General features: G+C 62.4%; 199 protein-coding genes, 2 tRNA genes and 20 pseudogenes (1 of these 221 cut by a window edge). 116 read left to right on the top strand and 105 right to left on the bottom strand.

Going from position 1 to position 230,686, the window contains the following annotated elements:
- The 3 genes in view from G5S42_RS32315 to G5S42_RS32305 are tightly spaced (at most 32 nt apart) and all read left to right on the top strand, a layout consistent with a single transcriptional unit that may run on beyond the window.
- Positions 1-1,640, top strand: partial view of a TRAP transporter large permease gene (locus G5S42_RS32315; RefSeq protein WP_176111933.1) — the 3' portion only. Its footprint begins 232 nt before the window's first position; the window shows 1,640 of its 1,872 coding nt (coding positions 233-1,872); the start codon falls outside the window, past its left edge; it ends in the stop codon at positions 1,638-1,640.
- A 32-nt stretch (positions 1,641-1,672) separates the two neighbouring features.
- Positions 1,673-2,383: a GntR family transcriptional regulator gene (locus G5S42_RS32310; RefSeq protein WP_246392229.1), complete on the top strand. Its 711-nt coding sequence runs from the start codon at positions 1,673-1,675 to the stop codon at positions 2,381-2,383.
- Between the two features lie 18 nt (positions 2,384-2,401).
- The gene (locus tag G5S42_RS32305) at positions 2,402-3,331 is read left to right on the top strand and encodes a D-2-hydroxyacid dehydrogenase (RefSeq protein ID WP_176110868.1); all 930 of its coding nucleotides are present in this window, start codon (positions 2,402-2,404) and stop codon (positions 3,329-3,331) included.
- Between the two features lie 1,054 nt (positions 3,332-4,385).
- On the opposite strand, the gene G5S42_RS32300 is transcribed toward G5S42_RS32305, so the two are convergent.
- A complete protein-coding gene (locus G5S42_RS32300) occupies positions 4,386-4,784 on the bottom strand; it encodes a nuclear transport factor 2 family protein (RefSeq protein WP_176110867.1) in 399 nt (132 codons plus the stop codon).
- Positions 4,785-4,865: 81 nt separating this feature from the next.
- Here G5S42_RS32300 and G5S42_RS32295 point away from each other — a divergent pair, with 81 nt between their 5' ends.
- The 3 genes from G5S42_RS32295 to G5S42_RS32285 all read left to right on the top strand — a co-directional run bounded on the left by G5S42_RS32295 (position 4,866) and on the right by G5S42_RS32285 (position 8,879).
- Positions 4,866-5,825 (top strand): LysR substrate-binding domain-containing protein, encoded by a 960-nt coding sequence (locus G5S42_RS32295; RefSeq protein ID WP_176110866.1) that lies wholly within the window; start codon positions 4,866-4,868, stop codon positions 5,823-5,825.
- Positions 5,826-5,996: 171 nt separating this feature from the next.
- Positions 5,997-6,365: a hypothetical protein gene (locus G5S42_RS32290; protein WP_176110865.1), complete on the top strand. Its 369-nt coding sequence runs from the start codon at positions 5,997-5,999 to the stop codon at positions 6,363-6,365.
- Positions 6,366-6,563: 198 nt separating this feature from the next.
- On the top strand, positions 6,564-8,879 hold the full coding sequence (locus G5S42_RS32285; RefSeq protein WP_176110864.1) for a WD40/YVTN/BNR-like repeat-containing protein: 2,316 nt from the start codon (positions 6,564-6,566) through the stop codon (positions 8,877-8,879).
- 986 nt (positions 8,880-9,865) lie between these two features.
- Here G5S42_RS32285 and G5S42_RS32280 read toward each other — a convergent pair.
- The gene (locus G5S42_RS32280; RefSeq protein WP_176110863.1) at positions 9,866-10,498 is read right to left on the bottom strand and encodes a CGNR zinc finger domain-containing protein; all 633 of its coding nucleotides are present in this window, start codon (positions 10,496-10,498) and stop codon (positions 9,866-9,868) included.
- 70 nt (positions 10,499-10,568) lie between these two features.
- On the opposite strand from G5S42_RS32280, the gene G5S42_RS32275 reads away from it, so the two are divergent.
- The 9 genes and pseudogenes from G5S42_RS32275 to G5S42_RS32240 all read left to right on the top strand — a co-directional run bounded on the left by G5S42_RS32275 (position 10,569) and on the right by G5S42_RS32240 (position 19,017).
- Positions 10,569-11,525 carry an EamA family transporter gene (locus G5S42_RS32275; RefSeq protein WP_176110862.1) on the top strand — a complete coding sequence of 319 codons (957 nt, stop codon included), beginning with the start codon at positions 10,569-10,571 and terminating at the stop codon, positions 11,523-11,525.
- A 510-nt stretch (positions 11,526-12,035) separates the two neighbouring features.
- Positions 12,036-12,315: pseudogene (locus G5S42_RS45850) on the top strand (MurR/RpiR family transcriptional regulator); the annotation flags it as partial.
- 83 nt (positions 12,316-12,398) lie between these two features.
- A pseudogene (locus G5S42_RS45845) lies at positions 12,399-12,924 on the top strand (MurR/RpiR family transcriptional regulator); the annotation flags it as partial.
- Between the two features lie 33 nt (positions 12,925-12,957).
- Positions 12,958-13,521, top strand: a complete 564-nt coding sequence (gene ddpX / locus G5S42_RS32265; protein ID WP_176110861.1) for a D-alanyl-D-alanine dipeptidase — start codon at positions 12,958-12,960, stop codon at positions 13,519-13,521.
- Between the two features lie 64 nt (positions 13,522-13,585).
- Positions 13,586-15,193, top strand: a complete 1,608-nt coding sequence (locus tag G5S42_RS32260; protein ID WP_176110860.1) for an ABC transporter substrate-binding protein — start codon at positions 13,586-13,588, stop codon at positions 15,191-15,193.
- A gap of 55 nt (positions 15,194-15,248) precedes the next feature.
- On the top strand, positions 15,249-16,319 hold the full coding sequence (locus tag G5S42_RS32255; protein ID WP_176110859.1) for an ABC transporter permease: 1,071 nt from the start codon (positions 15,249-15,251) through the stop codon (positions 16,317-16,319).
- Positions 16,320-16,383: 64 nt separating this feature from the next.
- Complete coding sequence (nikC, locus tag G5S42_RS32250) at positions 16,384-17,298, top strand: nickel transporter permease (RefSeq protein WP_176111932.1); 915 nt, start codon at positions 16,384-16,386, stop codon at positions 17,296-17,298.
- 1 nt (position 17,299) lies between these two features.
- Positions 17,300-18,178 (top strand): ABC transporter ATP-binding protein, encoded by an 879-nt coding sequence (locus tag G5S42_RS32245; RefSeq protein ID WP_176110858.1) that lies wholly within the window; start codon positions 17,300-17,302, stop codon positions 18,176-18,178.
- On the top strand, positions 18,175-19,017 hold the full coding sequence (locus G5S42_RS32240; RefSeq protein ID WP_246392228.1) for an ABC transporter ATP-binding protein: 843 nt from the start codon (positions 18,175-18,177) through the stop codon (positions 19,015-19,017). The genes G5S42_RS32245 and G5S42_RS32240 overlap by 4 nt, the downstream gene beginning before the upstream one ends.
- 597 nt (positions 19,018-19,614) lie before the next feature.
- On the opposite strand, the gene G5S42_RS32235 is transcribed toward G5S42_RS32240, so the two are convergent.
- Both G5S42_RS32235 and G5S42_RS32230 read right to left on the bottom strand, forming a co-directional pair.
- Positions 19,615-19,848 carry a hypothetical protein gene (locus tag G5S42_RS32235; RefSeq protein WP_312883659.1) on the bottom strand — a complete coding sequence of 78 codons (234 nt, stop codon included), beginning with the start codon at positions 19,846-19,848 and terminating at the stop codon, positions 19,615-19,617.
- Positions 19,849-20,524: 676 nt separating this feature from the next.
- Complete coding sequence (locus G5S42_RS32230) at positions 20,525-20,908, bottom strand: hypothetical protein (protein ID WP_013093386.1); 384 nt, start codon at positions 20,906-20,908, stop codon at positions 20,525-20,527.
- Between the two features lie 247 nt (positions 20,909-21,155).
- Between G5S42_RS32230 and G5S42_RS32225 the strand changes: the two genes are divergently transcribed.
- The 4 genes from G5S42_RS32225 (at position 21,156) to G5S42_RS32210 (ending at position 22,846) form a co-directional block, all read left to right on the top strand.
- The gene (locus G5S42_RS32225) at positions 21,156-21,596 is read left to right on the top strand and encodes an Hsp20/alpha crystallin family protein (protein ID WP_176110856.1); all 441 of its coding nucleotides are present in this window, start codon (positions 21,156-21,158) and stop codon (positions 21,594-21,596) included.
- Positions 21,597-21,611: 15 nt separating this feature from the next.
- Positions 21,612-22,019 carry an Hsp20/alpha crystallin family protein gene (locus G5S42_RS32220; RefSeq protein ID WP_176110855.1) on the top strand — a complete coding sequence of 136 codons (408 nt, stop codon included), beginning with the start codon at positions 21,612-21,614 and terminating at the stop codon, positions 22,017-22,019.
- A gap of 148 nt (positions 22,020-22,167) precedes the next feature.
- Complete coding sequence (locus tag G5S42_RS32215; RefSeq protein WP_176110854.1) at positions 22,168-22,731, top strand: Hsp20/alpha crystallin family protein; 564 nt, start codon at positions 22,168-22,170, stop codon at positions 22,729-22,731.
- 42 nt (positions 22,732-22,773) lie between these two features.
- Positions 22,774-22,846, top strand: a tRNA-Lys gene (locus G5S42_RS32210).
- Positions 22,847-22,914: 68 nt separating this feature from the next.
- Here the strand turns inward: G5S42_RS32210 and G5S42_RS32205 are convergent.
- The 18 genes and pseudogenes from G5S42_RS32205 to relB all read right to left on the bottom strand — a co-directional run.
- Positions 22,915-23,421, bottom strand: a pseudogene (locus G5S42_RS32205) (TCP-1/cpn60 chaperonin family protein); the annotation flags it as partial.
- 94 nt (positions 23,422-23,515) lie between these two features.
- Positions 23,516-23,620: pseudogene (locus G5S42_RS44550) on the bottom strand (PDDEXK nuclease domain-containing protein); the annotation flags it as partial.
- A gap of 126 nt (positions 23,621-23,746) precedes the next feature.
- Positions 23,747-26,932 carry a multidrug efflux RND transporter permease subunit gene (locus tag G5S42_RS32195; protein ID WP_176110853.1) on the bottom strand — a complete coding sequence of 1,062 codons (3,186 nt, stop codon included), beginning with the start codon at positions 26,930-26,932 and terminating at the stop codon, positions 23,747-23,749.
- 15 nt (positions 26,933-26,947) lie between these two features.
- Entirely contained in the window at positions 26,948-27,532 is a 585-nt protein-coding gene (locus tag G5S42_RS32190; protein ID WP_176110852.1) for a GNAT family N-acetyltransferase, read from the bottom strand.
- A gap of 6 nt (positions 27,533-27,538) precedes the next feature.
- Positions 27,539-28,078 (bottom strand): GNAT family N-acetyltransferase, encoded by a 540-nt coding sequence (locus G5S42_RS32185; RefSeq protein ID WP_176110851.1) that lies wholly within the window; start codon positions 28,076-28,078, stop codon positions 27,539-27,541.
- A 70-nt stretch (positions 28,079-28,148) separates the two neighbouring features.
- Positions 28,149-29,510: a TldD/PmbA family protein gene (locus G5S42_RS32180; RefSeq protein WP_176110850.1), complete on the bottom strand. Its 1,362-nt coding sequence runs from the start codon at positions 29,508-29,510 to the stop codon at positions 28,149-28,151.
- The gene (locus G5S42_RS32175; RefSeq protein WP_176110849.1) at positions 29,510-30,946 is read right to left on the bottom strand and encodes a TldD/PmbA family protein; all 1,437 of its coding nucleotides are present in this window, start codon (positions 30,944-30,946) and stop codon (positions 29,510-29,512) included. Before G5S42_RS32175 ends, G5S42_RS32180 begins: the two co-directional genes overlap by 1 nt.
- Positions 30,943-32,586 carry an ABC transporter ATP-binding protein gene (locus G5S42_RS32170; protein ID WP_176110848.1) on the bottom strand — a complete coding sequence of 548 codons (1,644 nt, stop codon included), beginning with the start codon at positions 32,584-32,586 and terminating at the stop codon, positions 30,943-30,945. The genes G5S42_RS32175 and G5S42_RS32170 overlap by 4 nt, the downstream gene beginning before the upstream one ends.
- Positions 32,583-33,692, bottom strand: coding sequence for an ABC transporter permease (locus tag G5S42_RS32165; RefSeq protein WP_176110847.1), 1,110 nt, complete (start codon positions 33,690-33,692; stop codon positions 32,583-32,585). Before G5S42_RS32165 ends, G5S42_RS32170 begins: the two co-directional genes overlap by 4 nt.
- Positions 33,646-34,701 (bottom strand): microcin C ABC transporter permease YejB, encoded by a 1,056-nt coding sequence (locus tag G5S42_RS32160; RefSeq protein ID WP_176110846.1) that lies wholly within the window; start codon positions 34,699-34,701, stop codon positions 33,646-33,648. Before G5S42_RS32160 ends, G5S42_RS32165 begins: the two co-directional genes overlap by 47 nt.
- Positions 34,702-34,709: 8 nt before the next feature.
- The gene (locus G5S42_RS32155; RefSeq protein WP_246392377.1) at positions 34,710-36,524 is read right to left on the bottom strand and encodes an extracellular solute-binding protein; all 1,815 of its coding nucleotides are present in this window, start codon (positions 36,522-36,524) and stop codon (positions 34,710-34,712) included.
- A 166-nt stretch (positions 36,525-36,690) separates the two neighbouring features.
- Positions 36,691-37,887, bottom strand: coding sequence for a tetratricopeptide repeat protein (locus G5S42_RS32150; RefSeq protein ID WP_176110844.1), 1,197 nt, complete (start codon positions 37,885-37,887; stop codon positions 36,691-36,693).
- Positions 37,888-37,897: 10 nt separating this feature from the next.
- The gene (locus G5S42_RS32145; RefSeq protein ID WP_176110843.1) at positions 37,898-38,329 is read right to left on the bottom strand and encodes an ExbD/TolR family protein; all 432 of its coding nucleotides are present in this window, start codon (positions 38,327-38,329) and stop codon (positions 37,898-37,900) included.
- A 9-nt stretch (positions 38,330-38,338) separates the two neighbouring features.
- Positions 38,339-38,764 (bottom strand): ExbD/TolR family protein, encoded by a 426-nt coding sequence (locus tag G5S42_RS32140; protein WP_176110842.1) that lies wholly within the window; start codon positions 38,762-38,764, stop codon positions 38,339-38,341.
- 31 nt (positions 38,765-38,795) lie between these two features.
- The gene (locus G5S42_RS32135) at positions 38,796-39,704 is read right to left on the bottom strand and encodes a MotA/TolQ/ExbB proton channel family protein (RefSeq protein WP_176110841.1); all 909 of its coding nucleotides are present in this window, start codon (positions 39,702-39,704) and stop codon (positions 38,796-38,798) included.
- 108 nt (positions 39,705-39,812) lie between these two features.
- Positions 39,813-40,532 (bottom strand): energy transducer TonB, encoded by a 720-nt coding sequence (locus G5S42_RS32130; RefSeq protein ID WP_176110840.1) that lies wholly within the window; start codon positions 40,530-40,532, stop codon positions 39,813-39,815.
- A 161-nt stretch (positions 40,533-40,693) separates the two neighbouring features.
- A complete protein-coding gene (locus G5S42_RS32125) occupies positions 40,694-43,450 on the bottom strand; it encodes a TonB-dependent receptor (RefSeq protein ID WP_176110839.1) in 2,757 nt (918 codons plus the stop codon).
- A 343-nt stretch (positions 43,451-43,793) separates the two neighbouring features.
- On the bottom strand, positions 43,794-44,366 hold the full coding sequence (gene relB, locus G5S42_RS32120) for a type II toxin-antitoxin system RelB family anti-toxin (RefSeq protein WP_176110838.1): 573 nt from the start codon (positions 44,364-44,366) through the stop codon (positions 43,794-43,796).
- Between the two features lie 630 nt (positions 44,367-44,996).
- Here relB and G5S42_RS32115 point away from each other — a divergent pair.
- The 5 genes from G5S42_RS32115 to G5S42_RS32095 all read left to right on the top strand — a co-directional run bounded on the left by G5S42_RS32115 (position 44,997) and on the right by G5S42_RS32095 (position 47,703).
- A complete protein-coding gene (locus G5S42_RS32115; protein ID WP_176110837.1) occupies positions 44,997-45,137 on the top strand; it encodes a hypothetical protein in 141 nt (46 codons plus the stop codon).
- A gap of 384 nt (positions 45,138-45,521) precedes the next feature.
- Positions 45,522-45,947 carry a GNAT family N-acetyltransferase gene (locus G5S42_RS32110; RefSeq protein ID WP_312883704.1) on the top strand — a complete coding sequence of 142 codons (426 nt, stop codon included), beginning with the start codon at positions 45,522-45,524 and terminating at the stop codon, positions 45,945-45,947.
- Positions 45,948-46,066: 119 nt separating this feature from the next.
- Positions 46,067-46,600 (top strand): GNAT family N-acetyltransferase, encoded by a 534-nt coding sequence (locus G5S42_RS32105; protein WP_176110836.1) that lies wholly within the window; start codon positions 46,067-46,069, stop codon positions 46,598-46,600.
- 104 nt (positions 46,601-46,704) lie between these two features.
- Positions 46,705-47,094 carry a VOC family protein gene (locus tag G5S42_RS32100; RefSeq protein ID WP_176110835.1) on the top strand — a complete coding sequence of 130 codons (390 nt, stop codon included), beginning with the start codon at positions 46,705-46,707 and terminating at the stop codon, positions 47,092-47,094.
- Positions 47,095-47,193: 99 nt separating this feature from the next.
- Positions 47,194-47,703: a GNAT family N-acetyltransferase gene (locus G5S42_RS32095; protein WP_176110834.1), complete on the top strand. Its 510-nt coding sequence runs from the start codon at positions 47,194-47,196 to the stop codon at positions 47,701-47,703.
- 167 nt (positions 47,704-47,870) lie between these two features.
- On the opposite strand, the gene G5S42_RS32090 is transcribed toward G5S42_RS32095, so the two are convergent.
- Positions 47,871-48,461: a GNAT family N-acetyltransferase gene (locus tag G5S42_RS32090; protein WP_176110833.1), complete on the bottom strand. Its 591-nt coding sequence runs from the start codon at positions 48,459-48,461 to the stop codon at positions 47,871-47,873.
- Between the two features lie 610 nt (positions 48,462-49,071).
- On the opposite strand from G5S42_RS32090, the gene G5S42_RS32085 reads away from it, so the two are divergent.
- From G5S42_RS32085 to G5S42_RS44545, 5 genes and pseudogenes are all read left to right on the top strand, one after another.
- Entirely contained in the window at positions 49,072-49,809 is a 738-nt protein-coding gene (locus G5S42_RS32085; protein WP_176110832.1) for an IS6 family transposase, read from the top strand.
- Positions 49,810-49,871: 62 nt separating this feature from the next.
- Positions 49,872-50,368, top strand: a pseudogene (locus G5S42_RS32080) (tyrosine-type recombinase/integrase); the annotation flags it as partial.
- A gap of 131 nt (positions 50,369-50,499) precedes the next feature.
- Entirely contained in the window at positions 50,500-50,769 is a 270-nt protein-coding gene (locus tag G5S42_RS32075) for a DUF1488 family protein (protein WP_176110831.1), read from the top strand.
- Positions 50,770-51,386: 617 nt separating this feature from the next.
- The gene (locus tag G5S42_RS32070) at positions 51,387-52,523 is read left to right on the top strand and encodes a diguanylate cyclase domain-containing protein (protein ID WP_312883658.1); all 1,137 of its coding nucleotides are present in this window, start codon (positions 51,387-51,389) and stop codon (positions 52,521-52,523) included.
- A gap of 191 nt (positions 52,524-52,714) precedes the next feature.
- Positions 52,715-52,954: pseudogene (locus tag G5S42_RS44545) on the top strand (sodium:calcium antiporter); the annotation flags it as partial.
- Here the strand turns inward: G5S42_RS44545 and G5S42_RS32065 are convergent.
- Both G5S42_RS32065 and phaP read right to left on the bottom strand, forming a co-directional pair.
- Positions 52,847-53,149, bottom strand: a complete 303-nt coding sequence (locus G5S42_RS32065) for a hypothetical protein (protein ID WP_217710227.1) — start codon at positions 53,147-53,149, stop codon at positions 52,847-52,849. The pseudogene G5S42_RS44545 and the gene G5S42_RS32065 overlap by 108 nt on opposite strands.
- Before the next feature lie 40 nt (positions 53,150-53,189).
- A complete protein-coding gene (gene phaP / locus G5S42_RS32060; protein ID WP_176110829.1) occupies positions 53,190-53,717 on the bottom strand; it encodes a TIGR01841 family phasin in 528 nt (175 codons plus the stop codon).
- 474 nt (positions 53,718-54,191) lie between these two features.
- Here phaP and G5S42_RS32055 point away from each other — a divergent pair, with 474 nt between their 5' ends.
- Complete coding sequence (locus tag G5S42_RS32055) at positions 54,192-55,778, top strand: gamma-glutamyltransferase family protein (protein WP_176110828.1); 1,587 nt, start codon at positions 54,192-54,194, stop codon at positions 55,776-55,778.
- 181 nt (positions 55,779-55,959) lie between these two features.
- Here the strand turns inward: G5S42_RS32055 and G5S42_RS32050 are convergent, their stop codons facing one another.
- The 3 genes from G5S42_RS32050 to G5S42_RS32040 are packed head-to-tail and all read right to left on the bottom strand — an operon-like array spanning position 55,960 to position 58,257.
- Positions 55,960-56,550, bottom strand: a complete 591-nt coding sequence (locus G5S42_RS32050; RefSeq protein WP_176110827.1) for a flavin reductase family protein — start codon at positions 56,548-56,550, stop codon at positions 55,960-55,962.
- The gene (locus tag G5S42_RS32045) at positions 56,540-57,295 is read right to left on the bottom strand and encodes a GntR family transcriptional regulator (RefSeq protein ID WP_176110826.1); all 756 of its coding nucleotides are present in this window, start codon (positions 57,293-57,295) and stop codon (positions 56,540-56,542) included. Before G5S42_RS32045 ends, G5S42_RS32050 begins: the two co-directional genes overlap by 11 nt.
- Positions 57,292-58,257, bottom strand: coding sequence for a polysaccharide deacetylase family protein (locus tag G5S42_RS32040; RefSeq protein ID WP_176110825.1), 966 nt, complete (start codon positions 58,255-58,257; stop codon positions 57,292-57,294). The genes G5S42_RS32045 and G5S42_RS32040 overlap by 4 nt, the downstream gene beginning before the upstream one ends.
- 317 nt (positions 58,258-58,574) lie before the next feature.
- On the opposite strand from G5S42_RS32040, the gene G5S42_RS32035 reads away from it, so the two are divergent.
- The 5 genes from G5S42_RS32035 to G5S42_RS32015 all read left to right on the top strand — a co-directional run bounded on the left by G5S42_RS32035 (position 58,575) and on the right by G5S42_RS32015 (position 63,342).
- On the top strand, positions 58,575-59,633 hold the full coding sequence (locus tag G5S42_RS32035; RefSeq protein WP_176110824.1) for an ABC transporter ATP-binding protein: 1,059 nt from the start codon (positions 58,575-58,577) through the stop codon (positions 59,631-59,633).
- An 81-nt stretch (positions 59,634-59,714) separates the two neighbouring features.
- Positions 59,715-61,010: an ABC transporter substrate-binding protein gene (locus G5S42_RS32030; protein ID WP_176110823.1), complete on the top strand. Its 1,296-nt coding sequence runs from the start codon at positions 59,715-59,717 to the stop codon at positions 61,008-61,010.
- A 127-nt stretch (positions 61,011-61,137) separates the two neighbouring features.
- Entirely contained in the window at positions 61,138-62,052 is a 915-nt protein-coding gene (locus tag G5S42_RS32025; RefSeq protein WP_176110822.1) for an ABC transporter permease, read from the top strand.
- Between the two features lie 2 nt (positions 62,053-62,054).
- Positions 62,055-62,957: an ABC transporter permease gene (locus tag G5S42_RS32020; protein ID WP_176110821.1), complete on the top strand. Its 903-nt coding sequence runs from the start codon at positions 62,055-62,057 to the stop codon at positions 62,955-62,957.
- A 148-nt stretch (positions 62,958-63,105) separates the two neighbouring features.
- Positions 63,106-63,342, top strand: a complete 237-nt coding sequence (locus tag G5S42_RS32015) for a substrate-binding domain-containing protein (RefSeq protein ID WP_376777016.1) — start codon at positions 63,106-63,108, stop codon at positions 63,340-63,342.
- On the opposite strand, the gene G5S42_RS32010 is transcribed toward G5S42_RS32015, so the two are convergent.
- Complete coding sequence (locus tag G5S42_RS32010) at positions 63,322-65,157, bottom strand: thiamine pyrophosphate-binding protein (protein ID WP_176110820.1); 1,836 nt, start codon at positions 65,155-65,157, stop codon at positions 63,322-63,324. The genes G5S42_RS32015 and G5S42_RS32010 overlap by 21 nt on opposite strands.
- 391 nt (positions 65,158-65,548) lie before the next feature.
- The gene (locus tag G5S42_RS32005) at positions 65,549-67,207 is read right to left on the bottom strand and encodes a methyl-accepting chemotaxis protein (protein ID WP_176110819.1); all 1,659 of its coding nucleotides are present in this window, start codon (positions 67,205-67,207) and stop codon (positions 65,549-65,551) included.
- A 669-nt stretch (positions 67,208-67,876) separates the two neighbouring features.
- Between G5S42_RS32005 and hflK (G5S42_RS32000) the strand changes: the two genes are divergently transcribed.
- The 4 genes from hflK (G5S42_RS32000) (at position 67,877) to G5S42_RS31985 (ending at position 73,895) form a co-directional block, all read left to right on the top strand.
- Positions 67,877-69,772 carry a protease modulator HflK gene (gene hflK, locus G5S42_RS32000; protein WP_176110818.1) on the top strand — a complete coding sequence of 632 codons (1,896 nt, stop codon included), beginning with the start codon at positions 67,877-67,879 and terminating at the stop codon, positions 69,770-69,772.
- 93 nt (positions 69,773-69,865) lie between these two features.
- On the top strand, positions 69,866-70,906 hold the full coding sequence (hflC, locus tag G5S42_RS31995) for a protease modulator HflC (RefSeq protein WP_176110817.1): 1,041 nt from the start codon (positions 69,866-69,868) through the stop codon (positions 70,904-70,906).
- Complete coding sequence (gene hflK, locus G5S42_RS31990; protein WP_176110816.1) at positions 70,903-71,946, top strand: protease modulator HflK; 1,044 nt, start codon at positions 70,903-70,905, stop codon at positions 71,944-71,946. The genes hflC and hflK (G5S42_RS31990) overlap by 4 nt, the downstream gene beginning before the upstream one ends.
- On the top strand, positions 71,943-73,895 hold the full coding sequence (locus G5S42_RS31985; protein ID WP_176110815.1) for a heavy metal translocating P-type ATPase: 1,953 nt from the start codon (positions 71,943-71,945) through the stop codon (positions 73,893-73,895). Before hflK (G5S42_RS31990) ends, G5S42_RS31985 begins: the two co-directional genes overlap by 4 nt.
- A 493-nt stretch (positions 73,896-74,388) precedes the next feature.
- Here the strand turns inward: G5S42_RS31985 and G5S42_RS31980 are convergent, their stop codons facing one another.
- The 3 genes from G5S42_RS31980 to G5S42_RS31970 form a co-directional block, all read right to left on the bottom strand.
- Positions 74,389-75,255 (bottom strand): amidohydrolase family protein, encoded by an 867-nt coding sequence (locus G5S42_RS31980; protein ID WP_176110814.1) that lies wholly within the window; start codon positions 75,253-75,255, stop codon positions 74,389-74,391.
- A 132-nt stretch (positions 75,256-75,387) separates the two neighbouring features.
- Positions 75,388-76,569 carry a LacI family DNA-binding transcriptional regulator gene (locus G5S42_RS31975; RefSeq protein WP_176110813.1) on the bottom strand — a complete coding sequence of 394 codons (1,182 nt, stop codon included), beginning with the start codon at positions 76,567-76,569 and terminating at the stop codon, positions 75,388-75,390.
- 6 nt (positions 76,570-76,575) lie between these two features.
- Positions 76,576-77,448, bottom strand: coding sequence for a phytanoyl-CoA dioxygenase family protein (locus G5S42_RS31970; RefSeq protein ID WP_176110812.1), 873 nt, complete (start codon positions 77,446-77,448; stop codon positions 76,576-76,578).
- A gap of 287 nt (positions 77,449-77,735) precedes the next feature.
- Between G5S42_RS31970 and G5S42_RS31965 the strand changes: the two genes are divergently transcribed.
- The 5 genes and pseudogenes from G5S42_RS31965 to G5S42_RS31945 all read left to right on the top strand — a co-directional run.
- Complete coding sequence (locus tag G5S42_RS31965) at positions 77,736-78,758, top strand: ABC transporter substrate-binding protein (protein ID WP_176110811.1); 1,023 nt, start codon at positions 77,736-77,738, stop codon at positions 78,756-78,758.
- A gap of 64 nt (positions 78,759-78,822) precedes the next feature.
- Positions 78,823-79,842 (top strand): ABC transporter permease subunit, encoded by a 1,020-nt coding sequence (locus tag G5S42_RS31960; protein WP_176110810.1) that lies wholly within the window; start codon positions 78,823-78,825, stop codon positions 79,840-79,842.
- Between the two features lie 4 nt (positions 79,843-79,846).
- Positions 79,847-80,617, top strand: coding sequence for an ATP-binding cassette domain-containing protein (locus tag G5S42_RS31955; protein WP_176110809.1), 771 nt, complete (start codon positions 79,847-79,849; stop codon positions 80,615-80,617).
- Positions 80,618-80,683: 66 nt separating this feature from the next.
- Positions 80,684-81,013, top strand: coding sequence for an L-rhamnose mutarotase (locus G5S42_RS31950; RefSeq protein WP_176110808.1), 330 nt, complete (start codon positions 80,684-80,686; stop codon positions 81,011-81,013).
- A pseudogene (locus G5S42_RS31945) lies at positions 81,006-81,310 on the top strand (DDE-type integrase/transposase/recombinase); the annotation flags it as partial. The gene G5S42_RS31950 and the pseudogene G5S42_RS31945, both read left to right, overlap by 8 nt.
- Here the strand turns inward: G5S42_RS31945 and G5S42_RS31940 are convergent.
- The 8 genes from G5S42_RS31940 to G5S42_RS31905 all read right to left on the bottom strand — a co-directional run bounded on the left by G5S42_RS31940 (position 81,270) and on the right by G5S42_RS31905 (position 89,940).
- The gene (locus tag G5S42_RS31940; RefSeq protein ID WP_376777206.1) at positions 81,270-81,803 is read right to left on the bottom strand and encodes an amidohydrolase family protein; all 534 of its coding nucleotides are present in this window, start codon (positions 81,801-81,803) and stop codon (positions 81,270-81,272) included. The pseudogene G5S42_RS31945 and the gene G5S42_RS31940 sit on opposite strands and share 41 nt — an antisense overlap.
- A gap of 128 nt (positions 81,804-81,931) precedes the next feature.
- Positions 81,932-83,500 carry a D-arabinonate dehydratase gene (locus G5S42_RS31935; protein ID WP_176110806.1) on the bottom strand — a complete coding sequence of 523 codons (1,569 nt, stop codon included), beginning with the start codon at positions 83,498-83,500 and terminating at the stop codon, positions 81,932-81,934.
- A gap of 1 nt (position 83,501) precedes the next feature.
- Entirely contained in the window at positions 83,502-84,704 is a 1,203-nt protein-coding gene (locus tag G5S42_RS31930) for a sugar ABC transporter permease (RefSeq protein WP_176110805.1), read from the bottom strand.
- Positions 84,705-86,213 (bottom strand): sugar ABC transporter ATP-binding protein, encoded by a 1,509-nt coding sequence (locus G5S42_RS31925; RefSeq protein WP_176110804.1) that lies wholly within the window; start codon positions 86,211-86,213, stop codon positions 84,705-84,707.
- Between the two features lie 92 nt (positions 86,214-86,305).
- Positions 86,306-87,349: a sugar ABC transporter substrate-binding protein gene (locus G5S42_RS31920; RefSeq protein ID WP_176110803.1), complete on the bottom strand. Its 1,044-nt coding sequence runs from the start codon at positions 87,347-87,349 to the stop codon at positions 86,306-86,308.
- Positions 87,350-87,507: 158 nt separating this feature from the next.
- Positions 87,508-87,837 carry an L-rhamnose mutarotase gene (locus tag G5S42_RS31915; RefSeq protein ID WP_176110802.1) on the bottom strand — a complete coding sequence of 110 codons (330 nt, stop codon included), beginning with the start codon at positions 87,835-87,837 and terminating at the stop codon, positions 87,508-87,510.
- 40 nt (positions 87,838-87,877) lie between these two features.
- Complete coding sequence (locus G5S42_RS31910) at positions 87,878-88,780, bottom strand: phytanoyl-CoA dioxygenase family protein (RefSeq protein WP_176110801.1); 903 nt, start codon at positions 88,778-88,780, stop codon at positions 87,878-87,880.
- A gap of 110 nt (positions 88,781-88,890) precedes the next feature.
- Positions 88,891-89,940: an aldo/keto reductase gene (locus G5S42_RS31905; protein WP_176111930.1), complete on the bottom strand. Its 1,050-nt coding sequence runs from the start codon at positions 89,938-89,940 to the stop codon at positions 88,891-88,893.
- A 281-nt stretch (positions 89,941-90,221) separates the two neighbouring features.
- On the opposite strand from G5S42_RS31905, the gene G5S42_RS31900 reads away from it, so the two are divergent.
- Positions 90,222-91,229: a GntR family transcriptional regulator gene (locus G5S42_RS31900; protein WP_176110800.1), complete on the top strand. Its 1,008-nt coding sequence runs from the start codon at positions 90,222-90,224 to the stop codon at positions 91,227-91,229.
- A 680-nt stretch (positions 91,230-91,909) separates the two neighbouring features.
- Positions 91,910-92,926 (top strand): Gfo/Idh/MocA family protein, encoded by a 1,017-nt coding sequence (locus tag G5S42_RS31895; RefSeq protein ID WP_176110799.1) that lies wholly within the window; start codon positions 91,910-91,912, stop codon positions 92,924-92,926.
- A gap of 24 nt (positions 92,927-92,950) precedes the next feature.
- Here G5S42_RS31895 and G5S42_RS31890 read toward each other — a convergent pair.
- The 6 genes and pseudogenes from G5S42_RS31890 to G5S42_RS31865 all read right to left on the bottom strand — a co-directional run.
- A pseudogene (locus tag G5S42_RS31890) lies at positions 92,951-93,131 on the bottom strand (ISKra4-like element ISBte2 family transposase); the annotation flags it as partial.
- Between the two features lie 63 nt (positions 93,132-93,194).
- Positions 93,195-93,308: pseudogene (locus G5S42_RS31885) on the bottom strand (IS6 family transposase); the annotation flags it as partial.
- 165 nt (positions 93,309-93,473) lie between these two features.
- On the bottom strand, positions 93,474-99,812 hold the full coding sequence (locus G5S42_RS31880; protein ID WP_217710226.1) for an autotransporter outer membrane beta-barrel domain-containing protein: 6,339 nt from the start codon (positions 99,810-99,812) through the stop codon (positions 93,474-93,476).
- A 986-nt stretch (positions 99,813-100,798) separates the two neighbouring features.
- Positions 100,799-101,473: a response regulator gene (locus G5S42_RS31875; RefSeq protein WP_176111929.1), complete on the bottom strand. Its 675-nt coding sequence runs from the start codon at positions 101,471-101,473 to the stop codon at positions 100,799-100,801.
- 930 nt (positions 101,474-102,403) lie between these two features.
- Positions 102,404-103,729, bottom strand: a complete 1,326-nt coding sequence (locus G5S42_RS31870; protein WP_176110797.1) for an ATP-binding protein — start codon at positions 103,727-103,729, stop codon at positions 102,404-102,406.
- A gap of 27 nt (positions 103,730-103,756) precedes the next feature.
- Complete coding sequence (locus tag G5S42_RS31865) at positions 103,757-104,545, bottom strand: BMP family ABC transporter substrate-binding protein (RefSeq protein ID WP_312883657.1); 789 nt, start codon at positions 104,543-104,545, stop codon at positions 103,757-103,759.
- 603 nt (positions 104,546-105,148) lie between these two features.
- On the opposite strand from G5S42_RS31865, the gene G5S42_RS31860 reads away from it, so the two are divergent.
- The gene (locus G5S42_RS31860) at positions 105,149-107,119 is read left to right on the top strand and encodes a lytic transglycosylase domain-containing protein (protein WP_176110795.1); all 1,971 of its coding nucleotides are present in this window, start codon (positions 105,149-105,151) and stop codon (positions 107,117-107,119) included.
- A gap of 107 nt (positions 107,120-107,226) precedes the next feature.
- Here the strand turns inward: G5S42_RS31860 and G5S42_RS46055 are convergent.
- From G5S42_RS46055 to G5S42_RS31850, 3 genes and pseudogenes are all read right to left on the bottom strand, one after another.
- Positions 107,227-107,319 (bottom strand): annotated as a pseudogene (locus tag G5S42_RS46055) (IS6 family transposase); the annotation flags it as partial.
- A 4-nt stretch (positions 107,320-107,323) separates the two neighbouring features.
- Positions 107,324-107,413, bottom strand: a pseudogene (locus tag G5S42_RS31855) (IS6 family transposase); the annotation flags it as partial.
- 48 nt (positions 107,414-107,461) lie between these two features.
- Positions 107,462-108,241, bottom strand: coding sequence for an SDR family NAD(P)-dependent oxidoreductase (locus tag G5S42_RS31850; RefSeq protein WP_176110794.1), 780 nt, complete (start codon positions 108,239-108,241; stop codon positions 107,462-107,464).
- A 141-nt stretch (positions 108,242-108,382) separates the two neighbouring features.
- Between G5S42_RS31850 and G5S42_RS31845 the strand changes: the two genes are divergently transcribed.
- Both G5S42_RS31845 and G5S42_RS31840 read left to right on the top strand, forming a co-directional pair.
- Positions 108,383-109,288: an AraC family transcriptional regulator gene (locus G5S42_RS31845; protein WP_176110793.1), complete on the top strand. Its 906-nt coding sequence runs from the start codon at positions 108,383-108,385 to the stop codon at positions 109,286-109,288.
- A gap of 291 nt (positions 109,289-109,579) precedes the next feature.
- Positions 109,580-110,377, top strand: a pseudogene (locus tag G5S42_RS31840) (TRAP transporter substrate-binding protein); the annotation flags it as partial.
- A 304-nt stretch (positions 110,378-110,681) separates the two neighbouring features.
- Here G5S42_RS31840 and G5S42_RS31835 read toward each other — a convergent pair.
- Positions 110,682-110,954 (bottom strand): hypothetical protein, encoded by a 273-nt coding sequence (locus tag G5S42_RS31835; RefSeq protein ID WP_176110792.1) that lies wholly within the window; start codon positions 110,952-110,954, stop codon positions 110,682-110,684.
- Between the two features lie 278 nt (positions 110,955-111,232).
- Here G5S42_RS31835 and G5S42_RS31830 point away from each other — a divergent pair, with 278 nt between their 5' ends.
- The 3 genes from G5S42_RS31830 (at position 111,233) to G5S42_RS31820 (ending at position 113,439) form a co-directional block, all read left to right on the top strand.
- Positions 111,233-111,574 (top strand): DUF4148 domain-containing protein, encoded by a 342-nt coding sequence (locus tag G5S42_RS31830; RefSeq protein WP_176110791.1) that lies wholly within the window; start codon positions 111,233-111,235, stop codon positions 111,572-111,574.
- Between the two features lie 155 nt (positions 111,575-111,729).
- Complete coding sequence (locus G5S42_RS31825) at positions 111,730-112,128, top strand: RcnB family protein (protein WP_176110790.1); 399 nt, start codon at positions 111,730-111,732, stop codon at positions 112,126-112,128.
- Positions 112,129-112,191: 63 nt separating this feature from the next.
- The gene (locus tag G5S42_RS31820) at positions 112,192-113,439 is read left to right on the top strand and encodes a GNAT family N-acetyltransferase (RefSeq protein WP_246392226.1); all 1,248 of its coding nucleotides are present in this window, start codon (positions 112,192-112,194) and stop codon (positions 113,437-113,439) included.
- 68 nt (positions 113,440-113,507) lie between these two features.
- Here G5S42_RS31820 and G5S42_RS31815 read toward each other — a convergent pair whose 3' ends face one another.
- The 5 genes and pseudogenes from G5S42_RS31815 to G5S42_RS44540 form a co-directional block, all read right to left on the bottom strand.
- Entirely contained in the window at positions 113,508-114,662 is a 1,155-nt protein-coding gene (locus G5S42_RS31815) for a porin (RefSeq protein WP_176110789.1), read from the bottom strand.
- A gap of 208 nt (positions 114,663-114,870) precedes the next feature.
- Positions 114,871-115,038, bottom strand: coding sequence for a hypothetical protein (locus tag G5S42_RS31810; RefSeq protein WP_176110788.1), 168 nt, complete (start codon positions 115,036-115,038; stop codon positions 114,871-114,873).
- Entirely contained in the window at positions 115,035-115,778 is a 744-nt protein-coding gene (locus tag G5S42_RS31805; protein ID WP_176110787.1) for a DUF4198 domain-containing protein, read from the bottom strand. Before G5S42_RS31805 ends, G5S42_RS31810 begins: the two co-directional genes overlap by 4 nt.
- Positions 115,779-115,821: 43 nt before the next feature.
- Positions 115,822-116,514, bottom strand: coding sequence for a PDR/VanB family oxidoreductase (locus tag G5S42_RS45840; RefSeq protein WP_376777204.1), 693 nt, complete (start codon positions 116,512-116,514; stop codon positions 115,822-115,824).
- A gap of 324 nt (positions 116,515-116,838) precedes the next feature.
- Positions 116,839-117,876: pseudogene (locus tag G5S42_RS44540) on the bottom strand (PepSY-associated TM helix domain-containing protein); the annotation flags it as partial.
- A 103-nt stretch (positions 117,877-117,979) separates the two neighbouring features.
- Here G5S42_RS44540 and pdxR point away from each other — a divergent pair.
- Complete coding sequence (gene pdxR, locus G5S42_RS31785; protein ID WP_176110785.1) at positions 117,980-119,449, top strand: MocR-like pyridoxine biosynthesis transcription factor PdxR; 1,470 nt, start codon at positions 117,980-117,982, stop codon at positions 119,447-119,449.
- Between the two features lie 165 nt (positions 119,450-119,614).
- On the opposite strand, the gene G5S42_RS31780 is transcribed toward pdxR, so the two are convergent.
- Positions 119,615-119,812, bottom strand: coding sequence for a hypothetical protein (locus G5S42_RS31780; RefSeq protein WP_176110784.1), 198 nt, complete (start codon positions 119,810-119,812; stop codon positions 119,615-119,617).
- A 32-nt stretch (positions 119,813-119,844) separates the two neighbouring features.
- Positions 119,845-120,039: pseudogene (locus G5S42_RS31775) on the bottom strand (2Fe-2S iron-sulfur cluster-binding protein); the annotation flags it as partial.
- Between the two features lie 294 nt (positions 120,040-120,333).
- Here G5S42_RS31775 and G5S42_RS31770 point away from each other — a divergent pair.
- Together G5S42_RS31770 and G5S42_RS31765 are read left to right on the top strand one after the other, a co-directional pair.
- Positions 120,334-121,080, top strand: a complete 747-nt coding sequence (locus tag G5S42_RS31770; RefSeq protein ID WP_176110783.1) for an SDR family NAD(P)-dependent oxidoreductase — start codon at positions 120,334-120,336, stop codon at positions 121,078-121,080.
- A gap of 76 nt (positions 121,081-121,156) precedes the next feature.
- Positions 121,157-121,804, top strand: coding sequence for a glutathione S-transferase family protein (locus tag G5S42_RS31765; RefSeq protein WP_176110782.1), 648 nt, complete (start codon positions 121,157-121,159; stop codon positions 121,802-121,804).
- Positions 121,805-122,074: 270 nt separating this feature from the next.
- Here the strand turns inward: G5S42_RS31765 and G5S42_RS31760 are convergent, their stop codons facing one another.
- Positions 122,075-122,956, bottom strand: coding sequence for a LysR family transcriptional regulator (locus tag G5S42_RS31760; protein WP_176110781.1), 882 nt, complete (start codon positions 122,954-122,956; stop codon positions 122,075-122,077).
- Positions 122,957-123,106: 150 nt separating this feature from the next.
- Here G5S42_RS31760 and G5S42_RS31755 point away from each other — a divergent pair, with 150 nt between their 5' ends.
- From G5S42_RS31755 to G5S42_RS31710, 10 genes and pseudogenes are all read left to right on the top strand, one after another.
- Complete coding sequence (locus G5S42_RS31755) at positions 123,107-123,853, top strand: SDR family NAD(P)-dependent oxidoreductase (RefSeq protein WP_176110780.1); 747 nt, start codon at positions 123,107-123,109, stop codon at positions 123,851-123,853.
- A 63-nt stretch (positions 123,854-123,916) separates the two neighbouring features.
- Positions 123,917-125,122, top strand: coding sequence for an MFS transporter (locus G5S42_RS31750; protein ID WP_176110779.1), 1,206 nt, complete (start codon positions 123,917-123,919; stop codon positions 125,120-125,122).
- Between the two features lie 57 nt (positions 125,123-125,179).
- Positions 125,180-125,926, top strand: coding sequence for an SDR family NAD(P)-dependent oxidoreductase (locus G5S42_RS31745; RefSeq protein ID WP_176110778.1), 747 nt, complete (start codon positions 125,180-125,182; stop codon positions 125,924-125,926).
- A gap of 25 nt (positions 125,927-125,951) precedes the next feature.
- Positions 125,952-126,455, top strand: a complete 504-nt coding sequence (locus G5S42_RS31740; RefSeq protein ID WP_176110777.1) for a DUF3237 domain-containing protein — start codon at positions 125,952-125,954, stop codon at positions 126,453-126,455.
- An 18-nt stretch (positions 126,456-126,473) separates the two neighbouring features.
- Entirely contained in the window at positions 126,474-126,875 is a 402-nt protein-coding gene (locus G5S42_RS31735; RefSeq protein ID WP_176110776.1) for a nuclear transport factor 2 family protein, read from the top strand.
- A gap of 227 nt (positions 126,876-127,102) precedes the next feature.
- Complete coding sequence (locus G5S42_RS31730) at positions 127,103-127,948, top strand: alpha/beta fold hydrolase (RefSeq protein WP_176111924.1); 846 nt, start codon at positions 127,103-127,105, stop codon at positions 127,946-127,948.
- 53 nt (positions 127,949-128,001) lie between these two features.
- On the top strand, positions 128,002-128,751 hold the full coding sequence (locus tag G5S42_RS31725; RefSeq protein ID WP_176110775.1) for an SDR family NAD(P)-dependent oxidoreductase: 750 nt from the start codon (positions 128,002-128,004) through the stop codon (positions 128,749-128,751).
- 180 nt (positions 128,752-128,931) lie between these two features.
- Entirely contained in the window at positions 128,932-129,135 is a 204-nt protein-coding gene (locus G5S42_RS31720; RefSeq protein WP_176110774.1) for an SUMF1/EgtB/PvdO family nonheme iron enzyme, read from the top strand.
- Between the two features lie 147 nt (positions 129,136-129,282).
- Positions 129,283-129,975 (top strand): Crp/Fnr family transcriptional regulator, encoded by a 693-nt coding sequence (locus tag G5S42_RS31715; protein WP_176110773.1) that lies wholly within the window; start codon positions 129,283-129,285, stop codon positions 129,973-129,975.
- Positions 129,976-130,119: 144 nt separating this feature from the next.
- Positions 130,120-130,284: pseudogene (locus tag G5S42_RS31710) on the top strand (OsmC family protein); the annotation flags it as partial.
- A 148-nt stretch (positions 130,285-130,432) separates the two neighbouring features.
- On the opposite strand, the gene G5S42_RS31705 reads toward G5S42_RS31710, so the two are convergent.
- The 7 genes from G5S42_RS31705 to hcaE form a co-directional block, all read right to left on the bottom strand.
- Positions 130,433-131,500 carry a purine-nucleoside phosphorylase gene (locus G5S42_RS31705; protein ID WP_176110771.1) on the bottom strand — a complete coding sequence of 356 codons (1,068 nt, stop codon included), beginning with the start codon at positions 131,498-131,500 and terminating at the stop codon, positions 130,433-130,435.
- Positions 131,501-131,665: 165 nt separating this feature from the next.
- Positions 131,666-131,941 (bottom strand): transposase, encoded by a 276-nt coding sequence (locus G5S42_RS45835; protein WP_176110770.1) that lies wholly within the window; start codon positions 131,939-131,941, stop codon positions 131,666-131,668.
- 436 nt (positions 131,942-132,377) lie between these two features.
- On the bottom strand, positions 132,378-133,604 hold the full coding sequence (hcaD, locus tag G5S42_RS31695; RefSeq protein WP_176110769.1) for a 3-phenylpropionate/cinnamic acid dioxygenase ferredoxin--NAD(+) reductase subunit: 1,227 nt from the start codon (positions 133,602-133,604) through the stop codon (positions 132,378-132,380).
- 17 nt (positions 133,605-133,621) lie between these two features.
- A complete protein-coding gene (gene hcaB / locus G5S42_RS31690) occupies positions 133,622-134,458 on the bottom strand; it encodes a 3-phenylpropionate-dihydrodiol/cinnamic acid-dihydrodiol dehydrogenase (RefSeq protein WP_176110768.1) in 837 nt (278 codons plus the stop codon).
- Complete coding sequence (gene hcaC, locus G5S42_RS31685) at positions 134,455-134,775, bottom strand: 3-phenylpropionate/cinnamic acid dioxygenase ferredoxin subunit (protein ID WP_176110767.1); 321 nt, start codon at positions 134,773-134,775, stop codon at positions 134,455-134,457. The genes hcaB and hcaC overlap by 4 nt, the downstream gene beginning before the upstream one ends.
- Before the next feature lie 10 nt (positions 134,776-134,785).
- Positions 134,786-135,328, bottom strand: coding sequence for a 3-phenylpropionate/cinnamic acid dioxygenase subunit beta (hcaF, locus tag G5S42_RS31680; protein ID WP_176110766.1), 543 nt, complete (start codon positions 135,326-135,328; stop codon positions 134,786-134,788).
- Positions 135,321-136,685, bottom strand: a complete 1,365-nt coding sequence (gene hcaE / locus G5S42_RS31675; protein ID WP_176110765.1) for a 3-phenylpropionate/cinnamic acid dioxygenase subunit alpha — start codon at positions 136,683-136,685, stop codon at positions 135,321-135,323. The genes hcaF and hcaE overlap by 8 nt, the downstream gene beginning before the upstream one ends.
- Before the next feature lie 124 nt (positions 136,686-136,809).
- Here hcaE and hcaR point away from each other — a divergent pair, with 124 nt between their 5' ends.
- The gene (hcaR, locus tag G5S42_RS31670) at positions 136,810-137,721 is read left to right on the top strand and encodes a DNA-binding transcriptional regulator HcaR (protein ID WP_176110764.1); all 912 of its coding nucleotides are present in this window, start codon (positions 136,810-136,812) and stop codon (positions 137,719-137,721) included.
- Positions 137,722-137,848: 127 nt separating this feature from the next.
- Here hcaR and G5S42_RS31665 read toward each other — a convergent pair whose 3' ends face one another.
- From G5S42_RS31665 to G5S42_RS31640, 6 genes are all read right to left on the bottom strand, one after another.
- Positions 137,849-138,469 carry an outer membrane lipoprotein gene (locus tag G5S42_RS31665; protein ID WP_176110763.1) on the bottom strand — a complete coding sequence of 207 codons (621 nt, stop codon included), beginning with the start codon at positions 138,467-138,469 and terminating at the stop codon, positions 137,849-137,851.
- A 442-nt stretch (positions 138,470-138,911) separates the two neighbouring features.
- Positions 138,912-139,292, bottom strand: a complete 381-nt coding sequence (locus tag G5S42_RS31660) for a helix-turn-helix transcriptional regulator (protein ID WP_018435697.1) — start codon at positions 139,290-139,292, stop codon at positions 138,912-138,914.
- A 94-nt stretch (positions 139,293-139,386) separates the two neighbouring features.
- Positions 139,387-141,297, bottom strand: a complete 1,911-nt coding sequence (locus G5S42_RS31655) for an ABC transporter ATP-binding protein (RefSeq protein WP_176111923.1) — start codon at positions 141,295-141,297, stop codon at positions 139,387-139,389.
- Positions 141,298-141,335: 38 nt separating this feature from the next.
- Entirely contained in the window at positions 141,336-142,328 is a 993-nt protein-coding gene (locus G5S42_RS31650; protein ID WP_018435695.1) for an ABC transporter permease, read from the bottom strand.
- Complete coding sequence (locus G5S42_RS31645; RefSeq protein ID WP_176110762.1) at positions 142,325-143,278, bottom strand: ABC transporter permease; 954 nt, start codon at positions 143,276-143,278, stop codon at positions 142,325-142,327. Before G5S42_RS31645 ends, G5S42_RS31650 begins: the two co-directional genes overlap by 4 nt.
- 73 nt (positions 143,279-143,351) lie before the next feature.
- The gene (locus G5S42_RS31640) at positions 143,352-144,932 is read right to left on the bottom strand and encodes an ABC transporter substrate-binding protein (RefSeq protein ID WP_176110761.1); all 1,581 of its coding nucleotides are present in this window, start codon (positions 144,930-144,932) and stop codon (positions 143,352-143,354) included.
- Between the two features lie 495 nt (positions 144,933-145,427).
- On the opposite strand from G5S42_RS31640, the gene G5S42_RS31635 reads away from it, so the two are divergent.
- From G5S42_RS31635 to G5S42_RS31625, 3 genes are all read left to right on the top strand, one after another.
- Complete coding sequence (locus tag G5S42_RS31635; RefSeq protein WP_176110760.1) at positions 145,428-146,318, top strand: GNAT family N-acetyltransferase; 891 nt, start codon at positions 145,428-145,430, stop codon at positions 146,316-146,318.
- A gap of 196 nt (positions 146,319-146,514) precedes the next feature.
- The gene (locus G5S42_RS31630; RefSeq protein ID WP_176110759.1) at positions 146,515-147,915 is read left to right on the top strand and encodes an aspartate aminotransferase family protein; all 1,401 of its coding nucleotides are present in this window, start codon (positions 146,515-146,517) and stop codon (positions 147,913-147,915) included.
- Between the two features lie 88 nt (positions 147,916-148,003).
- Positions 148,004-148,507, top strand: coding sequence for an Lrp/AsnC family transcriptional regulator (locus tag G5S42_RS31625; RefSeq protein ID WP_176110758.1), 504 nt, complete (start codon positions 148,004-148,006; stop codon positions 148,505-148,507).
- A 35-nt stretch (positions 148,508-148,542) separates the two neighbouring features.
- Here the strand turns inward: G5S42_RS31625 and G5S42_RS31620 are convergent, their stop codons facing one another.
- The 11 genes from G5S42_RS31620 to G5S42_RS31570 form a co-directional block, all read right to left on the bottom strand.
- Positions 148,543-148,947 (bottom strand): helix-turn-helix domain-containing protein, encoded by a 405-nt coding sequence (locus G5S42_RS31620; RefSeq protein WP_176110757.1) that lies wholly within the window; start codon positions 148,945-148,947, stop codon positions 148,543-148,545.
- A gap of 11 nt (positions 148,948-148,958) precedes the next feature.
- Positions 148,959-150,131: an NAD(P)/FAD-dependent oxidoreductase gene (locus G5S42_RS31615; RefSeq protein ID WP_176110756.1), complete on the bottom strand. Its 1,173-nt coding sequence runs from the start codon at positions 150,129-150,131 to the stop codon at positions 148,959-148,961.
- Positions 150,128-151,504 carry an FAD/NAD(P)-dependent oxidoreductase gene (locus G5S42_RS31610; protein WP_176110755.1) on the bottom strand — a complete coding sequence of 459 codons (1,377 nt, stop codon included), beginning with the start codon at positions 151,502-151,504 and terminating at the stop codon, positions 150,128-150,130. The genes G5S42_RS31615 and G5S42_RS31610 overlap by 4 nt, the downstream gene beginning before the upstream one ends.
- Positions 151,483-151,794, bottom strand: a complete 312-nt coding sequence (locus tag G5S42_RS31605) for a (2Fe-2S)-binding protein (RefSeq protein ID WP_176110754.1) — start codon at positions 151,792-151,794, stop codon at positions 151,483-151,485. Before G5S42_RS31605 ends, G5S42_RS31610 begins: the two co-directional genes overlap by 22 nt.
- Complete coding sequence (locus tag G5S42_RS31600) at positions 151,791-152,567, bottom strand: amino acid ABC transporter ATP-binding protein (RefSeq protein WP_018435684.1); 777 nt, start codon at positions 152,565-152,567, stop codon at positions 151,791-151,793. The genes G5S42_RS31605 and G5S42_RS31600 overlap by 4 nt, the downstream gene beginning before the upstream one ends.
- Positions 152,568-152,585: 18 nt before the next feature.
- On the bottom strand, positions 152,586-153,242 hold the full coding sequence (locus G5S42_RS31595; RefSeq protein WP_129958560.1) for an amino acid ABC transporter permease: 657 nt from the start codon (positions 153,240-153,242) through the stop codon (positions 152,586-152,588).
- Positions 153,243-153,356: 114 nt separating this feature from the next.
- Positions 153,357-154,160, bottom strand: a complete 804-nt coding sequence (locus G5S42_RS31590) for an ABC transporter substrate-binding protein (protein WP_176110753.1) — start codon at positions 154,158-154,160, stop codon at positions 153,357-153,359.
- 77 nt (positions 154,161-154,237) lie between these two features.
- Complete coding sequence (locus tag G5S42_RS31585) at positions 154,238-155,515, bottom strand: NAD(P)/FAD-dependent oxidoreductase (protein WP_176110752.1); 1,278 nt, start codon at positions 155,513-155,515, stop codon at positions 154,238-154,240.
- Positions 155,516-155,594: 79 nt separating this feature from the next.
- The gene (locus tag G5S42_RS31580; protein WP_026228738.1) at positions 155,595-156,263 is read right to left on the bottom strand and encodes a haloacid dehalogenase type II; all 669 of its coding nucleotides are present in this window, start codon (positions 156,261-156,263) and stop codon (positions 155,595-155,597) included.
- A gap of 106 nt (positions 156,264-156,369) precedes the next feature.
- Positions 156,370-157,863: an aldehyde dehydrogenase family protein gene (locus G5S42_RS31575; RefSeq protein WP_176110751.1), complete on the bottom strand. Its 1,494-nt coding sequence runs from the start codon at positions 157,861-157,863 to the stop codon at positions 156,370-156,372.
- A 461-nt stretch (positions 157,864-158,324) separates the two neighbouring features.
- Positions 158,325-158,939 carry a cupin domain-containing protein gene (locus tag G5S42_RS31570; RefSeq protein ID WP_176110750.1) on the bottom strand — a complete coding sequence of 205 codons (615 nt, stop codon included), beginning with the start codon at positions 158,937-158,939 and terminating at the stop codon, positions 158,325-158,327.
- A gap of 290 nt (positions 158,940-159,229) precedes the next feature.
- On the opposite strand from G5S42_RS31570, the gene G5S42_RS31565 reads away from it, so the two are divergent.
- The 9 genes from G5S42_RS31565 to G5S42_RS31525 all read left to right on the top strand — a co-directional run bounded on the left by G5S42_RS31565 (position 159,230) and on the right by G5S42_RS31525 (position 170,713).
- On the top strand, positions 159,230-160,111 hold the full coding sequence (locus G5S42_RS31565; protein WP_312883654.1) for a GNAT family N-acetyltransferase: 882 nt from the start codon (positions 159,230-159,232) through the stop codon (positions 160,109-160,111).
- Positions 160,112-160,117: 6 nt separating this feature from the next.
- The gene (locus tag G5S42_RS31560) at positions 160,118-161,041 is read left to right on the top strand and encodes a 2-hydroxyacid dehydrogenase (protein ID WP_176110749.1); all 924 of its coding nucleotides are present in this window, start codon (positions 160,118-160,120) and stop codon (positions 161,039-161,041) included.
- Positions 161,042-161,135: 94 nt separating this feature from the next.
- Positions 161,136-162,230, top strand: coding sequence for a tartrate dehydrogenase (locus G5S42_RS31555; RefSeq protein WP_176110748.1), 1,095 nt, complete (start codon positions 161,136-161,138; stop codon positions 162,228-162,230).
- An 89-nt stretch (positions 162,231-162,319) separates the two neighbouring features.
- Positions 162,320-163,798: an NAD-dependent succinate-semialdehyde dehydrogenase gene (locus tag G5S42_RS31550; protein ID WP_176110747.1), complete on the top strand. Its 1,479-nt coding sequence runs from the start codon at positions 162,320-162,322 to the stop codon at positions 163,796-163,798.
- 2 nt (positions 163,799-163,800) lie between these two features.
- A complete protein-coding gene (locus tag G5S42_RS31545; RefSeq protein WP_176110746.1) occupies positions 163,801-164,793 on the top strand; it encodes a M14 family metallopeptidase in 993 nt (330 codons plus the stop codon).
- Positions 164,790-165,134, top strand: a complete 345-nt coding sequence (locus G5S42_RS31540; protein ID WP_018435672.1) for a cupin domain-containing protein — start codon at positions 164,790-164,792, stop codon at positions 165,132-165,134. Before G5S42_RS31545 ends, G5S42_RS31540 begins: the two co-directional genes overlap by 4 nt.
- Before the next feature lie 55 nt (positions 165,135-165,189).
- Positions 165,190-166,518, top strand: a complete 1,329-nt coding sequence (locus tag G5S42_RS31535) for an NAD(P)/FAD-dependent oxidoreductase (protein ID WP_176110745.1) — start codon at positions 165,190-165,192, stop codon at positions 166,516-166,518.
- 116 nt (positions 166,519-166,634) lie between these two features.
- Positions 166,635-168,674: a hydantoinase/oxoprolinase family protein gene (locus G5S42_RS31530; protein ID WP_176110744.1), complete on the top strand. Its 2,040-nt coding sequence runs from the start codon at positions 166,635-166,637 to the stop codon at positions 168,672-168,674.
- A 29-nt stretch (positions 168,675-168,703) separates the two neighbouring features.
- Positions 168,704-170,713 carry a hydantoinase B/oxoprolinase family protein gene (locus G5S42_RS31525; RefSeq protein WP_176110743.1) on the top strand — a complete coding sequence of 670 codons (2,010 nt, stop codon included), beginning with the start codon at positions 168,704-168,706 and terminating at the stop codon, positions 170,711-170,713.
- Between the two features lie 58 nt (positions 170,714-170,771).
- Here the strand turns inward: G5S42_RS31525 and G5S42_RS31520 are convergent, their stop codons facing one another.
- The 3 genes from G5S42_RS31520 to G5S42_RS31510 form a co-directional block, all read right to left on the bottom strand.
- Entirely contained in the window at positions 170,772-171,389 is a 618-nt protein-coding gene (locus G5S42_RS31520; RefSeq protein WP_176111921.1) for a LysE family translocator, read from the bottom strand.
- Between the two features lie 442 nt (positions 171,390-171,831).
- The gene (locus tag G5S42_RS31515) at positions 171,832-173,457 is read right to left on the bottom strand and encodes a methyl-accepting chemotaxis protein (protein WP_176110742.1); all 1,626 of its coding nucleotides are present in this window, start codon (positions 173,455-173,457) and stop codon (positions 171,832-171,834) included.
- 107 nt (positions 173,458-173,564) lie between these two features.
- Positions 173,565-174,692 (bottom strand): porin, encoded by a 1,128-nt coding sequence (locus tag G5S42_RS31510; protein ID WP_176110741.1) that lies wholly within the window; start codon positions 174,690-174,692, stop codon positions 173,565-173,567.
- Positions 174,693-175,389: 697 nt separating this feature from the next.
- Here G5S42_RS31510 and G5S42_RS31505 point away from each other — a divergent pair.
- Together G5S42_RS31505 and G5S42_RS31500 are read left to right on the top strand one after the other, a co-directional pair.
- A pseudogene (locus G5S42_RS31505) lies at positions 175,390-175,671 on the top strand (DUF3579 domain-containing protein); the annotation flags it as partial.
- A gap of 583 nt (positions 175,672-176,254) precedes the next feature.
- Complete coding sequence (locus G5S42_RS31500) at positions 176,255-177,613, top strand: 2-hydroxycarboxylate transporter family protein (RefSeq protein WP_312883702.1); 1,359 nt, start codon at positions 176,255-176,257, stop codon at positions 177,611-177,613.
- An 88-nt stretch (positions 177,614-177,701) separates the two neighbouring features.
- On the opposite strand, the gene G5S42_RS31495 is transcribed toward G5S42_RS31500, so the two are convergent.
- Positions 177,702-178,190 (bottom strand): NUDIX domain-containing protein, encoded by a 489-nt coding sequence (locus G5S42_RS31495; protein ID WP_176110738.1) that lies wholly within the window; start codon positions 178,188-178,190, stop codon positions 177,702-177,704.
- 245 nt (positions 178,191-178,435) lie between these two features.
- Here G5S42_RS31495 and G5S42_RS31490 point away from each other — a divergent pair, with 245 nt between their 5' ends.
- The 4 genes from G5S42_RS31490 to G5S42_RS31470 all read left to right on the top strand — a co-directional run bounded on the left by G5S42_RS31490 (position 178,436) and on the right by G5S42_RS31470 (position 183,876).
- Entirely contained in the window at positions 178,436-179,239 is an 804-nt protein-coding gene (locus tag G5S42_RS31490) for a gamma-glutamylcyclotransferase family protein (protein ID WP_176110737.1), read from the top strand.
- Positions 179,240-179,443: 204 nt separating this feature from the next.
- Entirely contained in the window at positions 179,444-180,772 is a 1,329-nt protein-coding gene (locus G5S42_RS31485) for an LLM class flavin-dependent oxidoreductase (RefSeq protein WP_176110736.1), read from the top strand.
- Positions 180,773-180,776: 4 nt separating this feature from the next.
- A complete protein-coding gene (locus G5S42_RS31480) occupies positions 180,777-181,742 on the top strand; it encodes an aliphatic sulfonate ABC transporter substrate-binding protein (protein WP_176110735.1) in 966 nt (321 codons plus the stop codon).
- Positions 181,743-182,124: 382 nt separating this feature from the next.
- A complete protein-coding gene (locus G5S42_RS31470) occupies positions 182,125-183,876 on the top strand; it encodes a RecQ family ATP-dependent DNA helicase (RefSeq protein ID WP_176110733.1) in 1,752 nt (583 codons plus the stop codon).
- A gap of 50 nt (positions 183,877-183,926) precedes the next feature.
- Here the strand turns inward: G5S42_RS31470 and G5S42_RS31465 are convergent, their stop codons facing one another.
- The 4 genes from G5S42_RS31465 to G5S42_RS31450 all read right to left on the bottom strand — a co-directional run bounded on the left by G5S42_RS31465 (position 183,927) and on the right by G5S42_RS31450 (position 185,289).
- Positions 183,927-184,109 (bottom strand): hypothetical protein, encoded by a 183-nt coding sequence (locus G5S42_RS31465; RefSeq protein WP_176110732.1) that lies wholly within the window; start codon positions 184,107-184,109, stop codon positions 183,927-183,929.
- A gap of 160 nt (positions 184,110-184,269) precedes the next feature.
- A tRNA-Lys gene (locus G5S42_RS31460) sits at positions 184,270-184,342 on the bottom strand.
- Between the two features lie 68 nt (positions 184,343-184,410).
- Positions 184,411-184,818: an Hsp20/alpha crystallin family protein gene (locus G5S42_RS31455; RefSeq protein ID WP_176110731.1), complete on the bottom strand. Its 408-nt coding sequence runs from the start codon at positions 184,816-184,818 to the stop codon at positions 184,411-184,413.
- Between the two features lie 27 nt (positions 184,819-184,845).
- Complete coding sequence (locus G5S42_RS31450) at positions 184,846-185,289, bottom strand: Hsp20/alpha crystallin family protein (RefSeq protein WP_176110730.1); 444 nt, start codon at positions 185,287-185,289, stop codon at positions 184,846-184,848.
- A 243-nt stretch (positions 185,290-185,532) separates the two neighbouring features.
- Here G5S42_RS31450 and G5S42_RS31445 point away from each other — a divergent pair, with 243 nt between their 5' ends.
- The 3 genes from G5S42_RS31445 to G5S42_RS31435 all read left to right on the top strand — a co-directional run bounded on the left by G5S42_RS31445 (position 185,533) and on the right by G5S42_RS31435 (position 186,799).
- Entirely contained in the window at positions 185,533-185,916 is a 384-nt protein-coding gene (locus tag G5S42_RS31445; protein WP_176110729.1) for a hypothetical protein, read from the top strand.
- 10 nt (positions 185,917-185,926) lie between these two features.
- A complete protein-coding gene (locus tag G5S42_RS31440) occupies positions 185,927-186,268 on the top strand; it encodes a cupin domain-containing protein (RefSeq protein ID WP_176110728.1) in 342 nt (113 codons plus the stop codon).
- Positions 186,269-186,331: 63 nt separating this feature from the next.
- Entirely contained in the window at positions 186,332-186,799 is a 468-nt protein-coding gene (locus G5S42_RS31435) for a PRC-barrel domain-containing protein (RefSeq protein ID WP_176110727.1), read from the top strand.
- Between the two features lie 63 nt (positions 186,800-186,862).
- On the opposite strand, the gene G5S42_RS31430 is transcribed toward G5S42_RS31435, so the two are convergent.
- A complete protein-coding gene (locus G5S42_RS31430; RefSeq protein ID WP_176110726.1) occupies positions 186,863-188,173 on the bottom strand; it encodes an NAD(P)/FAD-dependent oxidoreductase in 1,311 nt (436 codons plus the stop codon).
- A gap of 25 nt (positions 188,174-188,198) precedes the next feature.
- Entirely contained in the window at positions 188,199-189,623 is a 1,425-nt protein-coding gene (locus tag G5S42_RS31425; RefSeq protein ID WP_176110725.1) for a homospermidine synthase, read from the bottom strand.
- A gap of 309 nt (positions 189,624-189,932) precedes the next feature.
- Between G5S42_RS31425 and G5S42_RS31420 the strand changes: the two genes are divergently transcribed.
- The 3 genes from G5S42_RS31420 to G5S42_RS31410 all read left to right on the top strand — a co-directional run bounded on the left by G5S42_RS31420 (position 189,933) and on the right by G5S42_RS31410 (position 194,459).
- Positions 189,933-190,241, top strand: a complete 309-nt coding sequence (locus tag G5S42_RS31420) for a hypothetical protein (protein WP_176110724.1) — start codon at positions 189,933-189,935, stop codon at positions 190,239-190,241.
- A 259-nt stretch (positions 190,242-190,500) separates the two neighbouring features.
- Positions 190,501-191,640, top strand: coding sequence for a substrate-binding domain-containing protein (locus G5S42_RS31415; RefSeq protein ID WP_176110723.1), 1,140 nt, complete (start codon positions 190,501-190,503; stop codon positions 191,638-191,640).
- On the top strand, positions 191,637-194,459 hold the full coding sequence (locus G5S42_RS31410) for an ATP-binding protein (protein WP_176110722.1): 2,823 nt from the start codon (positions 191,637-191,639) through the stop codon (positions 194,457-194,459). The genes G5S42_RS31415 and G5S42_RS31410 overlap by 4 nt, the downstream gene beginning before the upstream one ends.
- A 39-nt stretch (positions 194,460-194,498) precedes the next feature.
- Here G5S42_RS31410 and G5S42_RS31405 read toward each other — a convergent pair whose 3' ends face one another.
- Both G5S42_RS31405 and G5S42_RS31400 read right to left on the bottom strand, forming a co-directional pair.
- Complete coding sequence (locus tag G5S42_RS31405; RefSeq protein WP_176110721.1) at positions 194,499-196,079, bottom strand: response regulator; 1,581 nt, start codon at positions 196,077-196,079, stop codon at positions 194,499-194,501.
- Positions 196,080-196,292: 213 nt separating this feature from the next.
- Entirely contained in the window at positions 196,293-196,610 is a 318-nt protein-coding gene (locus tag G5S42_RS31400) for a hypothetical protein (RefSeq protein WP_176110720.1), read from the bottom strand.
- A 257-nt stretch (positions 196,611-196,867) separates the two neighbouring features.
- Between G5S42_RS31400 and G5S42_RS31395 the strand changes: the two genes are divergently transcribed.
- Positions 196,868-197,098 carry a hypothetical protein gene (locus G5S42_RS31395; protein ID WP_176110719.1) on the top strand — a complete coding sequence of 77 codons (231 nt, stop codon included), beginning with the start codon at positions 196,868-196,870 and terminating at the stop codon, positions 197,096-197,098.
- Positions 197,099-197,206: 108 nt separating this feature from the next.
- Here G5S42_RS31395 and G5S42_RS31390 read toward each other — a convergent pair whose 3' ends face one another.
- Positions 197,207-197,803, bottom strand: a complete 597-nt coding sequence (locus G5S42_RS31390) for a TetR/AcrR family transcriptional regulator (protein WP_176110718.1) — start codon at positions 197,801-197,803, stop codon at positions 197,207-197,209.
- A gap of 294 nt (positions 197,804-198,097) precedes the next feature.
- Between G5S42_RS31390 and G5S42_RS31385 the strand changes: the two genes are divergently transcribed.
- From G5S42_RS31385 to G5S42_RS31360, 6 genes are all read left to right on the top strand, one after another.
- Entirely contained in the window at positions 198,098-198,760 is a 663-nt protein-coding gene (locus G5S42_RS31385; RefSeq protein ID WP_176110717.1) for a DUF3313 domain-containing protein, read from the top strand.
- Positions 198,761-198,782: 22 nt separating this feature from the next.
- Positions 198,783-199,004 (top strand): hypothetical protein, encoded by a 222-nt coding sequence (locus tag G5S42_RS31380; RefSeq protein WP_176110716.1) that lies wholly within the window; start codon positions 198,783-198,785, stop codon positions 199,002-199,004.
- A 146-nt stretch (positions 199,005-199,150) separates the two neighbouring features.
- The gene (locus G5S42_RS31375) at positions 199,151-200,407 is read left to right on the top strand and encodes a paraquat-inducible protein A (RefSeq protein WP_176110715.1); all 1,257 of its coding nucleotides are present in this window, start codon (positions 199,151-199,153) and stop codon (positions 200,405-200,407) included.
- 94 nt (positions 200,408-200,501) lie between these two features.
- Positions 200,502-202,028 carry a PqiB family protein gene (locus G5S42_RS31370; RefSeq protein WP_312883653.1) on the top strand — a complete coding sequence of 509 codons (1,527 nt, stop codon included), beginning with the start codon at positions 200,502-200,504 and terminating at the stop codon, positions 202,026-202,028.
- 20 nt (positions 202,029-202,048) lie between these two features.
- The gene (locus G5S42_RS31365; RefSeq protein ID WP_176110714.1) at positions 202,049-202,612 is read left to right on the top strand and encodes a PqiC family protein; all 564 of its coding nucleotides are present in this window, start codon (positions 202,049-202,051) and stop codon (positions 202,610-202,612) included.
- Between the two features lie 338 nt (positions 202,613-202,950).
- Positions 202,951-203,493, top strand: a complete 543-nt coding sequence (locus G5S42_RS31360; protein WP_176110713.1) for a plasmid fertility inhibition factor family protein — start codon at positions 202,951-202,953, stop codon at positions 203,491-203,493.
- Between the two features lie 86 nt (positions 203,494-203,579).
- Here G5S42_RS31360 and G5S42_RS31355 read toward each other — a convergent pair.
- A pseudogene (locus G5S42_RS31355) lies at positions 203,580-204,601 on the bottom strand (sigma 54-interacting transcriptional regulator).
- Between the two features lie 94 nt (positions 204,602-204,695).
- Here G5S42_RS31355 and G5S42_RS31350 point away from each other — a divergent pair.
- The 7 genes and pseudogenes from G5S42_RS31350 to G5S42_RS31320 form a co-directional block, all read left to right on the top strand.
- Positions 204,696-205,661: pseudogene (locus G5S42_RS31350) on the top strand (NAD(P)/FAD-dependent oxidoreductase); the annotation flags it as partial.
- Positions 205,661-206,059, top strand: a pseudogene (locus tag G5S42_RS31345) (sulfite exporter TauE/SafE family protein); the annotation flags it as partial. The pseudogenes G5S42_RS31350 and G5S42_RS31345, both read left to right, overlap by 1 nt.
- 40 nt (positions 206,060-206,099) lie before the next feature.
- Positions 206,100-206,531, top strand: coding sequence for a YeeE/YedE family protein (locus G5S42_RS31340; protein WP_176110712.1), 432 nt, complete (start codon positions 206,100-206,102; stop codon positions 206,529-206,531).
- 1 nt (position 206,532) lies between these two features.
- Positions 206,533-206,970, top strand: coding sequence for a DUF6691 family protein (locus G5S42_RS31335; protein ID WP_176110711.1), 438 nt, complete (start codon positions 206,533-206,535; stop codon positions 206,968-206,970).
- Between the two features lie 63 nt (positions 206,971-207,033).
- Positions 207,034-207,564, top strand: a complete 531-nt coding sequence (locus G5S42_RS31330; RefSeq protein WP_176110710.1) for a cytochrome b — start codon at positions 207,034-207,036, stop codon at positions 207,562-207,564.
- A gap of 307 nt (positions 207,565-207,871) precedes the next feature.
- Complete coding sequence (locus G5S42_RS31325; RefSeq protein WP_176110709.1) at positions 207,872-209,257, top strand: cytochrome C; 1,386 nt, start codon at positions 207,872-207,874, stop codon at positions 209,255-209,257.
- A gap of 91 nt (positions 209,258-209,348) precedes the next feature.
- Positions 209,349-210,005 (top strand): c-type cytochrome, encoded by a 657-nt coding sequence (locus tag G5S42_RS31320; protein ID WP_246392225.1) that lies wholly within the window; start codon positions 209,349-209,351, stop codon positions 210,003-210,005.
- 23 nt (positions 210,006-210,028) lie between these two features.
- On the opposite strand, the gene G5S42_RS31315 is transcribed toward G5S42_RS31320, so the two are convergent.
- Positions 210,029-210,598, bottom strand: coding sequence for a cytochrome b (locus tag G5S42_RS31315; protein ID WP_176110707.1), 570 nt, complete (start codon positions 210,596-210,598; stop codon positions 210,029-210,031).
- 338 nt (positions 210,599-210,936) lie between these two features.
- Here G5S42_RS31315 and G5S42_RS45265 point away from each other — a divergent pair, with 338 nt between their 5' ends.
- Positions 210,937-213,690 carry a putative bifunctional diguanylate cyclase/phosphodiesterase gene (locus tag G5S42_RS45265; RefSeq protein ID WP_176110706.1) on the top strand — a complete coding sequence of 918 codons (2,754 nt, stop codon included), beginning with the start codon at positions 210,937-210,939 and terminating at the stop codon, positions 213,688-213,690.
- A 78-nt stretch (positions 213,691-213,768) separates the two neighbouring features.
- Here G5S42_RS45265 and G5S42_RS31305 read toward each other — a convergent pair whose 3' ends face one another.
- Positions 213,769-215,799, bottom strand: coding sequence for a glycoside hydrolase family 28 protein (locus G5S42_RS31305; RefSeq protein ID WP_176110705.1), 2,031 nt, complete (start codon positions 215,797-215,799; stop codon positions 213,769-213,771).
- A 403-nt stretch (positions 215,800-216,202) separates the two neighbouring features.
- Between G5S42_RS31305 and G5S42_RS31300 the strand changes: the two genes are divergently transcribed.
- Entirely contained in the window at positions 216,203-217,924 is a 1,722-nt protein-coding gene (locus tag G5S42_RS31300; RefSeq protein ID WP_176111919.1) for a ShlB/FhaC/HecB family hemolysin secretion/activation protein, read from the top strand.
- Between the two features lie 49 nt (positions 217,925-217,973).
- On the opposite strand, the gene G5S42_RS31295 is transcribed toward G5S42_RS31300, so the two are convergent.
- The 3 genes from G5S42_RS31295 to G5S42_RS31285 all read right to left on the bottom strand — a co-directional run bounded on the left by G5S42_RS31295 (position 217,974) and on the right by G5S42_RS31285 (position 219,877).
- Positions 217,974-218,543 carry a hypothetical protein gene (locus G5S42_RS31295; RefSeq protein ID WP_176110704.1) on the bottom strand — a complete coding sequence of 190 codons (570 nt, stop codon included), beginning with the start codon at positions 218,541-218,543 and terminating at the stop codon, positions 217,974-217,976.
- A gap of 151 nt (positions 218,544-218,694) precedes the next feature.
- Positions 218,695-219,144: a CBS domain-containing protein gene (locus tag G5S42_RS31290; RefSeq protein WP_176110703.1), complete on the bottom strand. Its 450-nt coding sequence runs from the start codon at positions 219,142-219,144 to the stop codon at positions 218,695-218,697.
- A 55-nt stretch (positions 219,145-219,199) separates the two neighbouring features.
- On the bottom strand, positions 219,200-219,877 hold the full coding sequence (locus G5S42_RS31285; protein ID WP_176110702.1) for a phosphoribosyltransferase: 678 nt from the start codon (positions 219,875-219,877) through the stop codon (positions 219,200-219,202).
- A 161-nt stretch (positions 219,878-220,038) separates the two neighbouring features.
- On the opposite strand from G5S42_RS31285, the gene G5S42_RS31280 reads away from it, so the two are divergent.
- The gene (locus G5S42_RS31280; protein ID WP_176110701.1) at positions 220,039-220,368 is read left to right on the top strand and encodes a hypothetical protein; all 330 of its coding nucleotides are present in this window, start codon (positions 220,039-220,041) and stop codon (positions 220,366-220,368) included.
- A 20-nt stretch (positions 220,369-220,388) separates the two neighbouring features.
- Here the strand turns inward: G5S42_RS31280 and G5S42_RS31275 are convergent, their stop codons facing one another.
- Both G5S42_RS31275 and G5S42_RS31270 read right to left on the bottom strand, forming a co-directional pair.
- A complete protein-coding gene (locus G5S42_RS31275) occupies positions 220,389-221,078 on the bottom strand; it encodes a CBS domain-containing protein (RefSeq protein ID WP_176110700.1) in 690 nt (229 codons plus the stop codon).
- A 312-nt stretch (positions 221,079-221,390) separates the two neighbouring features.
- A complete protein-coding gene (locus G5S42_RS31270) occupies positions 221,391-222,371 on the bottom strand; it encodes an acetyltransferase (protein ID WP_176110699.1) in 981 nt (326 codons plus the stop codon).
- 159 nt (positions 222,372-222,530) lie between these two features.
- Between G5S42_RS31270 and G5S42_RS31265 the strand changes: the two genes are divergently transcribed.
- From G5S42_RS31265 to G5S42_RS31250, 4 genes are all read left to right on the top strand, one after another.
- Positions 222,531-222,674, top strand: coding sequence for a hypothetical protein (locus tag G5S42_RS31265; protein ID WP_176110698.1), 144 nt, complete (start codon positions 222,531-222,533; stop codon positions 222,672-222,674).
- A complete protein-coding gene (locus G5S42_RS31260) occupies positions 222,671-224,362 on the top strand; it encodes a bifunctional aminoglycoside phosphotransferase/ATP-binding protein (RefSeq protein ID WP_176110697.1) in 1,692 nt (563 codons plus the stop codon). Before G5S42_RS31265 ends, G5S42_RS31260 begins: the two co-directional genes overlap by 4 nt.
- A 211-nt stretch (positions 224,363-224,573) precedes the next feature.
- Positions 224,574-225,221, top strand: coding sequence for a response regulator (locus G5S42_RS31255; protein WP_176111918.1), 648 nt, complete (start codon positions 224,574-224,576; stop codon positions 225,219-225,221).
- 82 nt (positions 225,222-225,303) lie between these two features.
- Entirely contained in the window at positions 225,304-226,335 is a 1,032-nt protein-coding gene (locus tag G5S42_RS31250) for an Acg family FMN-binding oxidoreductase (protein WP_176110696.1), read from the top strand.
- A gap of 41 nt (positions 226,336-226,376) precedes the next feature.
- Here the strand turns inward: G5S42_RS31250 and G5S42_RS31245 are convergent, their stop codons facing one another.
- Positions 226,377-227,366 carry a zinc-dependent alcohol dehydrogenase family protein gene (locus G5S42_RS31245; RefSeq protein ID WP_176110695.1) on the bottom strand — a complete coding sequence of 330 codons (990 nt, stop codon included), beginning with the start codon at positions 227,364-227,366 and terminating at the stop codon, positions 226,377-226,379.
- A 170-nt stretch (positions 227,367-227,536) separates the two neighbouring features.
- Here G5S42_RS31245 and paaA point away from each other — a divergent pair, with 170 nt between their 5' ends.
- From paaA to G5S42_RS31220, 5 genes and pseudogenes are all read left to right on the top strand, one after another.
- Positions 227,537-228,535 (top strand): 1,2-phenylacetyl-CoA epoxidase subunit PaaA, encoded by a 999-nt coding sequence (gene paaA / locus G5S42_RS31240; RefSeq protein WP_176110694.1) that lies wholly within the window; start codon positions 227,537-227,539, stop codon positions 228,533-228,535.
- A gap of 47 nt (positions 228,536-228,582) precedes the next feature.
- Positions 228,583-228,867, top strand: coding sequence for a 1,2-phenylacetyl-CoA epoxidase subunit PaaB (gene paaB, locus G5S42_RS31235; RefSeq protein ID WP_008924350.1), 285 nt, complete (start codon positions 228,583-228,585; stop codon positions 228,865-228,867).
- 16 nt (positions 228,868-228,883) lie between these two features.
- On the top strand, positions 228,884-229,687 hold the full coding sequence (gene paaC, locus G5S42_RS31230) for a 1,2-phenylacetyl-CoA epoxidase subunit PaaC (protein ID WP_176111917.1): 804 nt from the start codon (positions 228,884-228,886) through the stop codon (positions 229,685-229,687).
- Between the two features lie 7 nt (positions 229,688-229,694).
- Entirely contained in the window at positions 229,695-230,252 is a 558-nt protein-coding gene (gene paaD, locus G5S42_RS31225; protein WP_176110693.1) for a 1,2-phenylacetyl-CoA epoxidase subunit PaaD, read from the top strand.
- A gap of 1 nt (position 230,253) precedes the next feature.
- Positions 230,254-230,686, top strand: a pseudogene (locus G5S42_RS31220) (FAD-binding oxidoreductase); the annotation flags it as partial.

Here is a 230,686-nt window from a genome sequence, read left to right as displayed (position 1 = left end):
TGGCGTTGCGGCGCGGCGAACATCTGCGGCTGACGATGTTCGTCGCCAGAATGTCCCCGCAAAACCGCGCGTTCGCGGAAACGCTTGGAAACTTCATCGTGATGACTTTCGTGCTGCTGCTGGTACGGCCGGCAACCGACTGGGCGATGAACGAATGGATCATCAGCACGCCGGCGCTCGATCTGCCGAATGCCATCCCCGCGGCCGCGATTCCCATGGCGGCCGTGCTGATGCTCGTGCTCGCCGTTACGCGGTTGCTCGAGCGCTCGTCACTGCGCGATTGCGTGAAGGCGTTCGCGCTGGTGGCCGGGGTCGCAATTGCGCTCTATTTCGCACGGCAAGCGCTCGCGCCACTAACCGCAGTCAGCCTGGTCCTTTTTTTCGCCGTCGGCGTAGTCACGATCATTTGTCTCGGTGTGCCGATCATGGTCGCCTTCGGGGTGTGCACGTTTGCTTATCTCGCAACCGTCACCGGCGCACCGTTGACGATTGTCGTGAGTACCATGAATCAGGGGATGTCCAGCCTGATCCTGCTCGCCGTCCCGCTGTTCATCCTGCTCGGCGCGCTCATGGAAGCGATGGGGCTTGCCGAAGCGATGATCCGTTTCCTCGCTTCGCTGATCGGGCACAAGCGTGGCGGCCTCGCCTACGTGCTGATCGGCGCCATGTACCTCGTCTCCGGCATCTCCGGCTCGAAGGTGGCCGATATGGCTGCGCTCGCGCCGGGCCTGTTCCCGGAAATGAAAAAGCGCGGTGCGAATGAAGGCGACCTCGTCGCAATGCTCAGTTCGGCGGCGGCCATGTCGGAAACCATTCCGCCCAGCCTCGTGCTGATCACGATTGGATCGGTAACCGGCGTTTCGATTGCCGCGCTGTTCACGGGCGGCTTCATGCCGGCCGTGGTCGGCGCGGTAGCACTCGCGGCAGTCGTCTGGTTCAGAAGCCGCGGGGAAATCCTGCAAGGCGTGCAACGGGCCTCGCGGGCCCAGGTCGGCCGCGCATTCCTGATCTCGCTGCCTGCGCTCGCGCTGCCCTTCGTGATCCGCGCGGCCGTGGTGGAAGGCATTGCGACGGCGACGGAAGTGGCGACAATCGGCGTGGCTTACACCTGTGCGGTAGGTTTGCTACTGTATCGCCGCTTCGACTGGAGCCGGCTCTATCCTATTCTGGTGGAAACGGCGTCGCTGTCTGGCGCGATACTGATCATCATCGGGTGTGCCACGGCGATGGGATGGGCGCTCACGCAGTCAGGCTTCTCCGCGCAACTCGCCACCTTGATGATGGCTGCGCCCGGGGGCAAACTGGGCTTCCTGGCGATCTCCGCGATTACGTTCGTGATGCTCGGCAGCTTTCTGGAAGGAATTCCGGCAATCGTACTGTTCGGGCCGCTCCTGTTCCCGATTGCGCGTGCGATGGGCATCTCCGACGTGCACTATGCAATGGTCGTGGTATTCGCGATGGGACTGGGCCTGTTCGCGCCGCCGCTTGGCCTCGGCTTTTACGCGGCATGCGCGGTCAGCAAGGTCGATCCGTCAATCGCAATGCGCCGCGTTTGGCCCTATCTGGGGGCTTTGGCGGTGGCCCTCATCGTTATAGTGCTGGTTCCGTGGGTATCGACGGGTTTTCTGCAGGCAAAATAAATGTATCGAATGGCACAGAAAGGGCAATGGACATGAAAAACGCGTTTGACAGTGAACTGAACGGCAAGGCGAACGCGCGCGCGCCCGAGGTAATTGCGTCGAAGCTCGAAGACATTCGCGAACAGGTGCGCGCCATGATTCAGCGGGGGGACTTGCGCCCCGGTGAACGCGTGAATGAGCAGGCGCTCGCAAACCAGATCGGCGTCGGCCGCAATTCAGCGCGAGAGGCCCTGCGCTCGCTCGAGCAGGCGGGGCTCGTGCGAATCGTCCCGAACCGTGGCGCCGAAGTACGGCGGCTGTCGCTCGAAGAGGCGATGGATCTCTACGAGATTCGAGCAGGGCTCGCACGCACCGCGGGACGTCTCGCCGCGCTGCGTCTCACCACCGACGAGGAGCAGTCGCTGAGCCTTCTCGTTGACAAGATGGACTCCGCCGTGGCCGAGCGCAACACGCCTCTGTATCAGAGTCTGAATACCGAGTTCCACCGTCAACTAATGGCAGCGACCAAGAATCCGCGGCTGATCACGATCAACCAGGCTGTCGCAGATGAACTGACGCTTTACATTCACAAAGGCGTGTATTCGTTCGCGCAGATGCAGCGTTCCGCGAAAGAACACCGCGAGCTTTTCGAGGCGCTGCGTGCGGGTCAGGCCGACGCCGCTGCACAGGCTTTCGAGAATCACGTGCAGACGGGCAAGAAGCGCATGCTCGACACCGTGTCCACGAGCGCGTCCGAACGTTAATGAGCCTGGAGTAGCTTGTTGAAAACCATAGTCTTTCTGGACCGCGCGACGCTGTCGGCCGATCTACCCGAGTTTCCGTTCCCACATCGCTGGGTCGAATATTCGTCCACTACGCAAGAACAGGTGGTACAGCGCTGCCGTGACGCGCAGATCGTCGTGACCAACAAGGTTCCGCTGACGGGGGAGATGCTCGCGCAGTTGCCGCAACTGGAAGTGATCGGCGTGCCGGCCGCAGGCGTCAATCATCTGGATATGAAAACATGCCGCCAACGGAGCATCGAAGTAGTCGCATGTCCGGGCTATTCGACGATCTCCGTGCCAGAACACGCGTTCGCATTGATGCTCGCGCTGCGCCGCAACCTGGTTCCTTACTGGAACGACGTTTATGCTGGAGGCTGGAGCGGGTCACCCACTTTTTATGCTGAATTGCATCCGATCGAGGATCTGCACGGTTCGACGCTCGGCATCGTCGGTGCCGGTCACGGTGGAAAGCGACTCGCCGAACTGGCCGGCGCGTTCGGCATGCGTGTGCTCTTCGCCGAGCGCAGGCACGCCAGGGCGGTGCGCGAAGGCTACACTGCATTCGGCGAGGTGCTGCGTGAGGCGGATGTGATCAGCCTGCACTGCCCGCTTACCGACGAAACGCGGCATCTGTTCGGTCTCGCCGAATTCGAGCGAATGAAGCGCAGCGCGTCGCTCGTGAATGCCGCGCGCGGCGGCATTGTCGACGAGAGGGCGCTGATCGAGGCGCTCGACCGCAAGCTGATCGCGAATGCCGCGCTCGACGTCCTCGAGCAGGAGCCGCCAGCGATCGATCATCCGCTGTTGACCAGCGCGCGCACGGATCTGATCGTGACTCCACATGTCGCATGGCGGACTCAGGTGGCGATGCAGCGGCTCGTCACACAGCTCGCGCAAGGCATCGAACAGCATTACGCGCGGCGCTGAGAGCGAAATTCGACGAGGTAGTGTTGCGCCTCTTCAAGCTGCTCCGCACCGTCGCGGCTGAAAGGCTGAGAGCATCATTGCAATAAGCAGCTGTGGCAGAGGCCGGCGATGCGCCTCTATGGATTTGAGCTTTGCGATTCATCGGGAACCGGTCGAGGGCTGCGAAGCGGTTGCGCGTTAGCCGCAGGGTAAGTTCGGAGCTGGAGCCGCTAGCCTCCGCCACCGCATTCGTCGCCTTTGGCGTGCAAACCATGCTCTCTTGCAGGATCGTCACCTTTACTGTGTCAATCCGTGGCGCTTCTTCTTGGGAGTCGGTGCCGGTGCCATCGCCTGCCGGTCACTCGGATCTGCTCCTGGTCCGAGTCGACCATTACTTTCCGCCTGCCGCCAGAGGCCTTCCACCACTGGGGGATCGAGGTGGGTGGCTGCCAGGAGTTCGATTGCGATCGGGACGGGACCGCTCATCCAGATGCGCGTAGCGCAGTCGCCCGTATTCGAACGGATCAAAGCGACGTGGCAGGTCGTCAAGGCGGCGGTTATTGAATTGCTCAGGGCCGTCGAAAGTTTGCGAGCCGACCGCGCGGGACGCGTTTCCTCGCCGTACCACGTTGAACATTATCAATGCCCTTGTGCTGGAGTCCGGGACGACGCGCCTCGGGCTCTCGCGCAGCCTACTGTCGAACGCGATTGTTCCAGCCTGCGCATCCCCCTCCCGCTATTGGGCAAGCAAAGCCCGGGATTGACGTGCTGACAGCTGGGCGATGCTGACTGCACGCCATACGGCAAGTACGACATGCGGAGCAGACGTTCGCAGGGCTGTGCGAGCGCCGAGCCGAATGGCCGCTGATGGGCCGATCCCCGCCTTACCTCTCCGAATGGTTCGGCCACCCCATTTCTCGTGCGGCATCGCGTTTGCTAATGGCCGTCACCTTATGACACACGCACCGTCATGGACGCATCCCGTCGGCTCCGGCGACGACGCTGGCTTTGCTAGCGAAGGTGACGACGGGCGCGTCATTCAATGACTCCATGCGCGGCAAAGGTCCCGCCGCCGCTACGCGTATTTGTCGCCTACTGTGTTGCGAACAGGATGCGTGTCGTAAACGATGATCATCTGCTTGATGCGGCCGCTTTCGTCGAACTCGAATACGTCAACACACTCAAATTTCACCGCAGAGCCGTCTTTCAGCCCCCAGTCGTAGGCGAAATAACCGGTCGCGCGTCGGGCACCCGTCGTGCTGACGCAGATATCGATGAGTGTGATCCGGCTGTCTCCCGATGCTGCATCAACCTTTGCAAAGAAGGGCGCGGGGTGCATCCAGCCGAGAAAAGGCGAGAATATCTGTGCGTCCGCTGCGAACAAGGCGCAGATTGCGGCGACATCGCCGCGCTCCAGTTCGCTCAGGTAGGTGCGAATCTGCCGCGTGTATAGTGCTCCCGATGATGAATCCACAATCATTCTCCGAAGGTTTGTTGACAGGTCTGCTCGCACGAAGGACAGCGGATCTGACGCAGCCACGATAGCGACGCAGCGATGACCGAACAATCGAAAAATTCGCAACCCCGGTATGCGAATCGTGCATATCCTCTGGCAGACCTCACGCGTGCTTTGCCTCCACTGTCTGCGTACCAAGCGTTCGTCGCTGCGGCAGAACTTGGCAGTATCAGCAAGGCCGCTAACCATCTGTGTCGAACGCAGGGTGCGGTGAGCCGCCAGGTCCAGCAACTGGAAGCCCACTATCGATGTGCGCTGTTCGTGCGCCACGTGTCAGGGCTGACGCTGACAGCAGAAGGAAATGCTCTGTTGACGGTGGCCGTGAACCTGCTCACACAACTGGTTCGACACGCAGACTTTCTCACACAGTCCGCGTCTGTTCTCACCCTGCGGCTACCGTCCACATTTGCGATTCGCTGGTTGCTACCGCGGGTGTCAGTGATCAATCTCGCGCTGCCAGGGACAGAATTGCGCATCTATACATCGGCAGACGATGCGCCCAATTTCACTGCGCCCGATGTCGACGCCATCGTTGTGCGCGGAGCCGGACATTGGACGGGTATGAACGCGATACCGTTATTTCAAGAGCACCTGACGCCGATGTGTACGAGCGAACTGGCCGCGACGCTGAAATCCGTAGCTGACCTTGTTCGCATCAAATTGCTGCATCCGGGACAGGACCGCGGCGAGTGGCGATGCTGGCTCGATCGTGTCGGTGCGACCCACTTCGACACCGAAGGCGGGCTCGTCTTTGATACCCTCGAATTAGCACTTACCGCCGCCGCACAGGGACATGGCGTTGCTATTGGCGACCCTCGGATGGCGAAGGAACGCCTCGAGGCGGGGGCACTCGTCATGCCGTTCAGTGAGGTTGCGCAGAACGGTCTGGGCTACTTCCTCGTCTTTCCCTCGCAACGAGCCGGACAAATCAAGATTCGCACACTCGCTGACGTCTTGACTCAGCTCGCGCAAGAGGATCCGTCGATACCGGCCCGATAAGCGCCCGCCAAGTCGCTCAACTCCACCGGCGCCAACAGAGCGAAGAAATCCAGCAGTAAAAAGGGCTTCAACGAATGCCCGTTTGTCGATGCCTAGCGGCCGTTTGACTGTCCGAGCGAACCGCCGGCCAAACGTCAGTTCATGGCCGTGTAAGGTCTCAATTCCCGACCCATGTCTTCCTATTACACCCTGCATATTCCGGTGTTCGATGAGCGATTCCGGTCGGTAACGGATCGCAGGACCGGCCTGGTTTCCCTTGCGAAAGCATGGCGGCTTTCTCAGCCGGAACGGCCCAAGCTCGGTAGTACTTCCATTTGGCTCGGCAATGAGTTCCCTTTGTACGAGGTCGTCATGGACGACGCAGTGTATCGGCTGTTATTGCGGGAGACGTGGCCGGGCAGCGGAAAATTCGAAGCGATATGTGTAGCTGCAGCCGGTTATTCAACCGATGGGGCCCTCCTCGCACCGGGACTCGACGCGATTCCGAATATGCCAATGGCCTTGGTGCTAGAAATCGCCTATGTGACCGGCAAACCGTAAGCGTGGAGTGATGGTTGCTTACCCGCTTACGAAGAAAACAGGAAATAGCCAACAAAAAACAAGGATTTCCTTACGCTTTTTCCACGCCGCGCTCGGTGTTTTTTGGCGATACGGCAATTAAGATCGCTATCGACGCAAGAAGGGATGCATTGCGTCGAAAGAGGCTGCCGAAGGCATCATGACCGAACGGAAAACAAAATGAAGATGAAAGGAAGAATTCACCGAGTGTTTTGGGCCACCGTTGCGGTGTTGCCCCTGGTTTCGTGCAGCGGCGGAGGATCGTCCGGCACGGCTGGCAGCGCGCCGCATGCGTCCGCGCAGACCGTTGCTGCCGCGGCGGTTCCGGCCACGAGCTGGACCAGCGTCAAGTGGGGTGGCGGCGGCTATGTCACCGGCCTGATCTACCATCCGACCAACGCAAGCCTGCTATACGCACGCACCGACGTCGGCGGCGCCTACCGCTGGGACACGACGACCTCGTCGTGGATCCCGCTCACCGACGGCCTGGGTTTCGGCGCCGACGAAGGCCGGTACCACGGCGTGGAGAGCATCGCCCTCGACCCGAACAACGACCAACTGGTCTACATGATGACCGGCGATACCGTGGGTCAGGATGCCCACGGCCGCATTTACATTTCCAGCGACCGCGGCAACACCTGGACGCACTACGAGCTGCCGTTCGCGGTGGGTGGCAACGATAACGCCCGGGGCTACGGCGAACGTCTGGCGGTCGACCCACAGAATCCGTCGACGTTGATGTTCGGCTCGCGCAAGGCCGGTATCTGGAAGAGCACGGACTCGGGCCAAACGTGGAGCCAGGTTACGGGCTTCTCGAGCACCACGGTGACCGGCGGGGGGACCCCGATCGGCGTCGAACAAATCATCTTCGATACCCCATTCAAGGGGACGGGGCAGCCGACGTGGATCATCTGGGCCACCGTCGCCTCCGACTATGCCCAGGCGGCAGGCTTGACGTCGACGCTGTACCGGTCCACCAATGGCGGCGCCACGTGGTCGCCGGTCGCGGTCCCGTCCAACGTGACCAATTACGACATCCCGCACGTCGTGAAGACGTCTGACGGCACCTTCTACATGACGTTCCGCCCGACAGCTCCTCAGGTTCAGGGCGGCAGTGGCCCCAGTTATCTCTACAAGTTCGGCGCCAGCAACAACAGCACCTGGACCCAGCTCTTGAGCTCCACCAGCATGGGGATGGCCGGCCTGTCCGTCTACGGCGCCGGCTCGATCGCCCGCATTGCGGTGGGCATGACAGGCTGGAGCGACACCAGCATGCAAATTCAAATGTCCGATGATGGCGGCACCAGCTGGCGCGAAGTCGAGGCCAACATGCCGCATACGTCCGACACCTGCCGCGGCTGGATCGAGAACGTCACGATCGACCCGGCCAACCGCGACCACATCATGCACGTCCACGGCGGCGGCATCTGCGAAACCACGAACGCCTCCTCGACCACGCCGGGCTGGAGCCCCAAGGTCAACAACCTGGAAGAGACCGCCACGCTGTTCGCCGTCGCGCCTCCGGCCGGCGCGCAATACAAGCTAATTAACGCCGCGGGCGACATCGGCGCGTGGGTGATCACGGACCTTGCGACGCGGCCGACGCGGACTCCGATGCCCGGATGGAGCAGCGGCAATGCGGCCGACATGGCGTGGGCCGATCCGTCCTACATTGCCGTCACCGGCGTCGACAATGCCAACGGTTCCGCCGTCAAGGGCTTCTGGTCCGGCGACTCCGGCAATAGCTGGTCGCAGTTCCCGTCGATGCCTACCGGCGGCTCGGCCAGCTCAAGCCAGGTGCAAAGCCTGGCAGTCACGTCCCGCAACAACCTGGTCTGGGCGCCGCAAGACTCGGTGCCGTCGTACACCACGAACAATGGCGCGAGCTGGACGCAAACCAACCTGCCGGCGTTTACCGCCACCTGGAATGGCTTCTTCCGCGCTTATCGCCTGGCCGTGGACCGCAACAACCCGAACAAGGTCTATGCCTTCGATTCGGGCGGCGCAAACTGGAGCTGGCAGCCTGGCAAGGTCTACGTCTCGACCGACGCCGGCCACACGTTCACGCTGAGCCAGGGCTCGGTGAACGCGAACATGGCCTGGAATGCCTGGGGCGATACGTCGATGGCGGTGAACCCGAACGCCGAGGGCGACATCTGGGTGGCCGACGGCAATGCCGTGTACCACTCGCTGGACTCAGGCGCGACCTGGACCAAGCTCACCGCCTTTGCAACCGCCAACGGCACGCTCGGGGCCACCAATATCACGCTGGGCAAGGCGCAAACCGGCTCGCCATACTCGGCCGCGGTCTATGTGGAAGGCACGATCAACGGCCAGTGGGGCATCTTCCGCTCCGACGATGGCGGCGCAACGTGGTCGCGCTTCAACGACGACGCGCACCAGTTCGGCGGCAACGCTGTGGTGGTGGGCGACTGGAACACTTATGGCCGCATTTACGTCAATGGTGTCGCTCGCGGTCTAATCTTCAGCAACTGAGGTTGATCGACCTATCTCCGTCCGGTTGCGGCTTGCAATCGCGAGGGGGAGAGCATAGGCGATCTGGTTGCTGCCGTAACCCGAAAGTTGGTCGTCAACTTTCGGGTTTTTTCATCCGTGAGTCTGACCTTCCTGTCGAGATTCCCTCAATTACTCGGTAGGCGCCCGAGCAGCACCGTAGCCGTCATTCTGCCCCTGGATTGATGCCGGAAGTCTGGCAACCAGGAGTATTGTGCGAACCCAATGGACGCGTCGCGGCACCAAGGTTCTTCTGGAGTGGCGGAGCCACCAGGGCGACAGGCAGCCGATGAGCGCCGATCGCTTGATCCTGATGGGTGTCTGGCGCGATCCGTCGCAGCCATGAATCGAAGAAACGGGTGCGCTCGGCTACTGCATTCGGTCAGTGCAATCGAAATCGTCTGCTCGGGCAGTCGAAGATATTGTTTGCTCACTTGACACCGGGCCCGCTAATGGGTGTCAGCGATCTTCAACCGGATGTCGAACGACTGTTTGTGGGGCGGCAGCACGCATTCATCCCCGTCGCCGGAAAGCAACCATTGAAAACTCCATAGTCAGCTCTGGAAACAAGTTGGCAGAACTGGCGCTCGCGTTGCTTTGGAAAGTCTCCGGTGACGACGCCTACGCCGACAAGGTTATCTGGTCACGAATACCGTTCCAGACCATGAAGTCGAACTGATTCATCACCTTGTCGAACTTGATGATCGCCGACACGACACGCATGGAAAACGTGTATAGACTTCGACGTTGATATCCAGCGCCGGCAACAGGATCGAAGGCGGAATTCGAACTCGCCGGCCTCGCGAAGCTCAGCCTCCTTCTTCTCGCGGAAGCCAACGGCCACTCTGCTTTTCGAAGAAGCTGTTCACCGCGTTCTTGTCACCTTCGCCAAGCCGCCTTCAACGGACTCTGCTTCTGCATGCTCAGCGACGGCCGCTTCCTGCGACGCATGCCATCGTTTTATACGCTCAGGAGGATTCACGCCCCCGCGCGTAGTTACGCCTTGCTTTCGCGCAATTGCCGCAATCCCCCATCGAACACCAGCGCCTGTTTTGCGCACGGCTCTCATCGACGAAAAGCCATCCGCAGCCGCGCGCGTCTTCGCACTGCTTGATCCGTTTCGCGCGTGGCCCCGTCAGGAGCCCCAACGCCGAGACGACGAATGGCCTTATCAACGCCGCGGCGCGCAACGCGTTCGCGTCCCATGACCAGACGTACCTACCGTTTTTGCGCAGCAGCGTTGCGCCCGGCGTGTCGACGCTGAGCAATCGAAACAGCAACGACAGGTCCGCCGGCGTCTTCTTTTCCCTCGCGGCTCCGCAGAGGGCGGCATAGATCGCCTCGCGCGCTTCGATCGCAAGCCGGTATGCGTTGTCAGCCGCCCTGGGATCGCTCTTCCATTGGGCGCCGTACGCACGTAGCAGGCCATCGTCGACCAGCCGCTGCTCCCTCAGCACAACCAGCAATGAGCGGGCGGACTCGAGCCGCTCCTGAGGCTCCCCGGTTAGTCTCCATGCGACCGTATTCACGAACGGTATGCAAGGGTCCTCGGTGACGACGAATGCGCTGCTCGCCTGTGACGCGGTGTTGACCATGCTCATAGCCGACTCCTTGCAAAATACCGATCGTAGTCTAACCTGTTAACCGGTTATGTATTAGTGGAATGCGCCAATGCGTGTACGCTTGCTCATCGCGTTTTCAATCATCTACGTCGTCTGGGGGTCGACTTATCTTTGCGTCGCCATCGCGTTGCGCTCGTTCCCGCCACTGATGCTGATGTGCATCCGCTGTCTGGCCGGCGGGACCATACTGCTCCTTTGGGGTGCCTTGCGCGAACGCGACCCACTGACGCCGCGAACGCTGCTGCTGGCAATTGTTTGCGGACTCCTGTTTTTCGTAGGTTGCCATGGGGTATTGGCGCTCGCGCAGCGGCATGTGCCGTCCGGACTTGCCGCGGTCATGCTCGCCACGATCCCGTTCTGGATCGCCCTGCTGCGCTTCCCGCTACCGGGTCAACGCGCGCCTTCGCGGTCCGTATGGCTCGCGCTCGGCGCGGGCTTTGCCGGGGTAGGCGTCATTGCCTGGGCTCCCTCTTCGTCGGGGGCTATCGACGCGTTTTGGCTCGCCGCGCTGTTAGGCTCGAGTTTTTCGTGGGCGCTCGCAACCGTCGCCGTGCAAAACTTCGGCGGCACGAAACAAGGCCTGAGACTTTCGGGGATTGAACTTCTCTCAGGCGGCATCGTGCTTGCAGCGCTGAGCGCAGGAGCCGGCGAAGCGCAGCTTTTCCGACCGGATCGAATCTCAGGATCCTCGCTCGTCGCGTTGGCTTACCTGACGATAGCGGGTACTGTCGTTGCATTTTCGGTGTACGTGTGGCTGCTCGACCGTGTTCAACCGACGTTGGTCGCAACGTACACGTTTGTCAATCCTGTGGTGGCGGTCGTGCTAGGGTGGCTTTTTCTTGACGAGCAGCCGAGCATGGGGATGCTCATTGGCGCACCGTTGACGATCGGCGCGGTATGTGTCGCATGGCGGCTGGAACGAAGAAACTCCACCCGGCGGACGCAGACGCGCCACGATCTTGTCGCATCGTCACTTTCGCGGGGCGGGCAGGACTGCGATCGCTAATCGTCGCGACCGCCGAGCAGATGGGCATTTCCACCTTCAGGCAGCTCGCGCCGGCTGCTCGACCTGTGCCTCAGCTACGAATCGGGCTGCTGCCAGCTTTAGTCGCGAGGCGAATTCCACCGCCGCGGGCTTGAGGCGATTGCCTCTGCGCGAGAGAAGATAAAGGTCCACGTGCACAACCGGATTTGCTCGGCGCCCTTCCCGCGCTACTTGCGGCCTGCGCGTCGATGGTTATCCATGTCCGGAGTAGGATGGCTTCGCTGATCGACATCCAAACCCCGCCAGGTCATCATGAGGGGACAAAACTTTGGAGCCACAGAATGAGGGCATCGAAGAGCGGCATCCACCCAGGCACGCGGAGGAACCGGGAGCGGAAGTCTCGGCCGGAAGCTATTGAACAGCGCATCCAATTGATTTTTTAAGCTGGCGCTGACTTTATTGGCTTTGTTAGATGTATGTCATTGACGAAATATATGACAGGCAATTAACCATCAATCCCTCCGCGCTGACATGCCGACCGCTTTCGCACAGACCGTCGAGGCCCACTTTGCCGAACTCACTCCAACGCCCCAGCGCATTGCCAGTTATATGCTGGCGCATCTCGAGCGACTAGGCCTGGCAACGGCTGATCAGATCGCGCAGCAAACGGCCACCAGCGGAATCTCCGTGGGGTGTTTCCTGCGCAGCGTCGGCTATCGCAACCTCGACGACCTCAAGCGCGAACTGCGCGGCGCGCAGGGGCGCCCGTGGATGATTACCGACCGGCTCGACGAATACCGGTGTATGCGCGAACAGTTGGCCAACGCCCCGCGCCACGGCAAAAACGGGGAAAACCTCCAAACTCGCGCCCTGACCCACTCGCTGCAACTCGTCGACACGATCCAGCATGTGTACCAGTTGGCGCAATCGCCCATGTTCGCCCGCATCGCGGAGCGCATCTCCCAAGCGGACGCCGTATATATCCTCGGCATCCAGTCGACCCGCGGCACCGGCAACGCGTTCTACGGCTACCTCGAATACATCCGTCCGCGCGTCTTGTACTCCGACGGCATGTCCGGCTCATGCGTCGATTCGCTGAACTCGGAATTCGCCGCACCGTCCCTCGTCATTACCGACACGCGCGCCTACCCGGTGATCGCGCGCCGCTACTGTGAAGCCGCGGCGCATCGTGGCGGGCAATTTCACTGGCCACCGACATCTATTGCCCGTGGGCTCGTGAATTCGACTGCGATTTGTTGCAGATCAAAACCGATGTCGGCCAGTTCTGTGACTCGCTGGCGCCGCTCAGCTGTCTGTTCAACCTGCTGATGATTACCGCGATCGTTGCTCAACTGGGGGCCGCGATCGACGAACGCGTCGCAGCGAGCTGCAAGGCGAATTCAACCAGTTCGATCTCTAAACCTGTCACATCCGGAATCTGAACGCGCCCGCCATGACACAACCGCGACTCATCGAAATCACCGCCGCCACGCATGGCGTGGACATCGACCTCGTCTATGCCACCGAGCGCAATTTGACAGGCAAGCCCATCTACAAGGAAGCTCACTGCCTGCTGCTCGAACCCGCAGAAGCCGCTTTGCGCGAAGCAGTGGAGATTGCCCGCAACGCCGGCCTGACCCTGAGGATTTTCGATGCGTACCGTCCGCCCCAGGCGCAACAGGTGCTGTGGGATTTTCTGCCCGACCCGACCTACATCGCTGAGCTTGGCCGCGGTTCGAACCATAGCCGCGGCACGGCGATCGATCTGACGCTGCTCGACGCCGACGGCAACGAACTCGACATGGGCACGGGCTTCGACGCCATGACGATCGAGTCCGAACACTTCCATACTGGCCTGCCCGCGCATGTGCAGCGTAACCGCCTGTTACTGCTCGGCATCATGCACGCCGCCGGCTTCACCCACATCAAGAGCGAATGGTGGCACTACGAGTTGCCTGGCTCCCGCGCGCTGCCGTTGATCGATAACAGCGAAAGCGGTCCGTTGCGTCTTATGTAATGGCGTTCGATTTCTCCATCCGTTGTTCCCCTGACAGGCTCTACCCATTCCTTATGGAGCGGCAATGAAACTGGTATTGCGCAATGCACTGACGGCGGCGGTGATCTCCTCCGCCATGACCTTGTCGTTCACAGCCGCCGTCCCCGCTGCGGCGGCGACGCCGAAAGACATGTTCGTCATGGCCACGCTCCTCGACGAATTCACCACGCTCGATCCGGGCGAAATCTACGAACTGGTGCCGGAAGAATATGTAGCGAATACGTATGACCGGCTGGTGAGGGTCGATCTGAAAGACCCGTCGAAATTCAACGGCGATGTCGCACAATCATGGACCGTGAGCCCCGACGGCCTGACCTTCACGTTCAAGATCCGTCCAGGTCTCAAGTTCCACTCGGGCAACGCGTTGAGCGCCGACGACGTCGCGTGGTCGATCCAGCGCACCGTCCTCCTCGATAAAGGCGCGGCGGCAGTGCTGCAAGGCATCGGTTTGACCAAAGACAACGTGCTGGCCAACGTGAAGAAGGTCGACGACACAACCGTCAGTGTGACGACCGACCAGAAATACGCGCCGACGTTTGTGCTGAACGTACTCGGTTCGTGGCCTGCCTCGGTGGTAGACAAGCAGTTGCTGCTCACGCACCAGAAAGGCACTGACTTCGGCAACGAATGGCTGCGCACGAACGAGGCCGGCTCCGGCGCCTACAAGCTCGTCAAATGGTCTGCCAACGACAGCATCGTCTTGCAGCGCTTCGACGGTTATCGCGTACCGCTCGCGATGAAGCGGATCGTGTTGCGTCACGTGCCGGAAGCATCGAGCCAGCGCCTGCTGCTCGAGAACGGTGACGTCGATGTGGCGCGCAACCTGAGTCCTGATGATCTCGTCGCGCTCACGAAGTCCGGCAAGGCGCATGTGAGCGCGGTGCCGCAAGCGACGCTTCTATACCTCGGCCTGAACGTCAAGAATCCGAATCTGGTCAAACCGGAAGTCCAGCAAGCGATGAAGTGGCTGATCGACTACAACGGGATTCAGAGCAACGTCGCCAAAACCACCTACAAGGTGCACGAAACCTTCCTCCCCGAAGGTTTCCTCGGCGCGCTGAATACCGACCCCTACCAGCAGAACGTCGCCAAGGCCAAGGAACTGCTGGCAAAGGCCGGGCTTCCGAACGGCTTTTCCGTGACGATGGATGTGCGTAACGGCTACCCGTACAGCGAAATCGCCGAGGCAGTGCAGGCCAACCTTGCCCAAGGCGGCATCAAGGTACAGATCATCCCCGGCGACAACAAGCAGACGCTCGCCAAGTACCGCTCGCGCTCGCATGACATTTATATCGGCGAATGGTCCGCCGATTACATCGACCCGCACAGCAACGCCCAGGGATTCACCTGGAATCCCGACAATTCCGACAAGTCGACCTATAAGATGCTCGCGTGGCGCAATTCGTGGGACATCCCCGGCCTGACGAAGGAAACCAACGCGGCGCTCGCCGAATCGTCGACGGCGAAGCGCGCCGAGCTGTACCAGACCATGCAGAAGCAGGTGCTCGCGAGTTCCCCCTTCGTGATCATGTTCCAGCAGGTCTCGCAGGTGGCCGCGCGACCGGGCGTAACGGGTCTCGAGGTGGGTCCGATCAACGACCTCGTGTCGTATCGTGATCTGAAGAAGCAGTAACGTTTGCGGTGGAGGCGAGACTGTCCGGGCTTCGCCTTCGACCGAGGAACTTGCCATGTCCACTCGCCTCACGACTTTCGAGCGCATGCGCGCGCTTTCGGTTGAAAGCGCCAGCGTGCGCTGGACCTTGCGCCTCGTGCGCTGGATCGTCACGCTCGTGATCACCTTCGCCGGGTTGCTGGCGGTCACGTTCGTGATCGGCCGCAAAATACCGATCGATCCGGTGCTGGCGATTCTCGGCGATCGCGCGTCAGCCGCAGCCTACGCGGCGGCGCGTCTTCAACTCGGGCTCGACGCGCCGCTCGCAGTGCAGTTCCTGATCTACGTGCGCGATGTGCTGCATGGCAATTTCGGTATGTCGCTGCTGACCGCGCATCCCGTGATCGAGGACATCCAGCGGGTGTTTCCCGCAACGCTCGAACTCGCGACCCTGTCGACCATCATCGGCGTGCTGATCGGCGTGCCGCTGGGCGTGATCGCCGCCGTGCGCCACAACCGCTGGATCGATCACGTCGCGCGCTTCGTCGGCCTCGTCGGCAGTTCGGTCCCGGTGTTCTGGCTCGGGCTGATGGGCTTGCTGCTGTTCTACGCGAAGCTGCATTGGGTGGCGGGGCCGGGACGCGTCGATCCGGTATTCGACGGCATGGTCGATACGCGCACAGGCAGCCTGCTGATCGACTCGCTCATCGCCGGCGAATGGGATGTGTTCTTCAATGCGTTCTCGCATATCGCGCTGCCCGCGGCCATTCTCGGCTACTACTCGGTCGCCTATCTGAGCCGCATGACGCGTTCGTTCATGCTCGATCAACTCAACCAGGAGTACATCACCACGGCGCGCGCGAAAGGCTTGCCCGAGCGCCTGGTGATCTGGCGCCACGCGTTCGGCAATATCGCCGTGCCGCTTCTGACCGTAATCGCACTCACGTACAGCTATCTGCTCGAAGGCTCGGTGCTGACCGAAATCGTCTTCGCGTGGCCCGGTATCGGTTCGTATCTGACGGGCGCCCTCCTGAACGCCGATATGAACGCCGTGCTCGGCAGCACGCTCGTGATCGGCGTCACGTTTATCGCGCTCAACCTGTTGACCGACGCGCTCTATCGCGTGTTCGATCCACGCGCCCGCTGACATTGCGGAGGTCTCTTTCGTGCTTCCCCCTACCGATGAATCCATGCAAACGCAGGACTGGCCGATGAATGCCGCGCCCCGACGATGGAAAGACTGGCTGCTGAGCGAGACGCCCGCGTCACGCAAGCAGGCCGCGCTTGGCCTCGCTTACCGGCGCTGGCGACGCTTCGCGGGCAATCCGCTGTCAGTCTTCGGCCTCTTGATTCTGGCCTTGCTGATCATCATCGCGGCGATTGGGCCGCTGATCGCACCGCACGATCCGTTGCAGCAAGTCCTCTCCGACCGCCTGCTGCCGCCGGGTTCGCCATCGCACTGGTTCGGCACCGACCAGCTTGGCCGGGATATCCTCTCGCGTCTGATCTACGGTTCACGCCTTACGCTCTCGATTGCGATCCTCGTCGTGGTGATCGTGGTTCCCGTGGGGCTTTTGATCGGCACCACTGCTGGCTTCTTCGGCGGCTGGGTGGACAACGTGCTGATGCGGATCACCGACGTAGCGCTCGCCTTTCCGAAGATCGTGCTCGCGCTCGCTTTCGCGGCCGCACTGGGGCCCGGTGTGATCAACGCGGTGATCGCCATTTCGATTACCGCGTGGCCGGCCTATGCCCGCCTCGCGCGGGCGGAAACGCTGCGGCTCGTGCAAGCCGATTTCATTCACGTCGCGCGCTTGCAGGGCGCCTCGCGCAAGCGCATTCTCCTGCTCTACATCATGCCGCTGTGCTCGTCGTCGGTGATCGTGCGCGCGACCCTCGATATGGCCGGCATCATTCTCACTGTCGCGGGCCTCGGATTCCTTGGCCTCGGCGCACAACCGCCCAGCCCCGAGTGGGGTTTCATGGTCGCGTCAGGCCGCAACGTGCTGCTCGATTCGTGGTGGGTGGCCACTATTCCCGGCTTCGCCATTCTGCTGGTGAGTCTCGCCTTCAACCTGCTCGGCGACGGTCTGCGGGACGTCTTCGATCCACGCCAGGGAGGCTGACATGCCAGTCGATATGACCCATCCTTTGTGTGAAATCGACGACCTGCAAATCGGCTTTCGCGGTCATGGCGGCGAATTGACTGAAGCGGTGCGTGGCCTTTCGCTGACGCTGCGGCGCGGCGAGCGGCTTGGCATCGTCGGCGAATCCGGTTCCGGCAAGTCGCTGACCGGGCGTGCGCTGCTCGGCCTGCTGCCGCCTGAGGCGCAATGTCGTGCGAAGGCGATGAAGTTCGACGGTCAGGATCTGCTTGCCATGCCGGTGCGCAAGCGCCGGCAACTGTGCGGCCAGCAGATGGGCATGATCCTGCAAGATCCGAAATACTCACTGAACCCGGTGATGACCGTCGCGCAGCAAATGCGCGAAGCGTTCGAACTGCACGGACCGAAGTTCGGCCGCCGCGAGATACGCGAGAAAATCATCGAGGCGCTGGCAGCGGTGCATATCCGCAATCCGGAGCGTGTCGCCGACTCCTACCCGCACGAGTTGTCGGGTGGCATGGGGCAGCGCGTGATGATCGCCATGATGGTGTCGTCCGGGCCGCGTCTGCTGATCGCCGATGAACCCACCAGCGCACTCGACGTGCTCGTCTCGATGCAGGTGCTCGGGATTCTTGACGAGATGATCGCAAAGCATGACACCGGCCTCATTTTTATCAGCCACGACCTGCCCCTCGTCATGTCGTTCTGTGACCGCGTCGTCGTGATGTTCGCGGGACGCGTCGTGGAAACGTGCGCGGCACGCGATCTCGTCCACGCCGAGCATCCCTATACGCGCGCCCTGCTCGCGGCGAATCCACCGCTTATCGATCCGCCCGAGCAACTGCCCGTGCTGAAGCGGGACGCGGCATGGCTTACGCAACCGGCCGGAGAATCAGCATGATCGATGTCGACGCTTTGACGGTGCGCTTCAAAACCAGGACCGGTCACTTCGACGCGGTGCGCGCGGCGAGCTTTCATGTCGGAGAAGGTGAGGTGTTCGGACTGGTCGGCGAATCGGGTTCCGGCAAGTCGACGATCCTGCGCGCGTTGACCGGTCTCGCGCCCGTTGCCGGCGGCCGTATGAAAATCGGTTCGCACGTGCTCGGAGAAAAACTAGACCGCTCCTTCCGACGCGACGTGCAGATGGTGTTTCAGGACCCGTACGGCTCGCTGCATCCGCGCTTCACAATCGATCAGAGCTTGCGCGAGCCGCTGACCATCAACGGCATCGGCGGGCAGGAAGAACGCATTGTCGATGCGCTGCGCGAAGTCGGCTTGGGTCCGTCTTATCGTTTCCGCTATCCGCATCAGCGGTCCGGAGGGCAGCGGCAGCGCGTCGCAATTGCTCGGGCGCTGATCGTCGAACCGCGCGTGCTGCTGCTCGATGAGCCGACGTCCGCACTCGATGTATCCGTGCAGGCCGAAATCCTCAACCTGCTGAGACGGCTTCATCGCGAACGGAATCTGACAATGATGCTGGTGAGCCACAATCTGGCGGTGGTGGGCTTTCTCTGCTCGCGCGTAGCGATCATGCGCCATGGTGAGATTGTCGAGCAACGCGATATCGCATCCATTCGCGCGCAGCAGGTCGAGCACGAATACACGCGCAGCCTGTTGCTCGCGACCACAGGCTACCGGCGCCGCAAGTCGATCGCGGTAGACAAGGAAGCGGCTGATTGCCCGCCCTCTGTGCGCCTCCCGAAACCGGTGCTGAGAACAAAGAAAAGTAGGAATTGGTGAGAGCAGAAGAGTTTTCACGCCGCCCAGCAGATACGGCCAGGCCTTAAGCAGCGATGTGCCAGCCCGCAATACCCTTCTGACGCACGTACCCACACGGCACGACGAAGGTGCAGCTATTCCATTCGCCTCGGCCAGTTCCAGAGCGCTGCCCTGTTCCTCCGACCAGTCGATCATGCGGGCCGACCGGCGGAACGTCACCGTGGCGCCCCCGGCCACCGCTGGTGAGCTAAGGGGCGCGCGACGCCATTGATGCGTGTTCGAGTGACGGTTGCGATCCGAATGCTTCGAAGCGGATACGCTCATCGGCGACGTTCAGTGCGCGCAGCCCCTTGTAGAAATCACGCATGAACGAGATGCCACGCCGTGCCGCTTCACGCTGATACGGTAGCGGCGGCGGTCGGCGTGCCCCGACAATGTGCAACTCCACACCAGCGGCGCGGCGTGGCCCGGCACGGCAACCCATTAGCGCTGGTCGATGCACTGCGGCAGCGCGCGTAGCGTGGCAACGGCAGCCGCACGGCCGGCTTGCCTGCCCTCGCGCGCGATGGTCGGGACGCCGATCACGGATCGTCCCTGTGCTCACGTTTTACGCCGCCATCAGGCGGCCTGCGGGAAATCCGGAGGCGGTCCGTCGAATGGGCGCCGCTCGACCAGGTGGACTGCGTAGTCCATCGCCTGCGCTTCGGCATCCTCACGCGCGGCCCAGCGCCTTAGACGCTGCGGCATGTGCCAGTCAACGCAGACCTCGCCTTCACACGCGATCTGCACGAACGCAGCATAGCCGCCCGCCGAAGTTGCGTCCGCCTCTGGCCAGCCGTGGCCGTCATGCACAAGGACCGTTCTGATACCAATTTCGGCGGCGCCAACGGCTAAGCGAGCGTGGCGCCCCTGTCCCATTCGCCGCTGTGGTGAAAGGCATCGGTGCCGCATGCTTTGTCAATCACTTTGCGCTAGCGCCTGCGTATGTGCGAGATCCACCGTCGGATCGTGGTTCGCATCGCGGTGACCTGTGCATCGAGCAAGCGACCAGCGCGTTCCCGAAGCGATCGTAGAACGTCGAGAACGGAGGCAGTCGTGCGGTTCAGATGCTCGAACAGATTGGAGTACGGGCGTGGGTGAAGGTCGCTCATTGTCTTCTCCTTATAGGCAGCAAGGAAGAGAACGGGCTTGCGCGCTCCAGTTCGCCTGCCATGCTGCGGGGCAAACAAATCGAAACACGCAGTGTGCAATTAGTGGATGATTCAGCACACTGCCTGAGCTGGATATAAATTAGTTTAACTCACTAAAAAATTCAAGTTCTTCAATGCTGCCGATGCCTTGGTACTGCCGAGGTAAGGCGTCAGCCGCACCGCCGCGTAAAGACAGATCGCAACGCGCGCCACACGGGAAATCGTCAGACTTTTAGGCGTCTGAATCCGCGTGACCAGACACTGGCACACCCCGTAGTTAGGGGTAGCCTATCGGGGCTGTGCCAGCAGACCGTTGTTCCGCTTGCGAGCCTGCCGTGTCACTGGATTGGCGGCGCCGTACCGAGCTTTTCGGCGAGCATCCTCTCATACACGCCAAAGTGCAAATCCACTTCGGACTGTTCCACCGTCGTGACGATCAGGTTGATGTGGTCCGATGGGAGCCCAAGCACGCCAGCGATAAAAGTTTCGAGTTGTGGCGCACATGCCTTGTCCTTTGCCACTGTTGTGCCAATCGTGACTTCGTAAATCTTCTCCTGGCGGCAGACAACTTCTACGAGGCGCGCGCGGGCGCTCATGTTGCTGTCGACCGCAATGCGTACGACCTCCACCGCCTTGCGCATGGCTTCCGTCGGGAAGCCCTTCGTCGAGCGCAGCCGCACGCGGTGCGGGCCCAGCGTCAACCAATCTGTATCGAATTCCATGACCTCCTCCTGTGGTCAAACGGCCTCGTTCGCGATAATAGGACCGGCCTCAAAAATTTCAAGCGTGCCCCTGCACTCTTCCCTTGAAAAATCTGCCGCAGAGCCTATCTTAGGTTTCGCTCAGGCAGACGTGCGGTGCTCACAGGATCGTACGCTGCGTGTTTCGATTTATTTGCCAGACGCTGGCAGGCGAACCGGAGCGCGTAGGCTGGTTCACCTCCATGCGTCACTTGAGGAGAACTACATCATGAGCGATCTTTACTCTGGCACTGACCTCTTCAGCGAGTTCGACCGGCTGCAGCGGCAGATGGCAAACTTCTTCGGTACTTTCCCCTCCAGTCTTCGGGCAAGCCGCCTCGGCTCGCTCCCGCCTGTAAACATTGGCGCCACCGACGACTCGATTCACATCGTCGCGTTTGCACCCGGCGTCAATGCGGCCGAACTCGACATATCGATCGATAAAGGGCTGCTGACCATCAGCGGTGAGCGCAAGCCAGCGCGACCGGATACCGGCGAGGATGGCCGGGTCTATGCGCAGGAGCGCTTCACTGGCCCGTTCCGGCGGGTCATCGAGCTGCCGGAGAACGCAGACCCCGACAAGGTTGAGGCGCGCTACGAGAATGGCTGCCTGTCGATCGCTATCGGCAAGCGCGAATCGTCGAAGCCTCGCGCGATCACCGTCCAGTAATTCCAGGAGGCGAAAATGAGCGATACCACTGAACTGAGCAAGCGCGAACCGTCCGCGGTGACGCGCAGCGAAAGCGGGTCGTCCGCGCGGCGGATGACGATCACTCCCGCTGTCGATATCTACGAGGACACCCAGGGCGTCACGTTGTGGGCGGACCTGCCGGGAGTCACCAAAGAGAAGCTCGATGTGCGGGTTCATGACGGCAATCTCGCCATCGAGGCAGAGGCGGTCGTGCCGACACCGGCAAATCTGCGGCTGCAGCATGCCGAGATCCGTGAGCCACGCTTTGCGCGAACCTTCACGCTCTCCCCGGACTTCGATACGTCCAAGATCGAGGCGAGCCTGAAGGACGGCGTACTGAAGCTCACGATCCCGCGCCGCGACGAAGCGCGTCCGCGGCGGATCGAAGTGCGTACGGGCTGAAGCCAGCGCGTCGGCGGCAACGCCAGGCAGCACGCGAGGTGGCGGCGGCCTGGCTGCCACCCTCCGACAGCGCAGGCCCGGGTCCTGATCGCGCCGTGACGCAGGAACGCAATCCTGTTCGCTCTGACAGATCACAGAGGAGGAAACGATGAACAGCGATCCGAAGAAGTGGAACCCCTTCAAGTTCCTTCGCGGGACTCTGCGAAAAACCGATGCGGACAACCCGGAGAGCACGCCCGCCGGCGAACAGTGGCGCAGCGCATGGCCCGACATTCCGCGACTGTTCTCCCGCGAGCCGTGGCGCGCAGTGGAAGAGTTCTTTCACGACCCGTTTGCTGGCCGCGGCGCGCTCGAACGATGGTTCGGCGACTTCAGTTCATCGCGCTTCCAGCCGCGCATCGACGTTGTCGACGAGGGACCGGTGCTGCGCGTCACCGCAGAACTGCCCGGGATGGAGCGCGAAGACGTGAGGGCAAGCGTCGAGGACGGCGCGATCGTGCTGCGCGGTGAGAAAAAGCAGGACGTGCACAGTGAGGAAAACGGCTGCTATCGGCTGGAGCGTGCTCATGGACGCTTCGTACGCACGATCCCGATGCCGGAATACGCCGATCCCGGTCGCGCGCTTGCGAAATTCGACAACGGCGTGCTCACGTTGACCGTGCCGAAAACGGAGCCGGCACCGTCCACGAGTCGCACGATCGATATCAGTTAGGGCGAGCGTCCAAAGCGCTATAACGGCGAAAAGGAGAGGATTGGGTCGTTAGCTCAGCTGGTAGAGCAGCGGACTTTTAATCCGTTGGTCACTGGTTCGAATCCAGTACGACCCACATGCCATGAAGCAAATGCACCGGGCAGCCTCGCTGACCGGTGCGGAGCGGAGCGGAGCCGAAGGAGGTTAATACTCCAGTTCCGGCGCGCTAGCCTGCGCCGGCTTTTCGTCCTTCGGCGCTTCAGCCACCGTTGCATCCGTCGTCAGGATCAGTCCGGCAATCGACGCGGCGTTCTGCTCCACTGCCGCGCGGGTCGCGTGCAGCGCGTCATCGACGCCGTCTTTCTTTTCCTTCATCTCGACCTCGGTCGCCGCCCCGACCTTGATCACGGCCACGCCGCCTGCGAGCTTTGCAACGCGCTCCTGCAGTTTCTCCCGATCGTGGTCACTAGTCGCTTCCTCGATCTGCGCACGTATCGACTTCACGCGTGCCTCGATGCGCTTTTCGTCGCCTGCGCCGTCGATGATGATCGTGTCGCCCTTGCGAACTTCCACGCGCTTGGCGCGCCCCAAGTCCTCGAGTGTTGCGTTCTGAAGTTGCTTGCCCATTTCTTCCGAGATCACAGTCGCGCCGGTGAGCACGGCGATGTCCTCGAGCATGGCCTTGCGGCGATCGCCGAAGCCGGGGGCCTTGCCGGTCGGCGAAATTCGTGACGGCGCTGCCAGCACGCGCATGTGCCACCGTCTCGATCTGCATCATCAGCACGCTGCGCGACCAGCCGTGCTCGAGCGATTTTTCTGCGTACCAGAGCCGCTGGGCGCCGTCGTCGAGCTTGTCGAGCAGCGTGACGACGTGCGACCACGGAATTTTGCGTAACGGGCTTTTGCACAAGTTCCGGCTGCGGAAAAGCTTGCGCCAGCGCGCGCATGTATTTCAGGTTGCGCGAGGAGAATCCGCGCATGTCGGGAAAGGCACAAGGGTCTGGTCGCCCACTGCACTCGATTTCGCATAACTGCCCTAATCGCCCTGCTTCACCTCCGCCGTGACGGCGCGATCGAGCGCGGCCTCCAGCGTGCGCCGTTTCCACGCCGACGTGCCCTCTGCACGACGCCGCCTGCGCATGCCCCGCGTGCAGACATAGAACGAGACCGGCGTAAACATCAACCCAAGTATTGTTGCGACGATCATGCCACCGAACACACCCGTGCCAATCGAGTGGCGGCTTTCAGCGCCACCGCCCGTCGAGAACACAAGCGGCACGACACCGACTAGAAATGCCGCCGATGTCATGACGATCGGTCGAAAGCGCATCGTGCACGCCTCGACGATCGCATCGGCGAGACCCTCTCCGCGCGCATGCAGATCGCGCGCGAACTGCACGATCAGAATCGCATTCTTGCCCGCGAGGCCGATGACCGTCACCACGCCGATCTTGAAGTAGATATCGTTCGGCAAGCCGCGCAAGAACATCGCTGCAACCGCGCCGATGATGCCGAGCGGCACGACAACCAGCACCGACAACGGAATCGTCCAGCTTTCGTAAAGCGCCGCGAGCGCCATGAACACGGCGAGAAGCGACAACGCCAGCAACTGCGGCGTTTGTTGCGCCGCCTGCGTCTCGGCGAGTGACACGTCGGCCCACTCGAACCCGATACCTTCGGGCAACTGGGCCGCGAGCCGCTCCATTTCGGCCATCGCGGCACCGGAGCTGTAACCGTTCGCGGCGCGGCCCGTCACGTCGAGCGCCGGGTAGCCGTTATAACGCGTCAGGACGCTCGGCCCGCGCGCCCAGCGCAGCGACGCGAAAGCCGAGAACGGCACCATCTTGCCCGCCTGGTTGCGCACCGTGAGCGCGAGCAGATCGGTGTCCGTCATCCGGGTCGCAGCATCGCCGCCGACGAGCACGCGCAGCATGCGTCCCCCCGCTGGGTAATCGGCGATGTACGACGTGCCAAACGTCGCGCCGAGTACGTTGGCGATGGCATCGAACGACACGTCCATCGCATAGGCCTTCATGCGGTCGACCTCGACGGTTACGCGCGGCGCGTCAGGCAGCGTCTCCGAGTGCACGTCGGCCAGCATGCGGCTTTGCTTCGCGAGTTCGATCAGGCGCTCGCGCGCCGCGTCCAGCACCTCCTTGCCCACGCCGCCGCGATCTTCGAGATGGAACGTAAAACCGTCGGCGTGGCCGAGCCCGGGCACCGATGGCGGCAACTGCGCGAACACTTCGCCGTCGAGGATCCTGGCGAATTCGCGGTTCAGTCTTTCGCGCAATGTCACTGCATTGACATTGCGTCGTTCCCAGTCTTTCAGCGACACGAAGGCCATGCCGACGTTCTGCCCGCTGCCCGCGAAACTCCAGCCGATCACCGAGGTCACGTTTTCGACGGCGGGCTCCTTGTGCAGGATCGATTCAACCTGGCGCAGCACCGCGAAGGTCCGCTCCTGCGAAGCACCGGACGGCAGCTGCACCATCACCTGAAGCTGCCCCTGGTCTTCCGTCGGCAAGAAGCCCCCGGGCATCGCCGCGTAGAGCAGCGCCGCCGCACTGATCAGCGCGAGATGCACGGCGAAGGCCAGCTTCGAGCGCCCGAGCAATCGCGCCACCCAGACGCCGTAACGACGCGTCGCCCCATCGAAGCCCGAGGAGAACTTCGCAAGCCAGCGCGCGGCGACACCGCCGCGCAAAGCGTTATGGTCCCGCGGCGGCTCGAGGAGATTCGCGCAGAGTGCAGGTGCGAGCGAAAGCGCCATGAACGCCGAGACCAGAATCGCCGAGATCATCGCGATCGAGAACTGCCGGTAGATTCCGCCCACGCCGCCGCTGAAAAACGCCATCGGCAGGAAGACGGCAATGAGCACGGCCGTCACGCCGCCGATTGCGCCGCCGATCTGCCGCATCGCCTTGCGCGTCGCTTCGCGCGGCGCCAGTCCCTCCTCGTGCATGATCCGTTCGACGTTTTCCACGACGACGATCGCGTCATCGACGAGAATGCCGATCGCAAGCACGAGCCCGAATAACGTGAAGACGTTGATCGAGAGGCCGAACGCGTGCATGGCGAGGAACGAGCCCAGCAGCGTGACGGGAATCACGACGGTCGGCACGAGCGCGTAGCGCAGTTCGCGCAGGAACAGCCACATCACGCAGAAGACGAGGACGATCGCCTCGCAGAGCGTCAGGACGACCTCCTTGATGGCAATCTTGACGAAGTGCGCGCCGTCGTAGGGAATCCGCACGTCGATGCCCGCTGGCAAGGTCTTCGACAATGCGTCGATGCGCGCGCGGATCGCGTTGGATGTGGCGAGCGCGTTGCCGAGCGGCCCGAGCTGGATGCCGACGGTCGCGGCCGAATGGCCGTTCAGGCGTGACCAGAAGGTATAGCTGTCGCGCCCAACCTCGACGCGGGCCACGTCGCCAAGCCGCACCACGCCCCCGCCCGGCTGCGCCTTCAGCACGACCGCGGCAAACTCGGCCGGTGTGCGCAACTGCCCATGCACGTTGACGGACGCGGTCAGCGCCTGCCCGGCCGTGGCTGGCGCATCGCCGATCGCGCCCGCCGTGACGCTCGAACTCTGCGCACGGACCGCGGCGCTGACGTCGGCGGGCGACAGGCTGTATTCGCGCAGCTTCACCGGATCGAGCCAGATACGCATCGCTTCGTCAGCGTCCCACAGTTCAGCCGAGCCGACGCCTGGCGTGCGTTTCAGTTCGCGCAGCAGATAACGGTTCAGATAGTCGCTCAATGTCGTGGAATCGCGTGTGCCGTCGGTCGACACCAGCGTGACGAGCATGAGGAACGTGTTCGCCGCGTTGAAGACACTGATGCCCTGCTGCACGACCTGCTGCGGCAAACGCGGTTCGACTTGCTTCAGGCGGTTCTGCACGTCGACCATGGCCAGGTCGGGATTCGTGCCGGGCGTGAACATGACATCGATCTCGAGCTCGCCGAGCGCGTCGCTCGTCGTCTCGTAGTGCGAAAGCCCGTCTGCGCCGTCGAGGCTCTGCTCGATCAGGCTCGCGACGTCGCTGTCGATCTGCTCGGCTGTCGCGCCGGGGTAAGTCGCGGAGATGACGACGCGCGGCGGCGCAAGGCGCGGATACTGCGAGACTGGCAACTGCGTGATGGCAAGCGCACCGGCCACCATCACGGCGAACGCGATCACCCACGCGAAAACCGGTCTGTCGATGAAGAAGAAGGGCACCTGTGGGGTCCTGGGTCAGAGGGCTGCCGTGGAATCCGTGGGCACTTGCGCCGGACCGAATTCGGGCGCGCTGGCGATGCGCGCCATATGGAAGACGTCGTGCAGCGCACCGTCGCGTACAGCGTCGGCCCGGGCGCGCGCTTCCATCACGAAGCCGAACTTCTGGTACAGCGCGATCGCCGGGGCATTGTCCGCGAATACGCTGAGCTCGATGCGGCGCAGGCCGAGCGCATTGTCGGCGGCTTCGAGTAGCGCACCGAGTAGCAGCGAGCCCACGCCGCAGCCGTGATACGCGTCGTGCACCGCGATGCCAAGCGAAGCGCTGTGCGCGCGCCGCCCCGTGTGCACCATGAGTCCAGCCTGTCCGATCAAACGCCCTTCACATTCGGCGAGGACTATCATCGAATTCGCTGCGAGATTCTCGAGCCAGTCGCGCAGCGATGCGGCGGTGCGATAACCGGGCGAAAGAATGCCGGGCCGCACACGAGGCAGGTTCATGAGCGCGGCGATCGCCTCGCAATCATCGAGTTCGGCAGGGCGTAGACGCACCGTCTTCGCGAACGCGACGTGGGCCGCCACGGCTTCACCATGGTGATTCATCGAGCGTCACTCCGTAATGTGAGGCAGTGGCGCGCTCAGGCGCCCCATCAGATACGCATCGACAAGGACGCCCTGGCGCAGCATATAGCCACGCAGCCGCCCTTCGATCTCGAAGCCGGACTTGCGATACAGCGCGATGGCGGCATCGTTGTCGACGAACACCTTGAGTTCGAGCCGACGTAGGCCGAGCCAGTTGTCGGCCAGATCGATCACTTCGCCCACGAGGCGTGTGGCCACGCCGCGACGCCGCCGGTCGCCGTGTACGCCGACGCCGATCGCGCCGACGTGAGCCCGACGAGTCCTGCCGACCTCGATCTGGGCGTGGCCGATCAACTGCTCGCCCACCCAGGCGCCGATTTCGATGTGCTGCGGCGGACGCTTCTCGATCCACTCGCGCGTGGATTCCACCGAGCGAAAGGGTGTTTGTGGATCGCCGTGCGACATCGACGGCGCGTAGATCAACGCGTGCAACTGTTTGGCGTCGCGCACGCCAATCGCGCGCAGCGTGAGCGGCTCGCCCTGGTCCGAAGTTGGGTCGGTCGACATCTGTGCCTCCTTGTTGTTTTACGTCGTGCTGCACTTGCGTAATGCGTGACCACCTGGCCTGCGCGCCGCGCTACAACACAAGCTCGAACGACTTCACCAGCGCGCCTGGCAGTTGCATGCCGCCGGCCGCCCGTTGTCCCCACGTAGAGTCCGAGAGCAGCAGTTCCGTACGTGCGCCCAGCGCTTCGAGACGTTCGCCAAAGAGGCCATAGAGGCTGTCGTCGAAGCGCATCGCGTCGACGGGCGCAACGATCTCGCCGTCCTCCACCCAGAAGGTCGCGAAGCGCGTCATGCCGGTCAGTCGACAATTCATGCGGTCCGAGAAGTTCACGTACCACAGGTTGCCGACATAAAGTCCGGTACCGAGGCGTGCGAGCACGTCGTCCTCGACGAGGTCGCCGCCGACCATCGCAAGCGAGGTGGGCAGTTCCTCCGGCAGTGCGCCGTTCGGTTCGAGCCCGCACTCGCGCGCAGAACGCGCGCTCGTTAGCTGGCCAACGCTGCGACCCGCGTCTATCAGTGGCACGCTCTCGCGTAGATAGCCGTCGTCGTTGAAACCGGGTGCGATGCCAAGTTCAAGCGATTCCGCAAACGCCACGCGCGTGTCGAACGCGGACGCGCCGGTGTGGAGCTTGTAGAGTGGACTCATCGAGTTCGCCTGGGCACGCGCCGAAAAGCCATTCGAGGCCATCGATTCGACCAGCTCCGAAAGCGCCGCCGGTGCGAGCCAGGCGCGATAGCCGCCCGGCGTGAGCACGCGCGGCGTACGCAGCAACACGGGCAAGCGCGCCGCCGCCTCGCTCACCTTGCCGGCGAACACGACGTCGTCCCACGCGTCGCCCGCGTAGGTCGTCTTGATCGCGCGCCCGTTGGGCTGATAGAGGGACCAGCTGAAATTGAAATTCTCCACTTCGTACCAGCCGCGGCTACCCGAGGTCGAGGCGAAGCCGCGCAAGACCGTGCCGCCCGCGTAGAAGCCCACGAAATCGAGACCCTGCGCACACTGCGCGACGAGTTCGACGAGCGATTGCGGCTGCGGGAGCCTGCCGCTGCGGTGCGTGCTGCGCGACCACGCCGTGCTATCGAACAGCACATGGGGATCGTCGGGTGCGTCCAGCAGGCTTTCGCGCAGCGCCGCGAGCGCTTTGTCCACGTCACGCACGTCGGTGTGGGTGTCGCCGCTCAGGTCGAGCGTGAAATACGCCTGACGCGCGCCGTTCACGAGCCGCAGTGTCAAGCGCCCCTGCTCCACCTGACCGCTTTGCCGCACCTTGCCCGCGTTGAAGCGGATGAAATCCGACCGCTCGCCCGCAAACGAACTAAGCACGGTCTCGCCGGGTCGGCGCAGGCGCTCAATCGCGCCGGCGAGCATCATGAAGCGCGCGTGCCAGTCGATCGCCTCGACGCCGCGCGGGAAAAGCATCTCGATCATCACGCGCCTCCGAATACTTCGACGTTCGAAAACACGCAAGCGGGCGACGCATGACCCACACGGATCACCTGCGCGGGTTCACCCTTGCCGCACATTGGTGTGCCGTAGATTTCGCGCGTGGATGCATTGCCAACCGCGGCGAGGCTGCGCCAGAAGCTCGCGGAAACGCCACGATAGTTCGGACGCTTGACGACCTGCGTGAGGTTTCCGTTCTCGATCAGCTGGCCGAATTCGCAGCCGAACTGGAACTTGTTGCGATGATCGTCGATGGACCAGGACGTGTTGGTTTTCATAAGGATGCCATGCTCGATGCCCGCGATCAGCACGTCGAGCGACGATTCACCGGGTTCAATGTTGAGGTTCGCCATGCGGTCGATGGGCGGCCGGTTCCAGTTGGATGCGCGCGAGTTCGCCACGCCAGGCAGTCCCGCCCGCTGCTGTGACAGCGCGCCGCCGAGCGGCCGTTCCAGCACGCCGGCACGAATCAGATATTGGCGGCTGGCTGCGCTGCCGTCGTCGTCGAACGCATAGGCGGCAGCCTCTTCGCGCACATCCGGATCGAAGGTCACGTTCAGCAATTCCGAGCCGTACTGGTAGTGACCGAACATCTCCGGCTTCACGAAGCTCCAGCCCGCGAAATTGCGCTCGTCGCCGAGAATGCGGTCGAGTTCGAGTGGGTGGCCAATCGATTCGTGAATTTGCAGCATCATCTGGTCGGGCATCAGCAGCAGGTCGCGGCGGCCGCTGGGACAGTTCGGCGCGGCCAGCAGTTGCAGCGCCTCGTCGGCCACGCGCGCACCCGCGCCGTCAAAGCCGTAGCGCGCGAGGATTTCCATGCCGCCCTGCGCGAGCGTCCCATAGTGGCCCGCGAGCGTTCGCTCCTGGGTGTCGCCATCGCCGTGCGCGACTGCCGAAAGGCTCGGCATGAGAAAGCGCAACTGTTGATCGATGCGCACGCCATCGCTCGTCACGTAAAGCTGATCGCAGTGCGTCACTTGCATGCCGGCCACGCGCTCGACGATGCGCTCGCCCAGGTTTGCAGCCGCGCATTCGTGCGCGAGCCGTTCAAGCCATTCGCGCCGCGACGGCAGAGCGCCCTGTGCATTCGGTGACACATAGCTGCCGCTTTGCGTCGGCCGCGCAATCTCGCGATGGTCGATGAGCGTGTGTGCCGCGCTCGCCTGCGCACGTGCGGTGGCGATGTCGAGCGCGCGTTGCAGGCCGCTTGCCGAAAGATCCGCGGTCGCCGCATAGCCCGCGCCCGCACCGGCCCACGCCGTCACCATCGCGCCGCGCTCGCGTGCGGTGGAAAGCGGCAAGGCCACGTCGTTGCGCACGACGTGCTCGTCCTTGCGTTCGTCCACGAAACGCACCGACCAGAAATCGGCATCGCTGCGCAATGCGCGCGCGGCCGATGTCCAGAGTTCTTCGATCATGCAATGTTCTCCTTGAGCGCTGCGGCGTTCTGCAGAATCGACGCCGCGAGCAACGACTGGGTATAGGGATGCGAAGGTGCGTCGAACACGTCGAGCGCGTCGCCGGCCTCCACGATCCGGCCAGCTTTCATGACGACCACGCGATGCGCCATCGCGCGGATCACGGCGAGATCATGCGTGATGAAAAGGTAGCTGAGCCCATACCTTTTCTGCAAACGCGTCAACAGGCCGAGCACTTGCTGCTGCACCGATACGTCGAGCGCACTCGTCGGCTCGTCGAGCACGATCAGTTCGGGCTCTACGGCAAGCGCGCGGGCAATCGCGATCCGTTGTCTCTGACCGCCCGAGAATTCGTGCGGATAACGCGGCAGCACGTCGGCGGGCAAACCGACCTCCTGGAGCAGCTCGACGATACGCGCCCGGCGTTCCGCCGCATCGAGCCGCGGACGATGAACCCGCAATCCCTCGCCGACGATCTGCTCGATCGTCATGCGCGGCGAAAGCGAGCCAAACGGATCCTGGAACACCACCTGCATGCGCGCGCACAGTGCACGCCAGGCCTTGCTCGACGAGCGGTATTCGCGCAGCGACTTGCCGGCCACCTTGACGTCGCCAGTTGCTGGCCGTTGCAAGCCGAGCACGGTCGATGCGAGCGTCGACTTGCCGGAGCCAGATTCCCCCACGATGCCGAGCGTCTCGCCGCGGCGCAGCGTGAGGTCGACTTCGTGCAGCGCGCGGAACGCCGTCCTGCCGAGCAACGACCGCCAGCCTTTCGCGTTCGTTCGATAGTCGACCGCGAGCCCCTCGATCGACAGCACGTTCTGCGCATCGTCAGGCACGCTCTCGATTGCGCGACGCGGCTCACTGTCGAGCAATCGCTTCGTATAGGGATGCTGCGGATTCGCGAACAGCGCCTCCGTCGTATTCGTTTCGACGAGCACGCCCTTCTCCATGACGGCGACGCGCTGCGCGAACCGCCGCACCAGGTTCAGGTCATGCGTGATCAACAGCACGGCCATGCCGCGCTCTTGCGCCTCCTGCTCCTGCAAGCCGATCAGCAGGTCGACGATTTGTTGGCGCACTGTCACGTCGAGCGCCGTGGTCGGCTCGTCGGCCAGCAGCAGGCGCGGACGGCACGCGAGCGCCATCGCGATCATCGCGCGCTGGCGCTGGCCCCCCGAGAGCTGGTGCGGGTAGCTGTCGATGCGGCGTTCGGGCTCGGGAATGCCCGTACGGCGCAGCAACTCGATGCCGCGCTCGCGCGCCGCGTTCGGGCGCAGCCCCTCGTGCAGCCGCAGGCTCTCCGCGATCTGCTGGCCCACCGTATAGAGCGGATTGAGCGCCGTCATCGGCTCCTGAAACACCATCGCGATATCGGCGCCGCGTACACCGCGCATCTGCTGTTCGCTCTTCGTCAGCAGGTCCTCTCCATTGAAGACGATGCGGCCCGTGTGCGTCGCATCGCGCACGAGGCGCAGGACCGACAGCGCCGTCACGCTCTTGCCCGAGCCCGATTCGCCGACGAGCGCGACACGCTCGCCACGGCCGATCGCAAGGTTGACGTCGAACACGCATTGCCTGTCGCCGAACGAGACGCAGAAATCTTCGATGCTGAGCAGAGGTTTGCAGTTTTCGCTCATTTCCCACCTCCGAACGCCGAGCCGCGGTTGCGGGTATCGAGCGCGTTGCGCAGTGCGTCGCCCATGAACGTCAGGAGCAGCAGCGTGGCGACGAGCGCAGAGAACACCGATACCGAGATCCACCAGGCGTCGAGATTGTTCTTGCCCTCCTGCAACAGTTCGCCGAGGCTCGGGGTAGGCGGCGGAACGCCGAGGCCGAGAAAGTCGAGGCTCGTCAGGGAAAGGATCGCCGCGCTCATGCGAAACGGCAGGAACGTGATGACCGGTGTCAGGCTGTTCGGCAATATGTGACGCCAGATGATCTGCCAGTTCGAGAGTCCCATCGTGCGCGCGGCCTTCACATAATCGAGCGCGCGGTTGCGCAGGAATTCGGCGCGCACGTAGTCGGACAACAGCAGCCAGCCGAACATCGACAGCAGGATGAACAGCAGCCAAAGCGTCGGCTCGAAGATCGACGCGAAGATGATGAGCAGATAGAGGTCCGGCATCGACGACCAGATCTCGATCAGACGCTGCCCGATGAGGTCGGTTCGTCCACCGTAGAAGCCCTGCAGCGCACCCGTCAACACGCCAAAGAACACGCCTGACAAGGTCAGCGCGATCGCCATCAGCACCGACACCCGAAATCCATAGAGCAGCCGCGCGAGCACGTCACGCCCGAACTGATCGGTACCGAGCCAGTTCGCGGCGCTCGGCGGCGCCGGAAACGGCCGCTCGGCGAAATAGTCGATCGTGTCGTAATAGTTGTGGTTCGGCGCGTAGACCGCGAAATTCCCGTTTGCCTCCAGGCGGGAGCGGATATACGGATCGAGATAGTTCGTCTTCGCGGGGAAGTCGCCCCCGAACTGCGTCTCCGGATACTCCTTCAGGATCGGGAAGTAGTAGTGTCCGTCGTAGCGCACGATGAGCGGCTTGTCGTTGGCGATCAGTTCGCCGGCCAGGCTGACGACGAACAGCGCGACGAACACGATCAGGCTCCAGTAGCCGAGCTTCTGGCTTTTGAAGCGCAGCCACGTGCGTCGCCACGGCGAGACTGGCGCGGCCGGCGCCGCGGGCGGCTCAGCGGTCCACGCTGTCGAATTGGATGCGGGGGTCGACGATGACATAGCAGACATCAGCAATGAGTTTGGTTAAAAGGCCGATCAGGGTGAAAAGAAACAGCGAGCCGAGCACCACGGGGTAGTCACGGCGAATCACCGAGTCGTAAGACAGCTGGCCCATGCCGTCGAGCGAGAACAGCGTCTCGATCAGCAGGTTGCCGTTCAGGAACGCGCCGACGAACGCAGCGGGCAGGCCCGTCAACAGCGGAATGGCGGCGTTGCGCAGCACGTGCTTCCACAACACGTCGCGCTCGGGCGCGCCTTTGGCGCGCGCCGTCAGTACATATTGCCGGCCGATCTCTTCGAGAAACGTGTTCTTCGTCAGTATCGTTACGATCGCGAAGTTGCCGACCACGGACGCCGTCACGGGCAGCACCATGTGCCAGACGTAATCGAGCACCTTGCCCACGGCGGACAGATCGGAGAAGTCGTCGGACGTGAGTCCGCGCATCGGAAAAAGCTGCCAGAACGAGCCGCCGCCGAACAGCATCAGCAACAGCACACCGAGCACGAATCCCGGAATCGCGTAACCGACGAGGACGAGTACGCTCGTCACCGCATCGAAGCGCGAGCCGTTGCGCACGGCTTTGGCGATGCCGAGCGGCACTGACACGGCGTATGTCAGCATCACGGTCCAGAGCCCGAGCGAAATGGAGACTGGCAACTTGCTGCGGATGACCTCCCACACGCTCTTGTGCTGGAAGTACGACTGGCCGAGATCGAACGTCGCGTAACTCTTCAAGATCAGCAGGTAACGCGTGTGCGCCGGCTTGTCGAAACCGAATTGCTTCTTGATCTGCTCGATCTGCTGCGGGTCGAGGCCCTGGTTGCCGTGATAGCCGCTGCCGCCGCCACCGCCGTCCGCACCCTGGCGCGACTGGCCGTGACGAAGCTGGGTCACCATCTGCTCCACCGGCCCGCCCGGCACGAACTGGGTCACGACGAAAGTCAGCGTGACGACACCGATGATCGTCGGCACCATCAACAGCAGACGTTTGAGAATGTAGGCGAACATGACGCTCCTCAATGCACTGCGGCGGTTGTCTGCGCCAGCGGTTTGCGATACCAGTAGTTAATGATCCAGTCCTCGTACTGATAGGTGATCGGTGTCACCTTCGGGAACCCGATGGTCGACTTGTAGCCGATCCGCGCGTTCGGCGGGTAGTAGTGCGGCACGAGGTAGTACTCGTTGATCAGTATGCGATCGAGCGCGCGCGTCGCCGTCTCGAGGTCATCGAGCGTGTCGGCAGAGATGGCTGCGTGCACGAGCGTATCCACGGCCTTCGAGCGAATGCCCATGTAGTTTTCCGAACCGACCTCTGATGCAGCAGGGCTCGTGAAACGGCGTATCAGCTCCGGCCCCGGGATCGTGACGGGCGGATAGATGTACGTCGTCATGTCGTAGTCGAAGTTGTCGAGTCGCTTCTGATAAAGCGCACTGTCGAGTTCGCGGAAGTAAGCGTGGATGCCCAGCGTCTGCAGCGCCTGCGTATAGGGGATGATGAGGCGGTCCATGCCCGGCTGGTTATCGATGATCTCGATCGTCATCGGCTTGCCGCTCGGATCGCGCAATGCGCCGTCGCGGTAGTGCCAGCCCGCCTCGGCGAGCAGATCGCGCGCCTGCCGCAGGTTCTGCCGTAGCGAGCCGGGCGGCAGCGTGTTCGGCAGCTTGACCATCGGACCGAACACCTCAGCAGGCAACGATGCGCGGAACGGCTCGAGCAGCTTAGCCTCCTTCTCGCTGGGCATGCCGGTCGCACCGAACGGGCTGTCCTCCCAGAAGCTGTTCAGCCGGCGATACTGCCCGTAGAACATCATCCGGTTCATCCACTCGTAGTCGAATGCGAGCGCGAGCGCATGTCGAACGCGCCGGTCCTGGAATTGAGGCTTGCGCGTGTTGATGATGAAGCCCTGCATTTGCGCGGGGCCCTCTTCGAATTCGCCCTTGTGCAGGAACCCCGACTTGAAGTTCTTGCCGACATATTTGCGCGCCCACTGAGTCGCACTGTATTCGACGCGCACATCCTCGTTGCCGGCCTTGAACGATTCGAGCATCGTGTACTGGTCCACATAGAGCTTGAACGTCACGCGCTCGAAGCGGAACATCCCACGCCGCGCGGGCAGGTTCGCGGCCCAATAGTTCGGGTTGCGGCGATAGGTGATCTGCTTGTCGTTCTTGCGTGACTCGATCAGATAGGCGCCGCTCGCTATCGGCGGATCGACGGAAAGTTGGTCGAACGGCAGGCGCTTGCCATCCTGTTGCATGCCCCACTTCGGCGAAAACACCGGCAGATCACCGGCGATCAACGGATTGGCTCTCGAGTCGTCGACGAAGTCGAAGCGTACCGTCAGACGGTCGATCACCGTCGCGCGCTTGATCTGCACGAACTGCGACGAAATCAACGGGGACGCCTGCGCGCTTTTCAGCGTGTCGAACGAGTACTTGAGGTCCTGTGCAGTGATCGGATCGCCGTTCGAGAAACGCGCCGCCGGATTGATGTGGAACGTCGCCGCGCGTCGGTCGGGCGCGATCAGTACATCGTCCGCGATCAGCGGATATTCGGAAGCCGGTTCGTCCCAGCTGCGTTGCATCAGCGTATCGAACATCAGGTTACGGATATCCGGCGCGGGCATTCCTCGAACGATGAACGGATTCGTCGAATCGTAGCTCTGGTTGTCGTTGTAGTTCTGAAAAGTCAATTCGCCGGTCGTCGGCGCATCGGGATTCGCGTAATCGAAATGCGTGAAATCCGTTGGGTATTTTGGTTCGCCGAATTGCGCAATCGCCGGTTTGGCGTCGGCCGGCGCCGCGATGGTCGCGCCGGTCGTCGCGACCATCGCGGCGATCAGGGGCGTGACTATCGGCGCAAGCGGCGCAAGCCGGCCCAACGAGCGGAACGTCAGAAGTTTCATTGTCACTGTGCGTGTGCGCACGCCGGACGGAAGCCGGCGTGCCATTGATCGGATCGGAGCGCAAGGCCGGGCGCGAGCGCGGCCGCGTGGCCTACTTCGACGCCGTGAGCATCCACAGGCGGCTGAGATCGGCGGAGCCATCGGTGCCCTTGACCGCCCGGAACGCCTGAATCGCACGCGGCTTCTGTCCTGCCACGTAGTAGGCGATGCCCAGATGCAGTTGCGCCTGATCGGGATGGTCGAGGCCGCGCTTCGCGATCGCCGACTCCATCATCGCGAGCCCGTCCTTCGCGTGACCAGCAAACACGAGGTTGAACCCCTGGTCGACCGGCGCGACGGGATTCTCCGCATCGCTGCCCGCCTGCGCGCGCTTCGCCGCGAGCGCCTGCAGGCGCTTTTCACGCTCGGCCTGTGCACCCTTGCCGAGCACGCCCGAGGCGAAACCCTGATCGATGATCTGTTTCGCTTCGGCCGGCGTACCCGCGACGAGCGAAAGCTGCGTCATCTCCATGTAGTCGTCCACCGAGCCGAACGCGCCGTTGGCGCGGCCCAACCGGTACACGTCCACGTCAAGCTTTGACGAGTAGCCCGGCTTTGCACGAATCGCCGAGAACAGGTTGTCCCAGTACGCCTGCTTCGGGTGGTAAGCGACGAGATCCTCGAGTGCGGCGCGGTAGGTCGCCTCGTCCTTGCTGCGCTGCGCACAGGTACTCAATAGCTGCAATTGCGACTCGTCAGGCGCGCGGTTGGCGCGCACTTGCGCGTCGATCGTCGGCTTCAGCGCACCGACCACGCTCGAGCAATCGTTTGACAGGTAGTACGACTGTACGAGCAGCTCCGTCATCTGCGGATCGCTGCCTCCCGCCTTCTGGTAACGCCGTGCCGTTACAATCGCGCGCGCATAGTCGTGCTGCTGGAAGTAAATGCCAGCCAGCGTCGCGCTCACGCGTTGTTCGTCGTCGCCCTTCAGTTGCCCGGTGCCGAGCAGCGTCTGATAGGCCTGGGCGGCCGCACCCGCCTCGCCGTCCGCCATCAACGTCGCGCCGCGCATTTCCTCGACCATGTAGATCTCGTACGGCGTCTTGTTCGGCACCGCCGCGGCTTGCGCGATCCTGGCAAGCGCGTCCTTGTACTTATGCGCCCGATAGAGATCCTGGGCCGCGCTGAGCGGCTTGCCGACGTCGGGACGCAGCGTGTCGGCCACGGCTGGCAGTGCTGCCGCGGCAAAGACCACGCCGACGACGGCCGACGACAACGCTAGCTTGACCCGTCGATTGACTATTCTCATCACACCGTCCTTATTGCATGTACTGCTCGTTACCGATGAGCCCAATCTTTGTGGCGCCAACCCGCTGCGCCGACGCCATGACGGCCGCCACATCTTTATAAGGCGCGAGCCTGTTCGGACGCAGATGAATCTCGGCCTGCACGGGCTCGGCCGCGACATGCGCAAGCTTTGCCTCGAGGGCGGCGCGGTCCGGCACCGGCGTGCCGTTCCAGGTCGTCGTGCCGTCGAAATCGATGTCGATCTGCACGATTTCGGGCTGCGTGAGCGGCGGCGGCGGATTGCCCACCGGCAGATTCATCTTCACCGCATGCATCTGGATCGGGATCGTGATGATCAGCATGATCAACAACACCAGCATCACGTCGATGAGCGGCGTGGTGTTGATGTCCACCATCACTTCCGGGTCACCGCCACCGCCGCCCGAAGGAACGTTCATTCCCATCTTCGCCTCCTAGCCGCCGCGCGCAGGCGGCTCCGTGATAAATGACACCTTCGCGATGCCGGCGCGTTCACAGGTCGTGATCACGCGGCCGATGAACTCGTAACGCGTGTTCTGGTCACCGCGTACGTGCACCTCGGGCTGCGGCTGCATCACCGAAACGTCCTTCAGCCGCGACAGCAGCGTCGCACTATCCACGTGCTTCTCGTTCCAGAAGAAGTCGCCGTCGCGATTGACCGCGATCTCGATGCTCGCTGGTGTCGTCTGCAGCGGCTGGATCGTTTCCTTCGGCAACTGCACCGGCACCGTATGCGTGACGACCGGGATCGTGATCAGGAAGATGATCAGCAACACCAGCATCACGTCGACGAGCGGCGTCGTATTGATAGCGGCAATAACGTCGTCGCTATCTTCGTTTTGCCCCACGCTCATGGCCATGGTGGACCTCGTTCAGGCTTCAGACTGCCGGTTACGGGGCGGTCGCGGCGGAACGCACCGCGACAGGACGGGCGGGACGCTTGCTGCCGGCGAGCAGCACGGCATGGAGTTGAGCGCCGAAGGCACGGACGCGCTCCATCACCGACTTGTTGCGGCGAACGAGGAAGTTGTAGCCGAGCACGGCCGGCACGGCGACGCCAAGACCGATGGCCGTCATGATCAGCGCTTCACCGACGGGGCCCGCCACCTTGTCGATCGAGGCCTGGCCCGCGATGCCGATCGCGGTCAGCGCGTGATAGATACCCCAGACGGTGCCGAACAGACCGATGAAAGGGGCCGTCGAGCCGACTGTCGCGAGGAACGCGAGACCGTCCTGCATACGGTTCGACACGTTCGTGATCGCACGCTCCACCGAGACATCGATCCATGTGTTGCGGTCGACGGCTTCGAGCAGTGCCTCATCGTGATGCTGGCCTGCCTCGATCGCCGTCTCTGCGATGAAGCGGAACGGCGATGACTCATCGAGCTGCTGGGCGCCTTCGGTGAGCGACGGCGCGCTCCACAATTGCTCGTCGGCATGCTTCGCGCGGCGATTGGTGCGGAACTGCTCGAAGAACTTCGTGACCATGATGTACCAGCTGCCCATCGACATGATGACGAGCAGAAGCAGCACGAAGCGCGCGACGAAGTCGCCGTTCTTCCACAGCGCGCCGAGACCGTAGGGGTTCTCGACGGATTGCGTCGCTGCCGGTGCGGGCGGCGGTGCCGGCTCGTCGGCTGCGGTGGCGGACGCGTTCATCTGCGGCGCCGCTACGGCGGGCGCGGCGGAGGCGGCTACGCTTGCCTGAGCATGCGCGAGTTGCGGTGCCACGAGGGTATTCACCGCGGCGGCAGCGATCAGGAGACTGGTTGCCAGGTTGGCGACGGAACGCTTATTCATGTTGAGCTCCAGTTCAAACGTTGAACTTAAGAAATCGGGTTAAACCGTCGGTGCAGGCTTTCGTGCCTGCACCGCGGGCGCAGCGTGCGCGGTTTGTTATCTGTCGAGTCAATTGAGGTTGAACGAGAAAGGCACCTGCACGCGCACGGCCTGGCCCTGCGCGATGCAGTTGAACCGCTTGACGGCCTTGTATGCCGCTTCGTCCAGACTGTCGTGATCCGACGACTTGGCCACACGAACGTTGCCGAGATGTCCTTCCGGATCGACGGTAAATTCGATCAACACTTCGCCGGTATCGCCGTTCTCCTGCGCTTCCTTCGGATAGGCGATCGAGCTGCGGATCTGATCGGAATTCGGGCAGACGACACCGACTTCCGTGCGCACGGGCGCGGCAGCCTTGACGGGCGGCGCAGGCGGTGCGGGTGGTGCCGTCACGGGCGCGGACTGCACCGGCGTGGCCGTGTGCGCGATGGTCGGCTGCGGCGGCGCCTGGACCGGCACTTCGGGCGGCGGCACAAAGGGGGGCGGTGGCGGCGCAAACTTGGGCGGCGGCAGCTTCACCTCTGGCAGGGGCGGCGGAGGCGGCGGCTTGACCGGCTCGATGATCTTCGTTTCGATCGGATGCTGAATGACCTGCACGACCTTCGTCGCGAGGCCGTTGAGCAGCGCATAGACCAACACGATGTGGAGGACGATGACGACTGCAATGCCGCCGAAGCGGCGAACCGGATTTTGCTGCTTGCGCCCGAACTCGCGCTGGCGGCCGGGTCTGGCGACCCCGCTCGTGTCCACGGCTGATGTCGCAGTCATGCTTGCTTCTACTTTCATACCTTCGATCCTCGCAGCGTGATTCGCCTGTTCCATGTTCGAGGCGCTGTCGCGACTCGAACCGCGGATGAGGCTGTTCACAAGGGATTTCTTGCCACTGCCATTACACGCGGGCCGGCGCATGACTGTGTCTCGCACGGTCGGGCGCCGGCCTGTCGCGATCAGAAACGATAAGTCGCACCCACCTGGAAGAAGCGGCCCAGGTCCGTGTACAGCGATTGGTCGTAACCCGTGATGTCAGGAGTCGACTGCCACTCGACGTCGAACGGCGGCTTCCTGTCGAACAGGTTCTGGATACCGCCATAAATGGTCCAGTGCTTGAAGCCGCGATAGGTGGCCACCAGGTTGAACTGGCTGTACGAGGCAACCGACAGCGTGCCGCCATCGCCGAACTCGGCCGCAACCGCGTTCGTGTAGGGGCCCGTGTACTGCCAGGTGAGCGTGGTGGTCAGTTGGCGGTAATCCCAGCTCAGGCTCGTATTGCCCTTCCAGCGCGGGTTGCTCGCGCCGAACGGCTGCAGCAGCGCCAGGTTGTTGCCCGCGAAGTCCTGAGTCTCGCCACCGCTCTTCAGCTTGAAGTGCCAGACGTAGGTCCAGTCTCCCGCGAGCGTGAACGTGCCGTACTTCGTGCCCACGCTCTTGCGGAAATCGAGGTCGAAGCCGTCCGTATCGAGCGAGCCCAAGTTCACGAACGGCATCTTGATGTAGCGAATGGTGCCGTCCGGGTTACGCACGACCAAATTCGGATCGTTCGCCTGCAAGATCGCGTTCGGATCGGGCGTGCCGATGACGCTGTCGATGTGCACCTTGTAGAAGGCCGCACCGAAGTCCGTCGTCGCGTCCGGCGACAGCGTAAAGCCGATGTTGTAGTTCTTGGTGTGTTCAGGCTGCAGGTTCGGGTTGCCGGTCGTCTGCTCCGTCGTGAAGTGTTTGGTGGGCACGCCGCTCGGATCGTTCGGGTCCACCAGGTTCTGGTGGGCCAGATAGACCGATTGCGAGTTCTCGACCGGCGTCGGTGCGCGGAACCCGCGGCTGTACGATGCGTACGCCGTCAGCATGCGAACCGGCTGAAAGCGCAGCGCGAAGCTCGGCGAGAAGGCACCGCCGAAATCGCTGTAGTGGTCGTAACGGCCCGACTGCGTGAACGTCAGGTTGCGGATGATGGGAATGTCGACCTGATAGAAGGCGGCCGCTACGTTACGCTCGCCGTCCACGGACTGCACGTTCGCAGGCGCCGTGATGCCTTGCGTCGCATAGGTCTGCGAGTTGATGACCGTCGACTCGTGACGGAACTCAGTGCCGACACCGAGCCCCACGCCGCCGGCCGGCAGCGTGAACAGGCTGGTCGTCGAGGCCTTCGCGAGCACCTGGTCAAGCTTCGTGATCGACAGCTGGTTGTCATCCTGGAACACACCGTTCAGACCGTTCGGCGTGGAACTCGGGTTCGAGAAGTTGTAGGTGCCGTTCGCGAGCATGTTCTCGAGGCCAGCCACATTGAGCCGGTTCGAGTAGGTGCTTGCGACGGTACTTTGCGAATGCGCGTACTCTGCCGACCAATCCCAGGCGCCAAACTTCTGCGTGTCGAACGAACCCTTGACGCCCGTGTTCGCCATCAGGAACGTCGAGGTCGTATCCCAGACAGATACGTTGTTCGGGAACGTCAGGTTGATCAGCGTAGGAACGCCGAAGGGGTTGAACGGGTTCGAAGCCGAGACGGTGCGCCCGACCGGCGAGACCGTGCCCGTCGACGGGTCGAACACGTTGGTCTGGCTGCTGAGCGACGCCGGACCGTTCAACTGCACGGTTTCATTGCGGCTCGCCCAGAAGCCCGCATAGGCCTCGGTGGTGTCGTCAATCTTGAACGTGCCACGCACCTTTGCGCTCAGGCGTGTCGTTGACGGGATCAGCGACGTGCTGTTCGCCACGTTGTACGTACACGACTGGCCGCCCGTCGCCGTCGCGTTGCTGCCCGGCGGACACGGATTGAGCGCCTGATGGGTGCCGTCCGCGAGCTGCCAGTACGACTGCTGGTTCGGGCCTAGCGGCGCCGCGTTACCGCCCGGGAACTGCGTGAAGTCCTGGTTTTTGGTCATGTCGCGGTCGGCGAGCGTCGAGCCGCTGTCGCGGTAGTAGCTCGCGGCCGCCGTGATGTTCCAGCGGTCGGAAGTCAGGTTGCCGAGACCGCCCAGGACGCTGAAGGTGCCCTGAGCGTTACCGGGATGCTGGGCCTTGCCAAGCTGACCGTCGATCTGCAATCCCTCGAAGTTCTTCTTCGTGATGATGTTCACGACCCCCGCGATCGCGTCCGAACCGTACACGGACACTGCGCCCGTCTTCACGATTTCGATGCGCTCCACGATGTTCATCGGGATCGTGTTGATGTCGAAGAACGTGTCGGTGAAGTTGACGGGCTGTGCGTAGTTGGCCACGCGCTGCCCGTCGATGAGCACGAGCGTGTACTTTTCGCTGAGGCCGCGCAGCGCAAGGCCCGCGCCACCGGGGGCCGAGCTCTGAGCCGTCGATTGGGACCAACTGCTTGCGGAGTTGACGGCTGTGCCGCGCAGGAAGTCGGCCACGGTCGTGTAGCCGCTTTGCTGAATTTCCTTCGCGGTGATGACTTGAACTTCAGTGCGGCCTTGTTTGTCTGCGCTGCGGATCAGCGAACCCGTCACCTCGAACTTCTGCAGCTGCTTCACCGAGCTCGTGCCCGCCGAAGCGCCCGATGCCGCGCTCGGTGCGGCGGCCGTCGCATTCGCGTCTTGCCCATCCTTCTGAGCGGAGACCGTGTCAGTTTTCGTCGCCGCCGCGGTTGCTGCCGGCTGAACCTGTGCAAACGCCGTGGTCCCAAGCGCAGCTGTCAGCGCAATCTCTGCCCACACTATTTTCCGTATGGCAGATCCCAAAACCGTGAGTTTCATTTTTTCCTTCCTGTCATTGACCCAAGTCGACATGCCAGAGAACACCTTTGGCACTTTCCCCCGTGCGGCACCCGTCCGAGACCGCCCCGTTACTTCATGACCCCCGCATACCACCGACTATGCGCACAACCCTAGTCACCCATCTCGTCCACTTCGGTGAATATCAAACAGGAGACGAAAATGTACTTAGTGCGGTTATTAGAAATTTCAGGCAAAACCAATCCCTATCCATCGTTCGCAAGGAATCGATGGATCACTCTGCATTCGACATGGATTCATACATTTAGGACTATAAAATGTATGAAACGGAGATTCGCCGCGAACGCAGCGAAGCTACCAATGCTTAAAACAGTCTCGGCGAACCTACCCAGACAATCACGGTTTCTTCGTTAGCCGCATTGGCCCACCCGTGGGGGACCGTCGACTCGAAGTGTGCGCTGTCACCTGGATCGAGCACAAACGTACAGCCCTCCAGGCTCAGCGATATCTGACCGCTGAGCACATAGAGAAACTCCTCTCCAGCATGTGTCGTCACTTCCGACGGCGGCTGACCTGCAGGCATTCGAACGAGAATCGCGTCGAGCTGCCTGCCGACCGCTGCGTTGGTGAGGCGAGCAAACTGATTCGCCGAGTCGGCAAAGCTGAAGTACTGCCTTTCGTCTGCACGCCGCACGGATTTCGCTTCGGTTGGTGTTTCGACGAAGTACTGCATGGTTACTCCAAGCGCTTGCGCAATGCCGGCCAATGACGAAATGGACGGCGTCGCGTGCCCTCGCTCGACCTGAGAAAGGAACGGCTTCGATATTCCCGCCGCCGTTGCAGTTTCGTCCAAGGTACGCTGGAGTCGCTTGCGCAACGCTCTAATCTTGCTGCCCAGCATAAGAGGGGCAGTGCTTGCTCGTTCATCACGTTTCATATTTGTAACTAAAGATATCAGTAAAAAAATCCGCGTCAAAATTTGTTTGACGAGAGCAAACTATTTTTTCTTTTAGGCCACGCTACGCCAATGCGCCGTATTGGTGCTTGCACTCATTCCACTTCAGCGCGTTGCTCGAGCTTTGAAGGTAAAAGCGGCATTGCGCCCCCGGCTGATCAAGATTGCTTTGTTTATCAAATGATTAGCGACGCTGGGCGGCAGCCGAAATAAAAACGTTGGTTGAGAAAACCTGAAGTCCCAGCTTTCGGAAATTCGCCGCCTTGGCGCAACGACCTTAGACACAATTCCCCTAAATGCATCGCATTGGGGATTTCGCACCAAAAATGTCATGGCGTTCTCTATGCACAGAACGTCGCTTTAGATTACTTCCTCTAGTCAACCCTTCTTGCTGGTTTTGGTAATTAGATAGCTAGCACCCCCCGGTTCGAGCCGAACGGAGGCGTAGAGTCATGGTGCGAACACCGCCGGCATGGGCAAGTTTAGTGGAATCGAGCCTCACCCAAAAAAATAGGGAGCGGAATCGTGCATGGCTTGTCGTTGAGGAACTGAAGTGGCCAGCGTAAAAGCCCCTAACAAGATGAACGAACGAGCTATGCAACGGCATCGCTCATGATCACCCCAGTCGTCGTTGACCGGAAGTCATGGCTGTTCGCCGACACCGTTGCCGGGGCGCAAGCCAGTGCTGAGGTGCGCTACCTCGGCATCGAGGCAGACGACGCACCTGAAATGGCAGAACAGACTGAGCAGTAGGATGATGGCCCGTCAGCGAGGGGACGCTGACCGGTTACTTTCAGGGATTCACGACGCCCCGCGGATTGATGATCCGCAAATCGACATTGACGGCATTTTCTTCGAAAGGCAACATGCTTCAATGAACTCCGACGCGCTCAATGTCATCACGTGCACCGTTGTACACAGCCTTTTCCAACGGCCCCGCGAATCATGACGGGGCCGCGTCTTTTACGCCGCTCCGAATTGCGTTGGCACAAATAGGAATGATTGCATGCATGACAGAGTACGTGCTTCCGTTCTTGATGAGGTTGCCGACGTGCCGTTTTGGCCGCTCGAATCAAGGAGCGTTGCGTGCTGACGATACGAAAGGCGAATCGCGATGACGCATTCGACGCGTAGGATATCCGTAAAACGTCGGTGCATGCTGCCTGCGCTGAGCACTATCCCAGAGCGGCCCTGTCGGCGTGGGTCGATGGCTCGCCAGGCGACAAATGGGTTAGCGTTGTCGAACGTGACTTCCATGTCGCCGTCGATCGGGGATCGGTTGTCGGAACAGGGATGCTTACGCTCGCAAGCGGGCGAGTCGACGCGATCTTCGTCCGGCCGTCTCATATGGGTCGCGGCATTGGACGCAAGATGCTGGATTTTCTTCAGGCGTTGGCCGCCGGGCACGGCCTTGACGCAATGCGGCTCGATGCGACGCTGAACGCGGTACCGTTCTATCGTAATTGTGGCTGGTCGGGCGATTCGATTTCAACGTACCGTACCGCGCGCGGACTGGAATTGGCTTGCGTGCCAATGACGAAGCTTGTCATCGTGGGTGGCTAAGGTGCCGCTCTTGGCCGACGACTGTTGCCCGCATGGGGCAATAGTCGGCGGTGGATTCAACCGGTCGATGCATGTTTCTAATTCGTCGACATATGAACAAACCTCGACGGAAACGTGAGATGCTGCAGCGGCCGACAGAAATCCAGATTGAATCAACCCGGCTCCTGATTAAACCGTTCACGGCCAGCGACGCCGATGCCACGTTCGCATGCATCACCCCTTCGCTCACCCGTCACATGGCCTGGGACACGCCGGCATCCCGGCAAGACTTCGACGAGGTCTGGCAGTCGTGGATACCGTCGATAGACGACGGGTCAGACTATGTATTCGCGATACGGCACCGCGCAGACGGGAGTTTTCTTGGGTTGGCCGGACTCCACCGCGTACGCATGGAGAGCCCGGAACTCGGCATATGGATTCGTGAAGATCGTCATCGAAATGGCTTCGGCCGCGAGGCCGTAACTGCTGTTGCGCAATGGGCAACGCGAACCATTGGCTGTGCAAGTTTCACCTATCCGGTCGCAGAACAGAACCGCTCGAGCCGGCACATTGCCGAATCGTTAGGCGGCGTCATTGTGGAAAGCCGCGTGACGCCAAAGTACACATCCTGCGTTTACCGAATTCCACGCCGGCCAGTCACAAACCAGGTGTAAGCGGTTCGGCCTGCAGATCGACATCCTTCGGCACAGATGTCGCTCGGCTTTGTGTTGCAAGCCGATGTTTGATACGTTTTCAACAATCTCCACGATTCCATTCGATGACGATGCATCTCAGAGTCGCACGGCCCGTTTCCGATCTTGCCCGTAGTGAACGCATGTATTGCTCAGCGCTTGATCTGGCCGTGCTCGCCAGATTTCAGGATCATCAGGAATTCGACGGGGTGATGCTTGGAAGTCCCGGCATGGACTATCATTTTGAGCTTACCCATTGCAGCGAACATCCCGTGATGCCTCGCCCAACGAGTGAGGACTTGCTGGTGTTTTACATACCGGATCGACAAGTGTGGAGGGCGATGTGTGATCGCCTTGTCGAAAATGGATTTGTTTGCGTAAAGTCGTTCAATCCTTACTGGGACGTGTCGGGTCGAACATTCGAGGATCCTGACGGCTATCGGCTCGTCTTGCAAAATGCAGCGTGGAGCGCCTGACCCTATCGCGTATCGGTCTTCCTACCGGCGGTCCGCACGTCGCTTGTGGGGTCGCACTGAGGCGACCGCCCCCGAAAATTTCCCTCACCATGGCTGACGATGACCTATCCGATAAGCTATCGACGCGCGACAATCGAAGACGTTCTGACAATCTGCGAATTGGGTCAAATTTTGAATGCGAGCCACCACTTGGCACGCCCCGACATCTACGCAGATGCCACCACAGAATTCGGCCGCGACGAGCAGCACTGGCTCGCCAGCCTCCAAGGAGAAGATCGAGCGACGTTTCTTGCCGAGTTTGGCAGCAACGCCGTCGGTTTCATTACGATTCAGGTGGTGAAGCCGATAAGCCCGCTTTTGCAACCGATGGTCGTCGGTCGCATCGGTTCCGTCGCGGTTTTAGAACAAATCAGAGGACGCGGGGTCGGCAGCTCTCTTATTAAACTCGCAGAAGAGTGGGCGCGGAAGCAGGGTGCCACCGATATCAGACTAGCCGTTTGGGAGTTTAACGAACAGGCGGTCAATCTGTACCGAGAATTGGGCTACGAGATTCGCGCGTTCGAGATGGGAAAACGGATTCGGACCTTGTTGGATATTCCGTGCGCCTGAGCCGGCGACCGGCGACTGCGGCCCGGAAGTGACGAAATTGATCGCTGACGATGAAGATCCGTTGGGCCCTTTTCCGCTAGGCTCAACTTATTTCCGCCCTTCCGACGGCGCCGCCAGCTTTGCGTCCGTGAAGATAGAAAGGTAGGAGCGAAAGCTGCCAGACTGGTTCAACGTTCTCGAATGTGGTTGATTAGCGATGTGAGAACGTGGTCGACCCATACCCCATTGATCCTCAGATAGGAACGAGCCAAGCCTTCACGCTCAAACCCTAGCCGCTTCAATAGTTCTTCGCTACGAACATTTTCAGGTCTAAAATTCGCCATTATTCTGTGCAAGCCGATTTCGTCAAAGATATAGGTGATCGCAGAGGTCAATGCTTCGCGCATCAAACCTTGTCCCTCAAACCGTTTGGCAAGCGAAAACCCAAGATGACATGCCTGAAACGGGCCACGCACGATGTTGGTGAAGTTGCATTCACCGACCATTTCGCCGGTTCCAGGCGAAAATAGGAGTAGATGCACTGCGACTCCTGAGTTGTTGTTGTGCGCCATCATGGACAGCCGTCGGCGAACTGATTTTTTTTCGAAGAAGCTTTCGGCTCTAAGCGGCTCCCAAGGCTGCAGGTGAGCGTGATTTTCAATGGAGTATTCGTGCAACTCATGCGCGAATTGCTCACATGCCGGTACAAGTTTCAGGCGTGCCGTTAAAATCTCACGCGGTAGTACATCGATGTGAACCCTCGTCACGTCGTCCTCCATTGAAAGCACGGTGAAGTAGTGTAATCAGAAATTATTCGTCAACAATTCGGCCGGCGACATATGATTCAATGTCCGCGGTGGAAAAGCCACGCGACGGCCTCCGGTCGTGTCTTACCGTTTGCATGGACTGCGGACCCGATGTGATCGCCGCACTCGGCCGTCGGGCGCTAGTCGGCCACGGTCCGTCGTCCGCACCGCTGCCAAAATCCGCGACCATCGTGACATCACCAACATGTGCCGGTAGAAAATGACTAACGACGAGTTGATCGAATCTCTAGCCGCCGACCTGCGTCTGACATACGGGTGCCACACAGCGATTCCCTATGGTTCCCGTGCACGTGACGATTGGGAGGCTACGAGCGATATTGACGTAATTGCCTTTCGGAACACCGGTAACCACCAGCGCGTCGCGTCGCGATGGAATGGTCTGTTTCTCGATCTATTCGTACACACATCGAATGATGTAGCCGATGCCAGTTGGATCCGGATCAACGGCGGCGAGTACTTTTTCCGCAGAATGGGTTTGGCGACAAGGTTCTTGATGGTGTGAAGGCGCTCTTTGACGCAGGGGCGCTGTCACGTTGGCGGGGTGTTCGCGTAACATGATGCGATGACGACGAAAACGAAATCGCTTTATCGCGGCCACCGGTTCCCGGCGACGGTCATCAGCCACGCGGTGCGCTGGTACTTCCGGTTCCAGCTCAGCCTGCGCGATATCGAAGAGTTGCTGTTCGAGCGCGGAGTGACGGTCAGCTACGAGACGATTCGCCGCTGGTGCGAGAAGTTCGGTGCGGCCTTTGCCCATCGGATGAAAGCGGCGCGCCGCAAGCCGGGTAGCACGTGGCACCTCGATGAAATGTTCGTCACACTGCGTGGCCAACCGTATCTGCTGTGGCGAGCAGTCGACGAGCACGGCGCCGAACTCGACATCTTGCTGCAAAAGCGGCGCGACAAAACTGCAGCCAAACGTTTCTTCGAGCGTGTGCTGCGTTCGAACCCGGTGCCACGCAAGATCGTCACCGATCAGTTGCGCAGCTATCCCGCGGCGAAAGCCGACATCCCGGAGTTGGTCAACCTGAAGCATGTGTTCTTCAGGGCTGCGGCCCGTGTCAACAACCGGGCAGAGAACAGCCATCAACCCACGCGGGAGCGCGAGCGGCGCACGCGAGGCTTTCGCGACCCGAAGCGTACGCAGGCCTTCCTGTCGAGCTTTGGTCCGATCCGGCAGCACTTCGCACTGAAACGACATGTGCGGCGCGCTTCTCTCTATCGTAAACACCTCGCGGCCCGGTTCGTCGCGTGGCGCGAATTTACCAATGTCACCCAAACTCCGTCGAATGTCTTCTGAGCCGCAGTGCGTTATGGATCATCATCGACGAAGTCGCCCAAGTTGACAGTGCCGTCGAGACCGATGCGCGCGGGGATCACTGGCTGCGCGTGACGGGCAAGGGAAAGAAGCTGGCGCGCGTCGCGCTGCCGCCGCTCGCGTGGGACGCGCTCACACAGTATCTCGCCGGACGCGAGTTGCCGATCGCGCCGGTGCGCTGGCGGCCGGAAACACCGGTCATCGGCAGCCTCGAGACAGACAGTGAGGCAGCGATCAGCAGCGGGCGGCTCTGGGTGTGCTCTGGCGCTTCTTCCCGCTCGCCGCGCAGGCCATCCAGGCGGATCATCCGCCACTGGCAGAGAAGCTGCGTCGCGCGAGTCCGCACTGGATGCGCCACACCCATGCGACCCATGCACTGGGGCGCGGCGCGGAACTGACCACCGTGCGGGACAATCTGCGGCACGCGTCTGTATCAACGACGTCGATCTACCTGCACAGTGATGAGCAGAAGCGGGCCAGGCAGATCGGGGATGCTTTTGGTACAGACATACGCCGCCAGTCAGGGCACAACCGGCATTGAGAACCACTGGCTTCCACGCAGTCCGAAGCTGCGCGTCAGGACCTGCAACCCGCCCACTGTGCCCGCATCCGAAATGCATAACCTGTGCAAAAATCATCGTGACCTGATCCGAAGCGCCCTCCTTGCCGTCTATGGAAACCGTCGAACTTGAACCGCAGGTGCTCGTCAATCGTCTCGGCGTGGCATTTTCTCTGGTCTTCCAGAACCGCCCGGTCGAATGCATGATCACGATCACGGCGCTGGAAGCGTATTTCTGGCTCGAGCCACGCGCAGGCGACGAGCGCATCCTCAAAACATTTCGCGATGGCTACGGCCGCATCCGGGCGATAGCCGAACGGAAACTGCTCGCCCATCCCGTTGCACGACTTGAATTGACACTGGCAGATTTCTCGCGCCGCTGAGACACCGGTTTTTTCGCCGGTGACGCATCCTTCAACCCGCATTCCAGAATCGAGTCCGACAGTGCGTGGAATTCGTCTGCAGTTAGCCGAACGACCTGTTCGCGACTCGCAAGTGCAGACGCCTTGATGGAGCTTCCTAGCGGGTGGTAATCAAGTGCATCCTGGCGCGACGACAGTCCGGATTGACCACCTTTTGGCAGCTGGCTTTTGGGCGAAGCCTCGGCATTGTGATGGATGACTTTGACCGTTAGTTGCACTTAATCGGGGGACATTCAGGGACTGCGACTGCGGCGAGATGCTCGCAACACCCCAACACTTCGCACGCAGTTGTGCATTGCCGTGTGACAGGCGGCCTCTCCTTCCCGTCAGTCTTACGGTGAGCTTCCACGCACCTTGTCGCGCATTCACCTCTCGAAGGTGGCGGCATCACCTTCTTCCGCAAACGATTAAGGTGAGCTGGAAAGGTCCAATTCAATGACAAGCAAACGTTTGGTGGATCTTTTCTTGTCAGCACACTCCTGCAGCCACAAATATTTCGTAGGTAGAACATTCACGGCGATTGCATAAATTATCTTAAGATGGATTCCAACGGCGGGTCTCAGTCGTGGAGACCCCAAGTGAACAAATACGAAGTTTTGCCGAGACGGCAGTTATTGGACTCTAGCGGGGTGGTTGGGATGGCCGAGGCGGATCTTCATTCTTGGCGCGAGCAAGCAATGTTGCGTGTGTTTCCGAAGAACCCCGAGAAGGAACAAGCGATACTGCGCATGGTTTTTGGAACTGTGGTTCTGCTCGCGTACCTGGCTTTTACCTTGATTTGTCATTCCACAGTCGCCTACTCAACGATGGTGACGGTCGCGATTTACGTGGTGTTCGGTATCGTGACGTACGTCGCCACGAAGGTCGGACCAGCGCGCTCACACCTCAGGCTAACTCTCACCACGGTTGTCGACCAGGCAACGGTGACGACAGTTCTGGCAATTGGCGGCAGGGCCGCGCTTCCGCTGCTCTGGGTGGTTTTTTGGTTACTGGTGGGTGCCGGCTGCCGTTACGGCCGACGAATGCTGGCGCTGTCATGTGCGGTGGCGCTCGCTGGATTCGTAAGCCTGATGTATTGGCAACCGTGGTGGCGGACAAACATCGAGGCCGGACTGGGTTTGACGTTTAGCGTTGCAGCAATATCCCTCTACCTGGCGGTGCTGGTGTATCGACTCGAAAAGCGGGCTGCGACTGACCCGCTGACGGGGCTAAGCAATCGCCTCCGGCTTGAGCAGGTGATTGGGCGAACGCTGACCGGTCGAGGTACCGAAGTCGGTCAGACTGCCTTGTTCCTGATAGACCTGGACGGTTTCAAAGAAGTGAACGACGCACACGGACATGCGGTAGGTGACGAATTGCTGCGGAATTTTGCCATGGCCCTGGTAAGCCGGATGCGCCGCGGTGACACGCTCGCACGATTGGGCGGAGATGAATTCGTAGTCCTTGCACACCACGTATGCGGCCAGGAAGGCGCGCTCAGAATTGCCGATAGTATTCACGTCATCCTGAGCAACGTGCGAACCGCTGGCGGACATCCGACTGCCGTTTCGGCCAGCATTGGAGTGTGCATGCTGCTGATGGAAGGCACCGGAGGCAGCTCTCTCGACGCCCAAACATTGATGCGTGCCGCGGATAGCGCAATGTACCGGGCGAAAACGCGGGGTAAGGGGCAGACAGAGTTTGCCGACGCAACCGACATGCAGCCGCTATGCTGAACGACCGCTTCGGGCAATTCCCAAGGGCCGATGACGGTCCGAAAATATGAGTTCGGTGAAGCTAACGGGGGTCTCCGTCAACCTGAATCCCACTGGAAAGTGTATCTGCCGGTGATGGAGCTGTCGTTCGTGATGATGGTGTCCGCCATCATCACGGCCGAGAAGCGCCGCCATGTTGTGCAACACCAATTTGGTACGTCCGGGCGTTGTTTAGCCTCGCACTGGTTGGCGTCTACGTCATCTATATGGTGGTGACTTTTCGCGCATCGGAACAACCGCTCCAGGGAGGGCATGGAACGGAGGCGCTGGTTGCCATGTTCCTTTCATGAACGGGCCTGCCAACCAATCTTGCGACCATTACCCTCCAACTGGCGATTGGTCTGGCGCTTCTTGTCGGCGGGGCTAAAGGACTTATTCGCGGTGTTGAAGGCAGTCGCACCGCTGATCACGATGGTTTCTGCTCGACAGGTTTCAGGTTCATCGTCCAGGTTTCCGTTAGAGCGGCCGATGCGTTCGGCTCTCGACGCGACGTACCGATGCACACGTAAAGGCACAAATGATTCGCGCACGCCGGCCGCGGCGTGCGCCCGCGCCGATCTTTCGTCTGATCCGACTTCCCCGGCCAAGCGAGGGTGGCCGCGCGTACTGCTCCGCGTCGGACCCGCACTACTTTGACGCGCCCTCTCCATCTGCCCTACCGCGCCGCCGCGCAGGAGTTTCGTCCTCGGGTTGCGAGATAATCTGCGCCGTTTCCTGCATGCTGTATGTCGCGGGCCCCTGGTCTCCCATGAGAATCGAGGACCCGAACCCAACGGTCGCATCTTCGAGCATACCTGTCATCACGAGGAAGCCCCGGTTCACGCGTTGCTCGGCGTCATTCACGACATCCGCAAACGAGTCCAGCAGGATTTCGTTCGCATGGCGCCAGTAGGCAGCCGCTTTCGCCGACCCGGCAAGGACATAGCTCGCCTGCAGCCGCCACGCGCCCAGCGGCGACCTTTCTTCAAGCGCCTTCGATGCGACCGCAAATTGTTCGTCAATTGAAGTCTTTACTGCCGTGCGGTTCAGTTCGAACAACCTTTCCGCCACATCGACAAAAAAATTAACTGCCGCGCCACCCTCGGCACTGCCCACCGCAGCCCGTTCGGTCTCGCCTCCATTACCCGGAAGTACCAGAAGCGTTTCGCTCGCCATAACTGTCTCCTCGATTGGGACGATCTGCAGGTACCGGTCGCAAAGGACCGGCGCGAAAATGATGCAGCCTAGCCCGCCGCAAAGACCATTCCCGCCGACCGGTGCTCGAACTGTTTCGCACGAAAATATGCTGGCGTGCGTCGAGCAGAAACGGAGGGGTAGCTGAATTGCTTCCAGCCGCTGCAATCCCGCAGCAAAACCCCGTGTCGCTCCCCGCTTCCGTCGCCAGCCTGGACAACCTTGTCGGTATCGCGCCAATCGCGGAAGCGTTGATCAAGACGCTGGCAGGTAAGGCACGCACGGGCCGATTGGACGAATTGAAGTGCCGACCTTGCCCTCAGTGCCCTTGGCCGGATCCGAGTCGAAAGAGCGTTGCAGATCGGCATCGATTTTTTTCGATGCGCTGCGTGAACATATAATCCGTACTCCGACGAGCTCACGCGCGGCTCGTCTCCTGTAACGGAGTAGCAATCGATGCGCGACACGCGACTCGCCGGCCCGACCGGCGGCATGGTCACCAGCCCCCACGCGTTGGCGAGCGAGGCCGGCCGCGACGTGTTGCGCGCCGGCGGCAATGCGATCGAAGCGGCTATCGCGATCGGTGCCGCGCTGTGCGTGACGTATCCGCATTTCACAGGACTCGGCGGCGACGCGTTCTGGGTAATCGGCGACCGCGAGGGAACCTTGCGCACGCTGTCGGGCATCGGCCAGGCCCCGGCGCAACTGCCCGCGTTCGACGGCGCGATCCCGTTGCGCGGCGCGGCATCCGCGCTCACCACCGCAGCGACCGTCGATGCTTGGCAGCACGCATACGAGGTCAGCAAAGGCGCATGGGGCGGCACACAGTCGTGGTCGTCGCTGTTCGACCGCGCGCTCAACTATGCCGGCGACGGCTTTCCCGTCACGCCGTCGCAGCATTTCTGGCAAAGCCTGCGTGCCGGCGAGCTGAATACGTTGCCGGGCTTTGCGGCAACCTTCGCTCCGCACGGCAGGATTCCCGCTGTCGACGAGCGTTTCACACAACCGGCGTTGGCAAAGAGCATCGAGCGGATTGCCCGTTTCGGCGCACGCGAGTTTTATGAAGGCGAACTGGCGGAGCGCATCGCGCGCGGTTTGCAGCAGGCCGGCTCGCCGCTCACTTCGAGCGATCTCGCTAGAACGCGCGCGCGCGACGAAGCACCGCTGCGGGTCGCGTATCGCGGCGGCGAACTGGTGAGCCTGCGTCCGCCTACGCAAGGCGTGACGACGCTGCAAATCATGGGCACGCTGGATCGCTTCGACATCGGCGCGATTCGCGAAGGGAGTGCCGATTACTATCACCTGCTGGTGGAAGCGGTGAAGTGCGCGTTCGTCGACCGTGACCGCTTTGTATCGGATCCCGAGTTCAACACCGTGCCCGTCGAGCAGATGCTGTCGCCCGCGACGCTCGACGCCCATGCTCGTTCGATCGACCCACATCGAGCGCGCGAGTGGCCACACGTGTTCCATCCGGGCGACACGGTGTTCATCGGCGCGACGGATAGTCAGGGCCGCAGCGTCAGCGTGCTGCAAACGGTCTACTTCGACTGGGGCAGCGGCGTAGTCGCGGGCGATACCGGCATTCTGTGGCACAACCGCGGCGCGTCGTTCAGCACGCACCCCGCGCATCACAACGCGGTGCAGCCGGGCAAGCGCCCTTTTCATACGCTCAACCCCGGCATGTACCTGAAAGACGGCCGCCCGTACCTGCTGTTCGGCACACAAGGCGCCGACGGTCAGCCGCAAACGCTCGCCGCCATTCTCACGCGGCTGATCGACTACGGGATGGACCCGCTCACCGCACTCGCCCGTCCGCGTTTTCTGCTCGGCAAGACGTTCTCCGACACGCGCGATGCGTTGAAGCTCGAAGAAGACGCAGGCGCCGACGTGTTCGCGGCGCTCGCCGCGCGCGGCCACGAGGTGAGCGCGATCCCGACGCAGAGTCCGCTGGCGGGTCACCCTGGTGTGATACGCATCGATGCGGACGGCGCGGTGTCAGGCGCGCACGATCCGCGCAGCGATGGCTGCGCGCTCACCGTGTGATGGATCGGCGCGTGGGTTCTTTCCCGCGTGCTGGTTCACGCGGGCCGTTCAGGTTCGCCTACGTCGCGGCCTATGCAGACGGTCCAGACGCGGTGATTCACCAGCTAACGCAAGCGCGTCTATACGCGCGTTGATCGCTGAACGGGCTAACGCTTGTGCTCCATACGCGTCAACGTCAACGTCAACCCAACGTAAAGCGGTCACGCGTCGTCACATAGTCACTCGCGCCGAAACGGCCCACCGGAAAGTAGTGCTGCAAACGCACGCGCCACGTTTCGGTGTCGATCAATTCGTCGCGCGCATGCAGCCGATGTACGCGGCCAATAAAGATCTGCCGGGTGGTGGTCTCCAGCGTCTCCCATATCGTGCACTCGAAAGCAACCGGCGCTTCGGCAATGCGCGGCGGCGCAACGCACGAGCTCGGCACCGGCGTCAAGCCGACCTCGACAAGTTCGCTAACGCTGGGCGGCAGCCTTTCCCCGCAGCGATGCATTTCTTCGGCGATCGTCTCGTCGGCGAGATGCACGACGAACTCGCCGGTCCGCAAGATGTTGACCGCCGTGTCCTTCAGCGTGCCGTCCGCCACGCGGTTAATGCTGATCATCACGATCGGCGGTTCTTCGCCGAGCATATTGAACATCGAAAACGGCGCGGCGTTGATCGTACCGTCGGCGCCGAGCGTGGTGACGAGCGCGATCGGACGCGGCACGATCAGGCTCGCCATCAGCTTGTAGCGCTGGTATTCGGTGATCGCTTCGAAATCAATTTCCATGTCGGGCCGCCTGGTTCGTAGTCGTGTGTTCAATGATGCCGAGCAATTGGCCGAGGCTTTTTTCGCCGCGCATTCGCGAGGTTTCAATGCGTTCTTCGAGATCGCGCAGATGCGCTTCCATATGCCCCATTGCGCCCGCCGAGTCGCGCGCCTCGATGCAGTCGACGATCGCAGCATGCTCGGCGTGCTCGCACGGCGCATGCCCCGGCGGCTCATACACCCCGACGATCAGCGAACAGCGCGATACCAGTTCCTTCAGATAATTGTGCAGGATCGAATTGCCGGCCAGCGCGGCGATGCGCATATGAAAGCCGCTGGCGAGCGTCGCCCACGAAGGCTGGTCGTAGCGGTGCATGGCGTCATGCTCGCTCGCGAGTTGTTGCCGCAGCGCCTTGATGTCCGTCGCACTCGCGCGCCGCACGGCAAGCTCGACCAGCATCCGTTCGACTGAGCGCCGCGCCTCGAATATCTCGCGCGTTTCCTCGGGCGAGGGCTCGGCGATCACCGCGCCCTTGTTCGGCCGCAATACGACGATGCCGTCATAGGCGAGCTTTTCCAGCACACGACGTACGACCGCGCGGCCCACGCCGAACAGTTGGCACAGTTCAGGCTCCGGTAACTTCGTGCCGGGAATCAAACGATGATTCATCACGCCGTCGAAGATCGACTGATAGATGCGTGCATTGATATCCGTGTCGTCACCGGTGTTTTTCTTCGCGGTGGCCGCGCCGGCTTTCGCGCTCATGCGACGGCCGGGCGCACGATGCCGGCCCGCTCCAGATCGTCCATATGACTCGCGATCTCGCCCGGAGTGGTGATCCACACATCGCCTCGTGCGCGCGCCGTGGCGATATGTTCGAGCGCGCGGCGCAGATGCCGCAACCGGTACGGCTGTCCGACCAGATACGGATGCAGCGCGATGCCCATCACCAGCGCCTGCGCTTGCGCGCCGCGATTGGCCTGTTCGAGCATCTCGTCGAACTGATCGACGATCATGTCGGCGAACGCGCGGCCGTCCATGTGACGGCCCACCATCATCGGCAGATCGTTGAGTTCCTGCGGATACGGGATCGACCACAGCGGCGCGCCACGCGTGGCCATTCGTACGGGGCGGTCGTCGTGACACCAGTTCAACGTGTAGCGATAGCCGGTCTCGGCCAGCAGATCGGGCGTCAGATGCGACTCCGAAATCCACGGCGACAGCCAGCCGTGCGGCGGCGTACCGGATTCTTCCGCGATCCGTTCGCAGCAATGCAAAAGGAGCTCGCGTTCACCGCTTTCGTCGAGGTCGCTCTGCCGGTGCGCGTTCGTGTGGCCGTGGCCGATCAGTTCATCGCCACGCGCGACGCAAGCCTCGATCAGCTCAGGACAGTGATCGTAGAGCGCGGTATTGATCAGCGTGCCCGCGGGCAGCGCGAGCTGATCGAACAGTTCAATGCAGCGCCACGCGCCGACGCGATTGCCGTACTCGCGCCAGCTATGGTTCAGCACATCCGGTTGCGGCGAGAGCGGACCGAGTGCCGCACCGAGGCCTTCGCCGAACGCAAAGTGCTCGATGTTAAAGCCAAGATAGACCGCGAGTCCGGTGTCGCCAGGCCAGCGGAACGCGTCACTATCGGTGATCGGGCGGTAGGCAAAGCGGCCATGCGTGGCAAGCGATTGACGCGCGCGGTTCACTGCTACGGGCATGTTCCGTGTGTCGTTCATGAGCAGGAAATCGTGGATGTCGAAAAGCGCCACGACACGTAATGGATGAACCGGATTGGTCGGTTCATGCCCCGAGACGGATCGAAGACGCACCGTGATCGCGCAATCCCATCCTTCTGATCGCGAACGATCGACGCTGCGGATCGTTTGCAATATGTGAGCCAACTCGTAGACGTTAAGCACAACGGTACGTCGGCAATCGCGAGCGTCACAATTCGATGGATGGCACACGTCTTGCGTTTGCATGGCTTCGCATGGGCGGCGCATTGGTTTTGACGCGTGCCCCACTGTTCGCCGTTCACGAGGACACATCCTTCATGATTCAGCCTGCTTCAACGGTGCTCGAAACCAAAGCCGCCGATATCGAACTGGTCCACGTGTCAAAGCAATATGGCGATTCGCTAGCCGTCGACGCGATCGACCTGCGCATCGCCGGCGGCCAGTACTGTTGCCTGCTCGGCCCATCCGGGTGCGGCAAGACCTCGACCTTGCGCATGATCGCCGGGCATGAATCCGTCACTGAAGGTGACATTCTGATCGCGGGCCGCAACGTCACGCGCGCCGAACCCGCCGCGCGCGGCACCGCAATGGTGTTTCAGAACTACGCGCTGTTCCCGCATCTGAGCGCGCTCGACAACGTCGCGTTCAGCCTGAAGGTGCGCGGCGTCGCGAAGGACGTGCGGCGCAAGCGCGCCGCCGAACTGCTCGAACTGGTCGCGATGTCCGCGTATGCCGATCGCAAACCAGCCCAGTTATCCGGCGGCCAGCAGCAACGCGTGGCACTCGCGCGCGCGTTACTGAATCAACCGGGCTGCCTGCTACTCGACGAACCGCTCTCCGCGCTCGACCCGTTTCTGCGTGTGCAGATGCGCGCCGAACTCAAGCGTTGGCAGAAGGATCTCGACATTACCTTCGTGCATGTCACGCACTCGCAGGAAGAAGCGATGGCGCTGGCCGATCTCGTCGTGGTGATGAGCCATGGCCGTATCGAGCAGAGCGGCACACCGCACGAAGTATTCAACCGTCCGCGTACCGAATTCGTGGCCCGCTTCCTCGGCGGCCATAACGTCTTCAATACGAATGGCCACCTGTTTACCGTGCGCGCCGACCATCTGCGCGTGGTGCCGCACGGCGTCACGCCGGTGCAGAACGCCGGCGGCGAGAGCGGCCTGACACGCATTGGCGGCGTGCCCTGCAGGGTCCGTGAAGCCGAATACCAGGGCACGCATCTGCGCATGACGCTCGACCCGCTCGACGGCTCGCCCGAATTGATCTCGCTCGTGAGCGACGGCGACTACGACGCGACACGGCTCGGTCCCGACGCGCGCGTGGTGATCTGGTGGAACGAGCGGGACGCGCATCCGCTGGCAGCCTGAGTGCTTGCATCGCAGCGGATCGCATTGCAGTGAACCGAACGCCGAATAAGCGCGAATTGAACGTCAACTGAGGAGAAAGCAATGAGTGAAACGAACGAGAGCCCGGCAGTGGCCGCAACCGATGTGAAGGAAAAAGGGCTGTCGCGCCGCACGTTCATCAAGGGCGCGGTGGCGGCGGCCGGCATTGCCGGCTTTCCGTACGTGCATGCGCAGGAAAAGATCACGTTGCGCTACCTCGGCACCGCGGTCAATCAGAGTGCCGACATCGCGAAGAAATTCAAGGAAGACACCGGCATCGAGATTCAATACGTGCCAGTGACCACCGACGACGTCGCCAAGCGCATCATCACGCAACCCAACTCGTTCGATATTGTCGACACCGAGTACTTCGCGCTCAAGAAGCTGATTCCGGCCGGCACGCTCGCGGGCATGGACGCCAAACGCATCAAGCTCGCCGACAAGATCACGCCGGTGTTGACGCGCGGTGAAGTCAACGGCAAGACGATCGGCGACCAGGGCACCGCGCCAAAGAAGGTGATGTTCCTGACCGGCCCGCGCTCGACCGAGTTCTCAGCGAAGCCGACCGAATGGATGACGCTGATCCCCACCACCTATAACGCGGACACGCTCGGCATTCGTCCCGACCTGATCAAGCGTCCGATCGACAGTTGGGCAGAACTGCTCAACCCGCAGTTCAAAGGCAAGGCGGCGCTGCTGAACATTCCCGCGATCGGCATCATGGATTCGGCGATGGCGATCGAGGCGATGGGTCACATGAAATACGGCGACAAAGGCAATATGACCAGGGCCGAGATCGACCAGACCATCAAGATCCTGATCGACGCCAAGCATGCTGGCCAATTTCGCGCGTTCTGGAAGGACTTCAACGAAAGCGTGAACCTGATGGCCTCGGGCGAAGTGGTGATCCAGTCGATGTGGTCGCCGGCGGTGACGAAGGTGCGCACGATGGGCATCGCGTGCAAATTTCAGCCGCTCAAGGAAGGCTATCGCTCGTGGGCCTCGGGCTTCGGCTTTCCGCGCTCGCTGCAAGGCAAGAAGCTCGACGCCGCGTACGAATTCGTCAACTGGTTCCAGGACGGCTGGGCCGGCGCCTACCTGATGCGCCAGGGCTACTACCCCGGCGTGATCGAGACCGCGAAGACGCACATGCAGCCGTACGAATGGGACTACTGGATCGAAGGCAAAGCGGCCGCGCAGGACATCAAGGCGCCGGACGGCCAACTGCTCGAAAAGGCCGGCGCCGTGCGGGACGGCGGTTCATACACCCAGCGCATGAGTGCGATTGCGTGCTGGAACGCGGTGATGGACGAGAACATCTACATGGTTCAGAAGTGGAACGAGTTCATCGCGGCCTGATCGACGCCGCGGTTCGATGTGCTTGCCGAGGTGTGACGCGCCGGCAAGCACGGCTCCTTGAGGAGCGTAGTCATTTCTCGTTCTCGCGCAGCGATGCGCCGCGCAGTCATTCGATACACACCCGCCCATGGCAACCATCGACCTTCCCTCGCACGCGCAGGACACGACCGTCAAACATCGCCGCGCACCGGCATGGTTGCAGGCGACGCCGCTGTCGCTGACCTTCCTGCTGTTTTTCATCGTGCCGCTGGTCATCACGCTGATCGTCAGTTTCTGGGACTTCAACGAATACCAGATCATTCCCGCGTTCACGCTGAAGAACTACGCGGCGATCTTCAACGGCTGTTCGTCGATGACGGACGTTTGCGTGACCTTCAAGACGTACTGGTCGACGCTCAAGTTCTGCGCGATCGTGTGGGCAATGACCTTGCTGCTGGGCTTTTCGATCGCCTACTTCCTCGCGTTTCACGTGCGCACGACGAGCATGCAGACGGTGCTGTTCCTCGTCTGCACGATTCCGTTCTGGACCTCCAACGTGATCCGGATGATTTCGTGGATGCCGCTGCTCGGCCGCAATGGCCTCGTCAATCAGGTGCTACTCGGCGCACATCTGATCGACCAGCCGCTCGAATGGCTGCTGTACTCTAACTTCTCGGTGGTGCTCGCGTTCGTCCATCTCTACACGTTCTTCATGATCGTGCCGATCTTCAACGCGATGATGCGCATCGAGCGGTCGCTGCTCGAAGCCGCGCGCGATGCCGGTGCGAGCGGCTGGCAGGTGGTACGCGACGTGGTCCTGCCGTTGTCGAAGACGGGCATCGTAATCGGCTCGATCTTCGTGATCACGATCGTCATGGGCGATTTTCTGACCGTCGGCGTGATGGGCGGGCAACAGATTGCATCGGTGGGCAAGGTCATTCAGGTGCAGACCGGCTACCTGCAATTTCCCGCCGCGGCAGCCAATGCGATCATTCTGCTCGCCGTCGTTCTGATGATCGTGTGGGGTTTGACGCGGGTCGTCGATATCCGCAAGGAGCTGTGAAAATGCAGGCCATTCGCGGCAAACATCGGGAACGCCGTCCAGCCAGTTTCTACTGGCTTGCGCTGCTGTTCGGCCTGTTCGTGCTGTTCTTGTATGGGCCGGTGATTACGATATTCATTCTGTCCTTTCAGGGCCCCGAGGGCGGCCTGACGTTTCCGATGCGCGGTGTCTCGCTGCATTGGTTCGCCGCGTTGCGCGACGGCGTCGGCGATGTTGATATTTGGAGCGCGTTCGGACGATCCGTGCGGCTCGCGCTGGCGGTCACGGTGCTGACGGTGTTGTTTTCAGTGGCGGCGGGCCTCGCCTTTCGTCGAAAGTTTCGCGGCGACACGGCGGTGTTCTACGTGTCGGTCGCGAGTCTGATCATGCCGTCCATCATTGTTTCGCTTGGGATCGGTTTGACGTTCCGGCTGCTCGATAATGGGGTGAAGTACCTCGCGTCGACATGGGGGTATCAATCGTTTTCCGATAGCTATACGACGTCGATGGGACTGTTCACCTCCGCGCTCGGAGCGCATTTGACGTGGACGCTGCCGTTCGGTTTGTTGGTGATGTTCGCGGTGTTCAACCGCTTCAATCCGGCCTATGAAGAGGCGTCGCGCGATCTGGGCGCGACGCCGTGGCAGAGTTTCCTGCATGTCGTGCTGCCGATCATCGGACCGTCGGTGGTCGGCGTCGCGATGTTCGGCTTCACGCTGTCATGGGACGAGATCGCTCGCACCTCGCAGGCGATCGGCGATCAGAACACGCTGCCGCTCGAGCTTCAGGGGCTCACCACGTCGGTGACGACACCGGTCATATATGCGCTCGGCACGATGACGACGGTGTTGTCGTTGACCGTCATGGGCGGGTGTCTGCTTGCGGTGAGGTTGTTGGCGCGTCGGCGCGCAGTGGCAGGGTTGTAATAACTCGTGGCGTGGCCGCGTGGCGAGGGCCAAGCCGTTCTCCGATGGGTCAAACAACACTCGATTTCTGCCGGCGGGCCTTGCATGCGCTCTGGCAGGAGCCGGGCCGCGCGCTGCGGCGGCGATCTGCGGCAACGATCACATTGCGATGGGCGTTTTGCGGGAGGCAGAAGAACTTGGTATCGCGATTCCTGAGCAGCTTCCGGACACCGGCTTCGACGGTCTCGCGATCGCGCGCGAAGCGCGGCCGCCCCTGACGACGGTGCACGTGGACACGCGCGAGATCGGCACGCTCGCCCGAAGCATCTGCTCGATGCGCTGGATGGGCGAGCGACGCAACATGCGCTCTTCGAAGGAACTCAATTCAAACGATGATCTCGCATGACTCGTCGTCGCCAACGTCGGCACGATCGCCGGTGAGCCGCCTCACATCGAACTCGAGCTCGACGGCCTCACCGTGAGTGGTGGCTTGCGCATAGTACCGGTTCGGTGCGGGAAAGACGCCCGTCTTCACTTCTATCAGGAATGGCCCCTCGTGTTGCATCGCTTCGCTGAGGGCTGCTTCCAGCTCGTCAAGGTGCTCGACATTGCGCGCCGCTACACCGAGCGAAGACGCAAAAGCCGTCCAGTTATGGCCGGGCAGCCGGGTGAACTGTTCTGAAATCGAACCATTGCCGACCGCGTCGATATGGATTGCGCCATGTGCGGCGTTATTCAAAACGACATAAATCACCTTGACGCGATATCGGGCTGCGGTCTGAATTTCTATTCCATGCATCATCATGCAACCGTCACCGGTCACGACAACGCACGGCCGTTCTGGTGCAGCAAGCTTGACGCCGATTCCAGCGGCAATAGCCCACCCCATCGGCGCGAGAGAACTCGACGAAAAATAGTTGCCCATTCCCGACGAAAGCCAATAGTGAGCCATGAAGATTCGATGAGCACCGGAGTCCACGACGACATTGCTGTCCTTCGGCAGTAGCCGGCACAGACGCTTCACCACGTCCCCAGGATAGAGCCGTTGATCGCTATCTGAGACCCGCCCTCCGGCTTGCTCGAATTGATAGTCGTACAGCGCAGTCGTGTTGAGGTCGGCCACCCATGCCTTTCTTTTTTCCAGCACCTGCCGGAACCCGGCGCCCGTTTCCACCTTCTTTTCTGCCAGCAAGCGGAAGGACGCGCCAATACCAGAGAAAATCGTTCCTTGAGCGATGTGGCCAGTAGCGGGCGGATCGAAGCTGTCGTCGAAGACGATCACCTCTTTGCCCGCGAGCAACTTTCTGCTCCAGTTCATGCTGTCGCGTTGATTCAGGTCGCTGCCGAACACGATCAGGGCGTCGAGTTCGTCGGTGTTGATCGCGCGAACCGCCCTGGAGTGGCTGGCGAATCCATAGACGCCGAGCGCGAGGGGGTGCTCCTCAGGAAACGCCCCCTTTCCTGAAAGCGTCGTCGCAACAGGTATATGGAATTTTTCGGCTACCTCGAGAAGTGCCTGTGCCGTTCGCGCGTCGTTGCCACGGCTTCCGATCAGAAACGCGACCCTCTTCGACCCGAGCAGGTACTGGTCGCACAAGGCATCCAACGCTGCGCGGTTGGCGGGGACTTCGCGTGCGTTGAATTCGCTTTGGAGGTAGGGGGTGCGCGCGGCCGCATGACTACCCGGAACATCCTGTTGCTGAACGTCGACGGGAATGCTGATAAATGATCGCGCTCGACGCATCCAGTTCAACCCGTCCATCGCGCGGCGCATTTCGGCCTGAATGTTTTCCTTGTTCTTGAGATCGACGACATCTTCTACCAGTCCTCTTACCACGCCGCTTTCGAAGATGCCACCCTGCGTACCATCCTGGAACGCGCCTTTACCTTCCGCTTTCGACGAAACTCCGCCGGCGATATAGAGCACCGGAATCCGGTCTGCTTGGGCGGCCGCCATGCCGGGCACGAAATTCATCGTGCCCGGCCCAGAAATTCCGACACAGACGCCGAATTTCCGGCTCGCCCGCGCATAACCGTCCGCCATGAAAGCGCTGCCGGTTTCATGGGCGCCGACGATCGCGCGGATCGTCGGCGATTCGTCGATGGCCTTGAGCAGCGGGTAGATCAGCTTCCCGGGGACCAGAAAGACATGATCGATGTTTGTTACTTCCAACGATTTCACGACCGTTTTCGATACATTGAGAGACGCGTGCGATCCCATAGTTTTTGGTCACGATCCGAACAGAACCCGTTAGTCGAATCTCGCCGTTTCTCATCCGGTCGTCACGTGTAGCAGCTTGCATGGACTAAGTGACGAAGCCTGCGTCAACCGGCATGGAGACGGCGAGACGGCCTTTAGTGCGCTGCACACTGACTGCAGTCGCATCTCGCGTTGCTTCTTCGAACCCGCGTCATCGGCGAGCCCGTGTCTCCATCCATGTCGCTTCCTCCCCGGCGACCTCACGGCTCGCATGCGCCGGTCCAGTCGCCGAAGGCAATGGCTCGAGGGGTTGCCACTCGTGCGCAGCGTTTAGCTCGCTGCGTCAGCCCGCTTCGCCCCTAGTCGTTTTTCCTGTACGTTCGCCCGCGAAAGAACGAACGACTTTCGCTGCCTATGCGGTGATGGCAGCCGAGGACGCTGAATGTCGCGGCGGCATCCGCTGTGGATCCCTGCGAGGCGTCATCGCTTGCGATGCACTTGCCTGTCCGCCGGCGACCTTGAAGAAAGACACCGCGTCCCGGAGGCTTTCTGCCTGCTGCGCCATGTTCTGTGCTGCGGCCGAAGCTTCTTCCACGAGCGCAGCGTTCTGCTGGGTGACCTGGTCCATCTGGTTAACTGCCTGATTCACCTGCTCGATACCGCTGCTCTGCTCGCTCGATGCCGACGAAATCTCGCCCACGATGTCCGTCACGCGCTTTACCGACGTGACGATCTCCTTGATCGCTCCACCAGCCTCTTCGACGAGCATCGAGCCAGCCTCCACCCGGCCGACCGAGGCGGAGATCAACTCCTTGATTTCCTTTGCAGCGGTAGCGCTGCGCTGCGCGAGCGTGCGGACTTCACCGGCGACCACAGCGAAGCCACGTCCCTGTTCACCAGCGCGAGCCGCCTCGACCGCAGCGTTCAGCGCCAGGATGTTGGTCTGGAAGGCGATGCCCTCGATCGCACCAATAATCTCGGACATCCTGGTCGAACTGGCGGTGATGTCGCGCATCGTCTCGACCACCCGCCCGACAATTTCGCCGCCCCGCTGCGCGACGTTCGAGGCGGTGCCCGCGAGCGTTGCGGCCTGCTTCGCATTGTCCGTGTTGTGACGGACCGTTGCGGTCAGCTCTTCCATGCTCGATGCCGTTTCTTCAAGCGAGGCCGCCTGCTGCTCCGTGCGGCTCGACAGATCCTGATTACCTTGCGCGAGCTGCGCACTTGCTGCGGCCACACCTTCGGCGTTCTCGCGCACGTCCGAGACGACCCGCATCAGGGCATCGCACATTGCCTTCAGCGATGCCATCAGGCTGCTGGTGTCGCCGGGACGCAGATCGATCCTGACATTCAGGTCACCGGCAGCGACGCTTCTGGCGAGCGCCGCGGCCGTCGCCGGTTCCGTTCCCAACTGACGCGTCACGCTACGCATCATCCAGACTCCAATTCCCAGGCCGATCAACACGGACATCGCCACCAGAACAAACATCAGATTGCGGCCTTCACCGTATACCGCGTCGTTGGCCTCGGCGGTTTTTTGCGCATCGCCCTGTTTGAGAACCACGAGGTTGCCCATCAGGACCAGGGTCCTGAAGCCCTTATGGTGGTACTCGCCCAACAGGTAATCAGTCAGCCCGTCCCGGTCCTGTGGCCCGGCTGCATTGATCCTGGCTTTGAATTCGTTGAACGCCTGGATGTAGTCCTGCCAGCCCTGGTCGAGTTCGGTGAAGGTGGCCTTGCCCTTCTCCGTGTAGACGAGGGGTTCCGCCTGGTTAAGGTGATCGCGTGCCGAAGCGAGGGCTTTTTCGGCCTGACCCATCGAGGTAGTCCGCTGCTCAGGCGTCGGAGCGAGGATGGCATTGCGCAGGTATGTACCGACTCTCAGGACGTCGGCGTTTGCCTGCTGAATGAGGTTGAGCCCGACGAGATCCTGCCGATAGGTTTTGTCTGCGTTTGCACTGATTTGCGACATATTGCGCAGGCCAATTGCACTGACGATGGCACTGATGGTCGAGACCAGCACAAAGGCGGTGATCAGTTTGGCGCCGAGTTTCATATTGCTGAAATTCATAATTCGCTTTCTCAGGACAACAATGGAACCGCAAGTGCGCCCCGAGTTGCGAGCAGATGCACCTCATCCCTACTTGCGATTGACGTCTGACAAGCAGCGCCGGTCTGGACGACCGGGACCCTGCCAGAACCTCACATAAGGGTTAACGGCAATGCCGCAGCATTCTTCAGATCAATTGTTCAAGCCAAGAATTTCTTTAAGTTTTCTTTCGCGATGAAAGGAAGTCGGCAAAGGAATTCCACCGGGCTTGATCCGCAGAACCGATAGCAGGAGTGCGGCGTCTGACGCAAGGGACAAAGCATCAAGCGCGCGATCGGTCCGGCAACGGGTGACTGTTACGACGATGTTGCGAAGTCGCTGACAACGTTGTTCCAAACTGACGCGGCCAGGTAATCGCACTTCTCATTTTCATCTAGCGGTTTAAAGTCATCTTTAAAAATCTAGATTAATAGTGAAATTCAAAATTCCTCATCAATCTATACCTGCCTGCCCGCAAAGCCTTGCCGCGATTGGCTCAACATTCTCCATCACGAATTTCTCCCGGTAAGCGCGGATACCTCCACCCGCGTTGCTCACCTTGAGTTTCATCATCCGTCGCGCTACATTGCCGCTCGCAGCATTCCGCACGGACTCCTGCGCACTCTGTAACTCGTACGTAAGGAAGCTCCGATGGGGCAACAGGCGGAAGGCAACGACGACACTCCCTGCAGCCCGGCCGGCCGCGACGCGTTCGCGCCGGTCGCAAGGGCCGCCGCGTTGCTGGTCGCAGCGCTCGCCACGCTGAGCGCCGTCTACTTCCTGCCCGTAGACCAGCGCTGGTGCGCGCCGCTCGCCAGCGCATGGTGCAACGTGCTCGTCGTCGCGATCGGCGTGCTGCTCGCCGATCGTGCACGCCGCCGTCCGCCGCAGGGCTCGGCGGCCGGCCTGCTCAAGAACTGGCTGCGCAGCGCATTCAGCCGCAAGCAGGAGGCGCAGCAAGTCGACAATCCGTGGCCGGCGATCGCCGCCGCGATCGACTGGCGGCCGTGGGCCGTCACCGCCGGCGGTGCGTTCTCCGTCGCGCTTGCCGCGCTCGCGTGGCAGCCCACCTCACCCGCGATGCTGGTTCGCGCAATGGCTGCGCCCGAACCCACGCTCGCGGCCGGTGCGGCCTGCATCGTCCTCGCCTTTCTTACACTGGTCGCCGAACGCCATCATGCGGCGGCCGCCAGCGGTTCGGCGGTATCCGCGTCGCTCACCCGGGTGTTGCGCGTCGCGCTCGTCACCGCGCTCGCGGGTGCGCTGGCCGCCGCATGGTTCGCATTCCGGCACCTCACGGCCGACTGGCTCGTGCAGGCGGTCGCGCTGCTCAATGCAGCCGTCGCCGCCGAACTGGCCCTGCGCGGCGTGCTGTCGTGGTTTGCGGTGCCGCGCGGCGCCGTCGTGCCAACCAGCGCGATCGCCGGGCTGCTGAGCCGGCGCCCGTCGCCATTCGCGTCACTCGGCGCCGAACTGCGCCATCGGTACGGCGTCGATCTGCGGCAGAGCTGGGGCTGGCGCAGCTTCGTGCGGCTGCTGCCCGGCGCGCTGGCCGCCACCGTTGCGTGCGCGTGGCTGCTCACCGCCGTCGTCGTGCTGAACCCGGAGCAGCGCGCGGTATATGAACGGTTCGGCGCGCCGGTCGCGGTCTGGCAGCCGGGCCTGCACGTCGGTTTGCCCTGGCCGTTCGGGCGCGCGCGCATCGTCGACAACGGCGCGGTGCACCAGGTCGCGATCGCGGGTAGCGCGAATGACGGTAGCGCCGATACGACGTCCGTGCCAGCCGATGGCCCGACGCCCGAACGCCTCGACCGTCTGTGGGATGTGCCGCATCCGTGGGAAACCACCCAGGTAATCGCCGGCGCGAACGGCGACCGCCAGAACTTCCAGATCGTCAACGCCGACGTCCGGGTGGACTACCGGCTCGGGCTGACCGATGCCGACGCGCGCGCGGCGCTCTATCGCACGATCGACCCGGAAAGCACGGTGCGCACGAGCGCCAATCGCGAACTCGTGCACTACCTCGCGTCGCATACGCTCGAATCGCTGCTGGAAACAAATCAGGCCGCGATGGCCGATCAGTTGAAGCGCGCGATCCAGCAACAGATCGACCGGCTGCAAAGCGGCGTCGACGTGATCGCGGTCGTGATCGAGAGCGTGCATCCGCCGACCGGTGCGGCCGCTGCTTTCCACGACGTTCAGGCCGCGCAGATTCGCGCGCAGGGCAGTGTGGCGCAGGCACGCGGCTTCGCGGCCGGCCTGCTCGGCAACGCGCAGCAGCAGGGGCTCGAACGGGTCGCGCAGGCCGAAGCGCAGGCTGGCGACATGGTGTCGTCGGCGCGCGTGCAGCAGATCGATTTCGACGCCGATCTGGTCGCGTACCGGCTCGGCGGCCCCGCGTTTCCGTTCGAGTATTACCTCGACCGGCTGCAACGCGGCCTGCGCAACCCGCGCATGACGGTCGTCGACGACCGGCTTGCCGACGGCACGCGGGCGACCGTCGATCTTCGCAATACTCCTGCCGGCGATCTGGCCGGCATCCATTGACATGTCGCGGCGATATCCGCACGGGCGGCGCAACACGGCGGCAGGCCGTGCCGCCGCCCCGCACGCGGACGACGCCGCACCCGGGGCGACATCGTGAGTCTGTTTCATTCGCACGCGCATGATCATGCGCACCACGGCCATGGCCACGGCCACCACCACGCGCATCACGGCGCACCGCAGCCGCCCGGCGCGTTCCGCCTGCGCGTCGCCATCGCGCTGCTGTGTGTGCTGGTCGCGCTCGCGGTTGCGAGTTTGGTGCAGGTGCGCGCCGGCGAGGCATCGGTCGTCACGCGCTTCGGGCGGCCCGTGCGGGTGCTGCTCGAACCCGGGCTCGCGTGGCGCCTGCCTGCGCCGATCGATGCGGTGACGCCCGTCGACCTGCGCCTGCACACCACGTCGAGCGGCCTGCAGGACGTCGGTACCCGCGACGGGCTACGCATCATCGTCGAGGCGTACGTCGCGTGGCGCGTGCCAGCCGATGCGCGCGACATCGGGCGCTTCATGCGCGCAGTCGGCAACGAGCCGGACGAAGCGGCGCGGCAGATCCGCTCGCTCGTCGGCTCCGCGCTGCAAACGACGTCCGCCGGATACGATCTGGCGTCGCTCGTGAACACCGATCCGGCCCAGGTGAAGCTCGGTGAATTCGAAGATGCACTGCGCCGGCAGATCGACGCGCAGCTTTATGCGGCTTACGGGGTGCGCGTTGCCCAGGTCGGGCTCGAACGGCTCACGCTGCCGGCCGCCACGCTTGCCGCGACGGTCGACCGGATGAGCGCCGAACGCGAGACCGTCGCCGCGCAGCGTACCGCGGACGGCAATCGCGAGGCCGCTCAGATCCGCTCGGACGCCGAGCGCGACGCGCGCATCGCGCTGGCCGATGCGAACGTGAAAGCGGCCGGCATCGAAGCGCAGTCGCGCAAGGACGCGGCCGACATCTACGGCAAGAGCTATGCGGGTAACCCGCACCTGTACACGATGCTGCGTTCGCTCGACACGCTGAACGCGGTGGTCGGCACCAATACGAACCTGATCCTGCGCACCGACGCCGCGCCGTTCCGCGTGCTCGTGCAGGGCCCGACCGACGGGTCGGGGCAGGCGCCGCCGGCACCCAAAGCGCACAAGGCCGCGCGATGAGCGAGCCGTCCGCACCGCCGCTCGGGCCGGGCGCGCAGGCCGTGCGCCTGTCGTTCTGGTTCATCGCCGCGCTCGCGGTGCTCGCCGCAGGCACATGGGCCGGCTCGAACATCCGGCGGATTCCGGCGGACAGCCGCGCGGTCGTAATGCGTTTCGGCGCGCTCGTGCGCACCCAGGACTCCGGGCTCGTGATCGCGTGGCCGCAGCCGTTCGAATCGGTCCTGCTCGTACCGGGCGCCGCGCGTGTGCTCGAGCAGCGGATCCGCTCGCTCGACCGCGATCCGCGGGCGCTCGCGCCATCCGCGCAGGGTGTCGCCCGATTGCCCGACGCGTTGGCCGGTTCAGGCTACGTGCTGACCGGCGACGGCGGCGCGGTCGCGTTGAGCGCGGTGCTCTATTACCGGGTCAGCGATCCGTACGCGTATGTGCTGCAGCGGGACCGTCTCGATGCGGCGCTCGAGCGGATCGTGTCCGCGTCGGCCGTCGAGGTCGCGGCGACCCGCGATCTCGACGCGATTCTGGTCGCGCGGCCCGAGCAACTGGCCGCCGACCGGCAGATGGCCGCGCGTCGCGAACGGTTGCGCGGCGATCTCGCCGACGCGATCGCGCGGCACCTGCGCGCACTCGACGCGGCGCACGCGGGGCTCGGCGTCGAAGTTGCGCGCGTCGACGTGCAGCCCGCGTTTCCCGGCGCGGCGGCCGACGCGTTCAACGCGGTGCTGACGTCGCTGCAGGTCGTCGAGCGCACCATCGCCGAAGCACGCACCGCCGCCGAACAGCGGCGCCAGGACGCACAGCAGGATGCCGACCGGATCGTGCAGGACGCGCAGGCCCACGCGGCCGAACGCGTCGCGAACGCGCAGACCGACACGCTCGAAATCCGGCAACTCGCTGCAACGCTCCGCGAGAAGGGCGATCCGGGGCTGCTGGCACGGCTGTATCGCGATCGCGTGCAGCGCGTGCTGTCGAAAGCCGGGCGCGTGACGACGATCGATCCGCACGACACCTCGAACCTGATCCTGCCCGGAAACGCCCGATGAATTCGCTCGCCGAACCGGCCACGCAGCCGGACGCCGCTCCCGCAGGTACGACGGCCTACGCGCTGTCCTCCGACGAGCGCCGCACGATCACGGGGCAGATCGCGCTGGCGCTGCTCGCGGGCGGCCTGCTCGTGCTGTCGTTCGCGTCGCGCATGCTGTGGGGCGGCGGAGAAACGCTCGCGCAACTCCTCGCCGCGCTCGCATCGCTGATCGTCGCGGGGCCGGTGTTCGCGAGTGCGTGGCACAGCCTGCGTGCGCCGAGCCTGCACGGCGTGACCGATCGCCTGATCGCGCTCGCGATGCTGGCCGCGTGGGCGATCGGCGACATGACGACGGCCGCGCTGCTGCCGATCGTGATGACGTTCGGCCATGCGCTCGAAGAGCGCAGCGTGCTGGGCTCGCAGGAAGCCATCCGCGCGCTCGGCCGGCTGACGGCCGGCCGTGTGCGCCGCATCGGCGCCGACGGCAGCGTGGTCGAAGTCGCGTACGACGCGTTGCGCGCGGGCGACCGCATCGAAGTGGTGGCCGGCGCCCGCATTCCGGTCGACGGCATCGTGATGGCGGGCACGTCGAGCGTCGACAACGGGCCGATCACCGGCGAATCCGTGCCGCACGACATCGATGCGGGCAGCGCCGTTTATGGCGGCGCACTGAATCTCGACGGCGTGCTCCGCATCGAAGTCACTCACACCGGCAAGGATTCCACGCTCGGCAAGATCATCGCGCTGATGCAGCATGCGGAGCAGGCGAAACCGCCCGTCACACAGGTCCTCGAGCGGCACATGGGCATGTATCTCGCGCTCGTCCTGCTGATCGCGGCGATCGTCTGGTTCACGTCCGCGAATGCATCGGCGATGCTCGCGGTCATCGTGGCCGCGTGCCCGTGCGCGCTGGTGCTCGCCGCGCCGTCCACGGCCATTGCCGGGATCGCGGTCGGCGCGCGGCACGGCATCCTGTTTCGCAATGCCGCGTTCCTCGACAAGACCGCCGAGGTCGATTCGCTCGTGATCGACAAGACGGGCACGCTCACCCGCGGGGAATTGCAGGTCCGGCAGGTGTGGCTGCAGCCCGGTGTCGACGCCGCGCAGGCGCGTGCGCTGGCCGCGCGGCTCGGCGAAAGCAGCGCGCATCCGGCGAGCCGCGCGCTAGTCCGTGATGCCGCCGCGTCCGGCCTCACGGGCGCCGCTGTTGCGCCGTTCGAACGCACGCGGGAATTGCGCGGGCTCGGCGTCGTCGCCGACACGCCGGCCGGCACGGCGGTACTCGGCCGGCCCACGCTGCTGGCCGACCATGCCGGTGACTTGCCGCCGGCCCCTGACGGTTTCGACGGGCCGCTCGTCGGACTCGTGCTCGGCGGGCGGCTGCTCGCGTGGTTCGGTTTTGCCGACACGCTGCGGCCCGACGCGCGCGAAGCGCTCGCCGAGTTGCGGACGCTGGGCCTCGCGCGGCAAACGCTGCTGACGGGCGACCTCGAGCGCGTCGCCAGCAAAGTCGCGGCCGAGACGGGTATCGAGGCGGTGGTCGCACAGGCGCTGCCGCACGACAAGCTCGACTACGTGATGCGTGAGATCGGCGCGGGCCTGCATCCGCTCGTCGTCGGCGACGGGCTGAACGACGTGCTGGCGATCAAGGCCGGCTCGACGAGCATCGCGATGGGCGAGCGCGGCGTCGACATTGCGATCGCGTCGGCCGACATCGTGCTGCTGGGCGACGATCTGCGGCGGATTCCGACCTGCATCCGCCTCGGCCGGCAATGCCGGCGCACGGCGACGACCAATGCGGCGATCGGCCTCGCGTGGACGCTCGCGGTGATCGCGCTCGCCGCGACCGGCATGCTCGGCGCAGTGTGGGCCGCGATCCTGCACAACGTCGGCACGTTCATCGTGATCGCCAACGCGGGCCGTCTGCTGCGGATCGACGACTCCCATAGCTCGGCGTTCGCTCCTTAGCTTCTGTCCAGGACCAGCCACGCCATTTAACGGTCGCGCCAGCTACTCAGTCGGGTCTGAATAGTTTGAAGAGCCGCGCGCATGACCGGAGGGACATATCCAGCCCGTCGGGCTCTCGATCGGGTCAGCTGGGCTTGCATGGCGGCGATAACGGACACTTCTCACCGATAGCCTGCCGGTTGTCGCTCGAAAGCCGCTCTTCTAGCGTCAGAGGCTCTGATGTGATGGACGACTCCCGCGACCTAGCGCGCGTTGATGCCAGAGTGGAGAAGTCGTGACGTCCACGGCAAAGGAGCGTTCATCATGAAGAGAGCGACTATCGGACTGGATCTGCGTGTTGCCTCACGGGAAGATGTCACTCCAGCCTAATTGTCGCGCAATCGATTCGCCGCGCTGGACGCAAGGCAAGTGCTGATGATCCTTGACCGACGGGCTGCGGATATCAAACACGCTGCCCGCTTGATCCCAGTCTCACCAGCGCGCGGGCGTGATCTCACAGCCGGTAAAATGAGCGGGCTGTTTCTCCAAAGATCGCCGCCCGGTCTTCCTTGGCGAGACTGGAGGACAGTCGTTCGACGCATGCGTGCCACGACGCGTAATCGCCGTTCAGATTCAGGACCGGCCAGTCGCTCCCCCACATCAGGCGCTCAGCGCCAAATCGCGAGAGCAGAAAAGCGAAATATGGCGAGAACGCATCGTCGGCATAACCCGGATCTGCCTCTGTCACCATGCCGGAGAGCTTGCACACCACGTTGTTCATCTCGGCGAATTCGCCCATCCAGCGAGCCCACTCAACCCAGTCTTCCCCTACACGTACGCGCGTGGTTGTTCGCACACTTCCCTGACCGTCGGGCAGACGAGGCTTGGCGACGTGATCGATCACAATCCGCAACTCGGCATGTCGAGCTGCAAACCTGGCGAGATATGGTAGATGACGCACGTAAACCAGCGCATCGAACGCCAGGTCGTGCCTGACTATCGCGGCAACAGCCGGATCTAATTCAGGATTTGCAATCCAGTCGTCGTCGGGCAGATCCTGCAGCATGGGTCTGACACCCTTGAACTTCGGCTCACGAGCCAGCCTCTCGATGAGGGTCGGTGCGTCGGGGTCAAGCATTGGAACCCAGCCCACGACACCTCCAACGAGTGGATCGTCCGCGACCAGCTCCAGCAGATACAGCGTTTCATTCATCGTCGGTGCGGCCTGCACGACAACGGTCTTGTCAACGCCCGCCGCCTGCGCAAGTGGCGCAAGGTCCGATGGCAAAAAGTCTCGCCATAGTGGAGCGAGATCAGGGGTGAGCCAGCCATAGTCGCTTCGCGCAGTCGTCCAGAAGTGCTGATGTGCATCAACCTTCATGACCGTCCTTCTCCCAATTAGTGCATCGATTGACTGGAGAGTTAATGATGACGTTGTATCGCGTATGTAATACGCAGATCAAAGTCAGCCGTCAGCTTTGACTGGAGTGCCAGGCATGAATATGTATGCCAGTCAGCGGGCCGCCGTCGGAAGATCGATGTTTCCTTCCGTTCCCGCTAAATCCGTCTTCTTCATGCGCGACTTTTTGTCGGAACTGTCGCGTGCCGTCGCGCTTGGAGTCCGGGCGGCTCCCTGACTTTCCGTTTTGCCGAACGCCGCTGGACTGCTGCACGATTGACGCACGACCAGTTCCGGCGGAAAGACCATATGCCGAGGGCTTCGCTCGTCCCCCCTGATGCGCTCGAGCAGCATGTTGAGCGCCGCTTCGGCCATCGCGTCAACGGGCTGCCGGACCGTGGTCAGTGCGGGAGAGAAAGCGTTCGCCCATGGAAAATCGTCGATCGCGGTGACTGATACGTCCGCAGGACACGCGAAACGCCTTTCCGCCAATGCCCGCATCGTGCCAATCAGCATCTGGTTATTGGCCACGAAGATGGCTGACGGCGGCTCCGCGAGATCCATTAGCTCAAGCGCTGCGGTATAGGCGTCGTGCTCACCAAACGCGCCCTGTCTTACGTAGTCGGGATTGACCGGCAGATTCGCGGCCGCGATCGCCTGGGCGAAGCCGCGCAAGCGATCACGACCAGGCAGCAGGTTCTGCGGACCGGAGATGATTGCGACGCGCCGATGGCCAAATTCCAGGATGTGCTGTACTGCAAGGCGTGCTGCGGCAACGTTATCGAGAGCAACCGAATCCCACTCGTTGGGGCAGACCACGTGGTCGACCGCTACAACAGGCATGATGCCGATCTCCGAACGAATCTTGTCGTAGGCTTCTTCCGGTGCCGATGCACAGAGGATCGTGCCGACGGCCAGATGGGCGCGGAGCATGCGGAGATACGCATGCTCCTGTTCAAGATCCCGATCGCTGTCGAATAACAGAACAGAGTAGCCGTGGACGTGAGCGCGTTTCTGAATGGAATGCACGAACTCGGTGAAGAATGGGTTCGTGATGTCTGGGACGACCAGGCCCAATAGCTTGGTGGAGCCCTTTTTCAGACTGCTCGCGACTGTGTTCGGCGCGTAACCCAACGCCTTGACAGCGACGCGCACGCGCTCCGTGAGGTCCGGACTCACGTAGGTCGATCCTGACAGGACCGCCGAGACGGTCGCCAAACTTACTTCCGCTAGACGTGCGACATCTTTCATTGTTGCCATGATTTTCCCGCCACGCAGTTGTGCCCCGAGCTTCATATTCGTTCAGTTCCACCATCCCGCATGCTCGCGCTTCGGCTGCCGCAAGATGCCGTCCGGCGTACGAAGCGGCTCAATTTCGAGCAGGAACCGCTGTGCAGGTGACATGCGCTCGTACAGTTCCGGGGTGAGATGGTCGATCTGGACGAGCTGCTGCGGGAGGTCACGCCGAGTATACGTGAGATGCAGTACCCGGCGGTTTGCGTCGTTCTTTTTGAGTGTGCCGCTATGCCAGCCGGACGCGTTCATGATGAAGACGGTGCCAGCCCGACCAGTCAGATAGACCTCACCCGGATACGGAGCGTCCAGATCGGCGGGAATCCGTTTGCGATCTTCTTCGGAAATGGGGCCGGGCTCCCAGTCGCCCTGGTTAACAACAGGCACGTTAATCGGTGCCCATCTGTGCGACCCGGGCACAACCCGGGTCGGGCCGTTTTCCAGCGTCATGTCGTCAAACAGGATGACGGCATTGACCACCCACCAGTCATCTTCGAAGTGCTTCGGCACGTCGGCGTGCAACTGCTGGTGACCGAACCCCTTCACCGGATCGCGGAGATTGGCGCCGTGCACCTTGATCTCCCCCAACAGCTTGTGGGCTGCGGCCAGCACCGGCTGCAGTTCCAGGCACTTGTCGAACACTGACGTCTTGTTGAAGATGTTCGACACGCGCCGCGCTCCGGGCTCGACGTGAACTTCATGTCCACCCGTGAGGCGCTCGGCTTCATGGAGCCGCTCAAACTCGCGGGCCATCGAGCGGCACTCGTCCGGGCTCAGCACATCTTCGACGACGAAAAATCCTTTTTCGTCCAGTTCCTTCAGCTGCTCGCTGGCCAACTCGTCGTTGATGCCCAGTTCATGCATCGCCTGTCTCGTGTACATGAGTCCTGTCTCCGTCAATTTCGTTATCTGGCGAAACGTTTAGCGAAACGTTTCGGTGAACGGATTTATAGCAAACGGGGATTGATAGATACATCCGGGTTTCCACTATGCGCTTCCGCGTTCAAGGCCCAAATGATACATATCGATCCGACCTGTTCATGTTTACCCGAGATAGATTGACTTTGCGCAGAACAGGTTTTAGATTCAACGAAACGTTTCGCTAAACGTTTTGCCGCGAAACCGGGACCACTGATTTTTCAAACCCCAGAAAGAGACAGGAGACAGACATGGACAGCTTGACGAAGCCGCTGTACACAACACGCCCCGTGCGTACATGCCGTCGTGTGATCAGTGCAGTAATGGGCGCGCTTATGCTCTCGGCGCTAGCCGCACCTCCGGCGCATGCGGACAAGGATCACCCCGTTGTGGCCCTGTTGCCCGGGGTGGTCGATCCCTTCTATTTCACGATGTATCGCGGTGCCCAGAAGGCGGCAGCGGAGGACAACACCCAGCTGCTTTTCCAGCTTCCGAAAAGTTGGAACACCACGGAGCAGGTGCCGATCCTCAAGGCATTCATTGCCAAACGTCCCGATGCGATCCTGGTTTCTCCCGTGGACGCACAGCAACTGATCGAGCCGCTGACGGAAGCAAAGAATGCGGGAATCAAGGTCATCACTGTGGACACTTACATCGGCACCGGCCGATATCAGACGGGCAGCGGAAACGCGGACTTCCCGCTTTCGTTCGTAGCGTCTGACAATAAGGAAGGCGGCCGTATTGCAGCGCGAACGCTGGCGAAGGCGCTCGGTGAAAAGGGCATCGTCTTCTGCGAAAGCCTCAAACCGGGTGTCTCGAGCACCGATGCGCGGGTGCAGGGCTTCCAGGAAGAAATGAAAAAGTATCCGAACATCAAGGTGCTGCCGACGTTGTATAGCGAAGACGACGCGAACAAGGCGGTTTCGGATGTATCGGGTGTGATGGCGCGTGAGCCTGGTCTATCCGGCGTATTCGGCACGAATACGTTTTCCGGCAAAGGTGTGGCGCAGGCGATCCACATGTCCGGAAAGAGCGGCAAGGTTAAGCTAATCGTTTTCGACGCCGTACCGGGCATCGATAAGGATATTAAGAGCGGCCTGGTCGACTACGCAATCGCCCAGCGCCCAGCCGACATGGGCTACTACGGCGTCAAGTATGCAGTCGACGCAATCCGGGGCAAGCCGGTCCCGAAGGAGAAAAGCACCGGTTTCGTCGTCATGGACAAGTCGAACATCGACAACGCTGACGTCAAGCAATACATCTACTCCAACTGATTTGTGCCGGCGGCGGCTCGAAACCGCCGTCGGTGATTGGTAAGGGCTATCTGGAGACACTGCAATGCAAAAAGCCACCTCACTTTCCGGTCGGCCACGAGCGACTGGCACATCGCCGGCTCCAAGGACGATCGACTACAAGGCGCTGGTTGGCCGTTTCTGGCCCTGGCTATTTCTGGCGGTGCTCTGCCTCTTCTTTGAAATCTGGTCGCAGGTAATCCAGCAAAGGTCCTTCGTTTTCAATGCCTACAACCTGCAGTCGATAGCACTTGCGGCAAGCGCACCGATGCTTCTCGCGATTGGTCAGACGTTCGTGATCATCACTGCGGGCATCGATCTGTCAGTCGGATTCGTCATGGGCCTTGCAGCGGTGTGCGCTGCCCAGTTCACTTTGCTCGCAGGCTCATCACCGTGGGCGCTCGGCCTCTCTGTGCCGCTGACCATTGCTGTATCAGTCATTCCAGGCGCTATTAACGGCACGCTCGTTGCGCGATATCGTGTTCCAGCATTCATCGGGACGCTCGGGATGTACGGTATTGCCCGCGGTGCCGGTTTTCTCGCTGCAGGCAGTGGCATGACTGTGTCGGTGGACAACGCGGGACTGCAATGGCTGGGCTCCGGGTGGAATCCGGTCATCGTCACGGTGATCCTGCTGGCCGTCATGCACTTCATCCTGTCGCGCACCCGCTTCGGCCAATATACCTATGCGGTCGGTGGCAATGAGCAGTCTGCCGCCCGAGCAGGGATTAACGTACGTCGGCACAAGATCGTGATCTATATGCTCGCGGCAGCGTTCGCTGCAGTCGGCGGCATCGTCTATACGGCTCGATTCTCTGCCGGATCGGCCACGGCTGGCGAACCCATGCTGCTCAACTCCATCGCCGCGGTCGTCATCGGAGGCGCAAGCCTCTTTGGCGGTACCGGCAACCTGATCGGCACGTTGATCGGCGCCCTGATTATCGCTGTGATCGAGTTTGGTCTGGTATTCATTAACGTCGATGCATTCTGGCAGTTCATCGCGGTTGGCGTTGTCATCATCGTGTCGGTGCTGATCGACCAGTACAAGGAACGTCTCGGAGTCTAAAATCATGAACCAACCGCTACTTGAAGTGCGCAACGTATCAATCCGCTTCGGAGGCGTCGAGGCGCTCAAGAAAGTGTCGATGAAGGTCTACCCCGGCGAGGTCGTCGCATTGTGCGGTGACAACGGTGCAGGTAAGTCGACGTTAATCAAGATCATATCGGGCGTTTATCAACCGAGTGAAGGCGAGGTGCTTTTCGACGGTCAACCTCTCGACATGCGCGACCCTCACGACGCTCGCGCGAGAGGCATTGAAACGATCTATCAGGATCTTGCGCTTGCTGACAACCTCGATGTGGGCAGCAACATCTTTCTAGGACGTGAGCCGGTGACCCGTCGCTTCGGCGTCAGCACCATCGACCGCCCGCGCATGGCTGGCGTCGCGCGCGAGGTGCTGGATCAGCTCGACATCGTCATTCCGGAGAAGAAGATCCACGGTCCGGTCAAGATGCTCTCTGGCGGCCAGCGTCAGGCTATCGCAATTGGACGCGCAATTTACTGGAATGCGCGGGTGCTGATCATGGACGAGCCCACGGCTGCTTTGGGTGTGCCAGAGCAGCGAAAGGTGATGGAATTGATTCTTGGGCTGAAGAAAAAAGGCGTCTCGGTCATTCTGATCTCGCACAATCTGCTCGACATTTTCAGTGTGTCGGATCGCATCTTCGTTCTTCGACGTGGCGAGGCCGTGGGAGAAAAGCGGGTAAGCGAAACCGACGGCGAATCGGTAGTCAAGATGATGGTTGGCGACGAATACGCCGCTACGAAGGCCGCAGCCTAAGCACGACCCATATTCCAACCGGACAGATACCTCTCGCGTATGCAAGCGAAACACGGAGAACACTCAATGCAACGAATGGGAATGGTCATCCACATCAAGCCCGAGAAGATCGACGAATACAAGGCGCTGCACGCGGCTCCGTGGCCTGCGATTGTCGAGCGGCTCCAGCGTTCCAATGTCACCAATTACTCGATATTTCTCAAGGAACCAGAAAATCTTCTTTTCGGATACTGGGAATACGTCGGGACAGACTTCGAGGCGGATATGGCCGCGATTGCGGCCGATCCAGAAACACAAAGGTGGTGGAAATTGACCGACCCATGTCAAGTGCCTCTTGAGTCGCGAAAACAGGGCGAGCATTGGGCAATGATGGATAACGTGTTTCACATTGACTAGGTCGCTCCGGGCCTGCGGAGTCACTCATGCGCGACACAGTTGCGCTGTGCGCTGGTATTTCCCGCTTTCAGTTGAGCTTGCGCGACACCCGGTCAAGGCTGCGCGACGCAAGCCGGGTAGCACATGGCACCTCGACGAGATGTTCATCGCGCTGCGTGGCGAACCGCACCTGCTGTCGCGTGCGGTCGACGAGCATGGCGCAGAACTCGACTCTTGCTACAAAAGCGGCGCGACAAAGCCGCGGCCAAACGTTTCTTCAAGCGTGTGCTGCGCTCGAGGCCGGCACCGCGCAAGATCTATTGGGTTTGCCTATATGGTCTAGAGCAAATTGGACGCGTGGACATGCGTCGACCAACCGGATCGCACTCTCCATTTGAAAGTGTCTGATACAAATGTCGAAAGTCCACCCAAAGCGCACAAGTTCACGCACCCCGGCGATAAACTGCCGGCGCGCACAGAAGTTGCGGTCGCTTTCCGACTGAATCAGACGACGCACGCCGCGCACACGTCCAAATTCTGACAGTTCCTCCAGGTGCGCTAGTACGCCAGCCCCTTGCTCAACCGGGGCGTGTGCGACAAAGGCAGCAATGCGCGGATCCAGTCGGGCCTGCTCGTTGACCCAGGCGATTTCGTCAAGCGAGTAAGGGGAATCAACGTCGCATTCCACAAAGATCATCGCTCCCACGGTTCCCGCATCGCTTGCAGCATCCAGGTCGGTCGGAAGATAGGCGCGATTAAGCGATGGCACGGCTTTGTGCCAAGAGTATGGCAGGACAGCGGGATCCCAAATATGTAGATGGAATCGACAACCGGAAACGATGGCACGAAATTTCCCGGTTTGAAAAGTTGCCTTGAAATTGAATTCGGCGAAGGAGCCGCCCAGAGAAGATTTCGGAGCGGCTAGTCAGCATGAGCACGTTATGTGATCACGCTGATCTGCCAAGGCACGAACTCCTGCTGCCCATAGCCGTGTATTTCGCTGCGCGACGCCTTGCCGGACGCGGTTTCCAGCATCATTTGGAACACCTGCGCACCGAGTTCGGTAATCGATGCTCCGCTCAGCACCTCGCCACAATTAAAGTCCATATCGTCGGACTGACGTTCCCAAAGCGCCGTATTGGTCGCAAGCTTGATCGAAGGCGACGGTGCGCAACCATAGGCCGAACCCCGTCCGGTCGTGAAGCAGATCAGGTTGGCGCCGCCGGCCACCTGGCCCGTCGCGGAGACTGGGTCGTAGCCCGGCGTGTCCATGAATACCAGTCCGTGAGCGTCTACGGGCTGCGCGTATTCGTACACGTCGACGAGGTTCGTCGATCCAGCTTTCGCGATGCCGCCCAGCGACTTCTCGAGCACCGTCGTGAGGCCACCCGCCTTGTTGCCGGCCGACGGGTTGTTGTTCATCGCAGCGCCGCTGCGAGCGCAATGCGCCTCCCACCAGCGAATGCGCTCGACGAGCTTTTGCCCGATCTCAACGGTTTCCGCACGTCGAGTCAACAGGTGCTCGGCGCCGTAAATTTCAGGCGTCTCCGACAGAATTGCGGTGCCCCCATGCGCCACCAACATGTCGACAGCAGCACCCAGCACCGGATTGGCCGAGATGCCGGAATACCCATCCGAGCCGCCGCATTGCAGACCGACCAGCAGATGACTCGCCGGCACGCTTTCGCGGTGCACAGCATTCGCCCCTGGCAACATTTCGCGAATTAGCTCGATGCCGCGCGCGATGGTTTGCGTCGTGCCACCTGTGTCCTGAATCGTGAAACTGCGCAGCCGGCCATTGTCCTTTAGGCCCTGACTCTTCAGTAGCGTCGAAATCTGGTTGGTCTCGCAGCCAAGCCCGATCACAAGTACACCAGCAAAGTTCGGATGACACGCGTAACCGCCCAGCGTACGTTGCAGGATCTTGAGGCCCTCCCCTTCTGAATCGACGGCACAGCCCGAACTGTGGGTGAGTGCGACAACGCCATCAACATGCGGGAAATCAGCGAGCGCTTCAGGATGAACGTCCCGCCGGAAGTGATCTGCGATCGCGCGGGCGACCGTGGCCGAACAGTTTACGGAGGTTAATACACCGATGTAGTTGCGGGTGGCGACCCGGCCATCGTCGCGCACAATGCCCTGAAAGTACGCGGGCTCGGTCGCGCGGACCGTGGGCCGTGCATCGTGAGCATAGGCATAGTCGCGCGTGAAGTCGCCCATCGTCAGGTTGTGACTGTGAACATGCTGGCCGGGCTTGATCGGCTGGCTTGCGAATCCGATGATCTGTCCGTAGCGTCGCACAGGCTGGCCGGTCTCGATCGGGCGGGTCGCCATCTTGTGCCCGGGCGGGATCAGACCCGATGCGGTCACACCTTCACTCGTAATTGCCGTACCGGATACCAGTTGGTCGATGGCAATCACTACATCGTCGAGCGCGTTGAGCCGGATGACGCGCGGTGACGTATGCGCACCCGCGCGTTCGAGCGTATCGAATGTCGTCGTGTTCATATTAGCCGCGTCCGTTGCGCTTGCTCATAAAGGAGTCAAAAGCCAAAGCAAAAAGCAGCACCAAACCCTTGATGACTAACTGAATGAATGACGAAATGTTTAGGATGCTCATGCCATTGTCGATGGTCGCCAGGAGGATGGCGCCGACAATCGCGCCGGGGATGGTGCCAATACCACCCTTGAGCGCGGTGCCGCCGATTACGGCGCCCGCGATCGCGTCGAGTTCCATATACATGCCAGTGGTCGGTGTCGAGGCGCCGATACGGGCGGTCATCAGAACGCCGGCGATTCCATACAGGCCACCCATTAGCATGAAGCCGACATAGAGCTGGCGCGCCAGTGGAATCCCCGCCAGAACCGCAGCTTCACGATTTGAACCAGTCAAGTATGCATTGCGGCCGAATACGGTACGCGTCATCACCACCCAGAGGACGATACCGATTACGGCGACCCAGATAAGTGCGGTCGGAATCCCACGGAAGCCGGCACACACCCAGATCAGGAGGCCAACGGTCACGGTCAGAGCCCCAAGTTTGCTCGCGAGCCGCAGCGTATTAGTCTCGCCCTCGTGTGACCGGCTGACACGGTGCCTCCGCAGGATGTAAGCCGCCGCCGCGAGATAGGCGATCACAAGCGCCACTATCGAGGCGATCACGGGGACGAAGCCCTCGCTGAGGGCCGAGAACGCCATCGACACCGGAGCAAGGGTGGCCGCATCGGTCGCATAGTAGCCGATGCCGCGGAACGCGAGCAGCCCCGCCAAGGTGACGATAAACGATGGCACCCCTACCGTAACCACCCAAAGCCCCTGCCATAGGCCCATCAATATGCCCACGCCGATGGTTAACATAATGGTCGGCACGACGCCGAGGCCGTGCGTGATCTGCAAGCTTGCCGCGACCACCCCGCACAGGTAGACCGAACTGCCAATCGACAGGTCGATCTCACCCATGATCATCAGGATCGATACGCCAGCCGCCACCAGCGCCACGATTGAGGCCTGTCGCAGAAGCAGCGACAGATTGCGTGGCGTGAGAAAGATATCGCCCGAGGCGACGTTGAAAACAACCGCGAGGAGAACGAACACTACGACCATCGTCAGCGTTCGAGGGTTGATAAGCTGACGCGCGCGGCGCCCAGCGCTGCCCGCTGACACAGCGGCTGCCGGCGGCCGCACAGTGCCCGGCAAAGTCTGGTTCTTCATTTAATGGATCTCCCCTGTCGCGGCTGCCATCAACTCGTGACGGCTAGCCTTTCTGTCAAACGATTGCGTAACGCGGCCTTTGTACATGACCAGTACACGGTCGCTTTCATCGAGAATCTCGGTCATGTCGCTCGAAATCATAAGTACCGCGGTCCCTTCGGCAGCGAGCTCGTGTAGCAAACGGTAGATCTCCTGACGCGCTCCGATGTCGACCCCGTAGGTCGGTTCGTCAACGATCAGGATGCGCGGTCGGATCGCAATCCACCGCGCGAGCAGCACCTTCTGCTGATTGCCGCCGCTGAACCATTCGACTTTGGCGTCCAGCCGCGGCGGCCGCAGGTCGAGCTTGCGAATCAGTTCGCGATTGCGATCAACCTCGTCGCGTTCGCGAATGAACGGGCCACTGGAGACAGATCGAATACTCGCCGCGCTGATGTTGTGCAGCACGCTATGCCCCTCAATCAGGCCGGTCTGCTTTCGGTCTTCCGTCAACATGCCGATACCTAGAGAAATCGCTTCAGCGGGCGAACGCGGATGTACCCGTTCACCGTCGATACGAATTTCGCCTTCGCACGTTCCTTGCCATGCGCCGAAGATTGCTTTGGCGAGCTCAGTGCGACCGGCGCCGACTAGCCCGAACAGACCCAACACTTCACCGCGGCGCAGTTCAAGGCTTACGTTGTCCACCCGGCAGCGCTTCGAGCCAAAGCCTTCATGCACCGAAAGGTTCGATACAGTCAGCACGGCTGCGGCGCGTTCATTAAGCACGCGCGGCGTGCTTGGCTCGGGATCGTGGCCGATCATGGCGCGGACCATATCGGAGATCTTGTCCTGAGCAGACGCAAAATGCTCGACCACCCGGCCATTGCGCATCACGACCACTCGGTCGGCGACCTGGGCGATCTCGTCGAGCCGGTGGGTAATGTAGATACAGCCGACATTCTGCGCTTTGATCTGTGCAATCCGCTCGAACAGATGCACAGCTTCGCCCTGTGTGAGCGAAGCTGTCGGTTCGTCCAGAATCAGCACTCGGGTGGCCGCTTTCGACAGCGCCGATGCAATAGTGACGAGCCGCTGAGCCGATGGGCTGAGTTCTCCAACGGAAGCGTTCGGATTGGCCTGCACACCGAAGAACGCCAAGCGCTCCATCGCGAGGGTGAATAGCTTCGCCTCGTCGACAAAACCGCGCCGCGATGGCAGCATCCCCATGAACATGTTTTCGGCGATGCTCAGATTCGGCGCGATATACAGTTCTTGCGGCACCAGCACGATGCCGGCCGCCTCCGCGTCGCGCACTGTGCGAAAACGAGCAGGCCGGCCGTCGAGCAACAGTTCGCCCTGGTAGCTGTCGGTCGGATAGACGCCCGAAATGATCTTCATCAGCGTCGACTTGCCCGCGCCGTTTTCACCGATGACGGCGACGACTTCACCTGGCCGCACGTTGAAATTCACATCGCTGAGTGCAGGAATGCCGCCGAACGATTTGCCGACCTCGCGCAGCTCGAGCACATAGCCGTCGGCACGCGACGCATCGACGGCATTGCCCTCTGCGTGAGGCTGCGAGACATCGAGCGTTGCAGGATCACGCCACATAAGTTTGCTCACTTGCATTGTGATTTACCAGCGCCATACACCTCGTCCGCCGTGACCCATCCCTTAGGCGCGCCCGTTGTGATGAACTTACACAGGTTGGCTTGCGTCACCGCGTAGACATTCACGAGATGAGTCGGTACGGCGCCAGCGCCAAGGTTCACATCGGTCGTGCTAATTGCCGGCTTTTCCTTCCTCGCCAGCGCGACCGCAGCCTTGACTGCCGAAGTGCCGTGGTCGTTGAGGTCGGTCCATACCGACATCGTCTGTACGCCCTGAGCAATCAGTTGCAGCGAGGACGGGTCGGCGTCGAGCCCGGACAAGTAGACCTTGCCGGCCAAGTTGCGCGCCTTCAGCGCCTGCGCCACGCCCAGCGCCATGCCGTCGTTGGAGGTGACGAAGCCATCTATCTTGTCGTTCTGTGCGCTCAACACATTTTCCGCATTCGACAGCGCGAGCTTTGGATCCCATCCGCGAACAAACTGGTCGAATACGACTTTCACGTCCTTGTCCTGCACCAGCACCTTGTCATACTGCTTGCTGATGGTCTGCGCAACATCATTGCCGGGATCGCCCTTCATCAACGCGAAAGTCCCGTGGGGCGACTTTTCCAACGCGCCCTTTGCCTGCAGTTCTCCGACAAGCGCATTGTTGCGCATCACGAAGTAGTCAAGCTTCGCGGTCGTCACGCCGATGTCGTATCCGACTACCGGCACGCCTGCCTGGTGTGCAGAATTGACGATTCGTCCGGCCGCCTGGCTGTCGACGGGTACGAGAATCAAGGCGTCGGGCTGCTGGCTCAACAGGTTCTCCACCTGCGATGCCTGCAGGACCGGATTGTCGTTGGCCCACTGCACGATTAGCTTGGCGCCAAGCGCCGCGGCCTCTCGCTTCATAGCGGCGATGTCAAAGGCCCAGCGGCGCTGTACCTGTGTTTTCATCGCGACAGCAATCACGGGATTCTTTGCATCGGCATGGGCCAGGCTGCTCGATAGCGTCGCTGCCATCAGCATGGCCGCGGAGAGGAACTTCAGCAGAGGGGTGGTGTGACGCACGATTGTCTCCTTACAGCATCGGTTTTATCTACTCGAACCACACGCGTACAGCCTTGCCAAGTTGTTTCAATGATTCCTTGGTCTCTGCCGTGCGCACGCAAATTGGCACAGAATCGAAAACTTCGTAGGACTGCAACCAACTCAGGCCATGGGCTCGCTCATGGCTTGAAAAACACATTTTCGAGGCGAGCCCACCATTCGCCCTGCCGGCGGGTTTCGAGCGGGACCTGCATCGGCTCGCAGATCTGCCACCAATCCTGCATGCGTGGCTCCTGAGCAAGCTTTGCCTGGTCCGCAGCGAAGTCCGTGCCGTGGTATTCCCAGTAGGCGAACAACAAGTTCTCGGGCTCCTTCAGAAAAATCGAATAGTTGCGGATATTTGCAGCCGAAATAATCTCAATGACCTCCGGCCAGGTCTCGCGATGAAGCCGTTTGTACTCCGGCAGCGCTTCGGGCTTGATACCGAGTACGAAAGCCATCCTTTCCATCTTGTTTGTCCTCACAGCGCTTGTTGCACGAGCGTTTTTGTCAGTAACGGCCAGTCGTTTCTGCTTGAGCGGCCTTCCAGAGCCGCGCGTCTTTCGGTAAAGCAAGCGGATCGTCTACCTTCGGCTCTGCACCCTCGATATCGAGCAGGAAGCGTTCGGCCGGGGCAGCACGCTTGTAGAGCGCGAGCGTCAGATGTTCGCGCTCGTTGAGCTGTTGCGGGATATCGCGGCGGCCGATTGCCATATGCAGTACGCGGCGCGTTATTCCAGTCCTGTTTGCGGTGCCGCCGTGCCAGATTCGCCCGTTGATTACAGCGATCGAGCCAGCTTTCCCCGTGATGTGAACTTCGCGCGGGTGGGTTGCCACAGGATCGGCAGGCATGATGGCCTTTTCTTCGGGCGTGACTTCCATGCGCTCTGCGTTGACCAGATTAATGTCTGGCACGTTGATCGGCACGAGCTTGTGCGAACCCGGTACAACACGCGTCGGGCCGTTATCCTCGGTCATGTCGTCGAGCATGACCATAGTGTTGATCATGCGCCAGTCGGTCTCGTGGGCGCGCCAAACGTCGCTATGCAGAGGCTGTTGACCTTCACCTTTTGCAGGGTTGCGGGCGTTGAGCGAATACACACGAATTTCGCCCATTAGACGGTGCGCAATCGCAAGGGTGGGACCGCAACGAAGGCAGCGGTCAAACGCTTCTGACTTGTTGAACAGGTTGGACAGGCGCATTGCGCCCGGCTCGATGTGGACTTCATGACCGCCGTAAGCGCCTTCTATTTTCTGAAGCCGGTCAACTTCGGCCCTCATCTCGTCGATCTCTGCCGGGGAAAAAACATTCGGGAAAATGCAATAGCCATCCCTATCGAAGGCGTCGATCTGTTCTTGCGTGAGGATCGATTCGGAAATGCCCAATTGCGCCAGTGCTTCAGCGGTGTTCATCTGCGTCTCCCGGAGAAAGTTAATGATTTATCGCGATGCCTATCGTGTTGCTAACAATGGTGTCCTGATTACCCGCGTCGCGGCCGGTTATCTTCCCGTTCCGCGCTTGTCTAGACCTGCATGTTCTCGACGACGGGCGCATCGGTGCGTAGTAAACCTTCGCTGCGCAGATCGCTCCACAGTTGCGCGGGAATCGGCGTTTGCATGGATTCGACGTTGCCTTGTAACTCGGCGGGCGTTATCGCCCCGGGAATCACACTGACGACAGCCGGGTGCATCAGCGGAAATTGCAAGGCAGCATCCCTCAGCGCTACTTGATGGGCGCGGCATACTGCTTCAATTGCCGCCACCCGCTTGAGTATGTCGGGCGAGGCCGGTCCATAGTTAAAGTAGGCCCCAGGCTTCGGCCCCGTCGCGAGAATGCCCGAGTTGAACGGGCCGCCGATGATTACACCCATATCCTTCTTCATACACAGCGGCAGGAAGGAATCGAGCGATTCTTGCTCGAGCAGTGTGTAGCGTCCCGCCAGCAGGAATAAGTCGACGTCGGTATTGCGCGCAACTGTTTCGCTGACCTGCCATTCATTTACACCGATGCCGATCGCTGCAACCACGCCCTGGCTGCGCAAATCGCTGAGTGCTCGCACACCGCCGTCAAGAAATTCACGCGTGCGTTGTGCGCTTGCTTCCGCACTTCCATGCGTGAAGATATCGATGTCATGACACAACACGATGTCGATCCGGTCGGCTCCCAGACGCTCGAACGAAGCCTCGAGACTGCGCATCACGCCGTCGTATGAATAGTCGTAGATGACTTCGCGAGACGGTACCTCAAAGAACTTCCCGATGCCGTCGCGCTGCTCGGGTGCGCAGCGTTTCAACAGCCGCCCTACCTTGGTAGATAAGAGATAGTCGTCACGCTGTTGTTCACGAAGGAACGATCCCACGCGTGTCTCCGCCAATCCATATCCATACAGCGGCGCCGTATCGTAGTAACGCACTCCATGCTGCCAAGCTGCTTCGAGCGTCAGCCGCGCCTGCTCGTTATTCAAGGCGCGGTAAAGATTCCCTAGGGGCGCGCTACCGAAGCCTAGAGAAGTGAATTGCAACGACCGGCCGGAACGGCTCTCAAAGCGGCGCCGACTGGGCAGACGAGTCATAGCGTGTGACACGGCTGAATCCTTTCTAATGAGTGCGATGGTGGAGTAAAAAGGTGTACAGTTGTCGGTACGTACATTGAATACGTTGTACATAGGTGCAATGTATACGACGTACATTGTGTGACCATCCGTGCATACCCTGGAGCTTTAAGTCACCCGAGCGGAACCTTGAGAACACGTAACATAGGGGGCCGAAATGCTCGCACGGCAGAGCTTTCAGCACGCTTCGTTTTTGACAATATAATTTCGTTGCACACGACTCACCGCGGACCAAACCAACTATGAGTTCCAAGCCTGCCCTCTCCAGCCTCGGCTCGAATCCTGACGAGCACGCTCCGATGCAGCAGCGCGTCTATGCGCATATCAAAGCGATGATCCAGGACGGACGCATCCGCCCTGGGGAGCGCCTGCTCGAGGTTCACGTCGCTCGCGCATTCGCGGTAAGTCGTTCACCAGCGCGACGGGCGCTCGAAGCCCTCTGCATCGACAAGGCCGTGCGTGCCGCACCCGGCAGAGGGTATATCGTGGTCGGTCGGCATGCCGACGACAGTCGGGGCGATCTCGCTAACATCGCCGAAATGATTGTCGAGCCGATGCCACGATGGAAGCAGGTCTATGCAGAGATGGAACGACAGGTCTGCATCGGCGTCGTCTATCATTCTTTGCGAATTACTGAAGAACGCGTGGCCGAGCATTTCGACGTAAGCCGCACTGTCGCTCGCGACGCGCTAGGGCGATTGCATAGTCTTGGGATGGTGACCAAAGACCGGCAGGGCCGGTGGGAAGCTGAACGCATCACAGCCGATCGGCTACACGCCCTATATGAATTGCGCTGGCTCCTGGAGCCGCAGGCGCTGATGCAGTCGGCGCGCGCTATTCCCCGAGAACGCGTGCGCGAGGCACACGATAGGTTGCGAGCGGCGCTCGATGATATGCCGCAGTTGGGCAGCGACACGCACATCAGCCTTGAGAAGGACCTGCACATTGAATTACTGTCGGCCTGCCCGAACCAAGAATTGTTGCGCGTGCTCGATCGGACCCATTCTCTGCTCGTTTCGAACCCGCATCGTCTTAAATGTTGCGTTGGTGAACCGCAGGCCCACCTTGAAAGTAGCCTACGCGAGCACCTCGACGTGCTCGGCCTGTGGCTCGACGGTAGGCTTGAGGCTGCTGCAGCAGCATTGTTCCAGCATTTACAGGAGTCCTGTGCGTTTTGGATCGACAGTTGGGGCCATGTTGAAGCGCTCCCCACCCCACCGCTTCCTTCATACCTCACGCCTACGGACTGAGGCAGGAGCCATCTAGCGCAATCGTCTTCGCCACGACTTTTCTGCACGACTTTCTCCCCACGGTTGACCAATTTCTGCCTTAGGCGCACCCATACTGCTGCCCGTCTGTTCGGACAAGATCGAGACGCTGCTGCCGCCTCCACTGCAACCATCCGCGGACACCGCAGGCGCCGTTCGTAGGGCGGCCGGCCATACGTGTTCGCAGTTCGCGTCATCGGTCAAAGGCGGCGAGCCGCTCCGCCTTCCACGCGCCTCGCGCCGAAACGTTTAGCGAAACGTTTCGTCAAAATTTAGATAAGGCACTTGCGGATGTCAATGGCGGGTAAACGTGGACTTTCGGTCAAGGGCGTGCCCAGAGTGGCGTCGAGAACCAAGATTGTGGCCGGTGTAACCCCTGATTGTGATATGGCGGCCAGGTTGCTATAAATTCCTAACAAAACGTTTCGCTAAACGTTTCGTTGTGGGCCGTGGTAATGCTAGCCAAGGTTACCAATGATTGTTTGCCTGGCAGGCTGCGCCATCTGGCGCCCCTGCCATTCGCAACGAGATCGCAATATGGTTGCGATTGTCTGCAGCGGAACGCGCTATGGCTGCGGTTCAATTGATGACTAGCACCCACTGAGGCAGCCGGGCGCAACTAGTCGCATTTCGCCTATGTCAACAATGAAGGAGAATCAGTGATGGTCAGTCATTTGCGTTGGGGCGTGATGGGCACTGCCGACATCGCGCGCACTCAGGTGATCCCTGCTATTCAAACGTCCGTCAACGGGTCCGTTGTGGCACTCGCGAGCCGCGACCCTGCAAAAGCCCGCGATTACACACAGGCCTTGGGCATACCGCGAGTAGTGGAGAGCTACGACGCGTTGCTGGCCGATGTCGGCGTTGATGCGATCTATATCCCGCTTCCCAACAGCATGCATGCCGAATGGGCAATGCGCGCGGCCGAGGCAGGGAAAGCGGTTCTGTGTGAGAAACCGCTCGCGACGACCGCGAAGATGGCAGAAATGGTTTCCGACGCCTTCTCGCGTCATGGCGTGGCACTGATGGAAGGCTTCATGTATCGGTTTCATCCGCAACACCGGCGCGTGCACGAGCTTATTGCGCAAGGTGCGATAGGCCAGGTCCGCGAGGTTCGCGCACATCTGTCCGTAAATCTGATGAATCCGCCCGACCCCGCCAACGTTCGATTGCAGCCTGCGCTTGGAGGCGGCGCCCTGCTGGATATGGGGTGCTATGCGGTCAACATCGCGCGGATGATATTTGCATGCGAGCCCACGCATGCGAGCGCGATCTGGATCGTCGACCCGCATTTCGATGTGGACATTGCAACGACGGGCATTCTCGAATTCCCGAATGGTTGCATTGCTTCGGTCAGTTGCTCGTTCATGGCAGGTGGTCAGGGAACTTACACCGTGATCGGCACCGAGGGTTCGATCGAAGTGCCGCGTGCAATTCTCCCTGGAATGGGTACCCGCGTCCCTCAGGCCCTGGTCGTTCTGGTCGACGCGGACGGAAATCGACGGGAAGAGGTATTTCCTCCAGTCAATCAGTACTGCCTGATGATTGAGGCGTTTGCATCTGCAGTATTGACTAAGCGGACAATGCCATTCACGACGGATGACGCGGTCGCCAACGCCAGAGTGCTTGATGCGCTGGCGTCGGCTGCACGAACGCATCAACGCGTCAATGTATCGTGATGGCGTGCAACCGTCCCGCGAAGTGAAGCACCAGCGCAGCTTGTCAACGCGGGATATCAGCACAGGTCGGGTGGCCTTTTCCGTTTCGGATTGTGTGTGTATGCCCTTCATGATCTGCTTTGAGATACCTCACTCTCATTGATATATGGAACCAGTCCAGAACAGGTGTAGGAGAAAACGGCAATCGACAGGCGATTGAGTGGAGGCATTCGGGTTTTGTCGCGTTAATGAAGACGAGTCAAAGAAATGTCGATATGGTGAGGATTACTTATACGATCAAGGCGTAGAACTGCTGGGCGGGAGTCTGCGCGATGCCGTCGTCTTTCATCTGGCCTTTCACGATCATGTGCATGAACTCGATGCCGCCGAGAATGAGCCGGGCGAAAAATCGACCGCCATAAGCCCATTCCGTCACGTCGACGACGCGCGCGTGTTGAATCAACTCGCGCACTGGGTACCCGAACCGGATTTGCGACAGCGCATCCTGGTCACCAATCCAACTACGCTTTATGGCTTTTGCTGCATTGTCCGGGTCCCGGATGTTTTTTCAGAACCGGTACTTGAACCGGATCTGGCCGCCATTCTCGACCTCGTGCGCGGCAACGACGCCGTCATACTCCAGACGCACATCGAGACGTTTGGTCGTATAGACCTCTACCCCAGCGGAAAACTTGCCTGCAACGTGCGCATTGGTGAGCGTATTGGTGAAGCTGCCGAAACCCGGGGCAGCGGCGAACGAGGCGTTGGTCGTGTAGCTATTGCCTGCAATGAAGCTCACCCCGGCGCCGACATAAGCGTCGACTGTCGCTGACCCGATCTGCGCGCGCGTCCCGATCCGCAGGTTCGGCGTGCCGGTCGCAATGACGCTGTTCGCACTATTCACCTTCAGGTTGAGCGCGCCCGCACCGCTCTCCGTGTAACCCGGTAGATTGATGTAGTTCAGGTCGCCATCGAGCGCCGGCTCCAGGTAGAAACGGCCGAACGGAATCTGATAGGCCGCGCGCATGTGCATTCCGAGATTGAACGAATTGGGAGACGCGGTCGCCACCGCATTGGCGCTCGGGATCACGCGCGAGCTGTTCAACCAGCCGTAGCTGGCGTCCACCGCACCGCTGAAAGTCCACGGCCCGACCTCGTGCTTGAGCGCGACGACGCCAAGAAGCGCATTGCCATTGGCGCTCGTCAGGTTATCGTTGCCGGTGAAACGGTCGGTCTCGTAGCCGATGGCGCCACCGAGGAACCAGCCGGGCTGCAACTGGACCTGCCCGCCGACTTTCATCGTCGTACCTTGCCAGCCGAAACCTGGGAACGAAGCGTCGGCGCTGCGGTTTTCCCACATGCCCGTGGCACGGAACCACATGCAGGAGCCCTGCTTTCTGACGGTGGTGTCGTCGTCGCCGAACTCTGGACAACTGAAGACGGAGCGCGAGAATGCCTGGCTGGACTGGTAGCGCGCAGCGGCAACGCCGAGCAACTCCTGGCCGGAAACGGCGGTCAGCGTCTGGGCATAGCCCGCCGTGCTACCGGCGCTACCGAAGGCTCCGAAGATGGGTGCAAAGGTAGGGTCGGCACTGTTCCACAACCGGTCCAGGTTGGCTGCGACACTCTGCTGCGTGGCCGAAGCCCCCTTGCTCGCACCGACGAAGTCCGCATCGGTCTTGATCGCGACGGTGTTGCCCTGCACCAGCGGCGTGAAGCGGTAGACCGGCGTCGATGAACCCGCGAGCGCCGCATCCGGCCGAATGCCGCCGGCCGCCGACAGCACGGTGCTCGTGCTCTTCAGATAGCTCACCGGATCGGCCTGCACCTTGCCGGCAAGCGCGGCGGTACCCGTGATGTTGAGCAGATCGGACCGCTTGTTGGCCGGATCGATCTGTACGTTCAGCGTGCCAGTCGAACTCTGCACGAGATTGCCGGTGAGAATCGTATTGCCGATCGACTTCGCGCCGCCGACTTTCAGCGTACCGGCGTTGTTCACCGTGCCGCCTCCGACGTTCAGCGTGGCCGGTGTGTCGATAACGCCACCGGGCAGATTGTTGACAACGCTGTTGCCGGGGCCACCAAGGACGTGAATGTCACCGGTGATAGTGCCGGAGTTGTTGACCGTGGTGGTGGCGGACGCCTCGCCATACAACGTGGGGTCCACCAGGATTGCGTATTTGCCTAAGGTCTGGATGGTGCCCTGGTTGGTGATGATGTTGTTATTGCCGCCAATCAGACGGACGGCGGCAGCGTCGCGAAACTCCGGGTTCAACCCGCCCATTGAGGAGGTCCGGAAATTGGGATCGGTCGTGCCGCCTACGACTTTCGACCCGGGCGCCAGGTGGATCGAGATTTGCCCGCCTTTCTGGCCGTCGCTTTGCGCCAGGATGCCGGCGGACCCGACGCCTGTGGCCATGACCGTGTCGTTATCCCTGACGTTGACGGCGACCATGCCGCCCACGCCGGCGCCACCCGCGCTGCCACGTGCCACATCATGCAGCGGGCCGAGCGTGCTTGAGTTGTTGTTGGAGGCCACCAGACCACCGCCACCGCCGATCGATTGCGCGAAAATCGCGGGCGCGTACCGGCCGGTCGTCACGATCTTCCCGCCGTTTGCCACGATGACGTTGACGGTGCCGCCATTGCCGCTGTTGGCGAATACCGTGCCGCTCGTATTGTCATCGTAGTAGTTCGGGGCGGACGGGTCGCCGGCAAAGCCCCCGCCACCGCCGATCGATTGTGCGACTATCCCATACGCACCGTCGCCGGTGGTAGAGACAGTGTTGTTGGTGTCCACGACAAGAACGTTGCCACCATTGCCGCTCGCGCCCCCGGCGCCAACGAGCGTGCTCGTGTTGATCTGTCCGCCCACCACGAACCCGCCCCCGCCGCCGATCGACTGCGCGACGATACCGTGCGCGTCAAGCCCGCTCGTCGTCACGTTGCCTTGCGTGTTGACAGTGACGCCGCCGCCATTTCCCGAACTGCCGTTCTGACCGCCGAAGCTCAGTGTCACCCCGTAGATGTCGGCGATCCGTCCCTGCGGATTCTGGACGGCTTTGGAAGGATCGAATGTCTCATCGCTGCTCGCGGTCGTCACGACACCGCCGCCGCCTCCGATACTTTGCGCGAGGATGCCGACGCTGTGCTTGCCAAGTGTCGTGACCGTGCCGCCGTTGCTGACGCTCACGTCGCCGCCATTCCCGGCGCCTCCGCCATTGCCGCCCACGGCGATCGACAGGCTTTTCAGCGAACCGCTGACCGCCCCCGACATCGCGCCGTTGCCGCCCCCGCCGCCTACGCTCTGCGCGTACACGCCGAACGCTTCCACCCCCTGCGTCTCGACTGCGCCATTTGCCTTCTGCACGACACTCACCGCCCCGCCCGAGCCCGCCGCGCCGCCGCTGCCGCCCACGGCGACCGCGGCCTGCACCTTCGAATCATTGTTCGACTTGCCGACCGAACTCGCCGCGCCGCCGCTGCCGCCGCCGCCGCCAACGCTCTGCGCGAAGATGCCGTGGGATTGCGCGCCATAGGTGCCGATCGCGCCGGCGTTGCTGGCGTTCACCGCGCCGCCCAAGCCACCCGCGCCGCCACTGCCGCCGACCGCCACGCCGACGCTGATCTGGTTCACGGTGCCCAGTACTTTCGATACCCCGTCCGGCTGCGTGAGGAGCTTTTCCAGATCACCATAAGTCGCTTTGATTTTTTCGCCGAGCACTCCGACCTGCAGGATGTTGTTGCCCAGGTTCTGCACATTCTGGTTGAGGCCGAGGCCCTGACCCAGAATGCCAAACAGCGTCTGGGCGTTGGAGATCGTGTCGAGGCCGCCGCTGCCGCCCGCGGCCGCCGCGCCCTTGCCGCCTTTGCCCCCGCCGCCGCCGACGCTTTGCGCGAAGATGCCGGTCGAGGCCGCGCCGCGGGTGACGATGTTGCCGTTGTTGATCGTCGTCACCGTGTTGCCGTCGCCGCCGACGCCACCCTTGCCGCCAACACCCACGGCGATGGCATCCTTGCCGCCGCTGGCCGCAGCGGTACCTCCGCCGCCTGCGCCGCCGCCGCCGCCCACGCTCTGGGCGAACACGGCATCGGCGCCGTCGCCGCGCGTCGCGATCGAACCGTCGTTGGTCAGGCCGACCGTGCCGCCCGTCCCTCCCGTTCCACCCGTTCCGCCCACCGCGATTGACGCGCTGAAGCTGGCTTTGGCGTTAGCCGCCGTTGCCGAGGCATCGCCCGTTCCGCCATTGCCGCCGCCACCGCCAATCGACTGTGCGAACACGCCGTGGGCGTCCTGGCCCAGGGTTGCGATGAGCCCTGAGTTTTCGAGGTTGACGGCGCCGCCCGTGCCGCCGCTGCCGCCGCTGCCCCCGAGAGCCACGGAGAGCGACAGGGACGCGCCCTTGGCAGGCGACGCGGAGTAGGACGCGGCGGTTGCGTCGCCGCCCGTACCACCGCCGCCACCGACGGACTGCGCGAAAACGCCGGTCGCGCTGTCGCCCGCAGTGGTGATCAGGCCGGAATTATCAAGCGTGACATTGCCGCCGGTGTTGCCGGTCCCGCCGGCGCCGCCGATAGCGGCGCTGACACTGATCGAAGGAATATTTGGGCTGGCCGATGCGGCAACGGCACGCGCCGTGGCGCTGCCGCCGGAGCCGCCGCCGCCGCCGATGCTTTGCAGCACGACACCTTCGGCGTCCGAACCATACGTAACGACCTGCCCCGTGTTGGTCAGCGACACCGCGCCGGCCGCGCCGCCTCCGCCGCCTTGTCCGCCGATGGCAACCGAGCTCGACAGCGGGCCGCCGACGGTGAACGCTGTAGCGTTGCCGCCATTGCCGCCACCGCCGCCGATCGACTGAGCCTTGATACCGGCTGCGTGGTCGCCGTAGGTCGTGACGAGTGCGGCGTTGTCAACCGTGACCTGGCCGCCCGCGCCGCCACCGTGGGCATCACCGCCGATCACCATGGTGATCAGCCCCCCGCCGCTCGACGTCGCGCTGCCGGCATTGCCGCCGGAGCCGCCAATGCTTTGCGCAAGGATGCCGGCTCCACCGCTCTGGTCGAGGCTGCCAAACACGCTGTTCTGGCCCAGCGCGAGTTTCACCGCGCCGCCATTGCCGCCCTGGCCGCCGTTGCCGCCAATCTCGAAGCCCGCGCCAGCGGTGACGCCGCTGGCGTCGCCGCCGCTTCCGCCGCCACCGCCGATGCTTTGCGCGATCAGCGGGATGCTGCCTACGCCTGATTGACTGCCGACCGTGACAAAGGCGTGGTCCGAGTCCACCGTGACCGCGCCGCCATCGCCGCCCGCGGCACCGGCACCGCCCGTGCCTGCCAGCGCGAAGCTGACACTACCTCCATTGCCCCCGCCGCCTCCGACACTTTGCACCAACGCGCCATGTGTATATGGGCCGTTCGTTTTAATTGTCGCCGTGTTCGTCGCGTCTCCAAGGGTCAGCGAAGCGCTGCCGCCAGCGCCTGCCTTACCACCATCACCGCCTTCACCCACGACAGTGCTCTGGGCGCCGTCACCGATACCGCCGGCGCCTCCATTGGCCTGCACCAGCACCCCCTGACCCCCGATCAACCCGGCAGCAGACTGCCCAGCCGGAACATTCGCGGTGTAATCGATGGAACCAAGGACGGTGGCGCTGGCGCTGCCGGCAATTCCGCCGTTGCCGCCCACACCACCCTCATTGCGGAATGAGCCGTCGATGGCAGTGCCACCGCCCCCGCCCGCTCCGCCATTCGCCCTGGCGGTTACGCCGCTGCCCGGCTGATACCGACTGTTCGCCGGTTGCATCTGGTCGGAGAACACGATCTGGCCACCGCTGCCGAGTTCCGCGCTCGCTGTGCCGCCGTTACCTCCGTTGCCGCCGGTCCCGCCAAAACTGCCACTTCCACCGTACGCGCCACCAGCGCTGCCGCCCGTACCGCCATCGGCGTCGGCCTGCATCGGAAAGATCTGGCCTGCCGGGGTGCTGGCAGTCAGACTGCCGTTCTGAAAGGCAAGCGTCGCGGTACCGCCGTTGCCGCCGTTGCCGCCCTTGCCTCCATGGCCTTCTACAACCAAATCGCCCGGAGTGGGCGAGTTGCCACCTGCCCCGCCGGTCCCGCCCAAAGCGGACGCTCGCAGGCCGACACCATAGAACTGAATGCTGCCGGAGGCGTTAAGCGCTGCCTGACCACCCCGCCCCCCTGCTCCGCCGTTGCCGCCGTAGAGCGGCTCAGTACCTTGGGCATTGGACACGGCACCCACTCCGCCGGTGCCGCCATTGGCTTCCACGTCGAGCGCAACTTCCGGAAGGACACCTTTCGGGTCGGGACCAACGGTGCCGCTAAACTGCACGGAGACCGCGCCGCCATTGCCTGCCGCCCCGCCGTTTCCCGTGTGGGCGGAGCCATTGGCGTCATAACCGCCCTGTCCGCCGGCACCACCATCCCCACCGTCGACGGACCATCCCGCTCCCATCGTGGGGCTGATGAAGGTCGGCGCGAAGCCCCCCTTCACTGTAATTCCGCTGTTGACACTGTTAAAGGAACCGCCCGACTGACCAGCGAAGCCATCCTGGCCCACTCCGTTCCAGGAGCCGTCGTCGGCGCCTTTGCATCCCGCCTGCCCCGCGGCGTTCAGGTAGTACTGGGGAAGCGGCGCTGCGCCAAACGACTGATTGGAAAAGTTGGTCTGTGCCGGCGCCACAGGCAGCGCCGGGTCGGCGCTGCTGTTGCACTGGGCTCGCACAGCGACCGGAACAAACAGCGCGGCAAGCGACGTTACGGCAGAGGCCAACGCAACCACGGTCCGGCGCTTGCGGCCGCAGCAATCCTCAAAACAAAGCGCCGACGTCAATGTCCGCGCAGACTCACAATGCGATGAATGCTTGAATATGTACACGATCTTCCTCATTCGGTTCTGTCGCAATAACAGGCGCAACTGGTTTCAGTCTTTTGAAAAAGACATCGAATCTGTCTGCGAGTCGCACAGAGACTGGTTTTACTGGCGACCCGGCTCGATCGGACAAAATCCGATTTCTGGACACGACGAATGACCGCAAGCCGGCACTGGCAAGTGATGCCTACGAAATTGAGCGCTGCCCAGGAAGATGATTAATTTCTAACTTTCGCCGGAATATTTCGGCGGAGGTTTTCCAACTTGATTAAGGCCGTCAAAATGGGCTGATCCGTTCATCCTCAAGCGCCTTTTTTGAAGCCCGCTCGGATTCATCGTCGGCGGCTGCGAATGCAACACCACCTGGTCCCACGCGGATCTGATCAGACATGGGGCAATTAGCGGAAGCCGCTCCGCCATAAGCCTTGCATGGTCACATAATCATGAAACTTAAAAGCGACTTAATATGGTTAAATGTTTTCATAATAAATCTCACGATCCAGCGTGCCGAGGCACCCAATGCGCGTTTGAACAGACATCAATCCGTTGCGCTTAGGTTGCATAGTGCGCGTGATAACTTAGATAACCATTAGTAGGAGGGAACATCAGGTGCTGCTAGCCGGGCTTTGTTCAATGGGACAAAAATGCGAATATCGAGGAGCTGAAGAGCGCGGCGCGAATTTCGAGCCTGGAACTCCGCTTCCACGGCGGGCGTCGCGCTATGGCAAGCCGGTTGGTGTTCTACGGTGACCGGGCGAACGTGTTCTGCTGAACATCGGCCGGCAAGACCGGCAACGGCGTAATGCTTACGAAAGTATGGATTAGCACGATTCGATATGTGAATGGCTGCTTGCTGAGCGACGCAGAACTATGCTTTTCTTCGGGGGTCTCCGATCATCACAAGTGCTCCGAAGAAGAATATTTGGAGATTCGCTTTATTTCCGTCAACAAGAGCCCGGAAAATTGACATCGCCGTCGTACGGGAACGTAGCCGAAACGCGCGGTCACACCTCGGGCGATTCGCCGAGCGTCACAGTCCAGCCGAGGCCACGCACGTTGCGAATCACAGACTGTCCGAACTTCTTGCGTACACCGTGGATCAGCACGTCGACCGCGTTGCTCTCGACTTCCTTACCCCAACCATAAAGCTTCCCCTCGAGCTGATCTCGCGAAAGGATAGTGCCGGGGCGCTCAAGGAACGCGAACATCAATGCGAATTCGCGCGCCGACAGAACGGATGACACCCCGTTGCAGCATAGAGTTCGTTTGTCGAGATCGAGGTTCAACGTGTCATTGCCTAGACGCGACGACGCAAAGCCTGCCCTGCGACGCAACACGGCACGAATCCGCGCGAGCAGTTCGGGCAGGTGGAAGGGCTTGAGAACGTAGTCGTCAGCGCCGAAATCGAGCCCTTGGACCCGGGCGTCAAGGTCGTCACGTGCGGTCAAGATCAGTATGGGTACCTTGCTACCCTTCTCACGCGCCGCCTTCAGCAATTCGATGCCGCCCATGCCGGGCAAACCAAGATCGAGCAAGACCAGCGTATATTCAACGGCAGCGATGGCCGCGCCGCCGGCATTGCCGTCGCGGACCCAGTCGACGCTGTACTCCGCATCCTGAAGCGCGCGCAGCAAACTTTGACCGATCTGCAGGTCGTCTTCGACTATGAGCACTCGCATAGTGCAATGTCCACGGCAATGGAGCGTTGTCGTTGGGCGCAAGGCAAGGAACATTCTTCCGCGGGCGTGTTTCGCGCCTGAGCGATTTGCGATTCATGCGTAATGCGCCGGTTTTTTCTCAACAGTTCGGAAGCTTCGCATCAGGCGAATTAGCTCTCCGCGGGAAAAACTTTCTGAACCACTCGGGAATGCCGGAACTGATGAAGCTGTATCGCCCCGGATTTCCACAGGTGACTGAACACTCACTATCCTCGGAATCGACGGGCAGTAAATACACATTAAGCATGTTGTCCCCCTCGCGTAGGCGACGATCTTGCACTAGGGTTTCCCTCGCAATAACTCCCGGAATCCAGCCTGCACTGGCGCTTTTCAGCCCGCCAATCCGCAATCTTCGTCTCAGGAAATATTTTAGGCCCCAAGAATGAGATGGGAATGAGAATCGACGGAAGGGTCCTTCCTCGGTCCTATTAAATGGGGTCGGTCGCGATGCACGGCTGCGGATGAAGTCAGGCGACCTGTGCATGCGCCCGCTGCGCCGCCAGTGTCCTTCCCTCGCCGCGATGATTGGCGTCTACCGACGTTCGATTACGCTACGCCCCGACACGTGACATCAGAGCAACGTCAGAAACACATTCCAATCTTCTTATGTCTTCAAGTATTCGATCCATTTCCATTGGATCGACAGATGTACTGTAAAGGGTTGCGATAATCCTTAGAACATCTCCAAAGCGCTCGCCGCAAGTCGCTACTGCAATCGCAATGATCGCAGGCATCACCGAAAGAGCTGCAAGCAACTCGCTGCTCAGAGAAGGCTACCTGACAGGAACGTAGTCACAATGCCAGTATGTATGATGCCTATTTGATGAGAATTAGCGTTACGCCGCAGCTCGACCGAAACCCGTGACCAGGTGCCATTCAGGGCCCACTCTCCTACATAGTGCCGCGCGCCGGCAGAACGATTGTAGCGATCAGACCACTGTGTCCATCGCTGCGGTTTGCAAGCGAAATAGAACCCCGGTACTTCGCCACGACCGATTTGACGATCGAAAGCCCGAGACCACTACCTTCCGAATCCTCCGCACGCAGACGGAAGAAGCGATCAAACACCCGGTCCAGGGACGCTTCCGGAATGCCCGGTCCGTTGTCGGTCACGCGCACCACCAAGTCGTCGGCGCTTCGGAACAGATCGATGTCGACGGTTCCGCCGGCAGGCGTATAGCGCAGTGCGTTCTCAAGCAGATTGCGCACGGCCATACGCAATTCTCCTTCACGCGCTTCAACTTGCGCGCTCTCGAACCTCCCTACACCAAGATCGATCGAGCGTGCATCTGCAACCGGCAGAAAATCCGCGACGAGCTTCTGAACCAACTGGGACAGATCCACTGTCTCGATTGCTGTCAAATCGAGCTGTGCATCAGCTCGCGCTAGCGAGAGAAGCTGTCGGATCATCGTCGACGCTCGAGCGATGGCCTCGCGCAATTCGCGCAGACGCTCGGAGCGTGCCGCCTCGTCGGGAGCGTTGACGAGGTTGTCGACGCGGAGCTGCATCGCAGCGATAGGCGTGCGCAACTCGTGCGCGGCATCGGCGACGAATCGTTTCTCAGCGTCGATACCAACCTGAAGCCGGGCAATCATCCGATTGACCGACGCCGCGAACGGTCGTACCTCGTCCGGCACGCCCGATATATCGAGAGGCTCGAGATGCCGAATGCCGACTAACTCCGACTGCGCCGCTGCACGCGACAGCGACGCGAACGCAGCGTTGACGACAAAGGGAATAGCGAGCCAGACGAGTGGAATCAGGATGAGCGTGGGTATCAGGCTTTCGAGCGCGGCATGCCTTGCTGTTTCTTCGCGGAACGCCACCGGCTGTCCGACCTGGTACGTGTACCGGCCGTCGGCCTTTCTTAACGTGTAAATGCGATAGGCATGGCCGCCGATACTCTCGATCGAATATCCGTCCGGCGCATTGCGATCGAATAGCAGCTCCGGATCGGTATTATCCGTTGGCGCCGCGTCGCCGCTCCTCCAGATTTGCCCGACAAAGCCGTCGACGGAGTGCTGCGGCGGACCGTGTGAGCCTATCGCGCCGACGTTGCCGGCGGACAGCCAGATAGCGGCGCCCTGTAAGTGCACGTCGAGCAGTTCGCCAATGTGCTTGCGCGACAGCCAATACGACGTATACGCATCGATGAGGCCGACTGCCGTGACCAGTACGATCAACGTTACAGTAATCTGGTTTTTCAACGAGCTCATGCGATCGAGTTCAGCGTATATCAGCGGTTACCCGTGCGGCCACACAATCTTCCAGACATTGTCCGTATCGACGACGGAGTAGTCGCCGCCCTCAAATCGGCCCGCGACCACTCCATCGACGAAACGCCGGAAAATGATGCTCGTGTCGATGATCACGCTCGCCGCGACGTTTCCGTACCGACGCGATGCATCGGCCATCCAGCCGATCACGCGGACGTGCGGATGGCGGGCGGCCGCGACGATCACCGCGTCATTTGCATCGGCAACGAGTACGTCGGCGCCGGCGTCGATCTGCTGCACGGTCAACTGCTGCGTGCGTCGGCGGTCATCCCAGTTGCCGACCCAATCTACCAGAACCGTTGCGTCGGGCGCCTTGGCAAGTACGGCCTGCCTGAAGCTTTGCGCCTCCGTACCGTCGACAGACTCTACGCCGCCGACGAAACCGACGGTCTTCGTCTTCGACACGCTCGCGGCAACAGCACCAGCAAGCGCGCCACCGAGGCTCTTGCAATCGAGACAATAGTTGACGACGTTGGGGCCACTCGCCTTACCAGACAAGGTCGCGAAATAGGCTTGCGGGTATTGTGCTGCTGCCGTTGCGGTGACTGCGCTCAGCTCAGCGCCTGCCAGAATGAAACCGCGTACACCTGCCGTGTAGTGGCGGCCGATAACCGTGAGAATTCGCGCGGCACCCAGACTGTCGGCATCGCGCACGACGGTCATCCGGTAGCCGTTGTGGCGGACCTGGAGGTAGCCGCGATATGCGGCTTCGCTGAATCCGAGATCGCTTCCGGCGTAGGGAATGAACAGCAACACGGGCCATCTGCTAACCGTGCCTGCAACGGATGCATGCGTCGCGCCTCGGAGTGCGGTCGGGGCGAACGCAGACAGTGCGAGCAGCGAACAGGCAACGCGACGTCGCTCGTTGACGGGGGCCGGTTTCATTCGGGCAGGATTTCTATGCGCTTCCCCGGATAGTCGAATGTTCTGAAGAACTGACCTGAATACGTCCAAAGTCTATGCAGGCGCGGAAGATAACGTCAAGAGCGATTTGTCGCACCGACAGCTGGTTGTGGGCTTTTGCCGGCTTTGTCAGGTTAAGCCAATGGGATGCTGCTTTCCACTCAGATAAGGTCACCAACCATCGACAATTAAGTAGTCGAGATTTTTAGACCCGGGCTGCGGCTATTCCACACACCAAGCTGAAGGTACAGCGCTCGGGAGGTGCTGCGGAACGAATTCTCCCCCTTGAGAATTAGGCTGGAATTAGATGCGTGAGACGGCGCCCCACAGGCAACCATCCGGCTCGCAAAGCGCCGAATTGCGGGCTGGGTCCAGTCTTTTTCGAAGCATCGCTTCGCCGAATTGCGGCCTAAGCTTTGGCTCAATTTTCTGCACTAAAACAAGGTAAGAACAGCGATGTCCACACGACGTGACCGGGCGTCTCGCGCGATCGGCTTTGCCCTTGCCGCCGCGACGTTCGTCGTGTCTGGCACGGCGGTGGCCAGACATCCCACCCGACTCTCCTCGCTTCCCGCTGACGATCAGATTTTCATCAAGTTGCGTGACGCCGCCCGCGACAACGATCCCGAGCGTGCCGCGCAGCTGGCGAGCCTAATCCGAAATTATCCAGCGCCGGCTTATCTCAGCTATTTTCAGATCAAGCCGCGTCTGTTCAACGGCGCGGGGCATGCGAATCTCGATGCGCCGGACGTACCGGTGCTATCGTTTCTGCAACGCTACGACGGACAGGCGATTGCCGACCGTCTGCGCAACGACTACCTGCGCGTGCTGGGCGCGCGCCACGACTGGAAGGATTTCGATTCCCAATATTCCCTGTTCGTCCTCAACGACGACACGCAGGTGAATTGCTATGCGCTCGAGTCGCGCGCCGCGCGGGGTGAAAACGTCGCCGACGCGGCGCGCGCGCTGCTCGTCGAGCCGAAGTGGTACGGCGACGGCTGCGTCGATCTGATCACCGCGCTCAAGGGTAATTCCCAGTTCACTTCGGAGGATGTCTGGCAGCAGATTCGCGAGGCCTATGAACAGGGCGCGACGAGGACCGGCGGCAGACTGGTCGATGCGCTGGGCACGGCGCGCCCGGATCCACTGCGGCTCGATCAGGCGAGGAACCAGCCGCGCGCGCTGCTGGCGAAAGGCATCCAGATGGACTCGGCGTCACATCAACTCACGCTGCTCGCCATCACGCAGGTGGCGGCCAGCGACCCGTCAGCGGCCGCAGCCATCTTCACCGCGATCGCACCGGCGCTCACCTTGGCGGAACGCGCTATCGGCTGGGGCACGATTGCCTATCAGGCAGCGACCCGGCAGCTGCCAGGCGCGGTGGACTGGTACCGGCTGTCGGCGAACGCGCCCCTGTCGAGCCAGGCCTATGAGTGGCGCACGCGTAGCGCGCTGCTGGCTGGAGACTGGATGATGGTGCGCTGGTCGATCGAGCAGATGCCGGCCGCGCTGCGCGCGCAACCACCGTGGGTCTACTGGTACGCACGCGCGTTGAAACAGGCCGGCGAGGTGACAGCGGCGAACCAGGAATTCAGGAAGATCGCGGAAACTTACACCTTTTATGGCCAACTGGCCTCCGAGGCGCTCGGCCAGCAGATTGTGATTCCGCCACAGATCAAAGTGACCGACGAAGAAGTTAAGAAGGCCAGCCAGACACCGGGCTTCGAACTGGCAAAACGTTTTTATGCGCTGAACCTGCGCACGGAAGGCAACCGGGAGTGGAACTGGCAGTTGCGCGGCATGACCGACCGGCAACTGCTCGCAGTCGCCGAGTACGCACGCCGCATCGAGCTCTACGACCGGACTGTGAGCACCGCCGACAGGACGCAGGCCGAGCATGATTTTTCGCTGCGCTATCTGGCGCCGTTCCGCGCGATTGTCGAGCGAGATGCGCAGTCCACCGGGTTCGGTATCGAATGGGCGTATGGCCTCATTCGCCAGGAGTCGCGCTTCATCATCAGCGCGCGCTCGGAGGTTGGCGCAGGTGGCCTGATGCAGGTGATGCCGGAAACCGCGGAGATGGTCGCGAGGAAGATCGGGCTCGGTCCGCTCTCGCGGGCGAGGATGAATGAGCTCGACACGAACATCCTGCTCGGCACGTATTATCTGTCGATGATTTACAACCAGCTTGACCGTTCGGCCGTGCTCGCGACCGCCGGCTACAATGCCGGCCCTGGACGCTCGCGCAAGTGGCAGGCCAACCTCCTGCATCCGGTGGAAGGCGCGATTTTCGCGGAGACTATTCCGTTCAACGAAACCCGCGACTACGTCAAGAATGTGTTGTCGAACACGGTCTACTACGCGGCGTTGTTTGATGGCCACCCGCAATCGCTGATGGAGCTGCTTGGCCATGTCGAGCCCCGATGACATAGCAACGCTTCCGCGCTGACCGCACGGATAAAAACCAAGAGCCATCCTGGGAACTCTGTCAACTGGGGCGACCTCGTCGATGATGATCCATAACGCACTGCGGCTCAGAAGACATTCGACGGAGTTTGGGTGACATTGGTAAATTCGCGCCACGCGACGAACCGGGCCGCGAGGTGTTTACGATAGAGAGAAGCGCGCCGCACCGAACTTCTCGCACCAGCGGCGAATCGTCTCGTAGCCGACCGTCACTCCGCGCTCGAACAGCAACTCTTCGATATCGCGCAGGCTGAGCATTGACTTGGCACCCGGCCTCGAGCTGCCGCCGCCAGCGACGGCGAGTCAGATTTGAATGCCACCCGCCACTTCTATGCGCTGCGCGTTTACCCAACCAAAGTCATCCGACAAAAGACCGGCAATCACGGGGCCCACATCCGACGGCAGTCCGGCTCGGCCAAGAGCGGTATGGTCGGCGACGGCCTTGTTGACCTGCGGATTGTCTCGCACGATGCCACCACTAAAGTCCGTCGCGATTGCGCCTGGCGCGACGACGTTGACCGCGATCCGGCGCGGCGCGAGCTCAAGGGCCATATAGCGCGTCAGCGCTTCAACGGCTGCCTTCATCGGCCCGTAGATCGCCCGCCCCGGAAACGCGAAACGTGCCAGCCCCGAGGAAATGTTCACAATACGTCCGCCGTCGTTGATGAGCGGCAACAGCTTTTGCGTCAACAGGAACGGCCCCTTGAAATGCACCGCGAACTGAGCGTCAAGCTCCGCTTCGGTGCCCGCTGCGAACGTCGCCGCTGACGACGTGCCTGCATTGTTCACCAGGTAACCGAAGTGTTGCGCGCCCAACTGCCCGAGTGCCTCTCGCAGACGTGTGACGAAGTCATCAAATGCGCTTGCATCACCCACGTTCAACTGGAGGGCAAGCGCCTGTCCGCCCGTTTCGGCAACCATCGCACAGACCTTTTCCGCCTCGACGCGATTCGAGTGGTAGGTGAAGACCGAGCGGACTCCACGAGTCGCGAGGCGCAGAACTGTGTCGCGGCCTATCCCGCGACTGCCTCCGGTGACGACCGCGATTCTCGAAGTCGGGTGACGACCATTGTTCGTTGCCATTTGGCACCTGGCGGTAAGTTTGAAAACCTCAATTCTCCCGGCAGAGCCACCAGCAGTTAATACCCGAACCTACCCAAATCTTGCCTGATCCTGCTGCGCTCACTAAGCTTGATCCACGCGCATTCTCCATACAAGGCAGCTATGTCGAACGAATTGGCCGTTGCACTGCTTCGTTATATCGAAACGCAAACAGGAACAAGCCCATACCGCACGGCCGTGGACGGGCTTCTGATTCTGCGCTCCGACCACCCGAAACCGCCGACATTTCTCGTGGCGCGCCCAGCACTGTGCATCGTTGCACAGGGTGCCAAATGGGCCAGCTTCGGTGGGGCGAAACTGGAGTACCGGGCCGGACAGGCGCTGGTGGTCGGCGTTGAGACGCCGTCGCAGGGCCGCGTGTTCGAAGCGAGTCCCGACAATCCTTGCCTGGTTCTTGTTCTGGAACTCGACCTGATAATGATGCGCGCCGTTGCAAGGGAGATGTCGCCGCCACCTGTGGCGGCAGGAGACGCAAGCTGCGGCGTGTTCATCGCGGACTTCGACGGCCCGCTGGCCGATTGCGCGTTGCGGGTTGTTCGCTTGCTGGATACCCCGGACGCGGTCGGAATTCTTTACCCGCTGGTCATGCGGGAGATTTGTTATTGGTTGCTAAGAGGTCCGAAAGGCCCCGAAATCATAAAGCTGGCGTCGAGCGGGAATGCCTCGCACGGTGTCCTGCGCGCGATGGAAAATATCAGAACTCGATTTTCGCAGCCAGTGCGAGTGGAAGATCTGGCTAAAATCGCCCAACTAAGTCAGTCGGCGTTCCACCGTCAATTCAAGGCGCTGACCGGACTTTCCCCTCTTCAATATCAGAAGCAATTGCGCCTACTGGAGGCCCGCAGGCTGCTGCTGTCACAGTCGATGAGCGTTCAAGCCGCCTCATTTGCGGTGGGATATGAGAGCCCTTCGCAATTCAGTCGGGAGTACGCGCGGATGTTTGGCGCACCACCCAAAAGAGACAAAGAGGACTCAACCAATGCGAAGACGATGCGCGAGGCTGCTTGAGTTACTCCGGGGTTCCGGGGCTCCCGCTTCGTGAGCCCGCGCGTCGCAACGTAAGCGCGTCGGCATCTGCCTGCGCCAGTCAGAGAGTGACAATTTCAATGGGGACGGCTCCAGCACGGTTCCTGCATGGAAGTCCGCTGTATTGCACAGAGCGGGTGCTCGCATCACCGCGTGGCAACGATGGTGAACGGCTGCAGGTGGCCACTCATTGCCTCATGCAAGTCGATGCCTACGGCGTCTCAAACTCGGCCGTTACGTGATCTGCTGGAACACTCTGCAGCGCGTGCAGCAGTCTTCGGCAACAGCGCACTCGGCTCGGAGAAAGACACGATCGACCAGGTGCGCATCGGCGCACTCGACATGACGCGTGCCAACGGTGCTTCATTCACCGAGATCGTGCCGGAAATCATGATCCCGTCGCTGCCGTTCCTGTTCCGTGACATCGACCATTTCCGCAAGGTCATGTACGGCCCGGAAGGCCAGAAGATCCTCAACGCGTTCACGGCGAAAGGCATGATCGCTCTGACGTTCTACGAGAGCGGCGCGCGCTCTATGTACGCGAAGAAGGCGATCAAGTCTCCGGCGGACATGAAGGGCCTGAAGGTCCGCGTCCAGCCGTCCGAGCTGGTGGTCGACGAAATCAAGGCAATGGGTGGCATCCCGACGCCGATGCCGACCGCGGAGGTGTACACGGGCCTGAAGACCGGCATCGTGGAGAGCGCAGAAAACAACTTCCCGACTTATGAAGAAGGCAAGCACTTCGACGTCGCCACGGTCTATTCGGAAACCCAGCATACGATGACCCCCGAAGCGCTGGTGTTCTCGAAGAAGGTGTGGGACACGCTGACGCGGCAGGAGCAGCAGATCATCAAGAAGGCTGCGGCCGACTCCGTGCCGGTGTATCAGCAGTTGTGGACCGCACGTGAAGCCGAAGCGCAGAAGACCGTCACCGCAGGTGGCGCAACGATCATCCCGGCAGCACAGATCGACCGTGCCGCGTTCGTGAAGGCGACCCAGCCGGTGTGGGCGAAGTACGAAAAGACCCCGCAGATGAAGCAGATCGTCGACGAGATCCAGGCGATCAAGTAAGTCTCGCTCCCTGGCGGCAATGGTCCCGCGAGATTCTTCGCGGGACCTATAGTGCAACAGTAGAGACGGGTGCAGATCGTAACGACGTCACCCAACTCGTTCCACCAAACGTTGACCTTGCCGACGAAGCCTCGATGAATGCTATAGGTCGCGGTCGAGAGGATCGTCTCGTCATGTCCGCTGGCTAGTACAACGGTTCAGTGTGACTCAGCCGGAAATCCAGCAAGTCGAGTCGCGCCTGTACTGCGTGTTCGGCAACGGCGCAAGGAGATATCGGAGCCCTTATCCGCCCAGGACCGCCAGATCATGACCCCTCCTGTCGCGAGACCATAGATTCCAATGACGCACCGATCATGACAACGACGAAAATGATCCAGTCCGACGTGATGAATACTGGCTTGCCCTGCTCGCGGTCAGCCCAGACGTAGAGCGCGGTCGCAAGCACATACGGGACGGCTGAAAGCAAGATGAATTTCAGACCGCCGGCAAAGAGCAAGAACACCCAATGGATCACGGCAACGCCTGCGATGACGAGATCGCGCCCACGCTCGGAGACTATGAATCCATAAGCCGCCACGAACTGATCCGCAGTTTCAAGGTCGTGCGTAGGCTCGTGGCTTCGCGAGCGCGAGCTACGACAGCCCCTCCTCGTCCCTGCCTGCATGTGAATTGCCATCTAATTTGCACTATATATCTGCCGTGTTGCCGCAATAGCCTATGTTTATTGCATTGAATGCAATAGTCTCTTGCAAAGTAGGTGTTTACCCTTGTTTACTATTTCCTTACACTTCTCTTGACGGTTGAAAACAAGCAGAAGCTTGTAACGTCCAACCAACAACCAAGGAGGTAGTAACCATGAAGCCCCTCGTTAAACTCGCCGCCTTTGTCGCTGCCATCGTCTTCGCTGCTCCGATTACGGTTTTCGCCGCAGCGAACGCGGCAGCAAACCATCCACTAACCCGCGCTGAAGTCCGTGAGCAACTGGTCGAAATAGAAGCAGCGGGCTACAACCCAGCCCGTGCGAACCCGCGCGAATATCCAGCGGACATCCGGGCTGCTGAAGCCAAGGTTGCTGCGCAACACGGGGACACGTCCGGAGTGGGTGGCGTCATAAGCGGTTCGTCCGCAGCGGGCGGCCATGCCTACACGAGCGAAGCAGCCCGCACCGGCCCGGGTTCCGTCTACTTCGGTCACTAACCGGCTGACTGCCGGACAGCTCTTCGTCCGACCGTCTTTCCATGGAAGTGCGCAGAGAGCCTGCGCACTGACCATCTCCGCTGAACGGCTGGGGAAACATCATCGCCGTCACACGCCACTGTTTCATATCGATCAATTCTCCTCTCGAGGCAGCCATGAAATCAAAATTGCTCGCCCAACTCATGATTGCAGCCCTACTCGGTGCGTCGATCCCCGCTTTCGCCCAGCCTCACGACAATCAGCATCACAGTGACTGGTCGGCGCACGGTCCCAAACAACACGACATGCGTCCGCCGCCCGTTCACGGTCATGGCCCCATGCCGCAGGAGGCCTATCGCGGGCGGCCGGGCGGCCCGATGCCGCACGCCGACTGGCGTCAGGGCGATCGACTTCCGTCCGAATACCGCAATCACAACTACGTCGTCGACGACTGGCGCGGCCACGGCCTCCGACCGCCGCCGCACGGCTATCACTGGGTCGGGGTGAACGGGGATTACGTGCTCGCCGCTATCGCGACTGGCATCATTGCGGACGTCCTGTTCTCCAGCCACTAACACCGGCGGCAACAATGTCGACGAGGCTTCGCCTAAGATGAGAAAGCAGGATGTGCAGTCGTTTTGAGTTTGCCGCTGGTCCTCGGCCCGTTCGCGATGAAACTACTTCCACCACGACTGAACACCCGCCTGCAACTACGCAAGAAACTGCGTCGCGCTAGCGGGTTTCAAATCGCCATTGCTCATCGCCTCCGCCAGCTCAATGTGGAGGATTGGCGCTCGGTAACTGCTGGGCAGAGCTTTTATTTTTCGCCGGAATACCTGCAAATGATTGAAGCGGCAGGTCCAGCCAATCTAGAGCCACGCTACGCCTTGATCTCGGATGACGACGGACCGCGCGCCACTGTCTGCATGCAAATCGTCCAGGTGAGCCTCGACCACCTAGGCGAACAACGCAACCACAAACTCAAGATTCCATTCAAAGAGCGCGTGCTTATCTGTGGCAACCTGCTCAGCTACGGGCAGCACGGGGTTTGTTTCGCGCCCGGCAGCACCCCTGCGGAACTGTGGCCCGCCGTGGCGGAAGCACTGTATCGTACCCGTCGAAGCGAAAAGCTGGATGGCCAGACCAACGTGATTTTGGTCAAGGACATTCTGGAGGCCGACAAGATGCCCAGTGCCTGCCTCGGGGAACTCAGCTATTCCGCCGTCGAAACCGAGCCAAACATGGTGCTGACGCTACCTGAAGGTGTCCATACCCACGATGACTATCTTGCGAGTCTCGCTTCCAAGTATCGCAATGCCGTCAAGTCCCAGATCTACAAGCCATTCGAGGCGGCTGGATTCCGGATCGAGCGTCTTGACCAGGTGACGCCGTTTTCTGCACGTTTGCAAGATCTCTATCTGCAGACCCACACTAATGCCAAATTGCGCCCGTTTATGTTGGAACAGGAATACTGGTCGGCGTTAGCGCTAGCTGCCGCTGCATCCATCGCGTTCCACGTCGCAGTCAAGGGAAGCCAAATTTACGGCTTCGTTGTGACGCTCAAGGATGCTGAGACGGCGGTCGTCTGGCACATCGGCTTCGATCGCGAAACAGCCGCCAATGGTGTGCCGCTATATCTGCGCCTGCTGCATGCGTCACTGACGCAGGCAATTGATTTCCGTTGCCGACGTGTCTCTTTCGGCAGGACAGCGCTCGCACCTAAAGCGCGCATTGGCTGCCGGCCGGAGCCGATGCAGATTTGGGTACGCCACCGCCAGCCTCTGCTAAACCAGGCCATCGGCCCTTTGCTGCGATTGATCCAGCACGAAGATGCGCCGGAATGTTCTCCTTTCAAAAAAACAACGAACCACTCTGAAGGGTTTTAATAGTCGTCAGTTCACTTTGCATTGGATGCCCGCCCATCTGGTCAATCCGAAACCTACTTCAAGCTCTGCTAGAAGCGATGCCGGATGCCAACAACTACTTGTACCTGGCTCTGAGTTGTGGAGGCGGTTAGGCCGTTGAGGTTTGCGACCGCATTCCCACCGGTCGAATCGGTGCCCGACGCATGCTGGTAAACCGCGACTGTGTAAAGGTCAGTCCGCTTGGATAGCAAGTAGTTAGCCCCGATCGTGCCTTGATTGTAAGTTGCACCGTTCACGCCATATCCTTTCAGGTAGTTATAGGCGACGCCGAGGTGGAGGGCTGGCGTGAGTTGATAGCCGAGATTGACTTCAACGTCGTGGAATTTGGCATCGCCGCCTGCGCCGGTAGCCGGGAGACCCGGTAGCGTCCCGATATCCTTGAACTGCGTGTTGCTGTAGACAACGCCGAACGTAGCGGCACCAACGACATAAGAAGCGCCTGCGACGAAAATCTGCTGGCTTTTCGCGGACGCATAGCCCGAATACACGCGGCTTCCAGACATGTTGGACCCCGTCGTGCTTGAGGCCGCGGTATTGCCAAAATAGGAAAAGTTAGGATCTCGCGCGTCAACGAAGGCGGTGCCAAGCGTGAGTGGCCCCAAATTGTAGTTCGCCCCGACCGACCAGATCTGGTTCTGGTTGAATTTCCCAGCGACACCGCCAAAGCTGTAGAGGCCCGCGAACGACAATCCAGCGTATGACACACTGCGAAACTTGATCGCGTTGTTGACGTGGTTGCTACCATCTGTGTTATCTAAATCACCAGGATGGGCGCTGGCGAATCCACCCCACATCTGTGCCGCCACGAACATGTAGGTCAAGTCGTTAATCAAATCATATTGACGCCCGAACGTAACGGTACCTCTGTTCGATGATGAAAAACCGAGATAGGCTTGACGCCCGAACTCGTCGCCCCCTTGGCCGAGCTTCCCGTTCGCAACACTGAAGCCGTTTTCTAGCACGAAAAGTGTTTGAAGTCCGCCGCCGAGATCCTCAGCGCCTCGCAGCCCCCAACGGTTGCCACTCAGATTTCCGGCAACCATCGAATACTGCTTGTGGCCACCAACGTTGTTCACATAGTTCATGCCGACGTCGATCATACCGTAGAGAGTCACGCTATTCTGAGCGTGTGCCGCACATGTGAACGAGGCTACGAGCGCCGCGGCAATCAAAGACTTTTTCATAAGAAGGTCTTGGTTGAATAAGAAAATGAAATAAAGCGAACGACACTCGTCACGCGTCGTCACCCGACGACCCGGCGCATATGATGTGGTGGATAAAACTTCTCCCGCTTCGCTGCGTCGAGATGGATGTAGCCGGTTGCGGCGCAGCGCATCGGGGAACGACGAAAACGCCGGCAATCAGAGTTGCCGAGGTCGAGGGACGCCTTCCTTACTTGATGACAAAGCGCGCGCTGCTCGTCGACTCGTCTTCTATCGTCGCGAGAGCGATCGCCTTGTCGTCCGCGACAAGCTTCACGCCGCAAGCGGCTGCAGCAAGTGCAGCAGGCCGGAAATTCGTTTCATTGGGGAGGAGTTCCAGCAGATAACCGTTGATCACTCGGGCAGGTGCGGCAGCACGAACGACAGTGTGGCCTTATGCTCGTCCTGGTTCGCCTTCGCTGGTTCCGACGGCGGCGTATCGAGTGTTGCTACGACCACGTTCAGGCCCTGGTTGCGCACCTTGATCGTCACGGTGCCATCTGCACCAGTCTTCATTGGTTTGGAATCAGGGTCATTGACGAAATCGGGTTGCACCTCGGCGCCGGGCGCGGGCTTGCCGTCGTAGAGCACCCGAACCGTGAGCGGCTGACCCAACTGATCCGGCATCTGTTTGCCAACCGGTACGATCTGCAGCTTCTGCCCGGGCAGTACGGGCATCGCCCCATTCAGGGGCCGGCGCAGATGCACCGCGTACTTGAACGTGTGCTCGCTGAACGTGGCGCCGGGCACCTCGTCCTTGCCCTTGTTTTGCCACTCGCCGTTCGCGGTCTTGCTCCACAGGCCGTAGTCCATCATCCCGGCAACGATTGCCGGCTGCGTGACGGTATCCACCACGAGCAGCGGTCCGTTGGGTGTGAGATGCGTGACGACCTCCTTGCCCTGCTCGTCGTAGGCAGTGACGCTCTTCACCTTGTGCTGGCGCTTGATGACATCCAGGTCGTCGCTGCCCTCGCCGTAGATCAGCGCCAATTGGTTCGAGCGCTGCGCGAAATAGATGCCATGCGAGTGCGCCAGGCTGGCGATGCCCATGCCTGCAATCAGGCTTGCCACGACAGCGAGTTTTCCGGTGATCCCCATTTGTGTCTCCTTCCAGTGGTTGAAACAGTTCCGGTCTTTCCATCTACAGATCGAGTACCAGCGTCCGGCTATTGGCACGCGAACAGCAGGGAGTGAATCGATCGTTTCTATTCTTCTCGTCGTCGGAGAGAAATACGTCGCGATGCTGCGGTTCGCCTTCCAGCACGCGCGTCACACAGGTGCCGCAGACGCCCTGCTCGCAGGACGCCGCAATATGGATTCCGTAATCGGCCAAAGCAGTCATTACCGTCTTGTCTGCCGGGATACAAATAGTCCTACCTGTGCTTGCGATCGTGACGTCGAATTCGACATTGCTGTCGGATTCCCTCTTCTCAACGCTGAAATATTCCCTGTGCACGCGGTCTTTGCGCCAGCCTTTCTGCAATGCGGCGTCGATGACGGCATTCATGAATGCCTCGCCGCCGCATACGTACAAGTGCATTCCGGCATCGTGCGTCTGGAGAAGCACGGCAAGATCCAGCCGTTGCTGTTTCTCTTCTTCCGTGAAGTGGAAGAAAACGTGGTCGGCGAATGTCGAGCGCTTGATGTGCTCGACAAAGGCCGCGCGCGCCGGCGAGCGCGCGAAGTAATGCATTTCGAAATCGGCTCCGAGACGAGCCAGGTGTTCCGCCATGCAAAGAATCGGCGTAATACCGATACCACCCGCGATGAGCAGGGAATGCTTCGCGGATTCCACGAGCGGGAAGTGATTTTTCGGAGCGCTGACTTCGATCATGTCGCCTTCCTTGACCTGCTCATGCATGGCCCTCGACCCACCGCGCGTTGGTTCCGCCCGCATGACGGCAATCAAATAGCGATGTCTTTCCCCGGGAGGATTGCACAGCGAGTATTGTCGAACCTTTCCGCCGGGTACGTGAACATCGAGGTGGGAGCCGGCGGCAAACGGCGGCAGCGCTTTTCCGGCAGGGTCGACAAGTTCAAAAGATTGGATATGCTCCGCTTCCGCCGTTTTTCTGGCTACTTTCAACGCGAGAGTCGTCCGGGGCGACACGGGAGCCGGCCGAGGCCGTCTGCCGCGCAGATAACTGCCGATGCCGGCGTAAGCCAATACCGGTACAGAGAGCACGCCAATCAGTTGCAGCACTTGCAGAAATCCGCCGCTCAGCCAACCGTAATGCAGCGCAAGCGCCGTCAGGTAAATTCGATGACCCAGGCTGTTCTCCGCATATGAAGTAAAGCGCAACACTTTGCCTGTGTTCGAATCGACACTAACGTAGGAGAACGCATTGATATGCGGCGCGTCGCGTGCGACAAGATCGAAGTTGAAAGCATCGCCCGGCTTGCCAGGGTAGCGAATGCGGGCATATTCTGGTTGCGGCACCAGTGCCCGTGCGCGTTGCCAGAGGGCCTCGACTGGCAGGTGTTGCGTCGCGACCTGCACGACCGATCTTGGGGAAGGTGCGGGGGGCTTCGATGCCGTCAGTGTGTAGAGCGCATCTCTCAAGAATTGAAACGATTGCAGCGCCCCGGTGAGTGCGCACGCAAGTACGATGAGGCTGACATACGCGCCAAGGGTTTTGTGCAGACTGAGCCAGCGCGCGCGACCGGTGAGGTTGGGCTTGATCGTGACGACTCACCTGCGTTTGCGCAACGCCTCTGGAATCCACACAGCCAGGCCGCCACCGACCAGCACAATCGCGAATGTCAGCGCAAGCGTTCCAGCGACGACGCTTCCATTCTTCACAAACTGAAAACTGTGCAGGCTGGCCATCGTACCGAACAGGCCGCCGTAACGATGCTCGCTGCCAAGCACTTCGCCAGTGCATGGATTGACGTAGTACCACCGGTCGTCGCTGAGGAGAACACGTGTGCTGGAATCGGCGTCGGCGTATATGCGCACCTGCTTTGGCCGGCCTGCGGCTGGATTGGAAGCGCTGGCATTGGCAATCAACGTATCGAGCGGCAGGCGCTCTTTGCACGATTCGACCTTGAGCAGACCGTGGTAGATGACGGGTTCGAGTGGCTCCCGAAACAGCATACCCGCGCCGGTAACCGCCACCATGACGACGAACAGACCGATGCTCAGACCTATCACGCGATGTAACTGACGAATACGCTCACGTAGAGATACATGCATAGGATCCCCAATAACTGAAAAGGCCTTGGTCGATGACGAGCCTTGACAGTACGCGTACCCACTGCGAACCTATGAGTCCAATTCAAAAAGCTGGATAGGTCCAATGGCTGACTCGTTGCTTGCTGACCTCCTGATCGGCCACCTCCGCCGGGATGGGTCCGTACCACTTCAGATCCAGATTGCGAACGGGATCCGGGACGCAGTATGGGACGGCACTCTGAAGGCTTCCACACGTTTGCCGTCTTCCCGAACGCTCGCGGCTGCACTAAAAGTCTCCCGGATAACCGTTGTAACGGCTTATGACAGGCTGTCGGCCGACGGCTATCTCCATACCGATTCCACGAGTGGTACGCGTGTCTCCGACAAGCTGCCGCAATCAATGAAGTCAGCGCCCAGGGAATCGACCGCACGAACCCTGTCCGAGCGCGGGCAGCGGCTGATAAGCGCTCCTGCGGGCATCCAGGAACGCAAGGGGGCGTTCGTTCCGGGGGTTTGCGACACGGATTGTTTTCCGTATCAGATATGGAGGCGTATCCAGAATCGCTATCTCGGCGAGCAGCATGCGGAACTCATGGGCTACTCCAATCCAGGCGGATATCTGCCGTTGCGCCGCGCGCTGTCGGAATATTTGCGCGTATCGCGCGCGGTTCGGGCCTCCCCGGAACAAATCATCGTGACGATGGGGAGCAATCAGTCGATTGACCTTTGCTCACGCATTCTGGCCGACGTGGGCGAACTGGCCTACGTTGAAAACCCTTGCCACTGGGCAACGCCAATCCTGTTGCGCGCCAACGGGCTGGAAGTGGAGGCTATTGCTGTCGACAATAACGGTATGAAGCTCGAACGCTGTTCGCGCCGAGCCCGCCTCATAGTGACGACCCCATCGCATCAGTTTCCGATGGGGGTGACGTTGTCGGACGAACGGCGTGCCGGTCTGCGTGCGGCAGCTGAGCAGTGGGATGCATTCGTTCTGGAAGACGACTATGACAGTGAGTTCCGATATGACCAGCGTCCGCTTCCGTCTCTTCAGGGCGTCGATGAAAACGGCCGTGTCATTCTGATGGGAACGTTAAGCAAGGTCATGTATCCCGGCATGAGGCTCAGCTATATAGTTGTTCCGCCCGACCTGGTCGATTCCTTCGCAGCCGCTTCGTTGCGCTTGTACAGACCGGGGCACCTTTCCTTGCAGGCAGCGATGGCAGACTTTATTGCGGACGGGCATTTCTCGAAGCATATCCGGCGGATGCGCGACATCTACGGGGCAAGACAATCGGAATTGCTCCGATGTCTGGACCAGTGCTTTGGCGATGCACTTGAAACATCACGGAACGCGGCGGGTCTGCATATGACAATCAGGATCCGTGATCTGCTTGACTTCGATACGACTGTATCGCGATCGCTTGAACAGGGAATTTACCTTCGCAGGCTGCACACGTTCAATCAAGGAGATCCGGGATTTCGTGACGGATTTCTGCTGGGATTCGGTGCGCTCGATATCGAAGCCATCCGTCCCGCTGTGCAGACCTTCGCCGGCATCGTCGAGAGCGTAATATCCGTGCCGGATTCGCGGTAATGCCCCGCACGCACTTTTCGCCAGGGTCGTACCGCTGCTCGCGAGGGAAGATTTTCACTAGCCGTCCGGGTGGACCGTCAGCGTCGATTGACGTCGCACGCGGCGTGCGGGTTCGCATAAGTCGGCCGCGAAGCGGAAGGGTGCGCGAGGAACCGGCGCGTCCGATCATCTCAGCGCAGGGATGATCAAATCGTCTGCATGACCATCAGTTTCCAGAATACGCAACTTGATTGCAGAGCCGCTCCCCGGCAGGCTCTCGAATTTAAGGTAGGCGTCCACATCTTCGCCCGCTCCGCCATCCCGAGCGCAAGAAGCCTTCGGGCTGGCGCCGATAGATCTGGCCACCATCGCGGCGCCCTTCATCGATCACCGTGAATGCCCGGCATGCCGATCATCACGCGCTCGCCTTGGGCAATCCAGACCCAGCAGTCCTGGCAAGCGCCCATCAGGCAGAAGCCTGCGCGCCGGCCGTCGCCAAACTCGGAATCGCGTAACGCGTCTCGCGCCGTCAGGAGCGCGACCAGCAGCGTGTCGCCTTCGGCGGCCTCCACTGCATCTCCATCGAGAGGTTCGCTGCTTCGGGACCGCAACGCGCTAAGCGTAGATCGGTACTCATGCTTTCCCACTATCCCCGGCTCCGGAGCCATGCTTCGCAGGCATGCGGGTGAGCCTGGAAAGTCTTTTTCCGTTGCGAGCTGAAACGCTACTCTGCATGCACGAGACAGAGCATTTCACACGAGCCGGACGGCGTCACCGTCGCCGCCGCGTAACTCGCGTCCAGTGACGGAAGCTGCATATTGAGCAATAGATATTGCGTGCTCCCCTGAAATCGAAGCTCTCTCTACGTTGCGTTTGACATGAACTTACCTAACTGGAGCCGCAAAATGAACCAACCCGTCGTCCTGATCACCGGCGCCCTCACAGGCATCGGCCGCGCAACCGCTTTTGCATTCGCCCGCGTGGGCGCACGCCTCGTCGTGTCGGGCCGCCGCGCCGCGGAAGGTTCGGCGCTTGGAGCCGAATTGCGCGAAGCAGGCGCACAAGCTTTCTTCGTGCAGGCTGACGTACGCCGCGACGAAGACGTCCGTCACCTCGTCGACGAAACCGTTGCTCGCTTCGGCCGGCTCGACGTTGCAGTCAACAATGCTGGTACGGAAGGCAAACCGGGACCTGTGGTCGATCAGACTGCCGAGAGCTACGCTGATACCTTCGACACCAACGTGCTCGGCACGTTGCTGAGTCTCAAGCACGAACTGCGCGTGATGACCGCACAGCAAGCGGGCAGCATCATCAACATATCCTCGACTTATGGTCATGAGGGTGCGGCCTTCGCTTCGGTGTATGCGGGCAGCAAGCATGCTGTAGAAGGGATCACGAAATCGGCTGCGCTCGAGGCCGCTTCGGCGCGAGTTCGCGTCAACGCCGTTGCTCCTGGCCCCACTGACACAGGCATGTTGGACCGTTTCACCGGCACGCCGGAGAACAAGGCCTCGCTCGCGGCAACGGTTCCGCTCGCACGAATCGGTCGGCCTGACGACATCGCCGCGGCGGTGCTCTACCTGGCGAATGACGGTGCTGCGTTTGTCACAGGGCAGATCCTCACCGTCGATGGCGGCAAGACAGCGGGTTGAGATTTCAACGCGGATTTGGGCTTCCTGCTGAACCGGCGAAGCCCTACATAAGCGACACTTCTGGATGGAACCATCAATGAACACCGATCTCACCTTTTTCGAATCGAAGGCTTCCCCGAACTCTCGCCGGGTTCGCATCTTTCTTGCCGAGAAGGGCATCGAATTTCCTACCAAAGCGCTGGACCTCAGCGCCAAAGAGCAATTCTCCGATGCCTACGTTGCGATCAACCCTCGCCGCCAGGTCCCCACGCTCGTGCTGCGAGACGGCACAGCGATTGGCGAAGTCCCGGCAATCTGGCGTTACATCGAGGAGGCTTACCCCGACAGGCCGGCATTGCTGGGCACGACGCCAACTACGAAGGCGCTCGTCACGATGTGGGAACGACGTGCCGAGCTGGACGGATTCTCGGCGGTGATGGAGGGCGTCAGAAACGCCGTTTCCGGGCTGAAAGGTCGGGCGCTGTCGGGCCCGCATGCGTACGAGCAGATCCCCGAAATCGTCGAGCGCAGCAAGCTGCGGGTCGCGCACTTCTTTGCTGATTTCAATGACCGCCTCAAGACAGTGCCATTCGTCGCGGGCGACGCATTCTCGGTGGCTGACATTACTACGCTGGTTGCGATCGACTTCGCGGCGGGCGGCATGAAGCTGAGCATTCCCGCGGGTTTCGACGCACTACTAGCGTGGTACGACAAAGTCAACGCACGTCCGTCGTCGAAGGCATGACGGCCCGCAAGGTAGCCTGCCGCGACCGATGTCGTGCGCTCAGTATCTCCGTGGCCGGCTTCTGTGATTCGCCTCGCGGCCGGTAAGCGTCGGGCCTGCCGCGCGAATGTCACCCGCATCCGCAGACTGCTTCATCTGCCGCACGTCTATCTGAACGCCTTCCACCGACAGCCACTCAAGCGGTTTAGTCTGACATTAAGCCTGGTCTACTTGTGACCAGCTATCACGCGCAGGCCACAGCTTTTGGCGTGCAACCTGCCGTTGTGCAACTTACTGCTTGATCTGGTCGATGCGCGACAGAAACGTCGACAGGATCGCTGAGCGGTTGTTCCGGTTATAGCCGACCACAAGCTCGATACGTGGCGGTTCGCCCTTGAGCGGTCGGCTTGTCACCGACCAGGGCAGCAATTTCTCGGCATAAGAGGGCAGCAATGCAACGCCTCTCGTCGAGGCGATTAGCGACATCGCCATCGTCAGGTTGTGCACGCGATGCGCGGGCTCGATGGCGACGTCGTTTGTCGACAGATAGTTTTCGATCGCGCCGCGCATGGGACCGGCTACGTCTGAGCCGCCTATGAATAATTCACCCGCCAGTTCGTGCACGTCGATCTCATCGAAGGCCGCAAGGCGATGGTCGCTTGGCATCAGCACGACGAAAGGCTCGCGTGCGACCGTCACGTACTCGAGGTCGGGTCGGTTGGCTTCGGCACGCATGAAGGCGACGTCCAGCCGTCCCGTCGACAATCCCTCTGCGAGTTCAGGGGAGTGCTCGCTCGAAACCGTCATTTCGATGCTCTGCAGATCGCTCGCGAGCACGCGAGTCGCTTCCCCAAGCCAGGTCACTTCCTGTCCGCTCAGGAAGCCAACAGCAAACGTCGGCTTGGACGGTCGCGCCGCCCGCCGCGCTGCCTCGCACGCCGCATCGACTTGTGCAAGGGCGAGGCGGGTATGGTCCAGAAATGCCTTGCCAGCGTCGGTCAGTTCGATGCCACGCGCGCTGCGCACGAACAGTTGCGCACCTACTTCGTATTCAAGGTCTCTGATCTGCCGGCTCAGAGACGGCTGGGACGTGTAGAGCCGACGTTCCGCCGCGACGGTCAGGCTGCCCTCTTCGGCCACGGCGACGAAATAACGAAGATGACGCAGTTCCATACACGCCTTCCTTTTAGTCATGCCTGACAGGTATGGGGGTCAGCTTACAAAGTCTTTTTCGCGCGGACAAGTGGCGACTATCGTTCGATCACATCAGCCGGACGAAACCCTCCCTCGCCTCAACGTCAGTTATCTGCTGGAAGGACGATCATGAACACCCTGACAGGAAAGACCGCACTCGTCACGGGCGCTTCCCGTGGCATCGGGCGCGCCACTGCGCTTGCGCTCGCGCAGGCAGGCGCTCAGATCATCGTGCACTATGGCAGCGGTGCGCGTGAGGCCAAGGCCGTCGTCGCCGAAATCACTGCGGCGGGCAGCCGTGCCCATGCCATCCAGGCAGATCTGGCTGAATCCGACGGGCCGCACAGGCTCGCGCGCCATGTCCGGGCAATCGTCGGTGAACGGCTCGACATCCTCGTTTCCAACGCTGGCATCGCGAAGGCAGCCACACTCGAGGCAACAAGCGTCGAGGATTTCGACGAACTGTTCGCAGTCAACGTCCGCGCTCCGTATTTTCTCGTTCAGCAATCGCTGCCGATCATGTGCAAGGGCAGCAGCGTCACGCTGCTTTCGTCGCTCGCGGCCCATGCGGCCGTCGGCGAACTATCGGCCTACTCGGCCACGAAAGGCGCCGTGGACACCCTTGTGCGCCAATTCGCGAATGACCTCGGACCGCGCGGCATCCGTGTGAACGCAGTCGCACCCGGCGTGGTGCAAACCGACATGTCGAGCTTCACCCACACCGACGAAGGCCGCGACATGACACTCAGCCTTCAGGCCATCAAACGGCTCGCCGAACCCGATGATATCGCCGCTGCGATCACCTTTCTCGCCTCCGACGAGGCCAGATGGACAACCGGCGCGACGCTCAATGTGGACGGCGGCTCGAAGCTCTGAGCGAGTCGACCGCGACGCCGCCATTTCGGCAATCCAATTCGATTCACGCACCGGGATATATCAATGTCGCAGACGCAAATCCCCTCAATACAGCCACCGCGCACGCGAAACTGGCTCGCGGTTCTCTCGGTCGCACTCAGCGCGACCGTGTTCTGTACCACGGAATTCCTCCCCGTCGGGCTACTACGCTACATCAGCCAGGGACTGGGCGTCAGCGAAGGAACCGCCGGCATCATGGTCACGGCGCCCGGGCTTCTGGCCGCCATCGCCGCGCCGTTTCTTACGGTAGCGGTCGGACGTTTCGACCGTCGGCGCGTGCTACTCGGCTTGGGCCTGCTGCTCGTAATCTCGAATCTGGCGGCCATGCTGGCGCCGAACTTTACGATTCTCGTCGCGGCCCGTGCGCTGTTCGGATTCGGAATCGGCGGATTCTGGGCAATCAGTGTGGGGCTCGGCGCCCGACTCGTGCCGGAGAAGCATGTCGGTCGGGCCACATCGCTGATTTTCGCGGGCGTCTCACTCGGCATGCTGATCGGCGGCCCGGCCGGGGCACTGATCGGGGACCTGGCTGGTTGGCGTACCGCATTTGGCGCAGCGCTCGCGCTGTCCGTTGCCGCGCTGCTGGCCCAGTGGGTTTCGTTGCCGTCGCTACACGTAGAGCATCGGGTAAGCACACGCGATCTGCTCGGCATCTTCGGTACGCGACCGGCACGCATCGGGCTGATCGCGATGACGCTGGCCCTGTGCGGACAGTTTGCGACCTATACGTATATCACTCCGTTCCTCGCAACGGTGTCGGGATTTGGCGGCAAGGTCATCTCGTTGCTGCTGCTCGGCTACACGTTCATCGGTCTGCTCGGCAATTTCATCGGTGGTTCATCAGCGCAACGGAACGTCAGGACCGCGCTCATCGCGAGCATCCTGTTTATCGCATTGCCGCTCGCCATGCTTCCCGCACTCAGCACCAGTCGGCCGTCGGTGCTGGTCGCGCTGGCCGCGTGGGGAACCGCGTACGGCGCCATGCCCGTCGCACTGCAGATGTGGATGGCGCAGGCAACCCGCGAAGTCCGCGAAGGTGGCATGGCACTGTTCGTCGCCAACTTCCAGATCTCGATTGCATTGGGTTCGTTCGTCGGCGGCCGGATCGTCGACGGGTTCGGTCTCTTCAATGCAATGTACTTCGGTGCCGGACTCGCCGTGGTTTCGATCCTGACGCTCGCGCTGACCGGCGGGCATCCTCGCAGGATCGACGAGCCCGCGACCACCTGAACTATTCCAGCGGGCTTCCGTTTCCTGCACAGAACTCTACCCGGCCGGAGCAGCAGCATGAATAACGCACCCGTTGTACTGATCACCGGCGCACTGTCCGGTATTGGCCGCGCCACGGCCTTCGTCTTTGCCCGCGAAAAAGCCCGCGTTGTGCTCGCCGGGCGCAGGGCTGAAGTCGGCGAGAAGCTCGCCGAAGAACTGCGCGCAACCGGCATCGAAGCCGAATTCATCCAGGCAGACGTTCGCCATGAAGAGCAGGTCGAAGCGCTAGTCAAAGGCACCGTCGCACGCTTTGGTCGACTCGACATCGCCGTCAACGCGGCCGGCGTCGAGGGAGAATCGGGCCCGGTCACGGAGCAGACGCCCGAGCGCTACGCCGCCGTCTTCGACGCCAACGTGCTCGGCACCCTGCTCGCGATGAAGCACGAGCTGTGCGTGATGACGGCCCAGCAGTGCGGCAGCATCGTCAACGTGTCGTCGACGATGGGCTTGCGCGGCGCCGCTGGCATGTCCATTTACACGGCCAGCAAGCATGCCGTCGAAGGCCTCACAAAGTCTGCGGCACTGGAAGCGGCCGCGTCGGGCGTGCGCGTGAATGCCGTCGCGCCCGGCCCCATCGACACGGAGATGCTCACCCGGCTAACCGGATCCGCCGAGCGCAAGGCCGCCATGCTGTCGAGCGTCCCATTCAAACGCGCCGGAACGCCCGAGGAAATTGCCGAGGCTATCGTCTTCGTCGGATCGGGCAACGCCAGCTACATGACCGGCGAAATCCTGCGCGTCAACGGCGGCAGGACCGCCTGAATCCGTGGGATGAGAGGAAAACACCATGTCGACAAGCCATACGCCCCAATTTGACGACCTACCCGCGGTCATGAAGGAAGTCCGGACGCGACCGCTGTTCGTGGTCCGTCTAGGCGTCAAGCCAATCGTGACGGTCGGTCAGACACCGGGCGCCTTGCGCCGCGTCGGCATCGTTGAGTCCGGCACATTCCAGGGCGACCGGCTCACCGGTACCGTGCTGGACGGCAGTAATGACTGGCAGGCCGTACGTGGTGATACCGGCACGACGCACGACGTGCGCCTCATGCTGCGCACCGACGACGGCGTCAGCCTCCTGATGTCCTACCACGGCGTCCGGCATGGTCCGACCGACGTAATCCAACGCCTGGAACATGGGGAAGTCGTCGACCCCGCAAGCTACTACTTCCGAATCAACCCAGTGTTCGAAGCGCCGACCGGACGCTACGAATGGCTTAACGGCATTCTGGCCGTCGGCCTCGGCCACCGCTTCGCGTACGGCCCCGTGTACAGCGTATTTGAAGTGCTCTGATACTCATTGGAGAACAACATGACCACGACCACCCCCGCACAGAACAAGGCACTGCTCCTCGAAGCCTTCGATACGCTCTTCAACCAGCGCGACTACGCTGCCGCCGAGCGCTTCTGGTCGGATTCCTATATCCAGCACAGCGCCCACATTGCGCCCGGACGTGAAGGACTGTTCGGCCTGATCCGAACCCTGCCCGACACCTTGCGTTACGAGAATCAGCTCGTGGTGGCAGAAGGTGATTACGTGATTGCTCATGGCCGGTTTTCCGGGAATGGCAGGCCAACCGCATGGATTGCCGCCGATATCGTCCGCTTCGAGGACGGCAAGCTGGCCGAACACTGGGACGTGCTCCAGGACGAGGCCAGTGCGGCGCAGTCCGTCAGCGGCCTGCCCATGTTCGGCGAACGTTTTCCGTCCTGATTCGCGCAAGCAACGCGCAGCCATGCATGCCCCATACCCCTCAGGCATGGCCGCTTGCCTACAAAGTCTTTTTCCTGTTGCCAGCCAGCGCATACAGTACCCATCAACAGGCACCGCCCCACGAGATTTCCAGGCGGGGAACTGGATTGCAAAAGCAGCACCCCCATGCATTTCAGACATACCGGAAAAGAACATCTGCTGAACTTACCTCTGAAAGGATCGCAATCATGACCCGCCATACGCACCAGACCGCACCGACCCAGTACGTCGAAGCAAACGGCATCCGGTTCGCCTATCGTCGCTTTGGGAATCCCATCGGCGTGCCGCTTGTGATGAACATCCACTTCACCGGCACCATGGATCACTGGGACCCCGCCGTAACCGACGGCCTCGCCGCCGGACGTGAGGTCATCCTGTTCAACAACGCCGGCATTTCGAGTAGTTCGGGCAGCGTTCCCGAATCGATCGAGGAAATGGCGGCCAACGCTGCCGCATTCATCCGTGCGCTCGGTCTCGAACAGGTCGATGTACTGGGATTCTCGATGGGCGGCCTGATTGCACAGACGCTCGCCATTGCGGAGCCCACGCTGGTTCGCCGCCTGATCCTCGTCGGCACGGGCCCGCGCAGCGGAGAACGCATGGCCTCGCTGACGCCCGAAGCGCAGGAAATCTTCGGCGCGACCTATGCCGAACCGGACCATCTCTGGCTGCGCGTCCATTTCTCGCCGACCGGAACCAGCCAGACGGCCGGACGTGCGTTCCTCGAACGCTTCCGCCTTCGCACGGAGAACCGTGATCCGGCGGCCAACGAAGCCGTGGCATCGGCTCAGCTCGCGGCACTCGCGAAATGGGGCGCGCCGCAAGACAACCCGTATGCCTACCTGTCTGCACTCAGCCAGCCAACTCTGGTCGTCAATGGCGACAACGACGTGATCATCTACACGGTCAATTCGCTGATTCTGCGCCAGCACATCCCGAATGCCCAACTGGTCATCTATCCGGACGCCAATCACGGCTCGCTCTATCAATACCCCGAGCGTTTCGTGGAAGACGTTTCCAGGTTCCTTTCCTGAGTCGTTGATCGCTACATCCGAATTTTCGAGACATAATCCAAGGAGAATTAATTGTGTCTACTAATCTTCACGGCAAAACTGCACTCGTCACGGGCGCTTCCCGCGGCATCGGCCGCGCAACCGCACTGGCTCTGGCAGCAGCAGGCGCGCGCGTGCTCGTGCACTTCGGCAGCGACGAGAAGGCTGCGAATTCCGTCGTCGAGGCGATCCGTGCTTCGGGTGGTTCTGCCGACAAGGTCGCCGCAGACCTGAGCGCCGCGAACGGCCCTCACGAACTGGCCCGTCAGGTACGCGGGCTGATTGGCGAGCGTCTTAACATTCTCGTTGCGAATGCCGGCATCTCGAAGGCCTCGTCGATCGCGGAAACGACAGTAGAGGATTTCGACCGGTTGTTCGCCGTCAATGTGCGCGCCCCATACTTCCTCGTCCAGCAACTGCTGCCCGTGCTGGGCGAGGGCAGTAGCGTGGTCCTGCTGTCCTCACTTGCAGCCCGCGCTTCGGTTGGCAATCTGTCAGCCTACGCCGCGAGCAAGGGAGCAATCGACACACTGGTCAAGCATTTCGCCGCAGCGCTTGGCGAGCGCGGCATCCGCGTGAACGCAATCGCGCCGGGCGTTGTTGAAACTGACATGTCGAACTTCGCCAAAACCGATGCCGGGCGGGACTTCACCCTCGGCATACAGGCCCTCAAGCGCGTGGCGCAACCCGACGACATCGCAGGCGCAGCCCTCTTCCTCGCATCCGATGCGGCACGCTGGGTGACGGGTGACACGCTGCGTGTCGATGGCGGCTCGAAGCTCTGATACCGGTGGAGACGGCCATGACCCATACAGCCTGCCCGACTGCTCCTGGGATTCACAGCGGGAGCACCCGTGGATACACGCATCCCGCATTTGGCCACCGGGCCAGTTTCTGGGTCTCGGCCGGCGTGGTCGCTCATACCCTCTGGACCAGCGCGGCACCCGCCATGACGTACCGGCTCTATGCAAGCGAATGGCCTCAAACCTCTGGATCTCGATGCACCCGTCATGCACATCAGCTATTGCGAGGCCGCGGCCTTTGCGGCCTGGGCGGACGCACGACTGCCGACCGACGCCCGAGCCTCGACTCCGCGATCGTCGTCGACGACAGCGGAGCGCCCGTGGAAACAAAGTTTGTTGCACAAAAACGACGGCATTTTTTTCTGAGAATTCGAGTACAACGTTTGCGCACCAGTTTTTCCTCGAAACTTTTCATTCAATTACGTCCAATCGAAAAAAGGATTTAACAATGCTTAAAAGTCGCACCTAAAATGCCTCTTTCTGCAAGAGAGTTACTGGTACTGCAAGGCAACGATGGAAAGACTCAGGGAACAAACGCTATTCAAAACATCTGATGAGCAAGTACTCAGCCTTGCAAGGCAGGTGGCGCGCATTAGCGAATTCAAAACGGGTGATTATGTATGTTTTCAGGGCGATACTGCTTCGCCTTTAGTTATGCTGTTAGCCGGCCACCTGCGAGTGAGTGCATTATCGGAAGACGGACATGAGATCCCCATTGGTACGGCCAGTGCCGGCCAAATGGTCGGCGCCGTGTCGGCCATCAATGACATGCCGTTGCCTGGCAATATTGTCGCCACCCGTGACAGCAGCGTCGCTCTGATCAGTCGCTCCGACGCGCGCCGGATTTTTCGCGAGCCAGAAGTTGCGAGCGCATTGAATGGATGTCTGGCTCAATTGGTTCGGGATCTGGCGAAGCGCCAAACGGACCAAGGTGTTCTGGGCGCTACCGCGAGAGTGTCTGCCTGGATTGTTTCGACCCTCATCGGCGCAGCTAGCAGTGAGCAGCAGACAATTGAACTTCCGAGTCACGCATCGCTTGGAGCAATGGCAAATGTGAGCCGAGAGACAGTCTCCCGAGTTCTTGCGTCACTTACGCGACGCGGCGTGCTCGCAAAACGGGGCCGTCATCAGATATCAATTCTGGACTACGCTGCGTTGCGCGCAATTGCCAAAGGATCAGCAATCGCTTCTCGCTCTGTTATCTGAACGGACTCAGTGGCGTGTAGAGACAAACGTTCACCCGACGTTTTCAGATGACATGGTTTTTATTAGCGGCAATTAAGCGCCACGTGATTAAACCTCGGAATCCGTCTGTCCACCTTGATATGCGAGTTCCGGGATGGCCGACGCAATGCGGACCACGACGGCACCCAGTACATCTGCCGCGACGTTGCCGTCGACGGACCGCTTGAAGAGACACAACGCGCCCGCCTCGCCGATATCTGCGAAAAGACGCTGGGCACGCTGTTCATCAGGCGCGGCACGCGCATCGACACGACGCTGCGCGTTGCATGACTGACGAAGACTGCAGGCGGCGGTGCGCCGAGCGTACCGCCCGTTGCGTTGTCGTGGCCACCGTTCTCCAATCGGCCGCCCACGACAACCACAGACAGAATCGCTGTGCAGACCGACACGCGCTGTGCTTCACCAAGCCGCAAACCCGCTACCGCCGCGGTACGCCGTCGCGCCACTCGCCCCAATGCGTGACGATGTCCTGCACGAGCGAATTGCCCGTCAGGAACAGATTGTTGATCGCGATCGTGAAGCCGCCCTGTGACGCGTAGTTGAGCAGGTTGTCCGCGCTCGACTGGCCCGCGTAAGGCCGGTCGAAGTCCGAGCCGGCGCGCAGCACCGCTACACGGTCCAGGTCAACACGATGCGCGCTCGCCGCGCGCGTCAACGCCTCGAAAGTGGCGTTGTCTTCCTGCTGCGTCGTGCAATAGGTGCCCTTGCCGTCGGTCAGGATTTTCGTCCATTGCCGCGCGCGCTCGCCGAGATCGGTGCCCGACCACCAGGTGTCGCCCGCCAGCGTATCGCATTGGATCACTGTGGGCGGACGGTTCGCGGGCGCATAGTTGTATTTGGCGCGGGCAGCCTGCGCCTGTGCGTCGTCGGTGAGCGTCACGTTGCGCGACAGCGCGAATGCCGCATTCGAAAGCGCCGGATTGAGCTGGAACACTTCGCTGCGATAGTCGAGCGGCGGCTTCTGCGTCGGGCCCGTTGTGTTGATGCCGAGATAGCCGGTGTTCCAGCCCGGCGGAATTTCGCGCCCGTCGATCTCCCATTGAATCCCGAAGTCGACGAGCCAGTTGGCCCACGCAGCGGAACCTACGGTCCCCTGCTGCGGATCGATACCCGCGATGCCTGCCACCATGAAGTACGTATGACGCAAGTCGAAACGAGGCGAGAACGTCAGCGCCATGATCGACGCGGCGGCATTCGCGTGCCCCATGCCCGTCGTCATCACGCACACCTCCTGGCGATTGCAGTGCACTGCGGGATAGTCAGGAGACAGGCCCGCGACGGGGATGTCCTGCCACGGTCCGAGATGATCGAGCCACACCTGGCCTTCCGGACCGAACATCGAAATGATCATCACCTTGACCGGACGGCCATGCGATGCGCCGTCGTCCTGCGCGAAGCCGTCGTCGGCATGCGCGATGGCCGGTGAAGCTGCTGCGCCTGCCAGCAGCAACGATGAAATTGCAGCACCAAAAGCACGATTTCGCATAAGTGGTCCCACCCGATATGTAAGAACTGCGGTTCCAAAACGTGGATCGCGTGCCGTATTGTCGACTGACGTCGTGGTTTCTTATCGGCGTGCAGCGTGGGACCTGGGCGTGAGCCGTTCAGGCGACTATGAGTATAAGCAGAGAAAGATATGAATTGGCAAGCGTTAGCGGAAATCGATGCGCAGTCCGAGGAGGGCTTCCACCTGTCTCAAGGTCCCATCGCGTCGCCATTGCAGGCACTTTATGTAGCAGGTCCGTGCAGGTGGCATGTCCGGCGGCAAATAGGTCCATGCCTTTTGGTGTGTCGAGACCCATAATATCGCGTTCAATATTTCGCGCGGATGCCTGGGTGTCTTTCCATACCGCCTTGCTTCGTCGAACCGGAAAAGACTGGCGATACGGGCCCAGTCCGCGTCGCTCAGTGGTATGGATGCGGACATATCATTCAATCGTCTTCTTTGCTGCGGGCTCCCACTCCGTCCCGTCAAATATTGATCGCATCATCGACCTCCTTTTTCCGAATCGGGTGCGACGCACCAGTCCCTCTGCCCCGGCGTGGTCATGCCAACGGCCGATGCAACCTCGGAGTTATATCTCGCCTTCGGGGTTCCGCCATTGCCTCCGCCTCGGTCGAAAACATCGTAGGCAACCGTAAATCCGACTTCCATCGGTGCTGGCCGATTATGTCGTCGGAAATGGCTGGCCTGCTTGTCAGGATTTCCTTCGGAGTCAAACGACGTGCTTGCGCCTGTTGGCCGCTTTTTCGTCGAGCAATTCCCATCGGACCTTCATCATCTCGATCGCTGCCTCTTTCCCCGACTATAAGGCCTCCGGGTGAGCCTTTGAGCGTAGCAGACCTACTTCGACAAATCCCCTTCAAACAACTTCTTTGGCGATCTCGCGCATCGTCCGCCCTGGATCGAGCAGTACCTCGCGCGCCAACTTCGCGCGACGCTCCACCAACTGCCGCACGCTGCGCATTTCACGGCCGAAGTTCACGGTGATCGCGCCAACCAGCGCGCCCGCTTCATCAAGCCCGAACAACATGCAAGGTGGCTCGTTGAGTTGCCGGCGCACGATCCAGTCCGGCGCGGACATGTCGCCGACGAACTGCACGTTCAGGCGGCACTGATCGGTCCAGAACCACGGCGCGGTTTGCGCGTCGGGCGCGAGGCCGAGCATGGCGCGCGCTGCCGCAATGCCCTGCTTTTGCGCGTTGTCCCAGGTTTCGTGGCGTCGATAAGTCCCGCTGCTCGCGTCGTGCCGGCTCGCGACATCGCCCGCCGCGTAGATATGCACGTCAGAAGTACGGCACGCCGCATCGATCACGATGCCGTTATCGATCGCGAGCCCAGCGGACCGCGCCAGTGCAATGTCGGGTTGCGCGCCGACACCGCAGATCACCGCGTCGCCGGCAATTCGCGTGCCGTCCTGCAGATTCAGAACGATCTCGCCGTTTTCGCGCGTGGCGTTCGCGAGCGTCGCGCCAAAGTGAAACGTCACCCCTCGCCCGCGATGAACATCGCACAGGAACTGACTGAGCAGCACAGGCGCGCATCTCCCCATGGCCAATGGCGCAGCTTCGATCACGGTGACTTGCGCGCGGAGATCGACCGCACTCGACGCGAGTTCGAGCCCGATCACGCCCGCGCCGACCAGCAGAATGCGCTTGCCGGGGCGCAATTCGCTCGCGAGCTTGCGCGCGTCGTCGAGTGTGCGCAGCGTATGCACGTTCTCGCCTAAAGCATCGAGTAGCGGCAACCGGCGCGCCTGCGCACCGGTCGCGAGCAGCAGCTTGTCATATGCGATCGATGTGCCGTTCGCCAGTGTCAGCTTGCGCGTTTGCCGATCGAGCGTGCTGACAGCCACCCCGATCTGCAATTCGATATCGTGCTGGGCGTAGAAATCATCCGCATGCACGGCACAGCGTGTTTGCTCGGGACGCAACAGCACATCCTTCGAAAGCGGCGGACGCTCGTAAGGCGGATGCGCTTCGTCACCCACCAGCAAGACACGCCCCTCGAAACCTTGCCGGCGTAGTTCGGCGGCTGCATTTGCGCCAGCCTGCCCTGCGCCGACGATCACATAAACGGGACGATTCATGAATCCCTTCTCGCGAATCAAAGATGAAGACCACCCGCGACGTGACGAATGCCGCGAATGCCGAGACCGGCATCAGCATTAATCATCACGCCGCTCAGTACGCGGTTGTTCGCGCGCGAAGCCAGCATCACGTAAGGGCCGGTGAAATCGGCGGGCTCGGGGAAGAACTGCAGCGGCAGGATGCTGGCGATCGCCTCGGGAGAGCGCGAATCCATGATGCGTTTGTCCTCCTGGCCGAGTGCGGTCGGACCGCGCAAATCGCTCGCCATCCCGCACGGGCCGACGCCGTTGACGCGCACCTTCGGCGCGAGTTCGTAAGCAAGCTCGCGGATCAGGCCGACGGCCGCATGCTTGCTGGCGGTGTAGAGCGGGCCGCCGCCGCCCGGATAGAACGACGAATTCGACAGCGTGAAGATCATGCTGCCTTCGCTTGCGATCAACGCGGGCGCCGAGGCCTTCGCGCCGAGCAGATAACCCTTCACGTTGATCGCGAACAGTTCGTCGAATCCGTGGTCCAGTTGTTCGGGGCTCAGATCGAGCAGGCCCGACGCATGATCCCAGATCGCCGCGTTGCCGATGAACGTGTCGAGTGAGCCGAACCGCTCCAGCGTGGCCGCTACGGCACGCGCATTGTCCTCGTGCGAGCGGACGTCGCCCTGCACGGCCACGACCTGCGCGCCGAAGCGCTCGTGAAGCGCGGCCACTTTTTCCGCCGACCGCTCCAGCACGCCAACCCGGCAACCTTCACCCAGAAACCGTTCGACAAGCGCGAGCCCAAGTCCCGAGCCGCCGCCTGTAATCAGCGCGACCTGGTCGCGCAGCCAACCGCTACCCTCGATCTTCGCCGCGCTCATGCAACCTCCGGCATGTCGACGTAGATCTTCCCCTCGACCACAGCGATCGGAAACGTTCTGAGCGGTTCGGTCGCGGGCTGGCACAGCGCCGCGCCCGTCTTCAGGCAAAAGCGCGCCGCATGCAGTGGACATTCGACAGTGCCGTCGTCTTCCACGTATCCGTCAGACATCGAAGCATTGCCGTGACTGCAACGGTCGGCGAGCGCATAGACCTCGCCATTCGAACGGAACACAGCGACGGCCTCGCCGGGGGCGTCCACCTTGATAGCCTCGCCGTCGGATAAGGCGGTGTCTTCACAAACAAGAATGCGTGCCATGATATTCGCTTCAGAAAAGTACGCTGAGGTTATGAGAGTTCAGGGTCGCCTGATCGAGCGTGATCTCGCGGCGGCAAATCTGCCAGGCCGCGGACGTATCCGCGCGACGCACGCGGTCGAAGCGTTTGCCGGCGTAGATCGATTCGTCGCGCTCCTTCTGCGAGCGATACAACAGGTAGTTGAGCCGCACATCGAATTCGCTGGGATCCTGGGTGGCCGTCACCACGACGTTGCTAACCAGGTGTCGCGTTCGCGAAGGCGGCTCTTCCGCCCAGGCCATGCCCGTTTCGAGGCGCGCGATGCGGCGTTCCAGCTGGGCATAGTTATCGTTGAAGATCCAGGTGGTCGGCGGCTGGACGCTACGGCGGCGATCGCGCGTCTGTGCGTTGACGGTCGTGCGCATCGAGTAATGCACGTCCTGCGACATCAGCGCGAGCCAGTCGCGAAAGCGCCAGTCATCGAGCAGTTCGGCCTCGTGATAGAGAAACTGTTCGATCTCGTGATGCAAAGCCAGCGGCACGGTTGCCGGACGGTTCAGCGTGGTTTCAGTCATGTTCGAGCACCTCCTGTTCGTAGGCGCGCGTGCGCTCCAGTACTTCGTCCCAGCTATCGCAGGCGAGCAGATCGGCCCAACGGCGATACATGCCGCGCGCGGCCGTCTCCGAGAAGATGTAGTTGGTCATGCCCGGAATGCCGTCCTCGCGGACTTTCTCGTTGCCGAGTCCCATTTCGACGATCAGCTTCGTCTGACGCGCGCGCTTGCCGCGCAGCACTTTCTGGATCTCCACCCAGTTCTCCGAATCGTCCTGCTCCAGAAAGCCCGCCGGTCCGAATGCGCGTGTCGCGCTGCGTTCGAAGGCCTGTTTGACTTCGTCGGAGGCATCCTTGTCCGCAATGCAGAAGGCCCACACCTCGACCTGGTTCGGGCCGCGTGGGTGCCATACGCGCAACGTGGCGGTGCCGTTCAACCACGACATCGTCGGGAACATATTGTTGTGGCCGGCGAGCCGCAGTGCGCGCACCTTGCCGAGACGCGCCTCGACTTCGGAATACGTATCGCGAAAGTATTGCGACACGACGCCGTCCACCCACACGTTCGCGTCCGGATTCTCTGTGAAGAAAAAGCCGCTGCCGTGGCCGGCCTGGCCGTATTGCAGCGCATCTTTCGCGGTCTCCCACACCGGGCGCGCGGTCTGTCCCGCGCCGAGCGCCTTGTCGTCCTCGCCTGCCTTCGCGCCCAGTACCTGCACGGCCGACGCATGCGAATACAGCGCGTGATACTGATCGCTCGCGAACTGTTCTGCCGGAAACTTCCAGTTGCAGTCGATCACCCACTTATGTACGCCGCCGATGATTTCGGTGCCGCCGGGACGGCGGTCTAGCACGCCGTCCAGATACCACGCGATATCGCCCATGTACGCCTCGAGGTCGGGTGCGCTCGCGTCCCAGTTGCCGAATATGAGGCCCTTGTATTCGGCGACGCGCGTCACTTCCTGCAAGCCGAGCTTCTCCTTGCACAGGCCATGCGGGTAGGCGCGCTGCTCCAGCGGCACGTCGACGAGCGCGCCGTCAGTCCCATAGGACCAGCCGTGATATGGGCACGTAAACGAGCGGGTATTGCCGCAATCGGCGTAACTCACGCGCATCGAGCGATGCCGGCACTGGTTCAGGAATGCCTTGACGGAGCCGTCTTTCTGGCGGACCACGATGATCGGGTCCTCGCCCATGTAGGTGTTGAAGTAATCGCCGGCTTTCGGAATCTGGCTGACGTGCGCGAGGAACAGCCAGCAGCGGCCGAAGATGCGTTCGAGTTCAAGCTCGTACAGGTCGGGGTCCGAGTAAATCGAGGATGCAACGCGGCCATTGCGTGCATCGACCAGCGCGTCGAAGTCGATCTCTTTCTGAGACATTTGGCGTCTCCTCCAATGGAGGTTTTTGGGGATGGGGCAAATGATCGACGGCGCCAGTCACGCTGTAAAATATTTTGTTTGTTTGATTTAAGACATTTGAACGATAACTGGGAGCCCCCACGCCATGGAACTTCGACACTTGCGCTACTTCATCGCCGTGGCGGAGGAGCTGAGCTTCACACGTGCGGCCGAGCGGCTTCGCACGGCTCAGCCCTCGCTGAGCCAGCAGATTCGCGATCTCGAAGAGCAGGTCGGCACGCCGCTGTTCGAGCGCACGCGCCGCAAGGTGGAGTTGACCGAAGCCGGCAAAGTCTTTCTGATCGAAGCGCGTCTGACGCTGGCGCAGGCCGAACGCGCAGTGACGCGGGCGCGTCACATAGGGCGCAAAAGCAGCTCGACTGTCACCATCGGCTTCGTGCCGGCCGCCGAAGTGCGGATTTTCCCGGGCATTCTGCCGCGGCTGCGGCTACGCTTTCCCGAACTGAACGTCGATCTGCGCAGCATTCCGACGTCCGAGCAGGAGCAGATGCTGCTCGACAACGAAATCGACGTCGCCTTCATGCGCAAGCCGATTCGCTCGCCCGACATCCTCTCTGAAGTCGTGCTCCGAGAACCGATCCTGGTCGTACTGCCGGTCGCTCATCCGCTTGCGCGATACAAGCGGATCAAGCCGGCGCAGCTCGACGGCGAAGCGTTCATCAGCACGCATCCGCTTTATTCGGGCGATGTGTATGACGTCGTGGACGGCTACTTCAAACAACATGGGCTGCAACCCAAGGTCATTCAGGTGGCGACCAATATCCTGCTCAACCTGAACCTGATCGGCATGGGACTCGGTTACGGACTGCTGCCCGCCTATACCGCATCGCTGACGAATCCAGCGATCTGCACGAGGCCGCTCGTGGGACCGGTGCCCGAGATCGAACTGTTGATGGCATGGCGCGCCGGCAACCGCTCGCCTCAGCTTGACGCACTGCTGGAGCTGGTGGCGCACCACTCGGACAGTAATCCGGGGGAATCCCGCAACGCCAGCTAAGCTGGCGCAACAGCGAAGCTGGTTTTGTCGCGACAAGATTGCCAGCTATGGCGTAGAGCGCCCGCGTTGGCGTGGTCTCTCGCCTGGCCGCTCCGCGGCTCGTGACGCCAAGCGACAGTCTCCGTAATCAGTAGCGGGAAAGCTGGCTGCCGTTGACCTGCACGCGCTCGCCCGGACGCAGGTCGCCGGGCGTCGGCACGTCGAACGCGCGCGTTGAGCCGTCGCTCAGCTGCACGTCGATCTGGTAGCCGGCGGGCCGACCCATCTGCTGGCCGATCTGGTTGCCCGCGTAGGCTCCACCGAGCGCGCCGATGACGGTCGCTGCGTCGCGACCGTGCCCGCCCCCGATCTGATTACCGAGAACGCCGCCAACCAGCGCGCCGACGACGGTTCCCGCGATACCCGAAGTACCCGTGGCAGTACTCAAGGGCTGGATGCTTGAGATCGTGCCGTACTGCGTGCCATATTGATTGCCGTATTGCGTGTTGTACTGCGACCCGTACTGGCCGCCGTTTTGTGTGTCATACGGCTGTTGCGGCGCAGGCTGCGGCGCGTAGCCGGGTTGCTGCACGGTGCCCGGTTGCGCGTAGACGGGCTGGCTATACGCGGGCGCTGCATACTGGCCCTGGTAGCCTTGCTGCGAGCCGTACGGCGCGTAGCCCGGGGCAACGCACGCCGACAACGAAAGACTTGCTGCAACGACAAGCGCAGCGTTCAGGGCGAACTTGGTAGAGAGCATGGGCATCAAGGTATGGTTGGCATTTCTGCCGCGCCGGGCACGGCGAGCATAAAGAGGAAGGCGGTTGCGCGGCAGTATAAGGAAAGCCCGCCCAAACGTCCGCTGCGCGACGGTAACAACGTGTAAAGTCCGCTGCCGGGTGAATGGCGACGGGCGCCGGCATATCCGGATCGCGACGGCATTGCGAACACTCTGGCGGTTGCTGCTGGTGCCGCACTCGGCACCAGGAGTGCGCTGCACGTTAGCATTCGCTACAGAGCGCCTTGCTGAAGCGCGCATCGAGCCTTCCGTCATCACAATGCCCTGACGCCGGCAGATTTCTCGCGCCCCTGAGACGCCGATGCTCAACCGGTCTATCTGGTTCGGCTCTGCCTTGAGACGTCGTAGGTTGCGCGAGTTCGAGACCGCCCGCGATTGCATTGATCGACAGCATTGCCGTTGCGCGATCGCTTTATCGGCATGCGCTGACCGCCTCCGGCGAAGCGACGAAATGCCCGGGCGTCACGCCGACCGCGCGCCGGAAATGTCGGCCAAGGTGACTCTGATCGAAAAACCCGACCTCGGTCGCGACCTCAGACGGCGGGACGCCGTCGCGCAATAGCCGCTTCGCGTGTTGGATCCGCACCAGACACACATAACGATGCGGCGAGATTCCAACTTCTTTGCGGAACAGCGTCGCAAAACGCGACACACTCAAGCCCGCCGTCGCCGCGAGCGTCGCAAGACTGACCGGCTGCGCGAACGAGCTGTCGATAAAGGCCACGGCCCGCCTGATCGCACGCGACATCACCACGGTCGTGCCGCTGGCGGTGTAGTCGAAGATTCCAGTCATGTCGTATCCCTTCGGGCCACCAAATCATGCGCGCCGCTCCGACGACACCGATTCGGCAAGGCCGATGCCGTCATCGTGTAGCTCGAGTTCGCCATCAGACGCGCAGCGTGACAGACTGCGCGAGCCCACCAGCCGCAGTAGCGCCGTCCGGCGGTCCGTTCTGGTATTGCTCCAGTTCCGCTTCGCTGCGATGGCACAGCACCTGAGCGCCGCTCGCGAGCGTGCGCGCGGCCGGCGGCGTGCGGTTGCAGACCCCATCGATGCGCAGCGGGCAGCGCGCGAGAAACGTGCATAGCTGCGGCTCATCGGCCGGCTCGCCGATCGGCGGCAGCGCCTGATGACAGCGCTCGCCCGCTTCTTCGAGCCAGCCGGCGCGAAGCTCCGGCGCGGACGACACCAGCAGATGCGAATACGGGTGGTACGGCGGCGCCGACAACGCGTCGCGGTTACCCGCCTCGACGCGGTGCCCTGCGTACAGCACGACGATGTCGTCGCTGATCGCGCGCACCTTGGCGATGTCGTGCGTGATGAACAGATACGACACGCCGAGCTTTTTCTGCAGATCGCGCAGCAGTTCGAGAATGGCTGCGCCGACCACCGTATCGAGCGCGGAGGTGACTTCGTCGCAAAGGATCAGCTTGGGTTCGGCGGCCAGCGCCCGCGCGAGATTCACGCGCTGTTTTTGCCCGCCCGACAACTCCCCGGTGCGACGCTGCGCCAGTTCGGCTGGCAGGCGAACCAGACCAAGCAGTTCGGCGACGCGGCGCCGCGCGGCCTCGCCCTTCATACCGCGATAGAACTTCAGCGGGCGCGCCAGCGTGCGCTCGACGGTATGCGTCGGGTTGAGCGCGGTGTCGGCGTTCTGGAACACGATCTGGATACAGCGAAACTGTTCGCGGCTGCGACGGTTCAGGTTGGCGGCAAGCGGCTCACCATCGAGCAGCAGCTTGCCGCGCGCCATCGGCACGAGCCCCGCGATCACCTTCGCGAGCGTCGTCTTGCCCGAACCCGACTCGCCGATCACGCCCACCGTCTGGCCACGGCCGATTGCGAGGTCGACGTCGCGCAGAATGACCTTGTGCGGCCAGCCGTGCGCGTCGGTGCCGCCGTAGCCGGCCGTCAGCCCGCGCAGTTCGAGCAGCGGCGCCGCGTTGCGATGCGACGCGTCCGGCGCGGCAGCAGCGGGTGCAACGGGCGTTACCGCGGCGATCAGGCTCTGCGTATAAGGATGGGCCGGCGCATGCAGAATCTGCTCGGTACGGCCCGTTTCGCGAACCTCACCGTTGCTGAGCACGACGATCCGATCGGCCATCTGCGCGACCACCGCCAGATCGTGCGACACATAGACGGCGGTCATTCCGCATTGCCGGATCACGCCGCGAAACGCTTGCAGCACGTCGATCTGCGTCGTGACGTCGAGCGCCGTGGTCGGCTCGTCGAGGATCACGAGGGCGGGGTCGGTGATCAGCGCCATCGCCGCCATCAGCCGCTGCAACTGGCCGCCCGACACCTGGTGCGGGTAACGCTGGCCGATCTTCTGCGGGTCCGGCAGCGCGAGCGCGCGGAACAGTTCGACCGCTTTTGCCTGCGCGGCGCGCTTGCTGAGCGTGCCGTGAATCAGCGCGCTTTCGATCACCTGGTCCATGATCGAGCGCGCCGGGTTGAACGCGGCCGCCGCGCTTTGCGCGATATAGGCGACCTTGCGGCCACGCAATCCCTCGAGCTGTTTCGGCGAGAGTCCGAGCACGTCGGTGTCGCCGACCCGGATCGAGCCGCCCGCGATGCGGCAGCCGCTGCGGGCATGGCCCATCAGCGACAGCGCGATCGTGGTCTTGCCCGAGCCCGATTCGCCGATCAAGGCGAGCACCTCGCCGCGCGCAATCTCGAAGTCGATGTCGTGCACGATCGTGGTATCAGGCTCGCCGGGGCGGCTTCCCACCACGCGCAGGCCCCGCACTTCGACCAGATTGGACGAAGGTAACGACGCGGTCTGCGAGGCGGTCATCAAGTCCGCCTGAGCACGTCTGAACAGGTGTCCCTTCATCAATGGCCTCCATCGGCATCGGGCATGTTCTTGCGGCGCCCACGATGCGGCAGTCCGTCGATCAGCAGGTTCACGCCGACCGTCAGCACCGCGATTGCGATCGCGGGCAGGATCACCACGGGCACGCCTTCACCGAGACCGGCGATGTTCTCGCGCACCAGCGAACCGAGATCGGCATACGGCGGCTGCACGCCCAGGCCGAGAAAGCTCAGGCTGCTCAGCAGCAGCACGACGAACGTGAAACGCAGCCCGGTGTCGGCGAGCATCGGGTGGATCATGTTCGGCAGCATCTCGAAGCACGCGATGTAAAGCGCGCTTTCTCCGCGCGCCCGGGCGACTTGCACATATTCGAGCGTGCCGATATTGACCGCGAGCGAGCGGGCGATCCGGTACGAGCCCGGCATGTAGCTGATGGCCGCTGTCGCGATCAGCAACGGCAGCGACGAGCCGAACGCGGCGACGATCATCAGCGCAAACATCTTCGACGGTATCGAGGTGACCGCATCGAGCAGCCGGCTCATGGTTTCGTCGATATGGCGGCCGGCGACGGCCGCGAGCAAGCCCAGCATCGTCCCCGTGAGCGCGGCGAGCAGCGCCGCGGCGAGCGCCAGCACCACCGTCAGCCGCATGCCGTAGATGATGCGGGTCAGCATGTCGCGGCCCAGGTAGTCGGAGCCGAGCGGCAGCTTCGCGCTGAAGCCAGCGAAGACGTCGGGCGTGATGATCGCGCCCACCGCGTGCGGCGCGATCCACGGCGCGAACGCCGCGACGAACAGAGCGCAACTCACCATCGCGAGACCGATCCAGCCGCCGGTCGACAGATTCATGCGCTGCGCGACGCTGCGACGGCGCACCGGCCGCGGCGCCGGAGCGCCGCCGCCACGCCAGGACCGTGGTGGCTCCGCGCCCTGCGGCAGCATGCTGCTGCGCTGCACCGGCTCGAGCGCGCCGAGTTGGTGAGACGAATCGGAAGAAGGTCGAAGAGTCGTCATGTCCGCAGCCTCGGGTTCGAGATGATGGCGCACAGGTCGGCTAGCAGCACGAGCATCAGATAGCCGAGGCAGAACAGCAGCGTGCAGGCCTGCACGAGCGGGAAGTCGCGGTTGCTCACCGCGTCGACCATCAGGCTCGCGAGGCCCGGATAGTTGAAGATGGTCTCGACGACGATCACGCCGCCAAGCAGATAAGACAGGCTCAGCGCGATCGCGTTGGCAATCGGGCCGATCGCATTCGGCAGTGCGTGGCGCAGTACCACGCGCGCGGGGCTCGCGCCCTTCAGCATCGCCATTTCCACGTACGACGAACTGAGCTGCTCGATCACCGCGGCGCGGGTCATGCGGGCCATCTGCGCAATCACGACTGCGCAGAGGGTTACGACCGGCATTGCATACGCGCGCAGAAAGTCGTGCAGGCTCTCAATGTCGCCGCTGTACGACAGCGCGGATAGCCAGTGCAGCTTGACGGCCAGCACCAGCACCGCGAGCGTCGCGATCAGGAACTCGGGCGTGGCGACCAGCGACAGCGTACCGAGGCTCACGATGCGGTCGATCAGCGAGTCGCGCTTGACCGCCGCCAGGATGCCCGCCGACACCGCGATCGGCACCGACACCGCGGTGGTGATCGCCGCGAGGGTCAGCGACTTCGGCAAGCGCCCTTCGATCAGCTCGGAGACCGGCAGATTATTCGATAGCGACACGCCGAAGTTCGCGTGCAGCAGACCGACGAGCCAATGAAAGTACCGCAGGTAAGCCGGCTGGTCGAGACCGAACTGCTGGCGCAGCGCCGCGACCGTTTCGGCCGTCGCCGACTGGCCGAGTGCGGCCTGCGCGGCATCGCCGGGCAACAGATTGGTGATCACGAAGATGATGATCGAGACGATCACCAGCGTCAGCGCGGTGACGGCGATGCGCCGGCCGATCAACTGGGCGATATTCCCGTTCATAGGCATGACCTCCTCGGTTGAGGCTTTGGGGCACGCGCCGGGCGCGCCCGGCGCGTGCGCGCGCTTCAGCGTGTTACGCGTTCCACCACACGTACTCGGCGAAGTTGAAGCCCATCATCGCGCCGGTAGGTATGGGTTGAAGCCCTTGCAGGCGCTTGTCGTTCGCATCGAGCAGGCTCAGGAAGGCCGGAATGCCGATGCTGCCCTGCTCCGCTACCAGCACCTGCATGTCGCCGTACATCTGCTTGCGCTTCGCATCGTCGGTTTCCGAGCGCGCGGCGACCAGCAGCTGGTCGAACTTCGGGTTGTTCCAGCCCGACTCGTTCCACGGCGCGTCCGACTTGAAGAACTGCGTGAACAGCACGTCGGCGCTCGAGCGGGGATTGACGCTGCCAAACCCGAGCGGATGCTTCATCCAGTGGTTCGACCAGTAACCGTCGGCCGGCACGCGGTTGATGTTCAGGTTCACGCCGATCTTCGCGGCGGACTGCTGCAGCAGCACGCCCATTTCGATCGAGCCGTTCGCGTCGGTCGTCGCATAGATCGGCGGCAACGCCGTCCCGATCGCTCCGGCTTTCTGGAAGTAGAACTTCGCCTTGTCCGGATCGTGCGGCCGCTGCGGCAGCGACGCATTGAAGTAACGGTGGCTGGGCGGAATCGGCTGATCGTTGCCGACCACCGCATAGCCGCGAAACACCGCCGTGCGGACCTGGTCACGATCGAACAGATACTTCATGCCCTGTACGAAATCGGGGTTGCCGGTCAGCGGATTGTCGTGTCGCATGATCAGATCGGTATAGAGACCCGACTTGGTCTCGCGCACCTCATAGCCCGGCGTCGCGGCAATGCGCTGCGTCGAGCGCGGATCGACGGCGCTGATCAGTTGGACATCGCCGGACAGCAGCGCATTGATGCGCGCCGCGTCGTCGCCGATACCGATCAGCTCGATCTGGTCGAGGTAGGGGCCGCCGCCCGTCTTCCAGAAGTTGTCATTGCGCACGCCGACTGTCGAGACGCCGGGCTTGAACGTCTTCACCTTGTACGGGCCGGTACCGACGGCCGTCGTGAAGTCCGTCGTGCCGTCCTTGATGATGACGAATTGCGGCGTGGCGAGAATCACCGGCAAGTCCGCGTTGGGCGACGCGAGCGTCAGTGTGACTTCGTTGGGGCCGGTCTGCTTCGCTTCCACGAACTGATCGGCCAGCGTCTTCACCTTCGAAGCAGTGGCCGGATTCTTATGACGCATCAGCGAGTAGACGACATCGGCGGGCGCAAGCGGCTTGCCATCGTGGAAGGTCGCACCCTTGCGCAGCTTGATCACCCACACCTTCGCATCGCTCGTGTCCACCGCTTCGGCGAGATTCATCCGCGGCGTCAGCGAACTGTCGAGTTGCGTCAGGCCGCTGTAAAACATGAAGAAGCGGATGTAGTCGGCGCCTGCCGATCCCTTGGCCGGGTCGAGCGTATCCGCGGTCGACGATGAGTCGTAGGCGACCCGGATCTTGCCGCCTTTCTTCGGCGCGGTCGCCGCAAGCGCGGGGCGAGCGCCCGCCAGCAAGCCTCCCGCGCCGGTGGCGAGCATGCCGCCGGCAGCCAGCAAACGCATCATGTCGCGGCGGCTGAAACCGCCCGTTTTGATTTCGTCGTCGTACATGCGAACTGCTCCTCACTGGTGATTGAACGTGGGATATCCAGCATTGGTGTTCGACGGCGCTCCGCGTGCTGGTCGCGGCGCGGCGGCACTGCATGAATCGATTTAAGCACTGCCAAAAATGGCTTTGATCGCGTATCGCTGGATTCGACCATTCGAAAACATGGTTTTGAGTGGTCCAAACAGCATGATTTGCCGCCCCTGGCATTGACCCTGACGCGCGAGCCCGGCGCCGTGCGCGATCTTCGAAGCGAGGCGTCGGTGCATGCACATCATCGTAGCGGCGAGCGCACCGCGGATTGCACCGACAAAATTGGCCATTTCAGCACACCGCACGCAATCTGCACGACCGAACCACACATTTCGCGTGGCATGCCCGGCATGGGCGCAGCGGCGCCTCGCCGGGCGCGGCACGCACCACGATGAGAAGTTCGTACTAGTCAACGCGCAAGCAACGTGCAACAGTCGCGGCACGGCCGACAAATCACGGAGCACCCCGTGCCCGATTCAACCAAGCACGCACTTTTCACCTACCGACGCCTGAGCGCCAACGACCTGCCCGCCGCACAACGCCTGTCCGCCGCGATCGGCTGGCCGCACCGCCGTGAAGACTGGGGGTTCTCCGCGCACACGGGAATCGGTTTCGTCGCCGAGACGGCAGGCGCATTGGTCGGCACCGTGGTGTGCTGGAAGTTCGGCGCGGATCAGGCGACGCTCGGGATGCTGCTCGTCGCGCCGGAGCATCGCGGCCTGGGTATCGGCCGCACGCTGCTCGCTTGCGCGCTCGACGAGATCGGCAAGCGCGACATCACGCTCTATGCGACCGACGCTGCCCAGCCCATGTGCGAGGCGCTCGGCTTCGAGGCCTGCGGCGCACTCGACCAGATGCAGGGCGCGGCGTTCCGTCCGCCGCTCGTCGCGCTGGCCGCCAACGAGCGGCTGCGCCCGCTCGGCGCGAGCGACGCCGTGCAACTCGTCGAGCTCGCATCGCGCGCGAGCGGTCTCGACCGCAGCCACGTGCTGCCACCGCTGCTCGATCTGGCCGACGGTATCGCGCTCGATCGCGACGGCGAACTCCTCGGCTTCTCGTTGTTCCGCCGCTTCGGACGCGGTTTCCTGATCGGCCCCGTGGTCGCCGTCGCGAGCCCGGACGCCGTGCACGCCAAAGCGCTGATCCGTCATTGGCTCGCCCTGAACGAAGGCGCGCTGGTGCGCATCGACGTGCCGCACGGGCAAGGCCTGCGAACGTGGCTAACCGGCCTCGGCCTCGCACCCACGGAGACGGTCGTCAGGATGCGGCGGATCGCATCCGCGCAAACCCGTTCCGAGCCGACGCGCGCCGACGGCTCGCTGCATCAGTACGCGCTGATCGCGCAGTCGTTGACCTGACGCGGCCACGAACGCTCGGGCTGAACTCCCGTTCGCGCCGCTATTAAGCACGCGCGGCAGAAAATGCTGTCTGTGGGGTAGAAAACGCTGCGCCTGCGCTCTTTGAGCATTTTTTTGGCGGAACGGCTCGCATGCGGCTCTCGCTACTATCAAGGGGTGACGCTCACCTGATCGCAACCTGCGGGGAAATACCACCATGTCAAGAACATCGCTCATCGACGCCGACCGCAAGCATCTGATTCACCCGGTCATCAACTACCGCGCGCACGAAGCGCGGGGCACCACCGTACTCGAATCCGGACACGGCGCGTATCTGCGCGACATGGACGGCAACGAACTGCTCGACGCGTTCGCGGGCCTGTGGTGCGTGAACGTCGGCTACGGCCAGCAGAGCATCGTCGAAGCGGCGACGCGGCAGATGACGAAGCTCCCCTACGCGACCGCCTACTTCCACTTCTCGTCGGAACCTGCCATCGAACTGGCCGAAAAGCTGGTTGCGCTCTCCCCCGCTTCGCTGCAGCACGTCTACTTCACGCTCGGCGGCTCCGATGCGATCGACTCGGCGGTACGCTTCATCACGCATTACTTCAACGCGACGGGGCGTCCGACGAAAAAGCAGATGATCGCGCTCGAGCGCGGTTATCACGGATCGTCGAGCGTCGGCGCGGGGCTCACCGCGCTGCCCGCGTTTCACCGCAACTTCGATCTGCCGCTGCCGCAGCAGCACCACCTGCCGTCGCCCTATGCATACCGTCAGCCGCACGGCGACAACGCGCAGGCGCTGATCGCCGCGTCGGTCGCCGCGCTCGAAGCGAAGGTGGCCGCACTCGGCGCGGAGAATGTCGCCGCGTTCTTCTGCGAGCCGATCCAGGGGTCCGGCGGCGTGATCGTGCCGCCGGTCGGCTGGCTGAAGGCGATGCGCGACGCGTGCCGCCGTCTCGACATCCTGTTCGTCGCCGACGAAGTCATCACGGGCTTCGGTCGTACCGGTCCGCTGTTCGCATGCGAGGCGGAACAGGTCGAGCCGGATCTGATGACGGTGGCAAAGGGGTTGACCTCGGGCTATGCGCCGATGGGCGCGGTGCTGATGTCCGACGAAATCTACCAGGGCATCGCGGGCGATGCGCGCGATACCGCGGTGGTCGGTCACGGCCAGACCTACTCCGCGCATCCGGTCAGCGCCGCGATCGGCCTCGAAGTGCTGCGTCTCTATCAGGAGGGTGGTCTGCTCGCTAACGGTATTGCGCAGGCGCCGCGTTTTGCCGCCGGACTCGACGCGCTGCTCGATCATCCGTTGGTCGGCGACTCGCGTCATCGGGGCCTGCTCGGCGCGCTCGAACTCGTCGCCGACAAGGATTCGCGCGCACGCTTCGATGCGTCGCTGAAGCTGCCGGACCGGATCGCCGAAGCGGCCTACCGCAACCGGCTCGTGTTCCGCGCGTTCGGCGACAACATCCTCGGTTTCGCGCCCGCGCTTTGCTTCGGCGAGGCGGAATTCGACCAGCTGTTCGGCCGTTTGCGGCGCACGCTCGACGAAGTGCTCGACCATGCGGAGGTGCGCGCCGCGTTGCGCGGCGCAAGCCGCGCAGCCGCCTGAGCGCGTGATAACATCGGCCTGCGCGTCGCTTGACTCTGGCGTTGCGCCATGCAGCGAAAAGCAGAACCTTCGACGGGCAGACCGATACATGACGACAAGCGGCGACACGAAGCTGGACCGGATCGACCTGCGTATTCTTTCGCAACTGCAGAAAAAAGGCCGCATCACGAACGTCGAGCTTGCTGACGCTGTGGGGCTCTCGCCGAGCCCCTGTCTGATTCGCGTGAAACGGCTCGAAAAGGCCGGCTATATCGTCGGCTACGGCGCACACATCCAGCTGCAGAAACTCGGCGACGTGCAGATCGTGTTCACCGAGGTCACACTTGCCGACCATCGCCGCGAGGACTTCGCCAAGTTCGAGGCGGCGATCCGCCCCGTGGAGGAGATCATCGAATGCCATCTGGCGAGCGGCGGATACGATTATCTGCTGAAGTTCGTCACGCGCAGCGTCAATCACTATCAGAGTGTGATCGAAGGACTGTTGGAGCGCGACATCGGCATCGAGAAGTATTTCAGCTACGTGATCATCAAGACGCCATTCGTGAAATCCGAATACCCGCTGGAAACACTGTTCTCGCAACGGCATCAATGAAGCGGTCGCGGGCCCGATGAGCCTTCAGGTCGCAATCAGCCGTTGGTGCTCAGCCACTCACCCGGCGTTATGCCAAGCACGCGCTTGAAATGCCGGCATAGATGGCTTTGATCGAAGAAGCCCACCTCGGCCGCGACGATCGACGGCGGCATGCCTCGCCGCAGCAGGCGTTGCGCATGCCGTACGCGCACCAGCCTCACGTATTGCTGCGGCGACACGCCAATCTCCGCGCTGAAGCGCACCGCAAACCTCGAAATGCTCAGCTCCGCGACGGCGGCCAGTTCGGATAGGCTGATCGGCTCGGCGAAACATGCATCGATGAAGTTGACCGCGCGCTCGACGGCGCGGCTCACTCGATCCGGCACGCGTGCCGCATGACGGTTCGCGCCCGCGAGATCGGGCGCGGATGATGACGACGAGGTTGGACTCAGGCTCAGCATCGACGCTTCGCTTAAGCAACACGCGAGCTGGCCGCAGCCGCCGGCGCCGCACCCCGGCTGGCCGCGAAGCGGCGGATGTCGAACGGCTCGAGCGGCGTGCTGGTCGCACCCGTGTCGATCAGTTCGGCCATCGTGTCGCCGACGCCCGGGCCCAGCTGGAACCCGGCGCCGCAAAAACCGAACGCATAGAACAGGCCGCTCGTCGTGCCGCTCGCGCCCATGATCGGCCGGTCGTCGGGCATATAGCCTTCGACGCCGCTCCATACCCGGATGATGTTCAGCCTGCGCAGCATCGGCGCGACGCGCTGCAATTGCCTGAACTGCAGCAACGTGCTTTGCGGCAGGACCTTCGCACGGCGTTCGTCGAGATACGCCGGCGCACGCGCGCAACCGCCGATCACGATATTGCCGCGCGCGACCTGGCGGAAGTACACGACCTCCTCGATCTGCGGCGACGACACGCCGACCACCGGCTGGATCGCATACGGCACGGGTTCGGTCACAGCCATTTGCGGGCCGTTGACGGCGATCGGCACCGCTTCGCCAAACTGCTCCGAGAGCAGATTACCCCACGCACCCGCGGTGATCAGCAGCACCGGGGCATGGAAGGTACGGCCGTCGGCGCTCGTCGCGCGAAACTCGGCGCCCTCTTTTTCCACCGTCACGACATCGCAGTTTTCGACGATCTGCGCGCCGAGCCGCGCCGCCGCGCGAGCAAACGCGGGCGCCGCGAGCCGCGGATTCGCGTGCCCGTCCATTTGCGAGTACGAGCCCGCCAGCACCTCGGCACCGAGAAACGGAAACCGTGCGCGCAGCGCGTCGCCGCGCAGCAGATCGAGCTTGAGACCGTAGTGCGCGGCCTCCTTCGCGTAGGTTTCGAACTGGTCGGCCTGCTCTTCGCGATAACAGACGCGCACATGGCCGGACATCAAAAACTCGGCGTCGTGCTGGATCAGTTCGGGCAGACGCCCCCAGATTTCGCGCGAACGGTTCGCAAGCGGCAGTTGCGGCAGAAAGCGCCCTTGCCGGCGCACGTTGCCGAAGTTGGTACCGCTCGCCTGCTGACCAACGAGCTGGCGCTCGAGCAGGATCACCGAGCGGCCCCGTTGCCTCAGAAAAAATGCGGCGGAAGCACCCATAAACCCGCCGCCCACGATCAGCACATCGGCTTGTGCGCGGTTCATTCGGTATCCTCCACGGTTGCAATGGCCAGCGGCTTCACGGGTGCCTGCCCGCGAAGCCTGCCAACCTGCTCGAGCGGCACGTGCGCGGCTGCCGCGATCACCTCGGCGCCCGCATGGCCGCAGTAGCGTCCCTGGCAGCGCCCCATGCCGACGCGGCTGAACGCTTTGGCGCGGTTCGCTTCCTGCGCGCCTTCGTCGCGCACCACGCGGCGCAGTTCGCCCGCGGTGATGCCTTCGCACCGGCAAACGATCGTATCGTCGGGCAGACGGGCCGCCTGCCCGGCAGGCCACGCAAACGCTTCAGCGAGACCGAGCCGGAAGCGCTCCATTTTTCGCTGTTCGCGCGTCAACGTGGCAAGCGTCGCGGCCGGCACCGCACGCCCGAGATCGCTCAACGCAGCGTAGGCCGCGAGCCGTCCGGCGATCTCCGCGCCATCCGCGCCGAGCACGCGCGCACCGTCACCGGCGATATAGACGCCCTTTTCGGTCGCGCGGCCGAGTTCATCGATTTGCGGCACCCATTGCCGCGTCGGCGCATCGAAACGGAACGCGCAGCGCGCGAGGTCGGCCAGCTGAGTTTCCGGGCGCAGGTGATAGCCGAGACCCACCGCGTCGCAATCGAACCGCGCGACCTTGCCGCGCGCATCGCGAAAGCGTACGCCAAGCACGCCGTCGTCCGGCGTGCCGAGAATTTCGAGCGGCTCGATGCCGTTTTCGACCCGCACGCCCGAGCGCTTCAACGCCGCCACGAGCGCGCGGCCCTTGCGCAGGACGTCGACGCGCGCCAGCAATTTGGGCAGCGCACGCAGCCGCGCACCGGTCGTCGACGTGTCGAGTACTGCCGCTACCTTGGCGCCTGCCTGCACATACTGGTTCGCGACCAGATACAGCAATGGGCCGGTCCCGACGAATACGACCTGGCGGCCAATCGCGCAGGCCTGCGATTTCAGCGCGATCTGCGCGGCGCCGAGGCTGTAGGTCCCGGCGAACTGCCAGCCCTTGACCGGCATCAGCCGGTCGGTCGCGCCGGGGCACAGGATCAGCGCGTCGTAGCCCAGCGCGCTCGCGTGGCCTTCATGCACGATATGCAGCTTGCCTTGCGCGACGTTCCACGCGAGCGTCTGAGGACGGTAATCGATCTGCGGGCGCAGTCGCTCGAAGCTGCGATGCAGGTCCTCCGCGCGCGCGGCTTCAGTGCCGTACAGCTTCGCGTACGGTCGCGTGAAGCCGTCGGGCTGGCGCCGGTAGATCTGCCCGCCGTCGCGCCGGCCTTCATCGACGACGATCGAGCGGATGCCGGCCGCCAGCAATGTTTCCGCGCAGCGCACCCCTGCGGGTCCTGCGCCGACGATTACGATGCGAGGTTCGCCCATTGGCCCTCCGGTTGCGTCGTGACGACGCGCATGCCTGCTTCGACCACGGTGGTGCAGGCGCGCAGCCGCTCGCCGTCGGCGGTCCATACCCAGCAATCCTGGCACGCGCCCATCAGGCAAAAGCCGGCGCGCTTTTCAGCACCGAATTCGGACTGCCGCACATGCCGCACCGAGCACAGCATCGCGGTGAGCAACGTGTCGCCGGCCAGCGCTTCGACGGTGTCACCGTCGATCGTCAGCTCGACTTTGACGCGAGCCGTCTCGCCCAAGCGTACGAATCTGCCGTTCATGCCGCGGCTCCCGCCATGCCGTCCGGCGACACGTGAGCGTCGCTGCGATTGCTCAGCACGTGCCGCAGGAATTCGCGGGTACGCGCCTCGCGCGGCGAACCCAGCACCTGCTGCGCAGTGCCCTCCTCGATGATGAGTCCCGCGTGCAGAAAGCACACCCGGTCTGCCACTTCACGCGCAAAGCCCATTTCATGCGTGACGACCAGCATCGTCATGCCTTCGCGCGCAAGGGTGCGCATCACGCCCAGTACTTCGCCGACCAGTTCCGGATCGAGCGCCGAGGTCGGCTCGTCGAACAGGATCGCCTTCGGCTTCATCGCGAGCGAACGGGCAATCGCCACCCGTTGCTGCTGCCCTCCCGAAAGCTGATGAGGATAGGCGTGCAGCTTGTGGCCGAGCCCGACCTTGTCGAGCAGTTCGGACGCTTCGCGTTGCGCTTGCGCACGCGCAAGGCGTTTGACGTGCACGGGCCCTTCCATCACGTTCTCGAGCGCGGTGCGGTGCGGAAACAGATTGAAGCGCTGAAACACCATGCCGACCTGGGTGCGCAACTGGTTGATGTTGCGCGCGCGCTGCTCGACGCGCTCGCCGAGCAGGCGGATTTCGCCTTCGTCGTAGGACTCCAGCGCGTTAATGCAGCGCAGCAGGGTTGATTTTCCCGAGCCCGACGCACCGATCAGGCAGACCACTTCGCCCTGGTTCACGTTGAGCGAAATGCCCTTGAGAACAGGTACGGAGCCAAAACTCTTGTGCACATTCGTGATTTCGATCATCGCATCCTCACTTCGCACTTACCTGGCCCTGTGCCGACCGAATCGTCGTTCCAGATTGCGGGTCATGCTCATCAGCGGCAGGCTCATCGCCAGGTAGCCGAGCGCGACGAGTGTGTACACCGTCAGATTCTGAAACGTCGACGACGCGATCAACTGGCCTTCGCGAGTCATTTCGGCGACCGTGATCGTCGATGCAAGCGATGAGTCCTTCAGCATCATCACGAGCGTGTTGCTGTACGGTGGCAGCGCGACCTTGATCGCCTGCGGCAGGATCACCCGTACCATCGTCTTCACGCGACCCATGCCGATCGACTGCGCGGCTTCGTACTGGCCCGGATCGACCGCCTCGATACCCGCGCGGAAGATTTCCGCGACGTAAGTCGAGTAACCGAAACCCAGCCCGATGATGCTGGCCTGCAACGCCGACACCTGGATGTGGATATCCGGCAGCACGAAGTAGATGTAGAACAGCAGCACGATCATCGGCAGACCGCGCACGACGTTGATCATCGCGCTCACACCGCGTACCACGTGCGGATAGCGCGACATCTTCAACAGCGCCCAGGTCAGGCCGAGCACGGTGCTCAACAGCAGACAACCCAGCGTGATGATGATGCTCATCATCGCGCCTTGCAGCAAAATCGGTACAAAGTCGGCTATATCTTGCCAGCGCATGTCGTGCCTTCCATTGCTCTTTGCATTCGTTCAGTCCGCCGCTCCGCTGGGCGGCGAACATCGCAGGGCGGGTCCCGCGTCGTGGCGGGCCCGCCTCTTGTCACGAGAAGCGAATCAGCTCGTGAGGTGCCACTTCTTCAGGATCGTGTCGAGCGTGCCGTCGGCCTTCATCTTCGTCAGCGCGTCGTTGATCTTCGCCATCAACGCGCTGTTGCCCTTCTTCACCGCGATCGCGATGTCGAACTTTTCCATCGGCACATAGGCATCTTCGACCCGCGTTCCCGCCATCGCGCCCGCCGCCTCCTGGGCCTTCAGGATCGGATAGTCGTTGAAGCCAGCGACGATGCGGCCAAGCGCGACGTCACGCGTCATGTCGGCTGGGCTGTCGTACATCTTCACTTCGGTGAAGATACCGAGCTTCTTCAACTGATCGCCATAGTCGGTGCCGGTCGGCGCACCGACCGTCATGCCCTTCATGTCCTGCACCGAGCGATAGACGGCCTTGTTCGAGTCCTTCACGATGATGCCTTCGCCGAACGCCGTAACCGGCTGCGAGAAATCGACCACTTCGGCGCGCTTCGGCGTCGGCGTCATGCCGGCCACGATGATGTCGATCTTGCCCGATACCACCGACTGGATCAGCGCCGAGAACGGCACCGCGTCGTACGACACGTTAAAGCCCTCGCGCTTGCCGATCTCTTTCACGACGTCCGGCATCAGACCTTCGATCTTCTGGGTCTTCACGTCCATGAACGTAGTCGGCGCGCTCGACGGCGGCGAGCCTGCGGTCAGCGTCGCCGTCTCGGCGGCGTGGGCGGCGCCGAACATCATCGTCATCGCGAGGCCCGCGCCAGCGGCAAAGCGCTGCACGGTGTTGAAACGGACGGCGGAAGCAGGCTGGAACACGAAACGCAACATGGGGATTTCCTTTGGGAATAGTGATTTTCAATCTGCGCGCTGCCCTGGCATCTGACAGTAGCGATCAGTCGATCCGTTCAATGCAGTACATCCTGCAACCTGTAATACGCGCCGACCAGCGGCAGAAACCACGCGCGTCCGAAGTGTCCTGGAATCGCGGGCCATTCGAGCGTTCGCCACGGATTGCGCGCGGCGGCGCCGAACATCACGTCGGCCATCAGTCGACCCATGTGCACGGACATCTGCACACCGTGACCGCTGTAGCCCATTGAATAAAACAGTCCTTCATGCTGCCCCGCACGCGGCAGGCGGTCGGCCGTCATATCGACGAGGCCGCCCCAGCAGTAATCGATGCGCACATCGGTCAGTTGCGGGAAATAGCGGGCGAGCCCGTCACGCAGAATCCGCCCGCTCTTTTCGTCCGAACGCGGGTTCGACATCGCAAAGCGCGCGCGGCCGCCGAACAGCAAACGCTCGTCGGGCGTGGCCCGAAAATAGTTGCCGATGTTCAGCGTCGTCACATACGAGCGGCGCGTCGGCAACAACGCATCGAGGCGGTCCTTGCCGAGCGGCTCGGTCGCGACGATGAAGCTGCCGACCGGTGCGATGCGGCGCCGGAACCATTGCAGCGGACCGACCTGCGACGCGCCCGTGGCGATCAGCACGCGCCCGGCGCGGACCGTGCCGAGCGGACACTGCACGTCGAACGCGTTGCCGCCGAGCGGCTTGAGGTCCGTCACTGGCGCGTTCTCGTAGATCTGCGCGCCGCGGCGTGCCGCCGCCGTGCCAAGACCCACGCCGAATTTGCCCATGTGCATCTGCATGCCGTTGCGCTGCACGAGACCGCCGAAAAAGCTGTCAGACGCGAGCTCCTTGTGAATCTGCTCGGGCGGCACCAGTTCGACGTCGGGATCGACCTCGCGCCGCAGTACCTCGTACGTCTTCGCGAGCGACGCGAAATGCTGCGGCTTCGCCGCGAGCTTGATCTTCCCGGAGTGGCTCAAATCGCAGTCGATCTGCTCTTCCGCAATGATCGATTTCACCGTCTCGACGGCGCCCGCATACGCGCGATAGAACTCCGCCGCGCGCTCGCTGCCGATGCGCGCGGACAACGCGGCGTAGTCCTGCGCGACGCCCGTATTGCAATGGCCGCCGTTACGGCCCGATGCCTGCGCCGCGAGCCGGCCCGCCTCGAACACGATCACCGACTTGCCGCGTTTGGCGAGTTCCAACGCCGCCGACAGTCCGGTGAAGCCGCCGCCGACCACGGCCACGTCCACCCGCTGCGGCAGTGGACTCTGGGCGCCTCCGGTAAACCGTGGCGCGGTGTCGAGCCAGTAGGAGTCGAGCTTCATCGTGATGCATTCCTGTCGGTTGGGTGCGCCGCTCACTGGCGCACGGGAAGCGATGTCGTCAAAGGGCCGAAGCTATCGATCAGAGACCGAGCAGCGAAGCCAGTTGCGGAATCCCCGACACTTCGTTGACGCCGTAGTACGGATTCAGCGGCTCGTGATTACGGTTGACGAACGCCTTGTGCTTGATGCCCATGTCGTACGCGGTCATCAGGTCATAGCGGAAGCTCGACGACACGTGCAGCACGTCTTCCGGATTGCAGTCCAGCTGCGAGAACATGTACTCGAAGGCTTTCTGCAGTGGCTTGTATGCCTGCGCCTGCTGCGCGGTGTAGACCTTGTGGAACGGCGCGCCGAGCTTGTCGACGTTGCTTTGGATCTGGTCGTTCGACGCGTTCGAAAGGATCACCAGCTTGTACTTTTTGGCCAGTCGCGACAGCCCTTCGGGCACGTCCGCGTGCGGGCCCCAAGTCGGCACGGCTTCGTAGATTTTCTGCGCGGTCGCTTCGTCGAACGGCACGCCGGTGCGTTCGCAGGTGCGGCGCACCGAGTTCACGACCACGTCGCGGTAGGGCTTCCATGCGCCCAATACTTCGTCGAGGCGGTAGCCACGGAAGAATTCGACGAACTCATCCATCTTCGCCTTGTCCAGCTTGTCGCCGTAAAGCTGCCGCGCGGTCTGGCCCATCTGGAAGTTGGTCAGCGTGCCATAGCAGTCGAAAGTGATGTACTTCGGTTCGAAATCGATCATGGTCAACATCCTGTCGTCGTGGCGAACCTGTTCGCAGGCTCGGGGTTCAGTTTCGGGTTGAATCGATGCGGTTGCTGCTTGCGTAAAGCCGGTGTAGCGCGATTGTTCACAACGTTTCGAAATCGATCAGCACACTCTTGTGCCGCATGCAGGCCACCATTGCCTCGCGGCCGAGATCCTTGCCGATACCGGATTGGCCGAAGCCGCCGGTCGGAATGATCATGTCGCCGCTGCGGCCGTAGCGGTTGATCCAGATCGTGCCCGCCGCGATGCGGCGCATCGCCCGCAGCGCCTGGCCGATGTCGCTGCTATGGACACCCGCCGCGAGACCGTAGATCGGATGTGCGGCGAGCGCGATGCCCTCTTCCTCGTCTTTGAATGTCTGTACCGTCAACACCGGGCCGAACAGCTCCTCGCGCACGGCGGGTGTCTCCGCAGTCACATTGGCGATCAGTGTGGGGCGGTGGAAATAGCCTTCTCCGGTGCCTTCGAAAAAGCCGCCGCCAAAGATCACTTCCGCGCCGCCCTCGCGGCTCTGCTCGACCAGCGCTTCGATGCGCCGCGCCTGGGGCGCACTGATGATCGGCGAATAAGCGGTGCGGCTGTCCCACAGCGGACCAGGCTTGATCGGCTGCAGTTGCCGTTCAATCGCGGCGATCAGAGGCTCCGCGATGCGCTCGTGCACGATCAGCCGCGTACCGGCCACGCAGGCCTGCCCGCCGTTGGCGGTAAAGCCGCGGGCGACGCAGCGCGCCGTATGTTCGAGATCCCGCACGCGCTCGAACACCAGTTGCGGACTCTTGCCGCCGAGTTCCAGCGTGACGGGCTTGGTGCCGTGCGTCGCGGCGTCGCTCATGATCGCGGCGCCCGTGCGGGTCGAACCCGTGAAGCTCATCTTCGAGATGCCCGGGTGACGCGTCAGCGCGGCGCCCGCCGTCGCGCCCCGGCCATTCACTACGTTGAAGATGCCGGGCGGCATGCCGGCTTCGATCGCGAGTTCCGCAATTCGCAGAGTCGAATAAGGCGTCATTTCCGACGGTTTCATCACGACCGCGTTGCCCGCCGCGAGTGCGGGGCCGCACTTCCACGAACACATCGACAGCGGGAAATTCCAAGGCGTAATCGCACCGATCACGCCGTACGGCTCCGATGCAATGAAGCCGAGACTGTCGCGGCGCGTCGCCGCGATATCGCCACCGAGCTTGTCGGCCAGCTCCGCGAAAAAGCGGATCGCCTCGGCGGTGAACGGCACGTCGGACGCGTAGCTTTCCGCCACTGGGCGCGTCGAGCTGACCGTCTCGAGTTGGGCGAGGCTCACCGCATCGCGATCGATCAGCTCGGCCCAGCGGCTCAGCACCTTCGCGCGCTCACGCGGAGAACGCGTGCCCCAGCCGCTCGTCTTCCATGCGGCAAGCGCATTGCTCACTGCGTAATCGACGGTCGCGTCCGACGCATCCGGCACATGGCCGAGCAGAGCGCCATCCGAGGGCCGGTGAACGGCGATCTGCGCCTCGTCCGCCGAATAGTACGCACCGCCAATGAAATGCCCCTGCGGCAACGGAACGGCTGAAGGATCGAAATCGAGTGACGGATTGGACATGCCTGGCCTGATCAGTAGGTTCAAGTGTGTGGTGCCGCGTGCGTCAACGCACTGATGATTCCCGGGCACCACCCGGCACTGCTGTTCGCCATCGCGACCACCGAATGAACGAACATCGGATGAAGTTCATTTTAATGAACATCAAATGAAATACTAGTGGTCAAAAATAAACTTTGTGAAAAGTTCGTTGTGCGCTGCGATACGTTGCCTGCCGCGCAGAAGGCGCTGCGGCGCCGGCGCACACAAGCGGCAAGCCCGCGCGAGCGCGGCGGGCGAGCAAGGCCATGCGTCACGTCCACCCGTTCGTGCAACGCAAAACCGAAAAGGACAACAGGGAACGAAAGACGTCGACGTCAGCCGAGGTCCAGGTGAACCGGACGCGACGCATCGGAACGATCGGAGGAAACAGAGGAAGGACAGAGCCGCGCGCCACACGGCACGCGGCTCGAACTACGGACGGATCAAAGATGAATCACGGGCGGCTGCGTATTCATGATCCATAGCAAACGCGCGGTCTTCTTGCTTTCGTTGCGCACACTGTGCGGCACCGTGCTCTTGAACTGGAAGCTGTCGCCCGCGCGCAGTTCGGAGCGCCGGTCGCCGACGTTCAGCACGACGGTGCCTTCCAGCACCAGCCCCGCCTTCTCGCCGATGCCGACCAGCACTTCCTCCGAACCGGAACCGGCCGGCAGCATGATGATCATCATCTGCAAATCGTGATCGCCGTGCGGCGACAACAATTCTTTCTGCATGCCGTTGGTGCCGACTTCGAACAGCGGCCGCTCGGCCGCCTTGCGCACGAAATCGCCGGTGACCGGGTCCGAGACCGCGTCGTCTTCTTCGAGCAGCGCGGTGAGCGGAACCTCCAACGCCTGGCGCAGGCGTTCGAGAATCCGCACCGACGGATTGGCCTTGTTGCGCTCGACCTGGCTGACCGTGCCTACCGATACGCCTGCGCGCATCGCCAGCTCGTTGATCGACAGCCCCTGCGCGACGCGCAGCGCGCGCAGACGAGTGCCGACGTCGCCGTGACCCGGGTCGGCCGCGCGCTTCCTGTTGATCTGTGTTCGCTGCATGGGTTTCCTGTCGATGACGTTGCGGTTGTTGTGCCGGGCACGCCCGGTGGCATGCGAAGAGGCTTCAGCCACTTCACCACACCGAACGGTCGTGCAATTTCCATCATTATATTGAATATAGCACCATCGTAGTGAACGACAAAATACCTGCGCGGTTGCGCTGCGCGTGACTGGCCGACGCGAATCGAGCCCGACCACGCGCGCGCCCGAATAACAAAAAGATCGTCCTATGAAGCGGGCGCTGGGAATGCGAAAGTCTAGGCTGACCACGCCGCCAGCAGGAGTTTGCAGTGTCCAAAATAGTGAAGAAATCACCAGGCTACCGCCGTTTCACCTCCGATGACATCGCGGCCGCGCATGGCCTCTCCGTTGCGGTGCGTTGGCCGCACCGCGCCGAGGACTGGCGCTTCATGTACGACGCCGGATGCGGCTTCGTCGCCGAAGACAACGGCACCGTGATCGGCACCGCGCTGTGCTGGAAATTCGGCGCCGACCGGGGCACGCTGGGCCTCGTGATCGTGTCGCCGGACGAACAGGGACGCGGCATCGGCCGCAAGCTGATGGAACTGGTGCTCGAAGAACTCGGCAACCGCGTGACCTTCCTGCATGCAACGGTCGCCGGCAAGCCGCTTTACGAAAAGCTGGGCTTCGTCGCCTGCGGCGGACTCACCCAGCATCAGGGAACGCTCGGCAGCCTGGCCGCCGTCGCGCCGCCGCCCGGCGAGCATCTGCGCGCGGCGACGCCCGCGGACACGCCCCGCCTGATCGAACTCGCGTCGCGTGCGAGCGGCCTCGAGCGCAGCGCGACGATCCCGTCGCTGCTCGAATTCTCGCAAGCCGTGGTGCTCGAACGCGACGGCGAAGTGCTCGGCTTCTCGCTGTTCCGCCCGTTCGGACGCGGCTACACGATCGGGCCGGTCGTCGCGCAACGCTCCGCCGACGATCTGCGCGCCCGCTCACTGATCTCGTACTGGCTCGCGCAGCATGCCGGCGATTTCGTGCGGATCGACGTGCCGGGTGACGCCGGCATCAACGACTGGCTGACGAGCCTCGGCCTGACGCGCGTCGATTCGGTCGAAAAGATGGTGCGCAACGCTTCGGCCGACGCGCGCGAGGCGGCCCCCGACGCGACCTGGCGCGCGTACGGCATCATCAATCAGGCGATGGCATAAACGGCGATGACGGTCCTCTACAAGGCCGATCCGGTGCGTGGAGCGCTATGGGCCGAGCGCTTCGCGCGGCTCGCGCCCGAGATCCAGTTCCGCGTCTGGCCGGACCTCGGCGATCGCGCGGCCGTGCGCTATCTGGTCGCGTGGCAGCCGGGCGACCTCGCGCTCACGCTGCCGAATCTCGAAGTCGTGTTCTCGGTCGGCGCAGGCGTCGATCAGTTGGACCTGTCGCAGATTCCGGCGCATCTGCCTGTGGTGCGCATGCTCGAACCGGGCATCGTCGAAGGCATGGTCGAGTATGTGACCGAGGCGGTGCTGGCGATTCACCGCGATCTGTTCGACTACGCGTTGCAACAGCAGGCGCGCGCCTGGCAGCCGTTGCCGCTGCGCGCCGCCGCGTCGCGCCGCATCGGTGTGTTCGGCCTCGGCATGCTCGGCACCGCGGTACTCGAGCGTTTGCGGCTGTTCGGCTTTGCCTGCGCGGGCTGGAGCCGCTCGCGGCACGACATCGAAGGTGTCGCCTGCTACGCGGGCGAGGCGGGGCTCGATGCGATGCTGGCCCGCACCGACGTGCTGATCTGCCTGCTGCCGCTGACGGACGCGACGCGCGGGCTGCTGTGCCGCCGGGTATTCGACGCGCTGCCGCGAGGCGCGTCGCTGGTGCACGTCGGCCGCGGAGCGCAACTCGTCAGCGGCGATCTGCTCGATGCGCTGCGAAGCGGGCAGATTCATAGCGCGGTGCTCGACGTCACCGACCCCGAGCCGCTGCCCGTGGACCATCCGCTGTGGACGCAGTCGCGCGTGCGCATCACGCCGCATATTGCGAGCGCGACGCGGCCCGAATCGGCTGTCGATGCGGTGCTGGAAAACCTGCGTCTGCATCGCGCCGGTGAGCGCATGAACGGCCTGATCGAGCGGACTCGCGGCTACTGATACCGATGCACGGCCCGACACGAGAACGCACCCCCAATTGGCGATCCGCGCGGTGCCGGCAGACCGCGCGTGATCAACGCAAGGAGAGACACGTATGACCCGCAAATACCGCATTGCCGTCATTCCCGGCGACGGCATCGGCACCGAAGTGATGCCCGAAGGCCTGCGCGTGCTGGACGCCGCCTGCCAGCGCTTCGACATCGGCATCGACTACCGACATATCGAATGGGCGTCGTGCGACTACTACGCGCAATATGGCCAGATGATGCCCGACGACTGGAAGCAGCAGTTGCAGGGCTGCGATGCGATTCTGTTCGGCGCGGTCGGCTGGCCCGACAAGGTGCCCGACCATATTTCGCTGTGGGGGTCGCTGCTGAAGTTCCGCCGCGAATTCGACCAGTACGTGAACCTGCGCCCCGCTCGCCTGTTCGAGGGCGTGCCCAGCCCGCTCGCCAACCGCAAGCCCGGCGATATCGACTTCATGATCGTGCGCGAGAACACCGAAGGCGAATATTCGTCGGTGGGCGGCACGATGTTCGAGGGCACCGAGCGCGAAGTCGTGATGCAGCAGTCGATCTTCACGCGCCACGGCACCGAGCGCGTGATGAAGTTCGCGTTCGAGCTGGCGCGGCGCCGCGCGAAGAAGATCACGGTTGCGACGAAGAGCAACGGTATCGCGATCAGCATGCCGTGGTGGGATGCGCGCGCCGATGAAATGGCCGCACGCTACCCCGACGTGAAAATGGACCGTCAGCACATCGACATTCTGTGCGCGCGCTTCGTGCTGAACCCCGACCGTTTCGACGTGGTGGTCGCGTCGAACCTGTTCGGCGACATCCTATCCGACCTCGGTCCGGCGTGCACCGGAACGATCGGCATTGCGCCATCAGGCAACCTGAATCCCGACCGGCGCTTTCCGTCGCTGTTCGAGCCGGTCCACGGTTCGGCGCCCGACATCGCCGGCAAGGGCATCGCCAATCCGGTCGCGATGATCTGGTCGGCCGCGATGATGCTCGACTTTCTCGGCAACAGCACCGGTGTCGAGCGCGATGCGCACGACGCCATCGTCGCCGCGATTACGCAAGTGCTGAAGGACGGCCCGCGCACGGGCGACCTGGGCGGCAGCGCATCGACCAAGGAAGTCGGCGCGGCGATCGCGGCGCGCGTCGCCAGCGCAAGTCGCCAATAGGCACTGGTCACTAATAGTGCAGACGGCATGGCTGCCCGGCGCGTGTCGGGCACTCCGCCCTCGCAGGCCAACCGAACTGGAAACCTCAGATGAGCACGAATCTCGAACAACAGGCCCGCGCGCTGATCCGCACGGACAACTTCATCAACGGCGAGTGGGTCGCGGCCGCGAGCGGCCGCCGCTTCGCGGTCACCGATCCGGCAACCGGCAAGCTGATCGCCGAGGTGGCCGACAGCGGTCCCAGCGACGCGCGCGCCGCCACCGACGCCGCCGCCAAGGCGCTGCCCGCATGGCGTGCAAGGCTCGCGAACGAACGCGCGGCCGTGCTGCACCGCTGGCACGCGCTGATCGTCGCGAATCGCGACGCGCTCGGCGCGCTGATTTCGCTCGAACAGGGCAAGCCGCTCGCGGAAGGGCGCGGCGAGGTCAGCTATGGCGCGTCGTACGTCGCGTGGTTCGCCGACGAAGCCACCCGCATCTACGGCGATCTGATTCCACAGCAGCAGCGTGGCAAACGCATGAGTGCGATCAAGGAACCGATCGGCATCGTCGCCGCGATCACGCCGTGGAATTTTCCGCTCGCGATGATCGCGCGCAAGATCGCGCCGGCGCTCGCGGCAGGCTGCACGGTCGTCGCGAAGCCCGCTGAAGACACGCCGCTCACCGCCATCGCGCTGGTGATGCTGGCGCACGAGGCGGGCGTGCCAGCCGGCGTGCTCAATCTGATCTCGGCCTCGCGCGCCGGCGCGGCGGAGACGGTCGGCGAATGGCTCGCAGACAGCCGCGTGCGCAAGATCACGTTCACCGGATCGACGCCCGTCGGCAAGCACCTCGCGCGTGAATCGGCAGGCACGCTGAAGAAGCTTTCTCTGGAACTCGGCGGCAATGCGCCCTTCATCGTATTCGACGACGCCGACCTCGATGCCGCGGTCAATGGCCTGCTCGCCGCGAAGTTCCGAAATGGCGGGCAGACCTGCGTGTGCCCGAACCGCGTGTACGTGCAGCGCGGCGTCTACGAGCATTTCTCCGCGCTGCTGTGCGCGAAGGTGGCCGAGCTGCGGGTTGGCCCCGCGAGCGATCCCGCTTCGCAGATCGGCCCGATGATCAACGAACGGGCCGTGGACAAGATCGCGCGTCATGTCGACGACGCGCTCGCGAATGGCGCGGTCGTGCTGACCGGCGGACGGCGGCTCACCGAGCTGGGACCGCACTACTACGCGCCCACGGTGCTGGGCAACGCCACGGCGTCGATGGCGTTGTGCGGCGAGGAAACCTTCGGCCCGGTCGTGCCGCTGTTCCCGTTCGACAGCGAGCAGGAAGCGGTGCAGGCCGCGAACGACACGCCGTTCGGGCTCGCGTCGTATTTCTATAGCGAGAGCATGCGCCGTATCGAGCGCGTGTCGCGCGCGCTGGAAGCGGGTATCGTCGGCATCAACGAAGGCGCGCTCGCTTCGGAGGCGGCGCCGTTCGGCGGCGTGAAGGAATCCGGCTATGGTCGCGAAGGATCGAAGTACGGACTGGATGACTATCTGTCGATCAAGTATCTGTGTCAGGGAGGACTGGAGTAAACATGCAAGCCTATCCGATCGAAGTCGAATTCCCGGACATCTCGGCGCACGCCGACGGCAATACCGGCATCGCATACGTGCACACGTTCGACTCCGGCCAACCCGGCCCGCACGTGATGATCAACGCGCTGACGCACGGCAACGAAGTGTGCGGCGCGATCACGGTCGACGCGTTGTTGCGCGGCGGGCTGCGGCCGCGCTGCGGCAAGCTCACGCTGTCGTTCGCGAACGTCGCCGCCTACGCGCGCTTCGATCCGTCAACGCCCGACAAGGCGCGCTTCGTCGATCAGGACTTCAACCGCGTATGGACCGCCGCGAAACTCGACGACGTTGCAGCGCGCTCGTCCGAACTCGATCGTGCGCGCGCGATGCGGCCGGTGATCGACACGGTCGACCTGCTGCTCGATCTGCATTCGATGCATGAAAAAAGCGCGCCGCTGATCGTCGCGGGCCCGCTGCGCAAAGGCGCGGAACTGGCCGAGCGGCTCGGCGCGCCCGCCACGGTGATCCAGGACGAAGGCCATCCCGAAGGCCGCCGGATGCGCGACTACGAAGGCTTCGGCGACGACGCGAGCGCGAAGAACGCGCTGCTGATCGAATGCGGCCAGCATTGGGAAGCCAGCGCGGTGACGGTCGCGCGCGACTGCACCGCGCGTTTTCTGTTGCTCTCGGGCATCGTCGACGCGGCGGATCTGCCGTCCGGCTGGATCAGGCCGCTGCCCGACGAAATGCGCATCGTCCGCGTGACCGAACCGGTCGTTGCAAAGAGCATGGACTTCCGCTTCGCGGGGCCTTACACCGGGCTCGAAACGTTCGAGCACGCCGGCACCGTGATCGCCTGGTCGGATGGCCAGCCGGTCGCGACGCCGTACGACGACTGCATGCTCGTGATGCCGTCGCTGCGCCAGTTGCGCGCCGGCGTCACCGTGGTCCGGCTAGGCCGGATCGAACGCCGTATCGACCTGCGCTCACGCCAACAGGAACAAACCACATGAAAGTGCAGCAGATCAGGCAAGCGGCGGAAGTCACCGCCCTCGAGGATTGGGGAACCGCCGGCCTGCCCGGCACCGAGCCGTCACGCGTAGCGGGACGCCAGTACGTGATTCCGGGTCATGACGCGGTCGACACCGGGCTGTTCGAGTGCTCGCCCGGCACCTACAGGCGCTCGGTCAAGCAGGCGGAGGTCATGCATTTCATCAAGGGCAGCGGCACCTTCACACCCGACGGAGAAGACACGATCCGCTTCGCCGCCGGCGACACGCTGTTCTTCGAAGCCAACACCGAAGGGCTTTGGAACATCGACGAAACGCTGCGCAAGATCTACGTGATCTTTTGACTGCAACGACACCCATCCGGTAATCGCCGCTCTCATCCATCATGGTTGCTCGAACATGCTAAGAATCGACGAAGTTTCGAATAGCGACGGATTCCCCGCTCGCTGTGACGTCGCGGTGATCGGCGGCGGCATCATCGGCGTCAGCACCGCTTACGAGCTTGCGCGGCGCGGCGTATCGGTCGTGCTGCTCGAGAAAGGCATCATTGGCGCCGAACAATCGGGACGCAACTGGGGTTGGGTGCGTCAGCAGAACCGCGATCTGCACGAGTTGCCGCTCGCGATGCAAAGCCTCGCGCGCTGGAGCGAGTTGAGCGACGAACTCGGCGAAGACATCGGCTTCAGGCGAGCCGGCATCCTGTACGGAAGCGAGCAGTCCGCGGACGTCGCGCAATGGGAAACATGGCTCGGCAAGGCCCGTGCGCTCGGCTTCGATAGTCAGTTGCTGTCGGCTCGCGAACTGGCGGCGCGCGTTCCCAATGGTCAGGCGAAGTGGGCAGGCGGCGTGTGGTCGCATTCCGATGGACGCGCGGAGCCGTCGAAAGCGGCGCCCGCCATTGCAAGAGGCGCGCAACGGCTCGGCGCGCGCGTGCATCAGACCTGCGCGGTTCGCGGACTCGATATCAGCGCGGGCCGTGTCTCCGGTGTATGGACCGAGCGCGGCCTGATCGGCGCGAGCAGCGTCGTGCTGGCCGGCGGCGCGTGGAGTGCCCTCTTCTGCCGGCGTCATGGCATCGATCTGCCGGCGGTCAACGTGATCGGCACCGCGCTGCGCACGGCCGAAGCGCCGGCCGTGATAGATGGGTGCTTCTCCGGCCCGAACTTCGCGATGAGGCGGCGGCTCGACGGCGGCTATACGATCGCGGTCCCCGGCTACGGACGCATGGAAATCTCGCCGCAGAACCTGCGGCACGCGGTCAAGTTTCGCAAGATGTTCCGCAGCAAACTCAACAAGAAGCTCAAGTTCCGGATCGCGCAACCGTTCTTCGGCGGCCCCGAAGGGAGTGCCGACTGGCGTAACGACGACATCTCGCCGTTCGAGCTAACGCGGGTTCTGAATCCTGTGCCCGATGCCGAGTGGCCGACCCGTGCGCTGCAAAACGTCGCGACGGTGTTTCCCGAGCTGTCGGGATTGCGTGTCGCGCATGCGTGGGCCGGCGCGATCGACACGACGCCCGATCTGGTGCCGGTGATGTCGCGGGTGGACAGCGCGCCCGGCCTCGTGATCGCGTCCGGGTTCAGCGGTCATGGCTTCGGGTTGGGACCGGGAGCCGGCATGCTGGTTAGCCGCATCGTGACCAATGACGCAACCGGGATCGATATTCAGCCCTACCGGTTGACGCGCTTTAGCGATGGAACCCGGCTGGCGAGTCCCGAGATGATGTGACGACCCGCGCTGCGCTGCAAAGGCTGCTTTTTCATTCACCAAATCGCTGTGGGAATCAGAGTCGTTGACGCGACGCAGACGCGAATGGTCTGCGAGGCTTACCTAAAGGGACGGCAATGGGCTTGAGAATTGGAGTGGATATCGGCGGATCGTTTACGGACTTCGCCGTGCTGGACGACGAGACGCGCACCACGCGCACGCTGAAAGTGTTCTCGCGGCCGGATTCGCCGGGCAGCGAAGTGATCGACGGCATGCAAGGCCTGAAAGCGCGCTTCGGCATCGATCCGCACGAAGTCGTGTACTTCACGCACGGCACGACGGTCGGCGTGAACTCGGTCGTGCAACGCAAGGGCTTGCGCCTCGCGCTGATCACGACGCGCCATTTCGAGGACGTGCTGGATATCGCGCGCCTGAAGATCCCCGACATGTACAACCTGATGTCGAGGCGCCCCGAACCGCTCATCACGCGCGATCGCGTATTTGGCGTCGATGGCCGCATGCGCCCCGACGGCACCGAGGAAGCGCCGATCGACGAAGCGAGCGTGCTCGCCGCGCTCGAAGCGCTGCAGGCGGCGCATTGCGAAGGCGTGGTGATTTCGCTGCTGCATTCTTATCGCAATCCCGCGCATGAGCAGCAGGTCAAAGCGATCATCGAGAGAGCGGCGCCCGGGTTTTTCGTATCGTGTTCGCACGAAGTGTGGCCGATCATCCGCGAATACGAGCGCACGGTCACCGCGACGATCGGCGGCTACGTGCAGCCGCGCGTGTCGCAATACCTGACGCGCTTGCAGGCCGCACTTGCCGAAAGCGGCGTCGGCGCGGACCTGAAAGTGACGAAGTCGAATGGCGGCGTGATGAGCGCCGAGCACGGCAAGAGCAATTGCGTGCAGATGATCCTGTCGGGCACCGCCGCGGGCGTGATCGGCGCGTCGTATCTGGCCGGCATGTGCAAGATCAAGGACTGCATGAGCCTCGACATCGGCGGCACGACGGCCGACGTCGCGCTGATCGTCGATGGCAAACCGCAGTACGCGACCGGCGAGTACATCGGCGACTTCCAGATTCATATCCCGTCGGTGTCGGTTTCGTCGATCGGCGATGGCGGCGGCTCGATCGCATGGGTCGACGATTTCGGCGTATTGAAGGTCGGTCCGGAAAGCGCCGGCTCGAACCCGGGTCCGGTCTGCTATGGCCGCGGCGGCACACGCCCGACCATCACCGACGCGTTCGCGGTGATCGGCGTGCTGGGCCGTGCGTCGCTCGGCTATAACGCGGTGCAGGTCGACGTCGAAGCGAGCCGCCGCGCGATCGAACCGCTCGCGCAACGGCTCGGCATCGACGTGCATCGAACGGCGGCCGCGATCATCGACGTCGCGGTGTCCGGCATGTACGGCGGCGTGAGCCGTATCGTGTCGCGCTTCGGCATCGATCCGCGCGCATTCTCGCTGATGCCGTTCGGCGGCGCGGGCCCGATGCTCGGCGGCTTCCTTGCGCGCGCGCTGAACATGCGCCATCTGATCGTGCCGACCACGCCGGGCGTGCTGAGCGCGCTGGGCGGCCTGATCGCCGATACGAAGAACGACTTCGTGCGCACCACCTACTATCCGCTCGACGCCGCTTCGCTCGACAAACTCGCCGGCGACCTCGCGACGCTCGAAGCGCAGGCGCGCGAGTGGATCATCAACGAAACCGGCTCCGATGCAGGCGCGGAAATGCTCGTCTCGGCCGAGATGCGCTACCGCGGCCAGTCGTTCGAAGTCGACACACCGCTCGATCCGCAAGCCATTCGCAACGGCGACATCGCGACGATCGGCTCCGCGTTCCACCGCGAGCATCATCGGCTGTATGGCCACAGCGACGCGAGTTCGCCCGTGCAGGTCGTGGCGCTGCGCCTCGTGATCAGCCTGCCGACACCGAAGCCAGAGATGCCGAAGATCGCGCTCGGCGAAGGCGCGCCGCGCGTCGAGGCGCTGATCGACGTGTATCTGGACGGCGCCTGGCGCAAGGTGCCGCTGTACCGCCGCTCGGTGCTGCTCGCCGGTCATCGCTTTCACGGCCCCGCGATCATCGCGCAGGACGACACGACGACCTGCGTGCTGCCGGGCTTCGAAGCCGTCGTCGACGAATACGGCAACCTGCTGCTGTCGGCTCAGTGAAGCGCCAGTGATATCCGAAGGACCAGACCATGACATTCAATCGATCCGTTCTACAGATCTTCGCCAATTACTGCGTCGCGGCCGCGGAAAGCATGGCCCACACGCTGATGCGCACCGCGCACTCGGCGTTCGTCAAGGAAACCGAAGATTTCTCCTGCACGATCATGACGCCCGCAGGGCTCACGTTCGCGTCGCCTAAAACGCTCGGCGCGACCTGGTATCCGGGCCTCGACTTCGGCTCGGTGATCGAGGCGATCGATCACTACGAGCCGGGCGACATCGGCATGACCAACGACGCGTACAGCGGTTACGTCGCCACGCACACCCCCGACGTGATGATGTGGAAGCCGGTGTTCTACAACGGCGAGATCGTCTGCTACGTCGGCGGGCACATCCACAACACCGACATGGGCGGCGCGGTGCCCGCGTCGCTGTCGCGCACGCTGACCGAGATCTATCAGGAAGGCATTCGCTGGGCGCCGACCAGGATCGTGCGCGCGGGCGTGCTCGACGAGACATTGCTCGACCATATGGCGATCAACGTCCGCGCCGCCGAGCAGAATCGCGGCGACCTGAAGGCGCAAATCGCGATGCTGATGACCGGCGAGCGGCGTGTGCTGGAAATCATCGAACGCTTCGGCATCGACGATTTCAAGGCCGGCATGCACGCGATGATCGACTACTCGGAAGAGCAGGCGCGGGCGATCGTCGCCGGCATGCCGGATGGCGAATATTTCTTCGCCGAGTACGCCGACGAGGATGCGGTCAACGGCAAGCCGCTGCGCGTCGCGCTGAATCTGAAAGTGCAAGGCGAATCGCTGGTGCTCGATTTCACCGGCAGCGACCCGCAGCTCAATTCGTCGCTGAACATGCCGACCGGTGGCAAGGAGCGGCACGTGCTCGCGCTCGTCGGGCTCAATTACGTGCTGTATTCGCTGCACCCGGATCTGCTGCTCAATGCGGGCATGCTGAAGGTCGCGCGCTGTGTGCTGCCGGAAGGCACGATCATGAACTGCCTGCCGCCCGCCGCGGTCGGCATGCGCAGTCTGACCTGCAAGGTTGCGCAGAACGTCACGTTCGGCGCGTTCTCGATGGTCTGTCCGGACCGGCTGCCCGCGTGCCCGGCCGGCGGCATGTCGATTCTGAACGTGCGCACCGTCGATAGCGACGGACGCACCGTGATCGCGGCAATCGGTCCGGTCGGCGGCGGCGCGGGCGGCATGATCAACGGCGATGGCTCGGACGCGTCAGGCGCCAACGTCGCGTTCCTGCGCAACACGCCGGTCGAGATCAACGAAGCAGAGGTGCCGATCCGCATCCTGAAGTACGGCATGGTGCCGGGCAGCGCGGGCGCGGGACGCTATCGCGGCGGACTCGGCACCGTGATGGAGTTCCGCGTGTTCTCGCCGGGCACGCTGGTGACCGCGCGCAATCGCGACCGCTCACGCTTCGCGTCGTGGGGCGTGCTCGGCGGCAAGGCGGGATCGACGTCGCGCTTCACGCGCAACCCGGGCACCGTGCAGGAAGAGAACCTTGGCGTGACCGATCTGGTCGTGTGCGACCCAGGCGACGTGATCCGCCTCGAAGGCTGCGGCGGCGGCGGTTATGGCAACCCGTACGAGCGCGATCCGCGGATGGTCGCGACCGACGTGACGCGCGGCTATCTGAGCGAAGCGGATGCGCTGGCGCTGTACGGCGTCGTACTGCGCGCGGGCGAAGTAGATATGGAAGCGACCGCTGCGCGGCGCACCGAACTCCAGGCGAACGCGCAGCGCACGCCGGCCGCGCACTTCGATTACGGCGCGGCGCGCACCGCCTATGAAGCGCGCTGGACGCGCGAGCGCTACGCGGTGTTGACGGAAATCCTGGCCGGTGTGCCGGTCGTGTGGCGGCACTTCCTGAAGCACAAGATCTTCGACGCGTTCGATGCATGGGAAGCCGACGGCCGTCTTGATCCAGGCGGGCAGTCGATCAGCGACATCTTCCGCGAGGTCGCGGGCAATTATCCGCAATTGCTCGAAGCGCAGCGAGCCGCATAGCAGGGACGCTCGCCCACACGCAAAGCGGCCGTTCAGATGGGCTGCGCCGGGCACTTTGTCAACGAAATGCCTGCCGGATTCCCAGCGCAATCATGAGCCCTCCACAGGTGAGGTCGATCCATGCCTTCGCGCGACGATACGCCGTCGCGATCACCGTGTGCGATAGAACGAGCGCGACTGCTCCGTACCAGCACGCCGCTGATGCACCGACAGTAGCAAGCATCGCGAAGAACGTCGGCATGGAAACGTGGGTGGGCACCGCTGAGGAAAAGACCGCCGCATAAAAGGCGATGGACTTCGGGTTCGCGATATTTGTCGCGATACCTTGCAGGAACGCGGCACGAAACAGAGGCGCCTTCGTTGGGTGACGTGCTCCCAAGGGGGTCGCCCGTGCCGACACAACGAGCCGCAGCCCGAACCAGATCAGATAGGCCGCGCCAGCAAGCCTAACGCCGACAGCGAGCCACGGGAAAATAGCGAACACCATTCCGATACCAAGGATGGTACAAGTCGCCCAGAACAGATTCACCGTCACGATCCCGGCGACAAGCGCAAGCGCATCGGAGCGTCTGCCGGCGACCGCCTTGTGAGTGACTGCGACAAAGTTCGGCCCGGGTATGACGACAGCCGCCGCATACACGGAAAAGACGATCGCGATAGCAGACCAATCAACCATTGGTAGTCTCAGTGAAATGTGCTTGTACAAAACGTGGAATTGCTTCATCGGCTTGTATTCTGAAGCAATTCACGAATGGCGGCTGTGGGCTGAAAGCGGGCTCGTCGCATATCAACACACTGCCGCCGTACTGGATTGCGTTTCCCGGCCTCGGGCATTGACAGGCAAGCGCCGAGGTTGGCTGTGCTCGTCATCACTGCGTTCGATGCGGGACATCGCCGGGGAACGGATACGGTGCGTGAGGGCCCGGCCATTCTGGCGCGGGCGGCCCGCTCAACGCATTGCAACCACTTAAGCCGAAGAGAACCATGCCGGCAAGCAAACCGGTCGCAATGCGGCGCAGCATCGCTCGAGTGTCCATGTTGCACCTCCACGCACGTCACTGTCGTGCAGTTGGATCTTCAATTACCGCACAGGTTGCGCTGCGATGGCGTGCGCATCGTCATGCGCACGCGGGCGAAAGTGCGGCAACCCGCTCCGGCCGCTTCCCGCTTGGCTCGCCGGAAGACACGAGCGGCTCGCTCGTCCGGAACACCGCGACCGCGCCGTCGAGCGCGGCCGCCTGCTCCTCGAGCGATGCCGCGGCAGCCGCAGCCTGCTCGACGAGCGCGGCATTCTGCTGAGTCGCCTTGTCCATGTGCGTGACCGCGCGGCTGATCTGCTCGATGCCCCGTGACTGTTCTTCCGAAGCCACGCTGATTTCGCTCACGATACGGGTCACGTTGCGCGCAGCACCAACGATCTCCGACATGGTCGCGCCGGCGCGTATCGCCAGTTCGGACCCATTCTCGACCTTCGCCACCGAACTGACGATCAGTTCCCTGATCTCTTTCGCCGCGGCCGCCGAGCGCTGCGCCAACGCACGCACTTCACCCGCCACCACGGCGAATCCTCGTCCTTCGTCGCCGGCTCGCGCGGCTTCCACGGCGGCATTTAGTGCAAGTATGTTGGTCTGAAAGGCGATACCTTCGATCGCGCCGATAATGTCGACGATCCGGTTCGAGCCCGACGACATGTCGGCGATCAGGTCGATCACCTGATCGACCACTTCGCCGCCACGTGCCGCGGTTCGCGACGCGTTTTCAGCGAGCGTATTGGCCTCGCGCGCGTTGTCGGCGTTCTGCCTTACCGTCGCCGTCAATTCCTCCATGCTCGCGGCCGTCTCCTCCAGCGTCGCCGCCTGCTGTTCGGTGCGCGCCGACAGATCGGCATTGCCGCTCGCGATCTCTCGCACACCCTGTGCGATTGCCGCCGTGCCGAAACGAACCTGACTGACCGCGGCAACGAGACTCTGCTGCATGCGGGCCAGCGCGGCCATCAGGCGCCCCATTTCGTTGGCGCGCACGCCGCCGGTCTGTCCCGTGAGGTCGCCGGCCGCGATTCGTTCGAAGTGCTCGATTACCGCGTCGATAGGTCGAAGAATCGCTGCTTTCACCATGAAGCGCGTGCAGACGCCAAGCACCAGCGCGACCAGCCCGATTGCGGCGAACACCCAGCACAGTAAACGGAAGTGCTGTTGGGCCGAGGTAAAGCGTGCTTCCTCGTGCCTCATCTGGAAGTTTTCGAGCGCAGATTCGGCATGCTTATAGTCGCTGAACACCGCATCGGGCGCCTGCCGTTCCGTGCTCCGGAAGGTGATGAAATCATTCTGGTCGAGCGCAGTGACTTCAGGTAGAAGCACCTGTTTCAGCAACTGCTCGCGCTTTGCGCGCAGCGCGTCGGTCAGCGCCTTCTCGTCGTCGTCCGACGCAGGCTGCGCGAAATAGGCCGCCAGTTCGCGATCGCTGTCCGCAAGCCCGGCATGGACGCGAGCGAGCACCGCATCAGTGGGCTTTCCCTGTGCCACGAGCGTTTCGTAGGCGCCGAGATCGACGCGCACGCTCTGAAGCGCCTCGCCGCTCGCGGCGAGGTGGCGCATCGCAACGGTCTGTTCGGCGTACATCTTCTCGAGCGCCCCGTTCGTGGCCTTCAAACCGGCGACGGATATCGCGATCACGAACATCAACGCGGCTGTGTAGCCGGCGATGGTCACGGTGAGCGCGGTTCTGATAGACGTATTGCTGAACATGCCTCTCCCTCGCCTGCTGAAATGAAAAAGCGGCCGCGGAAAAGTCCGCGACCGCTAGCTAAAGAACGTCAATCGAAACGGATGCGCTGCGAGGCCGTGTTTCCCGATCAGAATCGAGTACGCACACCCGTGGTCAGTTCGAGCTGGTTCGTCGCGCCGAACGTGGTGCCGACCGTGTAGCCGCCATGCAGCCTCATATAGTCGCCGGCCAGATACACTTCGGTGCGCTTTGACAGATGATAAAACGCGGACCAATACAGCGTTTCCTTCCAACCGTCGTGCAAGCCCGAGGTTGGGTCGAATGCGCCGATGTTCGCATTCGGAATATCACCGTCGGTGTTATACGCGGCATTCTTCACGCGCATCTGCTGATAGCCGAGCTGGTAATCGAGCGGACCCTTCGGCGACAGCTTGAGCGACACGGTCCACGCGTTATCCTGACGCTGACCCAGCGCGCCCTGATTGCCGAGATAACGGAAGTAGCCGGCGTTGGCACGCAGAATTCCAAACACATAGTTGCCGCCGACCGAGAAAGACTGGTTCGTGTTGCCTTCGCGGTTCACGTGGCTATAGAAGCCCGACGCGCTGAACGGGCCGCCGTTATAGCCCAGTGCAACCTGGTAATTCGCATTGGTGCCGAAACTCGTCTGGTTGCCGAACGCGTAACCTGCACTCGCAAAGATGCCATTGTCGAACAGCTTCTTCCACGCGACGCCGTTTTCATAGCGCGTGCCGGTTGCGCTGGCCGCGTAGAAAATCATCTGTTTGAAGTTGTTGGCGTTCGTCCAGCCGCCCTCTTCCGTCGTCAGCCGCGCATTGCCATACGGATCGCCATAGATCGCCGCAGCATCGCGTGCGATGGTGTTCTGAAAGCCTGCCGTAATTTTGCCGAACGTGTCGTTCTCGATACCGACCCACGCATCGCGGTCGAACAGCTGACCCGGATCTTCCATCTGACCGTTGGCGACAACGAATTCGCTCTCGAGTCGGAAGATGATCTTCGAACCGCCACCAATGTCTTCGGCGCCCCTCATGCCCCAGCGGCTGCCGCTAAACCACGGCTCTCCCCCAATGCCCATGCCGATGACGTGATTCCCGTTGGCATCCGCGTGGGACTGGTAAGTCGGCACGCTCAGATCCATCAGCCCGTAAAGCTGCACGCTCGACTGCGCGTGCGCGCCGCTTGCCCCAAGTGCGCTGACCGCGACGGCCAGCGAAAGATATCTCGTCTTCAAGTTGTCTCCTCAGACTACTGTGTTGAAATTGTGTTTTCCCTGCACACGATTGCGTGCGTCTCAAGGTCCCTGCAACCGGTTCGGTATGCGAATGTTGGCCATGCTAGTCATCCAAATCCTTCACGTTCCTTTCCCGTGTCATTTATGCAACACAGTGGCTTTACTGATATACACGACGACGCTTGTACCGATCATTCGGATTCCTCTTGTGATGAGGCGAGGACGCCCTTGACCTGTTTCGAGCTCACAAACTCGTTCGTATACGTTCTGCCCAATTCCTGGTGAGCTTCGTGATACTGCCCACCACGATCGTGATCTGCCGCTCTCCGCGGCTGCCGCGTGCCGCGAGGCAAGGCTGAACAACAGGCTGGAAGCCACCGCAATGACGAGACACACTCAACTTCGATTGCGTCGGTGGCGGGATTGTCGGAGCGCCAACCCTTCTCCCGGCTTTCACGGTCAGGACCTGCATTTAGGGGATTTCCATGAAATGGCCTGCGGATTTGCTCATGGAAAACCCCCATCGGAACGTGCAGTGGCTGAAAGCGTTCAGAAGGTTCCGCGCTCCTAGAATTGCATCATCGATTGCGGGGACCCCATCGTGCTTTCAACGCCGGAACGCGATGCTGGACGAGCTCACGCAATCACAGTGCTTATACCTGCTACCTGACGACGCGCATGCCGCGATAGCCGCAACATGACTACCGATGGCATCGAACACCACCTGATCCGCGGCGTGACGTCGCAGCGCAAGCTCTTCCGGCCAGGCGACTGGGCCGAGCGCCTCGCGGGAGTCGTTACACTGTTCGTAGGCGAACGCTGCGCAGGCAACCCTATAGCCAGCACACGGCTTGCGATGCCGGTCGTGGAGCAGGACATCAAATGCCTACGTATCTCGAACGAATTGCGACGTATCTGTCCGGACGGATTTGATTTTGTGATGCGCTTCGCCAGCGACAACGACCTGATGGTCGATATCTGCCGCGCGCTGGACGATAAGCCCGGACGAGATCCGCAACCTGAGCGGCAGACATCTGGAAGCAAGGCAAAGGATCGGATGAATGAGTTGCCGGTTCCAACCGCCGCTACCGTTGCTACCGAGTCAAGCGGCTGATGCGACCGCCAGGAGAAGGCTGATGGAGACACTCACTGGAGTACGTTACACCTACGCATGCGCAGCATGCGGATACCGCGGGAGCGTAGTTCGTCCGGACGCGTCGCATGCGAGAAAGCTGGCCATTTGCGCGCGGTGCGACGGACAGGTGTGGCTCAGCGTTGATGACGCAACCGCCCGGGAGCAAGCTTCGGCAGTCTTCTCACCGCGAAGACATCATCAAACCCAAGACGCGGATGATGCAGAAGCTCTGCATTGCAAATAATTCCGAGTTGATCCGTTGTTCGATCCGGCATGGCGTATTGCCTGGCTAAGCGCGCGTGCGCCTTTCAGCCAGGGGCTTTTTGTCATTCCGGTTCCGTTCCCTCATCGGATACCACTTCGACCGTATCGAAACGCGACGCCGGCATACATTCCCGGCATCAAATCAAGGAGTCGTATTTTGTCCATCACCTCACCTACGCCGAAGCACTCACCGGCGGCGGCCGCGCAGCGGTCCGACAACGTCACTCGATTCTGGCCCGAAGGCTGGTGGAAGCTGATGGAATACAGAATCGGCATCATCCCGCTGCCGGTCTATTTCATTCTGCTCGCGCTAATTACCGGGTTCGCGGTGACGGGCAAGATCCCGGGTGAGATTTCAATGGCGATCGCCGTGCTGGCGTTCTTCGGCTTCACCTGCGCGGAACTTGGCAAGCGCCTGCCGCTTCTGCGCAATATCGGCGCGGCCGCGATCTGTGCGACGTTCGTGCCTTCCGCACTGACTTACTATCACCTGTTGCCCAAGCCAATTCTCGGCCTCACGACCGAGTTCACGAAGCAGAGCAATTTCCTCTATCTGTTCATCGCGTCGATCATCGTCGGCAGTATTCTCAGCATGGACCGGCGCGTGCTGATCAAGGGCTTTCTCAAGATCTTCGTGCCGCTCGCGCTGGGTTCGCTGGCCGCATGCATCGTCGGTATCGCGGTCGGCTCGGCATTCGGACTCGGCGTGCGTCATACGCTGCTGTATATCGTCGTGCCGATCATGGCGGGGGGTGTCGGTGAAGGCGCCATTCCGCTGTCGGTGGGCTATTCGGAAATCATGCATCTGCCGCAGGGCGAGCTGTTTGCACAAGTGTTGCCGCCGGTGATGCTCGGCAGCCTCACCGCCATCGTGCTCGCTGGCGCGTTGGACATGCTCGGCAAGCGCTTTCCCCATCTCACCGGCGAGGGGCGTCTGCAGCCCGGAGAGACAGACGAAATGGACCCGGAAGAGGAGGAGATTCGCGGTCATATCGACGTGACGCATATCGCGGCGGCCGGCATCACGGCGATCACGCTGTACCTGCTTGGCTTGATGTGCCGCAACCTGTTCGGTCTGCCCGCACCGGTTGCCATGCTGTTCCTCGCGGTGCTGGTCAAGCTGGCGCGTGCGGTCTCGCCGCAGTTGCAGGAAGGCGCATTCGTCGTCTACAAGTTCTTTTCGACCGCGGTGACATATCCGCTGCTGTTCGCGATCGGCGTCGCCATGACCCCATGGGACAAGTTGATCGCCGCGTTCACGTTGGCCAATATCGTGACGATCGTCGCGACCGTGGCGACACTGATGGGCACCGGCTTTCTGGTTGCGCGCCGGCTCAAGCTCTACCCGATCGACACGGCGATCGTGAATGCATGCCATAGCGGCCAGGGCGGCACAGGCGACGTCGCGATCCTGACCGCGGCGAACCGGATGCAACTGATGCCCTTCGCGCAGATCGCCACGCGAATCGGCGGCGCTATCGTCGTCACGCTGACGCTGATCGTGCTCGCACATATCGGATGACGCGTTACTGGCCATGGCCCCGCGATGGTCGCGCAACGCGCATCGCGCGGGGTCCGGCGTCACACCGACCGCGCGCCGGGCGGCTCGGCTAGCGGCGCACATCCCTGCGGAGATACGCAGCGACCGCGCCTGTCACCGCGAAGCCGGGCAATTCCTGCGGCGACGCCAGATGCACGGCGACGATCTCGCGATGATCCAGCCGCAGTTCGGGCAAGTGATCGACGCGCATTTCGAAGAAATGCACCCGGTCCCTTCGCCCATCCCACTCGCCGGCTGCGCTGCCTGCCGGGAGTAACGGGTGAAACGCGAGCCCGATCTCCTCGGCCATCTCGCGCAGCGCCGCGGCAGCAGGTGTCTCACCGGCCCGGACGCTGCCGCCCGGGAACCCCCATTCGGCACGGTACGATGACTTCAGCAGCAACAGCGACTGGCCGACGTAGATAGCGACTAGCGCGCCCTCATGGCGAGGCCGCCGCAAGTGCCACCACGCGCGGGCGAGCGGAAATCCGAGGCGAAACGCGATACGCCAGACAGAGTCGATCAGCGCAGTCAGCCGCGTGCGCTCAGAATTCGGCATCGGGTCTGTCCTTTCCTGTCATTGTCGAAAGATCTTCCGTTGCGCGTCACCTGTCCGGATCTACCGGATTGTACGTGCCGGCTCGCACAGGACGCTTTCGACTTAGAATCGCTCCGTGCCGCCAGTTTGATTTCAGTTGGCTGGGAAATCCGGTTGGACGACCCTGAGGCCAGGCGCGCGCGTTTGCCGGGGGCGCCCTGGCTGAAGCGATCATCTGCGGTAACGCATTGGACGGAGATATGACGATGTCGGCGATGGCAAAGATTCGAGGATTCGTTGTATCGCTAGTGCTGCTTGGCTCGGCAGCGCACGCGCAGACCACCGACTTCTGGGGAACGCGTCTTCCCGATCAGCCGACGCAGTTCATTTTCGGCTACGGATCGCTCATCAACACGCCATCGCGCGCCGCCACGGCCGGCAAGCCGATTGCGGCGATTCCGGTGCGCGTCTCGGCGGCGTTCGGCTATGTGCGCAGCTGGAGCGACCGCGCATCCTCGGGGTTCACGGCGCTCGGCCTGCGGCGTCCGTTCGAGGGCGAGACGCCGATGACGATCAATGGAGTGATCTATCCCGTTGCCGGCAACGACATGTCCGCGTTCGACGAGCGCGAGAAGGGATACGTGCGCGTCGAGGTGCCGCGGGCGCTTATCGAGGCGGTGTCGTGGCAGCCGCTGCCGACGCAGGGAACTGTCTGGGTCTACGTGCCGAAGGCCCAAGGCAAAGCGCCGGGAGAAGGGCTTCCGGTGCCTGACGCGAAATTCCCGCTCGTCGAGTCGTATATCGATGTTGTTATCGAGGGCGCGCTAGAGTACGGGCCGGAATTCGCGCGCGAGGTCATCGAGACGACCCGAGACTGGAGTCCCTACTGGCTCGACGACCGCACGCTCGCACGCCGGCCATGGGTGTTCAACAAACAATATGCGCAGGTCGATGCCGTGCTCGCGACCTCGGCGCCTTGCTTCGCGCAGCGGGCGTTCTCCGAGGACTATGCCGCCGCGATCGCCAAACGCAAAAGTCCCGTGTGCATTCTGGTGAATCGCGGTCGCTAGACCGGGTACCGCCCTCCGGGCATCAATGCGACCAAATAGCTCAAACACAAAGAGTTGCCGCACAACGCGCGCGTTCCGCCCGCATCCGGGCGCGCATTGATATCGATATCTGACTTTGTTCGTTTGAAGCGCCGGAGAGCCGCAATAGAATGAGTCGCTCCATCGTCGTCGCGTCCCTGCGCACACGCAGGACCCAGTTCGCCCATGCCCCGCCCTATCCATCTGAATCTGTTCATTCACGGCCGCGGTCATCACGAAGCGGGTTGGCGCCATCCGGGCGCGACGCGTAAGGCCCTGACCGACATCACCTATTTCGCCGATCTTGCGAAGCGCGCCGAGGCGGGCCGCTTCGATTCGATCTTCTTCGCCGATGCACTCGAACTCGGCGACAGTGCGCGCTACGTCGCAAGCGGCGCACTCGAACCGATAACGGCACTTGCCGCGCTCGCGCGCGAAACGACCCGCATCGGCCTGATTGCGACGGCATCGACGACATACACCGAGCCGTTCAATCTGGCGCGCCAGTTTGCGTCGCTCGATCATATTTCGGGTGGGCGCATTGGCTGGAACATCGTCACCTCGTGGGTGGGAGGCGCCGGCCCGAACTTCGGCTACGAGCGTGCGCCCGAGCATGCCGAGCGCTACGCGCGCGCCGACGAATACGTTGGCGTCGTCAAGGCGCTGTGGGACAGCTGGGCCGACGACGCGATCATCGACGACCCGCAAACCGGACGCTTCCTCGAGCGAGAACGAGTGCGGCGCATCGACTGGAAAGGCAGTTTCTATCGCGTCGCCGGTCCGCTCAATCTGCCGCGCCCGCCACAAGGACGACCAGTGCTCGTGCAGGCGGGTTCGTCGGCGACCGGTAAGGCGTTTGCCGCCCGTCATGCGGAAGCGGTCTTCACCGCCCATCTGAGCAAGGCATCAGCGGCGGATTTCTACACCGAACTCAAGCAAGGGGCGATTGCCGCCGGCCGACGTGCGGACGACATCGTCATCCTCCCAGGTCTGAGCGCGGCGATTGGCCCGACCGACGCGCAAGCTCACACGCTGCTCGAAGAACTCAATGCGCTGACCGATATCGAAGTCGGCCTGAGCCGGTTGTCGAACCGCTTCGGCGGGTACGACTTCTCCGCATTGCCGCTCGATCAGCCGCTCTCGCGCGACGACTTCCCCGACCCTTCGACGGTGCAGGCCGCGCAAAGCCGCGCCGCCGTCATCACCGATCTCGTCGCGCGCGAACGGCCGACGCTGCGCGGACTCCTGCGCCAGCTCGCCGGCGCGCGCGGCCACTTCACGGTGGCGGGTTCGCCGGAGCGCATCGCGGACGTCATCGAAGACTGGATCGAGAGCCGCGCGGCCGATGGCTTCAATCTCATGCCCCCCGTGCTGCCGGCACAGCTCGATATCTTCGTCGATCATGTCGTGCCGATCCTGCAAAAGCGCGGGCTATTCCGGCGCGAATACGAAGCCGATACGCTGCGCGGCCATTACGGACTCGGCCGGCCCGCCAACCGGTATTTCCAGAACTGACACCATGCGTCCACTCCGCGGCTTGTGGTGGCGAACGTTCGCGGCGCTCGTCGTCTGCTTTGGCTATCAGGTCCCGGCTCAAGCCGACGCCACCTGGCCCGCGACCATCAACATCGGCATCCAGAAAGGCGATCCGCTCGTCGCGTTGCGTGCATCCGGCGAACTCGAAAAAGCTTTTGCGCAACACGGTGTCGCGGTCAAGTGGATGGAGTTCGTCTATGGCGCACCGCTCGTCGAAGCGATCAACATCGGTGACGTCGACGTCGGCACAGTAGGCGCGACGCCGCCTATCCTCGCGCAGGCGGGCGCCGCGCCCGGCGTTGTCTACGTCGCGTCCGCGCCGCGCATGCAAAAGAGCTACGGGCTGATCGTGCCGGCGAACTCGCCCGCGCGGCGGATCGAAGATCTGAAGGGCAAGAAGATCGCCTTCGCGAAGGGCTCGCAAGGACATCTGTTCGTGCTGAAGGCGCTCGCCGATGCTGGACTCCCAGCGTCGGCAGTCCAGTTCGTTTATCTGAACTACAGCGACGCGCGCGCCGCGTTCGAGCGCGGCTTCATCGATGCGTGGGCGGTGCCGGACCCGCGCTATGCCGATACGGAACTCGCGACGGGCGCGCGCACGATTCTGTCGATCGGGCAACTGTCGGTGCCGCAGTACGGCTTCTACATCGGCTCGCGCGAGTTCGCGCAGCGTTATCCCGCCGCGTTGCGTCTGCTGTTCGATGTGCTCGACCGGCAAACGGCGCTTGAACTGGCGCATCCCGCGCAGACGGCGCAATTCCTGTCGCAGAACACGGGTGTTCGGCTGGAAATCTGGACGCGGGCGCTGCCGCGGCTCGAATGGGGCGTCCACTATCCGCTCACCGACGAAGTCGTCAAGGCTCAGCAGGACTGCGCCGATCTCGCTTATCGCGAGCACGTCATCCCGCGCAAGATCGACGTACGCGAAGCCATCGTCGATATCCGGTAGTCGGGGTCACGCGATCATCGACGAATCGGCTGGGTAAGCGTGTCCGCGGGGGCCGGTTGCGCGTGGATGCAGAACTGGCGAAGCTCATCGCACGGCGCTTTCGCGAATCGCGTCGGATCACTATCCGTTGATCGCGCATATCAGCGCGTCGGTTAATGAATGATCCGCGCCCGGCTTCCGGCTATTTGTGCAATTCGCTGCGCAACGTCGCGACGTCGTTTGCGGTGACGGTGACGGTGACGGGCTGCGCATTGTTGCCCCAGGCGCCGCGGATCTTCAACACCTGGGCGAACCCGCCCGCGTCGCCCCGTCGAGGTATGGTGGTTGCTACGTCGCTGGCTGACTAGCTGCACCCCCAAGCCAACCGGCGAACCCGATCTTCATGACTGACACCGACACCACGCGCGACACGTCTGCCCGTCTGAACGCGATGCGCAGGACGCTGCGCGAGGTGTTCGGTATCAGCCGGCTGCGCCCGGGCCAACGGGACATCGTCCGCAGCGTGCTCGAACAGCGCGACACGCTCGCCGTGATGCCCACGGGGGCCGGCAAATCGCTGTGCTACCAGTTGCCGGCGTTGCACCTCGATGGTTGGACGCTCGTCGTGTCGCCGCTGATCGCGCTGATGAAAGACCAGTTCGACAAGCTGCGCGAGGCCGGCATCGACGCCTGGCGGATCAATAGCGCGGTGCCGGCTGCCGAGCTGCGCGAGGCTTACGAAGCGTTGCGCGGCATGCGCCGCGGCATCGTGTTCGTCACGCCCGAGCAGTTGACCCGGCCCGAGCTGATCGACGCATTGCAGGCGGGCTCGCGCCAGCGCATCAAACTCGTGGTCGTCGATGAGGCGCACTGCGTATCGCAGTGGGGCCACGATTTTCGCCCGGCGTTCCTGCGCATCGTCGATGCGGTCAAGGCGCTCGGCAAGCCGCCAATCCTCGCGCTGACCGCGACGGCGACGCCGGACATCCGCGAGGACATCGTGCGCTCGCTCGGCCTTCACGAGCCGCGCATCGTGAACACTGGCGTGTATCGCGACAACCTTCACTATCGAGTGACGCAGGTGTCGGTGGGTGGCGGACGACAGCGGGCATCGACGCGCGCAAGAGAGGCGAAGACGGACGCGTTGCGCACGCTGCTCGCGAGCGAATCCGGCCGAGGCATCGTCTACACGGCGACCGTGCGCGAAGCCGAACGACTCGCGGCGACGGTGCGCAGCTGGGAAGTTGCCGCCGCCTGCTATCACGGCCGTATGTCCGCGCGCGAGCGGCACGATGCGCAGGAGCGTTTCGTGTCGGGCGACGTGCGCGTGATGATCGCAACCAACGCGTTCGGGATGGGCGTCGATATTCCCGACATCCGCTTCGTCGTCCATTACCAGATTCCCGGCAGCATCGATGCGTATTACCAGGAAAGCGGACGCGCGGGACGCGACGGGAAGGTCGCGCGCTGCGAGCTGTTGTTCGATCTGAACGATCGGCGTGTGCAGCAGTTTCTCGCGCTGGGCCGCTATCCCGACGCTGCGCTGCTGCGGCGGATCTGCGACGTACTCGCGCAGCGCGCGAAAGCGCCCGCTTCTGGCGTGACGGCGCGCGAGCTGCTCGACGCGGTGCCTGACGTGGGGCGCAACAAGCTCGCCGTGGCGCTGAAGATGCTGACCGACTCGGGGCACGTATCGCGCAGCCGGCTGCAGCGATATCGACTACGCGAGCGTGGCCGCGATAGCGCCGAGGACAGCGCGATCGAGGCTGCGGTCGAACGCTATGCGCAGCTCGCGACGCGCGATCGCGACGCACTCCAGCAGATCATCGATTACGCGCAAACCGGCGGATGCCGATGGCGCGTGATGCTCGAATATTTCGGCGATGCGCAGGGATTCGAGCGCTGCGGCACTTGCGACAACTGCCTGAACCCGCTCGCAGCGACGCTCGAAGCGCAACGAACCGCCGCCGACGATAAGCGGCCGCCGCGCCACGCCAGCAGGAAGGCGCGCTTCGGCCGCGGCGACCCGGTCCGCGTGCGCAAATACGGCTCGGGCCATGTGGTGTTTTCAACCGACGAACAGGTCGCGGTGCTGTTTCCCGATGGCACGACCCGCACCTTCATGGCGCGGTTCGTGAAGGCCGAGATCGCGTGATGCGCGGCAACGCGACGGACAGCTCTACACGCGAGACGCTGTGCGCATCGTCATTGGCCGCCCTTTTCCTGCGATGGCTTCACTTCGGACAGGTCTTCTTCTTTGACTTCTGCTTGCCGCACGTTCGTGCCGTCATCGCCGGATTCGGAAATGTCCGTTTCGAACGTGCCTTCGTTGCCCGTGTCGGCGTCAGCGGGTTTCGGCGTTTTCGGCTGTGGTTGCTGGGTCGTCATGATTTGCTCCTTGCAGTGTCACACGGCGCGTGATGCCGCGCGTGAACATCACTCAGCATGGACGATGCCCGGGCACGCAAGACGTTTCATCGCCACGAAGTTCGCACTCGCAAGCAGGCGCGTATTGCCTGTCGTCTGCGCCAGATAGCTGGAACTCGTATGGGCCGTACCGGATTCGAACCAGTAACCAACGGATTAAAAGTCCGCTGCTCTACCAATTGAGCTAACGGCCCGGCGAGCCAGATCGTCACCCGCTGCGGGGTAATCCTGGCGTCGGTGCTGGCCGATGTCGATGGTTCGTTCAGTCGGTACGCACCTCGATCCGGTGCGGTCGCGCTTCGTCGCGGCGCGGTATCGTCAGCTTCAATACGCCGTCCTTCAGATTGGCTTCGATTTTCGACGCATCGAAGTCGGCGCTCATCGAAAACGCCCGCGCGAAGTGAGGCTGACGGATCTCCGCATGCTGCAGACGCAGTTCCGCCGGTGTCGGCACCATCGCCTCTGCTTCGATGTACAGGTTGCCATCGTGGACCTTGACGTCCAGCCGCTCCCTGGTCACGCCCGGAAGATCCGCCCACAGCGTGATGCCGTGGCTGTCCTCGAAGATGTCTACCGGCGGTGTCAACGTGATCCGGCGTTGCGACGCATCACCGTCGCGCTGGGCCACCGCCGTTTGGTCCTTTCTGGCGAGTTCAGTCGTGTCGTTCATGATGTCCTCCGTAGTTCTGCCAGCCGCTCACTGAACGGTGATCGCCCGCGGCTTTGACGCCTCGCTTTTGCCGATGCTCACCATCAGGCATCCATTGGTGTACCGCGCGCTGACCTTGCCAGGGTCCGCGTTTTGCGGGAGCTCGACCACGCGGCGGAACGTGCCCACGAATCGCTCCTGCGCATAGGTGCGCACATCGTCGCCGCGGGTTTCCGGTTGCGAGCTCGCGCGCTCGCCGCTGATGGTCAGCAACCCCTTGTCGAGCGATACGTCGAGCGTGGCCGGATCGACTCCCGGCGCGAACGCGACGATCTCGATCGAGTCGTCGGTCGAACCGATGTTGATCTGCGGGAAGGCGCCAGCGCGGCCAGAACGGATACTGGAAGGGAAGCCGCCGAAGAGGCTCGCCATCTGCCGTTGCAGACGGTCGAACTCACTGAACAGGTCGGCTCCGAAGTAAAGGTCACTCATGATCGTTTCCTCCTTCGATGCAGCACGGAAACGAACCGGCCTACGCGCTCCAGTCCGTCTGCCGGGCTGCGGCAAACAAATCGAAACACGCAGCGCGCCGCATGGCCGGCGCGACTGCCTGAGCGGAATTTAGAATAGTATGCACGGAGAAAATTTCAAGGTGGGTAGCGCAAAATTTTGTTCTTGAATTCGGCCCAGTGAGCACTATTTTTACGACACTCCGACGAACCGTGCGAGGTCTTCATGGAATTCGAACATGACTGGCTCACCCTTGGGCGGCACCGAATCCGGTTGCGCTCAACGAAAGGTTTTCCAAGCGAGACGATGCGCTCGGCGGCCGAAGTCATCCGGCTGGCGATCGACAACAATATGAGCGCCCGCGCGCGGCTGGTCGAAGTGGTATTCCGGCAGGAATCGGCTTACGAAATCTCTGTCGGCACCACTTTCCCGGACGATCGGCTTTGCGCGCCGCAGCTGGAAGCGGCGATCGCCACGGTGTTGGGTTTGCAGCTGGACCAGATCAATGTCTTCGTGACGGTGGTGACGCAGGAAGAGGTCGATCTGCACTTCGGCGTCTACGAAAGAATGCTGGCCGAAAAACTCGGCGTCGTGCCGCCGATCCAGTAGGGAGAGATGGATGATCGAACCAGTCGAATTTCTCACCACGATAGATACCGCTTGCGACGGTTACCGAAATGAAGTCCTGACGACCGTCAATGATCACGACGTCCATATTAGCGTGATGAATGCGCCATATTTTTGGCATATCCATCCCGACTCCGACGAAACGTTCATCGCGATCGACGGAACATTGATCATTGACTTCGACGACGGCCAGGTCGAGTTGCGGCGAGGCCAAATGCTCACGGTTCCAGCCGGCATGCGCCACCGTACCCGTCCTGCCACGGAACGCTCGATCAATCTGACGGTAGAAAGAACCAACGCCACGACGGTCCGCTGCGACTCACCTGCCGACTAGCTCGTTTGGGCGGGCATGGCGGTTGCGACCCCGCTGATACCATCAGAAACGAGGGAGGACATCATGACCAGGCTTGATCCACATCGAACGACCGGCGAAGCGGGCGCGCGGATAGTTGGCGGTGGCGTAGGAGAAGGACCGGGGCCGGATGTGATGTCCGCCGACACACTGGACGGCAACAAGGTAATCACCACCGACGGCGAACATGTCGGCAAGATTTCCGACATCATGCTCGACGTCCGGGGTGGTCGCGTCGCCTACGCCGTCCTGTCGGAAGGAGGTTTCCTCGGTATGGGCGACACGCTGCACGCGATTCCGTGGAATGCACTCACTCTCGACGCGGCGGAAAAATGCTTCCGTGTCGACATCACCGCGCAACGGATCAAGGACGACCCAGGGTTCGACAAGGATCATTGGCCGTCCATGGCAGATCCAGCATGGGGAACCGAGTTGCATAAGTACTACAACCGGCGACCATACTGGTCGGCGCCTGACACCGGAGACATGCCGCTTGGTCCGATGGACGTATGAGGACATAAGCGGAGGCGGCTGCCCGCGAACATCAGCGGGCACCGGCCCCATCACAAGCGTCGGTCAGATGAGTTCACGGAGCTTGTAATACCACATGCCCAGAACTAAAGCCTGTGTGCGTAGCCTCTTGCCGCCCGGGAACCGTCGATGCCTGATGCGGCTGAATACGTCGAAGCGGGACGCATCGCCGCCGATCGCGTCCGCCAGAATCTTGCCGGCCATTCCCGCGAACACCAGCCCATGTCCGGAGAAGCCTTGCACATAGTAGAGGTTGTCGCCGATACGACCGAGATCCGGCGCGCGGTTCATCGTGACGTCGACAAAGCCGCCCCATGCATATTCGATGTTCACGTCGGCGAGTTGCGGAAAAACGCCCGTCATGCGTCTGCGCATACGGTCGATCAGATTGCGCGGTGTGGTGGCGTCATACGTTTCGCCTGCACCGAACAGCAAACGGTGATCCGCGCTCAGCCGGAAGTAATCGAGTATCAGATTGTTGTCGGACGCCGCGGCGCGGCCCGGCATCAGCGCGTCCGCCCGCGCGCTGGTAAGCGGTTCCGTCGCGATCATGTAGGTGCCCACGGGCATGATGCGGGCCTCGATCTCCGGCGCGGGATGATCGCCGAACTCTCCCAGATAAACGTTTCCAGCCATTACCACACGGTCACACGACACCTCTCCCTCGGCTGTCTTCACCGCAGGCCGAGCGCCCCGATCTAGCCGCGACACGGCGGAATTCTCGAAAATCCTGACGCCCGCGTGACGCGCCGCCTCGCCCAGACCAAGGCAATAGAGAAGCGGATGAAGATGGCCCGACCCGGCGTCGTACACGCCCGCGGCGAACCGCTGCGACGCTATATGAGCGTCAAGCGCCGTGCGGCCCAGCCATTCGAGCGGGTAGTCGTACCTGTCGCGCGTGCGCCGCACCCAGTTCATCAGTTGTTCCGCCTTCCGATCGCTGACGGCAAGCGTCAGATATCCGCGCCGATAATGGCAATCGATGCCGAAGCGCACAAGCCGATCTTCCAACAGTCGCATACCCTCCAGCGACACGTCCCACGCCCTTCGCGCGACCTCGCGGGAACATTGGTGCTCGATCGCATCTTCACCCTCGTCGCCGAAGCCGACAATCGCGTGCCCACCGTTACGCCCAGACGCCCCCCAGCCGATGCGCTGCGCCTCCAGCAATGCCACGTCGAAGCCACTCTCGGCCAGCTCCAGCGCGCACGAAAGCCCCGCATAGCCAGCGCCGATCACGCACACGTCCGCGTTGAGTTTCTCCTGCAATGGAGGATGAGGCTGCGCACGGGTGACGCTCGCCTCGTAATACGAGTCCTCGACAACGCCCTGTTCCTTGTTCAACAGTGACGACATAAGCCGGTCTCCGAAGGTCTGCCCGCTATGGAACGCGTATGTTGAGAAATTGCCAGGGATCGTCGTCGCACGGCGAATCGTAAAGGAGCGAGCGTTGCCCGAGCGGCGTCCATGAATCATAGACGCCAATCATCTCGCCCAGATAGGGTCGCGCGACCCGCATCACGGTTTGATAGTCGATGTCGTCCGGCTCGACTACGCCGGCGTCCGGATTCCCGAGCGCCCATACGATGCCGGCCAGGATGCCGGCCACCACCTGCAGGCTCGTTGCGTCGTTATGCGGCGCGAGTCGACGGGCTTGCGGCGTGGTCAGACGGGAGCCGTACCAGTAGACTCCGTTGTCGTTTCCCATCAACAGCACGCCGAGTTCGTCGGCGCCATCGACGATCTCATCGCGCATGATCCGCTTTTGGTCCTGCAGGCGCCAGCCTCGTCCGGCGAACTCGTCGATCGAAAGAAATGCATCGTCGCAGGGCCGATAAGCATAGTGCACCGTCGGACGGTAGATCACTTCGCCATCCTTGCGAAGTGTCAGATGGTCGGCGATGGAGATCGACTCTCCGTGCGTAATGAGGAACCCATGATAACTACCGGCGAGCGGCGTCCAACTGCGTACGCGGGTCGCGAGTCCCGGGCGTTGCAGGTAGATCGCCGCATCACTGCCGAATCCGTGCCGACGCGCGTCCGCAGGCCAATGCCGTTCATGCGTACCCCATCCAAGTTCCGCCGGCTGCATGCCCTCTTCCACGAAAGCGTCGACGGACCACGTATTGACGAATTCGTTTCGCGCCTTGCGGCATTTGGCGATCTGGAAGTCCCGCTCCGCTACGTGAATCGCCTTGATGTTCAGCCGGTGTGCGAGCGCAGCCCAGTCCTCGTAGCTGCGCAGCGCTGTTGCCTCGATGCCGCTGTTGGAGGCCATATCGAGCAGCGCCTGTTTTACGAACGCCGAAGCCAGTCCGGGGTTCGCGCCTTGCGTGAGAACGGCGGTCGGACCGTCGCGCTTGTCGAGGCGAAAGGCCAGCAAAGCTTCCCGAAGCGCATAGTTGCTGCGCCTGGAGGCGGAACGATCGGGATCGGTCGACTCTCCTTCCCATGGCTCGATGGATGTGTCGAGATACAGCGCGCCACGAGACCAGCAGAAACGCACGAGCGATTCGCTCGACACGTTCACTGACAGATTCAGCACGAGGTCGCCTCTTTTGACGTAGCCAGCGAGCAGCGCCTCGAAGTTGTTCTCCGACAGCGCCTGCTCGACGACGCTCAGCCCGCATTCGCGAGCGATCGCCGTATCGTTGCCGGGCGGGCAAAACACGGTCACGTGTTTCGGGCAAACATCGATGTGCCTGAAAAGTATCGGTAGCAGCGAACTCGCGATGCTTCCTAGTCCAATGATCACGATATTGCCGTGACAAACGGCGTGCTTTGTCCAATTCACCTGCGCGCTCATCTCTGCTCCCAGCCACAGCGCTTCGGTATGCGCCTGTTCTCGGCCCGGTCTTTGTGATCCATCGTGTCGGTCCGTACCAACCCGCGAGCATTCCGCATTCCGCATTCCGCATTCCGCATGCCGCTGCCCGCCTCCGTCGCAACCCTCGCGAGCGGCGAGGCTCGCGTGCGCATACGGCCGCGCCGGTTCGCCGGGAACGCGGGTTGCTAAAGATGCATCGTCAATACGAAACGCATAACGGAGACAGCCATGGGCTGCGCGCTTTTCGCGGCCGAACGGCGCGACCCGTTCAGTTGCGGGAGAAAAGCGATGTCCATTCAGGAATACGCGCTGTATCGCGGCTGCAATATCGAGGTAAACGTCTCGCTATCGAAGACGCATTGGCTCGGCGGTAAATATCGCCGCTATCGCGTGTCATGGACCGTGAGATTGCCCGGCAATCCGCAACAGGAACGGGTCAGCTTTCCTGAGCAGTTCGATTTTCTGACTGAGCGGGAGGCGTTCAAGTATGGAGAAAATCGGGCGCACACCTATGTCGATTCGATGTTGTCGACACCTTCTCAAAGACGCAGGCTGCGCGACGAGGTCGCGCAGCCCGACACGCGCCATGACGTTTGATGGCTCCAGCTGGCGCGGACCCTTTTGCTGAAGGCCGGCGAGCCGTCGCGTGAGGCGTGCAAGGCCTCCGCGCAACTCGGGAAGGTCGATGCCGAGACTTCTCGCCCGTTCGTGCGCATCCAGCGGCAGCGTGATGTTGCGCGCCGGCGCATGACCCATGCCACGCGGGAATCGGGTTGTAATATGCTAACCAGCAAATGCTCCGCGAGCGGCTTGGGCGACACCAATCGAACTCGACGGAGCCCCGTGGAGGGACAGCATGAGAGGCTTCCTTCTGGCATTGGCATTGGCATGCGCGTGCGAGCTGTCGGCGGCCACGGCGCAGGATTTATTACCTGCCCCTTCGACTTCAGCGCCGGTCGCCGCGACGGACTTTCTGGCCATGGCGAAGCGAGTGGTCGACGCCGCTTCGCGACCCGCTGCGCCCTGGAGCGGGCCGCGCAATGGCCCGCGCGCGCAATCCGGAAAGCATATCGCCGTGGTCGCCGAGGATTTGCGCAACGGCGGCATCCTCGGGGTGGTCGATGGTGTGCTGGAGGCGGCCAAGGTCATAGGCTGGCGCGTCAGGATCTTCGATTCCGGCGGTACGGCCGAGCTCCGTCTGAAGATGCTCGCGAATGCGCTGGCAGGCCGCCCCGACGGTCTGATCCTCGCCGGGGGCGACGCACATGCGCTGCTCCCCGCACTGCGGCAGTTTGCCGACAGCAACATCCCGATCGTCGGCTGGCACGTGGCGGCGCGGGCCGGACCCGTGCCAGGCACGCCCGTCGCGATGAACGTCTCGACGGATCCGCTCGAGGTTGCACGGGTGACCGCGCTCGCGGCCGTCGTGCAGTCTGCCGGACATGCGGGCGTCGTCATCTTCTCCGATACCGGTTTCCGGATCGCACAGGAAAAGGCGGACGCAATGGCTGCTGTCGTTCGCAAGTGCAGTGGCTGTACCCTGCTTGAAGTGCGCGACGTGGCGATCTCGCGCAGCGAGAAGCTGGTGCCAGAAGCGACACGTGCCCTGCTCGCGCGTTACGGCCCGCGCTGGACCTGTGCGCTGGGGATAAACGACATCTACTTCGACTACGCCGTGCCGGTATTGACGCAGGCGGGAATACCAAACGCCGCAATGATCATGCTGTCGGCCGGCGACGGCAGCGAGTCCGCCTTCCTGCGCATCCGCACGGGTACGTTCCAGACGGGGACCGTCGCCGAACCCCTGAATCTGCACGGCTGGCAGTTGGTCGACGAACTGAACCGGCTTTTCGCCGGAGAAGGCGTAACGGGTTACGTGAGCCCCGTGCATCTCGTCACGGCGGACAACATCGCCGCTGACGGCGGCGATCACCTGCTCTACGATCCTGACAACGGCTATCGCGACATTTATCGTAGGATCTGGCAACGCCCGTGAAACTGCCATTCCCACAATCGCTGACCGCTCAGTTTGCGCTCGTCGCCTCGTGCCTTGCCGCGCTGGTGGTCGTGATCGGCGCCACGTCGATCTACTCGTTGGCCACTTCGGCCTACTCGATCCGTCAGCTGGCCGAACAGCGGCTCGCCCGCCTCGTGGATGCGCAGGATCTCGTGCAGCACACGCTGACGATCGAACGCCTCGCCTTGCAGCTGTCTAGCGACGATACGGTTGAAGCCGTGCGCGAGACGCATCGGCAGGTGCTCGAACAGTTGGCATCCTTCGACGGCCTGGTTAGCCGGCTGGCCTCGGCGACCACGAGCGAAGACCCAGGTGTCGACCCGCTGACACTTTATCGGTCGAGCCAACGCTTTCGCAACATCGTCAACATCGAGGCGCAGGTGCGCGAGACCGCGCTCGCCCGCCGGGGTGCCTCGGCGTCGGTGCAACCGGCAGGCGTGTCGCTGGCCAGCCTCGACGCGGATCTGCGCGGCGCGGCCGACGCGCTCGCCGCCGCGGCGCACCGGCAGTCGGATGATTTGACGAGCGAATACCGCGAAGCAGTCCAGGATCTGGCCGCTCGCGCAGATCGCACCCGTAAATGGGTGGCAGGCGGACTCGCTGTCAGCCTGTTGCTCACCTGGCTAATCGCCCGCGAATTCCTCGGGCGCCATGTGGTGGCGCGCCTGCGCCGCGTCAGCCATTTTCTGCGACATGGCGATGCCGGGAACGCGCAAGCTGGCGTCCCCGTGCACGGCGGCGACGAGATTGCCGATATGGCGCGTGCTGTCGAGCAGTTCCTCGAAGACCGACGCCAACGCCGCCAGGCCGAGCAGGCGCTAAAAGAGCTCAACGCCGGACTCGAGGCACGCGTCGCCCAGCGGACGGCGGAACTCAGTACGGCGCTCGCGGGTCAGGCCGCCGAAATCGCCGAACGTCAGCACGCCGAAGATGCGCTTCGGGAAAGCGAGAACTTTCTTAACAGCATCATCGAAAACATCCCGGACATGGTCTTCGTCAAGGAGGCCGAGACCTTCCATTTCGTGCGCTTGAACAAGGCGACGGAGCAACTTCTCGGCTACCGGCGCGAGGAGTTCCTCGGCCGCTCCGTCCACGACCTGTTTCCCGTCGACGAGGCCAATTTCTTCGCGCTGAAGGATCGCGAGGTGCTGGAGTCGCGGCAAATGATCGACATACCGGAGGAGCCGGTTCATACGCGCCATGGACTTCGCCTCGTGCACACGATGAAGATCCCGATCGTCGATGTGCGCGGCGAGCCCCGGTTCCTGCTCGGTATCTCGCGTGATATCACGGAGCAAAAGCATGCCGAAGCGGAGTTGCGGCGCTATCGCGAGCACCTCGAAGACATGATTCGCGAGCGGACAGCGGAACTAGCCGTTGCCAAGGAGCGTGCCGATGCGGCCAATCAGGCGAAGAGTCAGTTTCTGGCACACATGAGCCACGAACTGCGCACGCCACTCAACGGAATTCTTGGGTACGCGCAAATCCTCAAGCGCGACACGACCCTCGATCAGCACCAGCTCGACGGACTTGCAGTGATCCAGCGCAGCGGCGAACACCTGCTTACGCTCATCGACGACATCCTGGATATCGCCAAAATCGAGGCCGGGAGAATGGAACTCAATCTGTCCGACGTCCCGCTCGAACAGTTCGTCTCTTTTATCGCCGAGACGATACGGGTGAAGGCTACGGAAAAAGGTCTGGCCTTCGTTTGCGAGATGCCGCCGGATCTGCCCGCGTGTGTGCGGGCGGACGAAATACGGTTACGCCAGGCGCTGCTCAACCTGCTGTCGAACGCGATCAGATTTACCGAGCAGGGAAGCGTGCGTCTGCGCGTCGCTTTCACACCGCCGACGCGACTATGTTTTGAAGTCCGCGACACCGGCATCGGCATAGATCAAGGGCGTCTGGAGGAAATCTTCAGTCCTTTCGAGCAGGTCAGCGAGGACCATCATCGCTTTGGCGGTACGGGCCTCGGGCTAGCCATTAGCCGGCAACTCGTGCGCCTGATGGGAGGCGAGATCCATGTCGAAAGTCGCCGCGATATAGGCAGCGCCTTTTCGATCGAGCTGGACGTCGAGGTGGTAGCGCCTTGCGCCGCTGTCGCCACGCCCGAACGGATCGTGAGCGGCTACAGAGGGCCGCGCAAGACTATCCTCGTTGTGGATGACGTGGCGGAGAACCGTGCCGTGATGGTCGATATGCTCGGTCCGCTCGGATTCGACATGGCGCAGGCGGGTAATGGATCTGAAGCAATGGAGAAAATCGAATCCCTGCATCCTGCGCTCGTCCTGATGGACGTGGTCATGCCCGGGACGGACGGCCTCGAAGCCACGCGTCGCTTGCGCCAGATGGCCGAGTTCCGGGACCTCCCGATCGTCGCAGTCTCCGCACGCGCGTCGAGAACCGATGCGGCGCAAAGTCTGGAGGCCGGCGCAAATGCCTTTCTGGCCAAACCGATCGACTTCGGCCAGCTATTGTCCGTCGTCGCGGCGCTCCTGAATGTCGAGTGGATCGATGCAGCTTCAGAGGCGCAAGTCACTGAAGCGGGACCATCTGCTGTACCCGCCGTCGCGCCTCTTCCCGACGACTTGAAGGCGCCCCCGCCGGAGGAAATTCAAGCGCTGCATTACCTCGCGCGACTCGGCGATATGCGTGCCATTGCGCAACACGCGCAACACTTGACCGAGCTCGACGAGCGCTATCGACCCTTCGCGGACCACCTCCTCAGGTTGGCGAAGGCTTACCGGTCCAAGTCGATTCTCAATTTCGTCGAGCAATATCTGGAAGGAAGATAAATCCGATGATTTGCGCCGCGGAACGTGAATCGCTTGGCCTTACCTTCCAACAGCATCGAGCGGAATGTGAATCGAAACCATGGTGCCCGCGCCGGGCGCGCTGTCGATTGAAAGCGATCCGCCGATCAGCCGCGCGCGCTCGTTCATGCCGAGCAGGCCATATGAATAGTCGCGCCTCACGACTTGCTGATCGAAGCCTCGGCCGTCGTCACGCACCTGCAGCAGGAGCTCCGCCGCTGTCGAAACAAGCGTCACCTCGACATGTGTGGCGTCGGCGTGCCGCGCGACGTTCGTCAGCGACGCCTGTGCGATGCGAAACAGGGCCGTCGCATGGGCGTCGGACAACGCGGGGTCGCCGCCTTCGATGCGCAATTCACACGCAATCGCATGGCGGCGGTTGAACTCCTCGACAAGCCATTCGAGCGCAGACACGATTCCGAAGTTGAGCGCGGCAGGCCGCAAATGGCTCGCGACATTGCGCACCATCGAGATCGTGCCTTCGACCAGTTGCCGCATATCATCGGCTTTCTTCGACGCTTCCGCGTCGTGCGCTATGCGCATCTTGAGCAACGACACGTCCATCTTGAGCGCAGTCAGCAATTGGCCCAGTTCGTCGTGAATCTCCATCGCAATGCGCTTTCTCTCTTCCTCGCGGATCGCCTCCATATACGCGGACAGTTCGCGCTGCTGCTCGCGTGATTCGACGAGTTCCTGTTCCATCTGCTTGCGACCCGTAATGTCGTTCAGGCCGACATAGATCGCGGGAGCATCGTCATAAGTCGCGACGCGCGCCGTCGCCATCGCCCAGAACCGTGTACCGTCCGCACGCCGGAACTGTATCTCCCTATCGCGCAAGCTGCCCTCCTTGCGCAGATGCTCGATCAGACGCTCGCGCTCCCCGCGGTCGGCGTAGAAATCCGCGATATTGGCGGACAAGCGTTCGTCCATGCCGAAGAGTTCGCGCAGCGGCTGATTCGTGTACAGGATGTGCCCGTCAGGCATCGAGGTGATGCACAGCGGCACCGGGCTCGTTTCGACAATCGCGCGAAAGCGGGCCTCGCTTGCCTGCAAGCACGCGTTCGCGCGCGCCAGTTCTTCCGTACGCAACGCGACACGCCGCTCGAGATCGTCGCGCGCTTGCGATAACGCAGCCTCCGTTTCCTTGCGCATGGCCACTTCCGCCAGCAGTTGCCGGTTTTGCGCGAGAACCCGCTTATGCATCACCCGCAGCTCGAGATGCACGCCGACGCGCGCGACCATCTCGTCGACGCGCAACGGCTTGGTCACATAGTCGACGCCACCTGCAAGAAAACCTTCGACGCGGTCCTCGTTGCCCGTCAGCGAGGTCATGAACAGGACGGGAATATCACGCGTGCGCTCATCGAGCTTGAGGCGTCGACAGGTCTCGAAGCCGTCGATGCCCGGCATCTTCACGTCGAGCAGGATCACATCGGGCTGCGAGAAGACCGCGCGCTCCAACGCTTCGATACCGTCGAGCGCCACCAGCACGCGTATGCCTCGCGCTTCGAGACTGTCGACAACTACGCCGAGATTGCCCGGCGTATCGTCGACTATCAGAATAGTGCCGGTCTGCGCGACCGGGGTGGCGAAATGGCTCATGATGCGGTGTTCCCTTTCCGAGACCGCTCAACGAGTTGCAGGCTGTCCTATTCTGCACTCGATGTCAGAGCCTGGTCTATCGCGCGCTCGACGGTTTTGAAACGTCCGATGAAACAGCTGCACCGCGGCCTCACTGCCGCCGCACGCTGCTCGCCTCTCGCCGCTCGCACGCTTTGCTCCGTTCTTCTGCGTTTTTTGCTGCGTTGCGGCTCGCTATTGCGCCGCCTCGCCCACCACGGCCAGCAGCCGGACTGCGCGAGGCTCGGTCAGTTCGTCGATCAGGTCGGCTACTTCGCACAGCGCGCGAAAGTCATACTCGCTGATCTGCTCCGCGTGATTGCGACGCAATTCGCGCATCGTTTCACCCAGCCGTTTGAGCGCGTTGGGCGTGCTGTCGATCAGCGGCCAGCAGTGCATCAAATATGCGAGCGATTTCACGCTGCGCGCCTCGCACCAGGTGTCGAACAGTCGTAGACATATCGAGTCGATCTGCTCGACGACGTTCTCCCGCTCCGACAGATAGCCCATCATGATCCATCAATTCGACATTGCATTTCGATACCTCATCATCTATGAGCAGAAGTCGTATCGCATTCAGTGCAAGCTGGAAAACCAGGGTGACACATCCTGATTCGCGTGTCAGGAAACCCTTAGGCCATGCCGATGCTGATGGAGCAAATCCTGACGGCTAAAACCAGCCCTTCCTGAGACGACATTCCGCCGGTGCCGATAGGACGCACTCGCCGATCGCCATAGCATCGACGCATCGTGCATCGAGGGGGGAAATCATGGTGGGCAACATATCGCTGCGTTCTCAGGTCGAAAAACTCATCGGCCCGCAGGACGTGATCCAACTGCGCCGGTGGCTCAGCGACTGGTACGACTATGTATTCGCCGTGGGCTACATCCACCCGCCGTTCACACTCGACGAGGCGACAGCCGACCGGCTCGAAGGCTACTTCAAGGCGGGCCTGACGCCAGCCGAAGGTGCGATCCTGTTCTTCGGCATCGTGCATTGAGAGGCGAGCGGCGAGGTTCGAAGAGTTCTACGGATCTGCCGGCAAGCCTTGCCTCACAAGCGCCAGGGGAAACCCCCTTTGATCGCATGAGCGGGTCCGACCGCCAGTTCATCCGGCAGATCGTTTGCGACCTTTTCCTTGCGCGCGAGGACCGTGCCATTTTTCTTCGTCAAGAAGCCGATCGAATAGACGATTACGGACCGTATCATCCAGGGGCGACATGCCCAGCAGCGAGTGAAACGCGAGGCCACTGGCGGCAAAGTAGCGCAGCAACGACAAATCCGCGTCTGCCGCCTCGTCGTGCAACGCCTTCATTTTCGCTTCGTCCGACGTCTTCATTCCGTCCAGCAGGTTCGGGCTCTCGATAATCGCCGCAAGCACGGCCCGTGCGACGGAGTGCGGCTGATTGACCGACTCCCGGTAAATGGCGATCTGGGCCGCCAAGGTCGGTTCGGCTTTCGACGCGCCCTCCTTTGCCACATAGTCACGAGCAATCTGCTCGAACTGTTGCCGCTGATACTCGAGTAACGCACCAAGCACGCCTTGCCTGGTGCGGAATTGATGCAACAGTCCGCCCTTGCTGATGCCGCTTTCGCGCGACAAGGAATCGAACGTCAGTCCGCCCACTCCTTCCCGGGTCAGGATGACGAGAGCGGCATCAATTGCTTTCTTGCGGGATATCTCCGAGCGGGTCTGGTTGTCCATTGTCGATATTGATGACGTCGCGACCGAGGCGTTGCTGGCCCGATTGCTGTCGCGTCGCGATGGTATTGGGTGGGCACCCGGCGTGGCGAATGCGTGTCGGCACACCACCCCCAACCCGTTACCGCAAGGGGACAGTCGCCGTATTTCGGGGCATTGTACCGCCGCGGGCGGCACAAAAACAAACCGGGTAGACGGTTTACATTCAATTTGGACGATGCTACTGTTCGGTCCCATCGGTTCTCGCTCATTCAAGGCCCCGCCGCTCAGCCAGGCCACCTCTTCAAGGAACACAACATGTTCACGCACAAGCTCGTCCCGCTTCTTATTTCGGTCACGGCCGCGTTATCTCTCGCGGCGTGCGCTGGTGTGCAGCCTGTCGCCTACACGGCTATTTCATCGTCGTCGCAATTGAAGCAAAACCGCGATGGCGATTCGGGCAAGGTGCCCTACAAATACGCGGCGCCTGTCAACTGGTCGCGGTACATCCAAGTCATGCTGGAACCCGTCGCCGTGTACCAGGGCACCGACAACCAGTTCGGCGACGTGAAGAACGAGGACCGGACCGAGTTGGCCAATTACATGGCGGAGACTTTCGCGAAGAAACTGGCCAAACGGTTCGACACTGCGAAGCAGGCCGGCCCGAACGCGCTGCGAATCAAGCTCACGCTGACCGGTGCGGAAAAAACGACACCGATCGTCGGTCAGGTCATGCATTTCGACATTGCCGGCAATCTCTATAACGGTGTTCAGGCGGTCCGTGGGGGACAGGGCGCATTCGGCGGGTCGGTTTCCTATGCTGTGGAAATCTATGACGGCAGCAGCGGGAAACTGCTGAAAGCCTACGTCTCGAAGCAGTACCCGAACGCAATGAATCTCCCGGCCGCTTTCGGTTCTCTCAGCGCCGCCAGGACGGGCCTTGACAAGGGCGCCGATGCGCTCGTGGATCAACTCCACTGAATTTACGACTCCCGATCCCATCATGTCTGCACTTACCGATGTCGATGCTGCATTCGCGTGCCCGCCTTTGATGGTCGCCATCGTCTTCTCTGTGGCGTACCTGCTGGTTGGCATTCCAGTCCATTTCACGCGCGGTGCGCTCGCGAGGGACGTGCTCGGTACGTTGGCAGGCGTTTTCGCTGCACTCGTCTATATCACGTGGGTTCTCGGGTTCCATGCAAACATTCATTCCCCGCTACGGTGAGTCCGCGGTGTGCCGACCTTGCCCACGAGCGACTGCCGCTTCCCCGTAATACCCGGTCTGCTTACCCACGACCCAGACGCCTTGTCTTTTAGGCACGGCCTGCAGGCTCATACGCTGGCAACCGGACACGGAGAACGGATAAAACCATGTTGAGTGCCTGTCGCGAATGCGACTTTCTTCAAGCGGTCACGCGACTCCCGGATGGCGGTGCGGCGCGTTGTGCACGTTGTGGCGCGGTTCTCTACAAAAGCTCGCCTGCCACATCCGGTCGCGCGCTGGCGTTCACGCTCGCTGCCGCCGTCCTGTTTGCGATCGCCAACTGCTTTCCGATATTCGGGTTCCGGCTTCACGAGACGCTCGTTGAAACCACACTTCTCGGAGCCGCTTCGTCGCTCTACGCAGAGGGCATGTGGCCCATCGCAGGCCTGGTTATCGTGACGACGCTGTTGATGCCAGCACTCAACATTGCCGCAATGATCTATCTGCTTCTCCCGTTGCATCTCGGCCGAATTCCGCAACGGCCGGAACAAGCGCTGCGGGTGCTGCGACACGTCGCCCCTTGGGCAATGATCGAGGTGCTCGTGCTTGCCATGCTCGTTGCGCTCGTCAAACTCCAGCACATCGCAGACGTCGTCCCGGGAGTCGGAATCGCTGCATTCGTCGCGCTGATGGTGTTGCTGGCCGCCGCAACCGCTGCTTTCTCCAGCCCTGAGATCTGGGCGCGTATCGAGTCTTCCCCGGCGCACGTCGGCATTTCACCCGCTGGGTGGAGCACTTCCACCGGGACCACGGCGGCACGGGTCGGTCTGGCCTCCTGTCAACTTTGCGGCCTGCTCTCAAAGCCGCTCGCGCCTGACCACCCCGGAACCTGCCCGCGTTGCGGCTCGGTACTGCATCTGCGCAAGCCCGACAGTCTCGCTCGCACGTGGGCATTTCTATTGACCGCCATGGTTCTCTACATACCGGCCGTTCTGCTCCCGGTCATGATGACAAGTACTTTGTTCGGCGCTCAATCGGACACGATCCTCAGCGGCGTTGTCTTTCTGTGGAGCTCCGGATCGCGGCTGCTCGCCGTGATCGTATTCATCGCAAGTATCCTGGTGCCCGTGCTCAAAATCCTGTCGTTGGTTTTTCTCGCCTGGACCACCCAGGCAAGATCTCCGCTCATTCCTGGCAGGCGAACCCGGATCTATCGGCTGATCGAGTTCGTGGGCCGCTGGTCAATGCTCGACATCTACGTCATCTCGATTCTGGCGGCTTTCGTGCAATTCGGCGAAATTGCGACGATCGATGCGGGACCCGGTGCGATCGCGTTCGGGGCGGTGGTCGTGCTGACGATGTTTGCCGCATTGTCGTTCGACCCGCGACTCATCTGGGACGCCGTGGAGCCCGAAAGTGAATAACCCGTCTGGAGGGAGCGGCGAGCGGAACGCATTCAACCTACCGGTCGCAGTCGTTGCGCAACCGCCGCGTTGGCGCCTGCAGTTCGTCTGGCTCGTGCCGCTTGTCGCACTCCTGATCGCCGGCGGGCTGGCGGTGCAGTCCATCATGCAAAGAGGCCCGACCATCACGATCGGTTTCGCCACCGGTGACGGAATCGAGGCCGGCAAGACAAAGATCAAGTTCAAGAACGTCGATATCGGCGTGATCAAAAGCCTCGAACTCTCCGACGATCACAAAACCGTGATAGCTCACGCGGAGATGTCTCCCAATTCCGCCAGCATGCTCGTTGACGACACCCGCTTCTGGGTGGTTCGACCGCGCATATCGGGCGGCACGGTATCGGGGATCACCACCTTGATATCCGGCGCTCACATCGGTATGGACATCGGTACTTCGCAGACAGCGCGTCGCGCTTTCGCCGGTCTCGAGTCGCCCCCGGTCCTCGCATCCGGGACACCCGGACGCGAGTTCGTACTGAAGAGCGGCACCATCGGTTCGCTGGACGTCGGCTCGCCGGTTTTCTTCCGGCGGCTCCAGGTCGGCCGGATCGTCTCCTACGCGCTCGACGCCGACGGGGCCGGCATGACCATCCACGTTTTCATCAATGCCCCTTACGACCGGTACGTGACCCATGACACACGTTTCTGGCAGGCGAGCGGCGTCGATGTAACGCTGGACACGACCGGCGTCAAAGTCAACACTGAGTCGCTGGTATCGATCCTGATTGGCGGCCTCGCCTTCGAAACCCCGCCCGATTCGTCCGACAAGGTTGAAGCGCAGGCCCAACATGCCTACGAGCTTTTTGGCAGCCGCGGCGAGGCCATGAAGCGACATGACGCCATCGTCGACAAATACGTGCTGACTTTCAACGAGTCCGTGCGCGGCTTGACCGTGGGTGCGCCGGTCGATTTCCGGGGAATCGTCATCGGCGAGGTGTCGGCGATCCGCGTGCACTTCGATCCGGTCAGGAAGGAATTCAGCATTCCGGTCGAGGTCAGCATCTTTCCCGAACGACTGGTCTCGCGAGAAGACTGGCAAAGAGATGCCGGCAGTACGCCGCCGGAGCGAAAAGCGTTTGCGGGCTACCTCGTGTCGAAGGGATTGCGCGCGCAACTGAGAACAGCGAGTCTGCTCACCGGACAACTTTATGTGTCGATCGATTTCTTCCCGGCTGCGCCCAAAGCGGCCGTCGACTGGAATGAAAAGGTACCGCAATTGCCAACCGTGCCAGGCAACCTGCAGGGCTTACAGGAGTCGATCACGACGCTCGTCGCGAAGCTAAACAGGATTCCGTTTGACGGAATCAGCGCAGATCTGCACAAGACGCTCAGCGATGCGGACACATTGCTGAAAATCATCAATACCGATATTGCGCCTGGGGCAAAAGAAACGCTGAGCGCGGCTCGTGAGGCGCTGACCTCCGCGAACAGTGCGCTGCAAAGCGACTCGCCGTTACAGCAGCAGACGGCCGAAACAATGCGTGAATTATCGCGCGCTGCGGCGTCGATCCGCTCGCTCGCGGAATTCCTCGAACGTCATCCGGAATCGCTGATCCGTGGCAAGCGGGAGGATCCGCCATGAACAGACTGATATCGCTATCCTTGTCGATCATCGTAACCGGCTGTCTGGTGGCGTGCACTGCCCCGCCCGCGTCGAAGTTTTACACATTGAGCCCTGTCCGGATTACCCGCACCTCACCGGCCGTCGAACGCGTTGCGATCGCGTTCGATCCGGTTACGCTTCCCGAACTCGTCGATCGACCGCAGATGGTCGTGCGGCTGGAGCCGAACCGGGTGTCGATCGATGAGTTCGCTCGCTGGGCGGAGCCTCTCAAGAACCAGATTCCGCGCGTATTGGCCGCGGATCTTGAGCAGATCATCCCGGGTGCGATCGTATCCACGTACCCGCAACATGCCGACGATACGGCGTACCGAGTTTCGGTTGACGTGCAGACCTTCGATTTGTCGGCGGACGGGACGGTGAAGCTGGCCGTGCTCTGGTCTGTGCGTGCGCCGAAGCTGGGCGATAGAGTAAGCGGACGCTCTGTCGTATCTGGAAATGCTCGAGGTAGGAGGTACGACGCCTTCGTGAGCGCGCACGACAGGGCGCTCGAATGCGTTGCCTGGGACATCGCCTCAGCCACGTATTCGATGATGCATCCGTGAAAACGCAAGATTTCGGGTTCGCAAGGCGATGCGGCCCTGCGTCACGGATCTCATCATCTCTAGATACAGGCACGCTCTATCTGGCGGGTGACTAGCGGTGTAGACGCTGGTCAGTACCGCACGTAATGGCGAGCGTACTGTTCCAGCGAAACGTCGCAATTCTTCTAGCGCCGGGCCGACGCATGTATTCAAATGACGATGCCCCCGCAGCCTCCGACCCGCGAATGCCAGAGCGGGCCTTGCACTGAATGGAGCATTCTTGAAACCGTGGAGCAGTTTGGCTGGACGCTGAGCCGGCCGCGCGCCGCTCGAATAGTTTTCTGCAGATCGGGATTACCGTGCAAACTTACATTGGACCATCTGAATCCGCAGTTGCTAGCAAAGCGGCTCTGTTCAAGGTTGCTACCGATCGCGGTCATATCATCATGAGCGTGGACTCCGATCAAGACAAGAACGAAGAGCGCGCAATCGTTGAAGTCCGGCGCGATGCTTTGCTGGGGCTATGGCGGAACTGGACCACAACTGAAAACGAACTCGTCTGCTCGTCTCGTGCACCATCGACCCCGCTGAGAAGAAAGCTTGCGTTCGCCGACGAAGCTTTCATGCTGGGCAGGATCGCCCCTATACCGCTGGCTGAAGTTCGATGCCGGGTGCGTCCGCAATCGATTGCTCGATCGACCAATGCATCGTCCTTTGTTCAAACGACGACCCAGCCGTATGTGTGTGTGGCCGATGGCATCGACCGCATGCTCTGGCTCACTTCGACCGGGGCACGCTGCTTTCCGGTCGTGTGCCTGGTACCCGAGGCTCCGTTGCTTTCCCGGCTGGCCGGCACGCCTCGCAGCCAATGGGTCCGGGTTTCAGAACTATTGCGACGCTGAATCGGATGCGCGCGCGTGCGGGCAGTCGGTGAGAACCACCTGCGTGAAGGCGAATACGCATACGTTTCGCTACGACGCCTAAAACGTTAGGCACCCTCACCACCCGCGATCGCTTTAAGCCGGCGATAAAGCGTGCGCTCGCTCAAACCGAGCTGCGCGGCAAGCTCACTGCGCTTCCCGCGGAATTGCGCCGCTGCGCTCGCGAGTTCCGCATCGGTGAGCTTGCGCGGCAAGCCCAGACCCACGACCAGCGATTCCTTCGCCGCGCCGGAAGCCTTTTCGCGGACCGCCTCGGGCAAGTGTTCCGGGCGGATCACGCCGCCGTCGGCGAGCAGATTGGCGCTCGAGCACGTTGCGCAATTCGCGGATGTTGCCGGGCCACGCATAGGCGCGCAACAGCGCCAACGCCTCGGTGCTTACGGCTCGTCGCGCCGGTGAACGCGCCTTTCTCGAAGCCGAACAACTCGCTTTCGAACAGCGTCTCGGTGATGCCCGAGCAATCCACCACGACGAACGGCCCCTGGCCGCGGCTGCTCGCTTCGTGCACCGCAGGCGCGAACAGCTCCTTGCCGGTGCCCGATTCGCCGAGCAGCAGCACGGGCAGCATCGAAGGCGCGACGCGCTGCAAAGCGGAAATCGCCTCGTTGAACGCGGGCGCGCGCCCGTCCAGACCTTCGGAGCTTGGCCGCGCGGACGCGCTCCTGACCGTGGCGAGACGTTCGACATAGGCGACGATGCGTGCTTGCCGGTCGAAGATCGGCCGCAATTCGACGTCCACGTGCTCCGGGCCTCTCGGGGTGTGATGGATATGCAGCACGCGATCCGCACTGCGATTTTCCGTCGCGCGTTTCATCGGGCAGTGCTCGCCCGCCTGATCGCACGGCACGTCGTAGTGATGGGAAACCTGATAGCAGCGGCGCCCGATGTGCGCCTGGCCTTCGACGCCGAACTGGCGTTGATACGCGCGGTTCGCGGCCAGAATCTGATAGTGCGGATCGAGCACGATCGCCGGTTGCGGATCGTGCTCCAGATACGACACCAACGTGCTCACGTCGGGTACCACTGCGGCCACGCCGTCAGGCGCGCCAAAGGATTGCGACGGAAGCATCTGCCACCGCCCGAAAGCGATGGCGTGTCGTACATCAAGGTACCGGTCGATGCGCTGTAAGCGCGACGGCGTAATACAAACAGGAGGACCCTACATGCGGAACATGAAACTCACGGACCCTTCGAATCCAGCGGCAGACACGCTCGCCGCCGCATCGCAACGGATGCGGCCGACGCACCGGCACGACGTGGTGATCGTCGGCGCCGGCGCGGCAGGTATCGCGACGGCATCGAGCCTGCTCGCGCGCTGTCCCGATCTCGACATCGCGGTCATCGATCCCGCCGACACGCACTATTACCAGCCCGGCTGGACGATGGTCGGCGCCGGCGTGTTCGCCCCGGAAACGACGGCACGTCCGATGACGACCGTGCTGCCCATGAAGGTGAAGCGGATCAAGACCGCCGTCACGCGCTTCGAGCCGGCGCAAAACCTCGTGATTCTCGACGACTCGCGCGCCGTCGAATACCGCCAGCTAGTGGTGCGCCCCGGCCTCAAACTCGACTGGAACGCGATCGACGGCCTCGTCGACACGCTCGGGCGCAACGGCGTCACGTCCAATTACCGCTACGACCTCGCGCCGTACACGTGGAAGCTGACGCAGCAACTCGAAACGGGTCGAGCCATTTTCACGCAGCCGCCGATGCCGATCAAATGCGCCGGCGCGCCGCAAAAAGCGATGTATCTCGCGTGCGATCACTGGCGGCGCAGCGGTCGGCTGCAACATATCGGCGTCGAGTTCCGCAACGCCGGCGCGGCGCTGTTCGGCGTCGCCGACTGCGTGCCTGCGTTGATGCAATACGTCGAGCGTTACGGCATCGCGCTGAACTTCGGCTCCGCGCTGAGTGCGGTCGGTGGCGACGCGAAGATGGCGAGATTCACACACACGTTTGCCGATGGCAGCAAGGAAAGCTTCGAGACCGGCTTCGACATGCTGCACGCCGTACCGCCGCAAAAGGCGCCCGACTTCATCCGCGACAGCGCGCTCGCCGATGCGGCCGGCTGGCTCGATGTCGATCATGCCACGCTACGGCACAAGCGCCACGAGAACATCTTCGGCCTCCGGCGACTGGCCGCTTTCGCTGGACCTGGCCGACCGCAGCCGCACTCGCGGCCACCGGGTCGCTGACCGGATTGATGACGGGTATGCTCGGCGTCGGCGGCGGCTTCATCATGGTGCCGATGATGCGCAAGCTGATCGACGTGTCGATGCACGGCATCGTCGCGACTTCGTTGATGGTGATCGCGCTCGTGGGCAGTGGCGGCGTTCTCGCAACGGCCACCCACGGCGCAACACTTCCACTCGAAGTCGCGTTGTGGTTCACTGGCGCCACCGCCGCCGGGATGCTCAGCGGACGGCTCGCGTCGCATCGCATCGCCGCCCATCATGTGCAGTTGGGCTTTGCGAGCATCCTCGTGTGCGTGGCGCTCGGCCTGCTGGTCAAAGCGGCGCTGATGTAAGCGCTGCCGCAACCCACCCAACAATCAAACAGAGCGAACCATGATCGATCTCGACCATTTCACCCCGATCGCCTCCCTGTGCGGAGGCCTGCTGATCGGCGTCGCGGCTGCGGCGATGGTGCTTTTGCTGGGCCGCATCGCCGGAATCAGCGGGATAGTCGGCGGCCTGCTGCGCTGGACGAAGCGCGACGGCGCATGGCGCGCCGCCTTCGTCGCCGGCCTGGTCGTTGCCGCGCTGATCGCGCGCGCGGTCGATGCGCCCGTCGCAATCACCGTCGACGCGTCGTGGCCCGCCGTGATCGCGGCCGGCTTGCTGGTCGGCATCGGCACCCGCTACGGCAGCGGCTGCACGAGCGGACACGGCGTGTGCGGCATTTCACGCGGCGCCACGCGCTCGCTGGTCGCGACGGCGACGTTCATGGCGGCCGGCTTCGTCACCGTCTATATCATTCGACATCTTCTCGGAGCCTAGGATGGCAACAGCTATTTCATTCGTATGCGGGCTGCTGTTCGGCTTCGGCCTGCTGTTGTCGGGCATGGCGAACCCCGCGAAAGTGCAGGGCTTCCTCGATCTCGCCGGACGCTGGAACCCGTCGCTCGCTTTCGTGATGATGGGCGCGGTGGCCGTCGCGGCAATCGGCTTCGCGATCGCGAAACGCCGCGACAGGTCGCTGCTCGGATTGCCGATGCAAATTCCCGCGTCGACGCACGTCACGGCAAGGCTGGTGCTGGGCAGTGGCGCGTTCGGCGTCGGCTGGGGAATTGCAGGGTTCTGTCCCGGCCCCGCGCTCGTCGCGCTCGGGCTCGGGTCGGCCAAAGCGTGGGTATTCGTGGCGGCGATGATCGCGGGAATGGCCATCTTCGAGTTATTCGAACGGCGCAGACAGTCGGCCTTGGCGACCGGTTCTTAACCTGACCTTAAGGTGCCGCCGTGTAAGATCCGTTTCGACAGAAACCAACTCACAGGCGCCCCTATGCAAGTCTCGACTGAACACCGCTATGACATCGTCGCCCGTTTGCTCCATTGGCTCGTCGTCGGGCTGGTAGCCGCGCAGTTCGTGATCGGCTGGACGATGCCGGACGTGCACCGCGATACCCTGCCGGACGGCGAAATCGCCTGGCACCTTGGCGTCGGCACCGCACTGCTCGCGGCGATGGTGTTGCGGGTGCTGTGGCGCGTGACTCACCCGTCGCCGCCGGACAATCTGCCGCCGCTGTTTCGCGTCGCCTCCAAAGTCACCCACCTGGCGCTGTACGTGCTGCTCGTGCTGGTGCCGCTGCTCGGCTGGATCAACGCTTCGTCGCGCACGTGGACGGTACGCCTCGGCGGACTTGTTTCGTTACCCTCACTGTCGGCACCGGGCTCGTCATTCGGACATGCAATGGGCGATGTGCATGGCGTTCTCGCGTGGGTGCTGTTCGGTGTCATCTGCCTGCATATCGCTGCGGCAATGTTTCATCAGTTCGTCTCCGGCGACCGCGTTCTACAGCGCATGAAGATCTAGCGCGACCCCGAATAACCAAAGCCGCGGCAACTCAACAAGGCCCCTCTCGATCTCCCGCCTTGCGCGTTCAAGCGCATGCGCGGGAATAAATCGGCGTGCGCGCTCGTTCTGGAGTCTGGAGAAAGCGCTTCGCGCAGGCAAGCATCAACCCCAACGCGGCATCAGCTTGCCCCACTACGCCGATGTAAATGCGACGCCGGTCATGCCGAGCGCGAAGTGCGATGCTGTCGCCCAGTTTCCGCAGCGGGCAGGGATTCGTGCGCCCTGTGCATGACCGAATGCGGAACTGGCTGTCGGGGAGACGGACATGTCAAAGGCAATTGCAGGCGACGATGCCGCCCATCGGCTGATGGGTCACTTCTGGATGCTGGCGCTCGCCGTGCTTTGCCTGCTGGTTGCTCCAGTCGTTCGAGCGCTGCCTATATTCGCCCGTCAAACAGGGCAAAGCTGCGTCGCGTGTCACGCGGGCGGACAGTTTCCCGAACTGACGCCGTACGGTCGAATGTTCAAGCTCAATGGATATACCTTCGGCGAACGTACGGTCCCGATCGCCGTGATGGCGATGCTCGACATGACAAGGACCAGGCTCAACCATGATGCCAGCGGCAATATCGTCTCGCCCAAAGACGGTCTGCCGATCTTCGATTCAGCCAGCATCTTCCTCGCCGGCAAGATCACCGACAGGATCGGTGCGTTCACGCAATTCACCTACTCGAATTACGATCATCAGGGCAACGACGGACACTGGATCGGCCACTGGGCATCGGACAACATGGATTTCCGTTATGTGGACAGGATCATTGGGGACGCCAGCGACCTGATTCTCGGCACCACCCTGCACAACAATCCGACCGTGCAGGATGTGTGGAACAGTTCTCCGGCATGGAGTTATCCGTACATTTCCTCTTCGATCAGCACGGTCGGCTCACCCCAATTTCAGCCAATCCTCGAAGGCACACTCGCGCAGCAGGTCGTGGGTGCGGGCGGCTACCTCTACTGGAACCGGACGGTCTATGCGGAGGTGTCGCTGTATAGCACCGCTGATGGCATCTGGTCGTTCATGAGCAAGGGTAACAAGGCCGGCGACCCCAACCATCCGCAGATCTATCTGAAGGGTCAAAATCCGTACTGGCGTCTGGCCCTGACTCATGAGTGGGGGCCGCACAACATCATGGTGGGGACCTTTGGCATCAATGCGAACGTCTATCCGAACGACGCGAACTCGATGCCGATCTTTACCCAGGGTGTCACCCGCTATCGCGACATCGGTGTGGATGCGCAGTACCAGTACATCCTCGACCCGAACACCGTCACCGCACAGGCGCGCTACATCCATGAAAACATCAGCGATCCGAGTAACTTCGTGTTTGGCAACAGCCAGTCAGCGAATCTGAATTCCTTACGCCTGAAAGCCTCGTACATCTATCAGGCCAAATATGGCGTGAGTCTTTCGTTCTTCAACGTGACTGGCACCGCGGATAGTGTTGCGTACGCCGGCAGCGCGAACTCGTCGCCGGCCACGCAAGGGTGGATGCCCGAGATCTTCTGGATTCCGGTTCCGAACATCCGCGTCGGTCTTCAGTACACGCATTTCACCAAATACCTCGGCGCCCGGTCGAATTACGACGGCCATGGACGCAATGCGAGCGACAACGACACGCTATTTCTATACCTATGGGCCGCGTACTGGTGACGGTATCGGCTCACGTTCTTTAGAAGGCTCATCGATGAAACATCCAGCGAATTCCATTGAGGATTCAACGTGCCGCTTCCCACGAGCGCGATTGATCCTCGTCGCCCTATCGCTCGGCGCAACCGGCTGCCACAACCTGGAGCAGTCCAGACAGATCGACAATCCCGCCGTCGCCGGAAAGACGATCGCGTTGCAGGTATGCTCGAATTGCCATAGCGTAAATGGCGTTTCGGTATCTCCCACGTTTCCGAAACTCGCGGGCCAACCACGGGAATACCTCGTCAATCAACTGACGGACTTCAAGGCCCATGTGCGAAGCGACCCGAATGCCAGAAGATTCATGTGGGGCTTCACGCATCTGAGTGAAACGCAAATCGAGCAACTCGCCGCGTACTTCTCCAGCCAGCCGCCTCCGGTACCACGAGCGCCAGCCGATCATCGGCTCATCGATTCGGGCAGGACGATTTTTTTGTTGGGCATTCCGGACAAAGGTGTACCGGCGTGCAGTGCCTGTCACGGCCAGCGTGGGGAAGGGACGGGGGGATTTCCTCGCCTCGCCGGGCAGTACGCGGACTACGCTGAAAAACAGATACTGGTGTTCCGGAGTGCCGGGCTACGCCCCCGTGGCGAAGTGATGAAGACTATCTCCGACAATATGTCGGATCGGGACATCCGAGCCGTTGCTGCTTTCATGGAGGCGTTTCCCGCAGAGACAGAGGCGGCGGCCAGTCCCGCTGTGAATCACTAGGCGTGCGGTCTTGCCATTCGGGTTTATCGGCCAGTACGCGCCCGCCCAGTCGGAAACCAGCGCGGAAGCATGCCGACCAGGACGTCGTCCTTAAGAAAGACATGATGAAAAATAGCCGCGAACGCGTGAAACCCCGCAAGCCACATAATGGCGTCGCCGAGCCACGTGTGCAGCGATGCGATGGCTGAGCCCGCTCCATGTGAAGTACCGAGCAACGGCGGGATATCGCGAGCGCCGATCAGCGTCAGCGGATGCCCTTCTAGCCAAGCGCCAGAGATGGCGGTCAGCGGTAATGCAAGGAGAAGCAGATACAGCATCCATTGAACGGTTGCTGACATAACAACCATCCAGCGAGAAATTGGCGGTGTCTCGGGACGCGTGTCGACTAGCCGCCACGATAGGCGGATGAGCGTGAGCGCGAATACGCACAAGCCCAAAGTCTCGTGGAGTCGCCGGTCGAACTCGTGGACCGAAGAGTAGACGCGCTGCTCCGATCCACCTGGACCATAAATGAACGTCACGAGCACGAGAATTGCCGTGCACCAGTGAAGGAATTGGGCAATCGAACCGTAGCTAGTGGCAGAGCTTTTCACTGTGGCGTCTCCGATGTGCGACCTTCGCCGAACGCCTGGCACAAGCGCTGGCCGGACACTGGCGTATTGGATTCGTGAATGGATTCTACGCGCAAACTCCGAGCGAACTATCAAGCTGACGGCGGCTCACATTTTGAACGTTCTCCGTCGAACCATCGGTCCGCCAGACTGCGGTCGATCCAGATTGATTCTCAAGTTCTTCGCATTGCTGCCGATACCTTCACTGAGGAGACAATAGCCCGGTTACTGCGCGCAATAACCGGTAAAAGATGCTGACGCACAGCCATGCCGCCGTCGAGTATCAATGTTCTGCACTCACGCGCGCTGATTCTCAATCGATGCAATATATTCCGAGCTTAGGCATCGCTGGCGTCATTGGCCGGTGGAGGCGGCGACATGGCGTCGACCGGCAACTGATCATCACCGTCGCACTGGTGTTGACCGGTCTCGTCATTTTTGCTGTCGGCATCGGTTACACGCTGATATGGCACGAGCGGTCCGTTGCAGAGCGCATTCACGCCCTGCGTGCCCGCGATGACATCGAGACGCTGCAAGCCGTGCACATTCAGGCGAACGCCGACTTCCTGCTGGGGCTCGACAGTGCACGGGTCGCATCTTTCGCGTGGCCGGTGCAGCGTGTAGTCTTGGCCGCCACCTGCTTCGACCGGCTGGAACAAAGTTACGCAAGCGACCCGCGAAGCCAACTGGTGGTACGGCGTCTGCGCGGTGAGACTGCCGGCTGGGCGTGGCTTCTGGCCGACATCGCGGTACGTGCGCACGTCGCGGATGGCCGCGCCTCGGTCGACAGCCCTGATCTGCTCGCAGCGAACCGCATGCTGGCGAACATCGTCACCCAGTTGGTGACCCTCCGCGACGCGCAGACCGCTTCCCTGAGGGCTGCATCCGACAGCGCGACGCGCCACCTGGTGATAGAACGGACCGTGCTTGCAACCACGGCGCTGGCGGCATGTTTGCTTCTTTGCTATGCGCTGATCGCCCACTATCGCGCCCGTCTCGCGCGGCAACGCGCGCGCGTCATCGCAACAGAAAGCGAGCGCCGGTTCCGTCAGTACTTTGATCATCATCCACTGCCGATGTTGATTTTCGACGTCGAGACGCTATCGATCCTCGCTGCGAACCGCGCGGCCGCATCGCAATACGGACGCACGCGCCGCCAGCTATGTTCGCTCGAGATGGCCGCCCTGTATGCGCAAGCAGACTTGCCGTCGTTTCTGCGCGATCTGCACGCGCTGCTGGCCGCGGCCACCACAAGCGGCTCGGCCGGTGTATGCCGGCATCGACACAGCGACGGCACGCCCGTCTACGTCGAACTCTCGTACCACTTCCTGACCTATGGCCGTCATCGAGCGTGCTTCATCACAGCTGTTGACGTCACGGAGCGAAAGAACGCCGAGCTCGCGCTATTGCTGCGAAGCCGTGCCCTCGACGCGATTGGCAACGGCGTGCTCATCACTCGACCCGATCCGAACGGCGACGTGGTCGAATACGCCAACCCGGCATTCGAGAAAATAACCGGCTATGAGCGCCCGCAGAATTCAGGCGATCACTCCGCGCGGCCGGAAACACCCGGATTGTGGCAACAGATCGGTGCGGCGATTGCCGAGGAACGCGACGCCACCACGCTGACGAAAAGCCAACGCGCAAACGGAACAGAGTTCTGGTATCAGCTATACGTTGCACAAGTAAGCGACGAGTCGGAAAAGGTTACGCATCACATCAGCGTGGTGAGCGACCTGACGGAGCTCATCGAGTCGCGCGATCTGCTGGTCAGGCAGGCGCGCCGCGATGCGCTGACGGACTTGCCGAACCGCGTGACGCTGCGCGAACTGATCGACACGGCGATCTTCGAGGGTCACGAGTTCGCGCTGCTGTTCATCGACCTCGATCATTTCAAGGACATCAACGACAGCCTGGGCCACGGCGCCGGCGATCGCCTGTTGCAGGAAGTCGCGCGGCGGCTGTCGGCCTCGGTCGGATCGGATGGCGTGGTCACCCGCTATGGCGGCGACGAGTTCGTGACGATGTTGAAGGGTTCAACCGGCGATGCCGAACTCTGCGCCCTGTTGGCGCGCGTGACGCAAACGCTGGACGAGCCGGTGCAAATCGACGACATGCAACTGCGGGTCCGGATGAGCGTTGGGGTCAGCTGCTATCCGCAGGACGGCACGGACTGCGAAACCCTGCTGAAACACGCCGACCTTGCGATGTATCGGGTCAAGGCAGGCGGGCGCAACGGCGTCGAGCGATTTGCGCCTTCGCTCGCACATGAAGCGGCTCAGCGCATCGCGCTATCGCACAAGCTGCGCAACGCCGTCGAGCAGAACGGCTTCGAGCTGGTGTACCAGCCGCAAGTGGACATACGCAGTTACCGGCTGAGCGGGGTCGAGGCGCTGATCCGATGGCACGACCCGCACTTCGGCACGGTCAGCCCGACGACGTTCATACCCTTGGCCGAAGACATCGGTTTGATTGCGCCAATCGGAGAATGGGTGCTGCAAACTGCCTGTGCACAGGCAAAGCGCTGGGAAGAAGCGCTGCCGGGGCTGCGCATGTCGGTCAACGTGTCGCCGAGCCAGCTTACGTCGAGCGATTTCGGCGCCGTCGTGCGCCGTGCTCTTGCCGCGTCGCAATTGGCCGCGGACCGGCTGGAACTGGAGATTACCGAAGGAGGCCTGGTTGCCCCGGGCGCCCTGCCCACGCTGCGCGCGCTGCACGACATTGGCGTGTCCATAGCGATCGACGACTTTGGCGCCGGTTACTCGAGCCTGGCTTATCTGCGCAGCTTTCACGCTGACCGTCTGAAGATCGACATGTCGTTCATCCGCGGCATTGGCAGCAGTCGTGCGGATGAGACGATCATCGGGGCGATCATCGCACTTGCCCGCAACCTGCGTTTCGAAGTCGTCGCGGAAGGCGTCGAACGAGCGGAGCAATTGGCTTTTCTTGCCGAGGCCGGCTGCGAGATCGTTCAGGGATATTACTTCGCCGCGCCACAGCCAGCGGCGAATATTCCGGCCTACGCGGCGAGCCTGCTCAGCGAGTTGCACGAGTTGCAAAATGCCTCGTCGTGAGAGCCCCGCGCGCGACGACTTCACTTCGGCCCTGCGACGCCAAAGAGCGGCGCCTCGCCGCTCTTTGGTCCGTCGCCTTTAACGCGGATCCGACAGCGTCTGATTGAGCGTCTGCCCAGCGATGATCACGTTCTGCAACGTGATGTCGTGCACGTTGTAGAGGTAGATCGGTCCCGGCGTGCTGGCGCTAGCAGGCCCCGCAGCGGCGGGTGTGCCGAAATCACAGTTGGAAATCGTCACTCCGGTGATTGCCGGGACGCTCGGCGCAGGCGCCGGACCGTTGTAGTCGAACGCAACTGGACCTTGTGCAACGATGGCCTGGAAACACGAGCCGGTTGTACTGCCCAATGTCACGTTCGAGGCATTGACGTTCGTGATGTTGACGTTGTCAATGAGCGCGGGGCGGGTGCGGATGGCATCGGCAGCAGGCTGGTAATCGCAATCGAACGTGATCAGGCCGCCTTGAGACGCGGACGGATTAGCGGCGGTTGCGGTGGCCACACCGATGGGCACGGTGCTGTTGATCGGACTGCCTGTCAGCATCTTGCTGCCGTAGCCGCCGCCGGTGAGGCTCACCCCGTGCGGGAGCGTGACGCCGTTCACATAGAAGTTCTTGACGTAGCCTCCGCGGTTCATGTTCGTCTTGATACGGATCGCAATGTTCAGCGAATTCGTTGCCCAGAACTGGTTGAGCATGGTCAGGTTGCGTGCGTAGATGTTCTGCACGCCGCCACCCATCTCGCTGCCGAGCGTAATGCCGCCGTGACCGCTATTCATCATGCAGTTCTGGATCACATGGTTCTGCGCCGGCCCGTACTCCGTGTCGAGATCCTTGCCTGACTTGATGGCGATGCAGTCGTCGCCCGTGTTGAACGTGACGCTGTCGCACAGAACCGTGTTGCAGGCGTCGGGATCGAAGCCGTCGTTGTTCGGTCCGATGCTGTCGGCTGTCACGCCACGGATCACGACGTTGGTGCAGTCCGTCGGATGATGCTGCCAGAACGGCGTGTTGTTGGTTCGGTAGTTTTCCATCAGCACGTTCGTGCAACCGAGGAACTCGACCATGCACGGCCGCAAATAGTGGCCGAGACCGAAGATTCGCTGCGCGACTGGCACGCCCGCTTCGGAGAGCGCCGGCAGGTAGTTCTGGTCCTGCTGCCAGGGCGTAGCCGGATTGGTCAACTGCGCGTACAGCGAGGCCGAAATGGTGGGGACGGCCACCATCAGATCGACGTTGTTCGGGTTGGTATAAGCCTGCGACGGCGTGGACGACCCGGCGCAGCCGTATGCGCCACTGGCACCCTTGTAGGTCCACCAGCAAGTGCTGGTGTTTCCGCTTCCGGCGAACGGCGTCATCGCCTGACCGTTCAGCACCGATGTCGGACCTTCGCCAGTCAGCGCGATATTGTTCGCGTTTCGCGCGTACACGGGCGAGCCGAAGTTCAGGCAGTCGTTTGCCTGCCAGCGGCTGTAGTACAGGTTGCCGTTGGCGCCGCAGTTGACGGGGCCGTCTTTCGCGTAGTCGGCGGGATTCGGGCTGAAATAGATCGTGCAGTTCGCGCTCAGATGGAAGTTGACGTTACTCTGCAGCACGATCGGACCCGCGCAATACCACGTGCCGGCCGGCACCACGACCCGGCCGCCACCGGCGGCACTGCACGCCGCGATTGCCGCGAGGAAAGCGGGACGTGAATCGAACGATCCCGGTGCGTTGGTCACGCCAGCACCGGTACTCACCGGCGATGAACTGCCCGTATAAGGGCTGGCCTGCGCGATGACCGCGCACGGTTGCGCACCGTACTGTTCAACCGGGAAATCGACGGCCGGGAAAGCGCTCTGGGTGATTTTCTGCAGCGCATTGATGATGTTCGTCGCCGAGCCGTCGGGGCCCCAGATCGGGTCGGCCGCGGCCGTTGACGGCGTGCTTCCGGCCGCTGGCGTCGAACTGCCGCCTCCCCCCGCGGCAGCGGAAACTCCGCCGCCGCACGCCTGCAGGAGTGCGCTGCCCGCCAACGCGCCTCCCAGCCCAATGAAGCCACGGCGCGAAATGCGCAAGGCGTCGCCCGTTGCGGGCGCATTTTTATCAAGATCGCACGACAGCCTGGACATCGGGTCTCCTCCGGACAAATTGCATCAGTTGTATGACAAGTCTGGAAGAGTAAAGACAAGATTCGCGGCAGTACACATGGTGGATACCCTTACTGAATGTTTCCTACACACCCCCGGACGCGGCAGGAAGTGACCGGAGCCGTTTAGAGGGTTCAAGTTTCTTTTGGAATTTCACGCGAGACGGTTCGACTAGAATGATTTCGACGCGCGGCTGCGCATTCGATGAACTACATCCGTCATCAGGTACCGCAATGAACAACGGCAGGCTCGTATTACATGCGCGATGGCATCGTTTGCAGCGCGACGCGCGCGCCTGGTCGCCGCAGCCTGCTGCCGGTAGGCTCAGCGCTTTGCATGAAAGCGATCGATGAAACCGCGATCCGCCGACTGCACTGCCGTCCTGATGACCGCGTCGTGCATCGCGGGCCTCATGCAGACCTCACCCGTAGCCGCACAGGCATGGCGCGATGTCGCGCCTCAACCCGCCCCGCAGGCGCCGCGAAGCGCGCCGCCGCCCTCCTCCCCGGAAACGCAGGCCGAGTCCGCACGGATCGCAGTCGAGCGGCTTGCCGGGCTCGTCTTCGAACCGGCCACCGCGTCCGCGACGGCATCACCGACGCAGCAACAACGCATCGTCGCGCAAGGACTGCCCGTACTCGACGACGCGTTCCTGCAGAGCTTCGCCACGGACCTGGACAAGCCGCTGACTTTCGGCCGCCTCGCCGAGATTCGCCGCGCCGTGGTCGCGCGGTATCGGGCAGCGGGAAAGCCGCTCGTCGACGTCTACGTGCCGGAACAGGACGTCAGCTCGGGGGTCGTTCGTATCGCCATTGCCGAGTTCAAGCTCGGGCGGGTTCATGCCAGCGGCAACACCTACTTTTCGAGCAGCCTTCTCGAACGTGAAATGCCGCTCGAACCCGGCGCACCGATCCCGCAAGCGACGGTCTCGAAGGGACTCGCCGTGCTCAACGCGAATCCTTATCGACGGGTCGATGCTGTTTTTGCACCCGGTGAAGCAGCGGACACGACCGACGTCGTGCTGCAAACCGAAGACCGTCTGCCGCTTCGGGTCAGCGCGGGTTACGACAATGAAGGCGTGCCGGACCTCGACCGTGACCGGTTCTTTGCAGGCATCGGCTACGGCAACCTGTTTGGGCTCGATCAGCAGATCGCCTATCAATTCACGGCCAGCAACGATTTTTTCAGCGGCAATCCGGATATCGAAGGCCGCCCGAACCGCGCCCGCTTCACCGCGCACGCGCTGAACTACACGGCGCCGCTGCCCTGGCTCGACACGATCGAGTTGTTCGGCGTCTACGCGCAGAGCACGCCACGCCTGCCCGACACGTATGGGCAAACGGGCATTTCCGCGCAGCTTAGCGTCCGTTATGACTTGCGTCTGCCGACCATCACGGACACCACCCAGCTCGTCCAGATCGGATACGACTTCAAGCGGAGCAACAACGATCTGGAATTCGGCGGCTCCCAGGTTTTCAACTCGAATACGCACATCCATCAGTTCGTGTTGGCTTACAGCATCAGCAAACCGACCGACGCGGGCGCGGCGCATGCCGCGGCGACACTCGTCGCCAGTCCGGGTGGATGGGATGGCAGCAATCAGGACGCGGCATTCAACGCCGCGCGGCAGGGCGCGACGTCCCGCTACATCTATATGCAGTTGACTGCATCGCGCGCCACCGCGCTTGGGGCGGGCTTCACACTGATCACGAACGGAACGTTTCAGTGGACGCCGAACACGTTATTGCCGAGTGAGGAGATGGGGCTCGGCGGGGAGTCCAGTGTGCGAGGCTACGACCCATACGTGACGCTCGGCGATCGCGGCTGGAACATCCAGACCGAGGTGCGCACGCCTGCGATCGCTCTCGGCGCGAGCAACGCAGTCGTGCAACCTTTTGTGTTTTTCGATGCCGGCCGCGTATGGACCACCATCGATCAGCCCGCGGAGAATAATCCCGGGCTGCTCGCGGGCGTCGGCGCGGGCGTGCGCTTCCAATGGTCGAGATTCGTGGATTTTCGCTGCACCTACGGCGCGCCATTACGCTCGGCGACGCCAAATGGTTCGAAGGCGCCGATCGTGCTCTTGTACGTGTCGCTCGGAACATGAGCCATCGACACGTCATCTCCCGACCGTCAACGACGCCTGAGCGCTAGTCTCACTGCGCGACCCGTTGCTCGTCGGCGCGGCCGTCATCTAGCCGTCTCGCCCCTTCCACGCTTTCGATCGAATGACCCGCGGCGCCGAAGCCGCGCTCGATGTCCGTCGCGATGCCTCGGCCGGCCGGCGCATCGAATGCCGGCGGGCCGTCGTCCGGAAGCGGCGGCGCCACGTCCGCGACGCGACGCGGCGAGCGCCGCTTCGTCGCCTTCGCATCGAACCACGCGACGTCGCGGCGCAAGCCGACCACATAGGCACGCCAGCCTCGCGGATGGTCACTGAACAGAGACGCGCGCACGGATGCGGCCAGCGCGTCCCTGTCGAGAGGGTCGTCGAGCAACCCTTGCGGCCACCTGCAGAACGCGTGAAGCGCACGGGACCTGAACGCGTCCACGGGCATATCGGGGCGCAGCTGCGCGAGCAGCGGCTCGTCACCGAGAATCGGGTATCGCGCGATCAGCTCGCCAATGGTTGCCGCACTCGGCGCCATTTCGTCGAGCCGAACGATCAATTGCATCACGCGCCCCAGATGAAGCAGCAGCGCGCGCCTTTCGAGAGCGTCTTCCATGATTTGCGGTGCCTTCGATCAAGACAGTCGAATTGCATCCGGTCAATCGCGTCGTCTTGCTGGCCGCTGTCTGACCGGCGTTCCACTTACAAGCCTACGGCGCCTCGCGGCGCGGATGTTGATCCGGGTCAATGCATGCACCGGGTCGGCGTCACGCGCGGTTCTTCTCTTCGATGTGGGGCTGGCGATCCGTCACCAGCGATAGCTCCGACAGAAGCCCAGCCACCGCCTCGAGCAGATCGTCGAGCGTCACGATGCCGGTGAGCGCGCCTGTGGTGTCGACGACCGGCAGGCGCCGCACGCCGTTCAGACGCATTCGCGAGGCGGCAAGCCAGAGATCGTCCCCCTCGGCGACGAGCGCCGGCGGCGACGACATCACGTCGTTCACGAAGATCTTCTCGGGGTTGGCCTGTTTGGCCACGATGGCCAACACGATGTCGCGATCGGTCAGCATCCCGACAGGCACGCTGTGCCCGCCGATCGTCTCAACCACCACGAGGTCGCCGACATGCTGTTCGCGCATCAGCTGCGCGGCCTCGAGAATCGTCGCTTGCCGTCGGCAGACGGTGACGTCCCGCGTACAGATGGTTCCTGTATTCACGATACATGCCCCACGTTCGACACGGCCTGCCGCCGTGTATCCGTTCGCTGCGCCGTCACCCGACCGAGTCAGAGCTCTGCTCGGGCTCCCAACCGCGCGCCGCAGCGAGACACGCGCGGACTTCTTCATCGCTCGTCTGGTCGAAATTCACATAGAACCCGCCGATCCCCATCAGCCAGTCCGGCTGCAACACGCTGACGAACGCGTCCGCGATTCCTTCGAATGACATCGGCGCATCGGATTGCGACACCGGGACCGCCACCACGATCCGGGCAGGATGTCTGTCACGGAGTGCGTCGATCGCCGCATGCATCGACGCCCCCGTCGCGATGCCGTCGTCGACCACGATCACCGTCTTGCCCTGCACTGCCGCCGGGGGGCTGTCCCCACGGTACGCGACTTCCCTGCGCGTGAGTTCCGCCCTTTCGCGGGCGATCACATCGGTCAATTGGGTGTCGCTGATCTGCAGTTCGCGAAGTACCGACCTCTCCAGATGGAGGGCGCCCCCGGAAGCGATGGCGCCCATCGCCAGTTCCTCGTCTTGAGGCGCGCCAAGCTTTCTGACGACCAGAACGTCGAGCTTCGCGCGCAACTCCCGCGCCACTTCGAACGCGACAGGAACGCCGCCGCGCGGCAGGGCCAGCACGACCAGATCGCCGCGACCCTGATAGTCGCGCAGCGCGTGGGCTAGCTGTTTGCCCGCGTCGACGCGGTCGCGAAACCGGTTGCCCATTACCTTTTCTCCCCCGCAACGCCCGAGCGCGTTGCCTCGGTCACTATGCCATCGATCGCTAGCATCAAACGTTCCTCGACGCAGCGCAATCTAAGCGCAGTTCGATTGACTTAGGTCAGTAGTTGGCGTTCGAGACAGCGACATGATCCGCAATAGAGACAATGGATGTCGTCATGAATGGAGAGGTTACCGAACTCCGGGTTCATGCATTCGCCTGCGCCGCGGACGCGACTGCGCGGAACGACGCGGAATCGACGGAGCTGTCCGCGGCGATCCGCTACGAAGCCGCCACTCGGGCCCGGGTCGCCATATCCCATCAACGTCTGCTGCGGCAACGGGCGCTTTTGCATGGCCTTGCCGTTGGCGGAGTCGATCAATCCATTGCGCGACACTGCCTGCAGGGACTGGAAGACTCTTTTCATGTATTGAGCCTGATCTGGGAGATGCGCCTTTACAAGCTCGATGCGCTGCTGGACAGCGAGGCCCAGTGACGTGACCGAAGCGCCCCTGTTCACATCGGCGTGAACGGGACCGGATATTCCAGATGATCCTTTACTTCTTTTACGCCTGGAGCGCGCGCGGCCGCGGCGAGGATCGCCTGGCGCTCTTCCTCGGAGCGTATCGGTCCCCAGCAATGAGCGACGCCATCCGTGACGATCAGGTCGTCGGCGTCCAGCGCCCAACGCTGTCCTTCGAGTTCCTTCATGATCGCGGCGCGAATCTGCTCGTCCGACGGTTGCGAATCGAGCTGTGCGGGTGCGCAACTCGCGAGAGCCCGCACCAGATTAGCCCTGCTGACGATGCCGACGAGCTTGCCGTCGCGCAAGACCGGTAGACGCTTGATGTGCTTGCGCCCGAGCAGTTCGGCGACCGCCGTCAGCGGCGCGGATTCGTCGACGGTGACGGCGGGGGCGCTCATCACGTCACGCACCCGAACCGAACGCTCTTTCAGATACTCGACCGCGAGTTGACGCGTAGGCGCGATGAACTGGGCTAGCCACGAGCGCCGCGGCGTTTCGGTGCCGGTTTCGACGCGCCGGAGCAGATCGCCCTCGCTGACGATGCCAATCACGCTGCCTTTGTCGTCGAGAACGGGCATGCCGCTGATCTTGCTGTCGGCGAGCAACTGTGCCGCGTCGTAGACCGAGCTGTCCGGTGCGATCGACACGACCTGGGTCGTCATGATGTCCGAGGCTTGCATAGTGATCTCCGTATCGAGTGCCCTGCGCTGCCGCACATCGATGCAGGCAGGCACGAGGCGACGCAATGGACAGGCGCTGAAGGACGCGTCGCCGTGCTCCCTTCGGCACCCACTTCGAATCCGCTCGCCCGGCGTGTCGACCAGTCGTTGCAACGCGTCGATTCCGCCGTGCGATGCGCCCATCACAAAGAACCGGCCACTGATGATCGGCCCCCGGTTCCAGTACAGCCCAATGATCGATGCGCAGCGGCCGGCGATCGTTGACTTGCATCAAGCCCGTCCCCGCTGACCAAGCGACGATGCAGCAATCGATTACCGGCCACCCGCCCCCCGAGATTCGCCGCAAAACGCGATGCTGAACGCTGCCGCGAATTCGTCGAGCCGCGCGCGATCGAGCCCGTCTATACCGGCGGCGGCGACCCTGCCGTTTCCGCCGAACTTTCTGCAAAGTACGTCGGCGCCACGCGGGCAATCGAGCGGAGCCCGCACGCTGCCCGTGTATCGGCCATCGGCGCCGGCTGTCAGTACAGCGTGCGCTCGCGCCGGGTCGCGCCGCGCAACGAGATTCGCGAAATCGCCTCGCACGCGCCGCGCCCAAGCCGCGTCGGGGAGAATGTGCAGCGTTCCATTGGCGAGCCGCCGGACTTCCACGAGTCCCAAGGCCATCTCGAGGTCTTCAGTGCGCCGCGCCTGCAGTTCGGGCAGCACGCTGGTCGACGCAATGAACTCGAGCGGGTCCGCATAGGGTTGGATTGCGCGATACATGTCGACGGGATCGACGGCAAGATCGCCGACGCTATCCCCGTACGCGTTGTAGTTGATCGCTTCGCCAAGTTCACGCAGCTTGCGCTCGTCGGACGAGTTCATCGCGCACGCGGTGGCGGCCCGGTGCGCTGCCGGATGCAGGTTGTCGCCATAGGCCGCGACCACCGCCCAGCGCGTGTACCGGCCTTGCAGATGGCGGTCCACGAGCAGCGCCGTGCACGTATCTGGTGACGTATCGATATGCGTCGTCAGCAACGCGTTTGCGGGTATCGGTCCCGAGAAATGATGATCGAAATAGTCGATCTTTACCCCAAGAGCCAGCAACGCGACGAATGGATCGCGGTTCGCATCGAGCGAAATATCCAGCACGGTCACGCTGTCGCCCGGCTGCGCGTTCGCGCGGTGCAGCAGCGTGACCTCGCGCTTGGCCCCGGTGATCAGGATGGTGTCGGCAGGCTCGGCGAGCCGCAACTGATGCAGCGCGCAAATGCCGTCCGCATCGCCATTGAAAATATCGAATCGCTTCATCCGCTGCTCCACCCGCGCGTCGCTGCCACGATCGCACGCGCTTCGACTGGGGTCAAACGGTGCCCCCGCTCCACTTCAAAATGGAAGCGTACGCCGGTATCGTCCGCTTGACCGCCTCGTCGATTCAGATCAAGCCGGTTACCATACCCGATGACTTGAATGAGTAGACGATTTTGGCTCGCGCGCAAGGCGGGCGCCGGCCGTCCCACTACGTGGAGGTCAACCGTGTCGAATCAGACGCTCGTTTTTCTCGATCACGCGCGGCCCGGCGCGCCGCTCGTCACGACATGGAGCCTGGCATGAGTGCGCCGCCGAGCCGCAAGCCTTCCGCGCGCCGAGCCGATGCCACACTTCACGGCAGCCTGCATGTCGCCAACCGATTGCGCGCCGCGCGTCGCAGCCTGCGCGGACTCGACGCGACGCTGCGCAGGCCGGGCACCTACCGTCATCCGGCGGGCGGGATCGTCAGAATCGAAACGCATATATCCGTCGTGTATCTCGCCGGGCGCTTCGCGTACAAGATCATCAAACCCGTCGCACCAGGCTTCGCGGACTTTACCTCCGCCTCGACACGCCAGCGCTGCTGCGAAGCCCAGCTCCGCCTGAACCGGCCACTCGCGCGAGGTATCTACGCCGCCGTGATACCGATTGCGCGCCGTGCCGGCGTGCTGGCGCTCGGCGCCGGCGGCGTCGCCGTCGAGCACGTGGTCAAGATGCGCCGCTTCGACGAGGCGATGCTCTTTTCGAGTCTCGCGGCGAACGGAGCACTGACGCCGCGCGACATCGACGGCGCGGCGAAGCGGCTCGCCGACTATCACCTGAGCGCACCCCGCAACGCGCCCTCGTCGCGCTACGGCAGCGCGACGCTGGTGCGAGCCCAGATCGAAACGATCAACGCACCGCTGCTGGCCAATTGCAGCCATCCCGCGCTGCCCGGCATTGCCGCGTGGTGCGCGCGACAGCTCGACGAACTCGCGCCGCTGATCGAGCGGCGCCGCGCCGAGGGTTTCGTGCGCGGCTGCCACGGCGATCTGCATCTCGACAACGTGGTGCGCTGGCGCGGCGCCATCGCGATGTTCGACTGTATCGACTTCGACGATGCGCTACGCTGGATCGACGTCGCGGCGGATGTCGCGTTTCTCGTGATGGACCTGTGCGCGCGAGCGCAACCTCGTCTCGCCAATCGCCTGTTGAACCGTTGGCTGGAAACGTCGGGCGACTATGCGGCGCTGTCTCTGATGCCCTTGTACATCGCGTATCGGGCGCTGGTGCGGGCGTGGGTCGCGTGCCTGAAAGCGGGGCACGTGGCGGGCCGCAACGTCGCGCTCCCGCAACCGGCCCTGCGCTACCTCGAGGTCGCGCGGGCGCAAACGCAGAAGCCGCGACCCGTTCTGCTGCTGTGTCATGGCTTTTCCGGTTCGGGAAAATCGGTCGCGAGCCGCGCTCTGGCGGACCTGTGCGGCGCGGTGCGCGTGTCGAGCGATGCGGAACGCAAGCGCATGCGGCCAGCGTCCGACGCGCAAATGGCGCTCGGCGCCGAACACTACACGCAAGCTGCGCGTCACGCGATCTACGATCACCTGCTTGGACTCACGCACGGCGTGCTGCAAACCGGCCACAGTGTGATCGTCGACGCGACCTTTCTCGAATCGAGTCAGCGCGGCACGTTTTTGGCACTCGCCGAACGGCTTGGCGTACCGGCCCGCATTCTCGACTTTCGTGCCGACCCAGCGGTGCTCGCGCAACGCATCGAAGCGCGCCGGCGTGGTCCGCGCGATCTCTCCGACGCGGACACCGCCACGCTCGCGCGTCAACTCGCGAACGCCGACGTACTGACGCCGGCAGAACAGGCGCTGACCTTGTCGTTCGACACCGCGGTACCGATGGCAGCGTTCGACTCGCCCGCGTTCTGGCGACCGGTGATCGACTTGATGCAGCCGGGTATCGAAACCGTCGCGGCTGCGTCGCGTGTTACGGATACCGCTCGTTAGCCGGGCAAGCGGTCAGTGGATCGCGGATCGTGAACGAGCCGCCGATCGCGAAACCCCTGGAGCCAACGGTCACGAAAAGCCGACTAAAATCGATTTGCGCGAACACGCGTCGATGCCCGGCGATTCCATGCGCATCGACACAGCGCAAAGCGCGACTTCGCGATTGCTTCAGGTTTTCCTGCCAATGGATGCAACCGGAAGAGATCACCCGATGATCAAGGTGTTGCTGGCCGACGACCACACGCTCGTGCGCGACGGACTGCGCCATATCCTGCAGCAAGCGAACGGCTTCGAGGTAGCCGGCGAAGCGTGCGACAGCGCGACGACGATCGCGCTGATCCGCGCGACCCAGGCACACGTGCTCGTGCTCGACCTGTCGATGCCGGGGCGCAACGGCATTGAACTGATCAAGCAGATCAAGGAGGAAAAACCCGATCTGCGAATTCTGGTGCTGACGATGCACGCCGAGCAGCAATACGCGGTGCGTGCGTTCAAGGCGGGCGCATCGGGCTATCTGACCAAGGAAAGCGCGAGCGCGGAACTGGTCGGCGCGGTGACGAAAGTCGCGTCGGGGGGCGTCTATGTGAGCCTCGCGATGGCCGAACGCTTCGCGCAGAATCTGAACGAGCCGGCCGACACGCTGCCGCACCAGCGCTTGTCCGACCGCGAATTCGACGTGTTCCGGCGCCTCGTCGAAGGCCAGAGCATCACCGGGATCGCCAACGAACTTTGCGTCAGCGTGAAAACGATCAGCACGCACAAGACCCGCATCCTCGAAAAAATGCAGATGCCGAACGAGAACGGGCTGGTTCGCTATGCGATCCGCCATAAGCTGTTCGACGACGAGAACGATTTGTAGTGCTTCCCCGCCGCGGTGCCCGGTGACACGATAACGACACGAACCGCGTGCTTGCGGCCCTGATCCGACAGGAGACTTCGAGATGAGCGATGCCGCGCAACATGATGCCTGGGAAATCGGTGAACCGCACTTCCCCGCCTCCACGCCTGTGGAACAGCAATTGCGCTTTGCGCTGCACTACGCGGTACTCGCGCCGTCGAATCACAACACGCAACCGTGGCGGTTCATCGTCGACGGCGAGACCGTACAGATCTGCGCCGACCGCATGCGCGCGCTTCCCGTGGTCGATCCTTTCGATCGCGAACTTCTGATGAGCTGCGGCGCGGCTTTGTTCAATCTTCGCGTGGCGCTGTGCCGACTCGGCCTCGCTTATGCGATCACACTGTTTCCAGCGGAAGCGGACCCCGACATCGTGGCGCTCGTACGCGTGTCGCGCGACGGGCCTCGCGACCCGCACCTGCATGATCTTTTCGACGCGCTGACGGAGCGCGTGACGACGCGTGCGCCGTTCGTCGATAACCCTGTGCCCGCCGCACTGCAACGCAAGTTCAGCGACGGCTGCGACGACGAGGGCGCGCTTGCCTGCTGCGTGGAGCAGAAAGCCGCGCGCGAGGCGCTCGCGCGCCTGATCGCCGATGCGGATCGAGCGCAGTTCGCTGACCCGCGTTTCAGGCGCGAACTCGCCAGCTGGATTCACCCGCGGCGACGCGACGATGGCATGCCCGCTTACGGTACCGCTGTCGGCGCGCTGCTCGATTTCGCGGCGCCGCTCGTCAGCCTGGCCGTCCGGGTGTTCGATGCTGGCGCGGGCCAGCCGGCCACGCACCAGCACCTCGTGGATGGCTCGCCGCTGATGGTCGGCATCGCGACGATGCGCGACGACCGCGAGGCATGGCTCGCGGCGGGACAGGCGCTCGAACGCATGTTGCTGGTCGCGGCATCGGCGGGATTGACCGCTTCGTACCTGAACCAGCCGATCGAAGTGGACGCGCTGCGCGAGCGGCTCCGGACGCTGCTGCGCACGGACGCGTTTCCGCAGCTTCTGCTTCGCGTTGGGCGCGGCCCGCGCGTCCGTCATGCGCCGAGGCGGCCGCTCGCCGATGTGGTCTCCTGACACGCACGGGAAGTCTGCTCAGGGCAATGCCAGGCCTTGGGCTACACCGTTACCACGATCTTGCCGAACTGCCCGTTGGTTTCGAGGTAGCGGTGCGCGTCGACGATCTCGTCGAACGCAAAGGTGCGATCGATGACCGGCTTCAGCGAGCCGCTTCCGAGGCCCTTGAGCACGAACTCCACCGCGGCCTTCCGGCGCGTCGGATCGCCACTCGTTAGCCAGATGTTGTGCGCCTTCACGGAATTCATCCTGGCGATCATCTGCAGCACAGGCAGCGTCGTAGCACGCTCGTCGAGCGCGCCGTACAGATACGCGATCCCCTGGAACGACAGCGCCTCGATCAGTTTCGCGAAGTTCGGGCCGCCGACCGGATCGAATGCGACGCGAGCCCCCTTTCCATCCGTGATCCGCATGATCTCTTCGACAAGGTCCGACTCGTCCGTCACTATCACGTGGGCGGCACCCGCGTCGAGCAACTGCTGTCTCTTGCCGGCATGGCGCGTGACCGCGATCGACGTCGCCCCCGAGTAATTCGCCAGCTGGATCGCCGCCAGTCCAACGCTGCTCGAAGCGGCCGGCACGACGACATGGTCGCCGGCGCCTACCCTCGCATCTTCGATCAGCGCGCCATAAGCGGTGACGAACATCATCCACACCGAAGCGGCCTCGGCGAAGGAAAGCGACTTCGGATGCCTGACAACCGCATGGTCCGGCACGATGATGACTTCGCCGTAGGTGAAGTACTGATTCATCGAGAACGACGGGATCACACTGACCTCGTCTCCGGGCGCGAAATTGACGACGCCCTCGCCCACCGCATCGACGATGCCGGCCGCCTCGTACCCGAGCCCAGCCGGAAAGCGCACCGGTTCGATGTACCGGTCGGTGCGCCACATCGCTTCCGCGCGATTGAGACCGATCGCCTTCACATTGATCCGAACTTCACCGCGGCCTGGGCCGCGGACCGATTCTTCGACGAATCGAAGCACTTCGGGCGCACCGGCCTCGGTAAATCTGACAGTCCGTGACATCACTACCTCCTGGATGGATTGACGGTAGAGCAATCTCGCCCGCGTGCCCAAGGATGGCCCGAGGGTATCCCCGATCCTATTCCACTTATCGATCGAAAGTAAAATTCAATTGACCGACCGGTCGGTTAATTTATACTGCGTCACATTGCCACTTCTTCTGGATGGTGCAGATGTACACCCAATCCCTCGATATCCCCGGCCACGTCGCCCCGCTGGACGCGGACGCGAATTCGCCCGAACAGGCGCGCTTCGACGCGGTCATGGCCGCCGACGGCAAGATCGAGCCGCAGGACTGGATGCCCGACGCGTACCGCAAGACGCTGGTGCGGCAGATCTCGCAGCACGCGCACTCGGAGATCGTCGGCATGCTGCCCGAGGGCAACTGGATCACGCGCGCGCCGAGCCTGAAGCGCAAGGCGATCCTGATCGCCAAGGTGCAGGACGAAGCCGGCCACGGGCTCTATCTGTATAGCGCCGCCGAAACGCTCGGCGTGTCGCGCGAGCAGCTGATCGACGCGCTGCACGCGGGCAAGGCCAAGTATTCGAGCATCTTCAACTACCCGACGCCCACCTGGGCCGACGTCGGCGTGATCGGCTGGCTGGTCGACGGCGCGGCGATCATGAACCAGATCCCGCTGTGCCGCTGCACCTACGGGCCGTACGCCCGCGCGATGATCCGCATCTGCAAGGAAGAGTCGTTCCACCAGCGCCAGGGGTTCGATGCGCTGCTCGCGATGATGGCCGGCACCGCCGCGCAGCGCGAGCTCATGCAGCAGGCGGTGAACCGCTGGTGGTGGCCGGTGCTGATGATGTTCGGCCCGAGCGACAGGGACTCGGTGCACAGCAACCAGTCGGCGCAATGGGGCATCAAGCGCATCACCAACGACGACCTGCGCCAGAAATTCGTCGACGCGACCGTCGAGCAGGCGAAGGTGCTCGGCGTCACGCTGCCCGATGCGCAGCTCAAATGGAACGCGGCGCGCGGCCACTACGACTACGGCGACATCGACTGGGAAGAGTTCTGGCGCGTCGTCAATGGCGACGGCCCGTGCAACCGCGAGCGCCTCGCCACGCGCGTGAAGGCCCATGAAGACGGCGCCTGGGTGCGCGAAGCCGCGCTCGCCCATGCCGACAAGCAGCGCCAGCGCGCGCAACAGCACGCCGCCTGAGTGGCACGGCGAAAGATCAGCGAGAGTCAGGAATCAGGAGATCAGCAATGAACAGGGAATGGCCGATTTGGGAAGTGTTCGTGCGCAGCAAGCAGGGACTCGACCACAAGCACTGCGGCAGTCTGCACGCGGCCGACGCGCCGATGGCGCTGCGCATGGCGCGCGACGTCTACACGCGCCGCCAGGAAGGCGTGAGCATCTGGGTGGTGCCGTCCGCGGCGATCACCGCCTCGGCGCCCGACGAGAAGGCCGAGCTGTTCGAACCGGCGGGCGACAAGATCTATCGTCACCCGACGTTCTACACGCTGCCCGACGAAGTCAACCACATGTAAGCGCGCCATGACCACTATGTCCATCACGCCCGAACATCTGCAGTACGTGCTGCGCCTCGCCGATACCGCGCTGATCCTCGGTCAGCGCAACAGCGAGTGGTGCGGCCACGGCCCGATCCTCGAAGAGGACATCGCGCTGTCGAACATGAGCCTCGACCTGATCGGCCAGGCGCGCCTGCTGTACACGCACGCGGCCACGCTCGAGCAGCAGCTCACCGGCCGTCAGCGCAGCGAGGACGACTACGCGTACTTCCGCGCCGAGCGCGAATTCGCGAACTACACGCTCGCCGAGCTGCCGCACTACGGGCCGCTCGCCGGCACCGCGCAGGCGCAGAAGGACTACGCGGTGACGATCGTGCGCAACTTCCTGTACGCGACGCTGATGATGCGTCTGTGGGGCGCGCTGACGGGCTCCGCCGACGAACAGCTCGCCGCGATCGCCGCGAAGTCGGTCAAGGAAACGCAGTACCACGTGCATCACGCGGGCGAGTGGCTGATCCGTTTCGGCGACGGCACCGACGAATCGCACCGTCGCGCGCAGGCCGCGCTCGACTATCTGATGCCGTACACGTACGAGTTCTTCAGCGCGGACGCGGTGGAAGACGCGATCGCCGCGGCGGGCGTCGGCCCGCGCACCTCGACGCTGGAAGCCGCATGGCTCGACGACGTGCGCGCCACGCTCGACGCGGCCACGCTGACGCTGCCCGCGGCGCTGCGGCACGTGAGCACCGGCAAGCACGGCGAGCATTCGGAGCACATGGGTTTCGTGCTCGCCGAAATGCAGAGCCTCGCGCGCCAGCATCCGGGCGCGAGCTGGTGAGCCCGGGATGACGACCTCGACCGCCACCACCGCCACGACCGATCCCGCGCTCACCCGCGCGTGGAGCGTGCTCGAAGCGGTACCCGACCCGGAGATCCCGGTGGTCTCGATCCGCGAGCTCGGCATCCTGCGCGACGTGCGACGCGCCGCGGACGGCGCGCTCGAGGTCGTGATCACGCCGACCTACTCGGGCTGCCCGGCGATGTCGCAGATTGCCGAAGACATCGGCCGTGCGCTCGAGGCCGCGCAGCTCACGCCCTACCGCGTCGCCACCGTGCTCGCGCCGGCGTGGACCACCGACTGGATCACCGCCGAGGCGCGCGAAAAACTGCGCGTCTACGGCATCGCGCCGCCCACGGGCAACTGCGGTTCGGCCGCCCACGCGAGCGCCGCGCCGCAGGAGAAAGTCCTGCGCTTCGTGCCGCGCGCGCTGCCGGCACCGGCCTGCCCGCGCTGCGGCTCCGCACACACCGAGCGGCTCGCGCAGTTCGGCTCGACCGCCTGCAAGGCCCTGTATCGCTGCCTCGACTGCCGCGAACCCTTCGACTACTTCAAACCGTACTGATATGGCCACCCCGCAATTCCATCCGCTGCGTATCCGCGAAGTACGTCCCGAAACCGCCGATGCGGTGTCGGTCGCCTTCGAAGTCCCGCCCGAACTGCGCGACCAGTACCGCTTCACGCAGGGCCAGTTCGTCACGCTGAAGACGCATATCGACGGTGAGGAAACGCGCCGCTCGTATTCGATCTGCGTGGGCGTCACCGACTACGACCGCGACGGCGAGTTGCGCATCGGCATCAAGCGCGTGCGCGGCGGGCGTTTTCTCGAACTTCGCGTTCGACACGCTGCAGCCCGGCCACACGATCGACGTGATGACGCCGGACGGCCGCTTCTTCACGCACCTGAACGCCGAACAGGGCCAGCAGTACCTCGCGTTCTCCGGCGGCTCGGGCATCACGCCGGTGCTCGCGATCATCAAGACGACGCCCGAAATCGAG

The sequence above is a fragment of the Paraburkholderia youngii genome (assembly GCF_013366925.1).
Classification (GTDB): Bacteria; Pseudomonadota; Gammaproteobacteria; order Burkholderiales; family Burkholderiaceae; genus Paraburkholderia; species Paraburkholderia youngii.
Note: the sequence above shows the minus strand (reverse complement) of the source record. Positions and strands in the feature narration are given on the sequence as shown.

What these genes read in the sequence shown, in the direction of transcription:
- G5S42_RS31905 (WP_176111930.1), bottom strand. Translation starts at nt 89,940, where the DNA reads ATGACTCGTCTGCCCAGTCGGCGCCGCTTTGAGAGCCGTTCCGGCCGG.
- G5S42_RS31620 (WP_176110757.1), bottom strand. Translation starts at nt 148,947, where the DNA reads ATGCTGAGCCTGAGTCCAACCTCGTCGTCATCATCCGCGCCCGATCTC.
- G5S42_RS32310 (WP_246392229.1), top strand. Translation starts at nt 1,673, where the DNA reads ATGAAAAACGCGTTTGACAGTGAACTGAACGGCAAGGCGAACGCGCGC.
- G5S42_RS31755 (WP_176110780.1), top strand. Translation starts at nt 123,107, where the DNA reads ATGAACACCCTGACAGGAAAGACCGCACTCGTCACGGGCGCTTCCCGT.
- G5S42_RS31760 (WP_176110781.1), bottom strand. Translation starts at nt 122,956, where the DNA reads ATGGAACTGCGTCATCTTCGTTATTTCGTCGCCGTGGCCGAAGAGGGC.
- G5S42_RS31275 (WP_176110700.1), bottom strand. Translation starts at nt 221,078, where the DNA reads ATGCAAGCCTCGGACATCATGACGACCCAGGTCGTGTCGATCGCACCG.
- G5S42_RS31380 (WP_176110716.1), top strand. Translation starts at nt 198,783, where the DNA reads ATGTCTGCACTTACCGATGTCGATGCTGCATTCGCGTGCCCGCCTTTG.
- G5S42_RS31465 (WP_176110732.1), bottom strand. Translation starts at nt 184,109, where the DNA reads ATGACGACCCAGCAACCACAGCCGAAAACGCCGAAACCCGCTGACGCC.
- G5S42_RS32025 (WP_176110822.1), top strand. Translation starts at nt 61,138, where the DNA reads ATGGCAACCATCGACCTTCCCTCGCACGCGCAGGACACGACCGTCAAA.
- G5S42_RS32005 (WP_176110819.1), bottom strand. Translation starts at nt 67,207, where the DNA reads ATGAATTTCAGCAATATGAAACTCGGCGCCAAACTGATCACCGCCTTT.
- G5S42_RS31720 (WP_176110774.1), top strand. Translation starts at nt 128,932, where the DNA reads ATGCAAGCGAATGGCCTCAAACCTCTGGATCTCGATGCACCCGTCATG.
- G5S42_RS32295 (WP_176110866.1), top strand. Translation starts at nt 4,866, where the DNA reads ATGACCGAACAATCGAAAAATTCGCAACCCCGGTATGCGAATCGTGCA.
- G5S42_RS31245 (WP_176110695.1), bottom strand. Translation starts at nt 227,366, where the DNA reads ATGTCACGGACTGTCAGATTTACCGAGGCCGGTGCGCCCGAAGTGCTT.
- G5S42_RS31285 (WP_176110702.1), bottom strand. Translation starts at nt 219,877, where the DNA reads ATGGGCAACCGGTTTCGCGACCGCGTCGACGCGGGCAAACAGCTAGCC.
- G5S42_RS45840 (WP_376777204.1), bottom strand. Translation starts at nt 116,514, where the DNA reads ATGATCGAAGTCAGCGCTCCGAAAAATCACTTCCCGCTCGTGGAATCC.
- G5S42_RS32155 (WP_246392377.1), bottom strand. Translation starts at nt 36,524, where the DNA reads ATGGTCGCGACGACCGGCGCGACCATCGCGGCGCCGGCCGACGCCAAA.
- paaD (WP_176110693.1), top strand. Translation starts at nt 229,695, where the DNA reads ATGACGACCTCGACCGCCACCACCGCCACGACCGATCCCGCGCTCACC.
- G5S42_RS32095 (WP_176110834.1), top strand. Translation starts at nt 47,194, where the DNA reads ATGACCTATCCGATAAGCTATCGACGCGCGACAATCGAAGACGTTCTG.
- hcaB (WP_176110768.1), bottom strand. Translation starts at nt 134,458, where the DNA reads ATGAGCGCGGCGAAGATCGAGGGTAGCGGTTGGCTGCGCGACCAGGTC.
- G5S42_RS31540 (WP_018435672.1), top strand. Translation starts at nt 164,790, where the DNA reads ATGAAAGTGCAGCAGATCAGGCAAGCGGCGGAAGTCACCGCCCTCGAG.
- G5S42_RS31250 (WP_176110696.1), top strand. Translation starts at nt 225,304, where the DNA reads ATGAGCGATGCCGCGCAACATGATGCCTGGGAAATCGGTGAACCGCAC.
- G5S42_RS32260 (WP_176110860.1), top strand. Translation starts at nt 13,586, where the DNA reads ATGAAACTGGTATTGCGCAATGCACTGACGGCGGCGGTGATCTCCTCC.
- G5S42_RS32085 (WP_176110832.1), top strand. Translation starts at nt 49,072, where the DNA reads ATGACGACGAAAACGAAATCGCTTTATCGCGGCCACCGGTTCCCGGCG.
- G5S42_RS31830 (WP_176110791.1), top strand. Translation starts at nt 111,233, where the DNA reads ATGAAGCCCCTCGTTAAACTCGCCGCCTTTGTCGCTGCCATCGTCTTC.
- G5S42_RS31825 (WP_176110790.1), top strand. Translation starts at nt 111,730, where the DNA reads ATGAAATCAAAATTGCTCGCCCAACTCATGATTGCAGCCCTACTCGGT.
- G5S42_RS45265 (WP_176110706.1), top strand. Translation starts at nt 210,937, where the DNA reads ATGCAATATATTCCGAGCTTAGGCATCGCTGGCGTCATTGGCCGGTGG.
- G5S42_RS32285 (WP_176110864.1), top strand. Translation starts at nt 6,564, where the DNA reads ATGAAGATGAAAGGAAGAATTCACCGAGTGTTTTGGGCCACCGTTGCG.
- G5S42_RS31420 (WP_176110724.1), top strand. Translation starts at nt 189,933, where the DNA reads ATGTCCATTCAGGAATACGCGCTGTATCGCGGCTGCAATATCGAGGTA.
- G5S42_RS31975 (WP_176110813.1), bottom strand. Translation starts at nt 76,569, where the DNA reads ATGAAGCTCGGGGCACAACTGCGTGGCGGGAAAATCATGGCAACAATG.
- pdxR (WP_176110785.1), top strand. Translation starts at nt 117,980, where the DNA reads ATGGCTGACTCGTTGCTTGCTGACCTCCTGATCGGCCACCTCCGCCGG.
- G5S42_RS31985 (WP_176110815.1), top strand. Translation starts at nt 71,943, where the DNA reads ATGAATTCGCTCGCCGAACCGGCCACGCAGCCGGACGCCGCTCCCGCA.
- G5S42_RS32150 (WP_176110844.1), bottom strand. Translation starts at nt 37,887, where the DNA reads ATGAGAATAGTCAATCGACGGGTCAAGCTAGCGTTGTCGTCGGCCGTC.
- G5S42_RS31900 (WP_176110800.1), top strand. Translation starts at nt 90,222, where the DNA reads ATGAGTTCCAAGCCTGCCCTCTCCAGCCTCGGCTCGAATCCTGACGAG.
- G5S42_RS31490 (WP_176110737.1), top strand. Translation starts at nt 178,436, where the DNA reads ATGTCGGCGATGGCAAAGATTCGAGGATTCGTTGTATCGCTAGTGCTG.
- G5S42_RS31260 (WP_176110697.1), top strand. Translation starts at nt 222,671, where the DNA reads ATGAGTGCGCCGCCGAGCCGCAAGCCTTCCGCGCGCCGAGCCGATGCC.
- G5S42_RS31580 (WP_026228738.1), bottom strand. Translation starts at nt 156,263, where the DNA reads ATGATCGATTTCGAACCGAAGTACATCACTTTCGACTGCTATGGCACG.
- G5S42_RS31705 (WP_176110771.1), bottom strand. Translation starts at nt 131,500, where the DNA reads ATGCGAAATCGTGCTTTTGGTGCTGCAATTTCATCGTTGCTGCTGGCA.
- G5S42_RS31545 (WP_176110746.1), top strand. Translation starts at nt 163,801, where the DNA reads ATGCAAGCCTATCCGATCGAAGTCGAATTCCCGGACATCTCGGCGCAC.
- G5S42_RS31530 (WP_176110744.1), top strand. Translation starts at nt 166,635, where the DNA reads ATGGGCTTGAGAATTGGAGTGGATATCGGCGGATCGTTTACGGACTTC.
- G5S42_RS31715 (WP_176110773.1), top strand. Translation starts at nt 129,283, where the DNA reads ATGGAAAGACTCAGGGAACAAACGCTATTCAAAACATCTGATGAGCAA.
- G5S42_RS31485 (WP_176110736.1), top strand. Translation starts at nt 179,444, where the DNA reads ATGCCCCGCCCTATCCATCTGAATCTGTTCATTCACGGCCGCGGTCAT.
- G5S42_RS32280 (WP_176110863.1), bottom strand. Translation starts at nt 10,498, where the DNA reads ATGAGCATGGTCAACACCGCGTCACAGGCGAGCAGCGCATTCGTCGTC.
- G5S42_RS31655 (WP_176111923.1), bottom strand. Translation starts at nt 141,297, where the DNA reads ATGACCGCCTCGCAGACCGCGTCGTTACCTTCGTCCAATCTGGTCGAA.
- G5S42_RS31895 (WP_176110799.1), top strand. Translation starts at nt 91,910, where the DNA reads ATGGTCAGTCATTTGCGTTGGGGCGTGATGGGCACTGCCGACATCGCG.
- G5S42_RS31255 (WP_176111918.1), top strand. Translation starts at nt 224,574, where the DNA reads ATGATCAAGGTGTTGCTGGCCGACGACCACACGCTCGTGCGCGACGGA.
- G5S42_RS31445 (WP_176110729.1), top strand. Translation starts at nt 185,533, where the DNA reads ATGGAATTCGAACATGACTGGCTCACCCTTGGGCGGCACCGAATCCGG.
- G5S42_RS31520 (WP_176111921.1), bottom strand. Translation starts at nt 171,389, where the DNA reads ATGGTTGATTGGTCTGCTATCGCGATCGTCTTTTCCGTGTATGCGGCG.
- G5S42_RS32215 (WP_176110854.1), top strand. Translation starts at nt 22,168, where the DNA reads ATGAACAGCGATCCGAAGAAGTGGAACCCCTTCAAGTTCCTTCGCGGG.
- G5S42_RS31470 (WP_176110733.1), top strand. Translation starts at nt 182,125, where the DNA reads ATGACTGACACCGACACCACGCGCGACACGTCTGCCCGTCTGAACGCG.
- G5S42_RS31325 (WP_176110709.1), top strand. Translation starts at nt 207,872, where the DNA reads ATGTCAAAGGCAATTGCAGGCGACGATGCCGCCCATCGGCTGATGGGT.
- G5S42_RS31495 (WP_176110738.1), bottom strand. Translation starts at nt 178,190, where the DNA reads ATGCCGAATTCTGAGCGCACGCGGCTGACTGCGCTGATCGACTCTGTC.
- G5S42_RS32170 (WP_176110848.1), bottom strand. Translation starts at nt 32,586, where the DNA reads ATGAGCGAAAACTGCAAACCTCTGCTCAGCATCGAAGATTTCTGCGTC.
- G5S42_RS31780 (WP_176110784.1), bottom strand. Translation starts at nt 119,812, where the DNA reads ATGAAGGGCGCCGCGATGGTGGCCAGATCTATCGGCGCCAGCCCGAAG.
- G5S42_RS31270 (WP_176110699.1), bottom strand. Translation starts at nt 222,371, where the DNA reads ATGAAGCGATTCGATATTTTCAATGGCGATGCGGACGGCATTTGCGCG.
- G5S42_RS31570 (WP_176110750.1), bottom strand. Translation starts at nt 158,939, where the DNA reads ATGCAGCGAACACAGATCAACAGGAAGCGCGCGGCCGACCCGGGTCAC.
- paaC (WP_176111917.1), top strand. Translation starts at nt 228,884, where the DNA reads ATGTCCATCACGCCCGAACATCTGCAGTACGTGCTGCGCCTCGCCGAT.
- hflK (WP_176110816.1), top strand. Translation starts at nt 70,903, where the DNA reads ATGAGCGAGCCGTCCGCACCGCCGCTCGGGCCGGGCGCGCAGGCCGTG.
- G5S42_RS31615 (WP_176110756.1), bottom strand. Translation starts at nt 150,131, where the DNA reads ATGAACCGCGCACAAGCCGATGTGCTGATCGTGGGCGGCGGGTTTATG.
- G5S42_RS31265 (WP_176110698.1), top strand. Translation starts at nt 222,531, where the DNA reads ATGAGTAGACGATTTTGGCTCGCGCGCAAGGCGGGCGCCGGCCGTCCC.
- hcaC (WP_176110767.1), bottom strand. Translation starts at nt 134,775, where the DNA reads ATGGCACGCATTCTTGTTTGTGAAGACACCGCCTTATCCGACGGCGAG.
- G5S42_RS31640 (WP_176110761.1), bottom strand. Translation starts at nt 144,932, where the DNA reads ATGTACGACGACGAAATCAAAACGGGCGGTTTCAGCCGCCGCGACATG.
- G5S42_RS31575 (WP_176110751.1), bottom strand. Translation starts at nt 157,863, where the DNA reads ATGTCCAATCCGTCACTCGATTTCGATCCTTCAGCCGTTCCGTTGCCG.
- G5S42_RS32180 (WP_176110850.1), bottom strand. Translation starts at nt 29,510, where the DNA reads ATGATCGAGATGCTTTTCCCGCGCGGCGTCGAGGCGATCGACTGGCAC.
- G5S42_RS32125 (WP_176110839.1), bottom strand. Translation starts at nt 43,450, where the DNA reads ATGAAACTCACGGTTTTGGGATCTGCCATACGGAAAATAGTGTGGGCA.
- G5S42_RS31305 (WP_176110705.1), bottom strand. Translation starts at nt 215,799, where the DNA reads ATGTCCAGGCTGTCGTGCGATCTTGATAAAAATGCGCCCGCAACGGGC.
- G5S42_RS32185 (WP_176110851.1), bottom strand. Translation starts at nt 28,078, where the DNA reads ATGTCGACCGACCCAACTTCGGACCAGGGCGAGCCGCTCACGCTGCGC.
- G5S42_RS31440 (WP_176110728.1), top strand. Translation starts at nt 185,927, where the DNA reads ATGATCGAACCAGTCGAATTTCTCACCACGATAGATACCGCTTGCGAC.
- G5S42_RS32220 (WP_176110855.1), top strand. Translation starts at nt 21,612, where the DNA reads ATGAGCGATACCACTGAACTGAGCAAGCGCGAACCGTCCGCGGTGACG.
- G5S42_RS32275 (WP_176110862.1), top strand. Translation starts at nt 10,569, where the DNA reads ATGCGTGTACGCTTGCTCATCGCGTTTTCAATCATCTACGTCGTCTGG.
- G5S42_RS31870 (WP_176110797.1), bottom strand. Translation starts at nt 103,729, where the DNA reads ATGAGCTCGTTGAAAAACCAGATTACTGTAACGTTGATCGTACTGGTC.
- G5S42_RS32140 (WP_176110842.1), bottom strand. Translation starts at nt 38,764, where the DNA reads ATGGCCATGAGCGTGGGGCAAAACGAAGATAGCGACGACGTTATTGCC.
- G5S42_RS31765 (WP_176110782.1), top strand. Translation starts at nt 121,157, where the DNA reads ATGAACACCGATCTCACCTTTTTCGAATCGAAGGCTTCCCCGAACTCT.
- G5S42_RS31450 (WP_176110730.1), bottom strand. Translation starts at nt 185,289, where the DNA reads ATGAGTGACCTTTACTTCGGAGCCGACCTGTTCAGTGAGTTCGACCGT.
- G5S42_RS32255 (WP_176110859.1), top strand. Translation starts at nt 15,249, where the DNA reads ATGTCCACTCGCCTCACGACTTTCGAGCGCATGCGCGCGCTTTCGGTT.
- G5S42_RS31860 (WP_176110795.1), top strand. Translation starts at nt 105,149, where the DNA reads ATGTCCACACGACGTGACCGGGCGTCTCGCGCGATCGGCTTTGCCCTT.
- nikC (WP_176111932.1), top strand. Translation starts at nt 16,384, where the DNA reads ATGAATGCCGCGCCCCGACGATGGAAAGACTGGCTGCTGAGCGAGACG.
- G5S42_RS32190 (WP_176110852.1), bottom strand. Translation starts at nt 27,532, where the DNA reads ATGAATCACCATGGTGAAGCCGTGGCGGCCCACGTCGCGTTCGCGAAG.
- G5S42_RS32290 (WP_176110865.1), top strand. Translation starts at nt 5,997, where the DNA reads ATGTCTTCCTATTACACCCTGCATATTCCGGTGTTCGATGAGCGATTC.
- G5S42_RS31405 (WP_176110721.1), bottom strand. Translation starts at nt 196,079, where the DNA reads ATGAGCCATTTCGCCACCCCGGTCGCGCAGACCGGCACTATTCTGATA.
- G5S42_RS31480 (WP_176110735.1), top strand. Translation starts at nt 180,777, where the DNA reads ATGCGTCCACTCCGCGGCTTGTGGTGGCGAACGTTCGCGGCGCTCGTC.
- G5S42_RS32015 (WP_376777016.1), top strand. Translation starts at nt 63,106, where the DNA reads ATGGGCGTTTTGCGGGAGGCAGAAGAACTTGGTATCGCGATTCCTGAG.
- G5S42_RS31960 (WP_176110810.1), top strand. Translation starts at nt 78,823, where the DNA reads ATGCAAAAAGCCACCTCACTTTCCGGTCGGCCACGAGCGACTGGCACA.
- G5S42_RS32115 (WP_176110837.1), top strand. Translation starts at nt 44,997, where the DNA reads ATGATCACCCCAGTCGTCGTTGACCGGAAGTCATGGCTGTTCGCCGAC.
- G5S42_RS31730 (WP_176111924.1), top strand. Translation starts at nt 127,103, where the DNA reads ATGACCCGCCATACGCACCAGACCGCACCGACCCAGTACGTCGAAGCA.
- G5S42_RS32055 (WP_176110828.1), top strand. Translation starts at nt 54,192, where the DNA reads ATGCGCGACACGCGACTCGCCGGCCCGACCGGCGGCATGGTCACCAGC.
- G5S42_RS31965 (WP_176110811.1), top strand. Translation starts at nt 77,736, where the DNA reads ATGGACAGCTTGACGAAGCCGCTGTACACAACACGCCCCGTGCGTACA.
- G5S42_RS32175 (WP_176110849.1), bottom strand. Translation starts at nt 30,946, where the DNA reads ATGATCGAAGAACTCTGGACATCGGCCGCGCGCGCATTGCGCAGCGAT.
- hflK (WP_176110818.1), top strand. Translation starts at nt 67,877, where the DNA reads ATGGGGCAACAGGCGGAAGGCAACGACGACACTCCCTGCAGCCCGGCC.
- G5S42_RS31385 (WP_176110717.1), top strand. Translation starts at nt 198,098, where the DNA reads ATGTTCACGCACAAGCTCGTCCCGCTTCTTATTTCGGTCACGGCCGCG.
- G5S42_RS32020 (WP_176110821.1), top strand. Translation starts at nt 62,055, where the DNA reads ATGCAGGCCATTCGCGGCAAACATCGGGAACGCCGTCCAGCCAGTTTC.
- G5S42_RS32245 (WP_176110858.1), top strand. Translation starts at nt 17,300, where the DNA reads ATGCCAGTCGATATGACCCATCCTTTGTGTGAAATCGACGACCTGCAA.
- G5S42_RS32035 (WP_176110824.1), top strand. Translation starts at nt 58,575, where the DNA reads ATGATTCAGCCTGCTTCAACGGTGCTCGAAACCAAAGCCGCCGATATC.
- hcaR (WP_176110764.1), top strand. Translation starts at nt 136,810, where the DNA reads ATGGAACTTCGACACTTGCGCTACTTCATCGCCGTGGCGGAGGAGCTG.
- G5S42_RS31610 (WP_176110755.1), bottom strand. Translation starts at nt 151,504, where the DNA reads ATGGGCGAACCTCGCATCGTAATCGTCGGCGCAGGACCCGCAGGGGTG.
- G5S42_RS31550 (WP_176110747.1), top strand. Translation starts at nt 162,320, where the DNA reads ATGAGCACGAATCTCGAACAACAGGCCCGCGCGCTGATCCGCACGGAC.
- G5S42_RS31770 (WP_176110783.1), top strand. Translation starts at nt 120,334, where the DNA reads ATGAACCAACCCGTCGTCCTGATCACCGGCGCCCTCACAGGCATCGGC.
- G5S42_RS31340 (WP_176110712.1), top strand. Translation starts at nt 206,100, where the DNA reads ATGATCGATCTCGACCATTTCACCCCGATCGCCTCCCTGTGCGGAGGC.
- G5S42_RS31605 (WP_176110754.1), bottom strand. Translation starts at nt 151,794, where the DNA reads ATGAACGGCAGATTCGTACGCTTGGGCGAGACGGCTCGCGTCAAAGTC.
- G5S42_RS31955 (WP_176110809.1), top strand. Translation starts at nt 79,847, where the DNA reads ATGAACCAACCGCTACTTGAAGTGCGCAACGTATCAATCCGCTTCGGA.
- G5S42_RS31950 (WP_176110808.1), top strand. Translation starts at nt 80,684, where the DNA reads ATGCAACGAATGGGAATGGTCATCCACATCAAGCCCGAGAAGATCGAC.
- G5S42_RS31645 (WP_176110762.1), bottom strand. Translation starts at nt 143,278, where the DNA reads ATGAACGGGAATATCGCCCAGTTGATCGGCCGGCGCATCGCCGTCACC.
- G5S42_RS31750 (WP_176110779.1), top strand. Translation starts at nt 123,917, where the DNA reads ATGTCGCAGACGCAAATCCCCTCAATACAGCCACCGCGCACGCGAAAC.
- G5S42_RS31390 (WP_176110718.1), bottom strand. Translation starts at nt 197,803, where the DNA reads ATGGACAACCAGACCCGCTCGGAGATATCCCGCAAGAAAGCAATTGAT.
- paaA (WP_176110694.1), top strand. Translation starts at nt 227,537, where the DNA reads ATGTACACCCAATCCCTCGATATCCCCGGCCACGTCGCCCCGCTGGAC.
- G5S42_RS31425 (WP_176110725.1), bottom strand. Translation starts at nt 189,623, where the DNA reads ATGAGCGCGCAGGTGAATTGGACAAAGCACGCCGTTTGTCACGGCAAT.
- G5S42_RS31875 (WP_176111929.1), bottom strand. Translation starts at nt 101,473, where the DNA reads ATGCGAGTGCTCATAGTCGAAGACGACCTGCAGATCGGTCAAAGTTTG.
- G5S42_RS31880 (WP_217710226.1), bottom strand. Translation starts at nt 99,812, where the DNA reads ATGAGGAAGATCGTGTACATATTCAAGCATTCATCGCATTGTGAGTCT.
- G5S42_RS31980 (WP_176110814.1), bottom strand. Translation starts at nt 75,255, where the DNA reads ATGAAGGTTGATGCACATCAGCACTTCTGGACGACTGCGCGAAGCGAC.
- G5S42_RS32165 (WP_176110847.1), bottom strand. Translation starts at nt 33,692, where the DNA reads ATGTCATCGTCGACCCCCGCATCCAATTCGACAGCGTGGACCGCTGAG.
- G5S42_RS32090 (WP_176110833.1), bottom strand. Translation starts at nt 48,461, where the DNA reads ATGGAGGACGACGTGACGAGGGTTCACATCGATGTACTACCGCGTGAG.
- G5S42_RS31555 (WP_176110748.1), top strand. Translation starts at nt 161,136, where the DNA reads ATGACCCGCAAATACCGCATTGCCGTCATTCCCGGCGACGGCATCGGC.
- G5S42_RS31400 (WP_176110720.1), bottom strand. Translation starts at nt 196,610, where the DNA reads ATGATGGGCTATCTGTCGGAGCGGGAGAACGTCGTCGAGCAGATCGAC.
- G5S42_RS32145 (WP_176110843.1), bottom strand. Translation starts at nt 38,329, where the DNA reads ATGGGAATGAACGTTCCTTCGGGCGGCGGTGGCGGTGACCCGGAAGTG.
- G5S42_RS31560 (WP_176110749.1), top strand. Translation starts at nt 160,118, where the DNA reads ATGACGGTCCTCTACAAGGCCGATCCGGTGCGTGGAGCGCTATGGGCC.
- G5S42_RS31435 (WP_176110727.1), top strand. Translation starts at nt 186,332, where the DNA reads ATGACCAGGCTTGATCCACATCGAACGACCGGCGAAGCGGGCGCGCGG.
- G5S42_RS32045 (WP_176110826.1), bottom strand. Translation starts at nt 57,295, where the DNA reads ATGAGCGCGAAAGCCGGCGCGGCCACCGCGAAGAAAAACACCGGTGAC.
- G5S42_RS32075 (WP_176110831.1), top strand. Translation starts at nt 50,500, where the DNA reads ATGGAAACCGTCGAACTTGAACCGCAGGTGCTCGTCAATCGTCTCGGC.
- G5S42_RS31455 (WP_176110731.1), bottom strand. Translation starts at nt 184,818, where the DNA reads ATGAACGACACGACTGAACTCGCCAGAAAGGACCAAACGGCGGTGGCC.
- G5S42_RS32030 (WP_176110823.1), top strand. Translation starts at nt 59,715, where the DNA reads ATGAGTGAAACGAACGAGAGCCCGGCAGTGGCCGCAACCGATGTGAAG.
- G5S42_RS31910 (WP_176110801.1), bottom strand. Translation starts at nt 88,780, where the DNA reads ATGAACACCGCTGAAGCACTGGCGCAATTGGGCATTTCCGAATCGATC.
- G5S42_RS31650 (WP_018435695.1), bottom strand. Translation starts at nt 142,328, where the DNA reads ATGACGACTCTTCGACCTTCTTCCGATTCGTCTCACCAACTCGGCGCG.
- G5S42_RS31740 (WP_176110777.1), top strand. Translation starts at nt 125,952, where the DNA reads ATGTCGACAAGCCATACGCCCCAATTTGACGACCTACCCGCGGTCATG.
- hcaF (WP_176110766.1), bottom strand. Translation starts at nt 135,328, where the DNA reads ATGACTGAAACCACGCTGAACCGTCCGGCAACCGTGCCGCTGGCTTTG.
- G5S42_RS31660 (WP_018435697.1), bottom strand. Translation starts at nt 139,292, where the DNA reads ATGACTGGAATCTTCGACTACACCGCCAGCGGCACGACCGTGGTGATG.
- paaB (WP_008924350.1), top strand. Translation starts at nt 228,583, where the DNA reads ATGAACAGGGAATGGCCGATTTGGGAAGTGTTCGTGCGCAGCAAGCAG.
- G5S42_RS32040 (WP_176110825.1), bottom strand. Translation starts at nt 58,257, where the DNA reads ATGAACGACACACGGAACATGCCCGTAGCAGTGAACCGCGCGCGTCAA.
- G5S42_RS31625 (WP_176110758.1), top strand. Translation starts at nt 148,004, where the DNA reads ATGACGACAAGCGGCGACACGAAGCTGGACCGGATCGACCTGCGTATT.
- ddpX (WP_176110861.1), top strand. Translation starts at nt 12,958, where the DNA reads ATGACACAACCGCGACTCATCGAAATCACCGCCGCCACGCATGGCGTG.
- G5S42_RS31330 (WP_176110710.1), top strand. Translation starts at nt 207,034, where the DNA reads ATGCAAGTCTCGACTGAACACCGCTATGACATCGTCGCCCGTTTGCTC.
- G5S42_RS31805 (WP_176110787.1), bottom strand. Translation starts at nt 115,778, where the DNA reads ATGGGGATCACCGGAAAACTCGCTGTCGTGGCAAGCCTGATTGCAGGC.
- G5S42_RS31590 (WP_176110753.1), bottom strand. Translation starts at nt 154,160, where the DNA reads ATGTTGCGTTTCGTGTTCCAGCCTGCTTCCGCCGTCCGTTTCAACACC.
- G5S42_RS32130 (WP_176110840.1), bottom strand. Translation starts at nt 40,532, where the DNA reads ATGAAAGTAGAAGCAAGCATGACTGCGACATCAGCCGTGGACACGAGC.
- hcaE (WP_176110765.1), bottom strand. Translation starts at nt 136,685, where the DNA reads ATGTCTCAGAAAGAGATCGACTTCGACGCGCTGGTCGATGCACGCAAT.
- G5S42_RS31515 (WP_176110742.1), bottom strand. Translation starts at nt 173,457, where the DNA reads ATGTTCAGCAATACGTCTATCAGAACCGCGCTCACCGTGACCATCGCC.
- G5S42_RS31535 (WP_176110745.1), top strand. Translation starts at nt 165,190, where the DNA reads ATGCTAAGAATCGACGAAGTTTCGAATAGCGACGGATTCCCCGCTCGC.
- G5S42_RS31970 (WP_176110812.1), bottom strand. Translation starts at nt 77,448, where the DNA reads ATGTACACGAGACAGGCGATGCATGAACTGGGCATCAACGACGAGTTG.
- G5S42_RS31395 (WP_176110719.1), top strand. Translation starts at nt 196,868, where the DNA reads ATGGTGGGCAACATATCGCTGCGTTCTCAGGTCGAAAAACTCATCGGC.
- G5S42_RS31335 (WP_176110711.1), top strand. Translation starts at nt 206,533, where the DNA reads ATGGCAACAGCTATTTCATTCGTATGCGGGCTGCTGTTCGGCTTCGGC.
- G5S42_RS31935 (WP_176110806.1), bottom strand. Translation starts at nt 83,500, where the DNA reads ATGAACACGACGACATTCGATACGCTCGAACGCGCGGGTGCGCATACG.
- G5S42_RS31595 (WP_129958560.1), bottom strand. Translation starts at nt 153,242, where the DNA reads ATGCGCTGGCAAGATATAGCCGACTTTGTACCGATTTTGCTGCAAGGC.
- G5S42_RS32230 (WP_013093386.1), bottom strand. Translation starts at nt 20,908, where the DNA reads ATGGAATTCGATACAGATTGGTTGACGCTGGGCCCGCACCGCGTGCGG.
- G5S42_RS31300 (WP_176111919.1), top strand. Translation starts at nt 216,203, where the DNA reads ATGACCGCGTCGTGCATCGCGGGCCTCATGCAGACCTCACCCGTAGCC.
- G5S42_RS31525 (WP_176110743.1), top strand. Translation starts at nt 168,704, where the DNA reads ATGACATTCAATCGATCCGTTCTACAGATCTTCGCCAATTACTGCGTC.
- G5S42_RS32050 (WP_176110827.1), bottom strand. Translation starts at nt 56,550, where the DNA reads ATGGAAATTGATTTCGAAGCGATCACCGAATACCAGCGCTACAAGCTG.
- G5S42_RS31630 (WP_176110759.1), top strand. Translation starts at nt 146,515, where the DNA reads ATGTCAAGAACATCGCTCATCGACGCCGACCGCAAGCATCTGATTCAC.
- hcaD (WP_176110769.1), bottom strand. Translation starts at nt 133,604, where the DNA reads ATGAATCGTCCCGTTTATGTGATCGTCGGCGCAGGGCAGGCTGGCGCA.
- G5S42_RS31815 (WP_176110789.1), bottom strand. Translation starts at nt 114,662, where the DNA reads ATGAAAAAGTCTTTGATTGCCGCGGCGCTCGTAGCCTCGTTCACATGT.
- G5S42_RS31280 (WP_176110701.1), top strand. Translation starts at nt 220,039, where the DNA reads ATGGATGTCGTCATGAATGGAGAGGTTACCGAACTCCGGGTTCATGCA.
- G5S42_RS31600 (WP_018435684.1), bottom strand. Translation starts at nt 152,567, where the DNA reads ATGATCGAAATCACGAATGTGCACAAGAGTTTTGGCTCCGTACCTGTT.
- G5S42_RS31915 (WP_176110802.1), bottom strand. Translation starts at nt 87,837, where the DNA reads ATGGAAAGGATGGCTTTCGTACTCGGTATCAAGCCCGAAGCGCTGCCG.
- G5S42_RS31850 (WP_176110794.1), bottom strand. Translation starts at nt 108,241, where the DNA reads ATGGCAACGAACAATGGTCGTCACCCGACTTCGAGAATCGCGGTCGTC.
- G5S42_RS31930 (WP_176110805.1), bottom strand. Translation starts at nt 84,704, where the DNA reads ATGAAGAACCAGACTTTGCCGGGCACTGTGCGGCCGCCGGCAGCCGCT.
- G5S42_RS32010 (WP_176110820.1), bottom strand. Translation starts at nt 65,157, where the DNA reads ATGGGATCGCACGCGTCTCTCAATGTATCGAAAACGGTCGTGAAATCG.
- G5S42_RS45835 (WP_176110770.1), bottom strand. Translation starts at nt 131,941, where the DNA reads ATGTCCGCATCCATACCACTGAGCGACGCGGACTGGGCCCGTATCGCC.
- relB (WP_176110838.1), bottom strand. Translation starts at nt 44,366, where the DNA reads ATGAAACGTGATGAACGAGCAAGCACTGCCCCTCTTATGCTGGGCAGC.
- G5S42_RS32135 (WP_176110841.1), bottom strand. Translation starts at nt 39,704, where the DNA reads ATGAATAAGCGTTCCGTCGCCAACCTGGCAACCAGTCTCCTGATCGCT.
- G5S42_RS31745 (WP_176110778.1), top strand. Translation starts at nt 125,180, where the DNA reads ATGAATAACGCACCCGTTGTACTGATCACCGGCGCACTGTCCGGTATT.
- G5S42_RS32160 (WP_176110846.1), bottom strand. Translation starts at nt 34,701, where the DNA reads ATGTTCGCCTACATTCTCAAACGTCTGCTGTTGATGGTGCCGACGATC.
- G5S42_RS31735 (WP_176110776.1), top strand. Translation starts at nt 126,474, where the DNA reads ATGACCACGACCACCCCCGCACAGAACAAGGCACTGCTCCTCGAAGCC.
- G5S42_RS32225 (WP_176110856.1), top strand. Translation starts at nt 21,156, where the DNA reads ATGAGCGATCTTTACTCTGGCACTGACCTCTTCAGCGAGTTCGACCGG.
- G5S42_RS31295 (WP_176110704.1), bottom strand. Translation starts at nt 218,543, where the DNA reads ATGGAAGACGCTCTCGAAAGGCGCGCGCTGCTGCTTCATCTGGGGCGC.
- G5S42_RS32105 (WP_176110836.1), top strand. Translation starts at nt 46,067, where the DNA reads ATGCTGCAGCGGCCGACAGAAATCCAGATTGAATCAACCCGGCTCCTG.
- G5S42_RS31585 (WP_176110752.1), bottom strand. Translation starts at nt 155,515, where the DNA reads ATGAAGCTCGACTCCTACTGGCTCGACACCGCGCCACGGTTTACCGGA.
- G5S42_RS32240 (WP_246392228.1), top strand. Translation starts at nt 18,175, where the DNA reads ATGATCGATGTCGACGCTTTGACGGTGCGCTTCAAAACCAGGACCGGT.
- G5S42_RS31845 (WP_176110793.1), top strand. Translation starts at nt 108,383, where the DNA reads ATGTCGAACGAATTGGCCGTTGCACTGCTTCGTTATATCGAAACGCAA.
- G5S42_RS32100 (WP_176110835.1), top strand. Translation starts at nt 46,705, where the DNA reads ATGACGATGCATCTCAGAGTCGCACGGCCCGTTTCCGATCTTGCCCGT.
- G5S42_RS31415 (WP_176110723.1), top strand. Translation starts at nt 190,501, where the DNA reads ATGAGAGGCTTCCTTCTGGCATTGGCATTGGCATGCGCGTGCGAGCTG.
- G5S42_RS31375 (WP_176110715.1), top strand. Translation starts at nt 199,151, where the DNA reads ATGTTGAGTGCCTGTCGCGAATGCGACTTTCTTCAAGCGGTCACGCGA.
- phaP (WP_176110829.1), bottom strand. Translation starts at nt 53,717, where the DNA reads ATGGCGAGCGAAACGCTTCTGGTACTTCCGGGTAATGGAGGCGAGACC.
- G5S42_RS31430 (WP_176110726.1), bottom strand. Translation starts at nt 188,173, where the DNA reads ATGTCGTCACTGTTGAACAAGGAACAGGGCGTTGTCGAGGACTCGTAT.